This window comes from Clostridium novyi NT (genome assembly GCF_000014125.1).
Taxonomy (GTDB): domain Bacteria; phylum Bacillota; class Clostridia; order Clostridiales; family Clostridiaceae; genus Clostridium_H; species Clostridium_H novyi.
In genome coordinates this window covers 922,747-1,153,432 of record NC_008593.1, presented here as the reverse complement: position 1 = coordinate 1,153,432, position 230,686 = coordinate 922,747, and the positions used below count along the sequence as shown (strand labels likewise).

Genomic DNA, 230,686 nt, shown 5'->3' with positions numbered 1-230,686 from the left:
ATTTATCTCTATTTAACTTATCTTTATTTGTATCATCATTTATTGGTTTTGCATATTGAAATTTTAAAATTTCATTATTTTTTGGTATTTTTATATTACTTGACTCTTCATACTTAACATCTATTCCTACTTGATTAATTTGATTAAATTGGTCTAAAACTCCAGGAAACTCAAGTACTTTTTTTAAGTTAACTCTATTTCCTATAGCTTTTATTGTAATTCTTTTAGTAGGAGATATTCTTTCATTGTTTATGGTAATATAATTACTGGCACTACGAATACCTGTTCTTGATGTAATTCTTATGTCATTTACAGATATTGCTTCTGCATCTCCGGCATTTAACTCATTTATAAGTTTAATAATGTCATAATCTTGAACTACTGGCACTTCGTCATTTCCTGAAAAGAACTCTTTTCTTGGTGTAATATATATTATTACTCCTTCACCTTCTACATCTACACTTCCTGTTAAAATTCTAGTATCCTCTAACTTTTTAACTATTTCCTTAGTCATATCATTGTCACTAGATGCAGCATTTTCGTAGCTTTTTATTTGTGTTTGTAATTCATCTATATTGGCCTTTAATTGTTCTTTTTGCTTTTTTAATTGGTCTATCTCAAGTGTTATTTGAGCTACATTTTTCTTATCATCTAATTTTTTATTTTGATTCATAACAGATTTTAATTGATATGTAATCATAAAACTAAGAAGCACAGATACAATTCCAACAGAAATTTGAGATTGAATCTTTTTCATAATATGTCCTCCTAATTCATTATAGAAAATACTGGATCACCATTAAAGCTTATATCTATATATCCCTTTTTACCTATTAAATTATTACTCATTAAAATATTAATAGCCTTATTATATTTTTCTTCTAAATTTTCTTTCATTCCCATTTTTATTAGTATATCTCCATAATATAAGTTTATATTGGTAATATCTGATATATCTACTACAGATGGTTCTGGAATTCCTTCCTTTAATCTATTTATTAAATCTGTAATTTCTCCTATAAGTTTTAACTTTCTTTCATCTTTAGTTTCTATGTGCTCTCCTACTTTATAAGGATTTTTCTCAAAGCCATCTAACTTAATAAGCTTCATTCCATCAATTGTGGCCTTTTCTTCTAATACAATACCTTCTTTGTCTATAATTAAATACTTATCCCCTTGCTTTACATAAAAAACAGCATTTCTTTCTTTTACATAAATTTTTATATGATCAGGTAATTCTCTTTTTACATCAACACTTAATATATATGAATTTGAAAGAATGGATTCTTTTATTTTATTTAAGTTTAAATAAAATATATTTTCTCCTAAATTCAATGTTGAAAGATCTTTTATTTCTTTTGCACTTATGTTTCTATTATTTATAACTTCAATATCCTTTATGGCAAAGTACGGTAATTTTAAACAAAGCGTAGTAATTATAGCCCCTAACAGAACAATAGTTATTACTGATTTTTTTATTCTTTTCCTTTTTCTCCTTCTTAATATTAATTCATTTGGTTCTTTATTTTTCTTTACTCTTAAATTTGTAGCCATATGATAATTCCTCTCAACTTATCTATATTTATATTTATATAATAACACATAACATATTAAGATTAAACTTGTTTAATCTTAATATTCATTAATAAATTTTTATGAATTTTATAAATAAAAAAGCACTGTATAAAATACAATGCTTTAATTACTTTGCCTTGATATATTAAGAAGTACTCCCATAGCTATTAAGTTAAATACAAGAGATGAACCTCCATAACTTATAAAGGGTAAAGGTACACCTGTAACTGGCATTGATCCAGTTACAACAGCAATATTTATAATTGCTTGAATTGCAATTACCCCTGTAATTCCTGTTGCAAGTACAGTTCCAAAGACATCTTTTGCCCTAACTGCTGTTCTTATACCTCTAAACATAAATAATATGAATAAAGCTATAACAACAAGACATCCTATTAATCCTAATTCTTCTCCTATAATGGAAAATATAAAGTCATTATGTGGCTCCGGTATGTAATAACACTTTTGTCTTGAACGACCAAGCCCCATTCCCATAACTCCACCTGATCCTAATGCTAAAAGAGACTGTATAAGCTGATATCCATCACCTCTTGGATCTGCCCATGGATTTAGGAAGCTTACAAGTCTTCTAAGTCTATATGACTCAAATACCGTAAATATACTTCCTGCAACACCAATTAAACCAAATACAAAAGCTATATGTTTTCCCCTACATCCAGAAGCAAATAAAATAATAAGTGTAACAATCATTATAACGGATGCTATACTAAGATTTTTTTCAAGCAATACCATACCTGCAAAAAAACCTGATACTATTAAATATGGAAAAACCCCATATTTAAAAGTTTTCATTTTTTCTCCCTTTTGTTCTATACTATTTGCCATATAAAGAACAACAACATATTTAGCTATTTCTGATGGCTGAATAGAGGCTCCTCCTGGAAGGTAAATCCATCTTCTAGCACCATGATTACCTGGGAATGCAAAAACAGCACATAGCAAAATTATAGTTACAATAATAAGTGGCTTTATATTCTTTCTTAATTTATGATAATCTGTTTTTTCAGCTACCACCATACAAATCAATCCAATAAAAGCCCACAATCCTTGTTTCTTTAAAAAATACATACTATCATAATTATAGTTTTTATTATGTAGGGAAGCATAAGAACTAGCACTATAAACCATAATTACCCCAATAGATACAAGTAACATTATTGTAATAAACAATATAAAATCAACTTTACCCAGTTTCTTTTTTGGGTTCTCCATAATAGTTCCTCCTGTTTAAATTACTTATAGGGAAAAACCATTCATCTTAATTAATGACAAGAAACCTATTAAACAAAGTATCACTGTAATTATTGAAAAAATAGATACTATTTTAGTTTCATGCCATCCACTTAATTCAAAGTGATGATGTATTGGACTCATTTTAAATATTCTCTTACCTCTTAATTTAAAAGATCCAACTTGAAGTATTACAGATAGTGCTTCTGCAAGATAAATTCCTCCAACAATTATAACTATTAAAGGTAATTTAAGCATCATTGCAACAGCTCCAACAACACCACCTAAAGCTAATGAACCAGTATCTCCCATGAAAACTTGTGCTGGATACGCATTGTACTTTAAAAATCCTAAAAGCGCACCTGCCACAATTGAACAAAATACTGCTAAATTATAATTTCCTGTAGCATAACTCACTACTGCAAAGAAAGTCATAACAAGTAAAGTTATACTTGTTGCAAGACCATCTAATCCATCAGTTAAATTTACAGCATTTGTTGTAGCTGCAAAATAGAAAATTATAAATGGTATATAAAACATTCCAAGATTCCATGTTTTATGAACAAATGGTACTATTATTTCACTTCCTATTCTAGGATTATTATAAGCATAAAAACCTATTATAGAAGATACAATTAATAATAATATCATCTTTTGGTAAGCCTTTAAACCCTCATTTTCTTTATGTATTATTTTAAGTGAATCATCTATTAATCCTATAATACCAAATGCTACAAAAGCAAATATAGCAAGTTTAGTTTCAAAACTTGGATGTCTTGAAACCACAAATACTGTGATTACACTTGAAATAATAAATATTACTCCTCCCATAGTAGGAGTTCCAGATTTTTTCTTATGGCTTTCAGGTCCCTCACTTCTTATATTTTGACCAAATTTAAATTTGTGTAATAATGGTATTAGTATTGGTCCTTGAATTAAAGATACAACAAATGCTACTAATACTGAATAAATCATTAAACTCATATTGATGTCTCCTTTAAATATTTTTATCTTTAAGCTTGTTTACTATATACTCAAATTTCATACTTCTTGAAGCTTTTACAAGTATTATATCTTCTTTATTTAAATTATTTGTTATAAAGTCTGATGCATCTTCTATCGTGTCAAATGCCATAAAGTTAATATCATTATTATATCCTTCTTTATAAGCTTCATTAAATTCCCCAACTGTTATAAGAAAATCTATATTATTTTCCTTTGCATACTCTGCAACTTCTTTATGGAATTTGTATGAATCTTTCCCTAACTCCTTCATAGTTCCAAGTATAGCTATTTTTCTATTTCCTTTTATTGTATTTATAACATCAATAGCTGCTCTCATGGAATCAGGACTAGCATTATATGAGTCATCAACTATAGTAAATCCATCTTTTTTTACTATATCAAGTCTCATAGATGTAACACTTAAATTCTTTATACCTTGTTTTAATTTATCGTATTCTATGCCTAAAGTTCTTCCTGCTACTATTGCAAGCATAGAATTTAAAATATTATGTTTTCCTGGAACTGGTATATTGAATCTTTCTTTTTCATCTTTATGACATACAGTAAATTCAATATGGTTTTCATCAGTAAATATATCTTCTGCTGTATAGTCCACATCTTTTTCAAATCCAATACTCATTAGTTTATAATCATTTGATTTAACAGTTTTTAATAAATCATTTTCTTTATTTACTATTAAAACACTATCTTCATTAAAGAAATCTGTTATTTCCATTTTAGCCTTTAAAATGTTTTCTCTAGTTTTTAAGTTTTCTATATGCGATATTCCTATATTAGTTATTAATGCAATATCTGGCTTTGCAACTTTTGCAAGTCTGTGGATTTCATCAAAGTTGCTCATACCCATTTCTAATACTGCAACATCATAACTATTATCAAGACTAAATATCATAAGTGGCAATCCTACTTCATTATTAAAATTACCTTGTGTTTTAAATACCTTATATTTAGAACTTAATGCTGCTGCTGTTAAATCTTTTGTAGATGTTTTTCCAGTGGAACCTGTTATGCCTATTACTTTTATGTCTAATTTACTTCTATATAATTCTGCTAAATCAAGTAGTGCTTTTCTAGTATTTTCTACTAATATAATAGATGTATTTTCATTTAAATCACTATCTTTAAATTTTATTTCATCTACTATACATAAATTAGAACCTTTTACGCTTGCATCTACTATATAATCATTAGCATTAAAATTATCTCCCTTTAGTGCTACAAATATACTGTCTTTGGTAATTTTTCTTGTATCTGTACTAATATTATTATATTTATGGTTACCTGAATTTATGTGTACTTTACCCCTAACCGCTTTAACTATTTCTTCAAATTTTAGTAATTCCAATTAAAACAACTCCTTTATTATGTCAGCTATTAATTCTCTTTCATCAAAATGTATTGTCTTATCTTTTAATATTTGATAATCTTCATGACCTTTTCCTGCAACTACTATTACATCACCTTGTTTTGCAATTTCAATAGCTTTTTTTATAGCTTCTTTTCTATTTTCAACCACAATATAGTTGTCTTTTTTAATTCCTTCTACAACATCTTTTATGATTTGACTTGGCTCTTCTGTTCTTGGATTATCTGAAGTTATTATTGCAATGTCTGACATATCAGATCCTATTTTACCCATAATAGGTCTTTTAGTTTTATCTCTATCTCCACCACATCCAAATACACTTATAAGTCTTCCTTTTGTAAAGTCTCTTGCAGTTTCAAGTATATTTTCTAATCCATCTGGAGTGTGCGCATAATCAATTATAACATCAAAACCTAAATCATAATCTTTAGTAGCATTTTCACATCTTCCTGGTACTACTACACTTTCAAGTCCTTTTTTTACATCCTCCATAGATATTCCTTCCGAAAGACAAGCTCCTGCACTGCATAATGCATTATAAACATTGTATATACCAGGTATGCTTAGATTAATATGAGTTTCTTTATCTTTATAGCATAAAACAAATTCCGCACCTCTTGCATGATTAACTATATCCTTTGCAAATAGATCTGCTTTTTTTTCAGTGGAGTAAGTTATTTTATTACTACTATCTGGAACATCATTTAGTATTCTTTCTCCATAAGTATCATCTATATTTATTATTGAATTTTTAGCATTATCAAACATGGATAATTTTGCTCTGTAGTAATTTTCAAAAGTTTTATGAAAATCAAGATGATCTTGAGTTAGATTAGTAAAAATTCCTTGCGAAAATTCAAGTCCATAAACTCTATCTAGACTTAAAGAATGAGATGAAACTTCCATGACACAATATTCTATATTTTTATCCTTCATTTTTTTAAACATTTCATGAAGTTCAAGTGACTCTGGTGTTGTTCTTTCTGCTTTTATTTTTTCATTTCCAATAAAGTTTGATATAGTTCCTATAAGTCCCGTACTGTGTCCTGCTGATTCTAAAATTGATTTTATCATATATGTAGATGTGGTTTTACCATTTGTTCCTGTAATTCCTATTAACTTTATATCCTTTGATGGATTATTGTATAAATTAGATGCCATTATAGCCAATGCTTTTCTTGTGTTTTCAACCTTTATATATGTTATCCCTTTTTTTATTTCTATTTCCTTACTACATACTATAACCTTTGCACCTTCATTTATAGCTTTTTCTATAAATTTGTGTCCATCAACGTTAAATCCTTCAATAGCAACAAAAACATCATTTTCTGATATCTTTCTTGAATCATACTCAATGCTACTTACTTCTAGTTCTAAGTCTCCATTTAAAATTTCATATTCTAACCCTTTTAATAATTCATTAACTTTCACACAAATCACCTCTTATTAAACAAATTAATGCAACGCACTAATTTAGTGCGTTGCTAATTACATTCTAATCTCCAACTTCTTTTAATGTAAGAACCACAGTAGCCTTACCCCTATCTACTGCTTTTCCTGGGGCAATACTTTGGTCTAATACAACTCCATCCCCTATAAACTTAACCTGAATTCCTAAATTTTTAAGAAGTCCTGCTGCTTTTTCCTTACTATATCCTTTAAGATTAGGAACAACCACTTCTTTATTATAATTTTTTGCACTACCTGTGTAAAGTACAACTTTTCCACCTTCATTTATAGCATATCCAGGTTTAGGTGTCATATCTACTATATAATCACCTTTATCATCTATATCATAGTTTAATTTAACATCTTTTAAAGCTTTAATTGCAGCATCCTTTTTAAGTCCTCTAACTTCAGGAACTATTGCATTTTTAACAAGTAACTTTTCTCCATTTCCAACTTGAAGAGAAAGATAATTAAATATATCAGTATATAGTTGTTTTGCAACTGGTGCTGCTATCTGTCCACCATAATAGTTAGATGAATCTGGCTCATCAATAGATACAAGTATTGTAACTTTAGGATCGTTTGAAGGTGCCATAGATGCAAATGATCCTATATATTTTCCTGCACCATATCTACCATTTACAACTTTTTGAGCTGTACCAGTTTTTCCTGCAATTTTGTATCCATCTATAAATGCTTTTCTTCCTCCACCTTCTGATACAACACGTTCCATGTATCCTCTTAATCTTTCCATAACATCTGCATCTTCTATTCTTTTTTTCTCTTTTACTAAATAATCAAAACTTTTATCAATTACTTTGTTATTATTGTCATCATAATGCACTATTTCTTTGGCAATATGAGGTTTTATTAAGTAACCTCCATTTGCAATTGCATTTAATGCTGTCATATATTGAATACAAGTTACAGTATTAGCTTGACCAAAAGATATTGATGCAAGGTCACCTTCACCAATGTCTTCAGTTTTCTTTACTATACCACTTGCCTCACCTGGAAGGTCAATTCCTGTTTTCTTACCAAATCCAAATTTATAAATATGCTTATTTAATTTCTCTGCTCCAAGCTTTCTTCCAACATCTATAAATCCTACGTTACATGAATTTTTAATTATATCTGGAAAAGTCTCAACTCCATGTCCAGACTTTTTAGCACAGTGTCTTATACGATCGGCAACTTTAATAGCTCCTGTACATGTAACTCTATAATTTTCTTCATCAATAACCTTTTCTTCCATAGCTGCACTGGCAGTTATTACTTTAAAAATAGATCCTGGCTCAAATGTATCACTTACAGCTCTATTTCTCCATCCCTTTTGTAATTCTTGAAAGCTCTTTCCCTCTTCCCATGGTGAATTAGGATTATAATCAGGTTTATTTGCCATACCAAGAATTTCTCCTGTTTTAGGATCCATTACCATTATGGTAACCGCCTTAGCTTTGTTATCTTTAATTGCTTGATCTGCTGACTTTTCACAAAAATGTTGTATCATCTCATCTATTGTAAGAACTACATCTTTTCCAGGCACAGGTTTTGTATATTCTGATATTGTATACGGAAGATCCTGACTTTTTATATCCGTTTCAGCAATTTTAACTCCAGGAACTCCTGCTAATTCTTTATTATATTGAAGTTCTACTCCTGTTAACCCTTCACCATCCGCTCTAGTATGTCCTAATACTTGTGCCAAAAAATTATCATTAGGATAATATCTCTTTGTATCTGGAGATACTATTATGCCTCTTAATTTTTTCCCTCTTATTTTAACATCTCTAGCTCTATCTGCTTCTTCCTTTTCTATTCTTCTTTTTAAAGTTGCAGATCCCATAGGAAGACCACCTGGGAGTCTTTTTTGGAGAATTTTAAGCACTTCATTTTTGTCCATATTAAGTGCTTTAGCAATTGCAGTTGCTACCTCATCATCACTTATCTTATCACTACTATTTTTCTTTTGAACTTCTCTTATTGCATTCATGTCCAAATCTACTCTATATACATTGGCACTTACTGCAAGTTCATGTCCATTTCTATCAACAATTTTACCTCTTCTTGCCTCTATCTTTACTTCACTTGTCCATTGATCCGTAGCAATATTTTTGTAATCATGAGATTTTGCTAGCATTATATATCCAAGTCTACACATTAAAGAAAAAAACAAAAGCAAAAGTATGCTTAAAATTATAAGCATCCTCCGCTTTATTATACTCTTGTCCCTATATTTCTTTTCAGCCACACCATATTACCTCCGTTAAAACAAAATCTCCTTTATTTTTTTTAATATATTGTTCTTCGTTTTTTCTTCAGATACTGAAATATCCTTAAAATTATTTTTATATAAGTCTATGTACTGTACATTAGTTGAACTCTTAGGCACCATGTTAAGTTCTTTTTCAGATTTTTCTTCGATAAGCTTTATATTATCATACTTTAGTAAACCAATTTTTAAGTTTTCATTTTCTGCATTAACATTGGATATTTGTTTTTTTACCTCTATAATATCTTTTTCCATATTGTATATTAGGGAATACCTATAGATCAAAAAAAATGCTGCTGCAAATCCTATGGCAATTAGTTTTAAAGCACTTACTTTTTGTTTTATGGCTCTTTGTTTGCTTTTTCTAATATACTGTTTTTTAGATCTTTGTAATTCTTCGTATGTTTTTTCTTCTGTGACTATTTGGGGCACTTTTTCAGGTGCTAAAGCATTATTACCACTTACTCCCATATTATTTTTGTTTGTTACTATCACTGTATTCCCTCCACTTCATATTTAGAACTAAATTTTTTGTGCCACTCTCAATTTTGAGCTTCTACTTCTTGAATTATTTTCTCTTTCAAATTCATTTGGTTCTATTGGCTTTCTTGTTACAACCTTTACAACCGGTTTTTTACCACAAACACATATTGGAAATTCTTTAGGACAAGTACATGGATTTTCTAATTCCTTGAATTTAGTTTTTATGATTCTATCTTCTAAAGAATGGAAAGTAATAACTGAAATCCTTCCATTTGGATTTAAGTAGTTAACCCCGTCTTCTACAGTTTTATTTAATATTTCAAGTTCGTGATTAACTTCTATTCTTATAGCTTGAAAAGTCTTTTTAGCTGGATGCCCTCCTTGCTGAAATTTCATTGGAATAACATCTTTTATAATTTTCACTAATTCTAATGTGGTTTCAACAGGTTTTTCATTTCTCTCTTTAACTATAGCTTTAGCTATTTTTCTTGAAAATCTTTCTTCTCCATAGTCTTTTATTATTCTAAATAAATCATCTTCTGAATATCCATTTACTACATCATAAGCTGATATACCATTTTCTGTATTCATTCTCATATCTAACATAGCATCCTTCATGTAGCTAAATCCTCTCTCAGGTGTATCTAATTGATAGGATGATACTCCAAGATCCATTAGGATTCCATCTACTTTATCTACATTTAGTTCATCTAAAATACTTGCTAAATTATAAAAATTGTTATGTACATAAGTAACATTTTCATAATCTTTCAATCTTTCTTTAGCTGCCTTTATAGCATTTATATCTTGATCTATGCCTATTAGTCTTCCTTTTTTCGATAATTTTTTTAATATTTCGCTAGAGTGACCTGCCCCTCCAAGTGTACAGTCAACATAGATTCCATCTTCCTTTATGTTCAATGAATCTATAGTTTCCTCTAGTAATACAGGTACATGATTAAAATTCATATTTTTCTCCTTTTCTCAACAATTATTTCATTATTTGGTATTGTCTTAGTTTTTCTAAGCTATTCTAAATATTATTTCAAATTGCTATATAATTTAAACCACTATCTTTTATATTCTATAGCTAATATGAAATTCCTTCAATAATATAATTTATTTTTTAATTAATTTTTAATATTTTATTATGTTATTACTACTATTATAAGTATAGCTTCCTTGAAATACACATTAATCTAGAGTATAATTTATTAGGAAATTATACAAAATGAAAGAAAGGAATGTACATAGATGAAATTAGGAATTGTAGGTTTACCAAATGTTGGTAAAAGCACCCTATTTAATGCCATAACAAAAGCAGGAGCTGAATCAGCTAACTACCCATTTTGTACTATAGAACCAAATGTAGGAGTTGTAGCTGTCCCAGATAAAAGACTAGACGTGCTTGAAAAAATGTATGACACAAAGAAGAAAGTATATGCAACAGTAGAATTTTATGATATTGCCGGACTTGTTAAAGGTGCTAGTAAAGGTGAAGGACTTGGAAATAAGTTCTTATCTCATATAAGAGAAGTTGAAGCCATAGTACACGTTGTAAGATGCTTTAACGATGATAACATAGTACACGTTGAAGGTTCAATCGATCCTATTCGTGACATTGAAACAATTAATCTTGAACTTATACTTGCAGACCTTGAAGTTATTGAAAGAAGATATGAAAAAACAGCTAGATCAGCTCGTAGTGGAGTTAAGGAAGCTAAAGCAGAACTTCCAGTTCTTGAAAAAGTTAAAGAGCATCTTGAAGCTAATAAACCTGTTAGAAGTCTTGAACTTACTAAAGAAGAACAAGAAATCGTTAAAGGATTCTTCTTAATCACTTCAAAACCTATATTATATGTATCAAATATATGTGAAGATGATCTTGTATCTGGAAACACTGAAAATGAATTTGTTAAAAAGGTTAAAGAATACGCTAAAGAAGAAGACTCTGAAGTTATAACTGTATGTGCTAAAATCGAAGAAGAACTATCTACTTTAGAAGATGAAGAAAGAGATGAATTATTATCTGAATATGGTCTTACAGAACCAGGACTTAATAGACTAATTCGTTCTAGTTACTCTCTTTTAGGACTTATGAGTTTCTTAACAGCTGGTAAAATAGAAGTAAGAGCTTGGACTATAGTTAAGGGAACAAAAGCTCCAAAAGCTGCTGGTAAGATTCACACTGATATTGAAAGAGGATTTATAAGAGCAGAAATTGTATCTTATGATGATCTTGTAGAATGTGGTTCCGAAGCTGCTGCTAAGGAAAAAGGATTATATAGACTTGAAGGTAAAGACTATGTAATGCAAGATGGAGATATTGTTAACTTTAGATTTAACGTTTAAAAAAAATCTATCTCAAAATTTTTGAGATAGATTTTTTATTTAATTTAAAATACTACATTCTCTTGTTGTATTTTTTTAATTCTTTTTTTATACTTTCCATAACTTTATCATAATCACCTATTAATATTTCTATAGCTTCTTTTATGTTTTTCATGGTATATATATGAAATTTTTTCATTCTAATAGCTTCTTCTACTTCAGAATTTAAAACTAAATTATTTTTATTAGAAACTGGTATTAAAACTCCTTTATTATTTACATTATCAATACACTTGCAAACTTTAAAAAAGCCTTCTATTTTTTCATTTACTCCACCAATAGGCTGTACTTCTCCAAATTGATTTAAAGAACCTGTAACTGCAATGTTTTGTCTTATAGGCATATTGCTTAAAGCTGAAATCATACTTATAAATTCTGCAACAGATGCACTATCACCATCAATTTTACTATAAGTTTGTTCAAAGCTTAAATGAAAATTAACTGGTATTACATTATACTTTCCTAAAATATGACTTATACATCCTTTTAAAATGTTTACAGATTTATTGTGTATATTTCCACTTAGTTCACTTTGTTTTTCAACATCTATTATTTCTCCCTCTCCTTTATAACAAGAACAGGTTATTCTTATAGGCTTTCCAAAAGTAATATATCCTAAATCTATTATTGAAAGTCCATTTATTTGTCCAATCGATCTTCCATTTACATTTATTAATATCATATTTTCTTTGTAATATTCCATAACTTCTTCTTTAATAATATCATCATCATTATAGGCTTTAATAATATCTTCTCTTGAAATTTTATTCTTTTCTTCTAATTTTACATTATTATTTGCAATAACTAATACTTTGCTTAAATCTTCATTATTAATAAGTAACTTATTTCTATCTTCTGCTTTCCTTGCAGAAATCTTCGCTAATTCTTTTATAGCATTTTTATCTAGTGGTTTTAAGTTATTAACTTCGCATATTTTTTTTATACTTGAAATAAAAGACTCAATATGATTTTTAGTTGTATTTAATATAGGATTGTACTGTGCTTTTATTTTAAACATCTTTTTAAAATCTTTATCATAGTTGTATAAAATATCATAAGTCTCATAATCACCAATTAAAATTATTTTTTCTTTTACTTTTATTGGCCTTGGATCAAGTCCACTTATAGATATAAGTTCTACATATCCTTTATTATAGTTAAAATCTATCTCTCCACTTGAAATTACCTTTTTTAAATTATAATAAGCCGTAGGACTTGAAAGCAAATCACTTGCTTTCATTATTAAACATCCCTCATTTGCTTTTAAAATAGATCCTGCCTTTATAAAAGATACATCCGTTATATAAGTACCATTCTGATTTTTGTAATCTATGCTTCCCATTAATCTTATTACATTTGGATCCTCTTCATATATAACATTTGGTATGTCATTGATTGTATTATCTACAAGTACATTAACATCATATCTCATTATAATTTCTGCTATTGCCTCTTCATCATTTTCATATATCATAGAATAAGTATCGCATACATCTTTTTCCACTTCATCACAAAGTTCATTTAGAAAATTTATTACCTCCATGTCTTCTGAAAACTCTTCTTTATATTTAAACTTAATATCCTGAAGCTCACTTTTAAAGTAATCCTTCATTATATATTTTATTTTTTCTATTCCTCTTATTTCAATTTCTTTAAGATCATCTAGTATTTTGCTTGACTGTATTTTTAATTTTGAAACTTTACTAAGTATATCCTTCTTTTTATTCTCTTCAAGCTCGTCATATTCCAATTCCGTCATAATATTATTTGATTTTATAGGTACAAATGTAAATCCACCTTCAGTAGATTTTATTTTAAAACCTTTTTCTTTAGCACTTTCCATAAGTTCAGATACAAGTTTATGTCTCTCTACTTGTATACTATCTATTATTTCATCTTTCTCTTCTATACACGCACCATTATAAAAATTATATATTGAATTTAAATATTTCTTTTGAAGATCCTCTACTGTTTTTTTCAAAATATATCCCTTTCCCCCTGAGAGGAATATAGGATAAGGCTTTTCTGGATCTTCTTTTATTACATAGCATATATCTTGAGGTTTATTACTCTTTCCTATATAAAATTCCTCTATATATTTCTTTATATTTTTTAATTTCATTTTTGAAAAATCATCTACTAAATAAACGTTATATCCTTCCTTATCTATTTCAAGAGCTGTCTTTATCTTTTTATATACTTCCCTTTTATATTCTGGTACATTAAATTTGTCTTCTTTAATTTCTAAATCGTCTATTTTAAACTCGTATATGACATCATGGGATGAAAGCTCCATTTTGATATCCCTCCCTTTTTCTTGCACTTATTATATTAGTATTCTATACCCACTCATTTAGCCACAAGTTTTAAAAAAATAATAATTTTTCAAACTTATGTAAATAATAATTAATAGTTTTAAAAAAAACCATACTATGATATAATTAATTTTAGTTATAATGTCATTTTATTATTTTTTATATAAATTATATGTAAAGGAGTTATTCATAATGGGTTTTAAAGAAAAGTTAAGTCAGCATTACACAAATTCCTATCTAGCTAAGTATGGCGATAGACTTAGTCAAGCACAAGGAAAAGTAATTTCAATAAAAACAGAAAAAAAATCTTTTTTATTTTTCCATAAATTAATTGTTACTATATTAATAAAACCAGATAGAAGCAAAAACATAACTAAATGTGTTTACAAGAAAAATAGATGGTTTAAAAAGCCTACATTTATGCCAATATCTCAAGGTCATTCTTTGTTAATACAAGGACTAAAAGGTAAAAAAGGAAAAACTGATCGTGAAGTTCTTCAAGTATTGAACATCCTTAATATGACAAACAAGGCTCAACTTGTACCAGTTGAAGGGGATGCTGTTAAAAAACTTCATCAAGCACAAAAGGTTAAATACAGATAACAAAAAACGTTGACAAAATGTCAACGTTCAGGCTGTTGATAAACATAATTTGTCAACAGCCTTTTTACATTTATTACAAAAAGGATTTTTAGTGTTTATGTAGAATATATATTTTAGAACAATAAATCTTTTAGCCCGTTAGGGCTCCTACGGAGGAAAAATGCTTACTAATAATGAAAGAAAACAAAATCAATTAGAACTAGTTTATATAGAAAATTTAGTACCTGAAAATCACATACTTAGAAAGATAGATAAATACATAGACTTTTCATTTATAAGAGATTTAACTAAGGATTTATATTGTGCTGATAATGGCAGACCTTCAGTAGACCCAGTTGTATTATTTAAAATGCTTTTTATAGGATACCTATTCGGTATACGTTCAGAGCGTCAGCTTGTAAAAGAAATCCAGGTAAATGTAGCTTACAGATGGTTTTTAGGATATGGACTTACTGATAAAATACCAAGTCATTCCACTATAAGCCAGAATAGAACAAAAAGATTTAGTAATACAAATATACATCAAGAAATATTTGATAATATTGTATTTCAAGCTATTAATAGAAACTTGGTTGATGGCAAAATTCTATATACTGATTCTACTCACTTAAAAGCTAACGCTAATAAACATAAATTTATTAAAAAAGAAATAACTAAATCCACAAAGGAATACTTTGATGAATTAGAGAATGACATTAATAAAGATAGAATTAATCATAATAAAAAGCCTCTAAAAAAAAAGACTAAAATAGCTGAAACTAAGGAAATAAAAGTAAGTACAACTGATCCAGACAGTGGATATATGGTTAGAGATGGAAAACCTAAAGGCTTTTTTTATTTAGATCATAGAACTGTTGACGGAAAGTATAATATTATAACAGACGTTCATGTTACTCCCGGGAATATAAACGATGTAGATCCTTATGTTAAAAGAATAGAAACTCAAATAGAAAAGTTTAATTTTAATACAAAATATTTAGTAGCAGATGCCGGATATTCTACGAATCCTATTTGTAAACAAATTTCAGACAAAAATTATCAAGGTGTTTTTGGGTTCCGTTTAGGACCCCATGTTAAAGGAAAATATACAAAATATAGATTTCAGTATGTTAAAGAATTAGATGGATATGTATGTATTAATAATTGCTTTTTAAAATATAGAACTACTACAAGGGAAGGTTATAAAGAATACGTAAGTAATGCGGAGCATTGTGCTTCTTGCAAATATAAAAATAATTGCTTAACATCTGATAAATCCATTAATAGAACTATACGTCGTCATGTTTGGGAAGACTATAAAGATCAAATTTTTAGATTTACTAAAACAGAAAAAGGTAAAAATATTTACAAACGACGTAAAGAAAAGATTGAGCGTAGCTTTGCTGATTCAAAAGAATTACATGGGCTACGTTATTGTCGCATGCGAGGAATTAAAAATGTTTCTGAGCAGTGCCTACTTACAGCGGCAGTTCAGAATATGAAAAAGATAGCCATGGTGCTATCGCACTATTTTTTTGTGTACGTTAATTCAAATTTATTCCAAATCAACATACATAATAAATATTTTTCGAATGCTATCGCATAAAAGAATTTTGGCGTAAACAAAAGCCCCCAATTGTTGGGGGCTTTTTGAACAATCTGAACGTTGACAAAATGTCAACGTTTTTTTATTATCTTCTTCTAAAATATAAGTATAAACTATTTATAAATGATATAAAGCCTGAGAAAAATACTATTATAGCCCATTGTCCTAAATGTAGTGGAACTGTATGAAATATTCCCTGTAAGAAAGGAACATAAATTATACATAAAAGCATGCAAATAGAAACTAATACGGCTCCAACTAAATACATATTAGTGAATAGCTTAATCTCAAATATAGAGTGATTTTCTGATCTACATTCAAATACGTGAATTAATTGAGACATTATAAGAGTACATAAAGCAAGTGTTCTTGAAGTTTTTAAATCCATACCATAATACTTTCCTGATAAAAAGGCAAAAATAGTACAAATTCCAATTAAACTTCCTCTTAAAAGTATTTTTTCTTTAAGTCCTCTTGCAAATACACTCTCATCTTTCCTTCTAGGTTTTCTAAGCATTATATCTTTATCTGCTGGATCAACTCCTAGCGCTATAGCAGGAAGTCCATCTGTGACTAAATTCACAAATAGTATTTGTATAGGTAATAGTGGTGTTTCTAAATAAAACAATGAAGATAGAAACATTGTAAGTACTTCTCCTAAATTACAAGACAATAAATATCTAATAAACTTTCTTATGTTATCATAGATAGTTCTTCCTTCTTCAACAGCGGATACTATAGTTGTAAAATTATCATCTAAAAGTATCATAGAAGATGCCTCTTTTGTAACATCTGTTCCGGATATACCCATAGATACACCTATGTCAGATTCTTTAACTGCTGGAGCATCATTTACTCCATCTCCAGTCATAGCAACTATATTGCCCTTCTTTTTAAAGGCTTTAACTATACTTAATTTATGTTTAGGACTTACCCTTGCAAATACTGAAACTTTATCTATTTTCTTTATAAGCTCTTTTTCTGATAATTTATCTAACTCTTCTCCTGTTAAAACTTCATCTTCTTTTTTACATATTTTAAGTTCTTTTGCTATGGCATATGCTGTATTTTTATGGTCTCCTGTTATCATAACAGGTTTAATTCCTGCCATTTTACATTCTAATACTGCATCTTTAGCCTCTGGTCTTGGAGGGTCTTTCATTCCCGCTATACCAACAAATATTAAATTATCTTCTAATGAATTTTTAGAAACATTAGTATCTTTATAAGCTCCGGCAATACACCTTAAAGCCTTATAAGACATTTCTTCTACTCTTTTATTAACTCTACTTTTATATTCATCATTAAACTCTAAAATTTCATTATTAATAAGTATATATTTACACTTTTCTATTACTCTCTCTGGAGCTCCTTTAATGTAGGCTTTTTTCTTTCCTCTTTCCTCCATTATAACTGACATCATTTTTCTAGTAGAATCAAATGGAATGTCAAATAACCTTTGTCCTTTTTTTAGAAAATCTTTTAATGCATTTGCATTTTTGAACATAGCTTTTATAAGAGCAGTTTCAGTGGGATCTCCTAAAAGAACTTTTTCATATTCCTTTTGGTTAAAATCATATCCACAATCATTACAATACACAAATGTCTTTTTTAAGATATCAAAATTAACATCATCATTTTCATTTAAATTATATATTTTGTCATTAAAATATATTTGTTCTACAGTCATATTGTTTTGAGTAAGTGTCCCTGTTTTATCACTACATATTATAGATGTGCAACCTAGAGTCTCAACTGCTGGAAGCTTTCTTATAAGAGCATTTCTCTTTAACATTCTAGATACACCAAGTGCTAAAGCAACTGTTACAATAGCAGGCATTCCCTCTGGAATTGCAGCAACAGCTAAACTTACCCCAAGTAAAAACATCTGATACTTATCTTGTCCCCTTATGATACCCATAATAGTTACCATTATGCATATTACAATACAAACCGCTACCATTACTTTTCCAAGGGAAGCTAGTTTCTTCTTTAATGGAGATTTTTCGCTTTCTATGTTATCTAACATATCTGCAATTTTTCCCATTTCAGTTTTCATACCTGTTTTCTCAATTAATGCTCTTCCTTTTCCCTTTAAAACTACTGTACCCATATATATATTGCTATTTTTACCACCAATATTTTTTTCTACTCCAATTGATTCACCAGTTAAAAGTGATTCATCTACAACTAAACTATTACCTTCTATAAAAATAGCATCTGCTGGAATTCTATCTCCACTTTCTAAAATAATAACATCTCCAGGTACTAACTGTTCTGCACTTATAACTTTTACCTCTCCATCTCTTAACACTTTAGATGTGGGCGCTGCTAAGTTTTGAAGTGCCTCTAAGGATTTTTCTGTTTTATATTCTTGAACAAATCCTAAAATAGCATTCATAACGACTATAATAATTATAGTTATAGCATCTGCCTTTTGTCCCATGGCAGCAGATAAAGCTGTAGCTACAAGTAAAACCCAAATAATAAAATCATTGAATTGTTCTAAGAATATTTTTATTGGAGATACTTTTTTCTTTTTCTCTAGTACATTTAATCCATATTGTTTTATCCCTTTTTCTGCTTCACTACTTGTAAGCCCTTTTCTCAAAAATTTTTCATTATTCATGTTCCTCCTCCTATCATTTTAAGCAACCATTTTAATTATCTAAGTTTTTTATTTCCTTAAACTAATATATGATTTATATGTACCATGATATGAGAAAAATATATTTTTTTTAAAAAATAATAAAATTATATGATTTTATGGTAAAATAGTAAAAGACAATTTTTTTAGGAGGTAGCATAAGATGAAAGATATGATCTACATTACGGGACATAGAAATCCAGATACGGATTCAATATGTTCAGCACTTGCTTATGCAGAATTCAAAAATAAATCTGCTAATGTAAAAGCAAAACCTATACGACTTGGGGAAGTTAGTCGTGAAACTCAATTTGCTCTTGACTACTTTAAAGTACAAAAGCCTGAACTTGTAAAAACTTTAAGACCACTTGTAAAAGATCTTGAAATGGATAAAGTACCACCTTTAACACCAGAAACATCTTTAAAAACTGCATGGTTTGACATGAAAAAATATAAAGTAAAAACTATCCCTGTAGTTGATAATGATAATAAATTTTTAGGAATCGTTAGTTTATCAAACTTAACTTCCGCTTATATGGATATATGGGATAATTATATTTTAACTAAAAGTAAAACACCATTAAAAAATGTAATAGATGCATTATCTGCTAGAACTCTTTACGAAAATAAAGATTTAGAATTTTGTGGTGGAAAAATAATAGTTGCTGCCATGAATCCAGAAAGCATGAAAAAGATAATGGAAACTGGAGATGTTGTAATTTTTGGAGATAGAGAAGATACACAAATGTCAATTATCGAAAACAAAGCATCTTTAATGATAGTAGCTGGAAATCATGAAGTTTCTAAAAAAGTTTTAGATTTTGCTGAAGCTAACAAATGTACAGTTATAAGCACTCCATTTGACTCATTTACAGCTTCAAGAATGATAGTTCAAAGTATCCCTATAAGATACGTTATGAGCAAAGAAGAACTTATTTGCTTTAGAGATACAGATCACGTTGAAGATGTTAGAGAAGCTATGGCAAAAACTAGATTTAGAAGCTATCCAATACTAGATAGCAACAATAAAGTATTAGGTATGATTTCTAGATTCCACTTAATATCAAGAGTTAATAAAAAAGTTATACTAGTTGACCATAACGAATCTGCTCAATCTGTAGACGGTCTTGAAACAGCTGAAGTTACAGAAATCATAGATCACCACAGAATTGCAGATATACAAACTAGCAATCCAATATACTTTAGAAATCAACCAGTTGGATGTACTGGTACAATTATAGGTTCTATATTCTTTGAAAATGGCCTTACTCCATCTAAAGAAACAGCAGGACTTCTTTGCAGTGCTATAATATCTGATACATTATTATTTAAATCACCAACATCTACTCCTGTTGACAAAGCAATGGTAGAAAAGCTAGCTAAAATAGCTGAAATAGATGTTGAAGAATACGCTAAAGAAATGTTTAAAGCTGGAACATCACTTGTTGGTCGTACAGTTGAAGAAATATTTAACACAGACTTTAAAACTTTCTCATTATTAAACCATAAAGTTGGTGTAGCTCAAGTTAGCACTATGGATATAGAAGGTTTTAAACCAATGAAAGAAGAAATGCTTAATTACATGGAAAAAAATTGTGAAGAAAATAACTACGACTTACTTGTATTATTATTAACAGATATAATACAAGATGGTTCTGAAGTAATGGCTGTTGGAAATAGAGCTGATTACATAGAAAGAGCGTTCAATGTTACTCTAAAAGATAACTCAGCATATGTTCCTGGATTACTTTCAAGAAAGAAACAAGTAATTCCACCTATTACAAAAGCAATCGAGCTAAGTCAAGAATAAAACATCGATTCCAACCTAAAACAAGGAATTAGGACATATTAAAAAGACAGTAAATAAGATATTTACTGTCTTTTTCCTACTCCCTTTCTTGAAGAATCCCAGATTATCTTCCTCTAAGATTATTTGCCATTCCCCACATTTCATCTGCAGTTTTAAGTGCTGATGAGTTTAATTGGAATGCTCTTTGAGTTATTATAAGATCCGCCATTTCTTTTCCTAAATCTACATTAGATTGTTCTGTATATCCTTGAAGCAAAGAAAAATCTTTAGTGTCCTTTTCTACAATTAAATTTGGCTCATTACATACGTATAGGTTGTCTCCTATACTTTTCATGCAATCATTACCCTTTGGTTCAAAAATAGGTATTCTTAAATTTTCATTTCCTTTACCTACTACATATCCTTCTTCATTAATAATAAAAGAACTATTTTTAAAACCAATTCCTGGTTTATTTACATTAACTCCTGCTTCATTTAATATAATAAGTCTATTACCGCTTTTATCTACAACAGTTCCTAGGTTATCTATATTAAATGAACCACCTCTTGTATAAAAGGTTCTTCCTTCTCCATCCTGAACTTTAAAAAATCCCTCACCATCTATTGCTATATCTGTATTATTACCAGTTTGAAGTAAATTGCCTTGTGAATTGTCTCTTTCAATTTCTGTAGCTCTAACTCCTGTTCCTGTAAATTGAGGTTTTCCCTTAGTTACTGGATATCCTAGTCTATCTAAATTTTCTTGCATTAAATCATTAAATTTTACATCTACTCTTTTATATCCTACAGTAGTTGAGTTTGCCATATTATTAGAAATAGTATTAAGTTTTTCCATTTCTGCTGCCATACCACTTCTTGAATTCCATATACTTCTAAGCATCTTTTATTCCCCCTAAATCCTTAAAGGTTTATACTCTTCCAACTTCATTAACTGTTTTACCTAAAGTTTCATCTAAAGATTGTACTAATTTTTGATTACTTTCAAAATTTCTCATAGTCATCATCATATCTGATACTTCTTCCATTACATTAACATTTGACTTTTCAAGATAATTTTGCTTTACAATTGCTCCATTATAAGCTCTTGGATTTCCACCAGAATAAAGATTATCTCCTTGTTTTCTTAGTGTTTCGTAGTTATCAAAATCAACTACATTAATTTTATATTTTAAACTTCCATCTAAAAATAACTCTCCTCTATCATTACAAGATATTTTTGAAGGACCAGTTCTTTCATTTCCTAAATATATTGGTTCCATAGCTCCAGTTCTCATGTTTTGCCCCATTACTCTGTCTCCACTACTATTTACAAGATATCCCGTTCTCTCAACATGAAAATGTCCATCTCTAGTATAAAAATTTTGTCCACCGCCAGCTACTCTACTATTACGTGATACTACAAAAAATCCTCTTCCTTGTAGGGCAAAATCTGTAGACTTATCTGTAGATTCTAGTACTCCTTGAGTAAAGTTTGTATAACTTTGGTCAAGTTTACTTCCCATAGAAAGCATTCCAATATCATTTTTAACGTGTTTGCCTCCTACAACTTTATCATAATTATGCATCATAACATCTTTAAAACTTTTTCCTACTAAATTATCTTTTTTATATCCTACAGTAGTTGCATTTGCTAAATTGTTACTTATAACATCTTGTTGAGCTTCTTGATTTATTAAACCTGATACAGCCGTATATATACTTCTAATCATTTTTTCACATCCTTATTATTTGAATTATTAGAAGGTGTCTTTTCTATAACCTTATGTTCATCTTTATACTCCATTCCATATTCCCTTGCCTTCATTTCTATTTTGTATCTAGACAAATTATATTGAATTTTAGTATTTATCATAAGTAAAGTTGAAATAACAATTCCTATTCCTATTCCCGCAAGCACCCTTCTATCACTCAAGAAATCAACTATTTTTTTTATTTTAGATATAATTCCTTTATTAATAATATTTCCCCCTTGCCTACTTTAAGAACATCAGCTATTTCCTCAATACTTAATCCTTTATTTATAAGGTCTCTAACTTCTTTAATTCTTAATTTATTTTCTTTTTTATCTTCAACAACTTCTTTATTAAAATCAATATCAACAATGTCTTTTATGTTCTCTATTTTATCGTCATAAATGGTTTTTTCTTTATAACTTTCATCATCATTTGTATGTAAATTTTCTTCCATATCCAATTTTTCCTTTATAGCCACTATTTCCCTTTGAACTTCAAGAAGAGTTTCTGCAAATTCTTTTCTAAGACTTCCAATCTCTAATTTTACATCATCCATATTTACTTTTTCTTTATTTAGCACATTTTCAAAAGAATTCTTTTCTTTATTTAATCCTCTAATATTTAAAAATATTAAACATATGCCAATAATTAAAAGTACAAACGCTGTTCCCATAAACTATACCTCTCTAAATCTCGTATTTAAGCTTAGCCAATTCTTTTCTAAGATGTACTATAGCTCTACTATGTAATTGACATACTCTAGACTCTGAAACACCAAGAATTTTACCAATTTCCTTTAATGTCATCTCTTCATAATAATATAGGGATAATACAGTTCTGTCCTTTTCATTTAACATGTCTAGCCCTTTTGATAAATACTCCAATTTTTCATCATTTTCATATTCTTCCTCTGGATTTGGGCTATTTATATCTTCTATAGTTCCCATTAAAGAAATATCATCATCCTCTGAAAATATTAAGTCTTCTAAGGATACAATGGAAATATAATTTATAAAATTCTCTATTTCCCCAACTTGTTTTACTGTCATATCAAGTTCTTTTGCTATGTCCTTTATATTAGGCTCAGCTAAATTTCTTTTTTGAAGAGATTCTATAGCAGAATTATACTTGTTTAACTTGTCCATTGCTCCTTTTGATATAGGACTATTTTTTCTAATTTCATCAATCATAGACCCTCTTATTCTAATGGATGCATAAGTTGAAAATTTCATTCCTTTTGACTTATCAAATTTGTTAAAAGCATCCATTAAGCCAAGCATACCATAACCTAGCAAATCTTCAAACTCAATATATTTAGTTTTACCAATTATAACCCTTGAGGCTATGTATTTTACAAGTGGTATATATTTTTTTACTATTTCTTCCTTATTATGATCATTGCTAGCTATGGACATTTTCATTCCTCCTTTAGTCCTTTTCTCATCTGTTGTCTCATTATGGTGAATACATATTTTACTATTTCATCTTGCATATTTACAGAAATATCTATAAAACTAAGTCCATATTCGTTATACTCCGCACTCTTTTGACCACATCTTTTTATTTGGGTTTTAAGTATCATATTATTTTTATCAATTGGGATAATTAATGCTAATATATCTTCTTTTTCTAATTCTTCACGAGTTCTAATTCTTACTCCACCACCACTTAAATCCACTATATTACACTTTGAAAATTTAAGATTTTTTATTGTTTCTTTAGTTAATTTTAATGTTCTGTCTATTTTTGCAAATATTCCTTTGCTCAATGTAGAAACCCTAACAAATTTTCTTCTTTGAATTTTTTTATAATTTTTAGGTTTATAAATCCATATAAGTGGTATATTAGAACTAGTTCTAGTCTTTACAGAAGAAGTAAAGCTATATATACTATTTCCATCGTAATATAAAACATCAACTATATTGTTTTTTCTTAACGGTAAATATGCCGAATCTTTTATTGGTATACTAATAGCTACAGAGTCTTCATTGGTATCTTGTATATCTGAGCTATATACTTCTCCTTCTTCATCAATTATCTCAACTTTATTATTTATCTTAAATTTTAAATCGGTCATTTGTATTCCCCCTTATGAAAAGATGTTAAATATTCTTTTAAATAATCCTTGCATTCCATATGAACTATTTTTCTTGCCATATCCACATAATTTTAATGCTACTTCTTCTATATCAAGTGAAGCCCTGCAATTAGGAAAATTAATAACAAATGGTTTTTGACTTCTTACAGATTGTATAACTTTTAAATCTTCTGATACATTTCCTAAATGTTGAAGCTCTATATTCAAAAACCTTTTTGCAGCATTATTAAATTTATCAAATGTTCTTTTTCCTTCATCATAATTTAACACTTTATTTATAACAATTTTTGCTTTATCCTTTATTTTAAAATGAACAATGGCTTTCATAAGACTATAGGCATCAGTTAAAGATGTAGGCTCTGGAGTTGTGACAATAACAAGTTCTTCACAGCATTCCACAAAAGCAAGTACATTTCTATTTATGCCAGCTCCTGTATCCATTAATATAAAGTCTAAATCATTTAACTTGTCCAATTTATTTAGAAATATACTTCTCTTTTCATTATCCATTTCATCTACTTTATTTAATCCTGTACCTGCTGGAAGTAGCTTTATTCCATATGGTCCTTGTATTAGTACTTCTTCTAACTCTTTATGCTGAAGTATTACATCATATATATTGTACTTAGGTAAAAAACCCATTAATATATCGTCATTTCCCATGCCAACATCTGCATCTAATATAAGCACCCTTTTCCCCATTTTTTGTAATACTATTCCTAAATTAACAACAAAATTACTCTTACCAACTCCACCTTTTCCTGATGTAATTGTAATTATTTTTGTACCAGTATTTTCATTTTCCTTACACTCTTCAGAGGACTTTAAATTACTTTTAGCTAAAGCCCTTAATCTCTCAGCTTGATCTAACATATAGTTTCTTCTCCTAGTACAAGCTTTGCAACTTCCTCTTTTGTTATACTTTTAAAATCATCTGGTACATTTTGTCCTGTTGTCACAAAACTAAGTGGTTTATTTGCACTATTTAAAATATTTAAAATAGAACCATAAGTTGTAGTTTCATCTAATTTAGTAATTATTACATTTGTATAATTTAGTGTTTTATATCCTTCTATAATAGATTCTATATCTCTATTTTTTGTTGTTGCACTTATAACTAAAAACACATTTTTACTATTTGCCTTTTGAACAAAAGCATTAAGTTCTGCAATTTGCATAATATTTTTACTACTACGTCCTGTTGTATCTAACAATATAATTTCACAATCTTTCATAGATTCTAGTGCAGCTTCCATTTCTTTTATAGAAAAAACTGATTTAAAGGGAATAGACATTATACTTGCATATGTACTTAATTGCTCTATTGCACCAATTCTATAGGTATCAACTGTTATAAGACCAACTTTTTTCTTCTCTATAAGGGCAAGTCTTCCAGCAAGCTTTGCTATAGTTGTAGTTTTTCCAACTCCTGTTGGTCCAACTAAAGCTACCACTCCTTTTATATCATCATGACTTACAGGTACAATGTCACAAATTGCCTCTTTAACTTTTTCTTTATCCTCTATATCCTTTGTATTTTCATCAACTATCTTTTCTATTTTTCTTATGATACTTTTATTTAAATCGCTATTTTCTAATAATTTTTCTGTAAAACTTTTTTTACTTTCAGAAGATGCTACCGCAACTTCTGAAAGATTACTTATCATTTTTTTCATATCTTGCATTTCTTTAATTAAATAATTGTTTTCTTTAACTGTATTATCTAATTGTGCAAAAATATCTTTTCCATATAATACTCTTTTTTCTTCTTTAACTTCTCTTTCTACTGTATTTTCTTTTATAATATTGCTCTCTATTTTAGGCTGTACCTTAGCTTGTCTTTGGACTTCTTCTTTTTTATCCACGTCCTTATTTTTCAAAACATTTTTTATGGCATTTATACTTTCCTCTACCGGTTTATTTATTTTCTCTTTATTATCTATTGCTGCTGTAACCTCTAATACTTTAGGAGAAAAAAATCCTCTTAGTCCTTTTCTTCTAATTTTTCTTTGGTTTATTATTACGGCATCACGCCCAAGCTCATATCTTATCCTATTCATAGCTTCATTCATATTACTAACCAAATACTTCTTTACTATCATTGATAAGTTACAACTCCTTCAGTTCTAATTTCCACATTATTAGGTACTTCATTTAAAGATAATATCGTTAAATTTGGAAACACCATTTCTGTAAGTTTTCTAAATGCAGGTCGTATCTTAGGTGAAACCAATAATACAGGCTGATTATCAAAAAATTGAACATTATCTAGAACTTCTTTAATAGATTCAAATATACTTGTTGTAATTTCTGGATCTACCGCTGGGAAAGATCCTTGCATTGATTTTTGAATGTTATTTGCTATTAAATCTTCAAGTTCTGGTGATAATACTGCAACAGTAAGTATATTATTTTCATCAACCAGTGGATTACATATATTTCTTGCAAGTGCAAATCTAACATACTCAGTTAAAACTTCTATATCTTTTGTATTTCTAGAGTTGTCTGCAAGAGATTCTAATATAGTTACCATATCTTTTATTGAAACTTTTTCTTTTAATAAACTTTGAAGCACTTTTTGCACTTCTCCAATAGTCATTAAATCTGGTATAAGCTCATCTACTACTGTCTCGTACTTTTCTCTTACAGTATCTATTATCATCTTTGTCTCTTGTCTTCCAAGTAATTCGTAACAATGAGCCTTTATTGTTTCTGTTAAATGAGTAACCATAACAGTAGTTGGATCTACAACTGTAAGTCCCTTAATTTCTGCTTCTTCCCTTTGATCATTGTTTATCCATATAGCTGGAAGTCCAAAGGTTGGCTCAACTGTTCTAATACCTTGCATATCCATATCTTCACCTGTTGGATCCATGCATAGAAGCATACTTGGCATAAGTTCTCCTTTTGTAATAATAGTTCCTCTAATTTTTATAACATATTCATTTGTTTGAAGTTGAAGATTATCCCTTATTCTTATAGGTTGTACAATTATACCCATTTCAATGGCACACTGGCGTCTAACAGATGCAATTCTTTGAAGAAGATCTCCTCCAGATGCCTCATCTGCAAGTGGTATAAGTCCATAACCTATTTCTATATCCATAGGCTCTACAGAAATTAAATTTGTAACATTTTCTGGTTCTCGCCTTTCTGTTTCTATAAGCTCTTCTTGTTCTGTTTGTATTTGCATAACAACATTTTCTTTTTCTTCTTTGTACAATATGTATGCACTTACCCCTGTAGCTAAAGCAAATATAAAGAAGGCTAATTTTGGAAGCCCTGGAATGAATCCTAAAAATAAAAGTACTGCTGATGCTACAGCTAAAACTTTAGGAAATCCTGTTAACTGCTTTACAAGTAAATTACCAAAGTTTTCAGTAGATGCTGAACGTGTTACAAGTATACCTGAAGCTGTTGATATTAAAAGAGCAGGTATTTGCGATACAAGTCCATCACCAATAGTAAGTTTTACATAAGCTGTAGCAGCTTCATTAGCTGGCATTCCCTTTTGAACAACTCCAATTATTATTCCAGCAATAACATTTATAAGTGTTATAACTATACCAGCAATGGCATCACCCTTTACAAATTTAGACGCACCATCCATAGCTCCATAAAAACTTGCTTCTTCTTGTATTTTTTCACGTCTTTCCCTTGCATCTGTTTCTGATATAAGTCCTGCATTTAAATCTGCATCAATACTCATTTGTTTTCCTGGCATAGCATCTAAAGTAAATCTTGCTGATACTTCTGATACTCTACCCGCACCATTTGTAATTACTACAAACTGGATTATAATTATAATTAAGAATATAATTACACCAACTACATAGTTATCTCCTGTAACAAAGTTTCCAAAAGTCTCAATTATCTTACCTGCATATCCATCTCTTAAAATAAGTCTTGTTGATGATATATTAAGTCCTAATCTAAACAATGTTGTAATAAGTAACATTGTAGGAAATACAGAGAATTGAAGTACTTCTGTAGTAAACATAGTTAATAAAATAATTACTGTTCCAATAGTGATATTTAATGCTATAAATACATCTAAAATCCACGTTGGCATAGGAATAATTATCATCATAACAATTCCCATAACACCAAATGCAACCATCATATCAAAATAATTTTTAGCATTAAAATTTATCCTTCTATTACTTTCCAAAGCACTCACCCTTTACTTTTTTCTTTTTAGTTTATATACAAGTGCTAAAATTTCAGCTACTGCTTGATACATTTCAGAAGGTATTTCACTTTCAAGTTCTACCTCTTTAAATATAAGTCTAGCTAAAGGCTTGTTTTCTATAATAGGTACTTCATTTTCTTTAGCTATTTCTTTAATCTTTATAGCAATATAATCACTACCTTTGGCTACAAGGGTAGGCGCACTATCTTTGCCATCTTCATATTTCAAAGCTACTGCAATGTGAGTTGGATTAGTTATTACAACAGATGCATCTGGTACACTTTGCATCATTCTTCCCATTGCCATTTCTCTTTGCTTTTGCTTTATTTTACCTTTTATTTGAGGATCTCCTTCCATTTGTTTAAATTCTTCTTTAATTTCTTGCTTAGACATCCTCATATCTTTTTTAAATTGAAATTTTTGATACATAAAATCTATAAGAGCTATTGCAATCATAACTAATGAAACTCTAAAAAATATAGTAGTTGTAAGCTTTAAAAAGGATGTAATTATGACCGGAAATCTAAGACTTGTCATAGATAAAACTTTATTAAAATTACTCTTTAAAAAGCCATATCCTACGTAGCCTATTACAAATATAACTGCAATATCCTTTAAAAGTTCCATAACAGTTCTCATAGAAAAGATTTTTTTAAATCCATTTATAGGATTAATCTTTGATAATTGTGGTTTTAATGTTTCCTTTGAATTTATATATCCTGTTTGAAGTAAATTAGCTCCTACTCCCATTATCATAAGAGGTAACACCACAGGTAAAAATACTACTGCAAATCTCCATGCAATGGTAACTATAATACTTTGAAGACTTCCAGAATTTAAGTTCATATTTAAATAATTCGTAAAAAACTCGATTATATCCTTTTTTAATGAATTTGCAACATACTCCCCTAAAGTTAAAAGAATAATAGTCGATGTTAATAATATAATAGCGGAATTTACTTCCTTACTTTTTGCAACTTGCCCTTTTTTTCGTGCTTCACTTAACTTATGAGGGGTAGCTTCTTCTGTTTTATCATCAGAAGCGAATATAAATATCATAGGAAATACTTTATATAATTCTCTTATACTACTTGGAATATTGTCAAAAGCACTTCCAATAATATTAAATATTACAGGGAGACAAAGAGATAAAACTCCTAGTCCCAAAACAATCTTAACAGGCATTCCAAGTATCATTACATTTAATTGAGGAACAGATTTGGCAACAAGTCCCATTGTCAAATCTGTAAGTATTATTATAAGTACTATTGGTATAGCAATTCTAATTCCAAGTTGAAAATACTTAATAAAAACATTTATAACATGCATAGCACTTTGTTGGTTTAATATAAATTGTCCAATATGCACAACTTTAAAACTTTCTACTAATATCTTTATAAGCATATTAGGTCCATCTACAATTATAAATACTATTAAACTAAACCAATAAAGCATTCTTTCTATTAATGTTGTATTACTATTAGCATTTGGATCAAACATAGACATCATTGCAAATCCTACTTGCAAGTCCATAAAGGCTCCTGCATATCTTATACATGAGAAACATATATTTGTAATAAATCCCAAGATAACACCAGTAGATATTTCAATTATAGCATACATAATAATCATTAAATTACTATTTATATCATTTACATATGAATAATCTATTCCTGTAATTATCATGAATCCCAGGATAACACCAAACATTACTTTCACTACCTTAGGTGTTCCTTTAGGAAACAATATTTGGGCTACTTCTATAAAAGAAAGTATCCTTAATGATACTAAAAAAACTCCAAGAAAATAAGTTACATTAATCAAGACTCATATCACCTAATGACTTATATTTGCAATTATTGCAAATATCCTTTCAGTAAATCCAACTACAGTATGATTTATAAACTTTGCTGTAATAAGTCCAACTATAGCAACTCCTATTAGTTTAGGTACAAATGTAAGTGTCTGCTCTTGTATTTGAGTAGTTGCTTGAAAAATACTTATTAAAAGACCTATTGCTATAGATGCTATAAGTATAGGAGCTGACGCTATTATTCCAGTATACATTGCATCCTTTAATATCCCTATTACCATTTCTTCACTCATTTATATCACCTCACGACGAGTATCCCATTACCAACGATTTAACCAGTAGATACCATCCATCAACCATAACAAATAATAGTAACTTAAATGGAAGAGAAATCATGACTGGTGGTAGCATAAACATTCCCATAGACATAAGCACACTTGCTACAACAATGTCTATAATTAAAAACGGTACAAAAAGTAAAAATCCTATTTTAAAAGCTGTTTTAAGTTCACTAATTATAAATGATGGAATAACTACATACATAGGAACATTTTCTTTTGTTATATTTTTTTTATCTGTTTTTGAAACATCTAAGAATAATTCTAAGTCTTTATCTCTTGTTTGCTTTAACATAAACTCACGCATTGGCTTTGCAGCATTGTTAAGTGCCTCTGTTTGAGTTATTTTATTTTCCAAAAACGGTTTTATAGCTTCTTTGTTTATAGTCTTGTAAGTAGGAGTCATAATAAAAATTGTCAAAAACAAAGCTAGTCCTACTAAGATTTGGTTAGGTGGAGCTTGTTGAGTTCCAAGTGCATTTCTCATAAATCCTAAAACTACTATTATTCTAGTAAAACTTGTCATCATAACTAGAAAAGATGGTAGCAAAGAAATTACAGTCAACATAATAAGTAACTTTATATTGTCTACATAATCCTTAGGACTACTTGCTTGATCCACAGAAACATTTATTTTTGGAATTGGTATTGTATTTGGTGCAGCGTATGCCTTTGTAGCTCCTAATATTGCAAGAGCAAACATAACCAAAATAACTATACTAAATTTCTTTTTTTTCATTTTAAATCTTCCTTTTTAAACTTCAGTTTTTTCATAACATCTTTTATATTTGCATACTCTGGAACTTTTGTAGTCATTTCAACTTTTTTAATTTCCTCTTCATCAAGTTCCAGAAGTATGTCGATTTTACCCTGTGCAGAAGATACTACATACCCCTTTTCTCCTATTTTAACTACTAGAAGACTGTTATCTTTAGTAAGGGGTATTCTGTCTAATATCTTCATGTATCTTCCGTTTTGTATTTCTTGCAATTTAGCTCCACCATATTTAAAAAATGCATATATCATAAATATTATAAACGGAAGAAAAATCATAACTTTAATAAATAATGTTATTGTTTCTTTTAATCCCATATCTTCTTTTCCTATTGAATTATTATTTCTGAAAAATAAACATTATATATTTGTCCATTTTGTAAAAGAGGATTTATCTTATCTTTAATTTCTTTTTTTATTTTTTCAACTTGTTCATTAGTTGCAAAATCTTCTTTTTTCTTACTTCTAAGTACAGAATTAATAGTATCCCTAATAATTGCTTTTTTATCTTTTAGTTCACCTTCTAATTCTTTATTTTCTTTTACATCTGCATATCCTATTGAGATATTTGTTTTTAAATATCTACTTGAATTATCATCTGATTTTAAGTTTAATAAAAATTCATCAAGCCCAAAAGTTTTTAAGTTTAACGTTTCTTGTTGTACAGTGTTTATTACAACTCCTCTAGGATTTGTCTTAGAAGCTACCATGTATCCTGCAAAAACTCCTCCTCCAAGAAGAATTACTGCTAAAAAAACAACTAATATAACTTTAAAAACACTTCCAAATTTGCTTGGTTTTTTTTCTGCTTCAGCCATATTACTTTTTCTCCTTTTCGCCTACGATTAATATATTTACTCTTCTATTTTTAGCTCTATCTACATAATTATCATTTTTAGCTATAGGATGATATTCACCATACCCTGCTGCCTGAAATTTTTCTGGTTTTTCACCTTTGCTCACCACAAAGTATTTCAAAACATTAACAGCCCTTTGAGTAGATAACTCCCAGTTACTATCATACTTGCTGTTATGTATAGGAACATTATCAGTGTGTCCTTCAATAATTATTCCATTAGGAACAGATTCTATAAGTGCTGAAATCTTATCTAATATTTCTTTACTGGATAATTTTAAATCAGCTTGACCACTATCAAATAGTATATTCTCTTTAAGTTCAAGGATAATTCCTCTAGCATCTTTTTTTACTTGTACAGTACTATCTAAATTGTTTTTACTTGTAAAATCCTTTACCTTACTATACATTTCTTCATTGTCATTAGCTACTTTAGAACCCATTTCTTCTGGTGGTCCAACAATAGGTGCTTCTCCACTAGCATTAAAATCTAGTATAGAATTACTATTGTTTCCAGAGAATACATTTTGAAATGATGAAGACATTTGCTTAAATTTAACAACATCTAAATTAGAAGATGCATATAATAGAACGAAGAATGTAAGTAACAGTGTAATTGTATCTGCATAGGTTTGTAACCATTCTTCACCTCCGCCTTCACTTTGTTGTATCTTCTTTCTTCTAGACATTAGTTTCCACCTCACTAGCTGCTTGTGTTTCTTGATAAATCTTCTTATCTACTGGATTTAAATAAGACACAAGTTTTTCTTCAACAATTCTTGGATTAACTCCTGATTGAATAGCTAGTACACCTTCTAACATCATTTCTCTAATAGTACATTCCTTACTACTTTTATACATAAGATTTGCAGCCATAGGATTTAAAATTAAGCTGGCAATTAAAGATCCATAGAATGTAGTTATTAAAGCTTTACTCATTCCAGGTCCTAAGTTTCCTGGATCATCTAGGTTTGCAAGCATTTGTATAAGTCCTATTAATGTACCTAACATACCAAATGCAGGTGCATATCCAGCCCAAGCTTTTAAAACATCAGCACCATCTTTATGCCTTTTTTCCATTTCTCCAATTTCAAGTTCAAGTATCTCTCTTATGGTTTCAGGCTCTATACCATCTACAACCATTTGAAGACCCTTTCTTAGGTAATCATCTTTTACTTTTTCAATATCATCTTCAAGGGATAATAATCCTTCTCTTCTTGCCTTTTTAGATAAATCACCAAATTGTGATACAATATCTAATCCTGACATACTAGTTTCTTTAAAAGATTGTGCTAGTACCTTAAAAACTCTTTTTAGTTCATCTGCTGGATAATTAACTAATAATGCACAAAACGAACCTCCTATGGTTATCGCAACTGATGGCATATCTATGAACATTCCAAATGTTCCACCACCGCCAAGCATACCATATATAATAACTCCAAACCCAGCAAGCATACCTACAAGAGTTAAAATATCTTGTTTTTTCATTGTTAAATGCCTCCTACAAATCTACGGTAAAAATTTTTCTCTTGAACTCTATTATTTTATCTATTACGTCTTTAGTAGTTTCAAGCACAATATACTTTTTTCCGTTACTAAGTGTTATTAAAGTTTCTGGAACTTCTTCTATTTTTTCTATATTATCTTCATTTAAATATAGTTCTTTACTATTTAATCCCTTTAGTTTTATCATTGCAACACTCCTTATTTTTATTTTAAAAACAAGTAAATAGGAAAACCCTGGGAGTAGGAAAAACAGGAAAATAAGCTCTATTTTTTTCTTGTTTTGTTTCCTATCTCTCCCCTTGTTTTGTATATTCCCTTGTTTTAGGTATTCCTTTGTTTTTTAATTATTATCTCTTAAGGTTTATAATATCTTGAAGAATTTCATCTCCAGTTGATATCATTTTTCCACTAGCTTGGAAAGCTCTTGTTGTTACTATCATATCTGTGAATTGTTCTGCAAGGTCAACATTTGACATTTCAAGCATACCTTGTAGCATTTCACCATATCCATCTCCATTATCAAGATTCTTTGGAGTTCCAAGTCCACTTCTAACTGTTGGAACACCTGAGTTGGCTGTATTAGAATAAAGGTTCTTACCTTCTTTTTTAAGTCCTTCTTGGTTTTTAAATGATGCTGTAGCTATTTGACCAAGTGCTGTAACAGTACCATCATCAAGCACCCCTTTAACTAGTCCATCTTTTTCTATTGCAAAACTTCTAAGTTTTTTGTCACACTCAGGTTGTAGAGTGAATGACCATTTGTATTTTGCTTTTTTATCATCTGTATCAATATTTGTAGTATTAGGATCAGGGTCAGTAATAGTAATTTTACTTCCATTTAATAATTCTTTAATATCCTTTTTTTCTGATGCACTCAGAAGAGCAGCATCTACACCATCTATTGCAGCATCATCTATCTCAGATGCATTTGCTTCTAAAAAGGTTTTTTTTCCATTTAAAAATATTATCCACCCTTTATCTTTTCCTGCTTTGTCCTTTGTATCATATTTTATTTCCACTTTTACGTTTTCTTTACCTTTAAAAGTGTCATCTAAACTTATTTCAGGGAAACCTTGTATTCCATTTGTTGCATCCCCATCATTATCAAATAATATCTTATCTCCATTTGTAATTATCATATTTTGTTTGTCTTTTGTAGTGGCTTTCATATGAACACTATCAGGAATTCTTAAAGGCACTAATGTATTTGAAGCTTTTAATCCAAATTCTCCATCTGCATTTACAAAATTCACTGCACCATTTGCATTGTAATCTATACTAACATCACCTGTAGCATTACCTGTACTATCTTTTTCATTTATTGCATATCCCATAACTCTGTATCCATCAGAAGTTAAAAGATTTCCTTGATGGTCTAATGTAAATGATCCATCTCTTGTATAGTTTACTTGGAAAGCTCCACCACTCATTGTATGTTCACTTTCACTTACTGCAATTCCGCCAGCATTGCTTTCTGGAAGTGCACCTTTTGCTACTATGAAGTATCCTGTTCCGTCCATTGCAACGTCTAGGTTTCTGCTTGTTGGTTGCATCATACCTTGGCTCATTACAGTGTCTATACCTGCAACTTGAACCCCAAGTCCTACTTGCTTACCATTAACACCACCTTGGTTTCTTCCAGGGCCAACTGCTTCTCCCATGTTTTGACTTAACATATCTTTAAATCTAACCCTTGAACTTTTGAATCCTGTTGTACTAACGTTTGCTATATTATTACCTGTAACATCAAGTTTTGTTTGATTTACTTTCATTCCACTTATTCCAGCGTACATTGATCTTAACATTATTCATAACCTCCATTTTTTACTTGGTTCCATCATTCCCCAAGTTTTTGGCTTCCTTTCGGTCCAGCCTATAATAAAACAACACTATCTATGTTTGTAAAAACATTACCTTTTGAAGATTCTTTTTCTACTGCAGTTATTATGGTTCTATTTTTTATACTTGCAATTAGTGCCATGTTTTTATAAAGTATTACTGAATCTTTAGATCCTTTTTCTTCTGCTATATCTATTCCTTTATTTATGTTTTCAATATCTTTTTTCGATAGCATTATATTTCTTTCATTCAGTCTTTTTGCAGCATGATTAGATATTTTAAAATCTATTTCTGTATTAGACTTTTTTTGTATCTCACTTTTTAGTAATTCTCCAAAAGAATCACCTTGACTCTTTTTTGTCTTTTGATTGCTTGTAATTGCCTCTGGAAAATTTCCAATCGGATATAAATTTCCATTTATAATTCTATATCCCACTTTTATCACACCTAAAAATTATTTTCTTATTTTCATAACCTCTGAATACAAGAATTCTTTTTCTTCACCCTCACCATCTAATTTAACTTTTACTTTTATTCCTTCTTTGCTTCTAAATGTTTCAAGGACTGTACCCATTATTTTTTCTTTTTTATCATCTTTTTCTGGTGATGTTTTAGGTTCAATTTCCACCTTTTTACCTATTAAAGATGAAGCACCCATGAAACTTAAATTATCATTTAAATAATTCATGTGATCTATTAGATATGAAATCATATGATCCTTTTCATCTGGAACACTTAAGACATCTGAAACATCTTTAAAGTTGAATTCTTTATCTTCTCTACCAATTAATTCATTTCCCTTATACTTAGCTACATTAACACTTAATATAATGTCATCCCCATCTTTTCTTACATTTGTTACAGTTCCACCATATTGTCTACCGTAATCATCATAAGAACTTAAAGCTACTGTTTTTCCAACCATATTTCCTGCTGAATTAAAACTCATAGTTGAATTTAAATTAGCCATTTGTTCAAGACTTGAAAATTGAGCTAATTGAGAAATGTATTGTGTTGAATCTTTTGCATTCATAGGATCTTGATTGGTAAGTTCGGCAGTTAAGATTTTTAGGAAAGCATTCTTATCCATTTCTTGTCCCTTTTTTACTATCTTTGTCCCTCTTTTTGTAGCACCACTAAAATGCTCTACTTTTTCTACTTTTCCATCTAAGTTATTTTTAGAATCCTTATTTTTATCTTTATTTATACTTTGGAAAGTTCTATTACCATTTAATTGACTTCCATAGCTTTTTAAAACTGTATCTCCTATATCAGGCATTCTCTCTCCCCCTAAACAAAAGCATTTACATTACTATCTTCTAGATGATTTTGTATTTCATCATTAGAATTTAAAGATTCTTCTACTTTTAAAACTCCACTATTCTTTCCTCTACTATTGCCATTTGCATTATTTCTTTGTTCTCTACTGTTTTCTCTGCTAAAGAATGTAGTATCTCCATTGTATATATCAATAGTAAAGTTTTGAATTTTTATATCTCCATTACCTAAACTATTATTTAAATCCTGAAGTTTTGAGTTTAAAAGATTATAAGCTTCTTTATTGTTAGCAGTAATATTTGCTTTCATAAGTCCATTTTCTACAGTAAGTCTTATTAACACCTCACCTAGTTCCTGTGGTTTTACTTTAACTGTCATTTCTCTTACATTGTTTTGTTCCATGTATTTTACTGACTTAATAAAATCATTTACTAAATTATTTTTGTTTATATTAATAGGTGCCTCTACTTCTACGCTATCAGTTGAGATTTCACTGTTAATTTTATTAAAATCATTCATGAAATTTGTTACTTTATCTAGTTTTGATTCTAATTTACTTTTATTATTTGAAGTTAAACCTTTTAGGAATTCTTCTTCTTTATTTTCATATGCAACATTAGAATCGCTATTGAAGTTTTCCATTTGACTTAGTGTTTTTAGAGAATCATTACTTCTAAAACTCTCCATAATATTAAGCTCATTGTTTTTATCCATACTAGATTCATTTAACTTATCTTTTATAAGACTTAGTATATTCTCTTTTATAAAGCTGTCTTGTTTTACTTCCTTTGACGCTTCCATAAAAGTAGATTTTAAATCATTTATAGCTTCTTTTATATTTAAGTTATTAATGTCTTCATCATTTATAGATTTCATTTTACTTAAAAGTTCCTGTAATTTGCTATTTTCATTATTAAAACCCTTACCTTCCTCCAATAATACATTAATAATATCAGCAACTGATTTTTGTAAATTGTTAGATGATTTTAAGGTTTCAATATCGCATATATTATTATTAATAGCATCTTGTGAGATAGAATCATTTAATTCTTCCATTGATTTATCATCTCCTAGATGTTGTAATAATGATATTAAAATTAAATCTAGTACGTCTTTTTTACTTTTTACTTCTTTAGATGAATTATTTTTTACATCTTCAATTTCTTCATCTTTAAAAACTTCATCATTTTTTACACTGCTTTTTTCAGTAGCTTTGTTTAATATTTTTTTAAAATTATTATTACTATTAACTTTATCTGTTATTTCAATATTGTTTTTTTCATTTCCTAAAGTTTCTTTGGGTGTACTATTAATTTTTGTATTAGGCACTTTTAAATTTACTGCCATATTCACTAAATCGTTCATCTTTTTCCTCCTTTCTTTGTTTAAGCTTTACAATTTCTTATATAAGCATAAAGAGCAAATTCATCATTGGCCTTTTGTTCTATTAAATTTTGCTCTTTTATATAAGCATCTTGTTGTTTGTCTCTTAAAACTTCTACTGTTTTTCTTTCCATTTGTCTTTTCTTTAATTCTTGTCTTTTATCTTCTAGAATTTCATTTTTTTTAATAAGTTCAACACTTGTCTCATTTATATTAAACTGAAGTACATTGCAATATTTTTGTCTTATTTTCCTATCAATAGAACTGCAATTAAAATCTATTTTTGAATATTTATTGTAATTTTCTTTAAGATTATTTAGCTTATTTTCTATTAATTGTTTTGCACTTTGTGCCTCTTTAAAAGCTATTTTGCTTTGTTCTTCTAAATTACATCTAATATCTAAAAGTGATTGAAGTCTAAATTTAAATCCTTGCATAATCATACTCCTTGATAAATTTAATTATTAAACATATTTACAAGTCTTGTAACACTTTCTTGAAATTCGCTATGTTCTTTAATTCCCTGTCTTAAATAATCATTTAATTCATCATTATATTGTATTGCCATATCAACTTTAGGATTACTTCCTCTAACATATGCTCCTATATTTATAAGGTCTTCAGAATTCTTATATGTTGCAAGTAAGTCTCTTGCAAGTGATGCAGCTTTTTTATGTTCATCTGTTGCAATTTCGCTCATAAGTCTGCTTACACTATTTAAAATATCTATTGCTGGATAATGATTTTTACCAGCTAGTGCTCTTGATAATACAATGTGACCATCAAGGATACCACGAACAGCATCTGCAATTGGTTCATTAAAGTCATCACCATCAACTAATACTGTATAAAAAGCTGTAATCGAACCCTTATCTGACATTCCTGATCTTTCCATAAGTCTTGGAAGCATTGCAAACACTGAAGGAGTGTATCCTTTTGTTGCTGGCGGTTCTCCTATTGCTAGTCCAACTTCTCTTTGAGCCATGGCAAATCTTGTTACAGAGTCCATCATAAGAATTACTTTTTTTCCTTTATCCCTAAAATATTCTGCTATAGCTGTGGCTGTAAAAGCTCCTTTTAATCTTACAAGTGCAGGTTGATCTGATGTTGCACAAACTATAACTGATTTTTTAAGGCCTTCCTCACCTAAATCTTTTTCAATAAAATCTAGAACTTCACGTCCTCTTTCACCAATTAGTGCAATTACATTTATATCTGCTTTAGCTTCTCTTGCTATCATTCCAAGTGTTGTACTCTTTCCAACTCCACTACCTGCAAAAATACCTATTCTTTGTCCTTCTCCACAAGTTAAAAATCCATCAACTGCTCTAACTCCAGTTGCAATTTCATCTTTTATTCTTCTTCTTTTTAATGGATCTGGTGGTGCAGTATCTAGTGGATAGTCTACTCCTATTGGAAGTTCTTCCTCAGATTTTAGTGGTTTTCCAAGTCCATTTAATACCTTTCCTAAAAGATCATCTGAACATTTAACACTTAGATATTTTTTAGAGGGAACAACCTTGCATCCAGGACCTATACCAATAAGTTCTCCAAGAGGCATTAATATTACATTATCCTCTTTAAAACCAACTACTTCACACATTATAGGTTCGTTTTCCTTATTGTATATAGTGCAAACTTCTCCAACGAAAGCCTTTATACCTTCAACTTCTATAGTAAGACCTATAACTTGCTTTACTAATCCTTCTGTATACTTAAAGTCACACTTGGCTATCTTATTTTTTATATTCTCAAAATTTATCTCTATCCCCACTATGTGACCTCCCTTATAAATCTGTAACTTTCATTAGCTTTCTTCAGACTGAATTACTTCCTCAATTTTATCTAACGCGCTCATAACATCTACAACAATTTTCCCATTTTCTTTTTCAATTATTGCTTGTCCATCTTCTAAATTATCATCTTCTATTACAAATATTTTTCCATTAAAAACTGTCTTGGCTTTCCATAATTTTAGTTTTTCTTCTATATCATCCTTATAGATACTTTTAGTTTTTATGATTATATTTTTTGAATCATTAGCATTTTCAAGTGCATCCACTATCATATCTGTTATTGAATCACTATTTTCTATTTCTTTTAAAAGTACCTTTTTTGTAATATACACTATTAAGTCTTTTATATTTTCTTGTTTTTCTTTTAAATAATTAGTATATTCGTCTTTAGCATTTAAAAGCATCTTCTCTGCATTTTCATTTAATAAATCTATTTCTGCATTTGCTTTAGTTTTAATATCTTCATAGTATTTATCAGCAGCTAATTTTCCTTCAGAATACCCATCAGAATATCCATCTTCTTTTCCTAAGTTAAACCCTTTTGTATATGCATCTTCTTCTATAGATTTAGCTTTACTGTATGAACTTGATATAATTTCTTCACTTTCACGCCTTGCTTTTTCAAGCATAGTTCTAGCTAAGACTTCATAACTTTCTATGAAGTCTTTAGCATTTTTTTCTCCTAGCTCTTTTTTCTTTTCACTATCTTCTTTTTGCTTATGTTTGGGAACGGTATATTCTGTATTTATTTCTTTACAACCATTTGAAACTACACTAATATTTTTTATAACATTAAACAATGATGGCATCTTCTCCACCTCTTGAAATTATTATTTCTCCAGCATCTTCAAGTCTTCTTATTATGCTAACAATTTGTTGCTGTGATTTTTCAACATCCATAAGTCTTACAGGTCCTAAGAATTCTATATCTTCTTTTAATGAAGCTGCAGCTCTCTTAGATTGGTTTCTAAATATACAATTTGCAACTTCTTCTGAGCAACCCTTCAGTGCAAGTGCAAGATCCTTTGTTTCTACTTCTCTTAACACCCTTTGTATTGAAACGTCGTCCATTGTAATAATATCCTCGAATACAAACATAGATTGTTTGATTTTTTCTGCAAGTTCTGGATCTTGTCTTTCAAGTCCTTCTGTAATATTCTTTTCAGTTGTTCTGTCAACTTGATTTAATATGTCGACAATAGTTTCAACTCCACCTATAGTTGTCATATCTGTTCTTACTACTGATGATAGCTTGCCATTTAATACCTTTTCTATTTCTTTTATAACCATAGGAGAGGTATTGTCCATAGACGCTACTCTGTATGCAACTTCCCACTGTATATCCTCTGGAAGTTCCCCAATTATTTGTGCTGACTTCTCTGCTTGAAGATAACAAAGTATAAGAGCTATAGTTTGTGGATGCTCATTTGCTATTACATTTAGAAGTTGATGTGCATCTGCTTTTCTGGCAATGGCAAATGGTCTATATTGTTGTGTTGCCTCGGTAACTTTTTCTAATATTTCCTTTGCTCTTTGATTTCCCAGAGCCTTTCCAAGAAGGGCTCTTGCATATTCAAATCCACCTTCGATTATATAGTCTTTTGCTTTATTCATTTCTATGAATTCATTTAGAATATCACTTCTTTGTTCTTGTTTTACTGAACTTATATTTGCAATTTCATAAGTTATTTTTTGTATATCTGACTCAGGTAATTTTTTTATTATACCTGAAGCTGCATCTGGACCTAAAGTTATAAACAGAATGGCAGCCTTTTGAACTCCAGTTAATTTATCTTCTTTTGCCATTCTTATCACCTCTCATCTTCTGCCATCCAAGCTTTAATAATTTCTGCAACTTGATCTGGTTTTTCAGTTGCATATTTCTTTATTTCTTTTTCAATATGGGTACTTTCATTTTCTTCGTCAAAATTAATTGGTTTTAAAGGTTCCTTAGGCTCAACCTCATCATCAATTAACATATCTATACCTTCTATTTGTTCCTCTGCCTCTTCTTTCTTGTTCTTTCTCTTTCTTATAAGTGCTATAATTCCACCTATTAATAATAAGGCAATAACTGCTCCACCTATACATTTATAAATAAATGTTCTTTGTTTTGCTTTTTGTTCTTCTGCTTGTTTTTTAGCTTCTTCTTCAGCTTTAGCATCATTTATTTCATTAAACTTTAATCCTTCTACAGTTATAATGTCTCCTCTGTTTTCATCGTAAGATATAGCACCTGCAACTAAACTATTTATTTTATCCTTATCAACAGGATTTAAATTTTCATCGTTTATTGTAACTGATGCAGATATTTTCTTTACTTTTCCTGGAGCTCCTACTGTTTTTTGTTCTATTTTTCCTACTTCATAATTTCTAGTAGTTTTTTCATGTGTTGATGAACTATTTCCATCTTGATTATTATATGTATTTGACATATTATTGTCCACAGGCCCAGCACTTACCTTGCCGTCTTTAGATTTCTCTGTGTCTTTTTCAATTTCTTCACTTCTAACTACATTATTAGGATCCCATACAGTAGATGTTTTTTCAGATGCATCAAAATCCAAATCAACATTTACAGCTGCTTTAACCCCTTCACCATATTTAGGTGTTAATATGTTCATTATTTTCTTTACATATTCTTTCTCTAAGTTCTTTTTATATTTATTTTGCTTATCTGTAACTGAAGTTAAATCTTTTCCATCTTCTTCACTAAATAAATCATCAGTTAAATCCTTAGTTTTTCCATTAAGAACTCCTATAATTTTTACATTCTCTTTTTTTAGGTTTTTAACACTTCCTGTTACTAAGGATACTATTGCTTTTATCTGTTCTTTTGATATACTTTTTCCTTCGTTAAATTCTATTCTTACAGAAGCCTGGGCATTTTCTGCTTGTTTGAAAAAATTACCTTCTTGTGGCATTACAAGTAAAACTTTTGCATCTTTAACCTCTGGAAGAGATTTTATGTTTTTTGCAAGTTCCCCTTCTAAAGCTATTTTATAATTTAATTCTCTTTCCTTATCTGTCATACCAAAGCTATCTGCATTTTCTAGTATTTCATATCCCTTACTTCCACTTGTAAGCTGTGGTGCAAGTTCTAGTCTAAGTTCTGATACCTTCTCTTCTGGAACTTTTATAGAACTATTTTCAACTTTATATTCTACTTTCTTTTCATTTAACTTAGTCATAACTGTTTGTGCATCATTGGGATCCATATCTTTATATAGCACAGCATATTTTGTAGTATTTAAAAAAACTATCAGATATATAAGTCCTGAAATTATACCTACTCCAAGTATACTAAATGCTATCTTTTTGCCTTTACTTAATTCCTTAAATTTATCTATAAGGTTTTTAAATTTTTCTTTAATTTTGTCCATTACTAGCACTCCTAACTATACCTGCATTCTGTTTATCTCTTGGTAGGCCTCTAATAATTTATTTCTTACTTGTACAGCAAGTTGCATGGAAAGTTTTGCTTCTTCATTTTTTATCATAACATCATGCACTTCTACATCTTCACCTTTTATAAAATCATTGGTAACCTGTTCAGACTCTAATTGTTTTTCATTTACCTTATCTAATTGACTTTTTAAAACATCTTGAAATTCTGAGCTTTTATTAACGCTACTTGTAGCTTTTTCTTTATTTAAAGAATCAATCTTAGAATATATGCCACTACTTGGTATAAACTCATTTATCTTCATATTATTTCTCCTATCTCTTATATCTCTTTTTTTATTTTATATAATTACCTCATGTATTATTTTTATCTTCCTATTTCTAATGCTTTCATAAACATATTTTTAGATGAATTTATTGCTGTTACATTGGCTTCATATGCACGAGTTGCTGCAATCATATCTGCCATCTCATTTAAAATATTTACATTTGGCATAAGTACATATCCATTTTCATCGGCATCTGGGTGATTTGGATTGTATACTCTTCGAAGTGGAGATTTATCTTCAACTATACCTACAGCTTTAACTCCATTTAGTCTACTTTCGTATCCTTTACCACTTTTATTTAATTCTTTCTTTAAGTTCTCTTTAAATACTGCTATTTTCCTTATATAAGGTTGTCTTTGTCCATCTTTTCCTCTAGTAGTTTTAAAGTTTGTTATATTTGAAGATATTGTATCCATTCTCAATCTTTCAGCTGCAAGTCCACTTGCACTTATCCTCATTGAACTAAAAGCATTCATTTTTATCTTCCTCCATTTATAATATATCTTTTAGTAGCTAACGCGGAATTTAAAGTAGTTATAAGAGCATTATATTCTAATGTATTAGCTGCTAAATTTGTCATTTCATTATCTATATCTACATTATTCCCGTCCATTTTCATACTATCTGATTCGTCTTTTTTTACACTTATTTCTCCAAATTTTTTATTGATATCAATGTGTTTTTCATTTGTGGTTTTAAGCTCTAAATTATCTTTACTTTTCTTTAATGTATCTTCAAATGTTACATAACTTCTTTTATATCCCTTAGTATTAATGTTAGAAATATTATTATTTATAACATTTTTTCGTTTTGATGTAGCGTTTAAAGCTTGTTTAATTAAATTATAACTTTGTGTGTTTTTGGATATATGTCCTATTTTCATTAGTGTCTTCCCCCTATTCTGGTATAATTACAAAATTAACCTATATAATGTATTTAATAATTAGACTAATTTATGTTACAATATATGAATATTATTCCACTATAAATATTAAATAGTATTTATCATAATTTTAATATATTTTAGAATTTTTATCCCAATACACTTATTTTTTCTAATTATATTATATTATATTTTTTACAAATTTTAAACCTTTTTAACTAATTTTTTAATAGAAAATTAAATTTTAATTAAAACCATTCTTGTTTTTAATTCATATTGCTACAAATAAAACAGTCGACATAATATTATGCCGACTGTTTTCCTATTTAATTCCTTCTAATACCCTTAAAGCATCCTGTGGAAATTTATTGGACTGAACAAGCATAGCTTGACCTGCTTCTATTAAAATATTATCTCTTGCTAAATTCATCATAGATTCTGCTATATCAGTATCTCTTATCTTACTTTCAGTTCCAACTATAGTGTCATGTATTTCATGAATCTCATTATATGTTCCTTCAAATCTATTACACAAAGCACCATATTTACCTCTAATATCTGAAATTTTATCTACTGCACTATCGGTAATTTCTAAAAACTTACCTATAGTATTACTATTTAAATCTTCATTTTTCAAAGAATCTAAATTCAATTCATTACTATCCAAATGATATACAGGTATATCTATAACCTCACCAACGTTAGCACCAATAGCCATTTTCTCATGAGTTTTATTCTTTTCTTTAGAATTCAAAATGCTTTTCCCATTAAAATCCGAATGCTTTAAAGTATCATCAATACCATCAATCATTTGATTTATTTCACCTTTAAGTGCCTGTCTATCATTTTCATTAGTAGCACCTCCTGCTTGAATGGAAAGTTCTCTTATTCTAATAAGCATTGATTGAACTCCTTCTAATGCTCCATCTGCCGATTGAAGCATACTCATTCCATCTTGAGCATTTCTTTGAGCTATTTGAAGTCCCCTTATTTGAACTCTCATCTTTTCACTTAAAGCAAGTCCATTGGGATCTTCTTTAGCTGAATTTATCTTAAAGCCAGATGAAATTCTATTCATATACATGCTTTGACTACTCCAAACCTTTTCTTGTTCACGACATATAGTAAGGGATGCCATATTATGATTTAATCTCATATAATCACTTCCTTTCCTTTTAAAATCATATTACCCTAAAAGTTTCATAGTATTATTTGTATCTTGATTCGCATGACAAACCATTGCATTTGTATATTTAACTAAAACATCACTTTTAAATAAGTTCATAGCTGCATTTGCCATGTCAACATCCTCTATTCTCGATAATGATGCTGTTGTGCTACTATTAGTATTTTTTGTATCATTTAAAGCTGATTCCAGTCTACTCATAGCAGTTCCAACATCCACTCTTTCAGATATGCACTTTGCAATGGCATTATCAATTGATTTTATAGCATTTGATGATGCCTCTTTTGTAAGAACATTATCGCTTTCTATTCCTAAACTATTCAAAGATATCTCATTCAGATTTATTTCTTCATATATAAAAGGTTCATATTTTATCTGTATCGAAAGCTTTTTATCTTTATCAAATAACTTAATTTTATTAAACTCAGCACTTTCAGATACATATTTTATATTTTCTTTTATTTGATTAAATTCCTTTTGGGCTTTTTCTCTATCTTCATCTGTACGAGTATCTGTAGCATTTTCTATAGCCATCTCTCTCATTCTCTGTAAGTCCTTTTGTATCCCTTCCATATGACCATCTACACATTGAAGAAGTGATAATCCTTCTTGGGTATTTCTCTCCCCTTGTGAAAGTCCTCTAACCTGTGCTTTAAAACTTTCACATATAGTAAGACCTGCAGCATCATCAGCCGCCTTATTTATTCTCTTTCCAGATGAAGCTGTTGCATTACACTTTTCTGATTTTTTTATGTTACTATTTAATTTACTAAATGTTCCCAAAACCAAAGCATTATTAATTAGCATATTTTCACCTCCTGATTTATAAGTGTGTACTAATACTTTCCAGTAACTATTATCGTAACTTTTACATAGAGGTTTACATTTTTATTAATTGATATTTGTTTTTTTATTTTAAAATTAAGTATTATAACACAATAGTTTAATTTAACTATATTTAATAGTGAATTCCAGTAGCAAGTAACTACTGGAATTCACTATTTATCATAAAAATTGATCCTATAAATATAATTATACTACCCAATATAAAATTAAACTTTATATTTTGACTAAATATAACCACCTGAAAAATAACTACCCACAAAACATATGTAACATTTAGTGTAGTAGCCTTTGACGGCCCTATTAAATCTATAGACTTATACCATAATAAATACGATAACAAACTTATACAAGACGTAAGTAGTATTAAAGGATATATATTCATCACCACTTTAATAACATTAATATCTCTAGAACATATAAATACCATTATAAATACATGTACTATTACAGCTACAAGTTCACGTATAGCTAGTGCTTCCATAGAACTTAACTCTAACACTTTGGACACTTGAAAAGAATACAATATGCTCTCCAATGCCCAACACAAAATCGTAATAATAACCAATAATATACCAATCCCTGTTATAAAATTGAAATTACATTGTGTTTTACTATATCCAACTATAAAAACTCCTATAAAACTAAAAATAATTCCTAATTTACTTTTAAAACTAAGTTTTTCTTTAATAATTATAGAAGATAATATTGCAGTAACTATTGGATATATTGCAGATATATTAGCCGCCCCTTCAGGAGATATAAACCTTATGCTTACTATATAAAGAGTCATGCCAATTGGTCCACCCAAAATCGATCCTAAAATTAAAATTTTAACCTTTCCATCTAAAATATACTTTAATATATGGTTAAATTTTTTTTTGCGTATCATATCTATATTTAATAATATACATGAAAATAAATCTTTTAAAAATGCTATTATAAATGGCAATCCAACTAATTCTTTAAAATTAAATAAGCTTCCACAATTTATGAGAACAATACCAACTATTATCGTATCTATAGCCCAAGTTATTCCTGACATACTCCCTAAAATAAAACCTGATATATTTTTTTTATTCTTCATTTATCCATCACTCTAAATTATTATATATTCTTTGATGTGATCAAAAATAACATCTAAATATTTTTTAACTTTTTCTTCATATATATTTGTTTCATCCTCACAAGTACGCTTATTTATCAATTTTACTGTGTATCCATCTATTCTAAACCTTCCATCCTTGTGACAAGATTCTTTAGTTTCAAAAAAGAATTTGTGCTCTACATCATTTATTGTAGCTCTATATGGACTTTCTGGAAATATACTCTCAGAATATGTGTATTCACGTTCTTTTTTTCCATCAAAATACTTAGGAACATTTCCATCTTTTAAATCTACATTTTTTATTTCAGCAGCCTTTAATATTATAGGAAATAAATCCACCCCTTGAATCATTTCATTACAAATTCCTTTTGGAATGTTTTTCCCTCTAAACATCATTACAACTTTAGTTCGACCTTCATCCAAGAACTTATCTTTAATAAAATATCCTTGCCCATGATCTGCAACCAAACTTATAATATATTCCTCTTCTTTATAGGTATCTTTTATATAATTAAATAGTACTCCTAAATATCTATCTATTCTTTTTAATTGAGTGCCATACTTAAATACTTTTTTTTCATCATAAGTTTTTCTAACGCTAGTTTCATTACTTTTATCAAAAACTCTAGTTTCTATAGGATTATTGACTTGAACGCTAATTCTATTTTCGAATTCATCCGCTACGTCGTGTAAATCTGGTAAACATATCCAAACAAAATTATTTTTTTCTTTAAACGCCTCTAAATGTTCAATGGTTTCATTTATAACTTCATCTGTATGCATTCCCCTAATACATGGTTGATATATATATCTATCAATTCCTTTTATGTACCCATTTGAAGGAGTACTTCTCCAATCACCATCTATTTTGGCTGTAAAATACCCATCTTTCTGAATTACTTCACTATATAATTCTTTATTGTATAATGAAAATGTACTGTAATCTGGATGATACATTTTATGATTAGAAGTATACATACCTGTAAAGAAACTAGGCAAACTAACATAAGTCCATTCTCCACTAACATATGCATTTTCACATATAGTTCCTTCCTTAAAAAATTTATATGCATTAGGCATAACACTTTGCAAACCTTCTTCTTCTATAAATTTTTGAGAAAGTCCATCCACAAAAATATTCAATAATAATTTAGGCTTTTTATTATTAACCTTAATTTCTATAGGTTTTCCTAATATAAATTTTTCTTCATTACAATATATTGATATAGATTCATTTTTATTAAATGCATAATAGTAATATCTATTAGGAAGCATATCATTTAAAATAAACTCTTTATTATTAACTTTCACTTTTACTTTTACGTTTTTTTTGTTAATCATAATTGGTATAATTGTCTTTGTCTCAGTATTTAAACTAAACTCTGAATACATATTACCTTCAAACAACTCTAACTTATACATATCACTAATCTTAGGGTCATATTCCGATAAAATACCATCTCTTTCTGCGAAATAAAAATCATATATTCCTGTATAATATCTTTTATTGTTAATAATTAAAGGTTCTTCTGTATAGTTAGAATCGCCTAAAGACATTGGAAATTGTTTCTGATAACTTCCAAAAATCTTAAATTGTTGATTTTTTATTTGTTCTAATGACACACTTGATATTTTATTTTCTTTAATCATAAACTGGATTTCTCTCATTATTAGCTCTATCTTGGAATCATCAACATACATAGCCCTTATATAATGCATAGAAGCTTTTTCATATTCTCCCATATACATATAAACAATACCCAAATTATAGTTAACATCAAAATTAAATTCAAACTTACTATACAATTTTAAAAGTTTTTCTTCAGCATATTGTAAGCTACCTTTATAAAAATCTATGATAGCAGACATATTCTCTACTTCTAAATCAAAATCAACCAAATTTTTATAATCATATATTAATTGGTTTGCAACGTCTAATTTTTGTTCCTCAATTGCTACTTTTATTTTTTGCTTAAATTCTCGTAATTTGTTTATATCTTTCATACTATTTTCTCCTTATAACTTTAAACTTTTTAATCCTGTTTCAACTCTTTTATATCTCATTTCAAAATATTCCTTTAAATCTTCTCCTTGAATCATTTTAATCTTTGTCCAAATACTCCATAATAAATCTTGCATAACCTTATATAAATTAATCCTAAATATTGTATTATCGCTAACAACTTGATTACAAAAATATAGATTTAAAAACTGTTTTTCTTCTTTCTCTGAGAATCCACATTCTAAGATATGAGCAGCTAAATCCCACATATAATCATTCATTCCACTATATTCCCAATCAATTAAATTAAGTTTCCCATTATTCAACACAAAATTTTCAGGTACTGTGTCATTATGGCAGGGAACTAATTTAATATCTAATGTTTCCAAGATACTTTTATATTTAAAAATATCTTTTTTTAATTTCATATATCCTTCAAACATTTGTCCATTTTCCTCCACGAGTATATCTTCATACTTTTGTATCATATCAAATGGATTAAATATATTATTAAATTCAATATTTGAACTATGCAATTTTTTCAATAATTGTATTACTTTTTTCATATTCTCAAACTTTTTAGCACTTTCAGGAGTAAGCATTTCTCCTTTCCCCAAAAAATTACTTATTTTAATTCCACTCAAATCATCTATAAATAAAAAACTTTCATCTACATTAGATTTATACGCTAAATAGGAATTGATCTTTTCATCTACTCTATTTATCATTTTTTTTGTATTATTCTGAGGTATTCTTATAACTAAACTTTTATTATCAAAATCTACTTTGTAATTAGTGTTAGTCATTCCTCCGATTTTTGTAACTCTATTAATTTCACCATATTGATTTTTTAAAAAATATGCTATGAGTTGATTATCATACAAAAATTTCTTAGTTTCTAACATAATCCTCACCATTCTTTTCTATATAATATATTTATTTATCGAATCTTGTATAAATTTCTTTAAATAATAAAACTAGCCCTAACTTCAAGCTAAGACTAGTTTTTCAACTGCATTTAAATCTTCAATACTATCTATTTCAAAGCAATCATATTTGTTGATTTTGTGTAAATATACTTCTACCTTATTTAAATTATCTTTCACAATATTATCCCAATATAGATTTGTCCACATATTTGTCTTTAATGTTTCTTTTAATATATCAGTTATTACCCTTCCATCTTCACTAGACCAATATGATATACCTGACAACATCACTTTATGCTCATTAATAGCACTTTCTACATTTATATTCTCTATTTTATTACTTTTTTCATATATAACCCATTCGTCTTGAAAATTATTTTTTTCAATTCCAAAATAAGTTGACCTATTTAAATTAGGATTTATAAAATTATTATTTATATATACATCTCCATCTAAAACATAAGTATCATTTAAATATTCTTTAACTAAATACATAGTATATATATTATTAAACTTATCATAATTCTCATTATAAACTAATTTTATATTAATATAATCATATTTTTCTAGTATATAATCAAATTTTTCAGCTAAATAACCTGTAACTATAATAATTTCTTTTATTCCCTTTTCTATCAAACATTCTATTTGCCTTTCTATTATAGGCTTTCCATTTACTTTTATAAGTGGTTTAGGTGTAAATTCAGTTAATGGTCTAAGCCTAGTTCCTTTTCCTGCCGCTAAAATAATTGCTCTCAAATCACTTCCCCCTATTTACTATAGCAAATTACTAGACTTTATCCATTCTTCAGTTTCTTCTATACCTTCTTCTAAAGTATATTCTGGTTTCCACCCCATTAATTTTTCCGCTTTACTATAATCACATAGCAATTTCATTATTTCACTTTGAGGATGAATATGCTTTACATGATTAATTTTAACTCTACCCTTTGAAATTATATCTGCAAGTTCATTTATAGTTACATCTCTTCCTGTACCTGCATTTACAACTTCACCATCTACATTAGAGTTGAATCCTGCCATTGTAACAAATCTTGCACAATCTTTCACATATAAAAGGTCTCTTGTTTGATTTCCTGTTCCATATATATTAAAATCATTATTGTTCAAAGCATTCTTTATAAATATAGCTACAACTCCACCTTCTCCACCAGTTTTTTGGAAAGGTCCATATGTATTAAAAGGTCTTATAACTACAGTAGGTAATTTATATGCATTATAATATGATAAAACCATATTTTCTGCTGCTATTTTAGCTCCACCATAAGGAGATACTGGTTTTACTGGATGAAATTCATCTATTCCTTTTCCTTTAGCTTTATCATATACCATACATGTACTCATAAAAACAACTTTACACGGGTGTGTTTTTTCTTTTTCATCAATAACCCAAGAATCACTATCCATTTTTGCATTTTTACCGAACATTTGTATTTTTGCTTTTTCAAGTATGTGAAATGTTCCCACTGTATCATTGTAAAAAGTAGTAGTTGGATCATCTATAGAATCTTGTACATTTATAGAAGCTCCCAAATGATATATAATATCAAATTGTTGTTTTTCAAATATTTCATCTAGTAATTTTGTATCTTTAATATCACCTTGTATAAATTTAAAATTATTATTTTCATTAAATTCTTCTATATTTTCAAGTCTACCATTAGACAAATTATCTAATGCTAAAACATTATGCTGTTCTTTTAACAATGCTTTTACAACCCATCTTCCAATAAATCCTGCGCCACCTGTTACTAATATGTTCATATATGTATCCTCCTAAATAGCTTTTGTTTAATTATTTTACTAATTTCCAATCCATTGGTGTTCCTTTTTTTATATTACATGTAGCTTTTTTCCCTAATATATATTTTATATACTTCGTTTCAAGACCAAATCCAGGTCTTATGCTTTTTACATTTTCTTCAGTAAATTCTTCTCCTTCTTTAATATCTCTAACAATAAATAGGCTCCTAGAATGCTCTCTTGATTTTTTTTGTTTTTCCGTTAAATCATATGTAATAGTTCCAAGAGCTTTTTCCAAATCCCTTATAGCATCCACCATAGCTTTAAATTCTTCTGGTTCCATAGAAAACTTACCATCTGCTCCACCATCTGATCGTCTCAACGTTAGATGTTTTTCAACTATTTTAGCTCCTAATGCCACTCCCCCAAGTGCAACAGTATGTCCCATTGTATGATCTGAAAGTCCTGACACTACATTAAAAGTTTCTCTAATATTAGGAATAGTATTAAGGTTTATATCCTCAAGTGGTGAAGGATACGCCGAAGTACACTTAAGTAATGCGATATTTTCATTGCCCATTCGTCTACATGCATCTAATGCATCTTGAATATCACCCATTCTTGCTATACCAGTTGACATTATTATAGGCTTTCCTTTTGATGCTATATATTCTATAAATGGTATATCATTAATTTCAAAAGATGCTATTTTATATGCTGGTACATCTATTTCTTCTAAAAAATCTACCGATGTGTAATCAAATGGTGAAGAAAAAAATACAAGTCCTAATTCTTCTGCAATCTTCTTAAGTTTTGGTTGCCATTCCCAAGGTGTATATGCTGTTTGATACAACTTATATAGAGTTGTCCCATCCCAAATTGTGTCTTGCTTTATTTGAAAATATTCATTATCACAATTTAATGTTATGGTGTCAGGTGTATATGTTTGAAGTTTTATAGCATCTGCTCCTGCCCACTTCGCTTTTTTTATAATTTCCACTGCTCTTTCATAATCTTGCATATGATTTGCAGACATTTCTGCGATTATAAATGTTCTTTCATTTTGTCCAATTTTTATATTATTTATATTAAATGATTTGTTCATTACTCTTATATCTCCTATTTTTTTATCCCATTAATTATCGTGCATTTCTATTTGATTCTTTACTCTAAAAACTCCTTTGCCATCAATTAGATTTTTCTGAACTTTGCTCATCCTTGCCCTTGCGTTATAATTTAAATTTAAAATATCTTCTTTCAAATCTGAAATGTTACTCAATTTTATAGCACCAATTTTATTCATATACCTACCTAATTTTATTTGATTATCTACAATAACAAATCCTATTGTAGGTATTCCTAAAAAACAAAGTTCATATATTGTAGAACCACAGGTTGAAATAGCAATATCACATTTTTCCATAATTTTACTCATATTAGGATTTTCATTTAAAATAACATTTGAACTTTCGTACTTTTTCAATCTATTTTTAAATTTAAATGCACTTCCTACAACTATTTGCAATTTAAATTGTAAATTTGTTAATTGATTTATTATATCTTCTGTTATATTAAAATCATCACTTCCACCTACAGTTATAAGCACATTTTGTATCCTTTCTTTTATTTGTATACTTTTATTATTTCTAAATTCTTCTCTAAGCATAGTATATTTACTACCTAATAATAATTGTGTATTTTTTAAACAATTATACTTAAGTTCATGTGCATGTATATTTTGATTTATAATATAATCTACTGGATAATAATTCAAATCTGCATTATCATCAAAATATATAACTTTAAATTTAGATTTAAGATCTAATAAGTAATCAGATTTTATATTATATTTATCTACAACTATAAAATCTGATTTTATGTTCTTTATTTTTTCTATCTCATTTAACTCACCTATTTTTATAACATCTATATTCTCACTTTTTATTTTTTCAATTCCTTTTATATATTTAGGAGAATCTAAACATATATATTTAACTTCATGATTTTTACTCAATTCTTTTGCTAAAACCAATGTTCTCATTATATGTCCAAGTCCAATTTTCTCTCCACCATCTACTCTAAATAAAATTTTCATATTACATCACCATTATTTTTTAAACTTAAAAAGTATATTAGTATTTTTGTTAAATACAATAACTTCATACCTTCTATATATTAATACCATAATATTTTACTAAAAAAAGATTAGCTTATGCTAACCTTCTTTAAATTTATTTTTAATAAACTTACAATATACATTTTTATCTTCATATTCTTCTTTTAAATAATTCAATTTTGTAAATATTTTGTTAGATGATTTATTATCTTTTTTTACATAAGCAACAATCTTATTAATTGTTTTTAAACAACTAATATTCTCTTCAACTAATTGAATTATCTTTTTTCCAAATCCTTTTCCTCTAAACTGTTTACAAATACTATAACTAATTACACCAATATTTTTATCTATGTTAATTCTCGCTTGTCCAATAGACTTATTATCCACTTCCATAATAAAAAACAAAACATCTCTTTCTTGTAACATCTTAAAAAACCAATCCACATGTTCTTCATAACTTATATACTCAGGATTAAATGAATTTTTTCTTACATCTACATCATTTGCCCATCGAAACAAAAGCTCACAATCTTTTTCAGTTACTTTTCTTAATTGAATCATATAATCACCATTTTCACTAACATTTTATATGTGTTTTTGCATTATATCCTTATTTATATCATATAAATCTTTATACGTTTCATATAATTTTAAAATGTCTTCCATATAAAAGTTATTTCCAAATTTATAATACAAATGCTCATATATTTTATTTATCAATTGAAAATCTTCTTCTGTATCCAAAGTCCATCTTAAATCAGAATAATCTTTTTTATTAATATATTGACCTATTTTAAACTCATTAGGATTGCTCCAAATATATGGAGTTACATGTTCTCTATCTCTATTAGTTTTAGATTCTAAAAAAGCTCTTTTTAATACCTCAAAGGAAAAAACTTCTACATCTAATCCTCTTGGATATGTTCTCTTAATAGTATTACTTACATAATCATAGCATTTAATATTATTTAAATAATAATTTAATATATTTCCACTTACCTCACTGTCAATCAATGGACAATCACTAGTAACCCTCATAACTATATCCGCTTTTGTCATTTTTGCTGCATAATAATATCTAGAAAGCACATCTTCTTCTGATCCTCTAAAATACATTACCGACAGCTTCAATGCTTCATTTACTATTAAATCATCCTCACTTTTATCTGTAGTAGCAATAACTATTTCATCTATATTTTTAATTCTTCTTATTCTATCAATATCATGCTGTAAAACTGTTTTCCCGCATATTTTTTTTAATACTTTACCTGGTAATCTTGTAGAACCAGTTCTAGCTTGAATTATACATACTACTTTAAGTTTACCTTTTAACTTATTCAAAGTCTTCACCTACAGTAAATTTAGGAATCCATTTGGATGTACTAGGATCTTTTGAAAATATATCCTTATTTACATATTTATCTACAACATTCCAAAATTCTTCTTCTGATATATCTATATATTCACAAAACTCTTTAATATACCTACTACTACATTTTCCATCATACTTATTCACTAACCACTTAGCTTCCTCTCTTGTAAGTCTACCTTCCCTTATATCATAACAAGCCTCATCAGTAGCAAATCCAAATCCAAACTTATAATATTTTATCATTTGATTCACTATTTGCATATCACTATCTAACGCAGTGTATCTTCTATACCTACCTATATCCTCAAGTTTTTCTCTACTTCTACCCCATAAACCTCTTGCAATAGAAAAATCTGCATTATATACTTGAGACCATTCTCTTACATAATATTGTAAGTATATAGCTTCTATATCTTTTTCAATTAACACTTTTTTATCCGGAAAATTATACATAAATAATTTATCTAAACTTATAGAATCACTTTCCCAATCTGTAGCCTTGCATCCATTAACGGTGTTTCCATTATTTACATTCAAAGCATTTCCATCATTTCCCAACCCATTAACCAATCCTAGAGTTAAAGCAGCGTTTTCTCCTTGTATTATAAGTGGAATATTAAATTTTTCTGCTATAATATAAGCTGATGACCATAATGAATATTCTGTTGGCTTAATCGGGTTGCCATATTCATAAAATGATTTTTTTACAAGTTGTTTAGTTATCTGAGGATTGGGCCTCATTTGTATACAGTCAAATCCTAGTGAAATTAAATTTTCCATATTATGTCGTCCAACCTCTGTTATATTATCAGGCTGACAATTTACCAGTAATACATTTAATCCAAGCTTTTCTTTTGCATATATTGCTTGAAATGTACTATCCTTTCCACCACTAACTCCTATAACACAATCATATGTATTTAATTTTTTAGCTTTTCTTTTAGCTCTTTCTACTATTTCCTTTAACTCTAGTTGTCTAGATTTCCAATCTATACTTCTTTTTCTTTCTTCATATAAGCATGCATAACATACACCATTTTCATCAAACTTTATATCTGGTCTAGTATCTGGTTGTAAACATCTCTTACAATATTTCATTTATATCACCTTTACTTTTATCATATTATTTTTTTATATCAAATTATCGTTTTCAATTATTTTTTTAATATCCTCTTTAGAAATACACTCCATACCGTTAGAAGAATAATTTTGTATATCACATTTACGGAATTTATTATAACACTGATTATACTCTTTTAAATATAAGTTAGGCAATACACAATACATATCTCCTAAATCATAAGCACTTTTAGATTCTTCCTTAGTCATAAGTTCTTCATAAAATCTTTCTCCAGCTCTAACACCTATAACTTCAACTTGAATTTTTTCTTTTTCTACCTGATATTTTTTGCAAGTTTGTTCTATAACAACCTCTGCTAAATCTTTAAGTTTAACAACTGGCATCTTAAGTACAAATACTTCTCCACCTTTTGATATTTCACAGGACTTAATCATAAGTTTAACCGCCTGAGATAAACTCATCATGAATCTACTCATCTCGGGATCTGTAATAGTAATATTTTTATTTTCTAATATTTGATTTTTAAACAATGGAATAACAGATCCACGCGATCCCATTACATTTCCAAACCTAACTGCTATAAACTTAGTTTGAATTTTACCTTTACTAAAATTAGCAGCTTGCACTAACTTTTCAGCTAACATCTTTGTAGCACCATATGTATTTGTAGGACTTATTGCTTTATCCGATGATGTAAATAGTACACATTTTACATTATTCTTCATTGCTGATTTTATTACATTATGCATACCATCTACATTAGTTTTTATAGCCTCATCAGGATTATATTCACAAGAAGGAACATGTTTCATAGCTGCTAAATTAAATACTATATCTATATCATCCATAGCTCTATCTAATCTTTCAAAATCTCTTACATCACCAATTAAAAATCTAAACTTATTTTCTTTATTATTCTCTTGTATTAGATTTGAATGCTCCATTATAAACTGCTTATATTCGTCTCTACTAAATATCCTTATAACCTTAGGTTCGTGACGCACAAGTTCTCTTATTAATCCGTGACCAATAGTTCCCGTACCTCCAATTATAAGTATATTCTTATCCTTAAAAAAACTCATATGTACCCCTCTTTTTTAATTTTCTAATATATTTCTTATGTTTTCATGTATATTTTCTATTATAGGCAATATTTCATATTCAAATAAATCTCCAACTAATATATAATCTTCACTCTCTATAGCTTCTACTATCTCTTCTAATTTTTCATCAATTTGTGATATATCTATATTTTCTTTTTGTATATCTTTAGTTAAGTTAACTACATCTATAATCCAGTTAATACCCTCAGCTACAAGAGGAATAAGTGAACACCCTTTTTTTTCATCTTCTTGCTGAAAAGCTTCTACTACTTGATGTATTCCTTCTTCTAAATTATTTAAATACTCATTTGCTGTAATTATTACTTCCATTTTTTCATTACTCATTTGCATTTCCTCCGAACTTTTTTCATATATACTTCATATATATATATATATATATTCGATATATATATATATATCTTTAAATAATATAATATGTAAATAAAATTAAACTATTGAATTTTAAAATTCAATAGTTTAATTTATCATTTATATATTGTTCAAACTCCATATGATTAGCACCCCTAATAAATGCCCCCTTACTACAATTTATAAATTGAACATCAGGATTAGTTTCTATAAGCTTTTCTATCTGTTCTTTAAAATAAATATATCCCGATGTAGTATTAAGCTTAGAACCATCTATTCCTGTAACAAATTTATTATTTTTATTTATTATAGGATTATCTTTAAGCCCATATATATCTTCATATGTATTTGTATGTGATTTTCCATCCAAATACGCTAAGTCTTGTCCAAGCATAACTATTTCTTTAGCTCCACAATGTATAGCTATACTCATTGCAGCTACAGCAACTGTTTTTCCCGTTTCAATAAAAATCTCATCTTCATCTTCACTGTTGAAAAACATATATTTAGGCCCCCTATAATTTTTAACAGCCCACCTTGATGCTGTAGATAGAAAACAAAGAGGTATTTGTAAATTCTCAAATCCTTTAAGCTGATTTGCGACTCCTATTTTCCCATCTATTATAACAATAACATCCGGACATATATTATTGTTCATTAATGCATTAAGGGCAGTACCTACAGTTACAATAACAAAACTATCTCTACTTGATTTTAAAAATTTAAGTTCATAATCTAAAGATGGTCCTGCAGCTGTAATAACAAATTTTTTATTTTTATTTTTACTTTTAAACTTATTTAACAAATCAATTATATTGCTATAATCCACTTTTAAATTTTCATTATAGTTTTGTATTAGTTGTTCTTTTAATTCATTTGTACTTTCATAAGCTATAACATAATTGTTAATTACATTATATAATTTATAATTTATATCTTTTATAGTATGTAAAGAAGGTTTGTGCACTATAAATTCTTCACATGTATCCAAGTAATTTTTAAACAGATTATAGAATTCACCATTATATTTTATAATTTTTATATTTTTATTTTTAAACAAGTGAGGTTTAATCTTTTTACAAACTTCTATAATTTCATCATTAGCTTCAAAAATATATATTTTAGCAGTATCATTAATTTTAATTATAGTTTCAATATGATATCCTAATCCCAATCCATACACTACTATATTCTTTTTACTTTGTATATACTTATATCGTGCTATAAATCTTTCACTTTCTTTTACGGGATTAAACTTACTATGAATGTACTTATTATTATATTTAATTGTATATAAATTATCTCTTATGCATTCAAGCTTTATCATATTCATCTCTCCATATTGTTAATTTGTTCCAATGCGCATTCAAGTTTTTTCATAGCATACTCTGAAACTGCCAATACACTCTTGTACAAAAATTCATTTTTTTCGATTATATCTTTATATTCACTAAGTTTTTTACCTGTTAAAATTGTATACACTACTGGATAAATTAATGAACTTAAAACTTCTAAATCTTTATAACTCTTTTTTATATCCTCATCAATTTCATCCATTTTATTTAGATAATAATTATTTTTTACTTTACCATATACTCTTAACTCACTTTTAATTAGTTCTATATATTTTAAAGCTTCCTTGGACTTTGCAATTATATTTTTATTAGACTTAATAATATTCTTTAAACTAACAACAGTATTATCTATCATATGATTTACATCAACACTATGATTATTTTCTTTAATATAGTTACCTTTATCTTTTAAACTATACTTACTTATCACTTCTTTTAATGACATATTAATAGTCCCTTTTATTAAAGCGCCTCCTTCAGTAGCATTAATAAAAGTTACATCACTATTATTTTTTATTATATTTTCTAAGCCACGCTTAAAATTAAATAGTTCTTCATTAGTATCTAGTAGCTCCCCATTAACCCCTTCAACTTTTAGTGCTTTTCCTCCTACAAGTCCAAGCGTAATCTCCTTCTCTTTATCAAACTTAGTTAATGCAATATCACCATAACGCTTTTCTTTTAAATATGCTAAATCCTGACCTATAAATACAATAGGATTACACCCTAATAATACAGCCGTTCCTGTTAGCGTATGGGCAACTGATCCTCCTAAATTCATATCTGAAATATTCATTTGAAATATTTCTCTTATAAAATTACTTTGAGTAAAAATATACTTATTACCTATATAATCTTTTGTAACCTTTTCATTTGTTCCTTCATAGAATAGCAAAGTGCTTTCTTCACTATGTATATATTCCTTAACTAATTCATATGCAATTTCCCCTGGATCTACAATTCCGAGCAAATCAGGACTAACATCTATATCCTTTAGCGGCTTAAGTGTTCTACCTCCCGATAGTACGAGCATTTTATCATTAATATTTTTTAATTCATGTATATTTTTCTCTAATGATGGTCCTGCTGAGACTATAACAGCAGGTATATCTTTATATTTTCCTTTTAAAATGTCAATAGGACTAGAAGTTAAAATCTCAGGTAAATTTCCCATCAAAGTATCAAACCATCTTCTTGCAAAAACAATACTAGTATTTCTATAAAGCACTGTATCCGATAAGAAGTTTTTCACATCATTATTGAATTCTGTAAATCTGTCCATATATACTTTTTCATAATTACACAAAAATCCATATTTTATTTTAGTAATATCAAATACCGATATACTTTTTTTCAACTCTTCTAGTGCACTAGAATTATAATATTTTAGTTCTATATTATTAGAACTATTGAAAAACTCAAACTCGCTTATATTTTCCTGTACATACTTTATTAAATTATAATTAGGTTCAAATATTAGTATTTTATTATTTTTAAACTTTTGGGATAACTCAAATATACATTCTCCTGATCCAAATCCAAATATTAAGAATATACTTTTATCATCACATTCTTTAAATTGATTTATAAAATCAATTATTTTATTCTTCATATTATATTTACTTCCCATATATATACTTTTATCATTTTTATAAATCTTTAAAATATTATAATTATCTTTACTTTTTTCAATATCAAATTTATAATTATACACCCTTAAATCACCTATTACGTATATTATTTTTATAACCAAAAAACTCTACTGTAATATATAATCACAGTAGAGTGAACCTAAAGATTAATTTTTGTTAAATCAAAAACAAAATTATCTTAATAATTGAAGTACACCTTGTGGTTGTTGATTAGCTTGAGCAAGCATAGCTTGAGCTGCTTGTTGAAGTATGTTTTTCTTAGAGAATTCCATCATTTCTTTTGCCATATCAACGTCTCTTACTCTTGATTCTGCTGCTTGTAAGTTTTCTGCTGCATTGTTATCAGAGTTTATTGTATGTTCTAATCTATTTTGGATAGATCCTAGTGTAGCTCTTTCTCCTGATACTGTATTTATAGCATCATTTATTTTTGTTATAGCTTCTTGTGACTTAGCACCTGATGATAAACTAACATCATTTACTTTTAATGCACTTGCACTCATTTCTGAAATATCTACAGCAATTGTTTGTCCTTGATTAGCTCCTACTTGGAAAGTTACTCCTTTTGCTGATCCATTTAATAATTTCTTTGTATTGAATTCTGTATCTGTACTGATTCTAGTTAATTCTGATTGTAATTGAGTAACTTCTTTTTGAACATTAATTCTATCTGCAGTTGTGTTTGTGTCATTAGATGTTTGAACTGCTAGTTCTCTCATTCTTTGAAGGATTGCATGAGTTTCATTTAAAGCTCCTTCAGCTGTTTGGATTAATGATATACCATCTTGTGCATTTCTTGATGCTTGGTTTAATCCTCTGATTTGTCCTCTCATTTTTTCTGAGATTGCTAGTCCTGCTGCATCATCTCCAGCTCTGTTTATTCTTAATCCTGAAGATAATTTTTCCATTGCTTTTCCAGCACCAGTAATGTTTTGGCCCATCATTCTGTGAGCATTCATTGCATTTAAATTGTGATTAATAATCATTATAAAATTCCTCCTTGAATTTTTAAGTATATTTTTTAAGGCTTCCTTGCCTTACCTTTTATATTATCGTTAAAACTTTTATATGCTTTATACTCTTTTTATTTTTTTATATAAAAACTTTTTAATACTTTATATTGTATTCAAATAAAAATTTCGGTATACATATAACAAAAACTCCACTACTTAAGAGTAATGGAGTTCATACATTCTAATATATTTATTATCTTAATAATTGAAGCACACCTTGTGGTTGTTGATTAGCTTGAGCAAGCATAGCTTGAGCTGCTTGTTGAAGTATGTTTTTCTTAGAGAATTCCATCATTTCTTTTGCCATATCAACGTCTCTTACTCTTGATTCTGCTGCTTGTAAGTTTTCTGCTGCATTGTTATCAGAGTTTATTGTATGTTCTAATCTATTTTGGATAGCTCCTAGTGTAGCTCTTTCTCCTGATACTGTATTTATAGCATCATTTATTTTTGTTATAGCTGCTTGAGAAGCAGCACCAGTACCTAAGCTAACTTCTTTTAAGCCTAAGTCTTCTGTTCCCATACTTGCAATATTTAGCGTAATTATTTGTTTTTCATTAGCGCCTACTTGGAAAGTTACTCCTTTTGCTGATCCATTTAATAACTTTTTAGTATTGAATTCTGTATCTGTTGAAATTCTTGTGATTTCTTCTTTTAATTGAGCTATTTCTTTTTGTACATTTGTTCTATCTGCAGTTGTGTTTGTATCATTAGATGTTTGAACTGCTAATTCTCTCATTCTTTGAAGGATTGCATGAGTTTCATTTAAAGCTCCTTCAGCTGTTTGGATTAATGATATACCATCTTGTGCATTTCTTGATGCTTGGTTTAATCCTCTGATTTGTCCTCTCATTTTTTCTGAGATTGCTAGTCCTGCTGCATCATCTCCAGCTCTGTTTATTCTTAATCCTGAAGATAATTTTTCCATTGCTTTTCCAGCACCAGTAATGTTTTGGCCCATCATTCTGTGAGCATTCATTGCATTTAAATTGTGATTAATAATCATTATAAAATTCCTCCTTGAATTTTTAAGTATATTTTTTAAGGCTTCCTTGCCTTACCTTTTATATTATCGTTAAAACTTTTATATGCTTTATACTCTTTTTATTTTTAGATCATATAAATTTTTCTAAAGCTATATTACTTCTAAGGTTTGAGTAACTTCTATTGGCATTTTTATTTTTATTTATTTTATTTATTTGAGATTTATAATACTCTTTTTTTGAATTTGAGATTTTTTTTATTTCTTCTTCTAAAGTTTTTAAGTTTAGTTCTTCTGATATTTCATTAAACTCTTTTGAAACATACTTAATAGAATTTATATTTTTTATAATTTCATCCTTTTTTAATAAAATTTCATCTAACTCATCTATTCTTTCTTCATTTAATGCATTGATTATATTAACATTGACCTTGTGATACTCCTTTAAAGCATTATATAATTCTTTGTTCATTTACTATCTTCCACCCATCTGAGCTTGAAACCAACTAGATTGAGAATTCATCTTGTTCATAGCAACTTCAAGCTTTGAGAACATTTTGTAGTATTGTTCTTGTTTTGTAAACATAATTCTTTCAAGTTGCTTTATTTGTTTTTCTTGTTCTATAATTTTTTTACTCAAATCATTATTTAAAAGCCATCTAGAATCCTTATATCCTGCTTTTTTTACTAGTATGCCATCTTTTCCACCATGACCACCTGCATATTTATCAACTATCTCTGTAAGTCTATTTAGTATACCATTGGATTCTTTACTATTTCCTGATTTGGTGAATAATTCATACACCTTATCACTTTTTTCTTCTAATGCTTTAGTTAATTTACTTTCATCTATTACTAGCTTTCCTCTTTTACTTGTTTCTTTCGAAGTAGTTATTCCTATTTCACTTAAACTTATTCCGAATGTTTTATGATCAGATTTGGAAAAATCTTTACTATATTCTCCATAAAATGCTTGTCTCATTTTTGATAGCATTTGTTGAATATCAGAATCATTTTTTATAATACCTTGCTTTGCTTTCTTTTCCCATTCTTTTATTTCTTCAGGTTTCATTTCTTTCTTTTGTTCTTCAGTTAAAGGCTTATAACTATATATTTTCTTCTCATCTACTTTGGTATTTAATTTTTCTATTAATTTATTATATTTTTCTACAAACTTTTTTATCTTATCTACACTTGATGACACATCTTTTTTTACATTAATAGATATAGACCCAATATCATCTTTAGTATTTATTACACTGTTTGTTGTTACTCCAGATATGTCATATTGCATATTATCAATTATAAATTTGTTTTTAGATGTATACTTGCTATCTACTTTAGTATATTCACTTTGTCCTGGTTCTTTTATATATACTTCTGCTTCATTCCCATCTATTTCATTATAATCAGAATTGTATTTTCCTTTTAATACATTTGATATATCCCTCATGGTATCATCATTAGCAATTTTTTTACCTGTTTCTTTGGATATTACACTTATTTTACCTGTAAGTTCACTAAAACTGACATTTACTTTATTTAATAAATCCGGATTAGTTTTTTCTATTTCTTCTTTAACCTTAGCTAAATCATCTTTACTTCCTTTAAATTCAATAGTAGCAGCTCTAGCTATATCTTTAACCTTAATTTGATATCTTCCTGCTTTCGCTCCTGGTAAGGACTTCACTTCTACAATACTTTCGTTATCACTTTTAGCATTAGTTGAAGCATACGCTTCACTTTTTAAAAGGTTTGTTTCTTTAGGAGAACTTATAAGTAAGAAATCATCTCTTAGCTCTCTAGTATCTTTTATTATTTCCATATACTCCTCTTGTTTCCATTGGCTATACTGCTTGTTTCCATTGGCTCTATCTATTCTTTGTTGTTCTCTCATTAACATCTTCTTTACCATTGTATCAGTATCCATACCTGTAGCAAGTCCAGTTATTCTATTAAAATTCCCAACTCCACTTATATCTGACATATATTTTCCTCCCTTAGTTTAATTTCTTTTATAAATAAAGTACTAGTTTTCTAGTACTTTATTTTCCTTTAATATATTCTATCTTTGTCCTCTTGATAGTTTTTCAGCTTGATACCATGTATCTCTAATATCCTCTATTAAAGGCACCACTTCATTCATAATTTCTACATCTTTTTTCATATTAGCATCTGCAAGTCTTTTTGTTATAAATTCATATATTCCCATAAGCTGTTTTGCCCATTCAGCTCCACTACTTAAATCTAAAGATGCCATAAGTTCATAAAATATGTCTTGAGTTCTTGTAAGACTTTCATGAGCCTTTTGAATTTTTTTATCTATTATAGCCTGTCTACCCATCTTGGCAAACTTTACTGCACCATCTAGTAGCATAAGTAATAATTGTTCTTTAGAAGCATAATTAACACTATTATTTTTATAAGCTTTATATGCATTATTTGCGTACATCTTTTTTCCTCCCATGAATGCTTTAAACTTTAATTTCTATAGCTTCTCATCTAAAAATCTTCCTTGAGATAAATTTCCAGATTCTTTCTCTCTAAAGGCATTAACCTTTATATTTTTAACCTTTACAGCATCAACTATAATCTTTTTTTTCTTTTGTTTTGCTAATTCTTTTTTTAATTTTTCACTATATTCTTTTTTATTTCTTTCTTTTTTATCCTTATCAACTTTGTATGTTTCTTTGTTGCCATGAACCCTTCCTTCTTTTGTAGCGTCATTTACTAATTGTTGAAGTTCATAATCAACTTTATTTAATCTATATTCCATAAAAGACACCTACCTTTAAAGTAAAGTTATACTTTTTTATCCACTATAACTCCTGCAAGTCTACATATCTCAGCTACCATATCTAGTATTTTTTTAGGCGGTATTTCTTTTATAACTTTTTTAGTCTGATTATCTATTATTTTAACTACAAATTGACTTTTAAAAACCTCATGTCTTTCATACTCTAGATGTGTATTTTCACCTTGAAGAAATTTATTAAGTTTAGAAATCGCATTTTGCACATCTTTCTCTTTAATATAATCATGTGATAATTTATCTATATCTTCATTGTTTAAAACAGATAAATTATCATATTGTATATATTCACTATAAGAAACACTTGATGCATTAGACATTGTATCAGAGCTTATATGTCTTGTTTGACTAACTACACCAATTTCCATTTAAGCATTCCCCCTTAAACCTCAGTAATAAATTATACTTCTTTGTTTATTACTTTTTATTCAATTTTTTCAACAAAGACATATCTACTTTTATTGCTTTCTTATTTTCTTCTTCTATTTCTTTGTATAATTCTTTTCTTAAAATAGTAACTTCTCTTGGAGCCTGTATAGATATCTTTACAGAACCATTATCTATATCAACTATATTTATTTCTATGTTATCTCCTATTAAAATAGATTCACCCTTTTTTCTTTTTACAACTAGCATTAAATGCCCTCCTTAAATAACGGATGTTTAATTTGATATTTTCCATTATTTAATATTATTTGTTCCCCTAATTTTGTTTTTATATTTATTACTATAGGAGCACATAAATTTACTGTTATATTTTCTAATTTAGAATGTAATGTAACAGTATTTAATACTAGTACATCTTTTTCATTTTCTATATTTAATCTTTCAATAACACTATCATCAAGATTAATTTCATAATCTTTTATAATACTAAATGGTGATGTCACTATAAATCCAATTTCATTATTTTCTATTGAATGAAGTACACTAAAGACCTCATTATCTTCTATAGGAAAATTAATGAATCTTTTAAGTTCATTAAATCCTGGAATCCCCTTTTTAAACTCAATTACATCTTCTTCTTTATATTCAATGATTCCATGACATTTAGTCTCTAGCTTCATTTTTATCTCACCTTTCTTTAGATTCACAATTAAATATTGTCAATTATCCACTATAAAATTTTAACTATTATAAATTAACGTAAATAATCCATAAGACTAGGTTGTATTATCTTCGCACTTGTTTGAAGTGAAGCCATATAAACAGTAAGCATTGTTGCATAATCTGTCATATTTTCTGTATAGTTAACATCTTCATGTTTCGATAATATTTTAGTCATATTAAATGTAGCATCTTTATTTCTATCATTTGCCCCTTCTATTCTATTTTGCTTGGCACCAATCTCAGCACGAATTTTTAGAACATTACTTATGGCATCTGTTATATTTGTAAGATCTTGTCCTATTAATTTATTTATTTCTTCTGGCTTTTCAGAATCCAAATGTGATGTTATTTTGCTTAGTATATCTCTCAAATCTTTAGGAGCTCCCGCTTCATTTTTAAATTCTAACACATCAGTAGCTGTAACATTATAATCCATAGTAACACCTTGAGATACCTCTATCTTTAATTTAGATGCTATTTGGGTATATTCATCTTGATCCTTAGTTTTGTCTAGTTTCCCACCTTCTTTTTTATTATATATAAGGATAGTGTTACCATTAGCTTTATCAACTTCCATAGGCTTTGTAGTACTTCTAGAACCTCCAAATATATAGTTACCTCCAAAGTTTGTATTTAATATTTGAGACATTTCGCCTATCTTTTCATTTATCTCATCTTTTATTGCTCTTCTTTCAGATTTTGTATAACCACCATTTCCTGATGATATTAAAAGTTCCCTAACCCTTTGAAGAACGTTTCCCGCTTGTCCTAGTGCTGTATCTGTAGTATCAAGCCAGTTAGATACATCCGTTATATTTTTACTATATTGTTTATTTGTATTAATATCTGTATGTAATTGCATAGAACGTGCAACAGCAAAGGGATCGTCAGATGGTTTTCTGAACTTTTTACCTGATGTATTTTGTTGCTGAATTTTATTTATATTTTCTAAGTTTGTTTTCATATCTGCTAAAAAGTTATTTGAAAGCATTTTATTTGTAACACGCATTATTAAAATCCTCCACTCTATTTAAAATCATTATCTCTTAAGTCCATTTATAACAACATCTAAAAGTTGATCTGTTGTTGCAATAATTTTTGCATTTGCCTGATAAGCATGTTGGTATTGAACTATATTTGCCATTTCTTCATTTAATGATACTCCAGATATGGATTCTCTTCTTTGGCTAAATTCTTTTAGAAGTGCTCCTTGATTTTTTACTATTCTTTGAGCTTCTTGTTCTTGCACTCCAAGTTTATCAACAGTATCTTTAAAATAGCTATCTATCTTCATACCATTAATATCTCCTGTTATTGTATCAAGTCCAAGTGTTATATCTTTATTTAATTTTTTATTAGCTCCATTCTGTTCTATAAATTCTTCTCTTGTCGTTCTTTTAGTTATGTTTTGTATTTTTAATAACTTATCACGTAATTGTGCTATTGCAAGCGCTCTTGCTCCATCTTGCTCTCCATCCTTAGTATTTTTAGCCGCTAAAGCAAACTTATCATCATTAATTCTTGTTTTTATTTGCATAACATCATCCATAATCTGTCTGTTTACCGATATATTGGCTGATGTTATTTCAGTTTCAGAATCTAAAACTTCCTTTAGTGCGTTTATTTTAGATGATCCTGTTATATCATTTACTCCATCATATAAGACTTTTTTACCATCTATTATTTTATAGTTTTTATCAGCTTTCTCTCCATTAACAAAGAAAGGCATATAGTCTGCATTTTCAACATCAACACCATTATTTGTTGGAGTTCCTACAGTTCCTATTGAACTTTTTCCACTATGAAGTGTATTAACAGAAAAAGCAATACCCTTAGCAAGCTTATTCATTTGTTCTATATAATCATCTACATCCTGCTGAACAGTCATGAATCCTTTAAGTTCTCCTCTATATTCATCACCCTTTAAATCAAATAAAGCTAAATCTTCAAAGTTAACAGGATTTTTTCCTATTACTCCACCATTCTTATCTACAGCAAGACCATTTTTACTATCATCATTTTTGTTACTAGTTGACCAAATTATCCTTGATTGATCTAATCTTCTTATTTTTTCTTCTATTTCTTCTCTAGCCTCATGTATATCTTTTTTATTACTAGTTATATTCAAATTAAATGTAGCAGGTCTATCTTTGTCTCCATTTTTCAGATAAGTTATTTTACAAGTTGTTTCATACTTACCCGGAGCTCCTGTTACATCTATTTTCGTAGTATTTTTCTCCATTTTTTTCTCTATACTCTTTACATAAGAAAATCTCATAACCTCATCGTTAGGATTTTTTCTAACTAGAAGCGGATTTGCAACTTCACTGTTACCATCTACTGTTTTTGTATATTTAGGTTTTAAATTTATTGAACCAAACTTGTCTTGTTCTACTACTACATTGAACTTTTCACTTAATTCATCTAAAAGAAGATCTCTCTTATCCATTAAATCATTTGGCTCCATACCTGAAACTTTTACAGCCATTATTTGTTGATTTAATTTATCAACTCTATCTAATGCATTATTTATATCAAATGTTGCTTGTTTTATAGATTCTTGGGCATTTTCTTTTACCTTTACTAATTGACTATGTGTATGATTTAATTCACTTGCAAGTGCTGATGCTTGATTTACAAGCACTGTACGTGAATTTGATCCTTCTGGATGTTTTGCAACCTCTTGCCATGCATCAAAAAACTTTCCTATTAAGTTTGATACTCCTGTATCTGAAGGTTCGTTAAATATTCCTTCTATTTCACTTAGGTATTTATCTCTTGCTTCATATTGTCCAAGTGTACTTGTTTCTCTTCTAACTTGATAATCCATAAAGGTATCTCTAACCCTTTGAATTTTTGATATTTCAACTCCTGTACCTATTTGTCCAGGACCTACTTGATTATCCATAGATGGCATACCAAATGGCCTTGTAGTTTCCATTAAAGCCCTTTGTCTTGTATATCCTTTAGTATTGCTGTTAGCTATATTATGTGATGTTACATCTAAAGCACCTTGTTGTGCATATAGTCCTCTTTTTCCTACATTAAGTGTTGAAAATAATCCTGACATTTTATCACTCCTTATTGTTCACTATCTTCTCATTTTCCCGTACCCATTGTATGTTTTTGCCTGTCTATCTGGATTTAAAAATGCAAGTATCCTATTATTTAAACTAATTCCTTGTTTTATCAATAAATCATTGGTATCTTTTTGCAACCTTATTTCCTCTAGTTTGTTACGAACTTTTCTAAAAACTTCTATAAGTTTTGGATTGTCTAACTCATATATGAGCTTTCCTAATGTTTTATCTTCTAATAATCCATTTGTGAACTGTCTTCTTTTTAATTCTAAATCAGCTACTTCTTGATTACTCTTTTGTATATCTTCTACAACAGCTTCCATTCCAAACACATCATCTTTTATTATATATTCATGCTGTTTTTCTAATATTAGTAGCAATTTATTTAAAGCTATTCTTTGATCATTCATAACTTCTAGAAGACCTTTTATAAATTCCACCTTATTCATGAAATATATCTTCCCTCATTTCTTATATACTGTTTTTCTACTAGAATTAATTTAAATATAAATTTTTAATATCTAGATAACATTTTTTTAGCTATAAGCTTTGAATCAACTTTGTACGTTCCCTTTGCTATTTGACTCTTTATTTCTTCTATTCTTTCAGGTGTTACTGATGATACTTCTCCATTTTCAACGGAACATAGTTCTTTTCCCAGTTTTGATATTTCCAAAGTATCCTTTTTACATACCTTTTTATTTTCATTAACTTTACTTTTATTTGTTTCATATATATTAACTACTTTATTCACAGATATTCCTGTAATCTTCATGTTTACACTCCTCATATCCATTGTTTTATCTTATAATATTATCGACTATACAAATTTAAAGTTTACACTACTTAAGCAAAAACATCTACTTGAAATAGGGATTTTTCAATGTTTAATGTGAATTTTATTGTGATTAAAAAAAGCATATAATGTTTAATTAAAATTTGTAAATTAAACATTATATGCTTTAATTTTTATAACTTAAATATTTATCCTCTTAAAGATTTAACTCTTTCTTCTCCACTTACTATACTAACAATTCTTACACCAAAGTTTTCATCTACAACGACTACTTCACCATAAGCTATTTTCTTTCCATTTACATATATTTCAACTGGCTCTTCTGCAAGTTTATCTAATTCTATTAATGATCCTGTACCAAGATCTAATACTTCTTTTATTGACTTTTTAGTTTTTCCAAGTACAACTGAAATTTCAAGTGGTACATCTAAAATCAAATCAATATTTTGAGGTACTCCACTGATAGGATTTTGATCAAGTGGAGCAAAATTTGCTCTTTGTACACTTACTTGTGATTGAGGCACAGAATTTTGTGGCTGAGTGTATGTTTCAGCTGGCTTCGGATCTATTTGTTGTGGAGCCTTATTTAAATCTGATTTAATATTTACAGGTCTTTCTTCTACTTTAGGATTTAATTGCATATCTTCTTCCTCTTCTCCCATCATTATAGAAACTATCTTTTTAGCTGTTTTAATCGGAAGTATTTGCATTATATTGCTATCCACTAAATCTCCAATAGTTAACTTAAACGATACTTCAATTATATCTTCTTCTTCTGATATACTTTCACTTAATGGCAAAGCTGCATCCTTCCATATCTTTGAAATAGGAGGAGATATATTAACTTCTCTTCCAAACATTGTGGCCATTGAAGTTGCAGCTGAACCTATCATTTGATTCATAGCTTCTGATACAGCACTTTCTTCAATTTCTGTAAGTTCAGATTTTTCTTCTATTTTTCCATCGCCACCCATCATAAGATTGGCAATTACAGCGGCATCTGGTATCTTCATTACAAGTAAGTTACCACCTATTATACCGCTTGTATATTTTACTTCTAATGCTATATTAGGTACTTCAAAAGTATCTCTTAATTCTTTTAATGTTGTTACTCTAACTTGTGGCGTTGTTATATTAACCGCACTAGCAATTATAGTTGATAGTGCAGTTGAAGCAGAGCCCATTGATATATTCCCTATCTCTCCAAGTAAATCTCTTTCTGTATCTGTAATTGGACTTTCTTTTTTTTCATCCACTTTAGTTTCATCAGATACATTAGATACATTTTCTTGTGATTGCTCTTGAGTTTCGTCTTTTCCGCCACCATTTAACAGTGAATCTATTTCATCTTGTGAAAGGAATCCGTTATCACTATTCATAGTTTTCCACATCCTTATCGATAATATCTAGTATTTGAACGCCTCTATTTTTACCTATAGTTCCTGGTCTTCCTAATAAATAAGGTTCATTTCCAACCACTACTTTTACAGGACTTGAAGTTAAACTATCTAAGGTTATTACATCTCCAACAGAAAGTGTTAAGAATTGTCCAATTGTTAAATTTGTACTTCCAAGTACAACCGTCATAGGTAATTCTACAACATTCATTCTTTTTCTTAATTTTTCTTTAGACCCTTCTAGTGTTTCTGTATTGTTTTCTCTAAACCAATATTGAACTACAAGTTTATCGAGAACCTTTTCTATACTAAGGTAAGGAATACATATATTTATAAATGTATTGTTTCCTCCCATTTCAACAGAAAATGTAATAAGCGCTACTGGTTCATTAGGTGCCAAAGTTTGATTTAGTGCAGGATTTGTTTCAAGTCCCTCTATTTCTGGCTCAACCTCCATTACATCTTCCCAAGCAAGTTTAAGATTAGCTATTAACCCTTTATTTATCTGTTTTATTATATTTTTATCTATATCAGTAAATTCTCTTGTCTTATATTTACCAGTTCCAGAACCACCAAGTAATACATCTATAATTTGATATGCAAATTGTGGATTAGTTTCAAATAATATAGATCCACTTAGAGGTGGCATTTTAAATATGGTTAATATAGTCGGATTAGGTACTGAATGAATAAATTCTTCATAGGTTATTTGCTGAACTGTTTCTATATTAATTTTAACATTGGTTCTAACTTGTGCTGTTAGATAATTAGAAATTGTTCTGGCAAAATTATCGTGAATAAGTTCTAATGTTCTTATATGGTCCTTTGAAAATTTCTGAGGACTTCTAAAGTCATACGCTTTTACTTTTTGCTTTTCTTCCTCTTTTTCTAATTCATCAGGATTTAGCTCACCAGAATCTAAAGCAGATAAAAGGGCATCTATTTCACTTTGTGTTAGAACGTCTGCCATATTCGTCCCTCATTTCTATACTAATTTACAAATAATTTATCTATATCTATTAAAGTTACTACCCTAGTTTTAAAATTAATTATTCCTTTTATATAACCTTTGTTAGAATCATCAACTTTTTCTAGTATTTCTTCTTCTATTTCTAATACTTCATCAACTTCATCTACAGTTATTCCTATTTGCTCATCTTCCATCTTTAGGATAATTATATTACCATGTTCATCTTCACCTTTTGATATATTAAGTAACAAATTTATATCTAAGAGGGATATTACATTCCCTCTTAGATTTATTAATCCTTTTATATGACTGGGTGCATTAGGAACTCTTGTTATTTCCATCATATCATTTATGCCCTGAACTTTTGCAGTTTCTACTGCAAACTGTTCATCTCCAAGCTTAAATATGACAACTTGCATCTTTATTCCCCCCATTAGCCTTTTTTAATACTAAACCTACGTTAACCTATAACTTTTTTAACAGCTTCAAGTACTCTATCTGCTTGGAATGGTTTTACTATAAAATCTTTTGCTCCTGATTTTATTGCATCCATTACCATTGTTTGTTGTCCCATAGCACTACACATAATTATTTTTGCAGCAGGATCAAAGTCTCTTATTGCTTTAACAGCTTCTATACCATCCATATCCGGCATTGTTATATCCATTGTAACTACATCTGGTTTTTCTGATTTATAAAGTTCCACAGCTTTTAATCCATTACTTGCTTCCCCTACAACCTCATAACCATTTTTTTCTAATATATCCTTTATCATCATTCTCATAAAAGCAGCATCATCAACAATTAATACTTTAGACATTGTATATAACCTCCATTACTTTACTCCTAATGTATTTAATATTTTTTCCAATGAACCTGGCATTGGGATGTAATAAAAATGTCCATTGGTGTCTTCTTGTTCATCTTGTAAAAATTTAGTTTCTAAATCAAGTACTTGTTCATCAAATTGTCCTGATTCTATAAAAGTTGTGGATAAAATAGCTCCTAGCATATCATTACATACTGCAGGTACCGAAGGAGTTATTACTAAATTCGTAAACTTCGCTATAGCATTCATGTAAGATGAAGCTATTATATTTCCTATTTCACAAAGAACAGATTGTCCCATTTCTGTTAACTGTGATGAAGTTTCTCCTGTAAGCGACTTTATTATTTTAAACGCTGTAGCATTGTCTATAATAAAAAGTATATTACCTGGAGTGTCTCCAAGTACTCTAACAATAATACCTATAACAACCTTTTCAATTCCAGTTGATGAAAACACTTCATCAAAAGGTAATATGTTAACTGAAGGTACCGTCATATCAACTTTTCTTCCTAAAAGTTGAGATAAAGCAGTAGCCGCATTTCCAGCTCCAATATTCCCCACTTCTTTTAATGCATCTAATTGCATAGGTGTCATATCAAGATAACTCACAAAACCGCCTCCTTATATTAAAGCAGCAACATCAAGTATTAAAGTTACAAGTCCATCACCATAAATAGTTGCACCTATATATTCTTTAAGCCCCTTTAATGTTTTTCCTAAAGGTTTTATTACTGTTTCTTGTTGACCTAATAGCCCATCTACTAAAAGTCCTACTGTTTTTCCTCCAACTTTTACAATTACAATATACTGTTTTGATAACTCTGGTTTTTCCAGTCCTAATTTCTCAGAAACTCTCACAAGTGGAATTACATTATCATTATATACTATTACTTCCTTATTGTCAGTTTTCATTACATTATTTTCTTTAAAATCTATAACTCTATCTATATAACCTAAAGATATTGCCATAGTTTCTGATCCAATTTTAACCAGTAGTGCTTGGATTATTTGAAGTGTCAAAGGCAATGTAATAGTAAATGTAGAACCTTTTCCTTCTTCAGACATAACATCAACAGTTCCACCAAGAGAACTTATCTTTGTTTTGACAACGTCCATTCCAACGCCTCTGCCTGATACATCTGTGACTACTTCATTTGTACTAAAGCCTTGAGCAAAAATAAGATTCTTAATATCATCTTCACTCATACCCTCAGTATTTATTCCAATTTTGTTTGCTTTAGCACGAACTTTTTCAACGTCTATTCCGCCACCATCATCTTGAACTTTTATTATAGCTTTTGTTCCTTCTTGATATGCTATAAGTTTTATAGTTCCAGTTGTATTTTTTCCAGCAGCACTTCTTTCTTCTCTACTTTCTATACCATGATCTGCTGCATTTCTTATTAAATGAATTAGAGGTTCTCCTATTTCATCTATAACTGTTCTATCAAGTTCAGTATCTTGTCCCTTTATTATAAAATCTATATCTTTATCAAGTTCAACTGATAAATCTCTTACCATTCTTGGGAATCTATTAAATACTGTTTCAAGTGGTAACATTCTGATCTTCATAACAAGATCTTGAAGATCAGACGTTGTTCTTGCAACTTGTTCTAATGTTTCATTTAATTCTGCTGATCTATAGTTAGAACTTATTTGTTCTAATCTAGTTCTATGAATAACAAGCTCTGATACCATATTCATAAACTTATCTAATCTTTCTAAATCAACTCTTACAGATTGATGTACTTTTCTACGCTTTTTAGGTTCGGCACTTTTAGCTTGTTGTTTTTTACCTTCTGGCTTTTTAACTTCTTGTTTTTTTACTGTTTCTTCAAACTCTTCTTCTTTTTCCTTAGGCTTCACCTCGTCTTTAATATCATTTTGTGCTTCTTTTTCTTGTGTATTTACACTTACATTATCGACTATAACCTCATCAACTTCAGATATATCAATTAAAATTTCGTAAATTTCTTCTTTATTTTTAGTGGTTAAATATACCATCTCTATTTCAAAATCAAAATTTTCATTTTCAAGGTCATCTGCTGATGGCATACATTTTATTATTTCTCCACATTCTTCAAGGCTTTTGAATATTAAAAATGCTCTTGCTGATTTTAAAAGTGTATTTTCATTTAATATAACTTTAATATAAAAAGCATTAAATCCTTTATCTACAGCTTGCTTTATTACATTTAAATCATATTCATTTATTTGTTTTTTAAATTCACTTTCTTCTTGTTTATTATCTGTATCAACTGATTCTTCTACTATGCTTTTATTTTCTTCACTTTTTTCATCACTATTTCCTTCAGCAATAGCTTCTAATTTTTCAATTATGTGATCTACTTCTATTACTTCATCAACACCTTCTGAAATGTTATTAACCATTTGTTCTAAGGTATCAAGACATTTAAATAATACTGTTACAACTTCTTGAGTTACTTTTAAATTTCCTTCCCTAAACTGAGATAATACATCTTCCATTTTGTGAGTAAGTTCTGCCATTTCGTTAAATCCCATAGTCGCTGCCATACCTTTTATTGTATGAGCCACTCTAAAAATTTCATTTAACTTGTCTATATTGTTTGGATCTTGCTCTAGTTCTAATAATGATTCATTTAAAGTTTGAAGATTGTCAATAGATTCTTCAAGAAACATTGACAAATATTGTGATGTATCCATTTTTCACCCTCCCTATAGTTTCTTATATATGAATGTAGAAGCTTTTTCGAAACCATAATCTCTATAATTATATATACTTTCCGTGGCACCTACAAATAACAATCCTCCTTTTTTCAAAGAGTCACTAAACTTTTTATAAATAGCATCTTTTACATCTTGATTAAAATAGATTACTACATTTCTGCATACTATTAAATCAAAATTTCTTTCATAACTATCCAGTATTAAGTCATGTTTTTTAAAGGTAACCATTTTTTTTATTTTAGGACTTATTATGTATTTATCCTCTTCTTCTTTGAAATATTTTCTTATATATTCACTTCTTACATTTTTTATTTCACCTTTAGTGTATTCTCCTCTTTTAGCTCTCTCTAGGATATTATTATCTATATCGGTAGCTAAAATTTTATGATTTCCTTTTGAAATTAAATTGTCTAATATTATTGCTATAGAATATGGTTCTGCTCCTATAGAACATGCGGCACTCCATATTTTTAAATTTCTTTCATTCTTTATTAAATCATTTTCTATTTTGCTTTTTAAATCATTAAATATATCTGGATTTCTAAAAAATTCAGTTACATTTATAGTTATGAAATCTAAAAATTTTTGTCTTTGTTCTCCGTCTTTCTTTAAAAGTTCTACATAATCATCTACGGTTTTAACCCCAACTCTTGACATTAAGCTTAATATTCTTCTGTGGAGTTGATTAGATTTATATGCTGAAAGATCTATTTTAAATTCTTTAAATGCCCATTTTTCAAAATCTTTTAAATCCATTTTTACCTCCCACTGCCTATAGTATTTTTAGCTATAGCCTCTGAAATTTCATAAATGGGAAGTACATAATCAACCTTTCCAGTTTCAAAGGCAGCTTTAGGCATACCATATATAGTGCAAGTATCTTTATCTTCTGAAATTGTCATTCCTCCAAGGTCTTTTATAACTTTTGTTCCTTCTGCACCATCTCTTCCCATACCAGTTAAAACTACACTTAAAACATGAGAACCATATACTTTAGCCGCAGATATAAATAGCTTGTCAACAGCAGGTCTAACTCCCCATATTGGTGGCTCCTCAGATAAGTGTATCTTTTTGTCCTTTGTTATTTCCATATGAGATCCACCCTTTGCAACATACACTACATCTTTCTTAATAATGTCACCTTCTGATGCTTCAATAACTTTTATTTTGCTGTTAGCATCAAGCCTATCTGCAAAGGCTTTTGTAAAACCTACTGGCATATGTTGTACTACAAATATTGGAACACCTAATTTTTCAGGAAGCTCTGTTATAACTTTGTATAATGCTTTGGGTCCTCCTGTAGATGCCCCTATAACAACTGCTTCTATATTTGACGTTCCTACTTTGCTTGGCATCCTTCTTATTTTAGTTTTTGATAAAGCACTTTTGTCTATATTTCTTTTAATTTTAAAATTGTTTTTGCTTTTAGAAACCCTAATTTTACTTACCAATTCATCACCAACCTTTTCAATATCCAGTGATATAGCTCCAGAAGGCTTTGCTATAAAATCAAAGGCTCCATTATGGAGACATTCCATTGTAAGTTTAGTTCCTTCTTTTGAAACACTACTTAACATGATTGTTGGTATTTTATATTTTTTAATCTTCATTTCATGCAATGTTTCCATTCCATTCATTTTTGGCATTTCGATATCTAAAGTTATTACATCTGGCTTTTCAGTTTCAAGCTTTTTTATTAGGTCTTCCCCATTTCTGGCTGTACATATAACTTCCATATCTGGTTGCATGTTTATCATGTCTGATATAATTTTTCTCATAAGTGCTGAATCATCCACAACTATTACTTTTATTTTTTCCAAAACACTTCACTCCATTTATATTGCTCTTATTCCCATTCCCACTGTTCTTATTTCCACCATTCCATCTTCTGTACTAAATATCATAGTTCTTCCTTTGTTTCCACCAGTATCTTCACTGATAATTGGTATTCCATATTCTCCTAAAACTTTTTTCACTGACTTACTATTTCTATTTCCTATATCCATTATCATACTCTTATCTGAAAAGTTAAACATAGAAGCTCCCCCTGCAATTTTTGCTTTTAGATGTCTTTTAACAGCTCCTTGTTTCTCCATTTTTTCTAGAAGCATTGGTATTGCAAGATCTGCAAATTTCATAGGATTACTTACATTTGAAAACTGAGTGCTATCTGGAAGCATTATATGTGCAAGTCCACCTATTTTTTTAATAGAATCATATAAGGCTATTCCAATACAAGAACCAAGCCCTACTGTTATAAGTTTTTTGGGAGGTAATGCAACATTTAAGTCTGCGATACCTATCCTTATTTCATCTTTATTCATTATATCCCCCTAATTAAGAATGGCCTCTCTTTCTTCATCGGTCAATATTTTACCAAGGTTCAAAAAAATTATTATTTTGTTTTCTAATTTTATTAACCCTTCTATATATCTTTTAGATACTTCTGATATGATTTCTGGAGGCTGTTCTATATCTTTAAGATATATATTTCTTACCTCTGATACAACATCTACAATAACTCCAATTTTATTTTGCACCTCTTTTATAACTACTATTTTTGCATTTTTTTTATTATCACTTTCCTGTATATTAAATTTTTTAGCTATACTCATTACAGGTAATATATTACCTTCATGATTTATTACTCCTTCAATAAATTCTGGAGAATCCGGAAGATTCGTCGGAACCTCGTATCCTAAAATTCTTTCTACTTCTTTAATATCTGTTGCATAATATTGATTATTTATTTTGAAAATTAATACTTTTATTTCCTTATTCTCCATTAGTATTTCCTCCTATAACACAAATTTATCTACAATTATTTCACCATCGTCTCCCAAGTAAGCATGAATTTCTTTGCTTGGAATTTCTAGTATATATTCCTTTTCTCCTACTACAAATCTTGTATTTTGATAAGCAATATCAACCCATATATGTCCTTTAGGTCCTACTATAAGCTTAGTGGATACTCCTCCTTCACTACCTACTTCTTTGCACTTTATTTCTTTTTCAGCTTTTATTGTTCCGCCTCTGGCAATACTTCCACTTGCTATAAATTCTACATTTCCATGAGAGATTATTTCAGATACATACTCTCCCTTTCCAGTAATAACTATATTACCCGAACATTTCAAAATAGAATCTTGACAATAACTAACACTCATAGTTACAGGCATAGTTAAACTATTTTTTATATCATCTACAACTTTATTTATTCTTATTGTAAACAATTGTAATTCTTTAACATTTTTAATGCTAAAAGGACCTATACCTATTAATTTTTTATTTATAAAATTACTTAGCAATTTTTCTTCATTACTATCGGTTTCAATTAATGTTTTTGAAAACTCTACGCATAATTCATCTATATATTTAAATTTATTTTCCAGTAGCACTTTTAATATTTCTCCATCTCTAACCTTCTTTCCTAGTAGGTTAAACTTTTTAATATGCTCTACTGTACCTATCAATTCATTAATTCCAGAATTTAATTTTTCTAAAATATTAAGCTTATTTAATTTAAAAATATTATTTCCACCTGCATAAAGTTCTGAATTTATTACATTACCTAAGATATCCATATCTTGTTTAGAATAAATTTTTGCATGTTCTATATTTCTATTTACTGTAAGATTTTGACCACAATTAACTTTCATTCCTTCTTTTACATTTCCATAAATTAAAACATCTCCAACAAAATCTACATTTCCTGTTGTTATATCAACATCTTTTTCTATGTGATGTACTTTATTTACACAAATAACTCCACCCTTTAAGGAAGGTTTTCCTTCTATGGTTGAAACCACTGTATTTTCATCTTTAAACTTACATCCTTGTCCTATCTTTAACTTTACCTTTTTCCCTGGAACATGTTTTTTAACTATTCCTCTTATATCTATGCCATCCTTACCTTCTATTCCCTTTTCTATTGTTGCCAAAACTTCTCCAACCTTGACTTCTTTAACTATTCCTATACTTTTGTAATCTACATTACCATTTTTATCCTGTCTGAATTTTTTAGCACTATTAGTTTCAAAATTTATATTAACTTTATCATCTATACCATTTATAGGTTTTATACCTTTAGCTACTAATAATTCTTCTGTATCCTTTAATTGTGTTAACTCATATAATCTTTCTTTTATTATTCCAGCTTTAATTCCTTTTGAAAGTAATATTTCTTTAATTTCATCAATAGTATAGGGCTTTGGATACTTTTGTTCTTTTATTATAGGAGTTATTTGTAATTTATGCTTTTCTTCAGTATCATTTAACTCATATATATTCTCAGGCATATATTTAACAGTTACATATGCTTCCATTACACTATTAGATGTTTCTATATTTAACACTCTTTGCGCAGTATTCTCTTCAAATAATACATCTATTACATTGTCTTCATAAACTTCTTTTTTATTTATAACTGCTACTCCATCTACAAGTACAGTTACATTATTATTAGGAAGTATAACAGCTGCCTTCCCTTTTTTTCTAGGATTCTTAACTACTATCTTTCCTTTTTTAATCATAACTGTACCATCTATATTTTCACTATTTTCTTCTTTATTTTCTATTTTAATATATTTTTCATTATTTTTTTTATTGTTTTTTAATGATTTTACAGAAATAGTAACTTTTTTTATAAAAATACCTTGTCTTTCTTCAAGTATTTCATAATCTATTTCTTGTTTTTCTAAATTTAATTTTTGTGATGCCAATTGTAAACACTCTTCTAAAGTTCTAGCTGTAAATATATTTTGCATCAAACAACAACTCCCTAAATTTATTATTCTAAGAAAAGTATACCATATATTTATTAACTGTTTTACATATTTTATCGTATTTTTATGTATATTCTTTATAAATAAATAAAAAGTCACCTTCAATATTATAATTAAACATAAAAAAGAAGTGGTTATAATTTCCACTTCTTTTTTGCTAATATATAAATTTATTATTACTACTAATTTGTTTTTATTGTTACTACCTTTTCTCCTTTTTCTTTCTCACCATAGGAAATATCTAGACTCTCTACAAAGTCCATATTTGTTATAACAACAGGAGTTATTGATGATTTGGCTTTTGATTCTATTATTTCTTTATCAAACTCAACTAATAAATCTCCTTGTTTTACTTTGTCTCCTTGAGATACATGAGCTGTAAATCCTTCTCCATTTAAGTTTACTGTATCTATTCCAATATGAACTAGCATCTCAAGTCCATTGTCACCTTTTATAGCAACAGCGTGTTTTGTTGGGAACAATACTGCAATTTCTCCATCTATAGGAGACACCACTTCATTACCTAATGGATTTATAGCAAACCCATCTCCTAATGCCTTACTTGAAAACACTTCATCTGGTACTTTAGTTATATCTATTATTTCTCCTTTTAATGGATTTAAAATCTCTAAAGTTTGTTTTGATAAAGCTTTAGAATCTTCTTTAGTATCTTCTACTATTTCTTCTTTTTCCTCTTCTAAATCATCTACTATTACAGTATCTTCTCCTCTTTCTATTATAGCTTTCATAGAGTCTTTTATTTTTTCTGCTTCTGTTCCAAATATAGCTTGAACGTTATTTCCTGCTTCTAACACTCCAGCAGCACCTAATGCCTTTAAGGCTCCTTTATCTACTCTAGAAGGATCTTTTAATGTTAATCTAAGTCTTGTTATACAGGCATCTAGAACTTCAATATTATCTTTTCCTCCTATAGCATTTAATACTCTTTTTGCTTTTTCTGAACCTTTAACTTCTTTTAATTTTGGATCAAAATATTCACTTTCATCTTCTCTGCCTGGTGTTTTAATGTTGAAAGTTTTAATTGCAAAATAAAATACAACAAAATATAATGCAAAAAATACTATTCCAACTAGCCATATAAGCCATGGTCTACCTGCAAACTTAAATCCTAATAAATAATCAATAAAGGATGCAGAAAAAGTATACCCTAGTCTTATTTTTAATAAACTAGTTATTATTCCTGAGCAAAATGCTGCTATTACGTGGAAAGCAAACAATATTGGAGCAACAAATATAAATGTAAATTCGATTGGCTCTGTAATTCCTGTTAGAAATGCTACAAAAGCTGCTGATACCATTATTCCAGAAACTTTTTTTCTATTTTCCTTTTTAGCTGCAGCTATTATAGCAATTGCAGCTCCTGGAAGTCCAAACATGACTACAGGATATTCTGATGCCATGAAAAATCCTGCTGTTGGATCTCCATGAAAATATCTAGCTGTATCACCAAAATATTTAATACCCTTTACAGTATACTCACCAAATTGATATAAAAATGGTGGATAATACATATGATGAAGTCCAAGTGGTATTAAAAGTCTTTTTCCTGCCGCATAAAATGCAGGACCAAATATTGATGTACTAGCCCACTTTGCAAATATATTTATTACATTTTGTATAGGTTGCCAAATAGTTGCACCTATTACCGCAAATATTAATGATGCAAATGAGGTTATAATAGGTACAAATCTTTTTCCTCCAAAGAAACCTAAAACCTGAGGAAGTTTTATATCATGATATTTATTATATAAAATAGCTGCTATAAGCCCTATTATTATTCCTCCAAATACACCCATATTTATTGGTACACCAAATCTTTTACCCATTTCTAATAAAACTGCTTGTAATATAAGCTGACCAATAACTGCTGCTAGAGATGCAACTGCTTCTCCACCTGAAAATCCTATTGCAACTCCAACTGCAAATATAAGTGGTAAATTTGTGAAAATAGCATCACCTGCAGTAGCTAAGTTTTTAAATATAACTCCATATCTTCCAAGAAGATCATCTTGACCAATTCTTAGGAGAATTCCTGCTGCTGGTAGTACTGATACTGGTAACATCAAGGATTTACCTATTTTTTGAAGAGTGGCAAATACCTTACCTTTTCCTTTGTTATTACTACTCATTCTCTTCCTCCTTTCTTTGCTTAATATTTTCATTAAGCAATCCTCGATGTTAGTTTTCCCAATAAATAAAAATAAAAACATGAGATTTACTCATGTTTTTATTACCCATTACTTTTTATATAATTGTTTATAATATTGTCATATTCATGTCTTATATTTTGAATAATTTCATTTTTAGCATCAAACTTGCTTTCATTTACCATGGATATAGGAAGAACTTTTGGTGATGTACTAGATATAAATAATCCATCTACATCATCTATATTTTTATAGTTAATTCTTTTTTCTATAACTTGGTATCCAAGATTAATACAAGCTTTTATTATATATTTTCGCGTAATTCCTGGAAGAACTTCAATTATAGGAGAAGTTATTACTTTTCCATCTTTTATCATGAATATATTAGATCTACTTCCTTCTGTTATATATCCATCTTTATTTACTAATATTACTTCATAAACACCTGTTTCTTGGATGATTTTGTTGGTTTCATCTCTTAGGTTTTGATTTACGATTTTTATATTAGGATTTTCTCTTTCTGCACAATAAAATGAAGTTTTAACCCCGTTTTCATACATATCTTCTGTTGGATATATTGACTCTATAAAATAACATACAAAGGTTTTTATTCCTTTATTATAGTTAAATATAATTTTTACATTAGCATTTTTATTATTATTTATCTCACAAAGCTTTTGTATATTATTTTTTATTTCATCTTTTTCCATCCAAACCCCAAGTTCTGTCATTTTAGAAGAATTATAAAGTCTTAATAGATGATCTTCTAAAAATATAGGTACACCATCTATAATTCTCATAACTTCATATAATGATTTACCTTCTCTTAAATATTTATCATTAAACTCTTCTATATCTTTTATAGTGTTATTAACTATAAACTTTTCACCATAACATTCTTTCATTACCCTATCACCTTACTTCCATTCTAATCTTTTAATATTATTATAACTCTTTTTAGAGTTAATAAGATAAGGATTTCCTACTAATTTAAATAAAGGAAGGTCTGCAAGTGAGTCAGAAAACATATAGGAATTTTTAAAGTCAACTTCTATATTTTCCTCTTTTAAGACTTCTTTAAGTCGTCTTACCTTCTCTTCTCCCTTATTATTTGATCCTTCAATAGCACTTTTATATATCCCATTTTCCACTTTTAATTTTGTACCTATTATCTTGTCTACTTCTTTTATATTATAAAGTTCTTCTAAATATACTTCTGGTGATGCAGATATTAAATATATTTTATATCCTTGCTTTTTTAACTTTTTTATAGTATCTATAGCATCTTTATATAAAATTTTACTTAATCTTTCTTCATAAAATTCCTTAACTAAATTCTTCATATCAGCTTCATTTATTCCATCTAAAAATTTAATAAAAGTTTCTTTTGATTTTTCTGCATCATAAATTCCTATTCCATAAAAAATACCCGCCATTATGTTTCTTGGAATATATTTTATTAATCCTATATTCCTTTTTAACATAAATAGATAAAGTTGTATTAATGTTTCCTTTTTTGTAAGGGTAAAATCTACATCAAATATTCCTAATTTCTCCACTGTACCACTCCTAGTTAATGCGGATTTTATCAAGAAAAAAGCCGATGCAAATGCAACGACTTTTCAGTATTATTCTTCGTTTTCTAGTAAAGTTTCATAGTAAGCTGTAACTTCATTAAATTCATTATCATCTGGTACAACTAATTGTCCTTCTTCACCTTCACCTATAACTTTAAAAAGATAAACTGAATTATCCTCTGGGTTTTGTACAAGAGCATATTCATTTTCTTTATATTCAAAGCCATCTATTACTTCGCATGGAACTGTGTTACCATTTTCATCTTCTAATTCTACAATAAGGCTTTCGTGTTCATGACATCCGCATCCACAAGCTTCATGTTCATGATCATGTCCACCGCATCCGCAGTCTCCGTGATTATGATCGTGATCATGTCCACCACAAGCACAATCGTGTAATTTTTCTTTATCCATATTGTACCTCCTATGTTTTTCATTTTATGTTTATAGCAATATGTTTATTGTAACCTTAATTAAGAAATATTAAAAGTGTTTTTTTGAATTTTATATAAATAAATTAATTTATGTAAAGTTTATAAATAAAAAGGACATTTCTAAAACTAGAAATGTCCTTTAATATATTTATAACAGATTATTTATCTTCAGCTAATCTCTTATAAGTTTCAAGTCTTTCCATAGCATCTTTTTCAGTTTGAGCATATAACTCATCAGCTTGTTCTGGACGAGCTTTCTTTAATGATGCATATCTAACTTCGCCTAATAAGAAGTCTTTAAAGTTACCCTTAGGTTCTTTAGAATCTAATATGAATGGGTTCTTTCCTTCTTCTTTTAATTGTGGGTTATATCTGTATAATCCCCAATATCCACAATCAACAGCTTTTTTCTCTTCTAATTGAGAGCAAGCCATTCCAACTTTTAATCCGTGGTTGATACATGGAGCATAAGCGATTATTAATGATGGACCTGGATAAGCTTCTGCTTCTTTAATTGCTTTTATAGTTTGGTTCTTGTCAGATCCCATAGCTATTTGAGCAACGTAAACATATCCATAAGTCATAGCCATTAAGCCAAGATCTTTCTTCTTAGTTCTCTTACCTGCTGCTGCGAATTTAGCAACCGCACCTGTACGAGTTGATTTAGAAGATTGTCCACCTGTATTTGAGTAAACTTCTGTATCAAATACGAAGATGTTTATGTCTTCTCCTGATGCTAGAGCGTGGTCAACTCCACCGTATCCGATATCGTATGCCCAACCGTCTCCACCAAAGATCCATTGAGATCTCTTGATTAAGAAGTCTTTGTTTTCTAATATTTCAGCTACTTTTGCATTTGATTTTTCTGCTTCTAATAATGGTAATAATTTAGCTGCTGCTTTCTTAGATCCTTCAGCATCTTCTTTATTATCTACCCATTCTTGTAATGCAGATTTTAATTCAGCACTTACTTCTTCCATAGCTTCTTTAGCTACGTTTTCCATGTTTGTTCTTATAGTAGATACACCTAAAGCCATTCCAAGACCATATTCAGCGTTATCTTCGAATAAAGAGTTAGCCCAAGCAGGTCCTTTTCCTTCGTGGTTTTTAGTGTATGGAGTTGCAGGAGCTGATCCTCCCCAAATTGATGTACATCCTGTAGCGTTAGCTATCATCATTCTGTCACCAAATAATTGAGTTATAAGTTTAGCGTATGCAGCTTCTCCACATCCACCACAAGCACCGTGGAATTCAAGAAGTGGTTTTTCAAATTGGCTACCTTTAACTGTGTATTTATCCATTGGATTTTCTTTAACAGATAAAGTTTGAGCGTAGTCATAGTTAGCTTGTTCTGCTTCTTGAGTTGCAGCTGGTTTCATAACTAAAGCTTTAGTTGGAGCTGGACAAACTTCAGCACAGTTTCCGCAACCAGTACAGTCAAGAACACTAACGTTCATTGCATAGTATAATTTTTCACCTTTGATTCCTTTAGCTTCTACAGCTTTGAATCCTTCTGGTTTATTGTTGTATTCTTCCTCAGTTAATAATGTTGGTCTGATTACAGCGTGAGGACAAACATATGAACATTGGTTACATTGGATACAATTTTCCATGCTCCATTCAGGTACGCTAATTGCGATTCCTCTCTTTTCATATGCAGCAGTTCCGTTAGGGAATGTACCATCTTCCATGCCTTCGAAAGCACTTACTGGAAGTTCATCACCTTTTTGTCTGTTCATTGGTTCAAGAATTTTTGAAATGAACTCAGGAACGTCTTTTTCTTCAACTTTCTTATCTTCTGCAGTTTTCCAAGATTCAGGAACTTCTACTTTAACGATAGCGCCTACACCTTGATCTATTGCAGCGTGGTTCATGTTAACAACTTTTTCACCTTTTTTACCGTAAGAAGTTACAACTGCGTCTTTTAAGTATTTAACAGCGTCTTCTATAGGAATGATGTTAGCTAGTTTGAAGAATGCAGCTTGCATGATCATGTTGATTCTTCCGCCTAGTCCGATTTCTTGAGCTATTTTAACAGCATCAATTGTGTAGAAGTTGATATTGTGGTTAGCAATATATCTCTTCATATGAGCTGGTAAGTGTTCTTCAACTTCTTCTTGGTTCCAGATACAGTTAAGTAAGAAGTTTCCGTTATCTCTTAATCCTTCTAATACATCATATTTGTTAACATATGATTGGTTATGACATGCAACAAAGTGTGGAGTTTGGATTAAGTAAGGTGATTTAATTGGTGATTTACCAAATCTTAAGTGAGAAATTGTTATACCACCAGATTTTTTAGAGTCATATGCAAAATATCCTTGAGCATACATGTCTGTATGGTCTCCGATGATTTTGATAGCGCTCTTGTTAGCACCAACAGTACCGTCTGATCCAAGTCCCCAGAATTTACATGCAGTAGTTCCTTCAGCAACTACGTCTATTCCTTCAACTGTTTCAAGTGATGTATGAGTAACGTCATCATTAATTCCTAATGTGAAGTTATTTTTTGGCTCATCTTGTTTTAGGTTTTCAAATACAGCAGCCATTTGTCCTGGAGTTGTATCTTTTGAACCTAATCCATATCTACCACCAACGATTACTGGTTTGTTTTCTACATCATAGAATGCAGATTTAACATCTAAGTATAATGGTTCACCAAGTGCACCTGGTTCTTTTGTTCTATCTAAAACAGCTATTTTCTTAACTGTCTTTGGTACTGCATTTATTAAATGTTCTTTAGAGAATGGTCTGTATAAGTGAACTTTTACTAAACCTACTTTTTCTCCTCTAGCACTTAAGTAATCTACAACTTCTTCTATAGTTTCACAACCTGAACCCATAGCAACGATTACTCTATCAGCATCTTCAGCACCATAGTAGTTGAATAGCTTGTAATCTCTTCCTGTTATTTTGTTGATTTCTCCCATGTATTCTTCTACGATACCAGGGATTGCATTGTAGTATTTGTTAGAAGCTTCTCTAGCTTGGAAGAATATATCAGGGTTTTGAGCTGTTCCTCTAGTTACAGGATGTTCTGGGCTTAAAGCATTGTTTCTGAATGCTTTAAGAGCATCTTGATCTATTAATCCTCTTAAATCTTCATAGTCTAATAATTCAACTTTTTGAATTTCGTGAGAAGTTCTGAATCCATCAAAGAAATGTACGAATGGTACTCTTCCTTTTAATGCTGCAAGGTGAGCTACAGCTGCTAAATCCATAGATTCTTGTACACTATTTGAAGCAAGTAATGCGAATCCAGTTTGTCTTGCAGCCATTACATCTTGGTGATCACCAAAGATTGATAATGCATGTGATGCTAAAGCTCTAGCACTTACATGGAATACTGATGGTAATAATTCACCAGCAATTTTGTACATGTTAGGAATCATTAATAGTAATCCTTGAGATGCAGTGTAAGTAGTAGTTAATGCTCCACTTTGAAGTGAACCATGAACTGCTGCTGATGCACCAGCTTCAGATTGTAATTCCATAACTTTTACAGTTTGACCAAATAAGTTTTTCTTTCCTTGTGCGCTCCATTCATCAACGCTTTCAGCCATTGGAGATGAAGGTGTGATTGGATATATTGCTGTAACATCAGTAAAGGCATATGATGTATATGCAGCAGCAGTATTACCATCCATTGTTTTCATTTTTGCCATTGGTATACCCTCTTTCTATATAATTTTACCTTACTATGTAGTATTTTTATATAGTAGGTTATTTTATTAACAATATATTTAATTTATAAAAATATATACTTATATATGCTTAAATATATATTAATAAGCTTTTTTAGAATCTTTTTTAATATATTTTAACATATAATTTATCATAGGTTGTACACTTTTTCAAATTTGTGTTATCCTTTTTCAAAAATATTATATCATATATTAAGATTCTTTATCACTATCATGAGTATTTTAACACAATAATAATTATTATGTAAAATAGGACACAGGTTAATATCTTTGAAAATTATAAATAAACCTAGATTTATTTATAATTTTCATTAATTTTATAAGTATTTTCCACTTAGTTCTGTATCTCTTAAACAATTATATTTAATTTTAATAAATAATTCAACTTTTATTTATCAAAATTTTAACAATCTTTTATTTTTAATGTACTTTTTCATTAATATATCATTTATTGTCTTTAACTCTATTATAATTATTTATATAGTATATGTCTACTACATATTTCTTTTACTTTATTTTTTGCTTCTGATAAATCAGAATCTCTATTTTCAATAACATAATTTATTAAGTATGCTATCTCTTTCATTTCTTCTTCTTTAAAACCTCTTGTTGTTACTGCTGGAGTGCCTATTCTAATTCCACTAGTTACAAAAGGACTTTTAGTTTCAAATGGTATAGTGTTTTTGTTAACTGTAATTCCTATACTATCTAGTAACTTTTCTGCATCTTTACCAGTTATATCTTTATTAGTTAAATCAATTAAAAGTAAGTGATTATCAGTTCCCCCTGATACTAATTTAAAATCATATTTCTTTAATTCTTCTTCTAATACTTTTGCATTTTTAACAACTTGCTCAATATAATTTTTATAATCATCTTTTAATGCTTCTCCAAAACATACAGCTTTTGCAGCTATTACGTGCATTAATGGACCACCTTGAATTCCTGGAAATATAGCCTTATCTACTTGTTTTGCATATTTTTCCTTGCAAAGTATAGCTCCTCCTCTAGGTCCTCTTAATGTTTTATGTGTAGTTGTTGTTACAAAATCAGCATATGGTACTGGTGATGGATGGTATCCTGCAGCTATAAGTCCTGCAATATGTGCCATATCTACCATAAAGTATGCCCCAACTTCATCACATATTTGTTTTAATCTTTTAAAATCTATTACTCTTGAATATGCACTAGCACCTGCAACTATCATCTTAGGTTTATGTTGTAGGGCAAGAGATCTTACTTCATCATAATTAATTAATTCAGTTTCTTTATTTACTCCATAAGCTACAAAGTTAAATAATCTTCCTGAAAAATTAACAGGACTTCCATGAGTTAAATGTCCTCCATGGCTTAAGTTCATTCCCATTATTGTGTCTCCTGGCTCTAAAACTGAAAGATAAACTGCCATATTTGCTTGAGAACCTGAGTGTGGTTGAACGTTTGCATGTTCACAGCCGAAAATCTTTTTTAATCTTTCTATTGCTAAGCTCTCTATTTTATCAACTTCTTCACATCCACCATAATATCTCTTACTTGGATATCCTTCAGCATATTTGTTTGTAAGCTGAGAGCCCATAGCCTCCATTACTGATTTACTAGCAAAGTTTTCTGATGCTATAAGTTCTATAGTATTATTTTGACGGTTATTTTCTAATTGTATTATGTTAAAAATTTCTTTATCTGTTAATGCCAAATTATCGAAATTCATTTTATCTACCTCCAGACCTTTATTGAATTAAATTATAATGTTTTAGTGTAAAATTTTCAACCTATTTCACTATGATAAATTAATAGTAAAAATTTAAGTTATTATTCCAAAATTATGATATAATTATTCTATATTTTTTGTTTTTAGGAAGGATTGTTTTTTATGGATACTAGCAATAAAATACTATATTTAGCTGCAGAAGCAGGAAGAATAATTCTTCAAAACGGTGGTGAAACATCTAGAGTAGAGGAAACCATGACCAAAATATGTTATGGTCTTAAAGTAAAAAATGCAGATAGCTTTGTTACACCTACAGGAATAATGTTATCTATAACAGATGAAAATAATAAAACTATTTCATTAATTCGAAAAATTAATTACAGAAGCATTAATCTTGAAAAAGTTGATAAAATAAATGCTCTATCAAGAGAAATTGTGAGTACTTGCCCTTCTCTTAATTATGTTGAAGAAAGACTAAAAGAAATTGATAATTCTCCTGAATACAATAAAAAATTATTGATTTTAGCTAGTTCTTTTAGTGCAGGTTTTTTTACTCTTTTATTCGGAGGAAATATTAGAGACTTTTTTGTATCTCTATTTATTGGTGTAATAATTAAAGTTATATGCATAATACTGAATAGTATAAAAATAAATGAATTTTTTATCAATTGTCTTGGAGGGGCTATAGCTTCTTTAATTGCAATTATAAGTATACACTTAGGAATTGGAGTAAATGAAGATAAAATTATTATAGGTTCAATAATGCTCCTTGTACCTGGACTTATTATAACAAATGCTATACGTGACACTTTAGCAGGGGATTTAGTTTCTGGAATTTCTAGAGCAATTGAAGCATTTTTTATAGCTGTAGCCATTGCAACCGGCTCTGGTATTGTCATGAAATTGTGGTTTTATTTTGGAGGTATGTGATATGATTTTAAATTCTATTTATTCTCTCTTTTGCAGTTTAGGATTTGGTATTCTTTTTAATATTCACGGTAAAAGACTATTCTATGCAGCTCTTGGCGGTGGAATTGGTTGGTATTTTTATTTGTTACCTCAAAAGTATACTCATTCTATAGCATTTTCACTATTTATAGCCTCATTAGTTATTAGCATATATTCGGAAATAGTTGCAAGAATTTTTAAAGCTCCAGTGACCGTATTTTTAGTAGTAGCATTACTTCCGTTAGTTCCTGGTGCAGGAATGTATTATACTATGTATCAATCAATTATAGGTAACGCAACTAAATCTTTATCTTTAGGAATTGAAACTATATTTAGTGCTGGAGCTATTGCATTAGCTACTATGCTTGTATCTTCTGTTACTAAAGTTATTTTAGTAATAAAAAAGAATATTACTTCATGAATATACTTAATGTTTTTACAAGTTCATCTAACTCTAATTCATTAACCTTACTATTCTCACTATTTGCAAAACATTTTTTAGTATATTCTTGAATTATAATAGCTCCAACTTTATTTAAAGCAGCTCTTACTGCAGCAACTTGCACTAGAATATCTTTACAACAATTTTCACTTTCTATCATATTTTCAATTCCTTTTACTTGTCCTTGAATTTTTCTAAGTCTTATTTGTATGTCTCTTTTTTTATCTTTGTTGTTTCCCATTTTCTAAAATCTCTCCTACTCAAATATGTATATTTTTTTAAAAATAAAAAAGCTCCCACCATACCGTATTTAAGTAATAGTTGAACCTGTTTTATAACAGGTGGGAGTCTCCTTTGTGCTTCTTGTCTTTTAATTAATATTAAAATATCATTTCACACAAAGAGTAGCACTCCCTTTTTTAAAAGTGTTGGGTCAATATATACTTAAATTACTAATATGGTCGGAACTTATCCTTACTAATATTATACTACAATTATATCATATTATTAAAGTTTTTCTTAAAAACTTAATAAAAATTATTTTTGTTTTTGTACACCGATTCCTAATTCGCCTAATTGCTTTTCATCTACTACATTAGGTGCTTCAGTTAATGGACAGTATGCATTTTGGTTCTTAGGGAATGCAATAACATCCTTTATGTTTTCAGTTCCAGCAAGGAACATTATCATTCTATCAAATCCATATGCAAGTCCGCCGTGTGGTGGAGGTCCAAATTTAAATGCTTCTAATAAGAATCCAAATCTTTCCCATGCACTTTCTGATGTAAATCCTAAAACATTGAACATTTTTTCTTGAAGTTTAGTATCATGTATTCTTATACTTCCTCCACCTAGTTCTTCACCATTTAAAACTATGTCATATGCTTTAGCTCTAACTCTTCCTGGATCTGATTCTAAATACTCTATATCTTCATCCATTGGCATTGTAAATGGATGGTGTTCTGCTTGATATCTATCTTCTTCTTCATTGTAAGATAAAAGTGGGAATTCTGTAACCCAAGCAAATCTAAATTCTTTATTGTCTTTTAATATTTCTAGACGTTTTGCCATTTCAAGTCTTAATGCTCCAAGAGACTGTAATACAACAGAATCTTTATCAGCAACTATTAAAATTAAATCTCCAACTTTTGCATCTAAGCTTTCTATTACTTTATTTATGCCTTCTTCTCCTAAGAATTTAGCTATTGGTGATTTTATTTCATCTTCTTTATAAGCAATCCATGCAAGACCTTTTGCTTTATAAGTCTTTACAAATTCTCCTAATTTATCAATTTGCTTTCTTCCCATTGTTGCACAATTAGGAGCTTTTATAGCTCTTACACTACCACCATTTTCTATAGCATCTTTAAATACTTTAAAGTCTACATCTTTAACGGCATCAGTTATATCATTTATTTCCATACCAAATCTTAAATCTGGTTTATCACTACCGTATTTATCCATAGCTTCTTTGTAAGTTATTCTCTGAATTGGTAACTGAACATCTACATTTGCTACTTCTTTAAATACTTTTTGTATTAACTTTTCATTTAAAGCAATTACATCTTCCATGTCTACAAAAGATAATTCCATATCTACTTGAGTAAATTCTGGTTGTCTGTTAGCTCTTAAATCTTCATCTCTAAAGCATTTTGTTATTTGGAAGTACTTATCGTATCCAGATACCATTAATAATTGCTTAAATAATTGTGGTGATTGTGGAAGCGCATAAAACATTCCTGGATAGTTTCTACTTGGTACTAAGTAGTCACGAGCTCCTTCTGGTGTACTCTTTGTAAGCATTGGAGTTTCCATTTCAAGGAATCCATTTTCATCTAAGAAATCTCTTATAACCTTTGCAGTTTTGTGTCTAACCTTGAATATCTTTTGCATATCAGGTCTTCTAAGGTCTAAGTATCTATACTTTAATCTTACAGCCTCATCAGTATCAAGATCTTCTTTTATGTAAATTGGTGGTGTTTCTGATTCAGATAATATTTTTATATTTTGCCCTTTTAACTCTACCATACCTGTTGGCATTGCTTCATTAGGAGATTCTCTTCTTACAAGTTCTCCTTCAACAGCTATACAGTATTCAGGTTTTACTAAATCAGCTTTTTCAAATGCTTCTTTGTTTATTTCTTCACCAAATACTACTTGAAGTATTCCTTCTCTATCTCTAAGGTCTACGAAAACTAGTCCTCCAAGATTTCTTTTTCTTTGAACCCATCCCATGACAACATGTTTTTGTCCTATATGAGATTCTCTAAGTTCTCCACACATTACAGTTCTCTTAAGTCCATTTAAGGATTCTGCCATGTTTTATTCCTCCCTTTTTACTTTAAAATCATTGATGCTATTTCATCTAAATTATTTAGTGAAACTTCAAATTGCTGTCCATCTTCCATTCTTTTAAGGTTTGCTTTTTTCTCTTCTATTTCTGTATCTCCTATGATCATACTGTATGATGCATCTATTTTGTTTGCATATTTCATTTGAGCTTTAACAGACTTATTCATATGATCACATTCTGCTTTTAATCCTTTTGTTCTTAAAGCATTTACTAATTTAAAAGCTTCAATCTTACCATTGTCACCCATAGAACCTATGAATATATCCATTTCCTTTGGCTTTGGAATTTCTATATTGTTTTCCATAAGAGTTAGTATAAGTCTTTCAATACCCATACCAAAACCAACAGCTGGTGTAGGTTTTCCTCCTATTTGTTCTATAAGTCCATTATATCTTCCACCACCACAAACAGTTATATCATTATTTATTATTTCAAATACTGTTTTAGTGTAGTAATCAAGTCCTCTAACTATATATGGATTAACTTTGTATTTAATATTAAGACTATCAAGATATGTCTTTAAATTTTCAAAGTGATTACTGCAATCATCACATACATAGTCTAATATTACAGGTGCATCTTTTCCTATTTCTTTGCACTTTTTATTTTTACAATCTAAAAGTCTCATAGGATTTCTTTCAAATCTAGTTTTACAAGTATCACATAACTCATCATATGATTCTCTAAAGTATTCTCTTAATGCATCGTTATACTTCTTTCTACATTCTGGACATCCTATGTTATTTATGTTTAATTCTAAATTATCTATTCTAAATTCCTTAAAGGCTCTCATTGCAAGACCTATAAGTTCAGCATCAACTGAAGCTTCTGTTGAACCAAATACTTCAACTCCAAATTGGTGATGTTCACGAAGTCTTCCCTTTTGAACATTTTCGTATCTGAAAACTGGAGTAAAATAAAACATTTTTATAGGAAGTGCTTCATTAAATAATCCATTTTCTATAAATGCTCTAGCCGCTGGTGCTGTTCCTTCTGGTTTTAATGTAATACTTCTATCACCTTTATCTTTAAAAGTGTACATTTCCTTCTGTACTACATCAGTTGTTTCTCCAACTCCTCTTTCAAATAATTCTGTATGTTCAAATGCAGGAGTTCTTATTTCTTTTAATGCATACTCTGCAGCTAATTTTTTTAATTTATCTTCAATGTAGTGCCATTTATATGAATCCATAGGTAATAAATCTTTAGTACCTTTTGGTGCTTGGATTGCCATAGCTTCACGCTCCTTATATCGTATTAAGTAATTCCATTTTACCTTGCATTTTTTCATCAAATCTTAATAGGTACTCTTTAACATCTTTAAGATTTCCAAAACGCTCTATTTTATTATTATCTAAGTAAACAACCTTTGTTACAGCATCTGCTCCAAGTGCTATTATTGTTTGCTTATCTTCTATCATTTCTATATTATAAAGTCCTTCTTTTCCTGCAGTGCAGTAACCTACGTTCTCCATATGTCCTACCATGTTCTTTTGTCTATACATGTAATATGGCTTCATATTAAGTTCTTCTGCAAGTTTAGAAGTTCTTTCATACATTTCATTTAAGCTATTTTGCTCTAAAATTCTAACCTTATCTATGTATATTTCTTCGTATAGTTTAGAACCTCTTTTAATTGACATACCATGAACAGTTAAACTATCTGGTTTAAGCTTTAAAATTTCTGTGCATGTATTCTCTATATGATTTAATGTTTCATTTGGAAGTCCTACTATTATGTCCATATTTATATTGTCAAATCCTATTTTTCTAGCCATATTGAACTTCTCTATAATATCTTCTACTGTATGATGTCTTCCTATAAGTTTTAGAGTATCTTCATTCATAGTTTGCGGATTTATACTTATTCTAGAAACATTGTACTTTTTCATAGTTTTAAGCTTACCTTCTGTTATGCTGTCAGGTCTTCCACATTCCACATTAAATTCTTTAACCTTTCTACCACTTATAAAACTTTCATGTACTTTTTTTATTAAGTTCTCAAACTGATTCTCATTTATAGATGTAGGAGTTCCTCCACCAAAGTATACACACTCTATATTAAGTCCTTTTTTATCTATAAATTCTTTTATTATGTCTATTTCTTCATTTAATTTTTCTAAATATGGTTCTACCATCTTAGAAGTGTTTCTTCCAGCTATAGGATTTGATGCAAATGAGCAATAAAGACAAGTTGTTGGACAAAACGGCATACCTATATATATGCTTATATTTTTAGGGTCTTTATTAACTCTAGCTCTCTCTGCTTTAGCTATATTTATACAAAGTTTAGCTTTATCTAACCTTGCAAAGTATTCTTCTTGAAGAGTTTTTATTATTTCTTCTTCAGAAAGTCCCTCGTCCATCATATCTAGAACAATCTTTGTAGGTCTAATTCCTATTAAAATACCCCAAGGTAATTCTTTTGATGTTTTTGACTCTAGATATTTAAACATACTTTTTCTAAACTCATGTTTAAATGTCATTGAACTTTCTAAATTAAATATCTTTTCTTCTCCCTCTGAATTTGCTATAGAAAGTTGTTTTTCTGATACATTTAATATATAATCACAATTTTCCTTGGACTCAAATTCAAACTCCATCTGAGTAAAGCTATAAAATAGTTCAAAGATATGATAAACATCATATCTATACTTTTCATCGTTTATATATATTTTCACTACTATACACCCCTATTCTTAAAGGAAGGGATTGTATTGTTTTTCAAACTTTATATTACTTTCACCTTCATGCCCTGGAAGCACAACTGTGTCATCATCAAGAACTATAAGTTTTTCTTTTATGCTTCTTATTAGTGCACTGTGATCTCCCCCTGGGAAGTCTGTTCTTCCTACAGAACCACGGAATAATGTATCACCAGTAAACACTACATCTTTAACTACAAAACTCATTCCTCCTGGTGTATGGCCAGGTGTTTCTAAACATTTAATTTCTAAATTTCCAAGTTTTAAAACATCCCCGTCTTTAATAGTTTTGTCTTCTTCTGTTTCATTCCATATAGGACCAAATACTTGAGAATGTTTTCTCATTAATTCTAGATCATTTTCATTTATATATACAGGAACATTGTATCTATCTTTTAATTCCTGAACTCCTCCAGTGTGATCCATATGTCCATGAGTTAATAATATAAATTTTACATCTATGTTAAGTGCATCTATATTTCTTATTAACATATCTGCATCTCCACCTGGATCTATTATACATCCTTCATTACCATCTATTAATATATAACAGTTAGCTCCATACATTCCTGCAGGAATTCTTTTTATTTTCATAATACTATCTCCCTTACATTAATAATTTAGAATTCTTTTTTACTATCTATCATTAGTGTAACAGGACCATCATTTTTTATGCTTACAAGCATATCTGCTCCAAATTCACCAGTCTGTACATTGTTAATTTCTTCTTTACACATGTCAATAAAATCTAAATAAAGCTTTTTTGCATCTTCTCCACCTAGAGCCTCAATAAAGCTAGGTCTATTTCCTTTTCTGCAATCTCCGTATAAAGTAAATTGAGAAATAATCAAAAGCTCTCCATCTACATCCTTTAAAGACTTATTTAGTTTTCCATTTTCATCTTCAAAAACTCGTAAATTAACAACTTTCTTTTTTAAATACTTAACATCTTCTATTGTATCATCTTTAGATATTCCAACAAGCACAGTAAAACCTTTTTTTATTTCACCTATTGTCTTTCCATCTACAGATACACTAGATTCCTTAACTCTTTGTACAATAGCTCTCATAATAATACACCTTTTTTTAAAATTTTCTTATACCTAAAAATGAAGTATATAGAACTAACTCTTAGTTCTATATACTGCAATTACCCCTTGTAACTTTCTTATTTTTCTCATAACTTCTTTTAATTTATTAACATCTGATATTCTAAATTTAATAGTTATTATAACCATATCAGCCTTTGTAGGTTGAGCATTTATAGCATATAAATCTATCTTTGTTTGAATAATTGCTTCCATAAGCTCAGCAAGTAGTCCTGTTCTGTCCTCTGACTTAACTTCTATTTCAGTAATATATTCACTTTTTCTTGTATTTTCATCTTCCCAAGCAACATCTACAATTCTATTTCCGTCATTTACTATTAAAGATTTTACATTTTTGCAGTCTTGTCTATGGACAGATACTCCTCTACCCTTAGTTATATATCCTATTATAGGATCTCCTGGAACGGGATTGCAACATTTTGAAAATCTAATCATTACATTATCAATTCCCTTTACTTTAATTCCTGGAGAACTTTTTTTCTTTTTCTTAACTGTTGTATTCTTTAATTGCTCTTTAATATCCTCTATAGTCTCGTTCTCTTTATGTTCTTCTCTTTCTTGACTCTTTATGTGGCCTATTAATTTATTAACTATAGCCGCTGCCGTAATTCCACCTATGCTAACAGCTACGTATAAATCATCTAAATTATGAAAATTGTATTTTTTGAAAATAGACTCAAGGTTATTTCCTTTAGCTATTTTTCCAAAATTAATCCCTTGTCGTTTTGCTTCCTTCTCAACAAGTTCTTTTCCTTTTTCAATGTTATCATGTCTTTTTTCTTTTTTAAACCATGACTTTATTTTAGATTTAGCTTGATTACTCTTTGTTAGATTAAGCCAGCTTATACTAGGTCCCTTTGGAGTTGGAGATGTTAAAACTTCAACTATTTCTCCTGTTTTTAAATGATAGTCAAGAGGAACTATTCTACCATTTACTTTTCCTCCTATACATCTATGACCTATATCCGTATGGATTCTATAAGCAAAATCTATAGGTGTAGAATCAGAAGGAAGGTTTATAACATCGCCTTTTGGTGTAAATACAAAAACTTCATCTGAAAACATATCTATTTTGAAGTCTTCCATAAATTCTTCTGGATTTGAAGTTTCTCTTTGCCACTCTAATACTTCTCTAAGCCAAGCAAGTTTAGCTTCAAAGTCACTATCTGAATTTTTTCCACCTTCTTTATACTTCCAATGAGCTGCAATACCATATTCAGAGGTATAATGCATCTCATATGTTCTTATTTGTATTTCAAAAGGCTTTCCTTGAGGTCCTATAACTGTAGAGTGAAGTGACTGATACATATTAGGCTTTGGCATAGCTATGTAATCTTTAAATCTTCCTGGAATAGGTTTATACATAGTATGAACCATACCTAAAACTGCATAACAATCCTTAACATCTTCAACTAAAATTCTAACAGCTGTTAAGTCAAATATTTGATCTATAGTTTTATTTTTTACAACCATTTTTCTGTATATACTATAGAAATGTTTAGGTCTTCCTTCTATTTCAGATTTAATACCAGCCTCATCTAATTTTTCTTTTAATTCATGTATTATTCTTTCTATGTACTCTTCTCTTTCTTTTCTCTTTTCAGCCACTTTTCTAACTAAATCATAATATTCGTTAGGATTTAAATATCTTAAAGCTAAATCTTCAAGTTCCCACTTAACTTTAGATATACCTAGTCTATGAGCAAGCGGTGCATAAATATCTAAAGTTTCTTTAGCTTTTTCTTTTTGTTTTTCTACCGTCATGTATTTAAGAGTTCTCATATTATGAAGTCTATCTGCAAGTTTTATTAAGATAACTCTTATATCTTTAGTCATAGCAAGAAGCATTTTTCTCACATTTTCAGATTGCTGCTCTTCCTTGGTCTTAAATTTTATTTTTCCAAGTTTAGTTACACCCTCAACTAAATTTGCAACTTCACGATTAAACTCTTTCTCTACATCTTCATATGTATAATCTGTGTCCTCAATTACATCATGAAGTAAACTTGCAGCAATGGTATTTTCATCAAGTCCCATTTCAGCTAAAATGCAAGCAACTTCTACAGGGTGAATAATATAAGGTTCCCCTGAAATTCTCTTTTGTGCCTTATGGGCATCTTTAGCATAATTGTAAGCTTTAATGATTATATCTTTATTTACATTATTACAATTTTCATCTATTTTTTGTAATAAATCTTCAAGCATATAAATTCTCTCCTAAAATCAAAAGCTGGTTTATATAACCAGCTAACATTTTTTATAAACATTATATAATATGGTGTAGAAATTTGCAATAAAAACCTTATTATATATCATATTGAACTAATGACATTATATCATAGTTTCCTATTTTTTCTCTTCCCTTTAAATCTGTAAGTTCAATTAAGAAATCAACACTTACAACTTCTCCACCTAATTTTTCAATCATTTCAATTACAGAATTCATAGTTCCACCAGTTGCAAGTAAATCATCAACTATAGCAACCTTTTGACCTTTTTTTATTGCATCCTTATGAATTTGTAGTACATCACTACCATATTCTAAATCATATTCAGAACTAATTGTTTCACATGGAAGCTTTCCCTTTTTTCTTACAGGAACAAATGCTGCACCTAATGCATACGCTACTGGTGTTCCAAATAAAAATCCTCTAGCTTCAGGTCCTACTACTACATCTACATTTTTATCTTTTAAATGTTCAACTATAGCATCTACTGTGTATTTAAGTGCTTCTTTGTCGTTTAATACTGTAGTTATATCCTTAAAACTTATTCCTTCCTTTGGAAATCCTTCAATAACTCTAATTTTTTCTTTTAAATTCACTTGTATTCCCCCTATGCATTATGAATATCTATGTACATATTACTTAATCATTACTTTTTTTAACTCAAATTCATTCTTTTTATTTATATACTTTGCTATCCTTCTTGCTCTTTCACTATCGGCAGTAGTAAAAAGTTCTACCACTATTCTTGCATCATCCATTCTGCCAACTGCATTTACTTTAGGCATCACCATTTTGCACATTTTTTTCAAAGTCAAGAAATCTATATACTCTATATTATTTATTTCAGTTAAAGCCTTTATCCCATGATTGTTGCTATCTGTTATATAACTCATTCCTTTTTTTAACATATCTAAATTTTCCCCTACTAGAGGAACATCACTAGATGCTATGCCTAGCGCCACTAAATCCAAATACTTTTCTATGCACTTAACATGATAATGTTCAGCTATAGACTCTGCTAATTTATAAGCAATTCCAACGGCATTGAAATTTTTAAAAGAGTATTTAGATAAACCATCATTAGGATCTACAACTATAGTATTTGGTATATTTCCTTTAGGCCTATGATAGTCTGTAATTATTATGTCTATTCCAAGGCTTCTACATAGTTCTACTTCTTCTATAGAATTAATTCCACACCCTACTGTTATAATCAAACTTGCTCCTAATAATTTTATATGATTTTCTATAATATCACAATTAAATGTATCTCCTTTTTGTAGGGTATCAGGTATATAATATTCTACATCCGCATTTAGATACTTAAGTATTAATATAAGTAATGAAACGCTTGTTATTCCGTCCAAATCATAAGAACCACAAATAACTATTTTTTCTCTCTTATTTACAGCTCTACTAATTCGCTTTGAAGCTTCATTTACTTTTATTAAAGGAAATGAATTATTTATATTTATTAAGTTTAAAAAATTTTTACAAGAATAGTCGTTTTTCATATTACAATCCCCCAAAATTTATAGGAAGCAAATAATATTATAATTTAAATTCTTAATTATTACAAATATTTTTTTCTTAATAATACAATATGTCATTAATTGTAGTGTTATTTTGTAATAATATATAAAAAAAGCTAACTCCAACTGGAATTAGCTTTTTCTTTATATTATATTTTTTATTCTTTAATATTATTCTTCTTTTTTATTTCCAAATTTTCTTAATAAAACCCAAATTGGACTTGCTATAAATATTGAAGAATATGCTCCACTTACTATTCCTATTATTAATGGGAATGTAAAGTCTCTAACAGAAGGTACAAATATATAAACTGAAACTATTGTAAATAATGTTGTAAGAACTGTATTTATAGATCTTGACATAGTTTGAGTAATACTAACATTTACAATTTCAATTATATTTCTTCCTCTTAATTTTCTTCTGTTTTCTCTTATTCTATCAAAAATAACTATAGTATCATTGATAGAATATCCTACTATGGTCAGCATACCTGCTATAAATGGAGTATTTATTGGTATTTGAGTAAATGCATATACTCCTAAAGTTATTAATATGTCGTGAAGCAATGCTAGTATTGCTGCTATACCAAATTTAATTTCAAATCTAAATCCTATATATATAAGCATTGCAATTGTTGCAATTACTAATGCTCCAGCTGCTTTCTTCTTAAGTTCATTACCTACTGAAGGTCCAACATTGTTTTGAGATACTAATGCAGTATCTTTTAATTTATACTTAGTTTTTAACTCTCCAAACATTTTGTTTATAGAGTTGCTTTCTAAGTTATTGCTTTTTATTTCTAGTTGAGTTTCATTAGCTATGTAACTTGACGCTGCTGGATCGTATTTTTTAATTATCTTATCTGCTTCTTCTTTAGTCTTTTGATTAAAGTTTTTTCCCATTTCTATAGTAACTACAGTACCACCTTTAAAGTCGATACCATAATTTAATCCCTTTACTCCTAAACAAACCATACCAAGTATTATTACTGTTAAGGATATAGCAAACCATATTTTAGTTTTCTCTATAATTTTAAGCATTTACCTTACCCCCTTTTAACGCCAAAATGGGAAGCTTTGCTTAATAATCCCATATTCATACCTAATTTTATTAACATTCTTGTTACTGTAAGAGCGGTAAATATACTTAATACTATACCTATCATAAGAGTAAGGGCAAATCCTTTAACAGCACCTGATCCTAAATAATAAAGTACAACACCTGCTATTATTGTTGTTATATTAGAATCTAAAATAGATGATAGTGCTCTATTAAATCCAGCATCTACTGCTACTTTCAAACTTTTTCCAAGCTTTAATTCTTCTTTTATTCTTTCAAATATAAGAACATTGGCATCTACTGCCATACCAACAGTAAGCAAGAATCCTGCGATTCCTGATAAAGTTAATGTAGCTTTAACCGCAACAAATGTTCCAAGTACAATTAATACATAGAATATTAAAGCGATATCTGCCATAAGTCCTGGTCCCCTGTAGTATAAAAGCATAAATATTAATACTAATCCTATACCAATGGCTCCTGCTTTTATGCTTAAAGGTAATGCATTTGCACCTAAAGTTGCACCTACAGTTTTAAATTCAACTGCTTCTAGGCTTACAGGAAGAGCTCCTGATTTTATTACACTTGCTTGATGCTTTGCTTCTTCTAAAGAAGAACTTCCAGTAATTGTAGCTTTTCCACCAGTAATTACTGATTGAACATTAGGACTAGTTAGAACTTCTCCATCCATGTAAATTGTTATTCTTTTTCCTAAGAATTTTTGAGTTGCTTCTGCAAACTTTTTAGCCCCGTCAGCTTTAAGTTCTAGTCCTATTGTAGGTTTTTGCATATCATCATAATATGCTGTTGCGTCTTTAACATCTGCTCCTGTTAAAATAACCTTACCATCTGGACCTTTAAATTCAAGTTTACCAGTTTTACCTATGCTTTCTAGCACCTTTTTAGAATCAAATTCTCCTGGAATTTCAATTCTAATTCTGTTTTTTCCTTCCCTTTGAACGGAAGTTTCCTTAACCCCTTCAGGGTTAACTCTCATAGAAAGTAATTCTATGGTTCTTTCTATAGTTTCATTACTAACATCTTTACCTTTGACTTCTTCTAATACAGATATACCCCCTTGAAGGTCAAGTCCTTTATTTATAGACTCACTAAAGGGTTTTACTCTGTAGCCACAAATATTTTTTATTCCAAAAAAACCGCCATATGCTAATATACCTATGGCAACTACCACCGCAACAAAAAGTGCTATGCTTTTGTTTTTTTGGGATTTAGCGTTTCTTCCGTTTCTCATGTTTATCCCCCTTTGAAAGCATCTTTTTCACGCATAATACATTATTATATTACTTTTAGATGCTATAGTCAATAACAGGCATTTTTTGAACTATTTATCCATTTTAGTTGCTTTTAGGGCAATAGCACATTCTATCCTTTTTTTCTGCATCTTACATCCAATTTCATATGGTTTATGTATATCTCCATTGAAATTGTAATTATTTGCTTGACATCCACCACTGCAATAGAATTTAGCCCAGCAATCTCTACATTGTGGTTTATTGTAAATATGAGCTTCTTTAAATTGTTTTGCAATGTCAAAGTTTAATTTTTCATCTTCATCATAGATTGTTCCTATTTTGAAGTCTTCATTTCCAACAAACTGATGACATGGATATATTTCTCCATCTGGAGTTACAGCTATATATTCGTGACCTGCTCCACATCCAGATATTCTCTTATATACACATGGTCCTCCTTGAAGATCTATGTTAAAGTGATAGAATTTAAACTCTCTATTTTCTTCATATCTTTTAAGCATATCTTTATATAGTAAATCATAGTTTTCAAATATTGTAGGTAAATCTTCTTCTCTTAGAGAAAGTTCATGTTCATCTGGAAGTACAACTGGTTCAACTGATACTTCTTCAAAACCTAAATCTGCTAAGTGTTTTACGTCATAATAAAAATCAGTATTATCTCTTGTAAATGTTCCTCTTACATAATACTGTTTAGATTTATCTCTTTTATCTACCATTTCTTTTATCTTTGGAAGTATAGCATCATATGTTCCGCTTCCATTTACTCTGATTCTAGTATTGTCATTAACTTCTTTTCTTCCATCTATGCTCAATACTATATTTCCCATTTCTTTATCCATATATTCCATTATTTCATCATTTAATAGAAGAGCATTAGTTGTCATTGTAAATCTTATAACTTTATTATGAATTTTTTCTTGTTCTCTAGCATATGCTATTATTTCTTTTATTTCTTTTATAGCAATTAAAGGTTCTCCACCAAATAAGTCAACTTCTATATTTTTTCTTGGACCACTGTGAGCTATTACAAAGTCTATGGCTTTTTTTCCAACTTCAGGTGACATAACTTTTCTTGCACCATGATACTTTCCTTCATCAGCAAAGCAATATTTACATCTTAAATTACAATCATGTGTTACATTAAGACATAGTGCCTTTATAAAGTCCTTAGACTTCATACTATTTCTTGCGATTTCTTCATAAGTATCTTCTGAATATAAGTATCCTTCTTTTTTAAGTTCTACTATTTCAGAATAAACCTCTTTTATTTCTTCTTCTGAATATTTATTTTTAAATTCCTTTATAAGTTCTTCTTGTGATTTTAAAGCTTCATCATCTAGTAAATCATAAACTAGCTCGTCCACTATATGTACAGCACCTGTATTTACATCTAAAACGAAATATTGTCCATCTTGAATAAATTTATGAATTAAAGCCAATTTTTTTTCCTCCTTATATAAACGTAAAGCAGTAACCTTAGTTACTGCTTAGTTAATGCTAGTTTTTATTAGTTTTCACAAGCTAAATTAGCAACTGTGCAAGATGTTTTACATGCTGATTGACATGAGTTAGCACATTCTTTACATCCTGGTCTATTTAAACTTTCTTTTATGTTTTTTTTGTTTACTGTCTTTATATGTTTCATAGCACTTCCTCCATTCCCATTATAAAATTATCCTGTAAGATTATATCATAGTTTACTTATTAAATAAAGCCAATTTATATATTTACTCCAAGCATTCCTGATAAAGTTCCTACAAAAATAGCAAGAAACATTCTTAATATTGTAAGACTTGATATTGCAAATCCTCTACCATTTATAGCTGATACTAAAAATACTATAAGTATATAAAATATAGAAACTAAAAGTCCAGTTATCCATCCTTTTTTCTTTATTTTCTTTACAGCATATAAAGTACCATACATAACACTAAAAGCTGTTACAACTACAAAAAATACAGAATCTACTTTAGGATTAAACTTAGTAAAATATGTTACTATAGAGTAAACTATTAGCATTGTCAGTGTTAAAAAGAAACTTCTTAAAACTCCTTGTCCAATGTAAACCGCATTACCCCTGCTTTCCAATTAAAACACCTCCCATTTAACTAATATTTATGTTTTTAGGAGGTATTTTATTACTTATATTATTTCTTCCTTTTTCTCTAAAACCATTCCTACGCCATTTCTAGTTAACTTTAATTTAACCTTATCTGGACCTGTTGAAATTATAAAGAAATCTTCATGAATTCTTTCAATCTTCCCTACAATTCCACCTCTAGTTATAATCTCATCATTTACTTTTAGATTATCTAACATTGATTTGTACTTTGTTTTTCTCTTCTTTTCTGGAATTAAAATAACTGCATAAAGTATAACTATCATAAATATAAACGGTATTATAGTACCAAGACCCTTTGGCATACTTACACCTCCTTAACTTATATAATTCACTCTTATATTGTGAGAAAAAGTCCTAAGCTCTTCCTCCCCATTCTTCTAATTTTTGTTCTTTAAAGTCGTTAAAATATCCACCATCTATTGCATCTCTTATATCTTCCATAAGTTTATTATAGAAATATAAATTATGTAATACACAAAGACGCATAGCAAGCATTTCTTTAGCTTTAAATAAATGTCTTATATAAGCCCTTGAATAATGTCTGCATGCTGGACAATCACAACCCTCATCAATTGGTTTTGTGTCTAATTCAAATTTAGCATTTAATAAATTTATTTTACCATATTTAGTAAACACATGACCATGTCTTCCGTTTCTAGCTGGAAGTACACAATCAAAGAAATCTACTCCCCTTGAAACTGCCTCTAATATATTACTTGGAATACCAACTCCCATTAAATATCTTGGTTTATCTTGTGGAAGGTATGGCTCTACAGATTCTATAACTCTATACATTTCTTCGTGAGTTTCTCCAACTGCAAGACCACCAATTGCATATCCATCTAAATCTAGTTTCGCAATTTCTTTTGCATGAGCTATTCTTATATCATCATAAACTCCACCTTGATTTATTCCAAATAACATTTGTTTTTTATTTATTGTATCATCTAATGAATTTAATCTATCCATTTCTTTTTTACATCTTTCAAGCCATCTTGTAGTTCTTGCTACCGACTTTTCTACATATTCTCTTGGTGCTGGATTTTCAACACATTCATCAAATGCCATAGCAATAGTTGAAGCTAAATTGCTTTGAATTTGCATACTTTCTTCTGGTCCCATAAATATTTTTCTACCATCTATATGAGATCTGAAATATACTCCTTCTTCTTTAATTTTTCTCATCTTTGCCAGTGAGAACACTTGGAATCCACCTGAGTCTGTAAGTATTGGTCTATCCCAATTCATAAATTTATGAAGTCCACCTAATTGTTTTATAACTTTATCACCTGGTCTTAAATGAAGATGATATGTGTTAGATAGCTCTACTTGACATCTTATATCCTTTAAATCCATAGTAGATACTGCTCCCTTAATTGCAGCAAGTGTACCTACATTCATAAATACTGGAGTTTGGATTACTCCATGAGGTGTTATAAATTCCCCTCTTCTAGCATTTCCGTCCTTTTTATGTACTTTGAACACTTTGTTTTCTCCTTCCAATTAATATATATATTAGTGTTGAGATGTTTTATTTTAAAAACATAGCGTCTCCAAAACTAAAGAATCTATATTTGTTTTTTACGGCTTCTTTGTATGCATTCATTATATTCTCTCTACTTGAAAATGCACTTACTAGCATAAGAAGTGTTGATTGTGGTAGATGAAAATTAGTAATTAATCTGTCAACTACTTTAAACTTATATCCAGGATACATGAAAATATCAGTCCATCCTGAAGTTTCTCTAACTTTTCCATCTTCATCTCCTATAGTTTCAAGGGTTCTACATGATGTAGTACCAACAGCAATTATCTTTCCACCATTTTCTTTTGTATTATTTATAATGTCTGCTGTTTCCTTTGACATTGTATAATACTCAGAATGCATATGATGTTCTTCGATATTTTCTACTTTAACAGGTCTAAAAGTACCAAGTCCTACATGTAATGTTACAAAGGCAATTTTTATTCCCTTTTCTTTTATTTCTTTTAAAAGTTCTTCTGTAAAATGAAGTCCAGCAGTTGGAGCTGCAGCAGAACCTTTTTCTTTTGAATATACTGTTTGATATCTTTCTTTGTCTTCTAATCTTTCTGTTATATATGGAGGAAGTGGCATTTGTCCAAGTTTATCTAAAACTTCTTCAAATATTCCTTCATATTCAAATTCAATTATTCTACTTCCGTCTTCACCCATAGATTTTACTTCTGCTTTTAACTCTCCAGAACCGAATACAAATCTAGCACCTATTTTAGCTTTTTTACCTGGCTTAACTAAAGTCTCCCAAGTATCTCCTTCAATTCTTCTTAAAAGCAAAAATTCTATCTTACCGCCAGTATTTTCTTTTTCACCTATAAGTCTTGCTGGAAGAACTCTTGTATTGTTTAGTACTAAACAATCACCTTCATTTAAATATCCTAGTATATCTCTAAAAATTTTGTGTTCAATCTGTCCACTTTTTCTATCTACCACCATTAATCTAGATTCATCTCTTTTTTCCATAGGATGTTGCGCAATTAACTCCTGTGGTAAATAAAAATCAAAGTCTTTTACTTTCACAATTGTCACTCCTCTTACGTTAACTTAGTTTGCTCTTTAAACTCTCTTTTTAGATGCCTATATGCTTTTTCCGTAGCTTTTCTTCCTCTTGGCATTCTAACTATAAATCCTTTTTGAAGAAGATATGGTTCGTATACATCTTGTATAGTATCTAATTCTTCTCCTATAAAATAAGCTAATGTTTCAAGTCCTACTGGTCCGCCTTTAAAATTATCTATTATAGCCTCTAAAATCTTATTATCTATTTTATCAAATCCCTCCCCATCTATTTCTAAAAGACTTAGAGCATTTTTTGCAATGTTAATATCAATAACACCGTCACCTTTAACATCACAATAATCTCTTACTCTTTTTAAAAGTCTATTGGCTATTCTAGGTGTTCCTCTTGACCTTCTTGCAATTTCAAAAGCTGCCTCTTCAGTGGTTACTACTCCCAAAATTTTTGAAGATCTCAAAATTATCTCTTTTAATTCATCCTCATTATAAAATTCCATGGCACTTAAAACGCCAAATCTATCTCTTAGAGGAGAAGTTAAAAGCCCCACCCTTGTTGTAGCACCAATTAAAGTGAATTTAGGCAAATCAAGTCTTATTGATTTTGCTGCAGCACCTTTTCCTATTACAATGTCAAGAACGTTATCCTCCATAGCTGGATACATTATTTCCTCAACAGTTCTATTAAGTCTATGTATTTCATCTATAAAAAGCACATCGTAATCATTTAATGATGTAAGTATAGCCGCCATATCACCTGGTCTTTCAATAGCTGGTCCTGAAGTAACTTTTAAAGTTCCTCCCATTTCCCTTGCTATTATGTTTGCTAAAGTTGTCTTTCCAAGTCCAGGAGGTCCATATAAAAGCACATGGTCTAGTGCTTCATTTCTCATCTTTGCAGCTTTCGTAAAAATGCTTAGTTTTTCTTTAACTTTATCCTGTCCTATGTATTCGCTAAGTTTTTCTGGTCTTAATGAATGTTCCACATCAAAGTCTTCATTCTTATAAGAAGCAGATACCATCCTATCCTCCACACTTATTCCCCCTAGCTCATAAGATATCTTAAACTATCTTTTATTATTTGTTCAATGGTATTATTAATATCAATATTTTTAAGGGCCTTTTCAGCTTCTTTTTGTGTAAATCCTAATGCCACTAAAGCCTCTATTGCCTCATCATATTTTCTTCCTGTATCCATTGATAGTTTGCTTATATTTTCTCCATCCTCTATATCTTCTGCATAGATTTTTTCGATTTTATCTTTAAGCTCTAAAGTTATTCTTTGAGCAATTTTTTTCCCTATTCCAGGAGCCCTTGTAAGCATTTTATAGTCTTCTGTCATAATAGCTACTTTAAGGCTTGACACATTACTAATTGAAAGTAATGATAAAGCAGCCTTAGCTCCAACTCCACTTATAGTTAATAATAAGTTAAACATAGCTCTTTCATCTTCTCTTAAAAATCCATAAAGGCCTATGAAATCTTCTCTCACTATTTGTTCTATATAAATCTTCACTTTTTCGTTTATATTTGGCATACCCGCCATAGTATTTCCAGAGGTATATATTTTATATCCTATGTTATTACTCTCTACTATTATATAATCTTTATTTAAACCCATATAAGTCCCTTTTATATATTCAAACAAAATACTACCCCCTAAAATTTGCGTATAAACACCATATAAATACAATATATAATACTTTAACATTTTACCTTTAAATTATCAAGAATTCTAGTCTCAAAGAACAAAATAAAATATGAAATCCTTATTCAGGCATTTCATATTTTATATCAAAATTCATTATACTATAGTTTAGTTGTTCAATATTATCAAACTGCATACAATTATCACCTTTTACTATTTTAGATATGTCCTGTTCTTTCAACATATTTATATTAGCTCCAGTACCTTCTTTATCTATAATATCTCCTTTATCATCAAATACACTTCCATTAGAATTAGTTTTTCCTATTACTATTTCATTATTTTGAGATAAAATAACATACTTGTCTGGTTTGTATTTTGTAGAAGTTCTTACTAATTCTATTCTATTACCATCAATATTTCTTAGTTTATATCCTAATTTATTGTATTTATTTTTTATTTCATCTACTGTTTTCCCTTGAACACATTCATCCTTTGCACTTCTACTTCTTTCAATCATTATTTTATTATTTTTATTTACATATACTTCGAATAATATCTCCCAATTATCCTTAACTACTTTTTTTAGATTTTCTTCATTTCCCTTATTACTCTGTGAAACATTTGCAACTATTTTTCTACCTTTATTATTGTATAGTGCATTTTTTCCTATATAATATCCTAATACTAGGGTAACACCTATTAAAACACTACTTATAGTTATAAAAATTTTTTTATTGGTCATTTATATCACCTTCCTTATTAGGACATTCTTGACAAATACAAAAAGTTTATTCACATTTATCTCATAAATATTAAAGAAAAATCAGACCACATTTAAAATGCAGTCTGATTTAAAACTAAAACTATTTAATTAAATTTGGTATTACATATTCTTCAACAAATTTATCTAAATCAACTTTTTCTCTAACTTTATCCATTGCAATTCCAACGACTTCTCCAACATAATTCACTAGTAATTCCTGTTTCATATCAACTTTAAATTTATCTTGTTTTTCTTTATCAACTCCAACATAACTGTTTTTTATTCCCAAAACAAGACCAGGTACTATTATGTCTTCAACTATTCTCTCTTCCTTAACCTTTTGTTTTGCACGAAGAATCATATTATTACTAGCAACTGTAATGTTTTCTCCAAATTTATCTATTCTTTTCTTTAATTCCCTATTTCTTTCTTCTCTTTTCTTTTTAGACTTTTTTTCATCCTTACATATAATATTCTTTTTATTATTCTTACAACAATTTAAATAAAGAATATAATTATATTTTATAGCATGCTTTATTTCATCAGTTATTATTTCAAATACCATATCTCTATAAATTGTATATGGAAGATCCGCCATTATCTTTCTGTATTTTTCTACAGCACTTAATTCTCCAAATAAAGCCTTTTCTACTCCAGCTATATAGGATTTAGGCTCAACGAACTTTTCTTCCTTTTCTATTACAACATCTTTTCCTGTAATATCTTTATAAATATTTCTAAACATTTTATTATGCTTTCGTTCATCATCTCTTATGGTAATAATTATATCTTTTTGTTTGTCCGTAGGAGCTAAACTAATTAAGTAATCGTAAAACATTTCGTCTTCTTTTTCCCCAGATACAGAACTTTTTATAAGAGAAAGTGCTTCTTTTAACTTCTCTTGATTATTATTATATGGATCCATATAATTTCTTATATATGCCATTAAATTTTTCCCTCCTAAAATTTAATATACATAATATACTATGAATTCCAATTAAAACTTGTACCATGTTCAAAATTTCCTTTAATCAATTGATGTATCCTCTACATCTTCTTTTGGTAAATGTAAATCATATATATCAAATATAGTTTTTGTAGAAATTATGGCACTTATTAAACCTATAATGCTTCCTAAAAGTTTATTATAATTAAGTTCCTTTGGAATAGGATTTTTACTAAAATAATTCTGTATAAATTCAAATACAGTTGAGACTGTAAGCAAAACGCCTCCTGTGAAGCTTATTACAACTGACATTAATTTTATTTGCTCATTTTTTGTAAATGTAGAAATTCCTTGACCAAGTAAAAATATTTGTGATCCTAGCTCATCTAGCCTTAAAGCTTTTTTTAATAACTCTTTAGATAAATTTGAATAATTATTTTTAGATGACATTATATATCACCCTTTTCTATTTACTATATACTATTTCCTTTTATCGCTTATGTTTCATGTATTTTAAATTAATTTTCTATGTATAATCTATTGTAAAAGTAATTGTTTTGTATTATTATAAATGTAAATGCATAAATATAAAATATTTTTACAAGTTGATTTGTTATGTTTTCAACTTTTTCATTTCAAGGAGGATTTTATGTCTGAGTTTACTAAAGATAAACCAAAAAATAATAATTTATTAAGGTCTTATATAAAATTTTTAATACCATCTATAATAGGTGTTTTATTATTTATGACACCTATAAAAATAAATGGAGATATGACAATACCAGTTGCGTACTTTTCAAAATTAGTACAGGAACTGCTTAAAAATTATTTACCATTAATAAATACAGTGATTATTACAGTATCACTAATCTTAACTTTGGTTACGAAATTATTTAAACCTAAATTTATAATAAAAAATGAATATTTAAATAAACTTTTCAATATAAGTACTATTTGGTTTTTAATTAGATTATTTGGAGCTATATTTGTAATTTGTACTTATTTTAAACTTGGAAGTTCTATAATTTATTCTGATGACACTGGCGGACTTTTATTAAATAGTTTACTTTCTGTATTATTTGCAGTATTCTTATTTGCCGGATTATTTTTACCACTAATACTGGACTTTGGACTACTTGAATTTTTTGGTACGCTACTAACTAAAATAATGAGACCACTATTTAACTTACCTGGACGTTCATCAGTTGATTGTATAGCATCATGGCTTGGAGATGGAACTATAGGTGTACTTCTTACCAGCAAACAATATGAAGATGGATTTTACACTGCAAGAGAAGCTTCTATAATAGGTACATCTTTTTCTGCTGTATCTATAACTTTTTCACTAGTTGTTTTATCTCAAGTTGGTCTTCAAAATATGTTTTTACCTTTTTATTTAACAGTAACTTTTGCAGGTATTGTAGCTGCCTTACTTACTCCTAGAATACCTCCACTTTCAAGAAAACCAGATACTTATTTTAATAATAAAAAATCTGCTACAAGCGAAATTATACCAAGTGGGTATTCTTCTTTTACATGGGGACTTAAACAAGCTACAGAAAAAGCTGATAAAAATAACGATGTAAAAAAATTCTTTGGTGATGGATTTAAAAATGTATTTGATATGTGGCTTGGTGTTACTCCTGTTGTTATGGCACTTGGAACTTTAGCACTAGTAATCGCTACATATACTAATATATTTCAATGGCTTGGAACTCCATTTATACCATTTTTAAAACTTCTTCATATTCCCGAAGCAAAAGCAGCTTCTTCTACACTAGTTGTAGGATTTGCAGATATGTTCTTACCATCAGTTATAGCTGCAGGAGCTGTAAAAAGCGAACTTACTCGCTTTATAATCGCAGCAGTATCAGTAACTCAACTTATATATATGTCTGAAGTTGGAGGACTTTTAATAGGATCAAAAATACCTGTTAACTTTAAAGAATTGTTTATAATATTCTTAGAGAGAACTATAATAACTCTTCCTATTATCACAATAATAGCTCATATAATTTTTTAATAAATAAAATAAACTAGAAACATTTTGTTTCTAGTTTATTTTATTTTTAACATAATTTAATTTAATAATTTAAATTTAAAATACCATACTAGTAATATAACCTTACTTTAGGAGATGTTTATATGTACTTAATTGGTATTATTTTATTAATTATATTATTAATAATTATGTTATTAGTATCACTAATTCCCATTAAAATATACTTAAATGCGAATTCTACAGATTTTCCAAATTTTAATATAATTTTTTCTTGGTTTTATCCTTTTTTTGAAGGGAGAATTTATATTAATGAAAACTCTATTGTAACTTTAGATATATACCTTTTTAAAAAACTTTTTAAAAGTAAGCCTTTAACTATAAAAAAACACTCCAATGGAAATTTATATGATTCCATAAAAAACTTTAAATTAAAAAGTATAGACTTTGAAACTCACTATGGATTTTCAGATCCTTCAATAACAGGATTTATTTGTGGAATTATAAATATACTTCCTATTAATGCTTTAAAAAATAATATTTTAAATTATCCTGATTTTACTACAGATACAACTTATTTTAATACTACAGGAGTTATTGAAATAAATATGTTTTTTTTATTGGTTCAACTGATGAAATCTAAATTTCATACTTCTTCAAAAAATGTTTCCTATGCTAATAAATAATAAATTATGAGTTTATTATTTTATTTAATATATTCTTAAATTAATATATCAAGGAGGATTTTATATGCATTTAAATAATAATTTTTCAGATAATATGAACACTGTATTTAGCAAGGTTGAAGATTATGTTAAAACCGAAAGCATGATGGGAGCTCCAATAACAGTACAAGATAAGACTCTAGTTCCTATAGTCTCTGTATCTTTAGGATATGGAAGTGGTAACAATTCTCCTAAAGATAAAGCAGCATCTTCAAATAGTTGTCCTGCTGAAGGTGTAGGACTAGGAGCTAAAATTGCTACTGATGCTGTTGTTGTTATAGAAAAAGACTGCGTATCTATGCTACCTGTAGCTCAAAAAAGTAACATGAATGTTAAAGATATGATGGATAAAATTCCGAATGTTTTAACTAGCATAAAAGGTGTTGTAGGTTCTCAAAATCAAGCTCAAAATGCTCAACCTCAAGCTGCAAGTGCACAACAAAACACATCTACACAAGCAAATAAATAATAAAAAAATAAAAAGGCTTGAATCATATTCAGCCTTTTTATTTTTTATTTAAATAGCCTCTTTTTCTAAAGTTCCATCAGTAAATTGGCTATTATAAAGTTCTTTATAAAATCCATTTTGGTTCATAAGCTCACTATGATTTCCTTGTTCTATAACAGTTCCATTGTTCATTACTAAAATTAAATCTGCATTTTTTATAGTTGATAATCTATGAGCAATTACAAAGCTAGTTCTACCATTCATTAAATTGTCCATGGCTTTTTGTATATACGCTTCAGTTCTAGTATCAACACTACTTGTAGCCTCATCTAATATTAATATAGATGGATTTACAAGAATTGCTCTTGCAATAGTTATTAATTGTTTTTGTCCTTGTGATATGTTAGAAGCCTCTTCATCTAAAACAGTATCATATCCATGTTCAAGAGTTCTTATAAAATGATCCGCATGAGCTGCTTTAGCTGCATTTATAATATCCTCTTCTGTTGCGTTTTCAACTCCATAGGCAATATTTTCTCTTATAGTTCCATTAAATAACCATGTATCTTGAAGAACCATTCCAAAGATACTTCTAAGGTTTTCCCTTTTTAAATTTCTAATATCTTCTCCATCTATAGTTATTGTTCCACTATTAATTTCATAAAATCTCATAAGAAGATTTATCAAAGTAGTCTTTCCTGCACCTGTAGGACCAACTATTGCAATGGTTTCTCCCTTTTTAACATCAACATTCATATTTTTAATAAGAGATACTTCCTCTTTATATGAAAAATCAACATTTTGAAAGCTTACATATCCCTTAGGATTATCTATTGTTTTTGCGTTTTCATTATCTTTTATTTCCTCAACTTCATCTAACAATTCAAAAACACGCTCTGCTGAAGCTATAGTTGATTGAAGTATATTTACTATATTTGCAGTTTGATTTATTGGTTGTGTGAATTGTTTTGAATATTGTATAAAGGCTTGAATATCTCCTATATTTATTCTTCCCTTAGTTACAAATATTCCTCCAACTACACAAATAGCTACATATCCTATATTACTTACAAAACTCATAATTGGCATTATAATGCCTGATATAAATTGAGCTTTCCAACCAGCATCATAAAGTTTCTTATTTATTTTATCAAATTCTTCTATTGACTTTTCCTCACGGGAAAATACTTTTATTACTTTATGTCCTGTATACATTTCTTCAACATGTCCATTTAGTTCTCCTAAATACTTTTGCTGATTTTTAAAGAACTTCTGAGAACGACTTATAATAGGTTTTGTAGCTAAAATAGATACTGGAATTATTAAAAATGTTATAAGTGTCATAATAGGGCTTATAGTAAGCATCATTACAACTATACCAACTATTGTAACTACTGATGTAATAAGCTGAGTTATACTTTGTTGAAGAGTTGTACTTATATTATCAATATCATTGGTAATTCTACTTAAAATTTCTCCGTTTGTATGGCTATCATAAAACTTTATAGGTAATAAGGCCAACTTTTCATCAGCATCACTACGCATTTTTCTAACTGTACTTTGGGCAACTCCAGCCATTATATATTGTTGTATATAAGAAAATATTGAACTTATTACATACAATCCTATTAAAATAATTATAAATTTTAATATATAATCAAAATCTATAGCTGCACCAGGTAATCTCTTAAATTTAAGTATTAATCCTTCAAATATTTTATTAGTTATTTTTCCTATTATTTTGGGACTCAAAATAGTAAACACTGTACTTAATATTGCCATTAAAAATATAATACTTATTCTAAACTTATAAGGATTTAAGTACCTCATAACTCTTTTTAATGTCTTTTTGAAATTTTTAGGTTTTTCTCCTATAAATCCTGCTCCCATAGGGGATCTTCCACCATGTCTCATTCCTTGTTTACTCATGCTATCTCCTCCCCTGAAAATTGTGATAATACAATTTCTTTATAAACGGATGAGGTTTCTAATAAATCTTTATGAGTTCCTATTCCCTTAATTTCTCCCTCATCTAAAACTATAATTCTATCTGCATTCATAATAGTGCTAACTCTTTGAGCAACAATTATAACAATAGAATCCCTAGTTTCACCCTTTAAAGAATTACGAAGTTTTGCATCAGTTTTAAAATCTAAGGCTGAAAAACTATCATCAAAAATATATACATCTGGCTTTCTAACTAATGCACGAGCAATAGAAATACGCTGTTTTTGCCCTCCTGATACATTAGTACCACCTTGTGATATTATTGAATTGTATCCATCTTTCATATTTGAAATAAACTCTGATGCTTCTGCTATTTTACATGCATGTTTAACTTCTTCAAAAGAGGCATCCTCTTTTCCGTATCTTATATTGTCCATTATAGTTCCAGTAAATAAAACTGACTTTTGGGGAACAAATCCAATTTTATTTCTTAAAACCTTATTGTCTATATCATTAACATTTACACCGTTTAGTAATATTTCTCCACTTGTAACTTCATGAAATTTTAAAATAAGTTCCATTAAAGTTGATTTACCAGAACCTGTACTTCCTATAATAGCAGTTACTTCTCCTTTATTTGCTTTAAAAGAAATATCCTTAAGTATAGATTCTTCTGATCCCTTATAGCTAAAATAAACATTTTTAAACTCAATACACTCTGCATTAGAAATCTTTTCACAAGATACATTGTAAGTAGATTTTTCTGTATCCATTTCTAACACTTCATTTATTCTTGTGGCAGATGCTGATGCACGTGGCAACATAACAAACATCATAGATACCATTATTAATGAAAACATTATTTGCATTACATACTGAATAAATGCCATAAGATCTCCTACTTGCATTTCTCCAGTATCTATTCTTTTAGCTCCAAACCATAAAATAGCTATTGTTGTAAGATTAAAAATTAGCATAATAACTGGCATAAGCCCTGCCATTATTTTGTTAACCCTTATAGCTGTATTTGTAAGATCAAAATTTGCTTCATTAAATTTTTTCTTTTCTGTATTCATTTTATTAAAAGCACGTATTACTCTAACACCACTAAGTTTTTCTCTTAAAACTAAATTTAGCTTATCTACTTTTAGCTGCATTACTTTAAATAATGGTATAGCTTTTCTAGTTATTAAAAAAATACAAATAGCTAAAATAGGGGTAACTGCAAGTAATATTGATGTCAACTTTAAATCCTTTGACATTGCCATTATAATACCCCCTACGAGCATAAGTGGAGCTGACACCATCATACGAAATATTATAATAAGAACTTGTTGTATTTGATTTATATCATTAGTAGTTCTTGTTATTAATGATGATGTACCTATTTTATTAAATTCATCTAAGGAAAAACCCTCTACCTTTGTAAAAACCTTATATCTAAGATCAGATCCAAAGCTTGTTGCAACTTTAGAGGAAATAAAACTCGCTCCTATAGTACATAACATTCCTCCAGCTGCCACTAAAAGCATGTACATACCTACTTTTAATATATAATCTGTATCTCCTTTAACTACTCCCTTGTCTACAATATGCGACATAAGATTAGGTAAATATAAATCACTCATAGATTGACAAAATACTAACAAAAATATAAAAATAATTAACTTTTTATATTTTTTTAAAAGCTTAAGTAACTTTATCATTTGTTTTCATCTCCTTTTATTTTAAGAACTTTGTTCATAATAGTATAAAAAAATATCTATTTTTATGTATTAAGTATTTTAAATACTACCACTTACAATTTTCTTGGTCAATAATTAAAAATTTTTTTTCATAAATTATTAATATCTTTAATTTTATAAATTTAAAAAATAAAAAAATAACCTTATTAAAAGGTCATTTTAAATTTAATTAATAATAAATCCATAAAAAATTGTTGCTATAAAATTCATTCCGAGTCCAATGAATATTTCATACGGAATTAATTTTGCTCTTTGTTTAATGTTTAATGATACGCTTTCTGCACTAATATGAAATAAATTACCATGTGGCAAATCATCTATTACTGATACTCCTGTATGCACCATTTCTGCTGCTGCCACTTTGCTTACACCCATATTTAATATAGATGTATTGAATACTGAACTAGTCACAACTGATCCTCCTGTTATAGATGCAGTTGCTCCTCCCATAAGTATACCAGAAATAGATGCTAGTAATACCCCAGAAATCCCCAAATGATTAATTATATGAATTACATCTTCACTTAAAGCTGACTTTGAAATTATACCAGCAATACTTCCTGTACCTAATAATAATATTGCTGCACTTTGCATTTTCATAAGTCCACTTGCCATATACTTTTTTAAATTCTTAAATTCGCCCATAGCAATAACCGCTACAACTCCACCGAATGGTAAGATTATCATAGGATCTAAATTTAATTTAAGTAAAGAATTCAATATTAATATAGCTACTACAAATACAGGACCCACCATAGCGTTTTTAAAACTAGGTAAACTTTTATCTTCTTTTATTACACATTCACCTAAGATTCTATCTCCCTTGTGAGCCATTTTTTTAGCTATTATGTATGTAATTACTACTCCAAATATTGCTGGTACAATTCCAGCTAGCATAGACATTGACAAGTCAATTTTAAATCCATCACATATAGCTATTGCATTTGGGTTCGGTGACATTATATTACCTGACTTTCCCCCTCCAAGCATTGCTATAAGTATAGATCCTTTAGATAAGTTTGCTTTTTTTGCTATTATTAATGCAATAGGTGCTACAGTAATTATAGTAACTGGTATTATTACTCCAACAGCACAAATAATACAAGATGAAAGAATAATGGCCATAAGTGCTTTATCTTCTCCTAATGTTTGTGTTATTGTCTCTGCAATTTTATCTGCTGCTCCAGTTTCTATTAATACTCCTGCAAACACACCTACAGTTAATACCCTTAAAACTGCTGGTACAATACTTTGAGCCCCAGAAACTAAAATACTAACAGTTTCAGTAATTGTAGCTCCACCTACAATTCCACCTATTAAAGCGCCACTTATCATAGCATAAACAGGATTAACTTTTTTAAATATTAAACATATTGCAATACATAGCCCTATTAGTGCTCCTAATGTACTAATCTCTACCATACAAAATCCCTTCTATGTTTAAATTTATTGGGTTTTAAACTCACTTAAAAAGTTTATCATATTTTTCGACATTTTCATAGATTATTATTATACTTTTTCCATTTGTTATATATCTGACAAAGTTATCATTATATTTTTTATATTTTTTTAAATGTATTATATTCTTTATTTAAATTTAAAATAAAAAAGAGCTGATTAATCAGCTCTTTTGCTTTGAATACGTTTTCCTTTAATTCCATTTAAATTTTTCTAACAATATCTTTTCTAATACTTCCTTTAAAGAAACCTTTTCATTTTCTTCTTTAGGGTTTAAAACTGGTACAAACATATTTAATTTAATTTCATCATATGAAATGCATTCTTCTTTTCCATTTATTCTTACTCTCCAATACATTTTTCCTAAGTGTTCTTCTTCTATAACTATAGCAGCTACTCCTATTTCATTTCTTAACTCTTCAATCATATTATTTAATGTAGTTGATATCCTATGTTTTTTAGAATTATATTCTTCAACCCTATTCTTTATTACCATTTTCCAATCCATATATAGCCCCTCCCATATTCAGATTTTTAATTGTAACATTTATTTATGAATAGTATTTACTTACTATATTCAACATAGATGTATAAATTCCTTTAAATTTTCATAATTTTCTCACAATTATTTTTTAATAATACCTTTATTATAATTTATATTAATTGGAAGGGTAAATTATCCTCTTTTATAATATATAGATTTAATTTATTTTATTATTTTTCTTGCTTAATATCCACTTACTAAAAAAGGTTGTTTCAATCACTTTTTAGTATATATGGTAAATTTTTAACCACCATAAGCCCTATATTCTTATTCTCATATCTAAAACCATAATAAAGTCTATTATCATAATCCTCATAAAAGTAGTTAGATACATGAACTTAAAGCAGTATCTCCATCAAATATATTATTACTTGTAAACACCTCTATGACCTTCTTATAGCTGCTAAAGCTAACTTCTCCATATCTACAATCCAATAATATCTGCACCCCTTCTTTTGATTTCCTTATTCTAAGTCCTTTAGTCTGTCTCTACTTGTCCTCTGTCTCCTTTGATATTATACCTTTTACAATCTCTTCTCCTGCTAGTATCTGTCCTGTAGAATTACAAATATATTCTTCTGTTCTTAACATAGTACCTCCTGTATTTATCTTATTGATAGCTATAATAGACTATCAGTAAGTAATAATGAATAATACTTGTTAAGTGACAATAAAACAAGCCACCAAAAAAGGTGGCTACAACCCTAGTCAAATTCGACTAGTCTCTACCGTTGTGACTAGACAACAAACATACTATATAGTATTAACACATTTCAACTTTTGATACATTTATTAATAATTTTAAACAAAAGGAGGTGTAAACACCTCCCTTCAACAAAACCTAACCTAATCTAAGATTAGTCTCTACCGCTGTGACTAGACAGCAAACATATAATTTTATTATATTATACAGTATTAAATTAACACTACATTTATACCAAATTCAGTAAACTTCTTTTTAAAACTTAATCTTACCTAAATTTATTTATATGATTTTTACTGTTATTTCTGTACCTTTATGATAACACATATCACAAAAGCAGACAAGCATTTTTTTGCTCTTTCTTGAAATTACTGTATCTTAAAAATCAAAAGCGTACAACACTCTCTTTTTTAATAACTGCATGTCCATTTTATCTATATTCCCCAAATGTTCTTTTATTCTAACTTTATCAACGGCCCTAATATCCTCACACTTTACGCAAGAATCGTCTTTTAAAAAACTGTACTTAGATTTTCTTAATATCATGTGATTTTTATACATGGGAACTATCTTTCCTGCACTATCTTTTTTACTCTTTAACTTAGTCGAAAGCGGAATTATCACAACAGTATCCCCATTGTTTAATTCATTTCTTGTAATAACTAAACATGGTCTTTTCTTGTTTTTTTCTCCCCCTAAATTTCCCATTCCAAGTTCTATATTAAAAACTCCCCCTCTCTTAATCACTGGATTAATGTGTTTTTTCTTATTCTCTGCTTTTAATTCTATAAGTTCAATCTTTCTAGCTAACCAGTAACCAGCATCTCTTATATTTTCGTTCTTATCCCACTTCAGCATATTAACCTCCTGTTAATTTAAATTTCAAATACAATTGTACTACTAGATAAGAATATTTTCTATTCATCGTATATGCTAGCAATAAAATAAGCTCTGAGCAAATAATTTACCTACCTATGTCAGCTACAAAAATATAACTGCAAAGGGTATTGATTGCCACTCATCTTGCATTATATAAACATCTTACAAGAAATATAACAAAGATATTTTTCTCATGCTCCATATAACAGTTGATTTTATGCATCGAATCAACTCACCTACGTATATTTTTTAAATATCTAACAAAAAAATACCTCCCTAACTACTGTATAGCTAGCATTAACTAACATATATCGTAATCAAAGAGGTGTTATATTTACCTTAATCCTTGTATATATCTCTTAAATTTTAAATAGCTTAATTAATATGTATATCTTACTCCAGCCATTTTTATACTAATTTAACAACTGATAATATACTTATTAACCTCTTTCAAATCATTGATATTACTGTATTGTAACAGCCTTATCCTTCAAATTCTTCTGGATATTCAGCATTGTGATAAACGTCTTGAACGTCATCATCTTCTTCAAGCATATCTAAAAGCTTTTGAGTTTTTGGAGCTGTTTCCATATCTACAGCTGCCATAACGTCTGGTATCATTGTAACGTCTGCTTCTAAGAAAGTATATCCATTCTTTTCAAGTTCTTCACGTACTGCTGAAAAATCTTCTGGATCAGTTGTAATTTCAAAAACTTCTTCTTCAGCACTAAAATCTTCTGCTCCAGCTTCTAATGCTTGCATCATTAATTCATCTTCATCAATTTCATCTGTTTTTTCGATTACTAATTGACCTTTTCTTTGGAACATGTATGATACGCAACCATTTGCTCCTAAATTTCCGCCGTATTTATCAAATTTATGTCTTACACTAGCTGCACTTCTGTTTCTATTGTCAGTAAGGCATTTTACCATTACTGCAACTCCGCCTGGTGCATATCCTTCGTAAACTATTTCTTCGTAAGTTATTCCTTCAAGCTCACCTGCACCCTTTTTAATTGCTCTATCAATAGTATCGTTAGGCATGTTTGCAGCCTTTGCTTTAGCAATAACATCTCTTAATTTTGCGTTTGTATCTGGATTAGAACCACCATCTCTTGCTGCTAATATAAGTTCTCTTCCTATTTTAGTGAAAATTCTTCCCTTTGCAGCATCATTTTTTCCTTTTTTAGCTTGTATATTATGCCACTTTGAATGTCCTGACATAAAAATTCCTCCTAACTCTAGTTATATAAAATATATTTTATATACATTTATAAACATTAATCCCACAATCGCATAATATTATATCATATATGCCATTTTTATTTCAAATTTTATTGATATTGTTCGTCATCATCCTTATATAATCTGTTTTCCATTTTAAAATAATAATGCTCTTTTCCTTCTATAAATTCAGCTTTTCCCGAAGTCGCTTCCGTAATTTTATTTTTTATATTCTCGCAATTAGAACTTTCGGTTAGTATGAGAATACTTACTTTATCTGTGTATTCTGTGTCTTCCATATGCCATAGATTTTGTCCACATACATACTGAACTTTTCCAAGAAGATCATAATCTATGTTTATTTTTAGAGGTAATCCCTTTACTTTTTCTACTATGCCAGCTTTTTCAACTGCCATTGCTGCGGCTTTAGAATAAGCTCTAACAAGTCCTCCAGTTCCAAGAAGTATTCCTCCAAAGTATCTTGTAACTACTATAGCTACATCTGTTACTCCATTCTTTTTCATAACATCAAGAACGGGTACTCCAGCAGTTCCTTGAGGTTCTCCATCATCAGTGTATCTTTGAATACCCATATTTTCTCCTATTATGTAGGCATAAACATTATGTCTTGCATCTTTAAATTCTTCTTTAATTTTATCAACAAAAGCTCTAGCATCTTCTTCTGTATGAACTCTTTTAGCATGTCCTATAAAAATAGATTTTCTCTCTTCAAATTCTTCTCTAGATTCATCTTTTATAGTAAAGTAACTCATATATTTAAAGTCTCTCCCTCCTGTAGATCATTAACTACCCTATCTCCACTTTCTATAGTTTCTATATAGCTCAAAGCAGCTTTTTTTAAATATTCTTTAGATGTAGTATCCTTTATATTTAATATTTTTTCTTTAGCTTTTATACTATTTATTTTTTGTAAAGCCTTTATAGCATACATAACAACTTGTGCATTTTCATCTTCTAATGCTCTTATTAGTGCAATTTCACATTTTGGATTTTGAAGTTTTCCCATAGCTGATACAGCCATTCTTCTTACATTTACAAATTTATGTACAGAAGCTTTCATAAGTATATCAAGTCCGTTTATGTCTCCAATTTCCCCAAGTATCCAAATTGCTGATTCTTTATCTTTAGAATACATATCTTTATAATTTCTTCTTATAAATTCTATAAGTTTTGCCTTATTATCATTGTTTAAAGATTTTAATACTTCTATTTTATCACCTTTACCAGCCTTTGATATTGTTTTAAAAAATTCCTTTGAATTTTTGCTTTTTGCTAAAAATCTATATTTTATCTTACCCTCAATTACGTGATTTTGAACTGTAGTCCTATCTAAATTTCTAATTTTGCATATAGCATCTATACTTTTACCCTCAACAAATAAAAAGTAGGTTATATCCTCATCATTATATTTATCTATTTGTTTCCAATCAAGTTCTACAAGTCCCTTTCTCATAATTTAATCTCACCCTTTTGTGATAACACCTTATTTATTATATCTATACCTTTTTCGATTTCATCAATATCTGTTGATGAAAACCCTAGTCTAAAATATTTCTCTCCACTATGAATATTATTATAAAAAATTTCTCCAGGAGTTATTATAACTTTGTTATATTTACATTTATTAAAAAGCTCCACTGCATTTATAGGAATGTCTTCGTTTATTTTCAAATAAAAATTAAGACCTCCTCCTGGACTTTTAAATGTAACTTTGTCTTTTAATTTATCTTCTATACATTTTTTCATATAATAATATCTTTGTTTATAGGAATTATTTAAAAACTCCATATGAGTTTTCCAATACCCATCTTTAATATAGAGATCAAGTGCCCTTTGCATTAAACTTGATGTTGTTATGTCCGTATTAACTTTACAACTTTGAACTCTATCACTAAAAATTTTAGGGGAAATTAAATACCCCATTCTAATACCAGGTAAAAATATTTTAGAAAAACTTTTTATATATATAACCCTATCATATATATCTAAGCTTTTAAAACTATTATACTTTATATTATCATCATATATTAATTCAGATAAATAGTCATCTTCTATAATATAAAAATCATATTCTTCTGCTAAATTTAAAATTTCCATTTTGTCTTCTTTAGAATATGTATTTCCTGTAGGATTTTGAAAATAACTCATAAGGTAAAAACACTTTATTTTATTTTTTTTAAGTATTTTTTTTAAGGCATGAATATCTATGCCGTCTTCTTTTATGTCTACTTCAAATATATTTGCTCTCCTACTTTTAAAAACATTTAAAGCCCCACTATAAGTAGGTTTTTCAACTAAAATATTATCATTAATATTGATTATTGCCTTTGAAGCTATATCTATACCTTGCTGAGCACCTGATACAATAAGTATGTTGTCACTACTTATTTTGTTTTTCCAAAATCTTTCCCTTATACTATTTCTAAGCCCATTGTAACCTAATATATCTTGGTATGTAAAAACTTCTGAGCCATACCTATCTAAAACTTCATTTAAAACCTTTTTAAATGTTTTTACAGGGAAAAATTCTGCACAGGTTGTTTCTCCAGTGAAATCTATATACTTTTTTAAAGAACCACTATTGATTTTTCTATAAATATTTGAGTATTCTCTTAAAATTTCTATATTTTCTTCTCTTCCCTTTGCAAAAGTTCCACTTCCAATTTTTTGCACAGCAAATCCTTCTATTTCTAATCTTTTATATGCATTAACTATAGTTATATTGTTTACTTCTAAGTATTTTGCTAAAGTTCTAATTGCAGGAAGTTTTTCTCCATCTGCTATACGTTTATTTAAAATTAGTCTTTTTAAATGATTTACTATTTGTATATATTTTGGGCTATCTTTTTTAAATTTTATATGGTATTTATCCATAGTATTTTCCCCTTTATTAAAAAATTTGGCATACACCAGTTATGTATGCCAAGTAATTATTAAATAAAATATACATTTTCTTTTATTAGAACATTATTATTTTCGTCTTTGTACTCTCTACTTTTCTTTTTCACTATTCCATTTTTGAAAAGTTTGTTTAATATTTTTTCAAAACGAATATTAAGATTTTTAAACAATTCATCAGTTAATATATCCTGTGAACTTAATAAACAATCCTTTTCTTTCATAAATTCTAATAGTAAAGCACTATATTTTCTTATGTTGTTATTTATATTATTATCGAGAAACTTTAGCACTTTCTCAATTATGGAGTACATATTTTTTTGACCACAGAAAAACAACTTGTCAGCAAGTTCTCTTAACTCATCATTTAAATTTGTAGCCATAGTCATTACATCCTTGCTTATCATATATCCTGAATAATTAATATAAAGCTTTGAAAAATCTTCTAGTGCTTTTATGGCTGAACTATATGCCATATAAGTTCCATTGTTAACTAGATACTTTTTACTTACCTCTATACTTTTTAATAAATCGCTTAAATAAACCATATTCCATTTTGCTCTATCAATGTCAGGATAGTATCTTCCCATATCATATTTTGCTGTAACTTCATCATCTTTTGAAAAAACTAATCTAGAGGATAAAAATAATCTGTGTATAAAGCCCCCTGCCATTTCTTCTTGATATAGCGTTAGAAACTTTTCCTTACTAATTAATTTTATATGTACTGGTATATTGTTTTCTTCTGTATAAATTTTGCCCCTATTTTCTATTTTATCTTTGCATATAACAAATAAATCTATATTTGATCCTTCCCAAAGATCACCTGTAAGCATACTTCCAAATACCATGGCTGCAAGAATTGAATCATTTTTTTTAAGATCATTAACTAACTTTGAAAATGCCTTTTGATAACTTTCTATATTGTTCAGCATTAAATCCCCCCTAATTTATACTGATATTTATTTTTATTATTAAAATATTTATAATTTACTACAGAATTGTTTTGCATCATATAATATTTTTTCTTCGTCTATATTTGTGAATTCACCTTTTTCCATAACTATATTTCCATCTATAATTACATACTCAACTTCATTTCCAGTTGCTGAGAATACTATATTTGAATATATATCATGGCAAGGTATCATAGTAGGTTTATTCATATTTAACATTATAATATCTGCAATGTTACCCTTCTTTATAGCTCCTAAATTATCTATTCCAAGTGCCTTGGCCCCATTAACTGTAGCCATTTCTATTAGTGTTTTTGCACTTAGTCTTGTAGTATCTTTATAAAAAAGATTTTGAAGTAATGCTCCTGTCTCCATTTCTTGAAACATGTTAAGATTATTGTTACTACATGTTCCATCTGTACCTATACAAACATTTATTTTTTTATCCAGCATATCTATAATTCTTGGAACTCCACTTGCAAGTTTCATATTACTTTGAGGATTATATACTGGACTTACATCTCTTTCTTTTATAATTTGTATATCTTCATCAGTTAAATGTACACAATGAGCCGCCATAACTTTATTTTCAAAAATTCCTGTATCAATCATGTACTCTGTAGGTGTCATATTATATTTTTCTTTTATTATATTCACTTCATCTAAGGTTTCTGATAGATGTATATGGATATTTTCTTTATACTCTTTTGCAAATCTTCCAGTTTCTACTAAAGCTTCACGAGATAATGTATAAGGTGAGTGAGGCGCTATCATTGTTCTTATGAGTCCATTTTTATATTGTTTATCTACTAATTCTTTAAGATCAATAGCTTCCTTTAATTGTTCTCTCCACTCTTCTCCAAGAACCGATGTTCCAAGTACACATCTAATATTAAATTCATTAATATTATTTAACATTTTATCAAACTTAAAGTACATATCATTACATGTAGTTGTTCCAGTTCTTAACATTTCTATATAGGCAAGTTTATTCCCTATTTCTCTATGTTCATCTGTAAATTTTCTTTCCATTGGCCATACTTTTTCATTTAACCATCTCATAAGAGGAAGTCCTTCACCATAACCTCTCAAAAGAGTCATAGCTGCATGTGTATGACCATTAATAAATCCTGGCATAGCACAGTAGCCTTTCCCATCTATTACTTTTAAATTATTAACCTCTCCATTAAAATTTCCTTCTGATACTTCTTTAATTTTATTATCGTTTATTAGAATATATCCATTCTTTATAAATTCTTTATTAGAATCCATAGTAACAATAGATACATTTTTTATTAGTATTTGTTTCATAAAATACCTCCTTTCCATTTAAAAGTTTATTTTGTACTACTTATATTACATATTTTTCGCATTTATTATATATTTTATCATCTACCATAGCAATAATTCTTGTACCGTTATCTTTGTATTCTTCCTCTAGAACTTTTCCATTTCTATGAAGCATTGCAACAGAGGCACTATCACTATATGGTATTAAAAATTCTACCTTTTTTAGAGGGTTTGGAAGAGCCGTGCATATATCATTTAAAAGTGTGTCTAAATTTAAATTATCCTTTGCTGATATTTCAAGTACTTTTAAATTATTAAACTTTTCTTTTAGCCCTTCTAATTGTTCCTTGTCTGCTTTATCTATTTTATTAAGAAGTAGTATCATAGGTTTATTAATAGATTCTAGTTCTTCTAAAACAAAGTTTACAGCTTCTATTTGTTTATAGGCATCCTTTGAAGATGAATCTACAACATGTAATAGTAAATCTGAATTTACAACTTCTTCTAAAGTTGATTTAAATGCTTCTACTAAATCATGAGGTAGCTTTCTTATAAAACCAACGGTATCTGTAAGTGTTACTAATCTATTATCAGGTAATACCAATGCTCTTGTTGTAACATCTAAAGTAGCAAATAGCATATCTGCTTCAAATACAGTTTCCTTGTCTACTACATCTTTTGGTGATGCTATTTCACATAATTTATTTCTTAAAGTAGATTTTCCAGCATTAGTATATCCAACCAATGATATTTTAGGCACATTATCTTTACTTCTTTTTTCTCTTTGCACCTGTCTATTTTTCTTTATCTTAGCAAGTTCCTTGTTAAGATCGTATATTCTCTCTCTTATATGTCTTTTATCTATTTCAAGTTTTTTCTCACCAGGACCTCTAGTTCCAATTCCAGCACCTGTTCTAGATAATACAGCACCCATTCCTATTAATCTTGGAAGTCTATACTTTAATTGAGCAAGTTCAACTTGAATTTTAGCTTCTTTACTTTTAGCTCTTCTTGCAAATATCTCAAGAATTAAAGTTGTTCTATCTATTACTTTAGTTCCTGTTGCACTTTCTAAATTTCTAATTTGAGATGCTGATAGTTCATCATCAAAAATTATTAAATTTGCATTAGAAGCCTGCCTTACCATTGAAAGTTCTTCAACCTTACCTTCTCCAATAAAATATGCAGTATCTATTTTTACTCTTCTTTGCATTACTCTATCTACTGTAACTACATTACAAGCTTTAGCAAGTTCACAAAGTTCATCTAAGCTTTCTTCATTTTCTATACCAACTAAAACCGCTCTTTCCCCTTTGTCTTCCTCAACTTCATTAGATGATAGATTTATTTCTATATTTTTAACTACATTTAATATGTTTATATTAAGTGCTTTATCAAGTGGAAGATTTGGTGCAACTTCTGCAATTAATGTATTATTATCTATACCACAAAATCCTACAGTTACATCCTTGCACTTTCCATCTTCAACTGCTACTGCTACCATACAATCTAGCTTTAGTGCTATAAGAGCAGATACATCTAATGATGAAAGTCTTGAATTACCATTAGGATGTGTATGTATTATTCTAACCCCTGATAATTTTTTAGATTTTATATCTATAATGGGCATTTCAACAGTGCTACTATCACCAACAGCTACACTTAAAATGTTTCCCTTTCTATCAATTGCTACACTTATTTCTTTGTTTATGTCTCCTGTTATCTCACTTATAATTTGTATAATTTGTTCATTTGCAATACTTTGCCTATCTACCTTAAAATCGTATATACTTTCTAGTTTTTTTAAAATCGTCTTTCGTATACCCTCTAAATTTCCAACTATCATTTTATTTCCTCTCTTTAATATATAGTAATTTATATTTATTTTACTCAGTTTAACTATATTTTATAATATAACATATATTATTTCCATCTATAATTTTCATATAATTTTATACTATGAAAATATTATTGTAAATAGTAGTATATATTCTAAATATCTTTTTAAAACCTCCTAATAATATAGAAAGATTCTTTTTTATTGCAAATATAACCATTTTTATCCCACTTATCATATATTTTATAAGATTTTATAGGTTATATTAAATACAAATATCAAAAAGCCTTGAAAAATAGAAAAAATATTGTTAATATGTATAATATATTTTTTAATATAATTAACACTTTAAATATCTAATATGGGGGATTAAAATGGAAAATAAAAAGAGAAATATTCTAATATCAGAAAAACAAATTCGTGAGAGAATCGAAGAACTTGGAAAAGAAATTTCATCCCATTATGAAGGTAAAAAACTTTACGTGTTATCATTACTTAGAGGTAGCTTTATATATACAGCGGACTTAGTTAGACATCTAACTGTTCCAACTAAAATTGGTTTTATGACAACATCAAGCTATGGTCATAATGAAACTTCTTCCGGTAATGTAAAAATAGTTCATGATATACCAGATGATATTAAAGGATTTGATGTACTAGTAGTAGATGATATAGTTGATACTGGAATCACTATGAAGTTTGTAGTAGATCATGCTAAATCTTTAGGCGCAAATAGCGTTAAAAGTTGCGTACTTTTAGATAAACCAGAAAGAAGAAAAGCGGATATTGAACCAGATTTTTGTTGTTTTGAAATTCCTGATGTATTTGTGGTAGGTTACGGTCTTAACTATGGTGATTACTATAGAAACATACCTTACGTATTTAACTGGGAAGAAAACTAGTCTTTCAAAACAAGAATTACTATGCGAAAGCATAGTAATTTTTCTTTTATTAGGGTTTGTATGTTTATATAGCATTTACTAAACATAGAATATATTAATTGTTTCTATTTCATGCTATAAATAAAAAAATAGTGTATAATTTTATTGTATACTATTTTTAATCATTATTTCATTAGTATATTAAGGAGGAATATTTATATGACTGAAAACAGAGATAATAAAACTTCTCAGTCTGAAAAAACAACTCAAAAAAAGAAGAAAAAAAAGTTTAAAGCTTTTAAAATCATATTAATAACTTTTATCACCTTAATTGTAATATCTTTAGTAACAGCTATTGGTATTACATTAGCTATTATAAAAACATCACCTGATATAAATATTAACGAAATTATAGCAGCCAGTGATGCATCTAAAATCTATGATGATAAAGGGGAACTTGTAGATAGCATAATTACATCTAAGAAAAAAATTCTTGTAAAATATGATGAAGTCCCTGAAAATCTTATAAATGCTTTTGTAAGTATAGAAGATGAAAGATTTTTTAAACATAGTGGTATTGATGTTAAAAGAATAGCAGGTGCTTTTCTAATTGATATGAAAAATATTGTTAGTGGTAAACCAGCGCTTCAAGGTGCCTCAACAATAACACAACAATTAATAAAAAACACTGTTTTTGAAACTCACGGAAATTCTCTTAATGACAAATTAAGAAGAAAAGTTCAAGAGTGGTACTTAGCTCCTAAGCTAGAAAAAGAAGTTGGTAAAAAATCTATTATGGAAGCCTATTTAAATACTATTTATTTAGGTGGTAGGGCAATTGGTGTTGGTGCTGCTGCTGATCAATATTTTAATGTTTCAATAGACAAACTTGATCTTGTTCAATGTGCCTTTATTGCAGGACTTCCTCAAAGTCCTTCAGTATACTATCCATATTCTCGTACATCTAAAAAAGATCCTTCTAAGTATATAAACAGAACTAAAACTGTTTTAGCTAAAATGAAGGAAAATGGATATATATCTCAAAATGAATATATATCTGCATTAGCTGAACTTGACACAAGTAAAAGCACTGTGACAAATGATGAATCTATTCAAACTTTAGGACAATATACTATTCATAAACCAACTAATATTGATGAAAAATATAACTTTGAATGGTTCACAAGACCTGCCATTGAAAGAGTAAAGAAAGATCTTAAAGATATTTATAATTATTCTGATGATGAAATTGAAAAACTACTTGTAAATGGTAATCTTAAAATATACACTACCATGAACAAAGACCTTCAAGTTTCAACACAAGAAATTATTGATAATGATGAAAAATTAAATAGTCTTTCTAGTAGCAAAAATAATTTAGTAGAACCACAAGCTTCAGCAGTTCTTACAGATTATCATACTGGAGAAGTTAAAGTAATTATAGGTGGTCGTGGAACTCAACCTGCTCTTGCCTACAATAGAGCAACAAATGCAAAGGTAGCTGCAGGTTCTAGTATTAAACCTCTAACTGTTTACTCTGCTGCAATTGATTCAAAACTTGCAACAGCAGCTACAGTGCTTGAAGATTCCCCATTACCTGAAGCTATGTCTAAAAAATATTCTGCACCAGGTACTAATTGGCAACCTAAAAATGCTAATGGAGTTTACTCAGGATATTTAGGATTAAGAGATGCTCTTAAAAATTCTGTTAACGTGTATGCAGTAAAACTAGAAGATAAAATAGGTTTAAACACTGGTGTTAAATACGGTGAAAAATTTGGATTAACTTTTGATAATGTTGACAAAAATAGTATGGCTGCAATAGCACTTGGTGAATTAAATAGAGGTACAAATACATTTACTATGGCAAATGCCTATGGAGTCTTCGGAAATAATGGTATGTACTCAAATCCTAGACTTTACACTAAAGTATTAGATAGAAACGGAAATGTACTACTTGAAACTAAAACTCAAGCTACACAAGTAATTTCTCCTGAAGCAGCATACATTATGTACGATTTATTAAAAGGACCAGTAAAAGAAGGTACAGCTACCCGTATACAACATACTTATCATAGTGATATACCTATAGCAGGTAAAACTGGTTCATCAACTAAATTTAAGAATCTTTGGTTCTGTGGTTTAACTCCTTATTATTCAGGAGCTGTATGGATAGAAAACAAATATGGTCAAAGTATTTACAGTAGTGATGCCGCTGCATTATTCGGTAAAATAATGAATAGAGCTGTTGAAAATTTACCTGAGAAAGAAATCGAAATGCCTGAGGGAATTATTAAAGCAGAAGTAGATAGAGTATCTGGACTGCTTCCTACTGATCTTTCCTACAAAGATCCTCGTGGAAGTCAAGTATATACTGAATTATTTATAAAAGGCACAGTTCCTACTGAACAAGATAACATTCATGTATCTACAAAAGTAAATAAATATAACGGGCGTGTTTCAGGTTCTTATACACCATCATTTTTAACAGAATCTAAAGTGTTCATAAAAAGACAATCTGATTCTGAAGTACCTTTAGATGATGACATGTATGTACTACCAGATAAAGATAAAAAATCCTCTAATAAATCAAAGCACAATCACAATAATGATGCAAAGCATGATAATACTAATAACAGCGAAGATGCTACTAATGAAGCGAGTACAGAACCTTCACCTAATACTGATACTGTACCTGAAGATTCAACTAATAATTTAGACCCTACAAAAAACACTGAAAAGAAACCTAGCGATAAAAAAAATAAAAAACACGTTATAAAACCTATAATAAGACCAAAAAAACATTTTTAAATAAAAAAGAGGATGACACAAATCATCCTCTTTTTTATTTTTATAATTACATCTTTTTATCAATAAAAAGTTTATTATAACCCTACTTATAAGGTCACCCAAACTATTTTGTCTTTGAATTAAATAAGATTGCCATTATATAACCAAATATTATGGCAGCACCTATTCCACCAGCACCACCCTTTACTCCTCCAGTAAATATTCCCAAAAACCCTGCCTTATCTACTTCTTTAATTACAGACTTTGCAAGATTATAGCCAAATCCAGGTAGTGGAATAGTAGCTCCTGCTTTTCCGTATTTAACTAGAGGTTCATATATACCTAATGCTCCAAGTATTACTCCTGCTGTTACAAATGCCACTAATATTCTTCCAGGTGTCAGTTTTGTTTTATCCATAAGAATTTGTGCAATTACACATATAATTCCTCCTACTACAAAAGCCATAACATAATCCTTCATATTACATTCCTCCAAATTCTATTGATACTGCATGAGCAATTCCAGGTATACTTTCTCCTTGAAGGGATGTTGTAGAACTCATAAGTGCGCCTGTTGATACTAATAAAACTTTTTTATATTTACCTTTTAATATATTTTTATATATATATCCGCAACTAACCACTGCTGAACATCCACAGCCACTTCCTCCACAGTTTACCTTTTGCCTTTCTTTATCAAATATTTCATCACCACAATCTATATAGTTAGCTGATATGTTATACCCGTACTCCTTTAATAGCTCTTCGGTTATCTTTTTTCCTAAATTTCCAAGATCTCCACTTGCAATTAAATCATAATCTTCTGGACTTCTTCCAGTATCCTCAAAATGCTGTTTTATGGTATCTACTGCAGCCGGTGCCATAGCTGATCCCATATCACTAGTATCTGTTTGACCATAATCTTTTATTTTGCCAACAGTAAAATAAGATGCATAAGGGAATTTTCCTTCTCTTATTCCATCCCTTGCAATTAACATAGCTCCTGATCCAGTTACTGTCCATTGAGCTGTAGGAGTTCTTTGGCTTCCCATTTCTAGTGGAAATCTAAATTGTCTTTCAGCAGAAGAAAAGTGTGATGATGTTGCAGCTACTGCATAATCTGCATATTCAGCATTTACAAGCATAGATGCAACGCCTAAAGATTCTGACATAGTTGAACATGCTCCGTATAAACCTAAAAAAGGTATATCAACGTCTCTGGCTGCAAAGTTTGATGCTGCTGTTTGATTTAATAAATCTCCTGCAACTAAGTAATGTATATCTTTTTCCTCTAAATTAGACTTTTTAAGTGTTTCCTGCACGGCTCTATACATAATACTACTTTCAGCTTTTTCAAAACTATCCTTTCCATTTAAGTCATCACTTAATATTATGTCAAAGTAATCTTTTAGTGGACCTTCTCCTTCTTTAGGTCCAACTACGCTAGTTGTAGCAATTATTCTAGGCTTATTTTCTAATTTTATTGTTTGTTTTCCAATCCTTTTAGTCATTTTGTTTTACACCTGCCCTAATTCAGTTATTTCTTATAAATTTATTAAATAATGTATAAGTCCAACTATTATTGATGAACCAATTCCATAAACTAAAACAGGTCCTGCGATAATAAACATCTTAGATCCAACTCCAAATACAAAACCTTCTTTTTTAAATTCCATAGCTGGAGATACAATTGAATTTGCAAAACCTGTAATTGGAACTACTGAACCTGCTCCTGCAAAATCTCCAATTTTATCATAAATTCCAATACCAGTTAAAAGAGCTCCTATAAAAATCATAGTTATAGCAACATATGCTCCTGTATCCTCTACTGAAAATCCTAGACTTAAATAAAAATTCATAAAAAATTGTCCTATATCACAAATAATTCCTCCAACAAAAAAAGCTCTAATACAATCTTTAATAATATTAGACTTAGGAGATTCTTGTTCTGTTAACTCTTTAAATTTTTGTTTTAATTCCTCTTCTTTGATTTTCATTTCCATACCCTCTTTATTTATTTTTGTATAATTCCTTTAAAGTTATTTTTAGCAATATTTTATTTTTTAAACACAAAAATTTATATATAAAAAAAGGATACAAAGATATGTATCCTTTTTTACTATCCACTTAATTTTTCTTTCATTGTTTTTAATACTTTCTTTTCTATTCTAGATACTTGTACCTGACTTATTCCAAGCATTTTTGCTACCTTAACTTGTGTTATATCTTTAAAATATCTAAGTATTATAATTTGCCTTGATCTTTGGTCTAACTTGCTTAATGCTTCTTTTAAAGCTATTTTATCTAATTCATCTATTTCGCTCTCATCTTTTAAAACTACTTTATCAATTAAATATATAGGTGATCCATCATCTTGATGAATTGTATCATATAAATACTTAGGTTCATTAATGGCTTCTGTTGCAAATATAATTTGTTCTTTATCTATTCCTGAAAACTTTGAAAGCTCTTCTACAGTAGGTTCTCTATTCAATTTTTTTGTTAATTTTTCTTTATCAAAATGAAGCTTTCTTGCAGTATATTTTACACTTCTACTAACCTTTATAAGTCCATCGTCTCTTATAAACCTTCTTATTTCACCCATAATCATAGGCACTGCATAAGTAGAAAACTGTACATTATAGCTAGAATCAAAATTGTTTATTGCCTTTATAAGCCCCATAGAACCTATTTGAAATATATCTTCGTATTCATATCCTCTGTTTAAAAACTTTTTACTTATAGCCGTAACTAGTGGTAAATTTTTCTCAACAAGTTCATCTAATGCTTTTTTATCTCCAAGTTTAGCCTTCTTTATTAATTCTAAATTTATTTCATAATTATTAGAATTTCCTTTAGCATTACTTTCACTCATAGTATACACAAACCAAATTCAAGGTTTTTCCTCCTTTCTTATAATTTATTCTATAGATTTAAGTTTCTTTTTCATAATAATTCTAGTACCATTTTTTTCTGTAGATTCAACTCTTAATTCATCCATAAATGTTTCCATAACCGTAAATCCCATTCCTGAACGCTCAAGATCAGGTCTTGAAGTATAAAGCGGTGTCATAGCTTGTTTAACATCTTCTATGCCTATACCATCATCTTCAACTATTATAGTTATATCTTTTTCAAATATTTCGCACTGTATTTTAACGATTCCATCTTCCCTGTCGCCATATCCATGTATTATAGAATTAGTTACAGCTTCTGATACAGCTGTTTTTACATCAGTGATCTCTTCCATAGTAGGATCTAATTGAGATATAAAAGCTGCAACTGCTACTCTTGCAAAACTTTCATTTTGTGATTTACTTAAAAATTCCATTTTCATCTTATTACCACTCATTACATTTACCTCCACTATATATTCTCCATTGCATCCTGCAAACTATCGTATAAAGGAATTATCTTAAACATTCCTGATAATTCAAAAACCCTTTTTACAGCACCTTTAGCACCTATCATATTTATTTTTCCTTTTTTCAACAAAAGCTTTTTATATCTACCTATAACAACTCCAATTCCTGAACTATCCATAAAGTTTACATTTGTAAAATCCATTATAACTTTGTAAAATCTAGTTCTATCTATTCTATCATCAATCCTGCTTCTAACTTCTTCTGCAGTATGATGATCTAATTCACCTTCCATATGTACTATCAATATATCTTCTCTTTCCTCAAACACTAGATTCATTTTTTACCTCCTATAGTAATAAATATAGTATATCTATTTAACTAATTCTATAAAGGCAGGTAATTTCCTTCTTTTGGAAAAATAATTCGTTTCAAATAAAAAAGCATCTAGTAATCTATACTAAATACCTTTTATATGATTCTGTTCAATTATATTTATTTCTTCATCTGTAAATCCGAAAATATTATTTATATCTTCTTCTGTTAACTCATCTTTTTCACTCATAGTTGGAATGCATAATTTCATAATGTTATTTGGGTAATACTCATACAAGTCATGTCCTAACTTCTTTGCAAAGCTTTGAAAATAAAATTCATAGGCTTTACTATTTAATAAAGAAGTTAAATATTTATATGTAAAAGGTACTCCATCTTTTAATATTAGTGAATATACATCTGCACTAAAATAACATCCTTTTGTGTCTATGCTAAACTTATTTTCTTTTGCTTTATATGGAAATACTATTTTCTTTTTTTCAAAAATTTCTTTTTTCCTTCCCCATTGAAGCTCATACCAATTTCTAACGCCTCTTTTACATTCTCTTCTATTTAAAAGCTTATCTTTATGTAATTTAATGTGATTTATTATGTTTGGATACTTTTCTACATCTTCAATTAAATCAGAATATATAAGATATGTATCCTTCATTTCTATATTGTTTTCACTTATATAACTGCTTTTAATCCAAGGTTTTATAATATTCTTTTCTAGATTTTCTTTGTTTATGGTTTCACTATCCACAACAAATGCTTTATCACACCCTGTTATTATCCCTTGATAACTATCACATATATTGTATAAATGAGTAAAACTTCTTTTTTCTATTTTAGATATTATATCTCTTTCTTTCTTATCTCTTAATATCCATCCCTTATTGTTTAAAGAGTTTTTGTTTATATAAAAGCACTTATAACTATTTCCCTCTTTTAAAAATAAAGATTTGTAAAAATTTTTCCCTTGACTTTTAGAAATTTCATTTGGCTTTATTACTTTTATCTCTTCTTTTGCATCTTGTTTATTTATTAAAAATATTATAACGGGATCTACCCCTGCATTTTTAAAAGGCCTTATTCCATAAAAATCCACTATAGTATAAAGACTACATACATCTTTTAACACCTTTCTAAGTTCTTCTCCACTTGGTGATTCCATAAAATATCTGGAAGTTATAAAGGATAACTTGCCTTCTTTTATAAGATTATTTATAGCTTGTTGAAAAAAACAATAAGAAATATCTCCTTTATCTTTATAAACTTCTTTAAAAGATGACTTTAATTTTTTACTGTATTCCTTATCAACACATTTATGTCCTACATAAGGAGGATTTCCTAAAATGATATCAAATTTACAATCACATTTATTTAATAAGAAATCCATACATCTTAAATTTTCGTCACAAAAATACCCACTTATTTGGAACAAATCTATAGCTAGTATTTTAAGAGCTACTTCATCTATATCAAATCCAAAAAGGTTATTTTTTATTATATGTTTAGGTATATCTTCTTCATTTAAATTTATATTGTTAACTTCATTTATGGATTTTAAATTTTCTATATATATTTCTTTTAATTTTTCATAACAAACTATAAGAATATCTCCACAACCACAAGATGGATCTAGTATTTTTATATAGGGATTTTTTACTACATCTTCCTTAGATAAAACATTTTCTAGCATATATGCTGATATTTCCTTTGGGGTATATACAACGCCCTTTTCCTTTTTCTTATCTTTTTCCTTTAGACTTATGTATATCTCTGAAAATTTTTCTTTACCTAAATTTAAGGTTTTTTTATAGTTTTCTATGGCCATTGTTTTAAAAATTCTATCTATAGGTGCATTGATTATATTGTATAATTCATTGACTTTATTTAAAAAAAGCTCATACATTTCCATCTCTCCAACTACTTTATCTTTGATTCAACTATTTCCATTATCTCTATTTTATAATTCAATGCGCTTTCAAGGATTTTATTACATTCATTTACTATATCTTCTTTCTTAAATTTATCTTCAATTCCACTTAAATTTATCTTAACATTTAATATAGAACTTTCAATTGCACTGTAAAGAAGTATTGAGGCAACCCCTGCATCAGATATTAAATTAGGATTACCATACTTTACAGTTGTAAATATATTTTCATAATAGCATAATGCTTCTCTAGCTAAGTTTAATGGTGTATTAAGTGCTATTTCATATCCATTATCTATCTCTTTTTTTCTAATTTCTTTTTCTTCTTCTGTATCTTTTGGTAGTTTAAATGCATCCATTAGAGTTAAAAATGATTTTTCATCTTCATCCATAAATGCTAAAAATTTTTCATTAAATTCTAATGTATCCTTTAGTGTATCATCAATTTCTTTTTTTAACTTATTACTATATCCTTCATATCTTTTTTTACCTACTGTTAAATTTAACATCATTGCTGTAAGCGAACTGCTTAAAGCTGATACAAGAGCTGCTGCGCTTCCTCCACCTGGTGTTGGCTCTTTTGAGGATAGTTTATTTATATATTCTTCTAGTATTAATTTTTTTTGCATTTTTTAACCCCCTCTTATTCAAACAATATTATTATTCTAAGTTATATTGATACAATATGTCAATAATAAACCACCCTAATATACATAATACCTTTAATTAATTTAAAATAAATAAAAATGGTATAAAACTTTTTTAGTTTTATACCATTTTTATTATATCTAAATTAATATAATTTAATTTTTTTCTAAAATTTTAACGTTAGACTCCATAAATGATGTTCCCCATTTATCTATATATAAATATTCATCCATATCTTTTTTAGGATGATGAGGTTCATCTTCTGCAGAATCTTTAGGTACTCCAAGTGGAGTTAATGCAACTACTCTTAAGTTGTCTGGTATTTTTAATGCTTCTTTTATTTTGTTTTCATTGAAGGCTGCAATCCAACAAGTTCCATATCCTTCATCTGTAGCACCTAAAACTATGTGTTCCATTGCTATTGCAGTATCTATTAAATATATTTCTTTTCCTGATACATCACCTGACTCCTCTGGATTTGCAACAGCTACTATAGTCATTGGAGAATTTAAAACTGCCTCTGATGCTGCACTAGTTTTATTTTCTATAGCATTTGCTATATCTAACTTTAATTTATCACTTTCTACAACTATAAATTTGTATGGGGTCTTATTCTTCCATGATGGGGCTCTCATAGCCATATCTATTATTTTAAGTAATTTATCCCTGTCGATTGCAGTTTGTTCAAATTTTTTTATACTTTTTCTTTTCTTTATAACTTCATAAAATTCCATTAAACCACACTCCTTTTACTTTATTATTTGTATAAGGATTGTTTGTTATGCACTTTTATAGCTACTTGAAAAACTTACTTATGCTATCATTTAGCTCATTTATTATGTTATCCCAATTAAAATTCTCTCTCACTATTTCATAAGTAATTTCTGAATCATTTTTTAAGTTATCTTTTATCATATATTTTTTTAATTCTCTCTTTAATGCCTCTACATCTTCAGTGTCTACTACTGCTCCATTGCCTTTAGATATAAGTTCTTTTGCAATTCCTACATCTGTTGATATAATAACATCTCCAAGAGATGCAGCTTCTATAAATGCTATTCCAAAACTTTCAAAATTAGATGTTAATGAGAATATTTTAGCCTTTTTATATTCATTAAAAAGCTCTTCTCTATTTTGAATTGCTCCAGTAAAGCTAACTATATCTTTCATTTTAGGATTATTTTTAAAATAGTTATTTATATAATCATTAAATTCTTCTTCAATAGGTCCAACTATTTTTAACTTCCATCCTAATGCTTCTATATTTTCAATACTTGTAAATGCTTCTATTAACATTTGTGTATTTTTTTCTTCTGCTCCAACTCTTGTTACACTTAAAATAGTATTTTCTTTTTCATTAAAATTGTATTTTATCTGCTTTTCTTCTAAGTACTTATAATCTACTCCATTTGGAATGTTTATCATTTTATTAGCTTGAGTAGGTAAAATACTCTTTAATTTTTCAAAAAGCACCTTTTGTTCTACACTTATTAAGTCTACTTTATCTAAATATTTATTTAATAATGCATACTTTACTTTGTTTAAAGATAAAATCCTATCTACAAGTTTATGACTACAGTCTAATTTAAGATATATTTTTCCCTTTTTATTTAGTCTTTTATATCTAAAAGCGTATAAAAGAGAGTATAAAGTAACATGAAATATTTGAAGAACATCTATTTCTTTAGCATGTTTTTTTAAATATTTAAGTCCATCTAAACTATAGTTATTATATTTTTCTTCTATAAAGTCTATTTTTAATCCTTTTACTTCTTCATTTAAATATGTATACTCATCTAAATTATAACAAGCTATTTTAGCATCATATCCAAACTTTTTATGAAGCTTGTATGGAATCATGCCCATTTCCTTAACTAAATTTACATTTTTAGTGTTGGGGTATAATACACAATATCTCATAGAATATCACCTACTTAATCTTAACTATTTTTTTATTAATCCTCTTAACTCACTTATTTCAATGTACTTAGTCCATATTACTAAAGCAAAGTATACTATAATTGCAAAAATAATATTAACTATAACATTAATGTTAAAGTGTTTTAAAACTAAAATACCAAAACTCATAAATACTATTGGAATTATAATTTTTATAATATTTTTTAAGTAATCTGTAGAAACAACCTCTAATGCATATTTTCTCATAATAAAGAAGTTCAATAATTCTGATACTAATGTTGTAATAGATGCAGCTATTATTCCGTACTTTGGAATAAATATTAAATTTAAAATTAAATTTGCAATTGAAGATATAATAACACTTTTTAAATATTTCCCTTCTCTATTCCATGCATTTAATCCATATCCATAAGTTTCTCTCATAAACAAAACAAGTATATAAAGAAGCAATATTATAAATGGTATACGTGCCTTTATAAACTGCTCTCCGAATACTAAAAGTATTATTTCTTTTGATAAAAGTATTCCACCTACTACTATTGGTACTCCTATTAAAACTACTATCTTGCAAACATTATTAACCACCTTTTTTAAGTTCTTTATATCCTTATCGTGATAATAACTTATAAGTAGTGGGAAAAATGGAGTAAAAATAACTGCTATTAAATTTATTAAAAAGAATATTATCTTATATGCAGAAGAATAAATTCCAAGGTCATAATCTCCTTTTATAAACCCTATTAAAATAGAATCTATATTACAATTTATCATAGATAACAATCCTGATAATAAAAAAGGAATACTAGAAATAACATATTTTATTACTTTCTTTTTATTAAAGTTTAAAGATACTTTAAAATTAAATTTCTTATTAAATATAATTACATGGTAAAAGCTTGCACATAAAAGTCCTAAAAATGTGAAAAACGGAATTAATAGAATATCATTTTGACTTTTAAATAAAATTACTATCAATAAAAAAGGTATACCAGTCTTTAAAACATTATATATAGCATTATGGTGCATTTGTTGTATACCTGAATAAAACCAATCCAGATTAAATGCTAATGGAAATAATGTTAATCCATAAACTATAAGTATATTTCTAAAAACTACACCTTTATTAACTCCAAAAGAAATACCTATTATAACAATAAAACATATTGTTGCTACTAAAATTCTTGTTACAACTATATAAGAGGTTAATTCCTCTGTATTATTTTCATTTTTTGAAACTTCCCTTGTACCTGATGTTTGAAATCCAAACAAGGTTATCATAGTAAAATAGGTCATCATAGTTTGAGCCAAACTAATTCTTCCGAATAGTTCAGCTCCTAAAATTCTAGCATAATAAGCAATCATTATAAATGCAAGAAATTGAGATATAAAACTAGATGAGGCTATAGATAGTAAATTTTTAGCTATCTTGTTCATTTTTACACCGCCTTATTCTAATTTAATTAGAATATTTTTTATTACCACTAAAAATTACATGAATTAAAAATTTAGGTATGACAGCTAGTCTCTTAATTCTAAATGGCTCTTTTATAACTCTATAAAGCCATTCAAGTCCTATCTTTATCATCCACTTTGGCGCTCTGTTTACCTTTCCTGCAAACACATCAAAGCTTCCTCCAACTCCCATAAACACAGTACATGGCAAGTTTTCAAAATTATTATGTATAAATTTTTCTTGCCTTGGACATCCCATAGCAACAAATAATGCATATGGTTTTTTTTCTTTTATATCATCAGTTATGTGAGTACAATCATCTAAGTCAAAATATCCGTTATGACTTCCTTCTATTTTTAGCTTTGGATACTTAATTAATAAATTCTTCACGCAATTTTCTAATACTTCTTGCTTTGCTCCAACTAAATAAATTCCCTTATTTTCTTTTTCACATTTCTTTATTATTTCTTCCATAATTTCTATTCCTGCTAATTTTTCAGACACAGGATCATGTACTATTTTAGAAGCTATTACAGTTCCAACTCCATCAGGAATTATAACTGATTCTTTAGCCATATAAATATCATTTAAAAACTTATCTTTAATTCCCATATATAATATTTCTGGATTTCCAGATATTATATTTACCTTTTCAAAGTTTTGTATATAGTCAATTAATTGTTTTTTACTTTGTTTAAATACCTTATAATTTAAAATACTCGTAAATAGCTCCATATTCAATTAAAAAGCTCCTTCTCTTTTGAATACACTTAAAACTGTTTTTATTAAGATTTCTATGTCATAACCAACAGAAAATTTCTTTATATATGTTAAATCAAAATAAACAGTTTTTCCAAGTTCTATTTCTCCTCTTCCACTAATTTGTGCAAGTCCAGTAATTCCAGGAAGTACTAATAATCTTTGAGCATACTCTGGTGGATAAAACTTAACAACATCAGGTATTTCTGGTCTCGGTCCTACAAGGCTCATATCTCCCATAAGAACATTAAATAGTTGAGGTAGTTCATCAAGACTTGTCTTTCTTAAAAAAGCACCTACTTTTGTTATTCTGTTATCACTTTTACTTTGGAATACGAAATTTTCTATATCCACATTTTCAATATTAAGTTCTCTCTTTTTCTCTGCATTTACAACCATTGTTCTAAACTTAAATATTTTAAAGTTTTTATTGTCTTTTCCAACTCTAACTTGCTTAAATATAGCAGGACCCTTTGAGTCTACTTTAATTGCTATAAATACTATTAAATAAATAGGTATAAGTATTATTATTCCTATAAGAGATAAAATAATATCCATTAATCTCTTTACACCAAACTGAAACTTCTTTCTTTTAATATCATTTTCTACATCAATTTTTATAGATTTAGCATCCATACATTTTCCTCCATTAAAATTAATTTCTCAATTTTTTATTTACTTTTCTGTATCCAGTCTATTATGAATAATTGATTGGGCTATTGCAACTAATATCCAAAAATAAGAACATACCTTTGGTACAAATAAAAAGTTGTCTGATACATTCATTATTAAAAATACTATAACTGATACAAAAAATCCAGTATAAAAATATTTATAAAATTTATCTGTAACTCTAGTTGCAAATTGTTTCATCTTTATTACAATTGATAAAAGAAGCAATACAAATGAAACTATACCAACTATACCAAGTTCACTTTGCACTTTTAAATATGAATTATGAGATGGAAAATTTACATGGTTATTATACCATAGTTCTGGATATTTTTTACCATACTCTCCAAATAGTGTATAGTAATTTCCATTTCCAACTCCGCGTATAGGATGATCTTTTATCATCTTCCCTGCAATTTTCCAAAGACTTACTCTTCCATCACTACCTATAGTTTTAAAATCAAACAATCTTCTTCTTACAGAAGGTACTAGTAATGCACCGCCTCCTGTTGCTATTAATAAGATGATTAATTTATAATTATACATAATAACTAAAAGAATTAATCCTAAAATAAGTCCTATCCAAGCATTTCTTGAAAAAGACAATACTATAGTTGTTATTGATGTCAATGTAGTTATTATATAAAATATCTTTTTAAACTTAGATTTTTCATAAATAGAAATCATTATAAGTGGAAATACTGCTATTATTAAAAATGCCCCTAAACTATTTGAATTTCCAATAGTAGAAGTTATTCTAAGACTAACTGAATAATTTCCCTTATATATAAATTTTTCATCTAATCCTATCTTAGTAAAATACTGAACTATTCCAAATACACTTACTAAAAGACAGGAAAATATGTAGCTATTTATAACTTTAGTTAATGCTTTTTTACTTTTCATTTCATATTTTATAATGAAATAAATAGCAATATATGTTGCAAATCTAAAGCTTTCAGCAAGTGCTATGTGAGAATCTGTTGCATACTTTACCGAAAATATCATTGCTAAAAATAATATTCCCATGAATACAAGTATAGAATCCTTATAAAAGTGTTTTATACCTTTTACACAGGTCATTAATGTTTCCTTATATCTTAGTATTCTAATTGCATAAACCATAAAAAATATAACTAAGATTTGATCTCCTTTTACCATTGTTCCTCTTATCATAAGTTCATTTGGAATTAATGGCATAAATATTACATAAACACATAAAACAAAGGTTAAAAAATTAAAATTACGTGCAAAATTATTTAACTTTTTAATCATTTAAGTCACCTCTTTCAGTATACAATTACAAAATTAGCACGCATATTGCGTGCTAATAAATTACGACATTTATATTATATATATTTATCTTCATTCTATCTAGACATTTTAGTATTTTTATTTATTAATTTATCTGATTTAAATACATAAAATCCGAAAAGTCCATTTATAAATCCAAGTCCATAACTAATATGTAGTATAGGGAATATAAGTAATATATATTTTATAAGTCCAAATTTTTTATCTGAAACTTTAAATGCACTTATTAAATCACATAGTAGATACATTATTATTTCTGCAAACCACAACCATCTTATAGGTTTAAAAAATAATCCTAGAATAATACCAAATATATTACTAAGTACAAATGCCATAGGCACTAAGTGACGTATAGAAGCAGTTTTGCCATGCTTTTGCATTACTCTTACTTTCCAAAATCCATATTGATAATATTGTTTCCATAGTTTACTTAGAGAACCCCTACTATAGTATACAGATTTTATTTTAGGAGATAAAAGTATTTTATGTCCTGCTTTTACAACTCTATAATTTAATTCGTCATCTTGATTTCTTACAAGTTCTTCATCAAAGTATCCTATAGAATCTAATACTTCTCTTCTATATGCTCCAAAAGCTACTGTGTCTACAAACATTTCCTTTTGAGCAAATCTAAATAATGCATTTCCAACTCCAAAGGGTGAGCTCATTGCAAGGGCAATAGCTTTTCCTACTTTATTTTCACTTATAGTTTTAATTGGGCCACCTGAACAACCAACTTCTTTGTTTTTTAAAGCTTCTACATTATTTTTTATGAAATCTTTGTCAGCATATGCATGAGCTCCAAAAATAATAATAATATCTTTCTCGCTGTATTTTATACCTACATTCATTCCTTTAGGAGCAGAACGTCCTTTATTATCAAGAAGTTTTATATTACTATGTTTCTCACTATATTCTTTTACAATTGCTCTTGTATTATCATCAGAAAAACCATCACAAACAAGGACTTCATATAGTTCTTCTGGATAACTTTGATTTATAAAAGAATCTAGACATTCTCCAATATAATTTTCTTCATTTCTGCAAGGAATTACGATAGAAACTGTATTTAATTTTTCCATTTTTAATACCTACCTTTTTAAATATCCTCTACATGCTTTTAGTAAATAAATTATTAAATCCTACTATTTTTTCTTCTAATTTTTTTATATTTATTTTATTTGAATCTATGTCAAAGAAGTCTTTTTTAAACTTATCAAATAATATGTTTTCTTTTTCTTCTTTAATATAGGATATAAATTCATCCGCTGTATTAAAAAATCCTACATTATAATTTTTTAGTGTATTTACATGTTCCCACCCTGGAAATTTCACTACATATGTAGGAACATTATAAACTAATGCTTCATAATGGCATGTAGAAAAGCACGATAAATGCTTTTTACTCATTTTTAAACAATCATATATGTTATAATTTTCAGCAAAAGTAACTCTTGGATTGCTGAGTATTTGTCCATAAAGTTGTTTATATATCATTATTTCATTTGGATGAACTTTTAATAAAATACTACTACTTTTATCCACTTCTAATAGCCGTAATAAGAATTCATTCCAATACTTTGCAAACTCTTCTCCTTGAGTTGTAATCAAATAGTCATATGTATCCTTGTTTTTATTATTATAATCATTAGTGTTATTATTAAATTCCTTTGAAACTTCTTCATATAAAAGTAAATTTCCATATTCTATTATGTTTAACTTTAAATCTGGATTCATATTTTGTATCATTTGTCCAAAATACGATCCGTAAACACATATGTAGTCTGGCACTGGATCCTTTTTATAAGTCTCTTTATTGTATTTGTACCCTACATGTTTATCACTAATTAATCCATGTTGAAACTCAACTACAGGTATATTTAAACTTTTAGCTGCATATACAAATAAGAGATGAGTAGGACTATATGCACATTCTACATATAAAACTTTAGGGTTTACTCTTTTTATTACATTTAATGCAACTTTATAATTTTCTAATAAAATCGCTGTTTGTCCACACACTATTTTACATAAATCCAAGTCTATATTATATTCTTGTTTTAAATAATTTTCAACTTCTTTAAATTTATCTTCAATATATTTTATTTCTTCATGATTTAGAATAAATTTATATATTTTTTTTACAAAGTGATTGGATAATGTTAAATTAGACATATTGTAGCATTTAGGAGTATAGTAATTGCTAATAAATCCATTTCCACTTAAAGTATTTAAAATAGCATAAGAATTGTCTTTGTCATATTTTCCAATGAAATCAAAAATAACATCAAAATATTTTTTCTCTACAATTTGTCTTCTCAAAGTAGTCCCCGAAACACATAAAATATCTGAATGATAATATTTATTTTTTACTAATTTAAAACTTTTTAAATATTTAAAATTTGAAAAAGACTTTTTTAAATTAAGTGTATTTTTATCTTCCATGCTGACTTTATTTTTACTAGTCATACTACTTCTAATCAATTCATATATTTTATATCTGCTCATGTACCAAAATCTAAATTCTCTCAATTCCAAATCAAATAATTTAAACTTTCTTTCTATATCTAATAATATATCTGAAGCACCAATCATATTGATTTCTCCTTTTAAACTTAAAGGTCCTATTTGATGTATAAACTTTATTTTAAATTAAATTCATCTATAATTTTATCATATATTGTACTTACATAATTAAAATTATCTATGACATCAAAATTTTCCGCAACAAATTTTACACCATTTTTACCCATTTGTTTTCTTAAATCTTCATCATCTATTAACTTCTTTAAAGCTTCATAGATTTCTTCTGGGTTTTCTTTTTCTACAACAATGCTACTATATCCATGGCTTGTAGCTTCAGGAAGTCCACCTACATTACTAACAATAACAGGAACTCCACATGCTTGTGCTTCTACAGCTGCAACTCCAAAACTTTCATTAATAGATGGGAATACTGCTATATCAAATCTATTAAAAGCTTCAACAACTTCACTAGTGTTTATTCTTCCCAGGAATTTAACATCTTCTTTTATATTTAATTCACAGCATAGATTTTCTAAGTATTCTCTTTGATTTCCATCTCCTGCAATTTCAAGCTTAGCATTGTTATACTCTTTTTTTATCATAGCAAAAGCTCTAATTAAATACTCAATTCCATACTTTGGATCTAAAGTTTTTACAATTCCTATTAAAATATTTTCTTTATCTTCTTTTTTGTTATCTATTGGCTTAAAGATATTTCTATCAACCCCAAAAGGAGTTATATATATTTTTTTATCAATATATTTTTTTGTCTCATCAGCCATAGCTTTACTTGTAGATAAAATTTTATCTGCCCTTGATAAGTTGAACTTAATTATTTTCTCAAACAACTTGCCTTTTAGTGGAAATTCATAAATGTCGCTTCCCCAAACAGATATTACATAAGGATGATAATTAAGTAAAGCACCAATAAGTCCATAGCTTGAAGCATAATGTGCGTGTACCATATCAGGTTTAATTTTTTTTAATATACTTCTTATTTGAAATATTTTAAATACATATCTTACTTTATAAAAACTGCTACCATTTTTAACTCTTTCAGTTTCTATATCTAAAGAATGTACTGTAACCCCATCTATTTTCCCAGGGTTTAATGATATTACATGAATATCGTGACCTTTTTTCTTAAAAAAATCACACCATTTTTTAGTATGAACACTACCTGCATCAGCTAAGTAACATATTTTCATATTATTTTCCTCCTTGCTCCATAGCTAACAAATCTTTAACAACCTTTTTAGCTCTTGAATTCCAAGTATTTTCTTCTAAAACTTTTTCCATGTTACTAGTCTTTTCTACGATTTCTTTCCTATTGTTTTTTAATTCTGTTAACATCTTTATTAATTCTTCTTTACTGTAATCTATGGACCATCCTATATTATTTTTCTCAACAAAATTTCCTGTAACAGTATTTTTTGCAGAGATTATAGGCTTTTTATATGATATATAAGTAAATAGTTTTACAGGTACTGCAAATTCCCAGTATTCTGTTGGTCTTATAAATAAGTTTAATATGTCTGCTTTTTTTACATAAGCATATAATTCTTCTCCAGATTTGTGTATGATACTTATTCTTTCATTTAAATAATTCAAATAAGCATCAGCTACATTATTCCAGTCACTTTCTCTACAACACACAGTTAGCTTTATCCATGGCAGTTCATTTGCCACTTTAAATAACTCTCTAATATCATAAAGTTCTGTACTGATTCCTCCAACATAGAATATATTTAAATAATCATCACTTTTATATTTAACTAAATCTACTCTATCATTCTTTTCACTACCTGGGGGAAGTTCTTCTATTTTACCCTTAAAATCTATTTCTAAATACTTGAACATTTCTTTAGATGGCAGATATAAAACATCTACTAGTTCTTTGTATTTTTTAAGATCATAATTGTAAAACATAGTAGAAATAATTCTTTTAGCTGTTCCCACATTATTTTTATATTGTTCAAATTTCCAGTGTATATCCCTATAAAATAATCCTATTTTTATATTATGACTTTTACAATACTTAAAAAAACTAAAATCTAAAAACGGGTATTTAGGAATATGGTTTTTTTCAGTTAATAAAGTTGGCATTGTAGAACTTTCAGCATATAAAAAATCATATTTTACTCCATTTTCAATATTCTTTTTTATATTCTTAATGGACTGTTCTCTTTCTGCACCATACCCCATTATAACGTCTACATCATAACCTATATTCTTAAAAGCATTTAACATTTTTAAAGGTCTTATATGAGACCCTGACACAATGTCAGGGCTCACTTTATATGGTATGTGAAATATACATCTTTTTCTATCCATCACTTAACCTCTCTTGTTTTATGAAATAATTTATATATCACTTATCTTATTATTATAATTTTTAAGTTCTATAAATATTATAGTAATTAAAGTTATCATCCAAAATTCTTTGTAATATATATATCCGTATCTTCCAGACATCATCATATTACTAACAATAGTCCCCCAAGGTAATAGGACAATCATTAGCTTGTCTATATCTTCTTTTAATAATACTATTAATTGGATTAATATTGCTAACCAAACAGCTATGCTAACTACTAATTTCATTATACCACCATTTAACATATCTGATAGGAAAGCATTGTGTGGATGCATGTCTCCAAGTACCCCTACTTTTCCACTATATAAACTATTCATTTCTTTTTTATAAACAAATGTGTACATGTAACAATCATAAGAAGAACCTTTTCCTACGAATTTTTGTTTAGCATTAGATGATTTTATATCTTTAAAAGCTAGTCCCCAAATATATTCTCTTTTAACTAATGCTCTACCATTACGAAGAGATTCATATTTAGTTGTTAATCCATTTTCATTAACTGCATCAACTACTTTAACTTCTTTTATATCTTCAGATTGTGTTTTAAGTAATGATTGTACACCTATAACACTAGCTCCTGTAAATGCCACCATAGCAATTACTATACAGAATGTACTTAAAACTTTTTTTCTATTTTTTAAAGAAGCAAATATATAATATAAAACAATAACTGCACCTTCTGCAAATATTAATATTAAACTTCTTCTTGAACCACTTAAATAAATTACTGGTGAACATATCATACTTACAAGTGCAAATAGTATAAATTTAACTTTCCCTTGAAATTTACTTTGAATTATAAGTGTAAGTATAATTGTAACACCCATGAGTATTAAAGTTGATGAAATATTATAATCCTTTATTAAAGATAATTGAGTATAATAAGAAACTTTTATACTAGTACATACAAAATATGCTAGTAATGTATATGTCGCAATGGTTACTGATCCTAATCCCATAGCTAATAATATATTTTTAATATCTTGTTTGCTTTCTATAGTAAAATAAAACATTAGAATTAAAACAGCCATAGGTATTACTACTGCATATTTAGTAGCTGCAAAAACTTTTGCTGGAGAATATAATATTCCTACTAAATCTATAACTATGTATAAAGTTAAAATCAAAAGAAAAATTGTATTTACTTTACTAAATTTTAGTTTTCCTCTTATCATATTTTTTCCATCAAGTATTAACTTAATTAAGAATAATCCCATAGAAATAAGCAAAAATACTTTAAAAACTGAAATTTTAAATGGTATGGCAATTTCAAGCCACAAAAAATACAAGGTCAATAACAAAAATGTTTTTAACCCTAAAGATATCTTATCTGTTTGTCTCATTTTAATGCTCCTTTATAATATTTATTTAGTTTTAATTTTTGATAATAAATACTTTTTGATGTCATGATACTCTTCAACTTTTAATATATTTATTGCTATAGCATATACTATAGATCCTACAACGGCACATATCATTAAAGATAACATGTTTCCTTTGTTACCTGATACATATTTTAATATGTTTGTATTTATGATATAAACTACAAGTCCCATCATTACAGAAGAAACTAAAATTTTAAAACCTGACTTTAATACTGAAACTGCATCTATATTTCCTATCTTTTTTCTTAAATCTAAGGCTAATAATACTGTACTTACAAATATAGATATAGTTGTAGCAAGTGTAAGTCCACCTACTCCCATGAATTTAACTAATGTTATATCTAAAACTACATTTGTTAAAACTCCAATGGCACTATTTTTCATAGGTGTTTTAGTATCTTGTATAGCATAAAATGCTCTATTATAAATATCTCTTATTCCTAATACCCCTGTTCCAATTGCTAAAAATAATAATGCAATCGCTGTAGCTTCAACGGATTTTTCATCGAAAACTCCTCTTTTAAAGGCTACACTTATTATATTAGTTCTTAGAACAATAATTCCAACTGTTGCTGGAAACATTATAAGATTTATATTGTTTATAGCTTTGCTTAAATATTTCTTAAAGTCTTCTTTAATTTCACCAGCATTTATGTATTTTGCTAAAGTAGGATATATTACTGTAATTATAGATGTAGCAAAAATTCCATATACTAAAGAATTTAATCTATTAGCATATTGTATTACTGAAACTGCTGCTTCATTTAAATTTGAAGCTACATTGTTATCTACAAGGGTATTGATTTGATTTATACCAATACCAATTAATACAGGCAAAATTAAAGTCATCATTTCTTTAAGTCTTGGATCTTTAAAATTAATTTTACATGAATATTTGTATTTGTTTTTAATAAGCCACGGTATTTGAACTAATATTTGACTTCCGTTTCCAATTATTGTAGCAATAGTAAGTCCTTCTATAGTAGTATTTTTTGTAAATAATAAATATATTATAATACAAATGTTCATAGCAACTCCAACTAATGAAGGTGCTGCAAAATTATCCATTGTTTGAAGTATTGCTGTATATCCACTTGTAAGTCCTATAAATACTACATTTATTACACTTAATCTAGTTAATTGAACTGTCAAATCATATATTTCCCCAGTATAACCACAGGCTACTATTTTAACTATTTGAGGAGCAAATTTCCATCCCAAAACTCCTATTATTGTTGTAAGTATGATTATGATATTAATAACAGTATTTCCGAACTCATACATGTCATCCTTACCTTTTTCTCTTAGACTTCTAGTTAGCATTGGTATAAAAGTTGTTGTAATAGCTAAACCCATTAGTCCAAAAAGTATACTTGAAACATTTAATGACATCATATAAGCACTAGTTTCGTATGTAGTACCAAATTCCTTTGCTATTAATGCATCTCTCCAGAAACCCATTAACTTACTTAAAATTGTAATTATCATAACCTGACTTGCAAATCTAGCCACTTTAACTTTGCTCATATCTTCCTCCTATATTCTGTATAAGGCACTCATAATTGTTAATAATCTTTATATAGTATAATAACTAAAGTTATTATACTATATAATCAATTATAGTGACATAGAATATTATGTTAATACCTATCTATATATTTTTAATAACAGAACATATAAATTCTATATTTTCTTCAGTAAGTGATACTGAGCTTGGAAGATTTATTCCTTTAGCTGAAATATCATCTGTAATGCTCATATCACCATGTTCACAGTCTATATAAGGTGGCATATTATGAACAGGCATAAAAAATGGTCTTGATTCTATTCCTTCTTCTTGTAATTTTTTAATCAGTTCGTCTCTAGTTAATGGAAAATCATCTTCAACTAAAATAGAATATAACCAGTAACAATTTTCTGCCCAATCTTTTTGTATTGGAAGAGTTATACCCTTAACATTCTTTAATAACTCATTGTAGTAACTAGCATTTTTCTTTTTTATTTTTAAATACTCATCAGCGTTTTCTAATTGTGCAACTCCAAATGCAGCAAGTAAATTTGGCATTCTAAAATTATATCCTACTTCTGGATGATAAAATGCCTTATTTTCTAAAACCACTTTAGTTTGAGTTGATAAAAATTTAGCTCTCTTACCATACTCTTCGCTATTTGTTACAAGCATTCCTCCTGCTCCAGTTGTAATAAGTTTATTTCCATTAAAACTAAATGCACCCATATGTCCTATGGTTCCTAATTTTTTTCCTTTATATTTAGAACCCAATGCTTCAGTTGCATCTTCTATTACATATAAATTATATTTTTTTGCAATTTCCATAACCTTGTCCATATCTACAGGATGTCCATATATATGTACCGGTAATATAGCTTTTGTTTTAGGTGTTATAAGTTCTTCTATTTTTTCTGCATCCATAACAAAAGTATCTCTGCAAACATCGCAAAATACAGGAGTTGCCCCTACATATTTTACTGTATTTACTGGTGATATAAATGTCATTGATGGTACTATAACTTCATCTTCAATTCCAACTCCAGCTGTCAAAAGTGCAAGTTCTATTGCTGCTGTTCCATTTACTGTTACAACTGCACTGTTTGCATCTACATATTCTGCAAACTTTTCCTCAAAACGATTTACATAACTACCAACTGATGAAACCCAGTTAGTATCAATACATTCTTTAACATATTTCCACTCGTTTCCTCTAATTTCAGGTATACATAAAGGTATCATTTTAATCCCCCTCTTTATACATTATAAATGTCAGTTTTAAAGTATTGCATGTTATTTTTTATCCACTCTATTGTTTCTTTAAGTCCTTCATCAATACTATATTTTGGTGTCCAATCAGTAAGATTTTTTATTTTAGTGTTATCTGCCCAAAGTCTATTTACTTCACTTTTTTCTGGTCTTATTCTTTCTTCATCACAAAGAATTTTAACATCATGTCCTATTAAATCTATTATCTTTTTAGCTGTATCTCCTATGCTAATTTCATAGTTAGAACCAGCATTTATTACTTCACCTATTGTCTTTTCACTTTCTGCTATTTTAACAAATGCTTCTGCTGTATCTTTTACATAGTTAAAATCTCTTGTAGGAGTTAAACTTCCAAGTTTTATTTCTCTTTTTCCTGCAAGTATTTGTGATATTATTGTTGGTATTACAGCTCTTGCAGATTGTCTTGGACCATATGTATTGAAAGGTCTTATTGTTGCAATTGGAAGATTAAATGATCTATAAAAACTTTCAGCCATTTTATCTGCACCTATTTTTGATGCTGAATAAGGAGATTGTCCTTGCATTGGATGTTTTTCATCTATTGGAACATAAAGTGCTGTTCCATAAGTTTCACTTGTTGACGTATGAACTATTTTTTCAATATTTTTTTCGTCTCTACAAGCTTCTAATATATTTGTAGTTCCTTCTACATTGGTTCTTACATAAGCCATTGGAGATAAATATGAATATGGTATTGCAATTAGCGCTGCAAGATGCATTATAACTTCTTGTCCACTTACCATTCTCTTTACACTGTCATATTCTCTTACATCTCCAGTTATTACTTTTATATTATCCTTTACATTTTTATCAAATGTATCAATCCAACCCCAATTATTAAAAGAATTATATTGTACAAGTGCTGTAACCTCAGCTCCAAGTTCTACTAATCTTTCTGTTAGATGACTTCCTATAAATCCTTCTGCACCTGTAACTAAAACTTTTTTCCCATTCCAGTTCATATTACACACCCTCTATAAATTATTTTAAAAAAATTTATTTACATCTTCATTTGCCTTTTTGTAATCTTCTATGTGACCTATATCAGACCAATATTCAGTTATATTGTAAGCTCCACATCTCCCATTGTCATTTATAATATCTTCTATTAAATCAGTCATATTGTATTCTTTATTGTCTGGTATGTATTTTACTACATCTTTACTTAAAACATAAATTCCACTATTGATATAAAAATTATATGTAGGTTTTTCTTCTAATGATTTTATAAGCTTGTCCTTCATCACCATAACGCCATACGGAACTCTCATTTCGTAATTTCTAGCTCCAGCTGTAATATCATATTTGTTTTCCTTATGATAATTTAGCAACTCTTCAAAATCTATTCCTGTTAATATATCTCCATTAATAACTATAAAATCATCTTTAAGTTTATCTTTAGCTAAACTTATTGAACCTGCTGTTCCAAGCTTCTTTTCTTCTCTTACATATTCTATATTAACATCAAAATCACTACCATCTTTAAAGTAATTTTCAATAATTTCTCCTTTATAATTTATAGAAATTATAAAATTACGGAATCCATAAGCTTTAAATTGCTTTATAATTCTTTCAAGCATTGGCTTATCGCCTATTTTAAGCATTGGTTTTGGTACTTTTTCTGTAAGAGGTCTTAATCTAGTTCCAAGTCCTCCAGCTAATATAAAAACACAATTTTCCTTTTGTTCATAAGATATGATGTTATCTAAGAAATATATATCCATAAGTTTTCCTTCTTCATCTAATAAAGGAAGTTGTCTTATTTTATATTTTAACATTTCTTCTTTAACCTTTTGTTTGCTTGTAAGTTTATTTACATATTTAAAATTAGTGTTACAAATATCCTTTGCACTTTCTTCTATTTTGTATCCTTTTAGTATTGCCCTTCTTATATTACCATCTGTCACAACACCTATAACTTTTTTATCATCATCTACAATAAAAACCGCTCCAATTAAATTTTTATCTATGGCTTCCATTGCATCTTTTATTGTAGCTTTTGATGATACACAATAAATATCCATTGAAATCATCCCTAAATCACCTACGCTTTATTATTTTTGAGGGAATTCCTACTGCAGTAACATTATCCTCTATATTATCTAAAACAACAGCCCCTGCTCCTACCACTACATTATTACCAATTTTAATTCCTTGAATTATAGTGCTACCAGTTCCAATATGACAATCGTGTCCTATTTTACTTCCTCCAGCTACTGATGCTTTAGGAGATACATGAGTATTTTTTCCTATTAAACAATCATGTTCTATAATACTTCCGGTGTTTATTATGCAATTTTCTTCAATTGTGGCTCCTGGATTTACAATAGAACCTGCCATAATACAAGTTCCCTCACCTATTTTTGCATAAGGTGATACTATAGCATTTTTATGTATTAGTTTAGGTATATTAAACCCTATAGATTTTAATTTATTAAATATTTTGTTTCTTATTTGTATACTACCTAAAGCCCCTACACAAACAAATGCATTTTCTACACCTTGATTATATAAATCCTCAAGAGCATCATCATTCCCTATAATAGGCACTCCTATTATTTGCTCATCCTTTGTGTTTGCATCTGTAATACCAACTATTTTATATTTTCTTATACTTTTTATTATGTCAATAATTACTTTGCAATGTCCTCCTCCACCTACTAATACAATCTTCTCCATATAACCCCTCTTAACTTTTTATTAATTTTTTAAATTAATATGTTATTCTTTTTTGTATTAAATCAGAGTTTATTTGTATTTTACTTAAAATATCTGCTATTCTTTCTCCAGCTTTTCCATCTCCATATGGATTTTCACAGTTTTCTAGATTTTTTCTAAATTCTTCGTCATATAAAACCTTGTCTATGGCATCTAATATTTCTTTTTTGCTATATGATATATCAACTATGTTACATGCTCTAAGTCTTCCTTGTTGTCTAGTTCCTATGTTTACTACTGGAAGTTTGAAACTTGGTGCTTCTATTATTCCCGATGAAGAATTTCCAATCATAACATCAGCAGTATTTAAAAGACTTAAATATTCAACTTGACTTAAATTTTTAAATACTTTTAGGAAATCATATTTTTCTCTATATTTTTCTATAACTTTTATTATTTCTCTACCACCATTATCACTATTAGGATATGAGATAATAGTTTGAACTCCAAGTTTTGCAATGGCACTAAGAGTTTCTTCTATTTGATTAGAAACCATATGCTTTTCTGTAGTAACTGGATGTTGTGTCATTATAAATATTTTATCATCTTTTAAATTAAATCTTTTTAGTACCTCTTCACGAGAAAGGTATTTTGTATTTTTAATATAGTCAATTCCTGGTGCACCAACTACGTATACGTTTTTTTCTTCTTCGCCCATTTTTATTATTCTTCTTTTACTATCCTCATTAGCTGGAAAATGTATATGTGAAAGTTTAGTTATGGAGTGTCTTATAGATTCATCAACTGTACCTGTAACTTCTCCTCCATGTATATGAGCTACTGGAATATTCATATGAACTGCTGCAAGTGCTCCTGCTATCATCTCTCCCCTATCTCCCAGTATTAATAAAATATCTGGATTTATTCTCTCTAGGCTTTGAGTTAATCCCATAAGTGTTATACCTATTGATTTTGCCATAGCAGAACCACTATCAGACGATAGTATAGTGTCTATCTTGTCATCTATTTTAAATCCGTCCTTTTGTATTTCTTCTATTGTCATTCCAAATTCAGGCGAAAGATGCATTCCGCATACAATTAGACTTAATTCTAAATCCTTATGATTTTCTATAGCCTTTAGTACTGAATAGTATATTCCATAATCAGCCCTTGTTCCCGTTATAACTGCAATTTTTCTTTTCACAACTAATTCACCTTTCCTCTATCTTTCTACTAAATCAAAAGTTATTTGCATATCAGCTTCTATATCCTTTGAGGCTTTTTTTCCAATAATATCTTTATAATATTTAGGCTTAAGTCCTGTTCCAGGTCTTTTATAATCTAGATGTTCTTCTGTTATAATTTCACCTTTTCTTATATATTTACTTGCTACTATGCTTTTTCTTGCAACCTTCATTGTGTCTATTTCACTATTTGTAAATGTTTTTATTCCACTGCCTAATGCCACATTTACTTTTCTTATTTCATCTATCATAAATTTTAATTCTTCTGGATTTAAAGACGCTTTATGGTCAGGTCCTTCCATATTTTTATCTAATGTAAAATGTTTTTCTATTATGTCTGCTCCAAGTGCAGCAGCTGCTATAGGTATAGTAATGCCTTCCGTATGATCAGAATAACCTCCTATAACATTAAATGAATTTTTTATAGTATTCATAGCTTTTAAGTTTACAGAATTTATTGCTGCTGGATAATTAGATGTACAATGAAGCACCGCTATATCTAAAATTTCCTTGTGTTTAAGTGCCATTACAGCGTCTTCAATCTCTCCTAGTGTTGCCATGCCAGAAGATAATATAATAGGCTTTTTAAATTCAGCTATATATTGAAGTAATGGTATGTTTGTTAAATCTCCTGAACTTATTTTAAAAATTTCAACATCCATAGAATTTAAAAATTTAGCGCTTTCAAAGTCAAAAGGAGTAGACATAAATAAAATCCCCTTTTCATCACAATAATTTTTAAGTTCTACAAATTCATCATAACTTAGCTCTAGTTTTTTTAACATATTAAACTGAGTATCTTGTATTCCTATATTGTCCTTCTGATATTTTGCCATAGATGCATATCCTGTAACTAATTTTTCACTTTTAAAGGTTTGAAATTTAACTGCATCAGCTCCAGCATACACTGCTTTGTCAACTAACTTTTTTGCAAGAATAATACTTCCATTATGATTAACTCCAGCTTCAGCTATTATAAAACATTTGTGGTCACCATTTTCATTTCCACCAATTATTTTATCCCTTATTTTAATCATTTTTATTCTCCTTTAAAATCATTTCTGCAATTTTAGCATCTATCATATTATCTATATCAATAGACTTTTTAATGTCCATAATAAATGGCATTGTGTTTTCATCTACAAATTCTTTTTTATTTTGTAGCATGTCCACTTTATTTATATATATAGCTCCATTAAAAACATAAAATGTAGGTAATTCCTGTCTTCTTAGATTATCTCCATTAAATTCTAATACAGGTTTTAATTTTTCCTTTTCAATGGTTCTCATAAGTATAGGATTTTCACTACACTCGCATACACTTATAAGAGAATCTTTATTGGCTTCTATAACACTTTCTATTGCAGTATCTATATCATCACTTGTTCTAAGAGGTGATGTTGGTTGAAGCAATATTACATAATGAAAATTCTCATTATGCTCTTTTAAATAATCTATTCCGTGTAATACTACATCTATGGATTTTGCTCTATCTGTAGATATTTCATCAGGTCTTAAAAAAGGTACCTTTGCTCCATACCTTAAAGAAACTTCTTTTATGCAAGTATCATCTGTAGAAACTAATATGTAATCTATATATTTAGATTCTTTAGCAGCCTCAATTGAATAAGCTATTAATGGCTTCTCACCGATCTTCATTATGTTTTTATGTGGTATTCCCTTTGAACCACCTCTAGCTGGGATTATCGCTAGTATTTTTTTATTCTTATACAATTTCAATCATCACCATTTCTTTATAAACTAATTGTTCATAAAATAAAAAAACCTTAGAAGCTTTAGGTACAAGCAAGAAAAACTTTTTAAGCCTTTCTAAAGCTTCTACTGTTAAGTTTTTCTAAGGTTTCTAACTTTTAAATTAAAAGTTATATTATCTGAAGATATAATCTTTTTAATTTATTGGTTTTTAAGAAGTTGATCTTCTGGAACTTCTTTAAATTTCTTAGCAGGGCTTCCAGCTACTATAGTGCTTTTTTCTACATCTTTAGTAACAACACTTCCTGCTGCTGCAAATCCATCTTCATTTATTACCTTTCCAGGTAATACTACAGCTCCAGCTCCAATTCTTCCACCTTTTTTAATAGTAACTCCTTTAAAATGGTTAAATCTTTCTTTTGAACGTGCTGCATAGTTATCGTTTGATGTGACAACACATGGAGCCATAAATACATAATCTTCAACTTCTGAATATGCTGTTAAGTACACATTAGTTTGTATTTTACAATTAGAACCAACCTTGCAGAAGTTTTCGATAGTAGCTCCTTTTCCTATAATTGTTTTATTTCCTACCTTTACATCTTCTCTTATTACAGCTAAATCTGCTACAAGTGTTTTTTCACCGATTTCACATCCACAGTAAATTATAACTCCTGCTCCAATTAAGCATTCATCAGCAATTTTACATGGTTCATACTTTTTATCGTCTTTAAATATACTGTTAACAGATCTCATAGGTGTTTTTCCAATTACAGTATTGTCATCAATTCTAACATTGTTTCCTATTAAAGATCCCTCGTGAATTACTACATTGTTTCCTATAATGCAATTATCTCCAATAACAACATTATCCTCTACAACTGTAAAATGACCTAGTTTTACATTATTGCCTAATTTAGCACTTTCAGAAATATAGTTCATTTTTATATCCTCGCTTTTATTATCTATTTTTCTTTGGAAAAGCTTTTTCCATATCTAAAGTTGAGAAGTTTTCAAATGGGAATTTTACAGGCATTCCAGTAAGTCTTGACTTATATGCTGCAAGAATTATTGCCATAGCTCTCTTTCCTTGTTCTCCATTTATTAAAGGTTCAACATCATTATTTATTGCATCTATAACATTTTTAAATAATGGAGTATGACCTTTTCCGTATACTGAATCTGGATCGCCTTCTTGAGCTTTTAAAATTTCTTCTTCTTCATTTTCTTCTCCATCTTCAAATCTCCAAGTTTCTATTTTATTAACAGCAAGACCGCCTATTGCTACTGTTCCCTTTTCACCAAATACACTTAAAGTTTCTTCTAAGTTTTTAGGGAATACACAAGCAGTTCCTTCTATTATTCCAATTGCTCCGTTTTTGAAACGAACTAATATTGCACCAAAATCTTCTGCTTCAATATCACGTAAGAAATTATCACATTGTGCATATACTGTGTCAATTTCTCCACCCATCATCCATTGAAGTAAGTCTATATTGTGAATACATTGATTCATTAATGTACCACCATCAAGTCTCCAAGTTCCTCTCCAAGGTGCTTGTTTGTAATATCCTTCATTTCTGTTCCATAGGATTCTTGCAGTACCATTTACAAGTCTACCAAATCTTCCTTCATCCATTGCTTTTCTTAATTGTTGTATTGGTTTATTAAATCTATTTTGATGACAAATTGCAAGTTTAACGTTGTTTTCTTTTGCAACTTTTATCATTTCATTTGCATCGTCTATTGATAGAGCCATTGGTTTTTCAACTACAGTATGTTTTCCTTTTTTCATAGCATAAATTGCAATTTCAGGATGGTATCCACTTTCTGTAGCTATTGTAACTACATCTACATCTTCTTTTTCAAGCATTTCTTTATAATCTGTATATGTATTAACTGTTACGTTTTCTTCCATTTTTTCTATGTATTCATCACGCTTTGCATTAGCTTTTTCTATATCAATATCACAAGTAGCTACAAGCACAGCTTCTTCTTTATTGTTTACTAATCCTTCTACATGTTTGTATGAAATTCTTCCACAACCAATAATAGCAAATTTTAATTTTGACATTAATATCACTCCTTAATCTTAATAAAGGATAAACTCAAAAGAGTCTATCCTAAAATCTTTCTTATAGTTTGTGTATCTTTTCTCTGTTGTTCTTAACAGCACTTGAAGCATTTCTTGTGTCATAGAATATTTTAGCTCTCTTAACTATTTCTTCATAGTCATAATCACTATGATCTGTTGTTATTATAACAATATCAGCTTCATCAATAGCTTTTTCCCAATCTACTGATGCATATTCTTTTCCACAGTGCTTAAAGTTTGGAACATATGGATCGTTATACATTACATTTGCTCCATTCTTTTCAAGGTGTTCTATTACTTTTAATGCTGGTGATTCTCTCATATCATCGATATCTTTTTTATATGCAACACCCATTAAAAGAACTTTTGAACCATTTAATGATTTTTTATCTCCATTTAAAAGTTTCATTGCATTATCTACTACGAATTCTGGCATGAAATCATTTATTTCTCCAGCTGTTTCTATAAGTCTTGTATGATAATCAAATTCTCTTGCTTTATATGTTAAGTAGAATGGATCTAGTGGTATGCAGTGTCCACCAAGACCTGGACCTGGGTAGAATGCCATAAATCCATAAGGTTTTGTTTTTGCAGCTTCTATTACTTCCCATATATCTATGTTCATTTTTTTACATAAAATAGCCATTTCATTTACAAGACCTATGTTTATGTGTCTAAATGTATTTTCAAGGATTTTTTCCATTTCAGCAACTGCTGGTGAAGAAACTTTATGTATATCTCCTTCAAGAACATTGCTATATAATGCAGCAGCAACTTCTGTACAGTCTGGAGTTATACCTCCTACAACCTTTGGAGTGTTTTTAGTTTTAAATTGCTTGTTACCTGGGTCAACTCTTTCTGGTGAAAATGCTAGGAAGAAATCTTCTCCACATTTTAATCCTGATTCTTCTAATATAGGTTTTACTATTTCTTCTGTTGTTCCAGGATAAGTTGTACTTTCAAGAACTACAAGCATTCCTTTATGTAAAAATTTAGCTATACTCTTTGTAGAGTTTTCAACATATGATACATCTGGTTGTTTAAACTTATCAAGTGGTGTTGGAACAGCAATTGCAACTGCATCTACATCTGATACAAATGAAAAATCTGTAGTTGCTTTTAATTTACCATCTGCAACTAATTCTTTTAAGTCTTCGTCTACTATATCTCCTATATAATTATGTCCTTCATTAACTAATTTTACTTTTGCATCTTGTACATCAAAACCTATTACTTCATATCCTGCTTTAGCTTTTTCTACTGCTAGTGGTAATCCTACGTATCCAAGTCCCACTACACCTAATTTTGCAGTTTTATTCTCTAGTTTTAATAAAAGTTCTTCCTTTAATGTTGCCATAGTACTTCCTCCTAAACATTATTTAAGGTTTATTTTCTTAATTTAGTTTCATTAAATAATCTAAATTTTAATCATTAATATTAACATATATTACGCATTTGTGATTTATTTCACTATCTAATTTTATCATATTGTTTACATAAATGCAGTAATTAATCTTATATTTGTAATTGTATAATTATTCTTTAGGTTTATATGTTGGGACTTTTTCTTGAAGAACATCAATTATTTCCTCTCTTTTCCCTTCTACAACACCTTTAAAATCTTCTATAGATTTTTCTATATATTCTCTGTTGAATTCCTTAGGCTTTTCAATAAATATTTTTTCATGACCTGTAGATGTTAATGCTACTTCATCCATTAGTAATTCTTCATATAGTTTTTCACCAGGTCTTAATCCTGTATACTCAATTTTTATATCTTCATCTGGTTTTAATCCAGATAGAGTAATTAAGTCCTTAGCTAAATCTACTATTTTAACAGGTTCACCCATATCAAGTACAAATATTTCCCCACCCTTTGCCATAGCTCCTGCTTGAATTACAAGTTGAGCTGCTTCTGGTATTGTCATAAAGAATCTATTTATTTCAGGATGGGTAACTGTTACAGGACCACCTTCTTTTATTTGTTTCTTAAATAGTGGTATTACTGAACCATTACTTCCAAGAACATTTCCAAATCTTACAGCTACATATTCTGTTTTACTTTCATTATCGAAAGCTTGAATTATTTTTTCACAGAATCTTTTAGTTGCACCCATAACATTAGTAGGATTAACAGCTTTATCCGTACTTATTTGAACAAATCTTTTTACATTATACATGTCACTACATTTTGCTAAGTTGTAAGTTCCAAATATATTGTTTTTAATAGCTTCCCTTGGATTTGCCTCCATAAGTGGAACATGTTTATGTGCTGCAGCATGAAATACTACATATGGTCTGTATGTTTCAAATACTTCCTTTAATCTTGTCATATCTCTAATAGATGCAATTACAACTTCCATATCTAAGTTCGGATACTTATATTTTAATTCCATTTGAAGATCATATGCATTATTTTCGTATATATCTAATATTATTAACTTTTTAGGGTTAAATTTTACTATTTGTCTACAAAGTTCAGATCCTATGGAGCCTCCCCCACCTGTAACTAAAACAACTTTATCATTTATATACTCATTTATATTTTCATTATTTAATTTGACTGGATCTCTACCTAACAAATCATTAATGTCTACATCTCTAAGTTGACTTATATTTACATTTCCATTTATTATTTCATATATACCTGGAAGTGTTTTTAATTTACACCCAGTTTCTTTGCAAGAATTGTAAATTTCCTTTCTTTCTTTTAAAGGTGCAGATGGAAGAGCAATAAATATTTCTTCTACCCCATAATTATTACATATCTTTATTATTTCATCTCTAGTGCCTAGTATCTTTATCCCATTGATTACTTGACCAATTTTTGATAAATCATCATCTATAAGTCCTACTATATTATAATTTAAAGAATGATGCTTTTTAATCTCTTTTATCAACATTGCTCCAGCATCTCCAGCTCCAACTATTAATATATTTGAAGACTTATTATCAAAAGTTTCAGCGTTGTCATTTCCACCAACTACTCTATATATAAATCTAGTTCCTCCTAGAGCTAATACAGATAGTACCCAAAATATTATGTGTACTGTGGCAGGAAATCTATAGTGTACAAAACTTAATAATTTATAACTTATAAAATAACTATAAAAAATAAATATTATGTTTGAAAGCGATACTGAATATACTATTGATATTAACTCATCAATAGACGCATATTTCCATATGCGATCATATAAATGAAATATCGCATTACAAATTACACTAATAACAATAACCGGAACTATTGATAATTTAAAAAATACTATGTATTCTTGAGGTATATGAAAATCAAATCTTAGTAGCAGTGCAAAATATAAGAAAAATGTTACAAGAACGATATCATATACTAAGAATTTCTTATTACTTTTCAAGTCATCACATCCTTAACGATTGTTATTTTATCTACCTTAAATCATTTTACATCATTTTTGAAATTATTCAATGTTTTTTATTAATAATTTAACATACAAATATAAAAAAGACATGTTTTGTAAGTCCTTTACAATTCATGTCTATTATTATATCATAAACTAAGCTTTAATATATTTTATTTTTGGTTCATTTCTTTATATAATTGTGCAAATTTTGAATTATACTTAATACTAGTTAAATATTTCATAAATTCATTTTTTAACCCTTCTCTTTTTAGTGCAAATTCTACTGTTGCCTCTAAAAATCCTAATTTATCGCCTACATCATATCTTCTACCTTCAAATTTGTAGGCATACATTGCTTCTTTTTTTATTAAGGTTCTAAGAGCATCTGTTAATTGTATTTCACCTGACTTACCAGGCTTTGTATGACTTAATATATCAAAAATAGGAGGAGTTATTATGTATCTTCCTAAAATCGCTACATTAGAAGGTGCTTCATTCACACTAGGTTTTTCTACTAAATCTTTTACCTTATAAACCCTGTCTTCTATGTGTAGTCCTTCTACTATTCCATACTTATCTACACTGTTTTTATTTACTTCTTGCACTCCAAGTATTGTGGTTTTATATTCATTAAAGCAATCAATTAGTTGTTTTAAACAAGGTACTTTGCTATCTACAACATCATCTCCTAGCATAACAGCAAAAGGTTCATTGCCAACAAAAGTTTTAGCACAATTTATTGCATGCCCAAGTCCCTTTGGCTCTTTTTGACGTATATAGTATATATCTACCATATTAGATATATCTTTAACCATACTTAAAAGATCATTTTTACCTTTTTCTTCCAATATGTTTTCCAGTTCCACCGACTTATCAAAATGATCTTCAATTGCTCTTTTGTTTCTACCTGTTATTATTAATATTTCTTCAATACCTGACTGTACCGCTTCTTCAATAATATACTGTATAGTTGGCTTATCTACAATGGGAAGCATCTCCTTAGGTTGCGCTTTAGTAGCCGGAAGAAATCTAGTTCCAAGTCCAGCTGCAGGTATTATGGCTTTTTTTACCCTCATACCACACACTCTCCCTTCAACAAATAAAATATAAACTTCTTTATATTTTATGCATCTTTCAATATATTATTTAATTCTTTAACAATTTCATCTTCACTATCTATTTTATTTGCAATTTCAAGGTGTATTTTTGCTTGTTTATAATCTCCTATATTCATATAACACATTATTAAGTTTGTGCATACTTCAATAGATCTTGTAGCTTCAAAAACTTTTCTTAAATACACTATAGCACTTTCAAAATCCTCTACACATGCATAATTGATTCCAAGTTCATTAAATACTTCTGGATATGAACTATCTATTTCTATAGACTTTTCTAAGTAATATATAGCCTTATGATTATTTTCAAGTAATCTATATGCAACAGCTATGTAATAATAAACTTCCGGATTATCAGAAAGTTCATCTAATAATGGTAATAGCATCTCTAGTGCCTTTTTAGGTTCATCATATACTAATTTTTTTCCTTCATCATAACCATTTACTACCTTTAGTGAACTTTTAAATTCTGAAATCTCAGAGGTTTCCTCTCCCCCATTTGCTATATAATTATTTATTGAAAATAAAGCCCCGTAAAAATCCTCTTTATCTCTTTTTATTTCAGCTTCATATAGATATGGTATAGCATATCCTTCTATTTCTTTAGCTTTTTCTATAACTTCTAATTCTTCTTCTGTATAATCCTTGTTTAAACTTCTTAATTTTTCTGCAAGCATTATAAGTTTAGAATATATTTCTTCAGTAGGTTCTAATTTAACAAGTCCCTTTAGCATAATGTAAGCATCTTCATATTTTTTTTCTTTTACATATGATGCTATTCTTCCCTTTATAAATTCCATACCCTTTGGAGCATTTAATACTAATTCTTCATAAATATCATTATATTTAAAATCATCATCAGCTCCTAAAACATATATCATTCCTTCAACAAAAAATGCTACTGGTATAGTGTCTACATTTTCATTGTTTTTAACTTTTTTTACGATGTCTTCAGTTGCAACTGGCATATATATTGCCTCATTAACATACAACCTTGTATTAAAAATATTCTCTACTCTCTCTTTATTCATTTGTAAAAATAATAAATTTGAAAGTTTATCCTTAAAATGAGTTTTTACGTCCATACTCTTCCTCCAACCTTAATATTATATTTAATTATAACATCTATGATTATATATTATAATAGATTATATATTTTTTCAAAAATATACACTAAAAAGCCATTGATACTATGCTAAATTATTCATATAAAAATCATTTTAAAACCCAAATTATACAAAATCTTATTAATAAAAAAATCTCCATTAAATTAAATGGAGATTTGAAATTTATATATTTATTTTAAGTTTTGTCTCATATTTTCTACTAGTTTTAATATTTTTTCTTTAAAATTAAGCATATTTTCCTTTGAATTTTCTAAATTCTCCCCCTTAACTCCCATATATATTTTCATCTTAGGTTCTGTTCCAGATGGTCTTATTACAAAATAATCCCCATTTTCTAGTACAAATTTAAGTACATTGGATGTAGGTAGATTTATCTTCTTTTCTATTCCATTTATAATATCCTTTTCTACCCCCATCTTATAATCATATTTTTTAGATATATTAAGTCCTTCTATTTTTAAATCATTAACATGCCTTAACTTATCTATAGTCATTCCTATTTGTTTTTGTCCTTCTTTACCCATTAAATTTATGGAAACTAATTCTTCTTTGTAAAAACCATATTTTTCATAAAGCTTCATAAGAGCATCATAAAGACTTAATCCTTTTTTCTTATAGTACAATGTCATTTCACAAATTAACATAGAAGCAATTACAGCATCCTTATCTCTTACAAATGTGCCTCTTAAATATCCATAGCTTTCTTCAAATCCAAACACATAATCCTTATTTTTATTTTTTTCAAATTCTCCTATTTTCTCTCCTATATATTTAAAACCCGTTAACACATCCATAATTTCAACATTAAAATCTTTTGCTATAGCCCTTATCATTTCTGTAGTAACTATTGTCTTAATTACAACAGGGTTTTCAGGCATTGTATTCTTCTCTTTTAATGAAGATAAAATATATTCTGTTAATAAAACCCCCATCATATTTCCTGTTAAAACTTTATATTCTTTTTTATTATTTTTTACAATAGCTCCTATTCTATCACAATCAGGATCTGTACCAAATATTATATCTGGTTTTATATCTTTTGCCATTTCTAATGCTATATCAAAAACCTGTGGCATTTCTGGATTTGGATATTCTGCTGTTGGAAATGTTCCATCAGGTAACTCTTGTTCCTTTACAACAAATAAATTTTCATATCCAAGTTCCCCTAAAACTCTTCTTACTGGTATATTTCCACTTCCATGAATTGGAGTATAAATAATCTTTAAATCTTTTGCATTATTTTTTACCAGTTCATTTCTTATGGTTAATTTTTTTACGTCATTTATATAATCTCTATCTACTTCTTCTCCTATTATATTAAGTAATTTTCTCTCTTTAGCTTCTTCTAATGTAAAAGATTTAACCTGTTTTAAATCTTTTATATTGTTTACACAAGTTATAATGTCCTTGGCCTTTTTATCAGTAACTTGTCCACCATCTTCTCCATACACTTTATAACCATTATATTCTTTAGGATTATGAGATGCAGTTATAACAATACCTGCATTAGATTTTAAGTATCTTACAGTATAAGAAAGCATAGGAGTAGGTCTTAAAGATTCAAATAAATTAACCCTTATTCCATTAGCACACAATGTGAGTGAGGCTTCTTTTGCAAATTCTTTAGACATTATTCTAGAATCATATGCAATGCTCACAGATATATCTCTATTTTTATATGCCTCTAAGAGATATTCTGAAAGTCCCTGTGTAACCTTTTTTACAGTATATATGTTCATTCTATTACTTCCAGCTCCTATAACGCCTCTAAGTCCACCAGTTCCAAACTCTAAATCTTTATAAAATCTATCTTCTATATCCTTCTCATCTTTAATACTTCTTAATTCTTCTTTAGTTTTATCATCAATCAAAGGTGAATCTAACCACATATTATATTTTTCTAAATAATCCATTATATTACCTCCTAATATTAACCAGTAATATAATAATTATACAATATACTGTTAAATTATAACAATTTATTCCTACGAAATTATAAAAATAAAGATACTATTAAAATTAATAATAGTATCTTTATTTAAAAAATTATTCTGCAATTACCTCATTATCTTCTTCATCTTCTTGAGATCCTTTATTTTTAGTACCCATAACAACAGCTAATATAGTATCCATATCATCTAAACATATTATTTCACTAGCCATTTCAACATCATTAACTCTAAATACATCTCCTGAGTACATTTTTGAAACATCTACATTTATTGATTTAGGTATATCATCATATTTTCCTTGAACCTTTATGTTTGATTTTTCCTTTTGAACTATTTCTCCTCTTTTAGCTATAAACTCTTCTCCTACAAAATTTATTGGTATTTCAGTTTGAATAACTTCATTTTTATCTATTTCTTGTAAATCTATATGTAGTATTTTCTTTGTTACAGGATCTTTTTGTATTTCTTTTACTATAGCTTTATGATGGTTATTATTGATTTGTAAATCAATCCCTCCATATTCACCATTTTTTAATACTTCTCTATTTAGTTCAATCTCTCCTATTTCAAATAATGTGTTTTGAACTCCTGCACCATATAGTACTCCAGGTACCATTCCTTTTTTTCTTTCACGTCTCGCAGAATGGTTAGAATCTTTGATTCTTTCATTAGCTTTTAACACGTCCATTGATATCCCTCCTATGCTTTCTAGTATTAGCATAAAAAAGAATAATATACATATAAAAGCTGTTCTTCAGTAATAATCTCTATACCATTTTTTAGAAAAAGCGCTGATGTAACACCATTCCCATCTATTTTATTTCCACTAAAGCTTCCATCATATATTTTTCCACATCCACAAGAAGGACTTTTAGCTTTAAAAATTGCTTTTGTAGCATTTACATCTTTTGCTACCTTTAAAGCCTCATATGCACCTTTCAAAAACTCCTTTGTACAATCTACCCCATCTTTACTTATAACTTTAGCTTTTCCATTTAATACATCTTCTCCATGTCCACCTACTATCTCACAGGGTGTTCTTGGAGTTGTAAGTCCGCCCATTTGTTCTGGACAGACTAAAATTCCCTTGCCTTCTTTTAAAAGTTTTAAAACTTTTTCATTAAAGTTGTTTCCACCACTATATTTACAATTAACCCCACAAAGACACGCACTTATAACTATCATATTGATCCCTCTTTATATATTCTTTATTTAAGTTCTACTACAGTAACTCCATTTCCGCCTTCTCCATAGTTACCAAGTCTATAAGATTTTACATGAGGATGTCTTTTTAACATATCATTTATGGCAGTTCTAAGTACCCCTGTACCTTTACCATGTATTATAGTAACTTCAGAAAGTCCACTCATACACGCATCATCTAGATATTTATCAGCAGTATAAGTTGCTTCTTCTGAATCCATTCCTCTTAAATCAACAGATGTTGCTACTGATTTTAAGTTTAAACTCATTTGTTTTTTCTTTCTTTGTCTTTTTTCTATCTTAGTTTCTTTAGTTTTTCTTAGATCTTTAATATTTACTTTTATTTTCATAATTCCAGCCTGTACTTGAACATCTCCCTTATTATCAGGATTTGTAAGTACCATAACTTTTGTCTCAAATTTAGGAAGATATAATTCATCTCCTTCTGATACATTAGTTACAGCTTCACCAACTTCTTTTGGCTGATTTAATTTTGATTCTGTCTTTTCTAATTTGTCTTTTAATTTCTTTCTATTCTCTTCTAAAAGTTTACGAACATCTGAAGAATATCCCATTCTCTCAAGTTCTCTTATGTCTTTTAGTATTTTATCTGCTTCCTCTTTAGCTTCTTTTATGATTTCTTTAGCTTCCTTTTGGGCATTTAAAATTGCTTTTTCTCTTATATCTTGGAATTTATCTAATTTGCTTTCATATTTTTCTTTAAGTTTTACAGCTTCTTCTTTTGCACTTTCTGCTTTTCTTGCATGTTCCTGTGCTTTAATGTTTTTATGTTGAAGAGATTGTATTAAATCTTCAAATTTAAGAGTTTCCTCTGAAATTCCTTCTCTTGCATCTTCTATAATATAATCTGGAAGTCCGAGTCTTTTAGATATTTCAAAGGCATTTGATTTTCCTGGTACTCCTATTAGTAGTCTATATGTAGGTCTTAATGTTTCAACATCAAATTCTACAGATGCATTTTCTACATTATCAACCTTTAATGCATAGGCTTTAAGTTCACTATAGTGAGTTGTAGCTATTACCTTTGTTTTTCTTTTTCTCAAATTTTCAAGAATTGAAACTGCAAGTGCAGCTCCTTCTGTAGGATCTGTTCCAGCACCAAGTTCATCAAACAATACTAATGAATTTTCATCTGCACTATCTATTATGTTTACTATATTTGTCATGTGAGATGAGAATGTTGATAAACTTTGCTCTATACTTTGTTCATCTCCAATATCTGCAAAAACTTCTTTAAAGAAACTTATAGTTGATCCTTGAGATGCTGTTATCATAAGCCCACTCATTGCCATTATGTGAAGTAATCCTACAGTCTTTAGTGTAACTGTTTTACCACCTGTATTAGGCCCTGTAATTACAACAGATGTTATTCCATCTCTAAGATAGATATTGTTTTCCACTACTTTTTTAGGATCTATAAGTGGATGTTTTGCATTTATTATATTAAAATGACCGTCTTCACTTATTATAGGCATTATTGCTCCTAACTTTTGAGCATACTTAGCCTTTGCAAATATAAAATCAAGTTCCCAAAGAATATCCGCATCTACCTTAATAACATCTACATTTTCATATACTTTTCCTGAAAGAAAAGCAAGTATTCTATCTATTTCAGCTTTTTCTTTAAGTCTTAATTCCTTTATTTCATTATTTAAATCAACTAAGCTCATAGGTTCTATAAAAAGTGTTGCTCCTGATGCACTTTGGTCATGTACAAGTCCTGGTACTGCTCCTTTATGTTCTACTTTTACTGGAAGTACATATCTCTCTCCTCTTACTGTATATATATTTTCTTGAAGATGAGAAGAATATGTTCTAATAAGAGAATTAACTCTAGCTTTTATTGAACTTGTTTTATCCTTTAGGGATCTTCTTATATTAAAAAGAGTAGTACTTGCTCTATCTGAGATTTCTTCTTCTCCAATTATACATTTAGAAATCTCTTCTTCTAGTCCATTTAAAGGTACAAGCCCCTCTGTAATACTTTCAAGCACTTCATACTTTTCACTTAAATCATCACTTTTCACATAGCCCTTAAATCTTCTTGAGGCTCTAAGTAAATTAGCAACCCTAAGAAGCTCTGATGGAAAAAGTGTAAATCTTCTTTGAGCTTTTGATATTGCTTCCCTTATATCATATAGTCCACTAAAAGGTGCATCCCCTTTTTTTATGGATATTTTAAAAGCTTCTTCTGTTTCCATTAAGTGTTCCCTAACCTCATATGCACTTTCATAAGGGTGAAGCCTTTCAATTAAATCCTTAGCCGCTGAAGTTTGGGTATACTTTTTTAATTCATCTTTTATTTTATTAAATTCTAAAACCCTTAAAGATTTTTCGTTCATGTTATTCTACACCTCTTTTAAAATGTCCTCTAGTATAATTTTTGAAATCTCCGCGGAATTTTTCATTTTTAAAACTTTCAAGTATATTTAGTGTTTCATCATAACTTTCGCTTAAAAACTCTAATCTAAAAATGTCTATATCAATTGCCTTTATTTCATCTAAATTAGGTATTAAATTAACAGGAGAAGCATTATAAATGTGACTTCTGCAATATTTATCTGTCCTTACTTCCATTTCTACATTCATTCTATCTTTTAATACATATTCCCCTTTTAAACATTCTAAATCACATGTTTTGCTCTTATCTTTTCCTCCAAAAACACATCCTATTGGACAATATTCACTAACCATTAATTCTGGTTTACCATATACAATACATGCACATTTAAAACCACTCTTTTTAGTTATATTTTTTATTTCTTTCTTGTTTAACTCTACACTAATAGTGGCTGCATCTAAAATATCTTTATAAAACTCTAAACTATAGCTATTAAATATATTTAATTTATAGTCTCCAATAATTTCTGTTTTACCTTTAAATCTATTAATTATTCCTGAATTTGAAGTTATTATTCCTTTAATTCTGTTAATATTTTTCTCAATTATTGTGCACACACTTTCAAACTCTTCTTTTATTATTGTTGATGTTTTTATATATATGTTTTCACATTCTACATTTTTTAAATCTATATCACAATTTCTTAAAGATACTTCCACTGCAATATTTTTAACTCCACATTCTACCGCTGCTTTTAGTTGTTCCTCTTTAGTAACAGTAACTATAGTACTATCTAGTATGTTAGTTGATTTTTCTTTATTAGATTTATTAATATTTAAATTTAAGTCTAGATTATCAGAATAGCTTCTTTTATTACCTAATTTTATATCTTCATTAATATTATCTATAAGTTGTCTTCTAACTGCATTTATTGAAGAAACCGGCATAAATCCTTCTTCAAAATCACTAAAGTTAATATTTTTAAATTCAAATGGAGTATCCCCTGTTTTGTTTAAATTTTTAACTAACTTTTCTTTGTCCATTGGTTTATTTTTAGCAACTTGAACTTCTTCTCCTAAAGTTTCATATGTTTTTCCATTATAATTAGTCGATATTTTAATTGGCTCTCCAACCTTAAATACTACATCCAAATTAAGTTGATTTTTTCTTCCATATACATTTTCATATGACTTGCTAAGATTATTTAAAAGCTCATTATCTGAGGTCTTAAATAACATATCTCCTGCTTTATACTTAGTAGGCTTTAATTTTACTCTATCACCTATTAAGGCTTCCTCTACATTGGTTGATCCTTTTACTATTTTAAAAATTGTAAATCCATCTCCACCAAATCTTATTCCATCTTGAAGTTTTACATTTTCTTTTAGCTCTATAGTTAAATCTCTATTTACCTTTCCTATAAACACTCCTGTATTTTTAGGGAATCTATAAGACATCATATCTTTTCCTACATTTCCATATAAATAAGCCTTTGAAAATCCTTCTCTATTAAATAGTTGAAGTAATTTTTTTCTTTCTCTTTCAATATCACAATTTGCATCATCTATAGCTTTTCTATATGCTGAAACTACTCCCGCCACATATTCTGGTCTTTTCATTCTGCCTTCAATCTTAAGTGAACTAGTTCCGCTATTTATAATATCTTTTATATTTTCTATAGTACATACATCTTTAGGACTTAGTATATAACCCTTTGCCTTTTTCTTTCTCTTTTTATCTATTATTTCATAAGGAAGTCTACAAGGTTGTGCACAACGTCCACGGTTTCCACTTCTTCCTCCTATTAAACTGCTCATAAGACATTGTCCAGAATAAGAAACACAAAGTGCTCCATGTACAAAAATCTCTGTTTCTATGTTTAAGCACTTTGATATATGAGTAATTTCATCTAATGATAGCTCTCTTGAAAGAACTATTCTTGAAAAACCTAAATTTTTAAGAAATAAGGCTCCTTCTGCATTATGTATACTCATTTGAGTTGATGCATGAAGTTCAAACTTTGGAAAATTTCTTTTTATAAGCTCAGCAAGTCCTGCATCTTGAATTATTAACGCATCAACCCCTATTTTATATAAAAACTCAACATATTCTAATGCCTCTTTAATTTCCTCTTCTTTCATTGCCGTATTTACTGTTACATAAATCTTTACATTGTATAAATGACAATACTCTACAGCCTTAATCATATTTTCTTCATCAAAATTAGAAGCATATGCTCTTGCTGAGAACTTAGCTCCTCCTAAATATACCGCATCTGCTCCATTTTGCACCGCTGCATAAAGACTTTCCATACTACCTGCTGGTGCTAGTAACTCAATTTTATTCATAAGTTTATCTCTCCTCGATCTATTGTTACACCTAATAATACATTATATCAAAAGAAACCTAACTTAAACAACCTAACCATATTATTAACACATGAAAATTTATTAACATATCATATTATATACTATTAATTATTTTATGGAGGTACTTATATGTATTTTAACTTTGAATATCCTTACTTTGATACGTGTTACCCTTATCCACGTACTCCTTATACTAATTTTTATAGAAATTCATCCTTAGACACTAATGTAAAAAGACCTAATATAAATATTGCTGTGTCTTATATAAAAGGTGGTCCAAGTTATCCTAATATAAAAGGAATAGTTTCTTTTGTGTCTGTACCAGGAGGTACTGAAGTTTCTGTATACGTTGAAGGTCTTCCAAACTATAAACCAGCAACCAAAACAACTCAGCCTATAGGTCCTTTCGGCTTTCACATTCATTCTGTAGGTTGTTGTGATATTGGTAATCCTAATGATCCTTTTACCTGCGCAAGTGGCCATTGGAATCCAGATAATCAACCCCATGGCAATCACGCTGGAGATTTTCCGGTTTTATTTTCTAATCATGGAATGTGTAAAATGAGCTTTTTTACAGATAGGTTTAAACCTAAAGACATAATTGGCTTATCAGTAATTATACACGAAAGTCCTGATGACTATAGAAGCCAACCTTCTGGCAATTCAGGAAAAAGAATTGCTTGTGGAATTATAAAAACCATTTAGGATAATAAATCATAGTTAATATTCCTAATCAAAAATATAGAGATTTTCTGTAGAACAGAAAATCTCTATATTTATACTATTTATAGACTCTTATCTTTTACATGAAAGTTTTAACGTACCACTAATAGTAACATTTTGACAATTACAATTTGAATCACATTCGTTTACTGATACCTTAACCTTATCATCTTTTAATTCAATCTTTACATCCTTTTCAGGTGAACATGGTGGTTTAGGTCCCCACTGAGGGTCACCACAAGATGATATAGGCCAACATTTTACGCATTCATCTACATTTAAACAACAGCAACAAGATGCGTAAGCGAATGTTCCAGTATCACCTTTAACTTTAGCACTTGCAATTAGTGGTATACATCCAACTATCTTTAATACACAGGCATCTACTTGTCCGCATGTATTATTTCCGCAAGCAACATTTACTTTTTGAAAGACTTTTACACATTTCAAGCGGTTTTTCCATACAACAAATCCTTTATTGTTACCTTCCTCAACCTCGAAGCCTTCTGGAATTGTAGTTGTACAACAGAAATTTACATATACTGATCTTGGACCTACACATTTTCCTTCATTCTCTGCTTCTTGTGATTGTATCTCTAATTCTTCTTTTCCTTTTTCACTTAACTCTTCTAGTTCATCAAACATATCATCTATAGCTATTTCTTTCCAATTATTCATTAATAAATCCCTCTCTATCTTATTGTAAATTTCAGGTTTTAATCACCTTTAACACCATTATATGAACTTAACACTAAAATGTGTTTCTATTTATACTTGTTATATTCTTATCCATAAATTCATATCTATATAATAATATCTTTTATAGGGGGGATTTTTATATCTTTGAATAATATTAATGACAATAACTCAAAACATAATGAATTTTTAATAAGTGAACTAAAATATATAATCGATGAAAAAAATACTACATGTGCATACTATGAAAATCAATTCAAGATTATAAGTAACAATTATAAAAAATTTCAAGCTTCAAAGGAAAAATTGTATGATGCAATAAAAATTCTAAAAAAAAATTTAATGTATTATGAAAAAAAAGTAACTACTCTCAAAAACATGAATTTTAATAAAAGACGAAAAATAACTCTTCTAAAAGAAAACATTAAATCTCAAGATAAAAGAATTTTATCTCTCATAGAAGATATAAAATTTCTTCAAAATGAAGTTAATTCTTTAAATACTAAATTAAATGAAACGAAGGAAAAATAAAAGATGTAGGCTGAATTTGTTTTTACACAAATCAGCTTACATCTTTTAAATAAAATTTCGTTTTTACATAAAAAATTATTTTACATTTAGTAATGGATTCTCTTTTTTCTTTATTTTAACAAGATCTATTTGATTTTCAATAAGTCTGTTTTGTAAATCCATTATCTTATACTTCGAAGACTGATTTTGGAATTTAAGTTCCTTGTTCTCCGATTTTAAAGAATTATTGTCTTTTAAATGTTTTTTTGCTGTTTCTTTTAAAATTTCTATTTCGTCTTTTAACGCCTTGTTTTCATTTTCTATCTCTGTTATGTATTCCCCACTCTTTGTTCCTTCTAATTTATTTTGAAGTTCATTATTGTATTCCTCTAAATTTTTTATATGTTTTTTTAGATCTTCAATTTGAGTTTGGAATGCTTTTTCTGATTTTTTCACTTCTTCAACTTGCTTCATTAATTCAGCACAGTACTCATCTACTTTAAATTTTTCATCAACTATATTTATAGCTGCTAAAACAGAGGCATCTGATATACTAAGTCTTTTATTTTTAGACAATACTTCAATTATCTTTTTATCTACATGACTTGCAACTTTGTGTAGATATTCTTCTCTTTCTTCACCTTTTAGATTGTATTCGGAACCATTTATTTTAACAGTTACTATATTCATTTGAACACCCTCTTAGATAAATTGAAAAACTATTTATTTACATTTTAACACATTTTTTAAATATATGAAATATGAATTTATCTAAGCTCTGCTCCTAGCTTGTTTTCTAAAGCTTTTACTATCTTATCATGAACTTTATTTACATCTTTGTCTGTTAGAGTTCTATCTCCTCTATAAACTAATGAATACGCAATGCTCTTCTTATTATCTGGTATTTGTTTTCCTTCATATACATCAAATAATTTAGCACTTTCTAAAAGTTTGCCACCTTGATTTTGAATTACATCTTGTATTTCTTGTACAAGTATGTCTCTATCAACTAAAACAGCTAAATCTCTTGTAACAGCTGGGAATTTTGGTAATGGAGTATATTTCTTTTGTACCTTAGCATGTTTTAATAATACATCCATATTAAGTTCTGCAACGTAACATCTTTCATCTACTTCATAGTTTTCTGCAACATCTGGATGAATTTCTCCAACTACACCAACAAATTCTTTCTTAATGTAAAGTGCTGCTGTTTTTCCTGGATGGAAGCTTGGATTTTCGCTTTCTCTTTGGAATTTTACTTTTTCTACTCCAAGTGCATCTATTATGTTTTCAACTACACCTTTTATATCTAAGTAATCTACATTTCCGTACATTCCTAATGAGATTATATTTCTTTCTTCTGGAAGTTCAGTTTCATCTTCATTTGGTATATAAACTTTTCCAATTTCAAATAATCTCACTTCATCATTGTTTCTTGAATAGTTTCTGCTTAGTGATTCCATCATAGAAGGAATTGATGTTGTTCTCATTATGCTATAATCTTCTCCAAGAGGATTTCTTATAGTAACAACTTTTCTAAGTTCACTATCTTCAGGAACTAAAATTTTGTCAAATACTTTAGGACTTACAAATGAATAAGCTATAGATTGGTTAAGACCACTTGCTATTAATGTGTCTACAATTTTATCTTGTAGTAATTGTTTTGTGCTCTTTCCGCCTCTTAATGTTTCTACACTTGGAATTGTAGTTTCTACATTATTGTATCCATATATTCTTGCTATTTCTTCTGCTACATCTTCTCTTATGTTTATATCACATCTAAATGTAGGAACAGTTATAACAAGTTCATCTCCACTTATTTCAGTTGAAAGTTCTAATCTATCTAGGTACTCTTTCATTTGTTCTTTTGAAATATCAGTACCTAAAAATCTATTTATCCAGTTTGAATCAACAGTTACAGTGTGAGTTTCTTTTTTTTCATTGTAAACATCTATGGTACCTTCCATAATTTCTCCAGCACCTAGTTCTTCTATTAAATGACAAGCTCTATTCATAGCTTCTTCTACTGCATTTGGATCTAAATCTTTTTCAAATTTTCCTGAAGCTTCAGTTCTTAAATTTAATTTTTTAGAAGAAACTCTTATGTTAGTTCCATCAAAGTTTGCACATTCAAAAACTACTTCAGTTGTATCTTCTTTAACTTCTGAGTTTAATCCGCCCATTATACCAGCAAGTGCTATTGTTCTATCTCCATCTTTGATGTTTAATATTTCTTCATTTAATTCTCTTTCTTCTTCATCTAAAGTTATGAATTTTTCTCCATTTTTAGCTCTTTCAACAACTATAGTATTAGAAGTTATTTCTCTTCTATCAAATGCGTGCATTGGTTGACCAAGCTCTATCATAACAAAGTTTGTTATATCAACTATATTGTTTATTGGTCTTACACCAGCTTCTAATAATCTTTCTTGCATCCAAGAAGGTGATGGAGCTATTTTTACGTTTTTAATTCCTCTTGCCATATATCTTCTGCAAAGATTATCTTTAACTTCTACTTTTAAAGTATTGTTTATGTTTTCGCTATTTTGTACTTTGTATTCTGTGATAGGTTTTCTATAAGAAGTTCCAAGTGTTGCAGCAACTTCTCTTGCAATACCAATTATGCTTAAACAATCTGGTCTATTAGATGTTATTTCAAAGTCTATAGATGCTTTTTCAAGATCTATAACTTCTTTCATTTCTTTTCCTAGTGGAGTGTTTTCTGGTAGAATCATAAGTCCTACAACAGGTTCATCTCCTGCTATTCCAAGTTCTTCTTCTGAACAGAACATTCCATTAGAAGGTACCCCTCTTAGTTTACCTTTCTTTATTTTAGTTCCATCAGCTAAAGTTGAACCATGTAATGCTACTGGTACTACATCTTGTTCTTTCATATTTGTAGCTGCTGTTACTATTTGAATAGGTTCTTCTGCATTAACATCTACTTGACATATAGATAGCTTTTCTGCATCTGGGTGTTTTTCTATTTTTATTATTTTTCCTGTTACTACTTTGTTTATTACATCACCTGTTACTATAACTTCTTCAACTTTTGATCCTGAAAGAGTTAGGGCATCTCCTAATTCTTGAGGTGATATATTTATGTCAACATAATCTTTTAACCAATTTACTGGTACTAACATTTAAATTTCCTCCTTATGTATTATTTCTTCTAGAATTGATTTAAAAATCTCATATCACTTTCGTATAATAATCTTATATCATCTAATTCGTATTTTTGCATTACCATTCTGTCAAGTCCAAATCCAAAGGCAAACCCACTATATACTTCTGGATCGATTCCACAATTTCTTAAAACGTCAGGGTGAACCATTCCACATCCTAAAAGTTCAATCCATCCACTGTTTTTACATACATTACATCCTTTTCCTCCGCAGACGAAACATGTTGCATCCATTTCAGCAGATGGTTCTGTGAATGGGAAGTGGTGAGGTCTAAATTTAGTTTGCATTTTTTCACCAAACATTTTCTTTGTAAATAATTCTAGTGTTCCTTTAAGGTCTGCAAAAGTTATTCCTTTATCAATTACAAGTCCTTCTATTTGATAGAATATTGGTGAGTGAGTAGCATCTACAGAATCTGAACGATAAACTTTTCCTGGTGCTATCATCTTTATAGGTGGTTTTTGATTTTCCATTGTTCTTACTTGTATTGGAGAAGTTTGTGTTCTTAATACTACATCATCATTTATGTAAAAAGTATCTTGTTCTCCTCTAGCTGGATGGTTCTTAGGTATATTAAGTGCTTCAAAGTTGTAGTAATCTTTTTCTACTTCTGGTCCTTCTTCTATAGAGAATCCCATTGATATAAATATATCCATTATGCTATCTAAAGTAAGTTGAAGTGGATTTTTTCTTCCTACAGTTTGTTTTCTTCCTGGCATTGAAATATCTATTACTTCATTTTTTAATTTAGCTTCTTTTTCTTTAAGCTTTATTTCAGTTACAGCTTTTTCTATAAGTTCTTCTATGCTTCCTCTAACCTCATTTGCAAGTTTTCCTATAACTGGTCTTTCTTGTGATGATAATTTACCCATTCCTCTTAATATTTGAGTAAGTTCACCTTTTTTACCTAAATATTTAACTCTAATGTTTTCAAGTTCTGCTTTGTTTGAGATTTTGTTTAATTCTTCTAAAGCAGTATTTTTGATCTGTTGTAATTTTTCTTTCATTTTAATACTCCTTTCCATTTATTTGAACACATAAAAAAACTCCCTCCCCAAAACTAGGGACGAAGTTATTCCGCGTTACCACCCTTATTAATTGAAAATATCAATTTTCAATTCTCTTGAGATTTTATCGACATATGCCGCTAAATGCTACTTTAATTTCACACTTAGAACTCCAGAGTGAACTTCAATATATTCCTTTTGAAAAAGCTCTCAGTCTATGACTTTTTCTCCCTTTAAAAATTTCTATATCTACTCTCTCTATCATAGTTTAAAATATAGTGTTTTATATAACAAAACTTAAATATTATTATAACCATAATAATCTAAAATATCAAATAATTTTTTTATTTATTGATTATTATGATTTTGTCTAACTACCTCATACATCATTATACTAGCTGCAACTCCAACATTTAATGATTCCGCATCACCAGGCATAGGTATTTTAACCCTCTCATCGCCTAAATTATATACTTCATCACTTACTCCATTTCCTTCATTACCTACACATATTATAACTTTTTTAGTTAAATCGATATCAAAAAAATTATTTTCTGTATCAAGGGAGCTTACTATAAGTTTAAATCCCTTTAATTTAAGATCATTTATAACTTCAAAATCATTATCTTCTATAATAGGAATTTTGAAAATAGAACCCATGGTAGATCTTAGAGTTTTATCATTATATATATCCACAGTACCCTTAGTCACTATAACCCCCAGTGCCCCACTTGCATTTGCACTTCTAATTATAGTACCCATGTTACCTGGATCTTGCACTTTATCAATTAAAATATAAAACCCATTTTTATCTTCTATGCTAATTTTTTTATTATCAACTACAGCTATAATTCCTTGAGGATTGTTAGTTTCACATAATTCTTTTAATATTTCATCTTTTACTAAAGAAACTTTAGTATTTTCATCTACCGAATTAAGTATATTAAATGAATTGCATTTTTCAATAGCACTCTCTGCTATTAACATATGCGAAACTTGAAAAGTAGATTTTAATGCTTCTTCTACAAATCTAAAACCTTCTACAAGAAATTTTTCTTCTTGTACTCTATACTTTTTTTTGCGTAATTTTCTCACATATTTAATTAATGTATTGTCCTTACTTTCAATTAAATTCATAAGAGTACTCCTACTTTTTTATTTTATTCTCAAGTCTATTAAGTTCCTCTATTCCTCCTATGGCAACAATAATATCTCCAGTTCTTATTATGTCATCTGCTGAAGGTGAAATATTGACTTCATTATTTCTCTTTAATGCCATAACGTTTATACCGTATTGTGATCTCATATCTAATTCCTTAAGAGTTTTTCCATGCCACTCTTTAGGACTAGATATTTCAGCTATACTATAATCTTGAGATAATTCTATATAATCTAATATATTTGAAGAAACTAAGTTGTGAGCAACCCTAACTCCCATATCTCTTTCTGGGAAAATAACTCTATCAACACCTATTTTCTTTAAAACTTTTGCATGTAATTCATTATGAGCTTTAGCAATTATACACTTTACGCCAAGTTCTTTTGTTAAAAGTGCTGTCATTATGCTACCTTGAACATTTGATCCAATTGTAACAACTCCCACATCAAAATTACTTATTCCAAGTGTTCTAAGACTATTTTCATCTGTGGAATCAGCTTGAACAGCGTGAGTTACACTATCTGCTATGTTTTGCACTGTTTCCTCATTTAAATCAATTGCTAAAACATCATTTCCTAATGAATATAATGTTTTTGCAATAGAACTTCCAAATCTTCCTAAACCAATTACAACAAACTGTCTCTTTTTCAATATATTCACCCTCTATCCAACTAATATTTTACCATCTGGATATTTTATTAAATTTTTATCCTTTTTACTAGATAACGCCATAATCAAAGTAAGAGGTCCTATTCTTCCTATATACATAGTTGCACATATAATAAATTTCCCAATAACACTAAGTTGTGGTGTAAGTCCTAAAGTCAATCCTACGGTTCCGAATGCAGAAGTTATTTCATATAAAATATATTCTAAAGATGCTCCTGTTTCCGTAAAAGATAATATAACAGTATCTATAATTACAACTCCCATAGCTAGTGTAGCAATTACAAAACTTTTATATACTAGGTTCTTTCCTATAGTTCTCTCAAATATTTCAGTATCTTCTCTATTTTTAATTACACATACAATTGTCATCATTAAAATACCAATAGTTGTTGTTTTTACTCCTCCAGCTGTTCCTCCAGGGCAACCTCCTATAAACATAAGTATTATAGTAAGCACCTTTCCAGCTAGCGTCATATTAGGTAAATTCACCGAATAAAACCCAGCGGTTCTAGGAGATACAGATGCAAAAAATGAAGACAATATCTTTCCTTTAAAAGACATGTACTGAATTGTTTCGGGATTTCTCATTTCAAATAAGTACATTAATGCCCAACCAGATATAACTAAAAATAAAGTCATAGCAATTGCTACTTTAGAATGAGTAGAAAAGTTTCCTACACCCTTATAATTATATATTTCAGCCCAAACTGAAAAACCAAGTCCACTTATAATTATTAAAAATGATATAGTAAGTATTACTACTGTATTGTTATAATAAGGTACTAAACTATCTCCTGTAAGGTCAAATCCAGCATTACAAAAGGCAGAAATAGAGTGGAATAAACTAAAATAAATACCCTTTAATAAACCGTATTTTGGAATAAATTTAGTAGACAAAAATAGTGCACCTATACCCTCAACAGAAAAAGTAAAAATAAGTATGTATTTAGCTAATTTTACGAGCCCTTGAAGAGAAAAAGAGTTCATTGCCTCTTGCATTATCAGTCTCTCTTTTAATGTAATCCTTTTTCCAAGTATTAATGCAAATAAAGTCGCAAAGGACATAAATCCAAGTCCACCTATTTGAATAAGAGCTATTATAACAGTGGTACCGAAATAATTCCAATGTGCAGCAGTATTAACCGTTGTAAGTCCTGTTATACAAACTGCGGAAGTTGAGGTAAAGAATGCATCAATAAAAGGAGTACTACTCCCATTTTTAGATGCGATAGGTAACATCAATAACATAGATCCAATCATAATAAGTATAAAAAATCCCAGTGCTAATGTTTGAACAGGAGTAAACCTTCTTTTATATCCTTTTTTCAACTTTGTCACCCCTAAATATACATTTATTAAGAATTATATCATTTAAAGTATTTTTGTCAAAATAAAAATAAAATGCAGCTCAAAGGCCGCATTTTAATACTAAGCGTTTAATTGCTTTTTAGCTACTTCTACTAAATCAGCAAATGCTTTTTCATCATTTATAGCGATTTCTGAAAGCATTTTTCTGTTCATGTTAATTCCAGCTAGTTTGATTCCATTCATGAATTTTGAATAAGATAAACCATTCATTCTTGCTGCTGCGTTTATTCTAGCAATCCAAAGTCTTCTGAAATCTCTCTTCTTTAATTTTCTACCTACATAAGCAAAATTCATTGCTCTTAATACTGTTTCATTAGCATTCTTGAAAGTTCTACTTCTTCTTCCATAGTAACCTTTTGCAAGTTTTAATATCTTTTTATGTTTTTTACGAGCGTGCATAGCTCTTTTTACTCTTGCCATTAAACAAACCTCCTTCTGTACGAACTATCTTATAGATATGGTAATAATTTCTTCATTACTTTTTCTTGAGCTTCTGATACAAGACCGCTCTTTCTAAGATTTCTCTTAGTTTTTGATGATTTCTTTGTTAATATGTGGCTCTTAAAAGCTTTAGCTCTCTTAAGTTTTCCACTTCCAGTTTTCTTAAATCTTTTTGCTGCACCTCTATGAGTTTTCATTTTAGGCATATTAGTTCCTCCTTTCAATTAAGCTCTTTTTGGAGCTAATATCAAAATCATATTTCTACCTTCTAGTTTAGCTGGTTTTTCAATAACACAGACATCTTCTATCTCAGATACAAATTGATCTAATATTTTTTTTCCTTTATAGGAATAATCAGCTTCTCTTCCTCTAAATCTTACAGTGACTTTAACTTTATTTTCTGCTTGTAAGAATTTTCTTGTTCTATTAGCCTTGATTTCTATATCATGCTTTTCAATAGTTGGACTTAATCTGATTTCTTTTATATTTATAACTTTTTGTTTCTTTTTGGCTTCCTTAACTTTTTTTGTTTGTTCGTATAAGTACTTGCCATAATCCATTATCTTACAAACTGGTGGAGTACTGTTTGATGCTATCATAACTAAATCAAGCTCTTTTTCTTCTGCCATCTTTAAAGCTTCTCTAGTATTTAAAACACCAAGTTGTTCTCCAGTCTCACTTATAAGTCTTACTTCTTTTTCTCTTATTTGTTCATTTATAAGGCTTTCTTTCTTAATACTCTTTCACCTCCGAAAAAAACTCAAAACTTCTATAATTACTTTTATATTTAACTATTAATTATAGACTCTATTTATATTACAAAATAAAAAGGACGGCTTCTAAGCCGTCCTATACAATTCACATAAAATAAAATAACTTGAAATGAATGTATAACCTTACTAGCTGTGCTGTAAGGTGAGAAACAGCTTAGTTTCTTCTTAACGAATAGTATTGTACTATATATAATTTATAAAGTCAACTGTTTTTTATAAACAATTTGTTTTTTCTTCTATTTCTTTTTTTACCATAGCAACAAAGTCAGTTAAATTCATTGCTCCAAGATCTCCTTGTTTTCTTGCTCTTACTGCTATAGTCTTTTCGTTCATTTCTTTATCTCCAAGAACTAGCATGTAAGGTATCTTTTGAAGCTGAGCTTCTCTGATTTTGTATCCTATTTTTTCATTTCTTAAATCAAGTTCTACTCTTATTCCATTTTCATTTAATACTTTTTGAATTTCTTTGCAGTATTCAACTTGATTATCTGTTATATTCATTATTTTAACTTGTACTGGTGCAAGCCATGTTGGGAATGCTCCTGCATAGTGTTCTGTTAAAATTCCTATAAATCTTTCTATACTTCCGAATATAACTCTGTGAGCCATTACTGGTCTGTGTTTTTCTCCATCTGCTCCTACATAGCTTAAATCAAATCTTTCTGGCATTTGGAAATCTAATTGAATTGTTCCACATTGCCAAGTTCTTCCTAAACAATCTCTTAAATGGAAGTCGATCTTTGGACCATAGAATGCTCCGTCTCCTTCGTTAATCTTGTATTCAAGACCTGCTTCATTTAATGCTTTTATAAGACCATTTGTTGCTGCTTCCCAATCTTCATCGCTTCCCATAGAATCTTCTGGTCTAGTTGAAAGTTCTACGAAATATTCAAATCCAAATAGGCTGTAGAAATTGTCTATCATCTTAATTACTCCTAATATTTCTGAAGTAATTTGTTCTTTTGTCATAAATATATGAGCATCATCTTGAGTAAAGTTTCTAACTCTCATAAGTCCGTGTAATGCACCTGAATATTCATGTCTGTGAACAAGACCAAGTTCTCCAAGTCTTATAGGTAATTCTCTATATGAGTGAAGATCGCTCTTATAAACCAATATAGATCCTGGACAGTTCATTGGTTTTATTGCATAGTCTTCTCCATCTATTTTAGTGAAGTACATATTTTCTTTGTAGTGATCCCAGTGGCCTGATTGATGCCATAATTTTTCATTTAATATAATAGGTGTTCTTATTTCACCGTATCCTGCTTTTTCGTGCATTTCTCTCCAGTAGTTTTCAAGAGTATTTCTTAAAATCATTCCCTTTGGATAGAAGAATGGGAATCCTGGACCTTCTTCTTTAAGATCAAATAATCCTAATTCTTTTCCAAGTTTTCTGTGGTCTCTCTTTTTAGCTTCTTCAAGCATGTGAAGATATTCTTCAAGTTCCGCTTTTTTAGTAAATGCTGTTCCATAGATTCTTTGTAACATTTTATTGTTTTCATTTCCTCTCCAATAAGCACCTGCTACAGAAAGTAATTTTATAGCTTTAACTTCTTTAGTTGATGGTACGTGAGGTCCTGCACAAAGGTCTACAAAATCTCCTTGTTCATAGAATGAAATTATTGACTCTTCTGGTAGATCTTCTATAAGTTCTACTTTGTAATCTTCATTTCTTTCTTTCATAAAGTTAATTGCATCTTCTCTTGACTTAGTGAATTTTTTAAGTTGTAGATTTTCTTTAACTATTTTGTTCATTTCTTTTTCTATTTTTTCAAGAATTTCTGGAGTGAAAGAAAACTCTGCATCAAAGTCATAATAGAATCCATTTTCTATTGAAGGTCCTATTGCAAGTTTAACTTCTGGGTATAATCTTTTTACTGCTTGAGCAAGTATATGTGATGCTGTATGTCTTAAAGTATCTTTTCCTTCTTGATCTTCAAAAGTTAATATTTCTAAAGTGCTGTCCTCATTTATAACATCCATAAGTTCAGCTTTTTCTCCATTTATTTTAGCTCCTAAAGCTTTTTTTCTTAATGAAGTGCTTATTCTAGCAGCTATTTCTGAAACTGTTAAGCCTTTTTCAACTTCTAATACTTTTCCATCTTTTAAAGTTATTTTTATCATATTTCTTCCTCCCTACTAAATTTATGTATAAAATTTTTAATCAAAAAACAAAAAGCTCGCCCCCAAAAATGGGGCGAGTTTTATCGCGATTCCACCCAAATTAACAATAAAGTATAATATATTTGTATACATTATTATTGTTATCTCATAGCTTTTAACGCTTGCGGCGGAAAATATCTACTAATATTTCAATACTCAACTTAAAGGTGGTTTTCAATAACACTTGAACAAAAAATCTTACAGCCAATGGATTTTTCTCTCTTAGAACAGTATTTTATTTACTCTTCCTTATCATTGTCTTTAAATTATCTTTTTTATAAATTATAGTATTAATATTTTAAACTGTCAATAATTTTATTTTTTATATTTTTATTGCAATATATTTTTTCAATTTTCACAAAATTTAACTCTGTTTTCAAAAACTTTTTCAATAGTATTTATCATTTCTTTATTTTTGGAATTTTTCCTTCGGTGTATTATTATATTTTTAGGACAATAAGTTATAAGTCCACTTATAATAAGATCATCCACTTGAACATCTTCAATACTATTGATGCCTGCGAGTTCTCCTATTATATCATTCATAAGGTCTTTTCCCTTATCATCTTCTATTATATAACTTCCATCTTCTTTTATAGTTATATTCACTTCTTTTATTTTATTTTCTTGTACATCAACAAAATACTTTAGAAGTTTTATAAACTCATCATATTCCCTTTGAGATACATATTTTTCTACAACTTTGTTTACTATACTTTCAAAGTCTCCTCTTAATTCCTTCATTCTAAAGGTAAGAAATCCATTTATATTAATTGTTGAATTTTCATCTACACATTCTTTTATTTTATTTATTATATTATTCTTTTTATTCATGCAATATATAGCATCTTCATCAGTAATTTTCTCTGTATTATTTAAAATCTCTATAGTTCTATCCATAACTTCTTGCATTTCATCATATTTTAAGAAAAAGTATGAGTCTGTTAAATAAGAATACAATTCTTCTCTATAAAACTTTTTAACAACAATATTATATATAATATTTGATATATATAAACCAAATTTATTTTTTTGTTTTGTATCTAATTCATTTTCTTTACAAAATATTTTTATAAAGTGTAAATCAGCACTTATATTTTCATAAATCCCAAGTATTATGCCTTTTTCTTCGAAATATATCTTCATCTTGTTTAAATCATATATTATATCTTCTTTATTGTCACATATAATTGTCAGTAATAACACACAATACACTCCTTCCTGGAATTAGTATGTGTTTAAATTCAAAGGCTATTCAATACAAATAAAATTTTCTATTTTATAGACATAATTATTTTTAAAATGTTATATTTATTAGGGTGATATATATGAAAACATTAATTGTAGATTACAGAATATCAGAAGAAGAAAAAAGCTTTTTAATAAATTTAGGCTATAAAATAATAACTTGTCCTTCCTCTAATAAACTATATTATGCTATATGTGGGCATCCTGATATACTAATGCACATAATTAATAAAAAAAATATTATAGTTCACAAAGATACACCTAATAACTTTATAGAATCACTTAAAACCTTAGGTATGAACGTAATTTTATCTAAAAATTCATTAGACTCAAAATATCCAAAAGACATAATTCTAAACGCTGTTAATCTTTCAGATTATTTTGTTCATTATTTAAAGAATACAGACAAAGTTTTATTAAATGAAATAAAAAAAGAAAAGAAAAAATTAATTAATACAAAACAAGGGTATACTAAATGCTCTACTGCAATAGTAAATGATAATGCCATAATGACAAGTGATACCACTATAGCTAAAGCTCTTAAAGATGAAAATATTGATGTGTTACTTTTACCCCCTGGTGACATTGAACTTCCAGGACTTGATTATGGTTTCATTGGAGGCACTTGCGGGTTAATTGAGAATAACACTTTAGCCTTCTATGGAGATCTTAAAAATTATATTTACGGAAAAGAAGTTTTGAATTTCTTAAAAAAGCATAAAGTAGAACCGGTATTTTTAAGAAAAGGGAAATTAATAGATAGAGGAAGTATTTTTAGGGTTTAGAATACTTAAATTACTCAATACTTCAAAAAAGTTAAAGTCCTTAAAATCAAGGACTTTAACTTTTTTATATAAAATTTATATTTTTTCAAAAGTATAATTGTAATATAATTAATTTAATTTTGCACCCTTTTTACGATTACATTTCCAACAAAGAGTTTGTAAATTTTTTTCTGTAGACATACCACCCTTTGAAATAGGTATTATGTGATCAATTTCTAATAATAGATTCTTTTCATCTCTTGTAGATAATCCACACTTTTGACAAGTATAATTATCTCTCTTTTTTATCTTTTCTCTTAATTTTGAAGTCATTAATGCCCTTTGTCCTGCTGCACTTTTTTTAAATTTAACAACTTGTGAAAGATATTCTACAAAATAATTTAAATTATCTAAATCTAATTCAATATCACAACTAATAGATTTATTTCCACCAGGACTTACATATCTAAATGTATATACAGGGAAGTATAATGTACTAAAATCAATTTCCTTAAATCCTAATTTCCGCATAAACTTTTTCCCATTAAATGTTCTAATAAGAAATGGTACATCATGCTTGATAGATTTTTTAATCTTTTCAAGTTCATTACTAAGTAATTTCTTTCCTTCTTCAGCAGCCGAAAAATTATTTAAAATATTTTCAAAACTTTGTAGCGATTCTTCATTTGCTTTAATATTAAAGTACTTGCATAAATATTTAAAAGGTTGCATTTCTGCATTCTTACATACAGTTGCAGAGCATTCATAAATATATTCTGATTTTCTTGCTTTTAATTGTTCTTTTCTTTTAAAATTATATCTACTTGAATCATTTAATTGCGCAATTCCATAATTATTTTTTTTAACGTCTAAATACGTATTTTTTAATTCTTCAATATGCTGGTTTAATTCATTACAATTTATAATGTAATTATTTAAATCTTGTTTTAATTTATTAAAATTTTTACCTTTATAATACGCATATTTATATATTTGCCAAACTATAAACAACATAATTATAACGGACATGCTTTCTCCCTCTTTTCCCATTTGTTTATATTACTATTATATCATATTTTTGTAAAATAAGCTCACATATTGAACTTGACTATAAATTATGCATATTTTGACCCTTTATGAATTTCATAAGTTACCTTGTAATATCCTTATTTTATCTTTTCAAAAAACAACAAAACTCCTTGAAATCAAGGAGTTTTCATTATATCAATATTAAATTGATGTTTTGGAGGCGCCACCCAGATTTGAACTGGGGAATCAGAGTTTTGCAGACTCGTGCCTTACCACTTGGCTATAGCGCCGCATTATTTTGTTGCATACTACATATTATTCATTTTTAATAAATTTGTTACTTTATTATTTCAAAAACATCATTTTAAAAAGATGTTTGGAGGCGCCACCCAGATTTGAACTGGGGAATCAGAGTTTTGCAGACTCGTGCCTTACCACTTGGCTATAGCGCCTTATTATATTTTGGAGCGGAAGACGAGATTCGAACTCGCGACGTTCACCTTGGCAAGGTGACGCTCTACCACTGAGCCACTCCCGCATTTATTTGGTGGCTGGACCAGGAATCGAACCAGGGACACGAGGATTTTCAGTCCTCTGCTCTACCGACTGAGCTATCCAGCCTAAAATTATGGCGACCTAGAAGGGACTCGAACCCTCGACCTCCGGCGTGACAGGCCGGCACTCTAACCAACTGAGCCACTAGGCCACATTACTGATGAAATGGTGGGCACAACAGGGCTCGAACCTGTGACCCCCTGCTTGTAAGGCAGATGCTCTCCCAGCTGAGCTATGCGCCCATGTCATCAGCGACAATATTTATTATATCTTAGAGTTTTTTTCTTGTCAAGAACTTTTTTAAGTTCTTTTTTCTTTAAAAACTCTTTGGCTTTGGATTTCCTTTTCTTCATTTCGTGAAGGCCGGTAACCCTTAGCGCATAACTATAATATAAAATATCAGGTTGGTTGTCAACGCCATAAAGGGTTATTCTTAGAAATTAAATATATTTTTCTCCTTTTTTTTATCTTTTTCTCACTTTTTCTCATATTTTTAACCTTTAAAATGCTTTTATAATAAAAAGACCCTACAATACCATTAAAATGCTTTAAAATACTATGTTTTCAGCTATTAACAATATATAGAGTCTCATATCTGATACTTTATTATATAACTAATTTTATAATTACTTTCTTACGTTTTTTAGTAATTCTCCTATTTCTTCATTTGTAAATTTATAATGTTCACCACAGAATTGACATACTATTTCTTCTGTTTTTCCATCATTATATATTTCTTTTAAATCTTTTTCTCCAATACTAATTAGAGCTCTTTCTATTTTTTCTCTTGAACAATCACATGAATATTCTGGTGTCATTTCTTCAAGTATTTTAAGATCCATATCATCAAATAAGAAATTAAGCATATCATCTATAGTTTTTCCACTATCAAGGAAACTAGTTATAGAACCTAAATCTTGTAATCTATAAGTAATTAAATCTGCTAACATCTCATCTGCACCTGGCATCATCTGAATTATTACGCCACCAGCTTTTCTTATACTTAAATCTTTATCTACTAATACTCCAAGACCAACAGCTGTAGGTGTTTGCTCTGAAACTGTGAAATAGTATGCAATGTCATCTCCTACTTCTCCTGTATATATTGGCACGTTTCCTACATAAGGTTCTTTAAGACCAAAGTCTCTTATTACAAGTAAGCTACCATTTTTACCTATAGCCCCACCTACATCTAATTTTCCTAATGCATTAGCCTCTAAATCTACTGATGGATTTCCTATATATCCTTTAACGTTAGCATTTGCATAACTTGTAACTGTAACTCCTTTAGCTTCACCGCCACCATCAATTTTTAAAGTAATAACATCTTTATCTGATTTTAACATAGAACCCATTATAACTCCTGCTGTTAACATTCTTCCTAGTGCTGCAGCTGCTGTAGGAGCACAATTATGAATTTTAATTCCTTTGTTTACAAGCTCTCTAGTATCAGCTACTATTATTCTAACCTGTCCATCTTTTGCTACTGCTTTTATAAGTCTATCACTCATACTTTTCCCTCCTATTTCTTTTTAAGAACATATACTATTCTTTCTGTATCATCACTTAAAATATCACTTTCATAGTTGTCTAGCTTCTTCTCTACTCTAAAACCTATTTCATCTAAAATGCTATCAATAAATTCTGTTTTATATGCTCTTTCTCTATGTTCTTCATCAAATCTTCTATATACATCTCCTGATTTTATAAAAAAGGTTATGTACATATCTACAATATCATCTTCTAATAAATTTTCCCATACATAAACCACATCATCATCATCGTAGTTATATATGTTGTTTCCCAAAATATTTGTAAGTTTATAATATGAATTTATGTCAAAGATAAATAATCCATCATCTTTTAGATGTTCTTTTACCGAAGAAAAATAATTTTTCAAATCCTCTACATCTAATATGTAATTAGTAGAATCTAAAGCGCAAGTTATAAGATCAAACTTCTTATTTAACTTTAGTTTACTTATGTCTTGGCAAACTAATTTAGCTTTAATTTTCTCTTTTCTCATTTTTTCTTCAGCTTCTGTAAGCATTTCTTGTGACATATCAACTGCCCATATATGTTTAAAATACTTAGCAAGTTCCTGAGTCATATTTCCTGTTCCACAAGCTAAATCTAAATAATCTTCATTAGATATATTGTATTCTTTGCATATATCTACTATAATTTTTGCCCAATTACAGTAATTTATATCACCATTAATTAATTTGTCATATATATGAGCAAATTCCTTATAACAACTCATATTATTTTCTCCCCCCTTTGTGATATTTTTTACTTTTATAATGTAAATATTTATCTATAAATACTTGATTAATATAATATATAATAACATTAAAAATCAAATAATTTTATAAATATATTATTTTTTCTCATCTATATTTTGTATTTCTTCATTTTTAGGTACTTTTAATGTTCTTTTTCTCTTTGTCATGATTCCACCTATTCTACCTGTCTCTTCAGCTGTAAGACCTCCCCAGCCTTCAGCGTCAACTTTTTCCTTTAGTCCAAGTTCTTCTGCTATTTCATATTTCATTTTTTCTCTTAACTTTTCTAATTCAGTTAATTCTGTATTAGATTTTAATTTTGCTTTTATTACTTTTTTTAATGGTGTTTTACCCATTTAAAATTCCTCCCATCTAGTAAACTAGTATTAGTATTTCCATTTACTAGATTTTATACCCCCTAAAATTTAATTTATTTTAAATAACCTTTATCATTTTTTAATTAAAAAACATAGTATGAATTATCCTATGATTTAAACATTAACTGCCATAATCTCAAATTTTTATTTAATCTATTGATAAATTCAAAACATAATACTTAACATTTAATATAAATTCGCAAAAATAATTGTTTTTTTAAATTTACATTGTATAATTATATTAATGTATATTAAAATAATATAATTTTAAATTTGAATAGAATAATTAATACATTAACATAGGGGGATTTATTATGAATTACAATGTTGCCGTAGTAGGGGCTACCGGTATGGTAGGAAACAAGTTTATCGAAGTTTTAGCTGAAAGAAATTTTCCAATTGACAATCTTTATTTTTTTGCTTCTAAAAAATCTGCAGGAAAAGTTATTAAATTCAAAGATCGTGAAATAACAGTAGAAGAACTTAAAGAAGATAATATAAAGAACAAAAAAATAGATTTTGCTCTATTTTCAGCTGGTGGAAGCGTAAGTCTTGAATACGCTCCAATATTCGCAAAATATAACGCTATAGTTATTGACAATAGTAGTGCTTGGAGAATGAATCCAGAAGTACCTTTAGTTGTACCTGAAGTTAATCCGGAAGATATAAAATTAAATAAAGGTATTATAGCAAATCCTAACTGCTCTACAATACAAGCTGTAGTAGCTTTAAAACCTTTATATGATAAATACGGAATAAAAAGAATTGTATACTCAACTTATCAAGCAGTATCAGGTGCTGGTGTTGGCGGATTTAATGATTTGAAAAACGGTTATAACGGAGAAGCTCCAACAAAATTTCCACATCCTATAGCTGGAAATATCTTACCTCATATAGATGACTTCTTAGATAACGGATATACAAAAGAAGAAATGAAAATGATAAATGAAACTCAAAAGATTTTCCACGATAACAATATCAAAATCACAGCTACAACTGCTAGAGTTCCTGTATTTTATGGACATAGCGAAAGTATAAATGTTGAACTTGAAAACCCTTTTGAAATAGAAGATATTTTTAGTTTATATAAAAATACTGAGGGCATATCACTAAAAGACGATGTTAAAAATTTAGTATACCCTCTTCCATTAGATGCTGAAGGACATGATGAAGTATACGTTGGAAGAATTCGTCGTGATTTTAGTTTAGATAACGGATTAAACCTTTGGGTTGTTGCTGACAATATAAGAAAAGGTGCTGCATCTAATGCTATTCAAATAGCAGAAAAAATAATTTCAATGAAATAATCACTTCAAGGAGGATAAAATATGACTTTATTTAAAGGTTCTGGAGTTGCCCTAGTCACTCCTTTTAAAGATGGTAAAGTAAACTTTAAAAAATTAGAAGAAATCTTAAACTGGCATGTTGAATGTGGTACAGATGCTATTATAGTTTGTGGTACTACTGGCGAAGCATCAACAATGACTGAAGAAGAAAGAAAAGAAACTATAAAATTTACTGTAGATACTATAAATAAAAGAATTCCTGTAATAGCTGGAACTGGTAGCAATAATACTGAAGCAGCTATCAAAATGAGTAAATGGGCTGAGAGTATTGGAGTTGATGGCGTGCTTGTAATTACTCCTTACTATAATAAAACAACTCAAAAAGGAATATTTGAACACTTTAAAGCAATAAATGACTCTATCAACATTCCAATAGTTTTATACAATGTTCCTTCAAGAACAGGGCTTAATATAACTCCTAAAACTCTTTTGAAGTTATGTGATTTAAATAATGTTGTAGCTATAAAAGAAGCTAGCGGTAATTTTTCACAACTAGTTGAAATGAAAGCTTTATGTAGAGATAAAATAGATTTATATTCAGGAAATGATGATCAAGTTGTACCTTTATTATCTCTTGGTGGAATTGGTGTAATTTCAGTTGCTGCAAATATATATCCAAAAGAAATGCACGATATATGTGATCTATATATGAATGGTAAAACTCACGAAGCTCTAAAAATTCAACTAGATATGCTAGATGTAATAAACTCTTTATTTATAGAAACTAATCCTATTCCTATTAAAACTGCAATGAACTTAAAAGGAATGGATGTTGGTGCTTTAAGACTTCCTTTATGTGATATGGAAGAAAACAATTTAGAAGTTTTAAAAAATGCTTTAGAAAACTACAATAAGACTTCAAGGGAGGCATAATTCCATGACTAAAGTAATTTTAAGTGGTTGTTCTGGTAAAATGGGAAAAATGATTTCTCAAAGCGTAAACAATTTTGAAGGATTATCTATAGTAGCTGGTATTGATAAATTTAAAGACGAAAGCTTAAAATATCCTATATTTGAAAATATAACTGAATGTGATGTTAATGCTGATGTAGTATTAGATTTTTCAAGACCTGATGCATTAGATTCCCTATTATCTTACTCTAAAGATAATAACCTTCCTGTTGTATTATGCACTACAGGTTATAGCAAAGAACAACTAGATAAAATAGATGAATATAGCAAGATAGTACCTGTATTTCACTCAGCTAATATGTCAATTGGTATAAACTTAATTAACAATATACTAAAAGACATAAGTGCCATGCTTTACGAAAATTATGATATAGAAATAATCGAAAAACATCATAATCAAAAAGTAGATGCACCAAGTGGAACTGCCCTTCTTTTAGGAAACACAATAAAAGATTCTATAAAAGAAGATACAGTATTCAACAAAGGTAGAAATGGCATTAAGAAAAGAGAAAAAAATGAAATAGGAATCCACGCTATTCGTGGTGGTTCTATTGTTGGAGAACATGAAGTTATTTTTGCCGGTGCTGGAGAAATAATAGAATTAAAACATACAGCATTGTCTAGAGAAGTATTTGCAATGGGTGCTTTAAAAGCTTGTGAATACATGGCCGGAAAAAACAACGGATTATATACAATGGACGATGTCATAAAATCTAAAAACTAATACAAAAGAGAGTATAATTAACCCTTATACTCTCTTTCTTTTTCTATTGTTAATTTACTATAAGTAATAAAAACAATATATTAGCTTTATAATCTATAAAGAAAACTCCTTATTTTTAATAAATAAGGAGTTTTTATTTAAAACATTAATATTCTATTTAAATATTAGTCTTCTTTTGAAGGCTTAACTAAGTGACATGCAACATAATGTCCATCTTCAACTTCTATAAGTTCAGGTCTTTCCTTAGAACATTTTTCTGTAGCATATCTACATCTTGCTACAAATCTACATCCTGGCTTAGGATTTATAGGACTCGGAACTTCACCCTCTAACATTATTCTATTTCTTGATTTTTCAGCTTCTGGATCTGGAAGTGGTATTGCTGAAAGTAATGCTTGAGTATATGGATGAAGTGGTTTTGCATACAGCTTACCACTATCAGCAAGTTCTACCATGTTTCCAAGATACATAACCCCTACTCTATCTGAAATATGTTTAACCATAGATAAATCATGAGCTATAAAAAGATAAGTTAAATCAAACTTTCTTTGAAGATCAATAAGTAAGTTAACTACTTGTGCTTGTATAGACACATCAAGTGCTGATATAGGTTCATCACACACTATAAATTTAGGTTCAACAGCAAGTGCTCTTGCAATACCTATTCTTTGTCTTTGTCCCCCTGAAAATTCATGAGGAAATCTTGAAGCATGTTCTTTATTAAGTCCTACAAGTTCAAGTAATTTATAGATTTTATCAGTTCTTTCTTGTCCTGTATATAATCCATGAATATCTATTCCTTCTGCTATTATATCTCCTACTGTCATTCTAGGATCTAATGAAGCATATGGATCTTGGAATATTATTTGTGCGTGTTTTGTAAATTCTCTTTTTTCTTTGCCTTTAAGACTATGAATATCCACACCTTCAAATAACACTTTTCCACCTGTAGCACCATAAAGTCCAAGAACTGTTCTACCACAAGTTGTCTTACCACATCCTGATTCTCCAACAAGACCTAGAGTTTCACCTTTTCTTATATTAAAAGTTACATCATCTACTGCCTTTAATGTAGCATTTTTTCCTACTTTAAAATATTTTTTTAGATTCTTTACTTCAACTAAATTTTCATTATTATTCATTAGTTCCACCTCCTAAATTAATTGGAGGCTCAACATCTGGTGCCATTGGATGTTGTAACCAACATGAAACTTCTTGTGTTTCACTAATTTTAGTAACCTCTGGCATAGCCTCTTTACAAATTTTCATACAGTATTCACATCTAGATGCAAAAGGACATCCTTTTGGTGGCTGTACTAAATCTGGAGGTGTTCCATTTAATGAATATAGTTTGTCTTTGTTTTTAGTATCAAGTCTTGGCACTGATTGAAGTAATGCCCATGTATATGGATGCTTTGGATTATAGAAAATTTCATCTGTTGTTCCTCTTTCTATAATTTGACCTGCATACATTACTTGAATTTTATGTGCAACACTTGCAACAACTCCAAGGTCATGAGTTATAAGTATAACTGCTGTTCCAAGTTTTTCTTGAAGTTCTGCAATAAGTTCCATTATTTGAGATTGTATAGTTACGTCTAATGCTGTTGTAGGTTCATCCGCAATTAATATTTTAGGATCGCAGGCAAGAGCTATAGCAATCATAACTCTTTGTCTCATTCCACCTGAAAATTCATGAGGATATTGATTAATTCTTTTTTCAGCATTAGGTATATTTACAACCTTTAGCATTCTTAATGCTTCTTTCATTGCATCTTGCTTATTCATTCCTTTATGAATAATTAAGCTTTCTGCTATTTGCTTTCCTACTTTCATAGTTGGGTTAAGAGATGTCATTGGATCTTGGAATATCATACTTATCTTTCCGCCTCTTATATCTCTTAATTCCTTTTCTGACATTTTTACAATATCTTTACCTTCAAAAAGTATTTCTGAACCTTCCTTGATTTCTCCAGGTGGTATTGGTATTAATCTCATTATACTTTTTGATGTTATTGTCTTTCCACATCCTGATTCACCAACAATTGCTAAAGTTTCACCTTTATTTAAGTTAAAGTTTACTCCCCTAACAGATTGAACTTCACCAGCATAAGTATGGAAAGAAACTCTTAAATTTTTTACTTCTAATAAATTATCCATATTTTATCCTCCCTACTGACGAAGTTTTGGATCTAGAGCATCTCTTAGTCCATCACCTAATAAATTAAATGCAAGCATTGTTAAACATATAGCTGCTGCTGGGAATATTAATTGATATGGATAGAAATCCATTACTGATTGACCAGCGGCACACATTGCACCCCAACTTGTAGCAGGAGGTTTTATTCCAAGACCTATAAAGCTTAAGAAAGCTTCTGAGAATATAAATCCTGGTATATCGAAAGTCATGTATATTATGATTATTCCTATAGTGTTAGGAATTAAATGTCTTAATATTATTCTTGTAGATGAACCACCTAGAGCTTGAGCTGCTAGTACATATTCTGACTGTTTAAGTTGAAGAACCTGACCTCTAACCATACGAGCCATACCAGTCCATCCAGTTATACATAGTGCAATTAAAAGTGATGACATACCTGGTCCTAGGTAAATTGAAAGTATAATAACTACTATCATATATGGAATACTGTTTAGTATTTCAACAATTCTCATCATTATATCGTCAACTCTACCACCAAAGTATCCACTAATTCCACCGTAAATACATCCTATAACAACTTCTATTAAAGTTCCTATGACACCAATTGCAATAGAAACTCTTCCACCTATCCATAATCTTGAGAATAAATCTCTTCCTAAGTTATCTGTTCCAAACCAATATTCACCATTAGGTTCTAAATTGATATTTTCCATAATTTGTTCACTGTAACCATGCTTAGTTATATACGGTCCAATAATACACATTGTAATTATAACTATAAGTAGCCCCATAGAAAACATGGCTACTTTGTTTTGTTTCAATCTTCTCCATGCATCTTGCCAATATGTCATGTTAGGTCGTAAAATAGCTTCAGAGTTTTCATTCTCACAACCTATCATTTCAAATTGTTCTTTTTTCAATTCAGCCATTTAAATATCCCCCTACCTTTTTTCTCCTGTTAGTCTTATTCTTGGATCTACTACTGAGTACATAATATCGACAATTAGTAAAGATACAATATACAAAGCAGAATAAAAGATAGTTAATCCCATTATGATATTATAATCATTTGTAAGTATAGCATCTATCATAGAATTTCCTATACCTGGTATCGCAAAGATTCTTTCTATTACTATAGAACCTGTTATTATAGCCGCAAGTTGTGGCCCTAATATTGTTATAATAGGCAAAATCGCATTTCTTATTATATGTTTCCATGCAATTGCTCCTTGTGAAAGTCCTTTAGCTCTAGCTGTAATTATATAATCTTTACCTATTACATCAAGAACTGAGGTTCTCATGTATCTTGCATAAGTTGCTAAACTACCAAAACATAGTGCTATTGTTGGAAGCACAGTGAATTTAAATCCATCAATTCCATCCCCTGGATTGTACCAACCTGCTATAGGAAGGGAACCTGTACCACCTAATCCCTTTTGGAGTAATGCTGCCAAAACGAAACTTGGTATTGATACACCCATAATTGCAAGGAATATTACAAAGAAGTCTACATTACTGTTTCTTCTAAATGCCGCTATTATACCTAATATAACACCTATAACTAATCCTATAAATACTGCTTGAACCCCTAATCTTGCAGAATTAGGAAACTTTTCGCTGATGATTTGTTGTACATTATAACCTGGTGTTATAAAAGAATCACCTAATTGTCCTTTAGTTAAGTTTTTCAAATAAATAACGTATCTAGTTGTTAATGGCTTATCAAGGCCATACTGTTGTCTCATAAGTTGTTGCATTTCCGGAGGTAGTTTTTGAGCTTTCACCATAACTGGATCTCCGGGTATACTATTCATTAAGAAAAAAGTAGCTGTTATTATAACCCATAAAGTTATTAACATATACCCTATTCTCTTTAGTATATATTTAGCCATTGTTTTCCCCCTCTTTAAAATTAATAAGTATATATTAAAAACATAATCTTTTTAAATACTTTGCTAATAATATATGTATAATAAATAATACATAAATACTACAACGAAAACTATTCGTTGTAGTATTTAAAATATATTTGTAAACAGTTAATTATTTTTCAATACTAGCCCATTTAAGTTCCATGCTTGCTCCAAATGCTGGATTTTGAATTCCTTTTACATAATTTTGTTCAGCTGAACTTAAGTCTTTGTAGAATACTGGAGCTATACCTGCATCCTCAACTACTAATAATTGTTCTGCTTGTTTAAATAAATCAAGTCTCTTAGCTGGATCTAATTCAGCATTTGCTTTAGCTATAATTTCTTCATATTTTGCATTGTAGTATTTACTATGGTTATTTCCATTAGATTTAGAGAATACATCTGTCATACTAGATGGATCGTTGTAGTCTGCACCCCATCCTGACATTGCTATTTCAAATTCTCCTGATTGACATTTTGTTAGGTAATCAGAGAAACTAGCAGGTTGTGTTATGTTTACATTAACACCAATCTTTGTTTTCCATTGATTTTGGAAATATTCACCTGATTGTTTGTCAAATGCAGCTGCACCTTGTGACATATAATTTAAAGTATATTTAGATGGATCTGGATCCATTTTTAATTCTTTTAATCCTTCAACGAATAATGCTTTTGGATCTTTCTTTTCAGCTATTACAGCTTTTAATGGTTCTGGAACTTCTGCTCTAAAATCTTTATCTATACATTTTATAGTTTCAGGAATTAATCCATATGCTACAAATCCTCTTTTATAAATCTTGTTTACATATGTTTCTCTATCCATTGCTAAAGATAAAGCAAGTCTTATTTTTGGATTAGTAAGTAATTTATTTTTTCCATTCATATTATATATCATGTAGAATGCAGAAGGAGTTTTTGCTGTTTTAAATACGCATTTTCCTTTTTCTCCATCCATCTTTAATTTTTCTCTATATTCTCCAGTAGCTCCAATTGAATCTAATTGTTTAGCTGAGAACATTTGATATTTTGTTGGTAATTCTTTTATATCTTGGAATACAACGCCGTCAAGTTTTACATCTTTAGCATCATAATATTTATCATTTTTCTTTAATACAGTTTTACCACCTTTTTGCCAACTTTCTACTACGAATGGTCCGTTGAATACCATTTTAGTTGGATCTGAACCGTATTTTTCTCCTTGAGCTTCAACTATATCACGTCTTACTGGAAATAATGCTGTGAATGCTGTTAACTCTTCGAAGAATGGTACTGGTTTTTCAAGTGTTACAACTAAAGTTTTATCATCTTTAGCTTTAACTCCTAATTCTTCTGGATTTCCTTTTCCTTCTGAAATTTTAGATGCATTTTTAACTATTCCATTTATAAATGTTGAATATGGAGCCTTTGTTTTTGGATCAACAAGTCTCTTCCATGCATATTCAAAGTCTTTTGCTGTTACTGGCTTTCCGTCAGTCCAATTTAAATCTCTTAATGTAAATGTGTAAGTTTTTTTGTCATCTGAGACTTTACACTCTTTTGCTGCAGCAAGCTCCATTTTTCCATTATTAGCTCTTGTTAGTCCTTCAAATGCTGCCCCAATTGGAGTTGCTGATATATTATCTTGTGATTGAGCTGAGTCTAAAGTTTTTATTTCTGGTAAATCAACATTTAAAGTACCTCCACTTTGAGCTGTTGTCTTTCCAGCTTCCTTAGCCCCTTTGCTCGCACTTCCACATCCTGTAAACAACATTGTTGTCGCTAAGGCTGCAGTTGGCAATACTGCTAGTACTTTTTTCTTCACCTTATATTCCCCCTTAGTTTGTATATATAATTTATGCATAAATATAAATGCATCTTAGGTTTGAAATGCAAATTTATATTTTTTGTCCTTCATAAACAATATTTTCCACAAATTCTAAAATCAATAAATATATATTCTTAAATTGTTAATTTTATTATTTATTTTAAAAAATCATATCATATTTTAAAGAATTGGTCAATATTTTTAATATTTTTTTGGATTTTTATTACCATTTTTATCATTATTCCCAGTTAGTATCTTATAGTAATGGAATATTTTTTTTCACTATGAAACATTTCCATTGAATCTTTCTCAAATTATAATTTTCTAACAATTTAATTTATAATTAATTATATTTATAAATGTATAAAATAAATATAATTAATCGTCACTATTTACACTTTACACTATAAAATTATTTTAAATTTTTAATCCAATTTTCTAATCTACTCATGGCTTCTTTTAGTTGTTCTAAGGAATAACAATAAGAAATTCTAATAAATCCCTCTCCGCCTTTTCCAAAAGCAGAGCCTGGTACTATTGCGAGTTTAGCTTCATTTAATAATCTCTCACAGAATTCCTCACTGCTCATATTAAATTTCTTTATACTTGGAAATATATAAAAAGCCCCTCTTGGATATTCCACTTCTAATCCCATAGCCACTAATCTATTATATAAATAATCTTTTCTTTCATTAAACTTCTCCTTCATGTACTCAACATCACTTATACAATTTCTAATTCCCTCTAAAGCTCCCCATTGAACAATAGATGGAGCACAAGACACATTATATTGATGCACCTTTACTATACTATCTATATACTTTTTATCAGCACATACAAATCCAAGTCTAAGCCCTGTCATAGAAAACATTTTAGAAAATCCATTAACAAGTACAAACTTTTCTTTTAAATCCTCATATTGTCCTAATGAATGATATTCTTCTTCAAAAGAAATAGCACTATATATTTCATCACTAATAACTAGAATTTTTCTATCCTTAATTAAATTATATAGTTTCTCTTTATCCTCTTTAAGTAAAGTAGCTCCTGTAGGATTACAAGGATATGATAAAATCATAATTTTAGGTTGTTCCATGTCTATAATATTTTTTAATGATTCATGATCAATAGAAAAGTCTTCTTTTAAAGGATAGTTTATAACTTCTCCCCCTAAAAGTTTTATACAACTTTCATAAGCAGGATAAGCTGGAGTTGGAACTAAAACTTTATCTCCTTTATTTATAAACGCCATAAAAGTAGATAAAATTGCTTCACTTCCTCCTATAGTTAAACATATTTCTTCCTTATTATATTTAATATGAAACTTTTCCATTAAATAATTACCTATCTCTTTTCTTAATTCCTCTATACCCGCATTTGAAGTGTACGCTGTTTTATTATCATTTATAGCCTTTATCATAGCTTCTTTTATCTTTTGTGGTACATTAAAATCTGGTTGTCCTAAAGTAAGAGAAATGGCATCTTCAATTTTTACTACTTTGTTATAGAACTTTCTTATTCCCGATATTTCAATATTTTGCACATTAGTTGAAATTATATTTTTCACGTCAGCATACCTCATTTCAAGATTTAATGTAAAATTTATCTTTTATTATAAATTTTACTCTATTGCAACACATATGTCCATAATAAAATACATATTAATTTTATTGTATACATTAGTTTATTCCTATTAATTATTTTTATTTAATCTAATATATATTTTACTTTAAATTGCAGACAATATTGATTATAATATAGATTATATTTTTAATATAATAAGGAGGCTACATAATGAATTACGATTTAACAAATCCATACGAAATTGCAAGATACATAAAAGAATCAAAGAAATCCACTCCACTTAAAGTATATGTAGATGGAAACCTTACTAATTGTAATGTAAATAATATAGAATGTTATGGTGAAAATAATTTTTATGTACTATTTGGTGAAAGTCAAGAAATCTTAAACTTTTTAGATGAAAATAAAGATTCAATAAACAAATATAGAATAGAACAAGATAGAAGAAATTCTGCTATACCTATGTTAGATACTAAAAATATAGATGCTAGAATAGAACCAGGTGCAATTATAAGAGATATGGTTTCTATAGGTAAGAATGCTGTTATTATGATGGGTGCTGTTATTAATATAGGCTGCGAAATCGGAGAAGGCACTATGGTAGACATGAACGCTGTACTTGGAGCTCGTGCAAAGCTTGGTAAAAACGTTCATTTGGGTGCTGGTGCTGTTGTTGCAGGTGTATTAGAACCACCTAGCAAATCACCTTGTGTAATTGAAGACAATGTATTAATAGGTGCAAATGCCGTTATATTAGAAGGAGTACGTGTTGGAAAGAATTCTGTTGTTGCAGCAGGTTCTGTTGTTGTTGAAGACATTCCTGAAAATGTAGTTGTAGCTGGAAGTCCTGCTAAAATAATTAAAACTGTTGATGATAAAACTAAAGACAAAACTAAGTTAATGGACGATTTAAGAAAATAAAAAAACACTTGGCGAAAGCCAAGTATTTTTTTTATTCTGCTAAGTTTTCTACTGATTTATCAATTTCTTCATCAATCTCATCAGCATATTCAAGTTTTGATATAGAAACTTCATAAGCTGTCTTAGTTACAACTTCGTCTTCTCCAACTTTCTTTTGATACTTTCTACTTTGTAATCTTCCCCAAACTCTTATATTATCTCCAACATTCAATGTCTTACAAAATCTAGAATTTCTTCCCCAAGAAATTGTAGGTATATAATCAGACTTATTATATGGTCTATTAACCGCTAATAATATATCTGCAATTTCCCTTCCAAAAGGAGTTGTTCTATAAATAGGCTCTTTGCATATATAGCCATCTAAGAAAATTTGATTTGGATTTTTGCTCTTTTCAATGCATGGTTGTACATCCCTTGCAAATACTGTAAGTATAAGTCTATTAGATCCTTCAATAAACTTATTATAAGATCTAAGTTGACCTTCTATTATTAACTCTGCTCCTTCTTTTATGTCTATTTCAGTTAATAATCTTTCCGAAATAGTAACTGGTAAGATATCCTTTACATCGCTGAGTCTATTTACAGAAATTTTAAATGTGTAAAATCCCTCTCCATACATTTCATGACTGAATTCAAGATTTGATACACAAGTCCCCTCTAAATAAATTTTGTTGTTTAACATTAAATTGTCCATCTTAACCCCTCTCTCCCTTAGTTTTCTTTTTTATTTATCTTACTGAAATATAAATATTCAAATAAACTTAAAAATATAACAAAAATAATAAACTTATTTGAAATTGTTTTGTTAATTATCTGACAATTGACTATGTTTCCATTATAATACAATTGTTAATTGATTTTCAATATATATTTAATTTAATTTTTGACAACCAGTATTATCAATATGATAATTTTCTTTATATATAAGATCCGATATAGTTACAAACTTGTATCCTTCCTTTTGTAATTCCCCAATTATTCTAACTAAATTATCTGGTGTATACTTTGCATTATCGTGAAATAATATAATAGATCCCGGATTAACATTTTTCATTACTCTATTATACTCTATGTCTGCCCCTCTTTCCTTCCAATCTATACTGTCAACATCCCATTGTATACAAAAATGATTAGTATTTTCAGCTACCTTAACTGCTTTTTCATTATAAGAACCTGAAGGAAATCTAAAAACCTTACTATCCTTTCCTAGAAGTTTTATTAATTTTGCATCAGTAGCAGCTATTTCCTCAATCATTCTACTTTCAGATATTAAAGTAAAATCCGCATGACTATTAGAGTGATTTCCTATTTCATGACCTCTTTTAAAAATTTCTTTGGTTTCTTCTGGATGTTTATCTATCCATGTTCCCATTAAAAAAAATGTAGCTTTTGCATTATACTTATCTAAAATATCCAAAACTTTTTTAGTGTTATTAGTTCCCCAATTGGTGTCAAAAGTAATAGCCACCTTTTTTTCTTTAGTATCCACACGATATATAGGAAATTTTTGAACTTTAGAACTTGCCATTTCAACATGATTTAATCTAAACGCTAAAAAATAAGCTGAAAAAAACACAAAAATTCCTGCAATAAAAAACAACCTATATTTTTTGAAAAACTTTAAAACATTTTGTACACTCATATATCCTCCTAGTTTATATAATTACTTTATTGAATTTATATATATAAACCAGATTAAATATTCCTTTTTGCAATTTTAAAGCATAAACTTTTCCATTTTATAGCATAAAATACAAAATAAAAAAATTTAATTTTAATGAATTATTTATTTTATAACTTTTTATGTTATAATAATTTATAAAATATAACAAAAAGGAGTGAGAAGTAAGTGTTTAGTAACACATCAGATTTAGCTGAAGATAAACTTCTTTTGCTTTATTTACTAGAAAATATAAAACTTCCTATTTCCAATAATCAAATTACTCAAATAATTTTAGAAAACAATTTTATTAATTATTTCACACTTCAACAATATTTAAGTGAACTTGAAAGTGCTCTTTTTATAAATGTGATAGAACAAGAAGGTAAGCATAGAATCGTAATATCAAGTAAAGGTTTAAAGGTGCTTTCCTTATTTAGAAATAGAATATCTGAAGATAAAACGAAAGCAATAGATGCCTACCTTAATAAACATTTAGATAGTATAAAAAAGGAAATAACCATTTCCTCTGAATATACGATTGAAGGAAATAATTATATTGTAAATTTGAAGGCTATTGAAAATAATTCTATTTTAATTGACCTAAAGTTAAACGTGGCTTCAAATGAACAAGCTAAAGCTTTGTGTGCAAAGTGGAAGGAAAATTCTTCTGAAATATACTATAAACTTATAGAGGTTCTCATAAACGATTAATTAACCAATCATATATACGTCATACCAGTAGGTTCTCCTCCTATGGATATGACTTTTTTATTTTCTTTAATTAAATCTGCTTTTATCAATAAATTGTTATAATTATCCCCCACATATATACTTTCTCCTAGTTTTATAATGCCCTTTGGCATACCCCCAACATTTATCTTTTTTATCTCTTTATAATTGTTAATATCCACTATACTTATAGTTCCATCCCCAAAATTAGATACAAAACTGCAACTAGAATTTATATACATATCAACAGGATATTTTCCTACTAAAATTTTATTAAATAACCTAAGTCCCTTTAAAGAAATAATACTTAAACTTCCTTTCATATCACCTCCCATGTTACTTTCGCATACTATAATATGTTCGCCATCCACTGTAAACGATGCTTTTGTTGGATATGACCCTACCCTTATATTCTTTATATTTTTTGTGTCCTCTAAATCAATTAAAGTAATACTGTCATCTTGAAAATTAGATATAAGTATAATTTTCTTATGTTTATTAATTTCTATGCTCTTTGGAAAATCTCCGCAAGGAATTTTTTCCTCTATTAAATTAGTTTTCAAATTAAAAACCACAACATCATTTGAATCTGCGCATATTATATAAGCCTTATCTTTGTACTCTACTACATCATTGCAATTCATACCTATAAAATAATTGTCTATTTCTTCTCCATTTACTTTATCAAATATAGACAAAGTATTATTGTACCTATTAGCCACAAGTAGCTTGTCTTTATAGTTACATATACTGTGGGGCCCTATTTTATCTAAGCTAGGAGTTTTAGAATATATTTTTCCCTCCTCTTTAAATACTCCTATATCTACAACAGATATATTATCTGAATGTGTATTACACACATATAGTTTTCCCATATTCTCACCCCCTCACAGTATAATATGTAAAATATTACAAATATGGTATTGTACTTCTTAATTTTTATGAAAGTTTACTTGTGGTTAATAAATTAATATTTTATAATATAACTTATTAGTTATATTAGGAGATGATATTTTGTATACGTACATACCAAAGGGAGTCTGTTCAAGACAAATAGATTTTGAGATTGAAGACAATAAATTAAAAAATGCCTCTTTTGTAGGTGGATGTAATGGAAACTTAAAAGGTATTTGTAGTCTTGTTGAAGGAATGGACATAGACTCTATAATAGAAAAACTTAGAGGAATAGATTGCAGAGGAAAAGGAACTTCATGTCCTGATCAATTAGCTAAAGCCCTTGAAGAAATAAAAAATAAACAATCAGATAAATAAAATTTTAAAATAATAAAAAAGGATAGATATAACTAAATTTATTATTATATCTATCCTTTTATTTTTTTATAAATATTTATCGCCTTACAATTTTAGTAAATTTTTAAATTATAGTATACTATTAGTAGTTTAAACTATTTCTTTGAAACATATTTACTATCCTTAATATAAAATCTCCATAAATAATCCTTAGCTTCCTCGGCATAATCAATTCCAATCCTTTTAGAAGCTACAATTTCAAATTCCTCTTTATTGTCAACTATGTATATGTTATCTTTGCACAAATCCAAACCATTAAATTTTTTTGTAATATTCATTGCCATACATAACTTTCCTGGTCCATTAGTTATATTTTTTTGTTGATACTTAGTTAACTCGTTGAAATCTTTTCCATATCTATTTTTACTAAAGTCATCTATATTTTCAATTGGTTCAACTGCTCTTATAAGAACTGCTTCTGGAACATCCTTTTTTGAAGAAACTATATTTAAACAATTGTACATACCATAAATCTGAAATACATAAACATAGCCCCCTTCCTCATACATGATTTTAGTTCTTTCAGTTTTTCTGTTTCCATATGAATGAGCTGCTTTATCACTAATACCACCATAAGCTTCTACTTCAACTATTTTTCCAAGTAATTTTGTTTCATTTTCCACAACAATAATTTTTCCTAATAAATCCTTTGCAACCTCTATTGTATCTCTTGTATAAAATTCTCTATTTAATCTTTTCATATGATATTCCTCCATTTCAAATATAAATTTTATATTTTTTACAAAAAATAGAAACACTTTTTACTTATACATCATAGTATATAGTGTTAGGACAAGCCGAGAGGTTCTAACATCCATAAAATCTCCTAAAGAAAGGAGGGTTATTTATGGCAGATTGTCGCCCATATTATGATGATGGTCTTTGGATAATACTTCTACTTGTATTATTATTCTGTTGCGGTGGTTGGGGAGTAGGTGCTGCATCATGTTGTTGTGCCCCAATGCTTAGCTGCTGCTGCTGCTGTTGTTAACAATAAGTTCCTAAGCGGTATATTTTTATAATATACCGCTTTATTATTGTATAAATTGATGATATAATCAATTGTAAGTTTAAGTAAAGGAGGCACTAAATTATTGTGGAAAAATAAAATACCCTATATAAATGTTATACCAGTTTTTATAATTTTGGCTTTAATCTTTAAAGCAATTAACAATATAGAAGTCTTTGCTTCTGGGTTATCAGTTGTTCTTTCTATATTAACCCCATTTTTCTGGGCATTTGGTATTGCTTATATTTTAAATCCTTTAATGATATACTTTGAAAAAAAGTTTAATCTTAAAAGATGTTTTAGCATACTAATAGTATTTTTATTACTTATAGGATTTATAACACTTACAGTTACCATTATATCTCCAGCTATTATAAGTAATGTTGGAAAATTACTTAATGATATGCCTATATATGTTATAAAAACTCAAGCATGGTTTTATGCAACTATAAATAAATTTAATTTGTCAAATAACACTACGCTTATACAGTTTGCAAATAAAGGTTTAACTAATATAACGACTACGTTAACAGATTCTTTAAAATCATTCCTTAACGTAGCATTATCAAATGCAATAGATTTTACCTCTTCATTCTTAAAAATGATATTTGGATTTATAATATCTGTTTACATATTAAAAGATAAAGAATCATTTCAAAGAAATGCTAAAAACTTTTTATATTGTATATTTAAAAAAGAATCAATAGATTCTTTCCTTACTTTCGGTAATGAAGTAAATGTTATATTTTCTCAATACATTATCGGTAAATCAATAGACTCTTTAATAATTGGTATCTTGTGTGCTATTGGTCTTGCAATACTACAAGCACCTTATGTATTATTAATTAGTTTACTTGTTGGAATAACTAATATGATACCATACTTTGGACCATTCATTGGTATGATACCAGCTGTTTTAATTACAGTATTCTATAGTCCTATTAAAGCTGTGTGGGTACTTATATTTATAGTTATACTTCAACAATTCGATGGATGGGTTTTAGGTCCAAAAATACTTGGAGATAAAGTAGGCGTTAGTCCATTCTGGATCATACTTGCTATTTTAGTTGGTGGTGGAACTTTTGGTGTACTTGGAATGTTCCTTGGAGTACCTATAATAGCTGTAATAAAAACTTTACTTCAAAGATTTGTAACAAGACGATTAAAAGCTAAAAACATTAAGAAAGCATAAAAGTGTCCGACCTTTAATTAAGGGTCAGACACTTTATTTTTTAATTTTATTTTCTAGTTATTATTTTTCTCATATCTCCTATCATATAAAGAGAACCTGATATTAAAAGTAAATCATCACAATCACAATATTTAAGTGCAGTTTCATATGCTATTTTATAATCTTCAATGGCTATACAATTAGGATTATATTGTTTAACACTTTTCATAAGTTCACCAGCAATTTCAGCTCTTTCACTATGTGGTGTAACACATATAACCATCTTTGCATTAGGAGTTATAACTTTAATCATATCTTCAACTTGCTTATCATTTAAAATTCCTAAAATAAGAACCATATCCTTATAATCAGCGTAAGTATCTACACTTTCTTTAAGACTTTTTATTCCATCAATATTATGTGCTCCATCTAATATTACTAGTGGATTTCTATTTAAAATTTCAAATCTTCCTATCCACTTAACTTTTAAAAGTCCATTAATAATAGATGTATCTTTTATTGATACCCCCATCTTTTTAAGCTCATTAATCGCATATAAAACAGTGGCACAATTTAATATTTGATGTTTTCCAAGAAGAGAAAGATTTATGTCATAAGTTTTATCATCAACATTTACTATTATATTTTGAGTTCTTATATTCTCTCCATTTAATTTTATATCATTGCAATTTATATATTTTGCACATTCTATGTCTAACATTTTAAGTGGAGATTTTCTCTCCTGGCACACAGTTTTTATTACATCTTCCGCTTCTTTTAATTGAGGATATAAAACTACAGGAACTGTATTTTTTATTATACCTGCTTTTTCTATAGCAATTTTTTCTATAGTATCACCTAATATTTTTATGTGGTCATAGCTAATTGAAGAAATTACACTTAATATTGGAGTTATTACATTTGTAGAATCAAATCTTCCTCCAAGTCCAACTTCAATAACTGCATAATCTACATTTTTGTTATAAAAATATAAAAATGCAGCACATGTTATTATTTCAAATTGAGTTGGGTGACTGTATCCTTCTTCTTGTATCTTATTAGCTGCATTATAAACTTCAGTTACACATATACTTAAATCTTCTTTTGAAATATTAGTATTACTTATTTGTATTCGTTCTTCAAACTCTTCAATATATGGTGAGGTATACATACCTACTTTATACCCTTCTTCAATTAAAATAGAGCTAATCATTGATGTTGTAGAACCTTTTCCATTGGTACCTGCTATATGTATACATTTGATTTTATCATGTGGATTTCCCAGAAGTTCTAATATTCTTTTGGTTCTATCCAGTCCAAGATTTATACTAAACCTTGCAGCATCATCTATATAATTCATACATTCTTTATAATTCAAGATATTCTCCCCATTCTACCTTTAAATTTTAATTTAATTACTTATCAAATACTCCACCTTGTTTATAACTATTAATGCCTTTTCTACTTCCTCCGATGCGCTTAGCCGGTCTTCCCTTTGACATTTGTTGTGAGCTTTTTTTCTTTTTTTCCTCTATTATTTTTTTCATTAGTTCTAAATTTTTTGACATTGTTTATCTCCTTTATTCTATAATTAACTTTAAAATACATGGACAAATAGCCCATGTATTTTAAATATTTTGTGTTTATTTTAAGTTTTCTATTCTTTGAATTACAGCTTCGTACATTTCTTTATATTTCTTTCCTTTTTCTCTTTCTTCATTAACAACTGCTTCTGGAGCTTTGCTTACGAATTTTTCATTGGAAAGTTTCTTTTCTACTCTTTCTATTTCTTTTTGTAGCTTTTCTTTTTCTTTATTTAATCTTTCTAATTCTTTTTCAATATCTACAAGATCTAGAAGAGGCATAAACATTTCAGCACCCTTAGTTACAGCTGATACTGTATTTTCTGGTATGCTATCTTTAGAATCTACGAAATCAACTTCTGATGCTGATGCTAATCTTTCAAAGTAAATTGTACCTTGTTTAAATGCATCTTTTCCTTCTGTTGCAAATATAGTAACTTTAGCTTTTCTTGAAGGAGGAACATTCATTTCTGATCTTACATTTCTTAAAGATTTTATAGCTTCTATAATGTAATTCATTTGTTCTTCTGTTTTTGCATCACTTAATTCTTCTTCAAATACAGGCCAAGCTGATGTTACTATAGTTTCTTCTGTATTTGGAAGGTTAGTGTAGATTTCTTCTGTTATAAATGGCATTACTGGGTGTAATAATTTTAGTCCTTTCTTTAGAACTTCATTTAATACATTTAATACTACACCTTTAGCTTTTTCATCATCACCATATAATGCTGGTTTTACAAGTTCTATATACCAGTCACAGAATTCGTTCCACATAAAGTCGTATATCTTTTGAGCTGCTATACCAAGTTCAAACTTATCTATGTTTTCAGTAGCTTCTTTAACTACAGTGTTTATTCTTGATAATATCCACTTATCTGCAAGTGTGTACTCTTTGCAATCTTTATATTTTTCCATTAAATCTTTGTCAAGGTTCATCATAACAAATCTTGATGCATTCCAGATCTTATTTGCAAAGTTTCTAGCTGCTTCTACTTTTTCTTCGTAGTATCTAATATCGTTTCCTGGAGCATTACCTGTGATTAACATAAATCTTAGAGCATCTGCACCGTATTTTTCGATAACTTCAAGAGGATCAACACCATTTCCTAAAGACTTAGACATCTTTCTTCCTTCACTATCTCTTACGATACCGTGAATTAATACAGTATTAAATGGTATCTTCTTCATGCTGTGAAGTCCTGAGAATATCATTCTAGCTACCCAGAAGAATATTATATCGTATCCTGTAACTAATGTGTTTGTTGGATAGAAGTATTCAAGGTCTTCAGTTTTTTCTGGATATCCAAGTGTTGAGAATGGCCATAGTGCTGAACTGAACCAAGTATCAAGTACATCTTTGTCTTGTTCTAAATGTTCACTTCCGCATTTTGGACACTTAGTTGGATCTTCTGTAGATACTATTACTTCTCCACAATCTTTACAGTACCAAACTGGGATTCTGTGTCCCCACCATAATTGTCTTGAAATACACCAATCTTGAATGTTTTCCATCCAGTTATAGTATGTCTTTGAAAATCTTTCAGGTACAAATTTAATTTCACCTTCACGTACAACCTTTATAGCAGGTTCTGCAAGTGGCTTCATTTTAACATACCATTGTTCTGATGTCATAGGTTCAAGTGTGCTACCACATCTATCGTGAGTTCCTACATTATGAGCATGTTCTTTTATTTTTACTAAGAAACCAGCTTCATCTAAATCTTTAACTAATTCTTTTCTTGCTTCATATCTATCAAGTCCTGAATATTTTCCGTATCCTTCAGCTATACTACCATCTTTATTTAATATAACTACTTGTGGAAGGTTGTGTCTCTTTCCAACTTCATAGTCGTTAGGATCATGGGCTGGAGTTATTTTAACTGCTCCTGTTCCAAATTCTACATCAACATATTCATCTGCAACTATAGGTATTTCTCTATTTACTAATGGAAGCATTAACTTTTTACCTATTAAGTGTGTGTATCTTTCATCATTTGGATTAACTGCAACTGCTGTGTCTCCAAGCATAGTTTCTGGTCTTGTTGTAGCTATTTCTAAGAATTCATCGCTACCTACTACTGGATATTTAATGTGCCAGAAGTGACCGTTTTGTTCTTCATATTCAATTTCTGCATCTGATATTGCAGTTTGACATTTAGGACACCAGTTAACTATTCTGTTTCCTTTGTATATTAATCCTTCGTTGTATAATTCAACGAAAACTTTTCTTACAGCTTTATTTAAGCCTTCATCCATTGTAAATCTTTCTCTTGTATAGTCAGCAGAAATTCCTAGCTTTTGATATTGAGTTTTTATTCTGTCTCTGTACTTGTAAGCCCAATCCCATACTTTTTCAAGGAATGCTTCTCTTCCCATTTCTTTTTTATGTAGACCTTGTTCTAAAAGAGATTTTTCAACCTTAACCTCTGTTGCTATACTTGCGTGGTCTTCTCCTGGTAACCATAGTGTACTATATCCTTGCATTCTCTTTGTTCTAATTAAAAAGTCTTGAAGTGTTCCATCTAAAGCGTGACCTAAGTGAAGTTGTCCTGTTATATTTGGTGGCGGCATCATTATAGTATAAGGTTTTTTAGTCTTATCTATTTCTGGTGTAAAATATCCTTTTTGTTCCCATTTTTCATATAACTTATCTTCGAATTCTTTTGGATCATAAGTTTTTGCAATATTAACTTCTTGCATTATTTCTCCTCCTTAAATTTATATTTTATATTAAATAATTTTCAAAATAAAAAAAGCACTGTCAATCCACCAAAGGACGACAATGCGCGTTACCACCTTAATTCTCGAAATCAATCAAGCACTCATTAAAATTAACGATGTGACCACCGTCTTTATCTACTATTATTTCAATAAAGAAACTCCAAAGCTACCTTCAAGATAATTTATATAGAAAGTCTCTCAGCTAATAAACTTTCCTCTCTTAATACTCCTTATCCCTACTCCTCTTTTTCTCTGTTTTTATATTATATAATTATTTCTTATTATACCGTTATTTTTTTAAGTGTCAAGTTTTTTGTTTTCATAATATTGTAATAATAAGAGTTTTTATTTTATAAATATATATTAACTTATGTTTTTTAAGTTGATAAATGAGGTAGTAATATGAAAAGTTTAATAATTGCTGGAGTGAATATATACAAATGTAAAATTCTCCATAGAAGTAAAACTGAATTACTATATTTAACACCTAATAATAGAGTATTAAAAGTATGTAAAAATGTTGATAATTGCAGACGTGAATATTTAATATTAAGATATGCTAGTGGTAATAAATACTTTCCAAAAGTTTTTGAATATAGAACCGGATATATTCTAAGAGAATATGTAAATGGTATATGTATTATAGATTATATAAAAAAAAATAGCCTAGATGAAAACCTTGCACTGTCTTTAGTAGATATAATAGAAAACTTTGAAAAACTAGAATTTACACGGCTTGATACTGGTTTATCTCACATATTTATAACCAAAAGTGGAGAATTAAAAGTAATAGGATTAAAAAATAATTGCTCACGAAAAGAAAAATATCCAAAACACATGATTAATGGACTTAGAAAACTTAAAGTTTCTAAAAAATTTTTTAAAACTTTAAAACACAAACGGCCAGATTTGTATTCAAAATGGAAAAAATGATTATGATATTAGAAATAAATATAAGCTAATAGCTAAAAGAACTAGTATTACTCTATTCTTTTAGCTATTATTTTTTGTTTTAATAATGTTTCCACCTGACTTTTGGTAGCTAAGCCCTTAGAAAATGCAGTAGCACTTCCAGTTGCAACTCCAAATTTAAAAGCCTCCATTAAATCTTTATTTTTTAAATATCCAAAAATAAATCCTGCAACCATTGAATCTCCTGCCCCTACAGAATTTTTAAGCACTCCCTTTGGAGCTTTACTTTTTATAACTTCTCCACTTGATGAAATAAATATAGCACCCTTTTCGGCCATTGAAATAACTACATTTTCTGCTCCCATACTTTGTAATTTCTTTCCAAAATAAATTATATCTTCATCAGTTTTTATTGTTGTATTAAACAATTCTCCAAGTTCATGATGATTAGGTTTTATTAAAAAAGGTTTATACTTTAAAACATTTAGTAAAAGATTTGACGTTGCATCTACTACAACTTTTATATGTTTATCCTTTAGCTTTTTCATTATATCTTCATAAATATTTTCTGGCACTGTGTTTGGTATACTACCTGAAAGAACTAAAAAGTCATCTTCCTGTACTCCTTGTAGTTTATAAAAAAATTCATTTAAATCTTCCTTTTCTATCTTTGCACCCTGTGCATTTATCTCCGACTCAACTGAAGATTTTAGTTTAACATTTATTCTAGAGTTTCCATTTTTAAGTTTAATAAAATTGCTTTTTACTCCATATTCCTTAACTCTTTTTTCTATTTCTTTTCCTGTAAATCCTGAAACAAAGCCTAATGCTACACTTTTAACACCTAAATTATTTAAAACTATAGAAACATTAATCCCCTTACCACCAGGATATATTTCCTCACCAATTGTTCTATTTACTTCACCTATTTTAAATTCATCTACTCTTACAATATAATCCAAAGAGGGATTAAATGTAACTGTGTAAATCATATTTATCATCCTTTTATATAATTCTATTTTTTATTATTTTAATATTCCTCATAGCATATATTATATGCTACATATTTTAGTTTATAAATATAATTTTAACTTTCATAGAAATTTTTATATAAATATTTACTTTTTTAAAATGATATTTTATCATTAAATTAAGTATATGAAATTTAATACAGAAGGAGACTATTATTGGTTATTATAATCTTATAAAAATAGATATTATAAAAGTTGAAGATAATAAAATAGTTACCGTTAATTGTTAAAAAAGGCTGCCTTACTAAGAAATCTACATTATAGTATTTATTCTTAATAAGGCAGCTTTTATTTACTAAGATAAAGTTTTAAATTTATATCCTTTACTTTTAAAGTATTTGATTACTTTAGGAAGAGCTTTAGCTGTTTCTTCTTTTCCTCTTGCATCATGCATTAATAAAATAACTACATCTTTTCCTTTACTACTTTCTATTGCTAAATCAGCTAACTCTTCTGCTTTTTTAGGTTTTCCTTCCGCATCTTTGCTTAAAGCATTCCAATCTACAGATACCTTATTAGTTTTATTAAGATAATCATTTAATGGATTCATACCCTTCCAAGTCCTATATCCACCTGGACATCTTAAAACTCTTGTTGAAAAATTTTCTCCTAAAATACTCTTTAATATACAATCATTCTTTTCAAAATCTTTTTTAAAAGCTTCTATATCTAGTTTACTATTAGGATATAAAATATTATAATCGTGACTATATGAATGATTTGCTATAGCATGTCCACTATTAAATATCTCTTTAACTAATTTTTTAGACGCATCTCCACCCTGTTCTATAACTTGTCCTATAAGAAAAAATGTAGCTTTAACATCTTCTTCTTTTAATACTTTTAAAACCTGTGGAGTTACTGATGGAGAACTTCCGTCATCAAAGGTTAAAAACACTATTTTTTCTCCATTATTAAAATAATGTCGCTTAGTAATTCTTTCTGAGATCTTTTTAGCATCATAAGTGTATTTTTTACCTTCATCATTTGTGCCTACAAACTTCTTTTGTGGTTTATTGTTATGTACTGATACTACCTTTTGTTGCACTTTAACATTTTTATTAGGTTTATTAGTTTTTGATATATACTGTTTTCCTTTATAAAAACTGATTAACCCTACACCCAAAATAAATACAGATAAAATTCCAATCCACTTCCTTGAATCTTTACCCTTTCTTCTCCTTTTATTTTGTCTGATTCTTTTGTTTCCCATGTTTTATATCTCCTTTTGTTATTACACTGTATTTGAAATAGTTAGACTTATTTATAACTTCAAAACATCACCTTTAATATAAATCACCATTAAACATAACGTCTCTTATTAACCAGTTAGATTTTTTATCTTTTCTAACTAATATTACTATACCTTGTAAAATTTTTTGGTTTTTATCTTCTTTATTGTCATTTGAATTTGTATAAAATTGTATAGTAAAACACCTAACATTTTCTTTATCAAATTTATTAATTTGATTCTTATCATAAATTGCTTTTTTTATTTGTTCTTTAACATCCCATTCTTTACAAGAAATAATTCCAACGGATTTTAAGTTATTAAAGCTTAAATTTTTCTTTTTATTTTTATATTCTTCAGTTTCTAATAATTCCATTTTACCTAAATCTTTATCATTCCAACACTTAAAATATTCATTAATAACTTGAACTTCATTAAGATTATTTTGATTAGTTGATACTTTTGACACATTAACTTCATGTATATCTTTTTTGCTACTACATCCCATAAAACACCCACATCCAACCAGACAGATAATTATTACAGATAATATCTTTTTCACACTAATTCCCCCCTTACTTTTTAACATTCTGTTAAGTTATATAGTTATATTTACCATATTTATTATACCTTAAATTTACTTTATATGCATATAAATGTATTTGGGGGCTTTTACTAATTTTATAATTACTTAAATTTGCTAACACTTTATATTTATCACTTTTTAAATACTTATTCTTTACAAAAATATTACGTTCTTTTACATTGTGTAAACTTTTTTTACAATAATAAAATAGCTAGACCTAATTGGATCTAGCTATTTTTCTTATACTTATTTAATTTTTATTTTAATACTTCTCTTATTAATTCAATTTCTTCAATATCTAAATCGGTTAATTCTTTTATAGTTTGATTATCTAATCCTTTTTTTATTGCTTTTTTAACGATTTCCAAAGTCTTTTCTTTCTTGCCTTCATCTTTACCCTTTTCTATTCCCTCTTGTATTAAGCTTTTGCCAAGTTCAGTCATTCTTAATTCCTCCTTTACCTTTTCTAAATCTTTTCCACTTAAAAATTTATTTGCAAAGGCATATAATATTGATTCTATATCATTTTTATAATCTTTTTTTATATCCTTTACTATATTTATAGCATTAAGTATTTTATCTACTGTACTTATGCTTCCACCCATTATAGGAGTAAATGTTAAAGATATTATATCCTGTTTTGTAACTTCAAGTCCATTTTTTATCTTAGTTTCTAATACTTCAAACTCTTTCTCACCCATAAAAACTTACCAGCATATAATACAGTGACATAAAGAATAATTAGGAGGAATTTCTAGTCTATGAAAAAGAAAATTTTAAGTACATGCTTAGCTGTTATGTTTATTTTCACATCAGTTATATTTACAGGGTGCGGAAAGAAAAATGAATCCGAACTTCAAGAGGTTAAGTTAAATGAAGTTGTTCGTTCTGTTTTTTACGCTCCTATGTATGTAGCTATTAATGAAGGTTTCTTTAAAGAACAAGGATTAGATATTGAACTTTCCACTGGTCAAGGTGCTGAAGCTCCTATGTTCAAAACACAAGTTTAAATTTTAAGAGTTTGGAGGTGGAAATCCCTAGGAAAACTAAAGAAAAGCCTGACTAGAGAGAAAGTCAAGGCTGTTTTATTGTTTCATGTTATATAGTTAAATATTTAATAGTTAATATAATTTTTCTACACCGAATACCCGTCCATATATTTCAATTTTAATATTTTGTGTGCTAAAATTCATAAGTTTCTATGCTACCAGTTTTCATAATTTCACCATCTTACACTCTACTCTTATAACATCAATTTAGTCTTTCCTTTGCTCATTAAGTCTTCATGATTATTACCTAGTATAATTTCTCTTTTTTAATAAGTTTTATATCTCCATTATAGTCCAATCCATTTTTTATTTAACCATTGAACTTAACTTGCTATAACATAATAAATATTTCATTAGTCTAAATTAATTTCTAAAAGTTTTATCAATTTATCTAGAAGATTTTGTTTTTCACTAATTTTTGTGATACCTTTATCTATTATATTATCAAAGTATTCTTGAATACCATCAATATAATATTCAATATAACCTTCTTGTGCATCTCCTATTCCACCATCATCATTAAGTTCAGCTCCACCATATGATATATCAATTATTCCTCTTTTAACTAAAATTCCATTTTTTAATATTTTTAATTCTATATAATCTTGTCCAAAATTACTGGGTGATAGATATCCTTCTGCATTCAATAAAATTCTATTATTTTCATAGTCATATATATCAACTATTGTTTCCAACTGAAATTCTTCTTTAATTTCATATTTGCTTTGATTAATTAAATTTACTAAATTAATATCAACAATATAATTATCAATAAATTCTACCATATTATCAATTATTTCTTCTCCATCCATATCTATAGTAATAAATGCTGATTTTTTATTAAATCTTTTTACACATTCTTTTAAATCTACTTTTTTCAAATTCTGTAGATAATCTATCAATTCATCATATTTAATTATATAATTTTCGACTTTGTCTCTAAACTCATTATATTTATTTAGTATGCCTTTTAATTCTTCAAATTTAGTATCTTCATTTATATATTCCATTACATTATAATCGGAATATAATTCTGATAATCCGCACTCTTCTCTATCAAGATCAATAATATACTCTAAATGTCTTTTCCTTTCTTCCTCTTCTTCCTTAACTTGTTCTTCAATTACAGTTTCTAACTCTTCTGCTACTTCTAACTCTTCTTTAAAATGTTCCTTTAATGTTTTATAATAAAATATGCTATATATGAATTTGTCATATAACATATTTTCTTTTAGACTATCGCATATATCAGGATGGATAATTTCCCTTTCCTCTTTACTTTTAGATTTTGAGAAATCGATAAAATTTTTAGTAATAAAAATCACTTTATCATCTTCAATAAAATTTATAAATTTGTTTAAATTAACTAATATTTCTACAATTAGAGCATCTGCACTTGATTCTTTATTTTTTATATGAAATGGACATCTTTTATAAATTTTTCTCTTCTCTACACCTAAAATTAAATCTTGTGTTTCTTCGATTAATATACTATTATCATTGCCAAAAATAGTTGCTATTTTTTCTTTAAATTCTTGAATATACGATTCCTTATTTTTATCAAAGTAAATTTTAACTTCACTTATATTATTAGATAAATTATTTATTTTATCCTTAAATTTACTAACTTCGTCACCTCTACTCACCCAATATATATTATTTATTTTGTTCTTCAAATTTTTTAAATTATCTCCCACTTTGTTTATCTCATCTTCTATATGTCTATACACTTCATCTTTTACAATTTTAGGAACTACCAACTTGATTTGATTAAACTCAAGTAAATTTCTTAAACACTCATATGATTTTGGTGGATTCTCTTTATTTCTATAAACGACCATATCAATATATATATTAGTATCTAACAATAAGTATTTCATTTTCTCCTCCTAAATGATTTCTAGTACTCTGTCCTAGATGCCATAGCCATAAACTATATATAAGTTTAAAAAACATTTGCAACATCTTCTAAGTCAAAAAAGCATACTCTTAAAAACCATGTTCCATCCATATTTTATCATATTATATATGTATTTTACATTAATATTAAAATTTATTTTAACATTCTAATATCTCATCTCTATGTTTAAACTCCCTATCCATTGTCCATAATCAAAAATATGGAGGTGTTTTCATGCAGCAGCAACTAGGTAAAACTATACGGGCCTATAGAAATAAAAAAGGATATACCATAACTGAATTGGCTAATAAACTTAATGTTTCAGTTGGATTAATTAGTAATATTGAAACTGGGAAAACAGATTCCTTTCAACTTATTTTGCTAAATAACATTATTAAAGAATTAGATATTCCCTTATCTGAGGTAAGATTATTTTCTACTCCATACACTATTGATAATTTAAATACTGAATGTAAAAACATTAATAAAATCCAACCACAGATTAATTCATTAATTAATTCTTTTATTGAAACATCTTCTGTACTAGATTTTGATAAGGATAAAATAAATTTAATAACTAATATGATAATTCATGAACTTAAAACAATAATTAAAATAAAAATGGCTGAATCTAAATAATTATAGATTTAGCCATTTTCATTTATATGAAATTTCATTTTGATGTATATTTTTATCTCTCAGTACACATCCTATTACTGCAAAGGTGGTGTACTTATTAATGGAGATTAATAAATACCTTTCTCTTGATATATCACTTCATAAAACCTTATATGATATAAATAAAAACTATTCTAAATCCATCTTATCTTATGATGCACTCCTAGATATCCTTAATATAAATTGGTTGTCTACAGGTTACCAATCTAAACACGAGGAATCTTTATTTAAATCTTATGCCACTAATGCCATAAAACTTTATTTCTTAAATCCTCTTGATAAAGGTTGTGATATTTTACTTCTAGACAAATTCATAACCTTTAAAGAGGATTCTAATCTTATATGTTGTAAAGTAGATAAACTCCACTTCTTATCAAATGACAAGCTAGAATTAATTGACTATAAAACAGGTAAATATATACCCTCTATAGATAAATATTTCAACTCATATAAAACTTTTCTCACTGTCTATTCTATAAAAAAGAAACTTGGAGTTTATCCAGATATATTTAGTCTTTACTATCTTCAGCATGGTCTAAAATTCTCAACTTTTATTAACATTGATGTAATGTATAGTATTAATCACAAAAGATATGGGAGGTTTTAAGATTGGACAAAGAAAACATCAAAGTCACCATTACTTATAACAATGAAGAATATTATAAGAATATACTTATGGACTATATAATACAATTTATATTAAAAAATGATGAAAGGAGCAATAAAGAAAAGACCAATGGAGAAAAACTCTGAACTATACAAATATAATCCTACTCACTACTGTGCCATATATGCTAGAAGATCAATCTTAAATAATAAAGATAATATAGAAAATCAACTTCAATCTTGTAGAAATAAAGCAAAGGAACTTAACTTAATAATTAGTGGAGAATACTTTGATCACGAATCAGCAACTAGATTTGAGCCACTTCATAGACCTGGTTTTAAAAAACTTGTATATGATTTAAAAAATAATAAGTTTAAACATCTAATAGTCTTTAAAAGAGATCGTCTAGCTAGAAAGACTATTCATTTTAAAGAAATAAAATACTTATGTAAGCAAAATAACGTTAAATTAATTTATGCTGCTAGTAATGAAACCTTTTTAGATGATGGAAGTGACCTTGCATCACTTATGGAAAATATACTAGTTTCCTTTTCAGAACTTGAACCAGAAAATATAAAGCTCCGAACCAAAGATGGTATAGATAGAAAACGTGCTAGTGGAACTTACTCAATGTCAGCTAAATATCCAAAAGGATACCTAAAGTTAGGTAAAGGTAAACATGCTAAATTAATTCCTAAAGATGAATCTGCACCAATAATTCTATATATATTTGAGTCTTTATCAAAATCCAATCTTACTAAAGCAGATTTTAAAAATATTACTAAAAATATTAACACTAAATATAATTTAAAATTTACTCCTTCAACTCTTAAATATATATTGAAAACTCCTATTTACACAGGATACTATACTAAAATAGCTAAAACTCCTATAGAAAACTTGCTTATTTATGATAATGAAAATAATTTACGCATAGACAAATCTAAACTCCTTAAAGCCAATAACGTTACCCCTATAATAAAAGATTTTAAATACTGGGAAAATATCGTGACTAAATACTTTTATGTAAATGGTTTTTCAAATATTAATCCATTAAATTCTTCTTCATGCTTATTTTCAAACTTACTTTACTGTAAGAAATGCTCATGTAAAGTATATTTGATAAACAATAACTTTCAATGTGTAAATCATTGTTTTTCAATAAAAAAAGAAACTGTTTTAAATATACTATTGTCATCTGTTATATCTGATTTATTAAGTCATAAAGAAATTTTAAAGTATTACAATAACAAGATGGCTGTAACAAATGCTCAAATAACCTCAATAGAAAAGCAACTCTCCATAATTGAATCTAAAAAAGATAAGCTTTTACTGAAAATGATACAATCTAAAAATGTAAATAACCCCTATTTTGATAACTTAGATAAACAAGAAAAAGAACTTCAGACAAAATATAATAAATTAAAAGAAAAAACCATTGAATATATGTATTACAAAGAAAACTTTGAAGAAAAAATAACTCCTCATAATAGAAATTTACTGGTTGAAAATTTTATATTAAATGAGAATATGTCAAATGATTTCTTTAAAAATATTATAAAGAAGGTGCAAATAGATGTATCCAAATCCAAATTCTCATCAGACATTCAATATAGAAAACATAGCAGTAGCATACCTTAGAGTATCTGATACACGTCAAAATCTTCAAACTCAAAAAATTAAAGCTATTAAATATGCAAATAAAAACAATTTAATTTTAACTAATGATATGATTTTTCAAGAAAAGAAACCAGCTTCAACTACAGTTTCAACTCCTGTAGTTAGTGATTTATCCGTAGTTTTTAAACATAGACCAGAACTTCTAAAAATATTAATTATGGCTTCTAAAAAACAATTCTCCCACCTTATAGTCTACAGTAGTGATAGACTAGCTAGAGATGTATTTCAAAATGCTTTAATAAAACAACATCTAGAAAAAAATAATGTAAAAATTCACTTTACTAAAGAAGGTGAAAACTTTAAAAGTGATCTCCTCAGTCAAAAACTTCAAAATATATTAGCTTGTTATGCAGAATTTGAAGCTGCAACCATTAGTTCTAGAGTTTTTGATTCCTTAACTCAAGTTTTTAAAAGAGGTGATTGGACTGGTGGAAAGGCACCTATAGGATATAAAATTATAGATAGTCCTACTGGTAGAGCCTTAGATATAGATAACTCTAAAATAGATATAATTAAAACAACCTTTGAGCTTTATTCTAAAGGATATGGATATAGAAGTATTGCACAAGAACTTTCTAAAAAATATTTTCCATACAACTTTAAGAAAAGTACAGTTGAATACATGCTACAAAATGAGGTTTATTTCGGAACATTAACTTGGGGTAAAAAAGGTGGAAGAAGAAAAAATCATCTAAAAAAAGAAACTTATTTATCCTCAGCCTATAAAGAAAATCTTGATGTAATTGAAACAAATACTAAACGTATATTTAATTTATTAAGAAGTGTTAAACCCACTATAAAAGATCCTCAGTATTTTTCTTCTCCTTTTATTTTAAAAGACCTTTTGATATGTTCTAAGTGTGGAATGAAACTAATTCCTAAAAACTACGGTAAAAACAAACCTTCAGTATATAGATGTCCTACAAAAGAAAATTTAAAATCCCATAACATTGTAAAATCTAAAATAATAGAAGATTTAGTTTTAGAAAAACTACTTAATCCAACTTACTCTGAAAATGATATTACTAAAGGATATAACCACTATCTTAAAAAATTTTATAAAAAAAATGAAACAAATAATGATATAATCACTGAAACTACTAATAAAATTTTAAAACTTAAAGAAAACATTAAAAACATAGATGATATGCTTAAACAAAATCCCCAAGAACATATAGAAAAAGGACTCTTAAAATATAAACATCACTTTGAAGACTATATAACTTTATTTTCTAAGCAACTCAATAACCATAAAAATAAACTTAATATAGTTCCTATTTCATTCAATGAGTTTTGTAATGAAATAAAAAATATAAAATTTTCAATAACTGATAAAAGAATTTTATGTTTTATTTTAATAAATAAAATTATAGTTTCTAATGAAAATAATCAACTAAAATTAGATATAATTATTTCTCCCAAGACCTTATAAAACTAAGGTTTTAAAATTTTTATTCTAGTAGGCATATAGTCTTTCTCGGTATACCGTAAAAGACTATATGCCTACTAGACTTAGTAAGAAAATAGTATTCTTTTTAGGCATTTAATTCTCCTCAGTTTAGTAACACTTTTTGCTTAAAATAATATTATATATTGAATACAAATTTATGCAGGAGTGTTTTATGAAAAAAGATAAGCTTTTAAACATATTTAATGAATTTGATTTTAAAATGTTTATAAAAAATAATATGACTTCTTATAAAATAAGAAAAGCAATTTGTGAAAAAGTAACTGAAAGCGAATGTCCTAGCACAACAGCTATAACAAACTATATAAAAAAAGAATTTAACCTACAATGGGATACCAAAACACATTCTTGGAATACTTATA

The 230,686-nt window shown here is 28.6% G+C and carries 221 protein-coding genes, 6 tRNA genes, 1 other RNA gene, 1 pseudogene and 4 other annotated features (2 of these 233 running past the window's edge); of the genes and pseudogenes, 30 read left to right on the top strand and 199 right to left on the bottom strand.

Annotated features, from left to right (window positions below; all coding sequences use genetic code 11):
• The 9 genes from NT01CX_RS05295 to rsmH form a co-directional block, all read right to left on the bottom strand.
• Nucleotides 1-757, bottom strand: the 5' portion of a protein-coding gene (locus NT01CX_RS05295; RefSeq protein ID WP_011722019.1) for a DUF881 domain-containing protein. It extends 2 nt beyond the left edge of the window; 757 of the gene's 759 nt are visible here — the first part of the coding sequence; the start codon lies at nt 755-757; only part of the stop codon is in view: it crosses the left edge, with 1 base visible at nt 1.
• Nucleotides 758-768: 11 nt separating this feature from the next.
• The gene (locus NT01CX_RS05290; protein ID WP_011722018.1) at nt 769-1,554 is read right to left on the bottom strand and encodes a cell division protein FtsQ/DivIB; all 786 of its coding nucleotides are present in this window, start codon (nt 1,552-1,554) and stop codon (nt 769-771) included.
• Between the two features lie 144 nt (nt 1,555-1,698).
• Entirely contained in the window at nt 1,699-2,808 is a 1,110-nt protein-coding gene (gene spoVE / locus NT01CX_RS05285) for a stage V sporulation protein E (protein WP_011722017.1), read from the bottom strand.
• Nucleotides 2,809-2,832: 24 nt separating this feature from the next.
• On the bottom strand, nt 2,833-3,810 hold the full coding sequence (mraY, locus tag NT01CX_RS05280) for a phospho-N-acetylmuramoyl-pentapeptide-transferase (RefSeq protein WP_011722016.1): 978 nt from the start codon (nt 3,808-3,810) through the stop codon (nt 2,833-2,835).
• A 13-nt stretch (nt 3,811-3,823) separates the two neighbouring features.
• The gene (locus NT01CX_RS05275) at nt 3,824-5,197 is read right to left on the bottom strand and encodes a UDP-N-acetylmuramoyl-tripeptide--D-alanyl-D-alanine ligase (RefSeq protein WP_011722015.1); all 1,374 of its coding nucleotides are present in this window, start codon (nt 5,195-5,197) and stop codon (nt 3,824-3,826) included.
• Entirely contained in the window at nt 5,198-6,649 is a 1,452-nt protein-coding gene (locus NT01CX_RS05270; protein WP_011722014.1) for a UDP-N-acetylmuramoyl-L-alanyl-D-glutamate--2,6-diaminopimelate ligase, read from the bottom strand. It abuts the gene before it with no gap.
• Between the two features lie 64 nt (nt 6,650-6,713).
• Nucleotides 6,714-8,918 carry a stage V sporulation protein D gene (locus tag NT01CX_RS05265; RefSeq protein ID WP_011722013.1) on the bottom strand — a complete coding sequence of 735 codons (2,205 nt, stop codon included), beginning with the start codon at nt 8,916-8,918 and terminating at the stop codon, nt 6,714-6,716.
• Between the two features lie 15 nt (nt 8,919-8,933).
• The gene (locus tag NT01CX_RS05260) at nt 8,934-9,434 is read right to left on the bottom strand and encodes a hypothetical protein (RefSeq protein WP_011722012.1); all 501 of its coding nucleotides are present in this window, start codon (nt 9,432-9,434) and stop codon (nt 8,934-8,936) included.
• Between the two features lie 27 nt (nt 9,435-9,461).
• A complete protein-coding gene (rsmH, locus tag NT01CX_RS05255; RefSeq protein ID WP_011722011.1) occupies nt 9,462-10,391 on the bottom strand; it encodes a 16S rRNA (cytosine(1402)-N(4))-methyltransferase RsmH in 930 nt (309 codons plus the stop codon).
• A gap of 285 nt (nt 10,392-10,676) precedes the next feature.
• On the opposite strand from rsmH, the gene ychF reads away from it, so the two are divergent.
• Entirely contained in the window at nt 10,677-11,774 is a 1,098-nt protein-coding gene (gene ychF, locus NT01CX_RS05250; RefSeq protein WP_011722010.1) for a redox-regulated ATPase YchF, read from the top strand.
• 52 nt (nt 11,775-11,826) lie between these two features.
• On the opposite strand, the gene NT01CX_RS05245 is transcribed toward ychF, so the two are convergent.
• Complete coding sequence (locus NT01CX_RS05245; protein WP_011722009.1) at nt 11,827-14,109, bottom strand: AAA family ATPase; 2,283 nt, start codon at nt 14,107-14,109, stop codon at nt 11,827-11,829.
• Between the two features lie 211 nt (nt 14,110-14,320).
• On the opposite strand from NT01CX_RS05245, the gene NT01CX_RS05240 reads away from it, so the two are divergent.
• Together NT01CX_RS05240 and NT01CX_RS05235 are read left to right on the top strand one after the other, a co-directional pair.
• Entirely contained in the window at nt 14,321-14,731 is a 411-nt protein-coding gene (locus NT01CX_RS05240; RefSeq protein ID WP_011722008.1) for a hypothetical protein, read from the top strand.
• Between the two features lie 160 nt (nt 14,732-14,891).
• Nucleotides 14,892-16,332 (top strand): IS1182-like element ISCno1 family transposase gene (locus NT01CX_RS05235; RefSeq protein ID WP_242648479.1). Its coding sequence is split into 2 segments (ribosomal slippage): nt 14,892-16,241 and nt 16,243-16,332, totalling 1,440 coding nucleotides; the frame shifts between segments, so codons are not numbered across the junction.
• 69 nt (nt 16,333-16,401) lie between these two features.
• Here the strand turns inward: NT01CX_RS05235 and NT01CX_RS05230 are convergent.
• Nucleotides 16,402-18,945, bottom strand: coding sequence for a calcium-translocating P-type ATPase, PMCA-type (locus NT01CX_RS05230; protein WP_011722006.1), 2,544 nt, complete (start codon nt 18,943-18,945; stop codon nt 16,402-16,404).
• A gap of 181 nt (nt 18,946-19,126) precedes the next feature.
• Between NT01CX_RS05230 and NT01CX_RS05225 the strand changes: the two genes are divergently transcribed.
• On the top strand, nt 19,127-20,773 hold the full coding sequence (locus tag NT01CX_RS05225) for a putative manganese-dependent inorganic diphosphatase (RefSeq protein ID WP_011722005.1): 1,647 nt from the start codon (nt 19,127-19,129) through the stop codon (nt 20,771-20,773).
• A 103-nt stretch (nt 20,774-20,876) separates the two neighbouring features.
• Here the strand turns inward: NT01CX_RS05225 and NT01CX_RS05220 are convergent, their stop codons facing one another.
• The 75 genes from NT01CX_RS05220 to glyA form a co-directional block, all read right to left on the bottom strand.
• On the bottom strand, nt 20,877-21,653 hold the full coding sequence (locus NT01CX_RS05220; RefSeq protein WP_011722004.1) for a flagellar basal-body rod protein FlgG: 777 nt from the start codon (nt 21,651-21,653) through the stop codon (nt 20,877-20,879).
• Nucleotides 21,654-21,681: 28 nt separating this feature from the next.
• Nucleotides 21,682-22,482 carry a flagellar basal-body rod protein FlgG gene (locus NT01CX_RS05215; protein WP_011722003.1) on the bottom strand — a complete coding sequence of 267 codons (801 nt, stop codon included), beginning with the start codon at nt 22,480-22,482 and terminating at the stop codon, nt 21,682-21,684.
• Entirely contained in the window at nt 22,479-22,685 is a 207-nt protein-coding gene (locus NT01CX_RS05210) for a hypothetical protein (protein ID WP_011722002.1), read from the bottom strand. The genes NT01CX_RS05215 and NT01CX_RS05210 overlap by 4 nt, the downstream gene beginning before the upstream one ends.
• Nucleotides 22,686-22,702: 17 nt before the next feature.
• Nucleotides 22,703-23,179, bottom strand: coding sequence for a hypothetical protein (locus tag NT01CX_RS05205; protein WP_011722001.1), 477 nt, complete (start codon nt 23,177-23,179; stop codon nt 22,703-22,705).
• 13 nt (nt 23,180-23,192) lie between these two features.
• Nucleotides 23,193-23,921 (bottom strand): FliA/WhiG family RNA polymerase sigma factor, encoded by a 729-nt coding sequence (locus NT01CX_RS05200; RefSeq protein WP_011722000.1) that lies wholly within the window; start codon nt 23,919-23,921, stop codon nt 23,193-23,195.
• Between the two features lie 2 nt (nt 23,922-23,923).
• Nucleotides 23,924-24,583: a flagellar brake protein gene (locus tag NT01CX_RS05195; protein ID WP_011721999.1), complete on the bottom strand. Its 660-nt coding sequence runs from the start codon at nt 24,581-24,583 to the stop codon at nt 23,924-23,926.
• A gap of 12 nt (nt 24,584-24,595) precedes the next feature.
• On the bottom strand, nt 24,596-25,477 hold the full coding sequence (locus NT01CX_RS05190) for a MinD/ParA family protein (RefSeq protein ID WP_011721998.1): 882 nt from the start codon (nt 25,475-25,477) through the stop codon (nt 24,596-24,598).
• Nucleotides 25,471-26,706, bottom strand: coding sequence for a flagellar biosynthesis protein FlhF (gene flhF, locus NT01CX_RS05185; RefSeq protein ID WP_011721997.1), 1,236 nt, complete (start codon nt 26,704-26,706; stop codon nt 25,471-25,473). Before flhF ends, NT01CX_RS05190 begins: the two co-directional genes overlap by 7 nt.
• Nucleotides 26,703-28,727 (bottom strand): flagellar biosynthesis protein FlhA, encoded by a 2,025-nt coding sequence (flhA, locus tag NT01CX_RS05180; RefSeq protein ID WP_043878489.1) that lies wholly within the window; start codon nt 28,725-28,727, stop codon nt 26,703-26,705. Before flhA ends, flhF begins: the two co-directional genes overlap by 4 nt.
• A 60-nt stretch (nt 28,728-28,787) precedes the next feature.
• Nucleotides 28,788-30,620, bottom strand: a complete 1,833-nt coding sequence (locus tag NT01CX_RS05175; RefSeq protein ID WP_011721995.1) for a fused FliR family export protein/FlhB family type III secretion system protein — start codon at nt 30,618-30,620, stop codon at nt 28,788-28,790.
• Between the two features lie 12 nt (nt 30,621-30,632).
• Complete coding sequence (locus NT01CX_RS05170; RefSeq protein ID WP_011721994.1) at nt 30,633-30,902, bottom strand: flagellar biosynthetic protein FliQ; 270 nt, start codon at nt 30,900-30,902, stop codon at nt 30,633-30,635.
• Nucleotides 30,903-30,912: 10 nt separating this feature from the next.
• The gene (fliP, locus tag NT01CX_RS05165; RefSeq protein ID WP_011721993.1) at nt 30,913-31,686 is read right to left on the bottom strand and encodes a flagellar type III secretion system pore protein FliP; all 774 of its coding nucleotides are present in this window, start codon (nt 31,684-31,686) and stop codon (nt 30,913-30,915) included.
• Nucleotides 31,683-32,039, bottom strand: coding sequence for a flagellar biosynthetic protein FliO (locus NT01CX_RS05160; protein WP_011721992.1), 357 nt, complete (start codon nt 32,037-32,039; stop codon nt 31,683-31,685). Before NT01CX_RS05160 ends, fliP begins: the two co-directional genes overlap by 4 nt.
• Nucleotides 32,040-32,050: 11 nt before the next feature.
• Nucleotides 32,051-32,539: a flagellar basal body-associated FliL family protein gene (locus NT01CX_RS05155; protein WP_011721991.1), complete on the bottom strand. Its 489-nt coding sequence runs from the start codon at nt 32,537-32,539 to the stop codon at nt 32,051-32,053.
• Nucleotide 32,540: 1 nt separating this feature from the next.
• Complete coding sequence (locus NT01CX_RS05150; protein ID WP_011721990.1) at nt 32,541-33,266, bottom strand: flagellar motor protein MotB; 726 nt, start codon at nt 33,264-33,266, stop codon at nt 32,541-32,543.
• A complete protein-coding gene (locus NT01CX_RS05145) occupies nt 33,259-34,068 on the bottom strand; it encodes a motility protein A (RefSeq protein ID WP_011721989.1) in 810 nt (269 codons plus the stop codon). The genes NT01CX_RS05150 and NT01CX_RS05145 overlap by 8 nt, the downstream gene beginning before the upstream one ends.
• A 13-nt stretch (nt 34,069-34,081) precedes the next feature.
• Nucleotides 34,082-34,273 carry a flagellar FlbD family protein gene (locus NT01CX_RS05140; protein ID WP_011721988.1) on the bottom strand — a complete coding sequence of 64 codons (192 nt, stop codon included), beginning with the start codon at nt 34,271-34,273 and terminating at the stop codon, nt 34,082-34,084.
• A 160-nt stretch (nt 34,274-34,433) separates the two neighbouring features.
• On the bottom strand, nt 34,434-35,891 hold the full coding sequence (locus NT01CX_RS05135) for a flagellar hook protein FlgE (protein WP_011721987.1): 1,458 nt from the start codon (nt 35,889-35,891) through the stop codon (nt 34,434-34,436).
• 68 nt (nt 35,892-35,959) lie between these two features.
• Nucleotides 35,960-36,361 (bottom strand): TIGR02530 family flagellar biosynthesis protein, encoded by a 402-nt coding sequence (locus NT01CX_RS05130; RefSeq protein ID WP_011721986.1) that lies wholly within the window; start codon nt 36,359-36,361, stop codon nt 35,960-35,962.
• Between the two features lie 18 nt (nt 36,362-36,379).
• Entirely contained in the window at nt 36,380-37,204 is an 825-nt protein-coding gene (locus NT01CX_RS05125) for a flagellar hook assembly protein FlgD (protein WP_011721985.1), read from the bottom strand.
• Nucleotides 37,205-37,215: 11 nt separating this feature from the next.
• Nucleotides 37,216-38,568 carry a flagellar hook-length control protein FliK gene (locus NT01CX_RS05120; RefSeq protein WP_011721984.1) on the bottom strand — a complete coding sequence of 451 codons (1,353 nt, stop codon included), beginning with the start codon at nt 38,566-38,568 and terminating at the stop codon, nt 37,216-37,218.
• Between the two features lie 20 nt (nt 38,569-38,588).
• A complete protein-coding gene (gene fliJ / locus NT01CX_RS05115; protein ID WP_011721983.1) occupies nt 38,589-39,023 on the bottom strand; it encodes a flagellar export protein FliJ in 435 nt (144 codons plus the stop codon).
• A 20-nt stretch (nt 39,024-39,043) separates the two neighbouring features.
• Nucleotides 39,044-40,360 (bottom strand): flagellar protein export ATPase FliI, encoded by a 1,317-nt coding sequence (gene fliI / locus NT01CX_RS05110; protein WP_011721982.1) that lies wholly within the window; start codon nt 40,358-40,360, stop codon nt 39,044-39,046.
• Between the two features lie 33 nt (nt 40,361-40,393).
• On the bottom strand, nt 40,394-41,191 hold the full coding sequence (locus NT01CX_RS05105; RefSeq protein WP_011721981.1) for a fliH protein: 798 nt from the start codon (nt 41,189-41,191) through the stop codon (nt 40,394-40,396).
• Nucleotides 41,175-42,188 carry a flagellar motor switch protein FliG gene (gene fliG, locus NT01CX_RS05100; RefSeq protein WP_011721980.1) on the bottom strand — a complete coding sequence of 338 codons (1,014 nt, stop codon included), beginning with the start codon at nt 42,186-42,188 and terminating at the stop codon, nt 41,175-41,177. The genes NT01CX_RS05105 and fliG overlap by 17 nt, the downstream gene beginning before the upstream one ends.
• A 5-nt stretch (nt 42,189-42,193) precedes the next feature.
• Nucleotides 42,194-43,765 carry a flagellar basal-body MS-ring/collar protein FliF gene (gene fliF / locus NT01CX_RS05095; protein ID WP_011721979.1) on the bottom strand — a complete coding sequence of 524 codons (1,572 nt, stop codon included), beginning with the start codon at nt 43,763-43,765 and terminating at the stop codon, nt 42,194-42,196.
• A 15-nt stretch (nt 43,766-43,780) separates the two neighbouring features.
• Nucleotides 43,781-44,092 carry a flagellar hook-basal body complex protein FliE gene (fliE, locus tag NT01CX_RS05090; protein ID WP_011721978.1) on the bottom strand — a complete coding sequence of 104 codons (312 nt, stop codon included), beginning with the start codon at nt 44,090-44,092 and terminating at the stop codon, nt 43,781-43,783.
• A gap of 62 nt (nt 44,093-44,154) precedes the next feature.
• Nucleotides 44,155-44,592: a flagellar basal body rod protein FlgC gene (flgC, locus tag NT01CX_RS05085; protein ID WP_011721977.1), complete on the bottom strand. Its 438-nt coding sequence runs from the start codon at nt 44,590-44,592 to the stop codon at nt 44,155-44,157.
• 2 nt (nt 44,593-44,594) lie between these two features.
• Complete coding sequence (flgB, locus tag NT01CX_RS05080) at nt 44,595-44,999, bottom strand: flagellar basal body rod protein FlgB (RefSeq protein ID WP_011721976.1); 405 nt, start codon at nt 44,997-44,999, stop codon at nt 44,595-44,597.
• A gap of 322 nt (nt 45,000-45,321) precedes the next feature.
• Nucleotides 45,322-46,155, bottom strand: a complete 834-nt coding sequence (locus NT01CX_RS05075; RefSeq protein WP_011721975.1) for a flagellin — start codon at nt 46,153-46,155, stop codon at nt 45,322-45,324.
• 30 nt (nt 46,156-46,185) lie between these two features.
• The gene (locus NT01CX_RS05070; RefSeq protein WP_011721974.1) at nt 46,186-46,992 is read right to left on the bottom strand and encodes a flagellin; all 807 of its coding nucleotides are present in this window, start codon (nt 46,990-46,992) and stop codon (nt 46,186-46,188) included.
• 178 nt (nt 46,993-47,170) lie between these two features.
• Nucleotides 47,171-48,115, bottom strand: a complete 945-nt coding sequence (locus NT01CX_RS05065) for a DMT family transporter (protein ID WP_011721973.1) — start codon at nt 48,113-48,115, stop codon at nt 47,171-47,173.
• Nucleotides 48,116-48,127: 12 nt separating this feature from the next.
• Nucleotides 48,128-50,140, bottom strand: coding sequence for a sulfatase-like hydrolase/transferase (locus NT01CX_RS05060; protein ID WP_011721972.1), 2,013 nt, complete (start codon nt 50,138-50,140; stop codon nt 48,128-48,130).
• A gap of 12 nt (nt 50,141-50,152) precedes the next feature.
• Complete coding sequence (locus NT01CX_RS05055) at nt 50,153-51,043, bottom strand: choline kinase family protein (protein ID WP_011721971.1); 891 nt, start codon at nt 51,041-51,043, stop codon at nt 50,153-50,155.
• A gap of 84 nt (nt 51,044-51,127) precedes the next feature.
• Nucleotides 51,128-51,826: a sugar phosphate nucleotidyltransferase gene (locus NT01CX_RS05050; RefSeq protein ID WP_011721970.1), complete on the bottom strand. Its 699-nt coding sequence runs from the start codon at nt 51,824-51,826 to the stop codon at nt 51,128-51,130.
• An 18-nt stretch (nt 51,827-51,844) separates the two neighbouring features.
• Nucleotides 51,845-52,852, bottom strand: a complete 1,008-nt coding sequence (locus NT01CX_RS05045; protein ID WP_011721969.1) for an SDR family NAD(P)-dependent oxidoreductase — start codon at nt 52,850-52,852, stop codon at nt 51,845-51,847.
• 31 nt (nt 52,853-52,883) lie between these two features.
• On the bottom strand, nt 52,884-53,936 hold the full coding sequence (pseI, locus tag NT01CX_RS05040) for a pseudaminic acid synthase (protein WP_011721968.1): 1,053 nt from the start codon (nt 53,934-53,936) through the stop codon (nt 52,884-52,886).
• A 30-nt stretch (nt 53,937-53,966) separates the two neighbouring features.
• On the bottom strand, nt 53,967-54,926 hold the full coding sequence (pseG, locus tag NT01CX_RS05035; protein ID WP_011721967.1) for a UDP-2,4-diacetamido-2,4,6-trideoxy-beta-L-altropyranose hydrolase: 960 nt from the start codon (nt 54,924-54,926) through the stop codon (nt 53,967-53,969).
• A gap of 120 nt (nt 54,927-55,046) precedes the next feature.
• On the bottom strand, nt 55,047-55,511 hold the full coding sequence (locus tag NT01CX_RS05030) for a GNAT family N-acetyltransferase (RefSeq protein ID WP_011721966.1): 465 nt from the start codon (nt 55,509-55,511) through the stop codon (nt 55,047-55,049).
• A 24-nt stretch (nt 55,512-55,535) separates the two neighbouring features.
• On the bottom strand, nt 55,536-56,300 hold the full coding sequence (locus NT01CX_RS05025) for a cytidylyltransferase domain-containing protein (RefSeq protein ID WP_011721965.1): 765 nt from the start codon (nt 56,298-56,300) through the stop codon (nt 55,536-55,538).
• Nucleotides 56,284-57,420: an N-acetyl sugar amidotransferase gene (locus NT01CX_RS05020; RefSeq protein WP_011721964.1), complete on the bottom strand. Its 1,137-nt coding sequence runs from the start codon at nt 57,418-57,420 to the stop codon at nt 56,284-56,286. The genes NT01CX_RS05025 and NT01CX_RS05020 overlap by 17 nt, the downstream gene beginning before the upstream one ends.
• Before the next feature lie 33 nt (nt 57,421-57,453).
• Nucleotides 57,454-58,485: an SDR family NAD(P)-dependent oxidoreductase gene (locus NT01CX_RS05015; protein ID WP_011721963.1), complete on the bottom strand. Its 1,032-nt coding sequence runs from the start codon at nt 58,483-58,485 to the stop codon at nt 57,454-57,456.
• A 15-nt stretch (nt 58,486-58,500) separates the two neighbouring features.
• A complete protein-coding gene (locus NT01CX_RS05010) occupies nt 58,501-58,851 on the bottom strand; it encodes a hypothetical protein (RefSeq protein ID WP_011721962.1) in 351 nt (116 codons plus the stop codon).
• Nucleotides 58,852-58,975: 124 nt separating this feature from the next.
• On the bottom strand, nt 58,976-60,202 hold the full coding sequence (locus NT01CX_RS05005; RefSeq protein WP_011721961.1) for a motility associated factor glycosyltransferase family protein: 1,227 nt from the start codon (nt 60,200-60,202) through the stop codon (nt 58,976-58,978).
• Nucleotides 60,203-60,204: 2 nt separating this feature from the next.
• On the bottom strand, nt 60,205-61,944 hold the full coding sequence (locus NT01CX_RS05000) for a motility associated factor glycosyltransferase family protein (protein WP_011721960.1): 1,740 nt from the start codon (nt 61,942-61,944) through the stop codon (nt 60,205-60,207).
• Nucleotides 61,945-62,055: 111 nt separating this feature from the next.
• Complete coding sequence (locus NT01CX_RS04995; protein ID WP_011721959.1) at nt 62,056-62,868, bottom strand: flagellin; 813 nt, start codon at nt 62,866-62,868, stop codon at nt 62,056-62,058.
• A gap of 220 nt (nt 62,869-63,088) precedes the next feature.
• The gene (locus tag NT01CX_RS04990; RefSeq protein ID WP_011721958.1) at nt 63,089-63,901 is read right to left on the bottom strand and encodes a flagellin; all 813 of its coding nucleotides are present in this window, start codon (nt 63,899-63,901) and stop codon (nt 63,089-63,091) included.
• Between the two features lie 109 nt (nt 63,902-64,010).
• The gene (locus tag NT01CX_RS04985) at nt 64,011-64,349 is read right to left on the bottom strand and encodes a hypothetical protein (protein WP_011721957.1); all 339 of its coding nucleotides are present in this window, start codon (nt 64,347-64,349) and stop codon (nt 64,011-64,013) included.
• A gap of 3 nt (nt 64,350-64,352) precedes the next feature.
• Nucleotides 64,353-65,864 (bottom strand): flagellar filament capping protein FliD, encoded by a 1,512-nt coding sequence (fliD, locus tag NT01CX_RS04980; RefSeq protein WP_011721956.1) that lies wholly within the window; start codon nt 65,862-65,864, stop codon nt 64,353-64,355.
• A 78-nt stretch (nt 65,865-65,942) separates the two neighbouring features.
• On the bottom strand, nt 65,943-66,329 hold the full coding sequence (gene fliS / locus NT01CX_RS04975) for a flagellar export chaperone FliS (protein WP_011721955.1): 387 nt from the start codon (nt 66,327-66,329) through the stop codon (nt 65,943-65,945).
• Between the two features lie 36 nt (nt 66,330-66,365).
• Entirely contained in the window at nt 66,366-66,653 is a 288-nt protein-coding gene (locus tag NT01CX_RS04970; RefSeq protein WP_011721954.1) for a hypothetical protein, read from the bottom strand.
• A gap of 26 nt (nt 66,654-66,679) precedes the next feature.
• Nucleotides 66,680-67,057, bottom strand: coding sequence for a flagellar protein FlaG (locus tag NT01CX_RS04965; RefSeq protein WP_011721953.1), 378 nt, complete (start codon nt 67,055-67,057; stop codon nt 66,680-66,682).
• A 49-nt stretch (nt 67,058-67,106) separates the two neighbouring features.
• Entirely contained in the window at nt 67,107-67,325 is a 219-nt protein-coding gene (gene csrA / locus NT01CX_RS04960) for a carbon storage regulator CsrA (RefSeq protein ID WP_011721952.1), read from the bottom strand.
• Nucleotides 67,325-67,756: a flagellar assembly protein FliW gene (gene fliW / locus NT01CX_RS04955; protein ID WP_011721951.1), complete on the bottom strand. Its 432-nt coding sequence runs from the start codon at nt 67,754-67,756 to the stop codon at nt 67,325-67,327. Before fliW ends, csrA begins: the two co-directional genes overlap by 1 nt.
• Nucleotides 67,757-67,830: 74 nt before the next feature.
• Nucleotides 67,831-68,808, bottom strand: a complete 978-nt coding sequence (gene flgL / locus NT01CX_RS04950; protein WP_011721950.1) for a flagellar hook-associated protein FlgL — start codon at nt 68,806-68,808, stop codon at nt 67,831-67,833.
• Nucleotides 68,809-68,838: 30 nt separating this feature from the next.
• Entirely contained in the window at nt 68,839-70,869 is a 2,031-nt protein-coding gene (flgK, locus tag NT01CX_RS04945; protein WP_011721949.1) for a flagellar hook-associated protein FlgK, read from the bottom strand.
• A 21-nt stretch (nt 70,870-70,890) separates the two neighbouring features.
• Entirely contained in the window at nt 70,891-71,328 is a 438-nt protein-coding gene (locus NT01CX_RS04940; RefSeq protein ID WP_039224139.1) for a flagellar protein FlgN, read from the bottom strand.
• 65 nt (nt 71,329-71,393) lie between these two features.
• Nucleotides 71,394-71,654, bottom strand: coding sequence for a flagellar biosynthesis anti-sigma factor FlgM (gene flgM / locus NT01CX_RS04935; RefSeq protein ID WP_011721947.1), 261 nt, complete (start codon nt 71,652-71,654; stop codon nt 71,394-71,396).
• A gap of 209 nt (nt 71,655-71,863) precedes the next feature.
• Nucleotides 71,864-73,054, bottom strand: a complete 1,191-nt coding sequence (fliY, locus tag NT01CX_RS04930) for a flagellar motor switch phosphatase FliY (RefSeq protein WP_011721946.1) — start codon at nt 73,052-73,054, stop codon at nt 71,864-71,866.
• Entirely contained in the window at nt 73,047-74,042 is a 996-nt protein-coding gene (gene fliM, locus NT01CX_RS04925; protein WP_011721945.1) for a flagellar motor switch protein FliM, read from the bottom strand. Before fliM ends, fliY begins: the two co-directional genes overlap by 8 nt.
• A gap of 20 nt (nt 74,043-74,062) precedes the next feature.
• A complete protein-coding gene (locus NT01CX_RS04920; RefSeq protein WP_011721944.1) occupies nt 74,063-74,461 on the bottom strand; it encodes a chemotaxis protein CheW in 399 nt (132 codons plus the stop codon).
• Between the two features lie 41 nt (nt 74,462-74,502).
• Nucleotides 74,503-74,862 carry a response regulator gene (locus tag NT01CX_RS04915; protein ID WP_011721943.1) on the bottom strand — a complete coding sequence of 120 codons (360 nt, stop codon included), beginning with the start codon at nt 74,860-74,862 and terminating at the stop codon, nt 74,503-74,505.
• A 15-nt stretch (nt 74,863-74,877) separates the two neighbouring features.
• The gene (locus NT01CX_RS04910; RefSeq protein WP_011721942.1) at nt 74,878-75,480 is read right to left on the bottom strand and encodes a chemotaxis protein CheC; all 603 of its coding nucleotides are present in this window, start codon (nt 75,478-75,480) and stop codon (nt 74,878-74,880) included.
• 12 nt (nt 75,481-75,492) lie between these two features.
• A complete protein-coding gene (locus tag NT01CX_RS04905; protein ID WP_011721941.1) occupies nt 75,493-77,556 on the bottom strand; it encodes a chemotaxis protein CheA in 2,064 nt (687 codons plus the stop codon).
• Nucleotides 77,557-77,568: 12 nt separating this feature from the next.
• Nucleotides 77,569-78,336 (bottom strand): CheR family methyltransferase, encoded by a 768-nt coding sequence (locus NT01CX_RS04900; RefSeq protein WP_011721940.1) that lies wholly within the window; start codon nt 78,334-78,336, stop codon nt 77,569-77,571.
• A 2-nt stretch (nt 78,337-78,338) separates the two neighbouring features.
• Nucleotides 78,339-79,400, bottom strand: a complete 1,062-nt coding sequence (locus NT01CX_RS04895) for a protein-glutamate methylesterase/protein-glutamine glutaminase (RefSeq protein WP_011721939.1) — start codon at nt 79,398-79,400, stop codon at nt 78,339-78,341.
• A gap of 15 nt (nt 79,401-79,415) precedes the next feature.
• Nucleotides 79,416-79,904, bottom strand: coding sequence for a chemoreceptor glutamine deamidase CheD (locus NT01CX_RS04890; RefSeq protein WP_011721938.1), 489 nt, complete (start codon nt 79,902-79,904; stop codon nt 79,416-79,418).
• Between the two features lie 9 nt (nt 79,905-79,913).
• The gene (locus tag NT01CX_RS04885) at nt 79,914-80,366 is read right to left on the bottom strand and encodes a chemotaxis protein CheW (protein ID WP_011721937.1); all 453 of its coding nucleotides are present in this window, start codon (nt 80,364-80,366) and stop codon (nt 79,914-79,916) included.
• Between the two features lie 12 nt (nt 80,367-80,378).
• Nucleotides 80,379-82,346: a flagellar assembly protein A gene (locus tag NT01CX_RS04880; protein WP_011721936.1), complete on the bottom strand. Its 1,968-nt coding sequence runs from the start codon at nt 82,344-82,346 to the stop codon at nt 80,379-80,381.
• Nucleotides 82,347-82,546: 200 nt separating this feature from the next.
• A complete protein-coding gene (locus tag NT01CX_RS04875; RefSeq protein ID WP_011721935.1) occupies nt 82,547-84,514 on the bottom strand; it encodes a glucose PTS transporter subunit IIA in 1,968 nt (655 codons plus the stop codon).
• A gap of 101 nt (nt 84,515-84,615) precedes the next feature.
• On the bottom strand, nt 84,616-85,437 hold the full coding sequence (locus NT01CX_RS04870) for an aminotransferase class IV (protein WP_011721934.1): 822 nt from the start codon (nt 85,435-85,437) through the stop codon (nt 84,616-84,618).
• 12 nt (nt 85,438-85,449) lie between these two features.
• Nucleotides 85,450-86,091 (bottom strand): HAD-IB family hydrolase, encoded by a 642-nt coding sequence (locus tag NT01CX_RS04865; RefSeq protein WP_011721933.1) that lies wholly within the window; start codon nt 86,089-86,091, stop codon nt 85,450-85,452.
• A 69-nt stretch (nt 86,092-86,160) separates the two neighbouring features.
• Nucleotides 86,161-86,523, bottom strand: a complete 363-nt coding sequence (locus tag NT01CX_RS04860; RefSeq protein ID WP_011721932.1) for a DUF1292 domain-containing protein — start codon at nt 86,521-86,523, stop codon at nt 86,161-86,163.
• Between the two features lie 178 nt (nt 86,524-86,701).
• A complete protein-coding gene (nifJ, locus tag NT01CX_RS04855) occupies nt 86,702-90,208 on the bottom strand; it encodes a pyruvate:ferredoxin (flavodoxin) oxidoreductase (protein WP_011721931.1) in 3,507 nt (1,168 codons plus the stop codon).
• 511 nt (nt 90,209-90,719) lie between these two features.
• Nucleotides 90,720-91,955: a serine hydroxymethyltransferase gene (gene glyA / locus NT01CX_RS04850; protein ID WP_011721930.1), complete on the bottom strand. Its 1,236-nt coding sequence runs from the start codon at nt 91,953-91,955 to the stop codon at nt 90,720-90,722.
• Between the two features lie 162 nt (nt 91,956-92,117).
• Between glyA and NT01CX_RS04845 the strand changes: the two genes are divergently transcribed.
• Both NT01CX_RS04845 and NT01CX_RS04840 read left to right on the top strand, forming a co-directional pair.
• Nucleotides 92,118-92,885: a threonine/serine exporter family protein gene (locus NT01CX_RS04845; protein WP_039242957.1), complete on the top strand. Its 768-nt coding sequence runs from the start codon at nt 92,118-92,120 to the stop codon at nt 92,883-92,885.
• Between the two features lies 1 nt (nt 92,886).
• Nucleotides 92,887-93,324 (top strand): threonine/serine exporter family protein, encoded by a 438-nt coding sequence (locus NT01CX_RS04840; protein ID WP_011721928.1) that lies wholly within the window; start codon nt 92,887-92,889, stop codon nt 93,322-93,324.
• On the opposite strand, the gene NT01CX_RS04835 is transcribed toward NT01CX_RS04840, so the two are convergent.
• From NT01CX_RS04835 to NT01CX_RS04730, 23 genes are all read right to left on the bottom strand, one after another.
• Nucleotides 93,314-93,586 (bottom strand): metal-sensitive transcriptional regulator, encoded by a 273-nt coding sequence (locus NT01CX_RS04835; RefSeq protein WP_011721927.1) that lies wholly within the window; start codon nt 93,584-93,586, stop codon nt 93,314-93,316. The genes NT01CX_RS04840 and NT01CX_RS04835 overlap by 11 nt on opposite strands.
• A gap of 48 nt (nt 93,587-93,634) precedes the next feature.
• Nucleotides 93,635-93,815, bottom strand: a non-coding RNA gene (gene ssrS / locus NT01CX_RS12045) — 6S RNA.
• Nucleotides 93,816-93,882: 67 nt separating this feature from the next.
• Nucleotides 93,883-95,664, bottom strand: coding sequence for an aspartate--tRNA ligase (gene aspS / locus NT01CX_RS04830; RefSeq protein ID WP_011721926.1), 1,782 nt, complete (start codon nt 95,662-95,664; stop codon nt 93,883-93,885).
• A gap of 17 nt (nt 95,665-95,681) precedes the next feature.
• Nucleotides 95,682-96,932, bottom strand: a complete 1,251-nt coding sequence (gene hisS, locus NT01CX_RS04825; protein WP_011721925.1) for a histidine--tRNA ligase — start codon at nt 96,930-96,932, stop codon at nt 95,682-95,684.
• Nucleotides 96,933-96,945: 13 nt separating this feature from the next.
• Nucleotides 96,946-98,385 (bottom strand): coproporphyrinogen III oxidase, encoded by a 1,440-nt coding sequence (locus tag NT01CX_RS04820; protein ID WP_039242959.1) that lies wholly within the window; start codon nt 98,383-98,385, stop codon nt 96,946-96,948.
• A 12-nt stretch (nt 98,386-98,397) separates the two neighbouring features.
• On the bottom strand, nt 98,398-98,997 hold the full coding sequence (locus NT01CX_RS04815; protein ID WP_011721923.1) for an MBL fold metallo-hydrolase: 600 nt from the start codon (nt 98,995-98,997) through the stop codon (nt 98,398-98,400).
• A 26-nt stretch (nt 98,998-99,023) separates the two neighbouring features.
• The gene (gene dtd, locus NT01CX_RS04810; protein ID WP_011721922.1) at nt 99,024-99,473 is read right to left on the bottom strand and encodes a D-aminoacyl-tRNA deacylase; all 450 of its coding nucleotides are present in this window, start codon (nt 99,471-99,473) and stop codon (nt 99,024-99,026) included.
• 54 nt (nt 99,474-99,527) lie between these two features.
• Nucleotides 99,528-101,717, bottom strand: a complete 2,190-nt coding sequence (locus NT01CX_RS04805; RefSeq protein WP_011721921.1) for a RelA/SpoT family protein — start codon at nt 101,715-101,717, stop codon at nt 99,528-99,530.
• Between the two features lie 100 nt (nt 101,718-101,817).
• On the bottom strand, nt 101,818-102,336 hold the full coding sequence (locus NT01CX_RS04800; protein ID WP_011721920.1) for an adenine phosphoribosyltransferase: 519 nt from the start codon (nt 102,334-102,336) through the stop codon (nt 101,818-101,820).
• 39 nt (nt 102,337-102,375) lie between these two features.
• Nucleotides 102,376-103,254 (bottom strand): DHH family phosphoesterase, encoded by an 879-nt coding sequence (locus tag NT01CX_RS04795; protein WP_011721919.1) that lies wholly within the window; start codon nt 103,252-103,254, stop codon nt 102,376-102,378.
• 189 nt (nt 103,255-103,443) lie between these two features.
• Nucleotides 103,444-104,313: a protein translocase subunit SecF gene (gene secF / locus NT01CX_RS04790; protein ID WP_011721918.1), complete on the bottom strand. Its 870-nt coding sequence runs from the start codon at nt 104,311-104,313 to the stop codon at nt 103,444-103,446.
• 5 nt (nt 104,314-104,318) lie between these two features.
• A complete protein-coding gene (gene secD, locus NT01CX_RS04785; protein ID WP_011721917.1) occupies nt 104,319-105,584 on the bottom strand; it encodes a protein translocase subunit SecD in 1,266 nt (421 codons plus the stop codon).
• 90 nt (nt 105,585-105,674) lie between these two features.
• Complete coding sequence (gene scfB / locus NT01CX_RS04780) at nt 105,675-107,045, bottom strand: thioether cross-link-forming SCIFF peptide maturase (RefSeq protein ID WP_039224172.1); 1,371 nt, start codon at nt 107,043-107,045, stop codon at nt 105,675-105,677.
• Nucleotides 107,046-107,113: 68 nt separating this feature from the next.
• The gene (gene scfA / locus NT01CX_RS04775) at nt 107,114-107,251 is read right to left on the bottom strand and encodes a six-cysteine ranthipeptide SCIFF (RefSeq protein WP_003368166.1); all 138 of its coding nucleotides are present in this window, start codon (nt 107,249-107,251) and stop codon (nt 107,114-107,116) included.
• A 74-nt stretch (nt 107,252-107,325) separates the two neighbouring features.
• Nucleotides 107,326-107,694 carry a TIGR04086 family membrane protein gene (locus NT01CX_RS04770; RefSeq protein ID WP_011721915.1) on the bottom strand — a complete coding sequence of 123 codons (369 nt, stop codon included), beginning with the start codon at nt 107,692-107,694 and terminating at the stop codon, nt 107,326-107,328.
• A gap of 54 nt (nt 107,695-107,748) precedes the next feature.
• Nucleotides 107,749-108,030: a preprotein translocase subunit YajC gene (gene yajC / locus NT01CX_RS04765; RefSeq protein ID WP_011721914.1), complete on the bottom strand. Its 282-nt coding sequence runs from the start codon at nt 108,028-108,030 to the stop codon at nt 107,749-107,751.
• A gap of 52 nt (nt 108,031-108,082) precedes the next feature.
• Nucleotides 108,083-109,213, bottom strand: coding sequence for a tRNA guanosine(34) transglycosylase Tgt (gene tgt, locus NT01CX_RS04760; protein WP_039242961.1), 1,131 nt, complete (start codon nt 109,211-109,213; stop codon nt 108,083-108,085).
• A gap of 46 nt (nt 109,214-109,259) precedes the next feature.
• Nucleotides 109,260-110,285 carry a tRNA preQ1(34) S-adenosylmethionine ribosyltransferase-isomerase QueA gene (gene queA, locus NT01CX_RS04755; protein ID WP_039242963.1) on the bottom strand — a complete coding sequence of 342 codons (1,026 nt, stop codon included), beginning with the start codon at nt 110,283-110,285 and terminating at the stop codon, nt 109,260-109,262.
• A gap of 14 nt (nt 110,286-110,299) precedes the next feature.
• Nucleotides 110,300-111,313, bottom strand: a complete 1,014-nt coding sequence (gene ruvB / locus NT01CX_RS04750) for a Holliday junction branch migration DNA helicase RuvB (RefSeq protein ID WP_011721911.1) — start codon at nt 111,311-111,313, stop codon at nt 110,300-110,302.
• 11 nt (nt 111,314-111,324) lie between these two features.
• Nucleotides 111,325-111,927: a Holliday junction branch migration protein RuvA gene (gene ruvA, locus NT01CX_RS04745; RefSeq protein WP_039242971.1), complete on the bottom strand. Its 603-nt coding sequence runs from the start codon at nt 111,925-111,927 to the stop codon at nt 111,325-111,327.
• Between the two features lie 121 nt (nt 111,928-112,048).
• Nucleotides 112,049-112,672 carry a hypothetical protein gene (locus tag NT01CX_RS04740; RefSeq protein WP_011721909.1) on the bottom strand — a complete coding sequence of 208 codons (624 nt, stop codon included), beginning with the start codon at nt 112,670-112,672 and terminating at the stop codon, nt 112,049-112,051.
• 121 nt (nt 112,673-112,793) lie between these two features.
• Nucleotides 112,794-113,639, bottom strand: a complete 846-nt coding sequence (locus NT01CX_RS04735; protein ID WP_011721908.1) for a ferritin-like domain-containing protein — start codon at nt 113,637-113,639, stop codon at nt 112,794-112,796.
• 81 nt (nt 113,640-113,720) lie between these two features.
• Entirely contained in the window at nt 113,721-114,089 is a 369-nt protein-coding gene (locus NT01CX_RS04730) for a hypothetical protein (protein WP_011721907.1), read from the bottom strand.
• A 199-nt stretch (nt 114,090-114,288) separates the two neighbouring features.
• Here NT01CX_RS04730 and NT01CX_RS04725 point away from each other — a divergent pair, with 199 nt between their 5' ends.
• The 3 genes from NT01CX_RS04725 to NT01CX_RS04715 all read left to right on the top strand — a co-directional run bounded on the left by NT01CX_RS04725 (nt 114,289) and on the right by NT01CX_RS04715 (nt 116,832).
• Nucleotides 114,289-115,662 carry a YjiH family protein gene (locus tag NT01CX_RS04725; RefSeq protein WP_011721906.1) on the top strand — a complete coding sequence of 458 codons (1,374 nt, stop codon included), beginning with the start codon at nt 114,289-114,291 and terminating at the stop codon, nt 115,660-115,662.
• A 122-nt stretch (nt 115,663-115,784) separates the two neighbouring features.
• Nucleotides 115,785-116,324 carry a hypothetical protein gene (locus tag NT01CX_RS04720; RefSeq protein WP_011721905.1) on the top strand — a complete coding sequence of 180 codons (540 nt, stop codon included), beginning with the start codon at nt 115,785-115,787 and terminating at the stop codon, nt 116,322-116,324.
• Nucleotides 116,325-116,388: 64 nt separating this feature from the next.
• The gene (locus NT01CX_RS04715) at nt 116,389-116,832 is read left to right on the top strand and encodes a GerW family sporulation protein (protein WP_011721904.1); all 444 of its coding nucleotides are present in this window, start codon (nt 116,389-116,391) and stop codon (nt 116,830-116,832) included.
• A gap of 48 nt (nt 116,833-116,880) precedes the next feature.
• On the opposite strand, the gene NT01CX_RS04710 is transcribed toward NT01CX_RS04715, so the two are convergent.
• The 12 genes from NT01CX_RS04710 to hflX all read right to left on the bottom strand — a co-directional run bounded on the left by NT01CX_RS04710 (nt 116,881) and on the right by hflX (nt 132,322).
• Nucleotides 116,881-118,740, bottom strand: coding sequence for an ABC transporter ATP-binding protein (locus NT01CX_RS04710; RefSeq protein WP_011721903.1), 1,860 nt, complete (start codon nt 118,738-118,740; stop codon nt 116,881-116,883).
• A complete protein-coding gene (locus tag NT01CX_RS04705; protein WP_011721902.1) occupies nt 118,737-120,464 on the bottom strand; it encodes an ABC transporter ATP-binding protein in 1,728 nt (575 codons plus the stop codon). Before NT01CX_RS04705 ends, NT01CX_RS04710 begins: the two co-directional genes overlap by 4 nt.
• Nucleotides 120,465-120,668: 204 nt before the next feature.
• Nucleotides 120,669-121,925, bottom strand: coding sequence for a GntP family permease (locus NT01CX_RS04700; protein WP_011721901.1), 1,257 nt, complete (start codon nt 121,923-121,925; stop codon nt 120,669-120,671).
• Between the two features lie 229 nt (nt 121,926-122,154).
• Nucleotides 122,155-122,469: a hypothetical protein gene (locus tag NT01CX_RS04695; protein ID WP_011721900.1), complete on the bottom strand. Its 315-nt coding sequence runs from the start codon at nt 122,467-122,469 to the stop codon at nt 122,155-122,157.
• Nucleotides 122,470-123,586: 1,117 nt separating this feature from the next.
• Nucleotides 123,587-124,066 carry a type II toxin-antitoxin system PemK/MazF family toxin gene (locus NT01CX_RS04690; protein WP_011721898.1) on the bottom strand — a complete coding sequence of 160 codons (480 nt, stop codon included), beginning with the start codon at nt 124,064-124,066 and terminating at the stop codon, nt 123,587-123,589.
• 504 nt (nt 124,067-124,570) lie between these two features.
• Nucleotides 124,571-125,311 carry a YebC/PmpR family DNA-binding transcriptional regulator gene (locus NT01CX_RS04685; protein WP_011721897.1) on the bottom strand — a complete coding sequence of 247 codons (741 nt, stop codon included), beginning with the start codon at nt 125,309-125,311 and terminating at the stop codon, nt 124,571-124,573.
• Between the two features lie 110 nt (nt 125,312-125,421).
• Complete coding sequence (locus tag NT01CX_RS04680) at nt 125,422-126,084, bottom strand: YigZ family protein (protein ID WP_011721896.1); 663 nt, start codon at nt 126,082-126,084, stop codon at nt 125,422-125,424.
• A complete protein-coding gene (locus NT01CX_RS04675; RefSeq protein ID WP_011721895.1) occupies nt 126,081-126,785 on the bottom strand; it encodes a HEAT repeat domain-containing protein in 705 nt (234 codons plus the stop codon). Before NT01CX_RS04675 ends, NT01CX_RS04680 begins: the two co-directional genes overlap by 4 nt.
• Nucleotides 126,782-128,206 carry a PLP-dependent aminotransferase family protein gene (locus tag NT01CX_RS04670; RefSeq protein ID WP_011721894.1) on the bottom strand — a complete coding sequence of 475 codons (1,425 nt, stop codon included), beginning with the start codon at nt 128,204-128,206 and terminating at the stop codon, nt 126,782-126,784. The genes NT01CX_RS04675 and NT01CX_RS04670 overlap by 4 nt, the downstream gene beginning before the upstream one ends.
• A 59-nt stretch (nt 128,207-128,265) precedes the next feature.
• Nucleotides 128,266-129,165 carry a nucleotidyltransferase domain-containing protein gene (locus NT01CX_RS04665; protein WP_011721893.1) on the bottom strand — a complete coding sequence of 300 codons (900 nt, stop codon included), beginning with the start codon at nt 129,163-129,165 and terminating at the stop codon, nt 128,266-128,268.
• A 48-nt stretch (nt 129,166-129,213) separates the two neighbouring features.
• Entirely contained in the window at nt 129,214-130,497 is a 1,284-nt protein-coding gene (locus NT01CX_RS04660; RefSeq protein WP_011721892.1) for an amidohydrolase, read from the bottom strand.
• 40 nt (nt 130,498-130,537) lie between these two features.
• Nucleotides 130,538-132,322, bottom strand: coding sequence for a GTPase HflX (hflX, locus tag NT01CX_RS04655; RefSeq protein ID WP_011721891.1), 1,785 nt, complete (start codon nt 132,320-132,322; stop codon nt 130,538-130,540).
• A gap of 365 nt (nt 132,323-132,687) precedes the next feature.
• Between hflX and hpt the strand changes: the two genes are divergently transcribed.
• Complete coding sequence (gene hpt / locus NT01CX_RS04650; protein ID WP_011721889.1) at nt 132,688-133,215, top strand: hypoxanthine phosphoribosyltransferase; 528 nt, start codon at nt 132,688-132,690, stop codon at nt 133,213-133,215.
• A gap of 198 nt (nt 133,216-133,413) precedes the next feature.
• Complete coding sequence (locus NT01CX_RS04645; protein ID WP_011721888.1) at nt 133,414-136,005, top strand: transglycosylase domain-containing protein; 2,592 nt, start codon at nt 133,414-133,416, stop codon at nt 136,003-136,005.
• A gap of 103 nt (nt 136,006-136,108) precedes the next feature.
• Here NT01CX_RS04645 and spoVAE read toward each other — a convergent pair whose 3' ends face one another.
• The 38 genes from spoVAE to NT01CX_RS04455 form a co-directional block, all read right to left on the bottom strand.
• Nucleotides 136,109-136,465: a stage V sporulation protein AE gene (gene spoVAE, locus NT01CX_RS04640; RefSeq protein ID WP_011721887.1), complete on the bottom strand. Its 357-nt coding sequence runs from the start codon at nt 136,463-136,465 to the stop codon at nt 136,109-136,111.
• Nucleotide 136,466: 1 nt separating this feature from the next.
• On the bottom strand, nt 136,467-137,495 hold the full coding sequence (gene spoVAD, locus NT01CX_RS04635; protein ID WP_011721886.1) for a stage V sporulation protein AD: 1,029 nt from the start codon (nt 137,493-137,495) through the stop codon (nt 136,467-136,469).
• A 33-nt stretch (nt 137,496-137,528) separates the two neighbouring features.
• The gene (gene spoVAC, locus NT01CX_RS04630; RefSeq protein ID WP_011721885.1) at nt 137,529-137,981 is read right to left on the bottom strand and encodes a stage V sporulation protein AC; all 453 of its coding nucleotides are present in this window, start codon (nt 137,979-137,981) and stop codon (nt 137,529-137,531) included.
• Between the two features lie 122 nt (nt 137,982-138,103).
• Complete coding sequence (gene sigF, locus NT01CX_RS04625) at nt 138,104-138,859, bottom strand: RNA polymerase sporulation sigma factor SigF (RefSeq protein ID WP_011721884.1); 756 nt, start codon at nt 138,857-138,859, stop codon at nt 138,104-138,106.
• A 45-nt stretch (nt 138,860-138,904) separates the two neighbouring features.
• A complete protein-coding gene (spoIIAB, locus tag NT01CX_RS04620) occupies nt 138,905-139,336 on the bottom strand; it encodes an anti-sigma F factor (RefSeq protein WP_011721883.1) in 432 nt (143 codons plus the stop codon).
• Nucleotides 139,337-139,350: 14 nt separating this feature from the next.
• The gene (spoIIAA, locus tag NT01CX_RS04615) at nt 139,351-139,686 is read right to left on the bottom strand and encodes an anti-sigma F factor antagonist (RefSeq protein ID WP_011721882.1); all 336 of its coding nucleotides are present in this window, start codon (nt 139,684-139,686) and stop codon (nt 139,351-139,353) included.
• 120 nt (nt 139,687-139,806) lie between these two features.
• Entirely contained in the window at nt 139,807-141,579 is a 1,773-nt protein-coding gene (locus NT01CX_RS04610; RefSeq protein WP_011721881.1) for an Eco57I restriction-modification methylase domain-containing protein, read from the bottom strand.
• 14 nt (nt 141,580-141,593) lie between these two features.
• A complete protein-coding gene (locus NT01CX_RS04605; RefSeq protein WP_011721880.1) occupies nt 141,594-142,232 on the bottom strand; it encodes a cyclodeaminase/cyclohydrolase family protein in 639 nt (212 codons plus the stop codon).
• A gap of 174 nt (nt 142,233-142,406) precedes the next feature.
• Nucleotides 142,407-142,985, bottom strand: coding sequence for a nitroreductase family protein (locus tag NT01CX_RS04600; RefSeq protein WP_011721879.1), 579 nt, complete (start codon nt 142,983-142,985; stop codon nt 142,407-142,409).
• Between the two features lie 61 nt (nt 142,986-143,046).
• The gene (locus NT01CX_RS04595) at nt 143,047-144,171 is read right to left on the bottom strand and encodes a glycosyltransferase family 4 protein (protein WP_011721878.1); all 1,125 of its coding nucleotides are present in this window, start codon (nt 144,169-144,171) and stop codon (nt 143,047-143,049) included.
• 24 nt (nt 144,172-144,195) lie between these two features.
• Nucleotides 144,196-145,605, bottom strand: coding sequence for a flippase (locus tag NT01CX_RS04590; RefSeq protein ID WP_011721877.1), 1,410 nt, complete (start codon nt 145,603-145,605; stop codon nt 144,196-144,198).
• 22 nt (nt 145,606-145,627) lie between these two features.
• Nucleotides 145,628-146,359: a WecB/TagA/CpsF family glycosyltransferase gene (locus NT01CX_RS04585; RefSeq protein WP_011721876.1), complete on the bottom strand. Its 732-nt coding sequence runs from the start codon at nt 146,357-146,359 to the stop codon at nt 145,628-145,630.
• A gap of 6 nt (nt 146,360-146,365) precedes the next feature.
• On the bottom strand, nt 146,366-147,019 hold the full coding sequence (locus NT01CX_RS04580; protein WP_011721875.1) for a sugar transferase: 654 nt from the start codon (nt 147,017-147,019) through the stop codon (nt 146,366-146,368).
• 39 nt (nt 147,020-147,058) lie between these two features.
• The gene (locus NT01CX_RS04575) at nt 147,059-148,330 is read right to left on the bottom strand and encodes an O-antigen ligase family protein (RefSeq protein ID WP_011721874.1); all 1,272 of its coding nucleotides are present in this window, start codon (nt 148,328-148,330) and stop codon (nt 147,059-147,061) included.
• 95 nt (nt 148,331-148,425) lie between these two features.
• A complete protein-coding gene (locus NT01CX_RS04570) occupies nt 148,426-149,451 on the bottom strand; it encodes a glycosyltransferase family 2 protein (RefSeq protein WP_011721873.1) in 1,026 nt (341 codons plus the stop codon).
• Between the two features lie 28 nt (nt 149,452-149,479).
• Entirely contained in the window at nt 149,480-150,964 is a 1,485-nt protein-coding gene (locus tag NT01CX_RS04565) for a hypothetical protein (protein ID WP_011721872.1), read from the bottom strand.
• 47 nt (nt 150,965-151,011) lie between these two features.
• Nucleotides 151,012-152,103 carry a glycosyltransferase gene (locus NT01CX_RS04560; RefSeq protein ID WP_011721871.1) on the bottom strand — a complete coding sequence of 364 codons (1,092 nt, stop codon included), beginning with the start codon at nt 152,101-152,103 and terminating at the stop codon, nt 151,012-151,014.
• A 1-nt stretch (nt 152,104) separates the two neighbouring features.
• Nucleotides 152,105-153,229 carry a glycosyl transferase gene (locus tag NT01CX_RS04555; RefSeq protein ID WP_011721870.1) on the bottom strand — a complete coding sequence of 375 codons (1,125 nt, stop codon included), beginning with the start codon at nt 153,227-153,229 and terminating at the stop codon, nt 152,105-152,107.
• A 30-nt stretch (nt 153,230-153,259) separates the two neighbouring features.
• Nucleotides 153,260-154,615, bottom strand: coding sequence for an O-antigen ligase family protein (locus NT01CX_RS04550; protein ID WP_011721869.1), 1,356 nt, complete (start codon nt 154,613-154,615; stop codon nt 153,260-153,262).
• A 21-nt stretch (nt 154,616-154,636) separates the two neighbouring features.
• Nucleotides 154,637-156,184, bottom strand: coding sequence for a murein biosynthesis integral membrane protein MurJ (murJ, locus tag NT01CX_RS04545; RefSeq protein ID WP_011721868.1), 1,548 nt, complete (start codon nt 156,182-156,184; stop codon nt 154,637-154,639).
• Nucleotides 156,185-156,308: 124 nt separating this feature from the next.
• Nucleotides 156,309-157,406, bottom strand: coding sequence for a LegC family aminotransferase (locus tag NT01CX_RS04540; protein WP_011721867.1), 1,098 nt, complete (start codon nt 157,404-157,406; stop codon nt 156,309-156,311).
• A gap of 14 nt (nt 157,407-157,420) precedes the next feature.
• The gene (locus NT01CX_RS04535; RefSeq protein WP_011721866.1) at nt 157,421-158,416 is read right to left on the bottom strand and encodes an NAD-dependent 4,6-dehydratase LegB; all 996 of its coding nucleotides are present in this window, start codon (nt 158,414-158,416) and stop codon (nt 157,421-157,423) included.
• A gap of 24 nt (nt 158,417-158,440) precedes the next feature.
• Nucleotides 158,441-159,478 carry a nucleotidyltransferase family protein gene (locus tag NT01CX_RS04530; RefSeq protein WP_242846043.1) on the bottom strand — a complete coding sequence of 346 codons (1,038 nt, stop codon included), beginning with the start codon at nt 159,476-159,478 and terminating at the stop codon, nt 158,441-158,443.
• Nucleotides 159,479-159,494: 16 nt separating this feature from the next.
• On the bottom strand, nt 159,495-160,133 hold the full coding sequence (locus NT01CX_RS04525) for an acetyltransferase (RefSeq protein ID WP_011721864.1): 639 nt from the start codon (nt 160,131-160,133) through the stop codon (nt 159,495-159,497).
• 34 nt (nt 160,134-160,167) lie between these two features.
• Nucleotides 160,168-161,316 (bottom strand): UDP-N-acetylglucosamine 2-epimerase, encoded by a 1,149-nt coding sequence (gene neuC / locus NT01CX_RS04520; RefSeq protein ID WP_011721863.1) that lies wholly within the window; start codon nt 161,314-161,316, stop codon nt 160,168-160,170.
• An 18-nt stretch (nt 161,317-161,334) separates the two neighbouring features.
• Nucleotides 161,335-162,393, bottom strand: a complete 1,059-nt coding sequence (neuB, locus tag NT01CX_RS04515; RefSeq protein WP_011721862.1) for an N-acetylneuraminate synthase — start codon at nt 162,391-162,393, stop codon at nt 161,335-161,337.
• Nucleotides 162,386-163,090: a cytidylyltransferase domain-containing protein gene (locus tag NT01CX_RS04510; protein WP_039226639.1), complete on the bottom strand. Its 705-nt coding sequence runs from the start codon at nt 163,088-163,090 to the stop codon at nt 162,386-162,388. Before NT01CX_RS04510 ends, neuB begins: the two co-directional genes overlap by 8 nt.
• 180 nt (nt 163,091-163,270) lie before the next feature.
• A complete protein-coding gene (locus tag NT01CX_RS04505) occupies nt 163,271-164,011 on the bottom strand; it encodes an N-acetyltransferase (protein WP_011721860.1) in 741 nt (246 codons plus the stop codon).
• 19 nt (nt 164,012-164,030) lie between these two features.
• A complete protein-coding gene (locus NT01CX_RS04500; protein ID WP_011721859.1) occupies nt 164,031-165,143 on the bottom strand; it encodes a Gfo/Idh/MocA family protein in 1,113 nt (370 codons plus the stop codon).
• 61 nt (nt 165,144-165,204) lie between these two features.
• Complete coding sequence (locus tag NT01CX_RS04495) at nt 165,205-166,521, bottom strand: nucleotide sugar dehydrogenase (RefSeq protein WP_011721858.1); 1,317 nt, start codon at nt 166,519-166,521, stop codon at nt 165,205-165,207.
• A 178-nt stretch (nt 166,522-166,699) separates the two neighbouring features.
• On the bottom strand, nt 166,700-168,538 hold the full coding sequence (locus NT01CX_RS04490) for a polysaccharide biosynthesis protein (protein WP_011721857.1): 1,839 nt from the start codon (nt 168,536-168,538) through the stop codon (nt 166,700-166,702).
• Nucleotides 168,539-168,714: 176 nt separating this feature from the next.
• A complete protein-coding gene (galU, locus tag NT01CX_RS04485) occupies nt 168,715-169,620 on the bottom strand; it encodes a UTP--glucose-1-phosphate uridylyltransferase GalU (RefSeq protein WP_039242979.1) in 906 nt (301 codons plus the stop codon).
• Nucleotides 169,621-169,667: 47 nt separating this feature from the next.
• On the bottom strand, nt 169,668-170,747 hold the full coding sequence (locus tag NT01CX_RS04480; protein WP_011721855.1) for a tetratricopeptide repeat protein: 1,080 nt from the start codon (nt 170,745-170,747) through the stop codon (nt 169,668-169,670).
• A gap of 212 nt (nt 170,748-170,959) precedes the next feature.
• Nucleotides 170,960-172,702 (bottom strand): phospho-sugar mutase, encoded by a 1,743-nt coding sequence (locus NT01CX_RS04475; RefSeq protein WP_011721854.1) that lies wholly within the window; start codon nt 172,700-172,702, stop codon nt 170,960-170,962.
• Nucleotides 172,703-172,835: 133 nt separating this feature from the next.
• Entirely contained in the window at nt 172,836-173,429 is a 594-nt protein-coding gene (locus NT01CX_RS04470; protein ID WP_011721853.1) for a 50S ribosomal protein L25, read from the bottom strand.
• A gap of 26 nt (nt 173,430-173,455) precedes the next feature.
• The gene (locus NT01CX_RS04465; RefSeq protein WP_011721852.1) at nt 173,456-173,926 is read right to left on the bottom strand and encodes a DUF523 domain-containing protein; all 471 of its coding nucleotides are present in this window, start codon (nt 173,924-173,926) and stop codon (nt 173,456-173,458) included.
• A gap of 23 nt (nt 173,927-173,949) precedes the next feature.
• Nucleotides 173,950-176,307, bottom strand: coding sequence for an endonuclease MutS2 (locus NT01CX_RS04460; protein WP_011721851.1), 2,358 nt, complete (start codon nt 176,305-176,307; stop codon nt 173,950-173,952).
• Between the two features lies 1 nt (nt 176,308).
• Nucleotides 176,309-178,654 (bottom strand): U32 family peptidase, encoded by a 2,346-nt coding sequence (locus NT01CX_RS04455; protein WP_011721850.1) that lies wholly within the window; start codon nt 178,652-178,654, stop codon nt 176,309-176,311.
• Between the two features lie 150 nt (nt 178,655-178,804).
• Between NT01CX_RS04455 and NT01CX_RS04450 the strand changes: the two genes are divergently transcribed.
• Complete coding sequence (locus NT01CX_RS04450; RefSeq protein WP_011721849.1) at nt 178,805-179,380, top strand: superoxide dismutase family protein; 576 nt, start codon at nt 178,805-178,807, stop codon at nt 179,378-179,380.
• A gap of 90 nt (nt 179,381-179,470) precedes the next feature.
• On the opposite strand, the gene NT01CX_RS04445 is transcribed toward NT01CX_RS04450, so the two are convergent.
• On the bottom strand, nt 179,471-180,076 hold the full coding sequence (locus NT01CX_RS04445; RefSeq protein ID WP_011721848.1) for a hypothetical protein: 606 nt from the start codon (nt 180,074-180,076) through the stop codon (nt 179,471-179,473).
• Nucleotides 180,077-180,241: 165 nt separating this feature from the next.
• Between NT01CX_RS04445 and NT01CX_RS04440 the strand changes: the two genes are divergently transcribed.
• Nucleotides 180,242-180,625: a hypothetical protein gene (locus NT01CX_RS04440; protein ID WP_039242982.1), complete on the top strand. Its 384-nt coding sequence runs from the start codon at nt 180,242-180,244 to the stop codon at nt 180,623-180,625.
• Nucleotides 180,626-180,700: 75 nt separating this feature from the next.
• Here the strand turns inward: NT01CX_RS04440 and zapA are convergent, their stop codons facing one another.
• The 11 genes from zapA to ytxC all read right to left on the bottom strand — a co-directional run bounded on the left by zapA (nt 180,701) and on the right by ytxC (nt 192,578).
• Entirely contained in the window at nt 180,701-181,294 is a 594-nt protein-coding gene (gene zapA / locus NT01CX_RS04435; protein WP_011721847.1) for a cell division protein ZapA, read from the bottom strand.
• A gap of 77 nt (nt 181,295-181,371) precedes the next feature.
• The gene (gene pheT / locus NT01CX_RS04430) at nt 181,372-183,747 is read right to left on the bottom strand and encodes a phenylalanine--tRNA ligase subunit beta (RefSeq protein ID WP_011721846.1); all 2,376 of its coding nucleotides are present in this window, start codon (nt 183,745-183,747) and stop codon (nt 181,372-181,374) included.
• A 29-nt stretch (nt 183,748-183,776) separates the two neighbouring features.
• Nucleotides 183,777-184,796, bottom strand: coding sequence for a phenylalanine--tRNA ligase subunit alpha (pheS, locus tag NT01CX_RS04425; protein ID WP_011721845.1), 1,020 nt, complete (start codon nt 184,794-184,796; stop codon nt 183,777-183,779).
• A gap of 52 nt (nt 184,797-184,848) precedes the next feature.
• Nucleotides 184,849-185,070: a binding site (T-box leader), on the bottom strand.
• A gap of 74 nt (nt 185,071-185,144) precedes the next feature.
• Entirely contained in the window at nt 185,145-185,933 is a 789-nt protein-coding gene (locus tag NT01CX_RS04420) for a TrmH family RNA methyltransferase (RefSeq protein ID WP_011721844.1), read from the bottom strand.
• Between the two features lie 10 nt (nt 185,934-185,943).
• The gene (locus NT01CX_RS04415) at nt 185,944-186,606 is read right to left on the bottom strand and encodes a potassium channel family protein (protein WP_039226788.1); all 663 of its coding nucleotides are present in this window, start codon (nt 186,604-186,606) and stop codon (nt 185,944-185,946) included.
• A 12-nt stretch (nt 186,607-186,618) separates the two neighbouring features.
• Nucleotides 186,619-187,962 (bottom strand): TrkH family potassium uptake protein, encoded by a 1,344-nt coding sequence (locus NT01CX_RS04410; protein WP_039238272.1) that lies wholly within the window; start codon nt 187,960-187,962, stop codon nt 186,619-186,621.
• A gap of 90 nt (nt 187,963-188,052) precedes the next feature.
• Complete coding sequence (rplT, locus tag NT01CX_RS04405; protein ID WP_011721841.1) at nt 188,053-188,412, bottom strand: 50S ribosomal protein L20; 360 nt, start codon at nt 188,410-188,412, stop codon at nt 188,053-188,055.
• 29 nt (nt 188,413-188,441) lie between these two features.
• Nucleotides 188,442-188,639 carry a 50S ribosomal protein L35 gene (gene rpmI, locus NT01CX_RS04400; RefSeq protein ID WP_011721840.1) on the bottom strand — a complete coding sequence of 66 codons (198 nt, stop codon included), beginning with the start codon at nt 188,637-188,639 and terminating at the stop codon, nt 188,442-188,444.
• A gap of 18 nt (nt 188,640-188,657) precedes the next feature.
• Complete coding sequence (infC, locus tag NT01CX_RS04395) at nt 188,658-189,152, bottom strand: translation initiation factor IF-3 (protein WP_039226791.1); 495 nt, start codon at nt 189,150-189,152, stop codon at nt 188,658-188,660.
• Between the two features lie 99 nt (nt 189,153-189,251).
• Nucleotides 189,252-189,379: a sequence feature (ribosomal protein L20 leader region), on the bottom strand.
• 40 nt (nt 189,380-189,419) lie between these two features.
• Nucleotides 189,420-191,333 carry a threonine--tRNA ligase gene (thrS, locus tag NT01CX_RS04390; RefSeq protein WP_011721838.1) on the bottom strand — a complete coding sequence of 638 codons (1,914 nt, stop codon included), beginning with the start codon at nt 191,331-191,333 and terminating at the stop codon, nt 189,420-189,422.
• 66 nt (nt 191,334-191,399) lie between these two features.
• Nucleotides 191,400-191,637: a binding site (T-box leader), on the bottom strand.
• A gap of 83 nt (nt 191,638-191,720) precedes the next feature.
• A complete protein-coding gene (ytxC, locus tag NT01CX_RS04385; protein ID WP_011721837.1) occupies nt 191,721-192,578 on the bottom strand; it encodes a putative sporulation protein YtxC in 858 nt (285 codons plus the stop codon).
• Nucleotides 192,579-192,700: 122 nt separating this feature from the next.
• Here ytxC and NT01CX_RS04380 point away from each other — a divergent pair, with 122 nt between their 5' ends.
• A complete protein-coding gene (locus NT01CX_RS04380) occupies nt 192,701-193,405 on the top strand; it encodes a DUF6873 family GME fold protein (RefSeq protein ID WP_011721836.1) in 705 nt (234 codons plus the stop codon).
• 108 nt (nt 193,406-193,513) lie between these two features.
• Here the strand turns inward: NT01CX_RS04380 and NT01CX_RS11945 are convergent, their stop codons facing one another.
• The 10 genes from NT01CX_RS11945 to NT01CX_RS04330 form a co-directional block, all read right to left on the bottom strand.
• On the bottom strand, nt 193,514-194,413 hold the full coding sequence (locus NT01CX_RS11945; RefSeq protein ID WP_011721835.1) for an HNH endonuclease: 900 nt from the start codon (nt 194,411-194,413) through the stop codon (nt 193,514-193,516).
• A gap of 215 nt (nt 194,414-194,628) precedes the next feature.
• Nucleotides 194,629-194,703 (bottom strand) — tRNA-Cys (locus NT01CX_RS04370).
• Between the two features lie 87 nt (nt 194,704-194,790).
• Nucleotides 194,791-194,865, bottom strand: a tRNA-Cys gene (locus NT01CX_RS04365).
• 11 nt (nt 194,866-194,876) lie between these two features.
• Nucleotides 194,877-194,951, bottom strand: a tRNA-Gly gene (locus tag NT01CX_RS04360).
• A 7-nt stretch (nt 194,952-194,958) separates the two neighbouring features.
• Nucleotides 194,959-195,034, bottom strand: a tRNA-Phe gene (locus tag NT01CX_RS04355).
• An 8-nt stretch (nt 195,035-195,042) separates the two neighbouring features.
• Nucleotides 195,043-195,119 (bottom strand) — tRNA-Asp (locus tag NT01CX_RS04350).
• 15 nt (nt 195,120-195,134) lie between these two features.
• Nucleotides 195,135-195,210, bottom strand: a tRNA-Val gene (locus NT01CX_RS04345).
• 384 nt (nt 195,211-195,594) lie between these two features.
• The gene (hslO, locus tag NT01CX_RS04340) at nt 195,595-196,479 is read right to left on the bottom strand and encodes an Hsp33 family molecular chaperone HslO (protein ID WP_011721834.1); all 885 of its coding nucleotides are present in this window, start codon (nt 196,477-196,479) and stop codon (nt 195,595-195,597) included.
• Between the two features lie 11 nt (nt 196,480-196,490).
• Nucleotides 196,491-197,231 (bottom strand): class I SAM-dependent DNA methyltransferase, encoded by a 741-nt coding sequence (locus NT01CX_RS04335; protein ID WP_011721833.1) that lies wholly within the window; start codon nt 197,229-197,231, stop codon nt 196,491-196,493.
• Nucleotides 197,232-197,348: 117 nt separating this feature from the next.
• On the bottom strand, nt 197,349-197,609 hold the full coding sequence (locus NT01CX_RS04330) for a small, acid-soluble spore protein, alpha/beta type (protein ID WP_011721832.1): 261 nt from the start codon (nt 197,607-197,609) through the stop codon (nt 197,349-197,351).
• A 335-nt stretch (nt 197,610-197,944) separates the two neighbouring features.
• Here NT01CX_RS04330 and NT01CX_RS04325 point away from each other — a divergent pair, with 335 nt between their 5' ends.
• From NT01CX_RS04325 to dapB, 3 genes are read left to right on the top strand one after another with little or no spacing between them, the layout of a single operon-like run.
• Complete coding sequence (locus NT01CX_RS04325) at nt 197,945-198,937, top strand: aspartate-semialdehyde dehydrogenase (protein WP_011721831.1); 993 nt, start codon at nt 197,945-197,947, stop codon at nt 198,935-198,937.
• Nucleotides 198,938-198,958: 21 nt separating this feature from the next.
• Nucleotides 198,959-199,849, top strand: a complete 891-nt coding sequence (gene dapA, locus NT01CX_RS04320) for a 4-hydroxy-tetrahydrodipicolinate synthase (protein ID WP_011721830.1) — start codon at nt 198,959-198,961, stop codon at nt 199,847-199,849.
• A gap of 4 nt (nt 199,850-199,853) precedes the next feature.
• Nucleotides 199,854-200,612, top strand: a complete 759-nt coding sequence (gene dapB / locus NT01CX_RS04315) for a 4-hydroxy-tetrahydrodipicolinate reductase (RefSeq protein ID WP_011721829.1) — start codon at nt 199,854-199,856, stop codon at nt 200,610-200,612.
• 164 nt (nt 200,613-200,776) lie between these two features.
• Here the strand turns inward: dapB and NT01CX_RS04310 are convergent, their stop codons facing one another.
• The 6 genes from NT01CX_RS04310 to NT01CX_RS04285 form a co-directional block, all read right to left on the bottom strand.
• Nucleotides 200,777-201,754 carry an ABC transporter ATP-binding protein gene (locus NT01CX_RS04310; protein WP_011721828.1) on the bottom strand — a complete coding sequence of 326 codons (978 nt, stop codon included), beginning with the start codon at nt 201,752-201,754 and terminating at the stop codon, nt 200,777-200,779.
• The gene (locus tag NT01CX_RS04305; RefSeq protein WP_011721827.1) at nt 201,747-202,772 is read right to left on the bottom strand and encodes an ABC transporter ATP-binding protein; all 1,026 of its coding nucleotides are present in this window, start codon (nt 202,770-202,772) and stop codon (nt 201,747-201,749) included. The genes NT01CX_RS04310 and NT01CX_RS04305 overlap by 8 nt, the downstream gene beginning before the upstream one ends.
• A gap of 12 nt (nt 202,773-202,784) precedes the next feature.
• The gene (locus NT01CX_RS04300) at nt 202,785-203,702 is read right to left on the bottom strand and encodes an ABC transporter permease (RefSeq protein ID WP_011721826.1); all 918 of its coding nucleotides are present in this window, start codon (nt 203,700-203,702) and stop codon (nt 202,785-202,787) included.
• A gap of 12 nt (nt 203,703-203,714) precedes the next feature.
• Nucleotides 203,715-204,665 (bottom strand): ABC transporter permease, encoded by a 951-nt coding sequence (locus NT01CX_RS04295; protein ID WP_011721825.1) that lies wholly within the window; start codon nt 204,663-204,665, stop codon nt 203,715-203,717.
• A gap of 151 nt (nt 204,666-204,816) precedes the next feature.
• On the bottom strand, nt 204,817-206,487 hold the full coding sequence (locus NT01CX_RS04290; protein WP_039243277.1) for a peptide ABC transporter substrate-binding protein: 1,671 nt from the start codon (nt 206,485-206,487) through the stop codon (nt 204,817-204,819).
• A 415-nt stretch (nt 206,488-206,902) separates the two neighbouring features.
• Complete coding sequence (locus tag NT01CX_RS04285) at nt 206,903-208,072, bottom strand: pyridoxal phosphate-dependent aminotransferase (RefSeq protein ID WP_420834410.1); 1,170 nt, start codon at nt 208,070-208,072, stop codon at nt 206,903-206,905.
• Nucleotides 208,073-208,284: 212 nt separating this feature from the next.
• Here NT01CX_RS04285 and dapD point away from each other — a divergent pair, with 212 nt between their 5' ends.
• The gene (gene dapD / locus NT01CX_RS04280) at nt 208,285-208,995 is read left to right on the top strand and encodes a 2,3,4,5-tetrahydropyridine-2,6-dicarboxylate N-acetyltransferase (RefSeq protein ID WP_011721822.1); all 711 of its coding nucleotides are present in this window, start codon (nt 208,285-208,287) and stop codon (nt 208,993-208,995) included.
• A gap of 31 nt (nt 208,996-209,026) precedes the next feature.
• Here dapD and NT01CX_RS04275 read toward each other — a convergent pair whose 3' ends face one another.
• Nucleotides 209,027-209,689 carry a single-stranded DNA-binding protein gene (locus tag NT01CX_RS04275; RefSeq protein WP_011721821.1) on the bottom strand — a complete coding sequence of 221 codons (663 nt, stop codon included), beginning with the start codon at nt 209,687-209,689 and terminating at the stop codon, nt 209,027-209,029.
• A gap of 177 nt (nt 209,690-209,866) precedes the next feature.
• Nucleotides 209,867-210,637 carry a polysaccharide deacetylase family sporulation protein PdaB gene (gene pdaB / locus NT01CX_RS04270; RefSeq protein ID WP_011721820.1) on the bottom strand — a complete coding sequence of 257 codons (771 nt, stop codon included), beginning with the start codon at nt 210,635-210,637 and terminating at the stop codon, nt 209,867-209,869.
• Nucleotides 210,638-210,844: 207 nt separating this feature from the next.
• Here pdaB and NT01CX_RS04265 point away from each other — a divergent pair, with 207 nt between their 5' ends.
• Nucleotides 210,845-211,369, top strand: a complete 525-nt coding sequence (locus NT01CX_RS04265) for a DUF4364 family protein (protein ID WP_011721819.1) — start codon at nt 210,845-210,847, stop codon at nt 211,367-211,369.
• 8 nt (nt 211,370-211,377) lie between these two features.
• Here the strand turns inward: NT01CX_RS04265 and NT01CX_RS04260 are convergent, their stop codons facing one another.
• The gene (locus tag NT01CX_RS04260) at nt 211,378-212,262 is read right to left on the bottom strand and encodes a YncE family protein (protein WP_011721818.1); all 885 of its coding nucleotides are present in this window, start codon (nt 212,260-212,262) and stop codon (nt 211,378-211,380) included.
• A 139-nt stretch (nt 212,263-212,401) separates the two neighbouring features.
• On the opposite strand from NT01CX_RS04260, the gene NT01CX_RS04255 reads away from it, so the two are divergent.
• A complete protein-coding gene (locus NT01CX_RS04255; protein WP_011721817.1) occupies nt 212,402-212,659 on the top strand; it encodes a TIGR03905 family TSCPD domain-containing protein in 258 nt (85 codons plus the stop codon).
• Nucleotides 212,660-212,793: 134 nt separating this feature from the next.
• On the opposite strand, the gene NT01CX_RS04250 is transcribed toward NT01CX_RS04255, so the two are convergent.
• Nucleotides 212,794-213,399: a DNA-3-methyladenine glycosylase gene (locus NT01CX_RS04250; protein ID WP_011721816.1), complete on the bottom strand. Its 606-nt coding sequence runs from the start codon at nt 213,397-213,399 to the stop codon at nt 212,794-212,796.
• A gap of 146 nt (nt 213,400-213,545) precedes the next feature.
• Here NT01CX_RS04250 and NT01CX_RS12235 point away from each other — a divergent pair, with 146 nt between their 5' ends.
• Both NT01CX_RS12235 and NT01CX_RS04245 read left to right on the top strand, forming a co-directional pair.
• Nucleotides 213,546-213,689 (top strand): hypothetical protein, encoded by a 144-nt coding sequence (locus NT01CX_RS12235; RefSeq protein WP_187146700.1) that lies wholly within the window; start codon nt 213,546-213,548, stop codon nt 213,687-213,689.
• Between the two features lie 103 nt (nt 213,690-213,792).
• Nucleotides 213,793-214,899: an AI-2E family transporter gene (locus NT01CX_RS04245; protein ID WP_011721814.1), complete on the top strand. Its 1,107-nt coding sequence runs from the start codon at nt 213,793-213,795 to the stop codon at nt 214,897-214,899.
• A gap of 46 nt (nt 214,900-214,945) precedes the next feature.
• Here NT01CX_RS04245 and NT01CX_RS04240 read toward each other — a convergent pair whose 3' ends face one another.
• The 3 genes from NT01CX_RS04240 to NT01CX_RS04235 form a co-directional block, all read right to left on the bottom strand.
• Entirely contained in the window at nt 214,946-216,256 is a 1,311-nt protein-coding gene (locus NT01CX_RS04240) for a bifunctional folylpolyglutamate synthase/dihydrofolate synthase (protein WP_011721813.1), read from the bottom strand.
• 37 nt (nt 216,257-216,293) lie between these two features.
• A complete protein-coding gene (locus tag NT01CX_RS12230; protein WP_011721812.1) occupies nt 216,294-216,446 on the bottom strand; it encodes a hypothetical protein in 153 nt (50 codons plus the stop codon).
• Between the two features lie 75 nt (nt 216,447-216,521).
• Nucleotides 216,522-219,161 carry a valine--tRNA ligase gene (locus NT01CX_RS04235; protein ID WP_011721811.1) on the bottom strand — a complete coding sequence of 880 codons (2,640 nt, stop codon included), beginning with the start codon at nt 219,159-219,161 and terminating at the stop codon, nt 216,522-216,524.
• Between the two features lie 69 nt (nt 219,162-219,230).
• Nucleotides 219,231-219,444, bottom strand: a binding site (T-box leader).
• Nucleotides 219,445-219,584: 140 nt separating this feature from the next.
• Between NT01CX_RS04235 and NT01CX_RS04230 the strand changes: the two genes are divergently transcribed.
• Nucleotides 219,585-220,115, top strand: coding sequence for a hypothetical protein (locus NT01CX_RS04230; protein ID WP_011721810.1), 531 nt, complete (start codon nt 219,585-219,587; stop codon nt 220,113-220,115).
• 47 nt (nt 220,116-220,162) lie between these two features.
• Here NT01CX_RS04230 and pfkB read toward each other — a convergent pair whose 3' ends face one another.
• The 4 genes and pseudogenes from pfkB to NT01CX_RS04210 all read right to left on the bottom strand — a co-directional run.
• A complete protein-coding gene (gene pfkB / locus NT01CX_RS04225) occupies nt 220,163-221,086 on the bottom strand; it encodes a 1-phosphofructokinase (protein ID WP_011721809.1) in 924 nt (307 codons plus the stop codon).
• Nucleotides 221,087-221,420: 334 nt separating this feature from the next.
• Complete coding sequence (locus tag NT01CX_RS04220; protein ID WP_011721808.1) at nt 221,421-222,338, bottom strand: polysaccharide deacetylase family protein; 918 nt, start codon at nt 222,336-222,338, stop codon at nt 221,421-221,423.
• Nucleotides 222,339-222,411: 73 nt separating this feature from the next.
• Nucleotides 222,412-222,918: a DUF4829 domain-containing protein gene (locus tag NT01CX_RS04215; protein WP_039238982.1), complete on the bottom strand. Its 507-nt coding sequence runs from the start codon at nt 222,916-222,918 to the stop codon at nt 222,412-222,414.
• 281 nt (nt 222,919-223,199) lie between these two features.
• Nucleotides 223,200-223,613, bottom strand: a pseudogene (locus NT01CX_RS04210) (hypothetical protein); the annotation flags it as partial.
• A gap of 90 nt (nt 223,614-223,703) precedes the next feature.
• Between NT01CX_RS04210 and NT01CX_RS04205 the strand changes: the two are divergent.
• Entirely contained in the window at nt 223,704-223,952 is a 249-nt protein-coding gene (locus tag NT01CX_RS04205) for an ABC transporter substrate-binding protein (protein ID WP_011721805.1), read from the top strand.
• Between the two features lie 392 nt (nt 223,953-224,344).
• On the opposite strand, the gene NT01CX_RS04200 is transcribed toward NT01CX_RS04205, so the two are convergent.
• On the bottom strand, nt 224,345-225,871 hold the full coding sequence (locus tag NT01CX_RS04200) for a PIN domain-containing protein (RefSeq protein WP_011721804.1): 1,527 nt from the start codon (nt 225,869-225,871) through the stop codon (nt 224,345-224,347).
• 254 nt (nt 225,872-226,125) lie between these two features.
• On the opposite strand from NT01CX_RS04200, the gene NT01CX_RS04195 reads away from it, so the two are divergent.
• The 6 genes from NT01CX_RS04195 to NT01CX_RS04175 form a co-directional block, all read left to right on the top strand.
• Nucleotides 226,126-226,530: a helix-turn-helix domain-containing protein gene (locus tag NT01CX_RS04195; protein WP_003376027.1), complete on the top strand. Its 405-nt coding sequence runs from the start codon at nt 226,126-226,128 to the stop codon at nt 226,528-226,530.
• Nucleotides 226,531-226,630: 100 nt separating this feature from the next.
• Nucleotides 226,631-227,176 (top strand): hypothetical protein, encoded by a 546-nt coding sequence (locus NT01CX_RS04190; RefSeq protein ID WP_011721803.1) that lies wholly within the window; start codon nt 226,631-226,633, stop codon nt 227,174-227,176.
• 2 nt (nt 227,177-227,178) lie between these two features.
• A complete protein-coding gene (locus tag NT01CX_RS12225; protein ID WP_003376350.1) occupies nt 227,179-227,322 on the top strand; it encodes a hypothetical protein in 144 nt (47 codons plus the stop codon).
• Nucleotides 227,306-228,817: a recombinase family protein gene (locus NT01CX_RS04185; RefSeq protein ID WP_011721802.1), complete on the top strand. Its 1,512-nt coding sequence runs from the start codon at nt 227,306-227,308 to the stop codon at nt 228,815-228,817. The genes NT01CX_RS12225 and NT01CX_RS04185 overlap by 17 nt, the downstream gene beginning before the upstream one ends.
• Complete coding sequence (locus NT01CX_RS04180) at nt 228,753-230,288, top strand: recombinase family protein (protein WP_011721801.1); 1,536 nt, start codon at nt 228,753-228,755, stop codon at nt 230,286-230,288. Before NT01CX_RS04185 ends, NT01CX_RS04180 begins: the two co-directional genes overlap by 65 nt.
• A gap of 190 nt (nt 230,289-230,478) precedes the next feature.
• Nucleotides 230,479-230,686 carry the 5' end (the start) of a hypothetical protein gene (locus NT01CX_RS04175; protein WP_011721800.1) on the top strand. Its footprint extends 458 nt past the window's final position, so only the first 208 of its 666 coding nucleotides appear in the window; its start codon is at nt 230,479-230,481; its stop codon lies beyond the right edge, outside the window.

What these genes read in the sequence shown, in the direction of transcription:
- pheS (WP_011721845.1), bottom strand. Translation starts at nt 184,796, where the DNA reads ATGAAAGAAAAATTACAACAGATCAAAAATACTGCTTTAGAAGAATTA.
- NT01CX_RS04915 (WP_011721943.1), bottom strand. Translation starts at nt 74,862, where the DNA reads ATGTCTAAAGTATTAATTGTTGATGATGCTGCTTTTATGAGAATGATG.
- thrS (WP_011721838.1), bottom strand. Translation starts at nt 191,333, where the DNA reads ATGATAAAAATAACTTTAAAAGATGGAAAAGTATTAGAAGTTGAAAAA.
- NT01CX_RS05225 (WP_011722005.1), top strand. Translation starts at nt 19,127, where the DNA reads ATGAAAGATATGATCTACATTACGGGACATAGAAATCCAGATACGGAT.
- NT01CX_RS04190 (WP_011721803.1), top strand. Translation starts at nt 226,631, where the DNA reads ATGGAGATTAATAAATACCTTTCTCTTGATATATCACTTCATAAAACC.
- NT01CX_RS04505 (WP_011721860.1), bottom strand. Translation starts at nt 164,011, where the DNA reads ATGAACTATATTTCTGAAAGTGCTAAATTAGGCAATAATGTAAAACTA.
- NT01CX_RS04990 (WP_011721958.1), bottom strand. Translation starts at nt 63,901, where the DNA reads ATGATTATTAATCACAATTTAAATGCAATGAATGCTCACAGAATGATG.
- NT01CX_RS04840 (WP_011721928.1), top strand. Translation starts at nt 92,887, where the DNA reads ATGATTTTAAATTCTATTTATTCTCTCTTTTGCAGTTTAGGATTTGGT.
- NT01CX_RS04220 (WP_011721808.1), bottom strand. Translation starts at nt 222,338, where the DNA reads ATGGGAAACAAAAGAATCAGACAAAATAAAAGGAGAAGAAAGGGTAAA.
- NT01CX_RS04610 (WP_011721881.1), bottom strand. Translation starts at nt 141,579, where the DNA reads ATGTATGAGCTTTTTTTAAATAAAGTCAATGAATTATACAATATAATC.
- NT01CX_RS04555 (WP_011721870.1), bottom strand. Translation starts at nt 153,229, where the DNA reads ATGGATAGAAAAAGATGTATATTTCACATACCATATAAAGTGAGCCCT.
- fliW (WP_011721951.1), bottom strand. Translation starts at nt 67,756, where the DNA reads ATGAAGCTAGAGACTAAATGTCATGGAATCATTGAATATAAAGAAGAA.
- NT01CX_RS04310 (WP_011721828.1), bottom strand. Translation starts at nt 201,754, where the DNA reads ATGAATAATAATGAAAATTTAGTTGAAGTAAAGAATCTAAAAAAATAT.
- hpt (WP_011721889.1), top strand. Translation starts at nt 132,688, where the DNA reads ATGGAAAATAAAAAGAGAAATATTCTAATATCAGAAAAACAAATTCGT.
- NT01CX_RS04305 (WP_011721827.1), bottom strand. Translation starts at nt 202,772, where the DNA reads ATGGATAATTTATTAGAAGTAAAAAATTTAAGAGTTTCTTTCCATACT.
- NT01CX_RS05070 (WP_011721974.1), bottom strand. Translation starts at nt 46,992, where the DNA reads ATGCTAATTAATAATGCTTTGGTTTTGGGAACATTTAGTAAATTAAAT.
- NT01CX_RS05135 (WP_011721987.1), bottom strand. Translation starts at nt 35,891, where the DNA reads ATGTTAAGATCAATGTACGCTGGAATAAGTGGAATGAAAGTAAATCAA.
- murJ (WP_011721868.1), bottom strand. Translation starts at nt 156,184, where the DNA reads ATGAGCAAAGTTAAAGTGGCTAGATTTGCAAGTCAGGTTATGATAATT.
- dapB (WP_011721829.1), top strand. Translation starts at nt 199,854, where the DNA reads ATGACTAAAGTAATTTTAAGTGGTTGTTCTGGTAAAATGGGAAAAATG.
- galU (WP_039242979.1), bottom strand. Translation starts at nt 169,620, where the DNA reads ATGAGGGTAAAAAAAGCCATAATACCTGCAGCTGGACTTGGAACTAGA.
- NT01CX_RS04550 (WP_011721869.1), bottom strand. Translation starts at nt 154,615, where the DNA reads ATGAGACAAACAGATAAGATATCTTTAGGGTTAAAAACATTTTTGTTA.
- NT01CX_RS04540 (WP_011721867.1), bottom strand. Translation starts at nt 157,406, where the DNA reads ATGATACCTTTATGTATACCTGAAATTAGAGGAAACGAGTGGAAATAT.
- NT01CX_RS04260 (WP_011721818.1), bottom strand. Translation starts at nt 212,262, where the DNA reads ATGGGAAAACTATATGTGTGTAATACACATTCAGATAATATATCTGTT.
- NT01CX_RS05120 (WP_011721984.1), bottom strand. Translation starts at nt 38,568, where the DNA reads ATGAACGATTTAGTGAATATGGCAGTAAATTTAAAAGTGCCTAATACA.
- NT01CX_RS04465 (WP_011721852.1), bottom strand. Translation starts at nt 173,926, where the DNA reads ATGATAGTTATAAGTGCGTGTCTTTGTGGGGTTAATTGTAAATATAGT.
- NT01CX_RS04285 (WP_420834410.1), bottom strand. Translation starts at nt 208,072, where the DNA reads ATGAGGTATGCTGACGTGAAAAATATAATTTCAACTAATGTGCAAAAT.
- NT01CX_RS04815 (WP_011721923.1), bottom strand. Translation starts at nt 98,997, where the DNA reads ATGAAAATAAAAAGAATTCCTGCAGGAATGTATGGAGCTAACTGTTAT.
- NT01CX_RS04740 (WP_011721909.1), bottom strand. Translation starts at nt 112,672, where the DNA reads ATGACCAATAAAAAAATTTTTATAACTATAAGTAGTGTTTTAATAGGT.
- NT01CX_RS04920 (WP_011721944.1), bottom strand. Translation starts at nt 74,461, where the DNA reads ATGCAAGTTGTCATATTTAAGCTTGGAGATGAACAGTTTGCAGTAGAA.
- yajC (WP_011721914.1), bottom strand. Translation starts at nt 108,030, where the DNA reads ATGCCAAAGGGTCTTGGTACTATAATACCGTTTATATTTATGATAGTT.
- NT01CX_RS04480 (WP_011721855.1), bottom strand. Translation starts at nt 170,747, where the DNA reads ATGGACGTAAAAACTCATTTTAAGGATAAACTTTCAAATTTATTATTT.
- hslO (WP_011721834.1), bottom strand. Translation starts at nt 196,479, where the DNA reads ATGAGTGATAGACTTATAAAAGCAGTAGCAAAAGATGGACAGGTTAGA.
- NT01CX_RS04870 (WP_011721934.1), bottom strand. Translation starts at nt 85,437, where the DNA reads ATGAAAGAATGTTATGGTGAAAAGTTTATAGTTAATAACACTATAAAA.
- secF (WP_011721918.1), bottom strand. Translation starts at nt 104,313, where the DNA reads ATGCTTAAAATTATAGAGAAAACTAAAATATGGTTTGCTATATCCTTA.
- pheT (WP_011721846.1), bottom strand. Translation starts at nt 183,747, where the DNA reads ATGTTAGTACCAGTAAATTGGTTAAAAGATTATGTTGACATAAATATA.
- NT01CX_RS04835 (WP_011721927.1), bottom strand. Translation starts at nt 93,586, where the DNA reads ATGGGAAACAACAAAGATAAAAAAAGAGACATACAAATAAGACTTAGA.
- NT01CX_RS04535 (WP_011721866.1), bottom strand. Translation starts at nt 158,416, where the DNA reads ATGAACTGGAATGGGAAAAAAGTTTTAGTTACAGGTGCAGAAGGATTT.
- fliS (WP_011721955.1), bottom strand. Translation starts at nt 66,329, where the DNA reads ATGTACGCAAATAATGCATATAAAGCTTATAAAAATAATAGTGTTAAT.
- NT01CX_RS05215 (WP_011722003.1), bottom strand. Translation starts at nt 22,482, where the DNA reads ATGATTAGAAGTATATATACGGCTGTATCAGGTTTAATAAATCAAGAA.
- NT01CX_RS04845 (WP_039242957.1), top strand. Translation starts at nt 92,118, where the DNA reads ATGGATACTAGCAATAAAATACTATATTTAGCTGCAGAAGCAGGAAGA.
- NT01CX_RS04200 (WP_011721804.1), bottom strand. Translation starts at nt 225,871, where the DNA reads ATGAAATACTTATTGTTAGATACTAATATATATATTGATATGGTCGTT.
- NT01CX_RS04335 (WP_011721833.1), bottom strand. Translation starts at nt 197,231, where the DNA reads ATGAGTTGTTATAAGGAATTTGCTCATATATATGACAAATTAATTAAT.
- NT01CX_RS04445 (WP_011721848.1), bottom strand. Translation starts at nt 180,076, where the DNA reads ATGAATAATTGGAAAGAAATAGCTATAGATGATATGTTTGATGAACTA.
- spoIIAA (WP_011721882.1), bottom strand. Translation starts at nt 139,686, where the DNA reads ATGAATCTAGTGTTTGAGGAAAGAGAAGATATATTGATAGTACATATG.
- NT01CX_RS05200 (WP_011722000.1), bottom strand. Translation starts at nt 23,921, where the DNA reads ATGTCCATAGCTAGCAATGATCATAATAAGGAAGAAATAGTAAAAAAA.
- NT01CX_RS04725 (WP_011721906.1), top strand. Translation starts at nt 114,289, where the DNA reads ATGTCTGAGTTTACTAAAGATAAACCAAAAAATAATAATTTATTAAGG.
- NT01CX_RS04325 (WP_011721831.1), top strand. Translation starts at nt 197,945, where the DNA reads ATGAATTACAATGTTGCCGTAGTAGGGGCTACCGGTATGGTAGGAAAC.
- pseI (WP_011721968.1), bottom strand. Translation starts at nt 53,936, where the DNA reads ATGAACAAATCATTTAATATAAATAATATAAAAATTGGACAAAATGAA.
- NT01CX_RS04530 (WP_242846043.1), bottom strand. Translation starts at nt 159,478, where the DNA reads ATGGATATTTATTGTGTATCATCAAAAGCTACAATAAAAGATGCAATG.
- NT01CX_RS04600 (WP_011721879.1), bottom strand. Translation starts at nt 142,985, where the DNA reads ATGGAATTTTATGAAGTTATAAAGAAAAGAAAAAGTATAAAAAAATTT.
- NT01CX_RS04295 (WP_011721825.1), bottom strand. Translation starts at nt 204,665, where the DNA reads ATGGCTAAATATATACTAAAGAGAATAGGGTATATGTTAATAACTTTA.
- NT01CX_RS05010 (WP_011721962.1), bottom strand. Translation starts at nt 58,851, where the DNA reads ATGAGTAATGAAAAAATGGAAGTAATAATTACAGCAAATGAGTATTTA.
- fliM (WP_011721945.1), bottom strand. Translation starts at nt 74,042, where the DNA reads ATGGCAGACGTTCTAACACAAAGTGAAATAGATGCCCTTTTATCTGCT.
- NT01CX_RS05105 (WP_011721981.1), bottom strand. Translation starts at nt 41,191, where the DNA reads ATGCCATCATTGTTTAATGTTATAAAAAATATTAGTGTAGTTTCAAAT.
- nifJ (WP_011721931.1), bottom strand. Translation starts at nt 90,208, where the DNA reads ATGGCAAAAATGAAAACAATGGATGGTAATACTGCTGCTGCATATACA.
- NT01CX_RS05245 (WP_011722009.1), bottom strand. Translation starts at nt 14,109, where the DNA reads ATGGAGCTTTCATCCCATGATGTCATATACGAGTTTAAAATAGACGAT.
- NT01CX_RS05190 (WP_011721998.1), bottom strand. Translation starts at nt 25,477, where the DNA reads ATGTTAGATCAAGCTGAGAGATTAAGGGCTTTAGCTAAAAGTAATTTA.
- mraY (WP_011722016.1), bottom strand. Translation starts at nt 3,810, where the DNA reads ATGAGTTTAATGATTTATTCAGTATTAGTAGCATTTGTTGTATCTTTA.
- ychF (WP_011722010.1), top strand. Translation starts at nt 10,677, where the DNA reads ATGAAATTAGGAATTGTAGGTTTACCAAATGTTGGTAAAAGCACCCTA.
- NT01CX_RS04575 (WP_011721874.1), bottom strand. Translation starts at nt 148,330, where the DNA reads ATGATTAAAAAGTTAAATAATTTTGCACGTAATTTTAATTTTTTAACC.
- NT01CX_RS05205 (WP_011722001.1), bottom strand. Translation starts at nt 23,179, where the DNA reads ATGGGAACAGCGTTTGTACTTTTAATTATTGGCATATGTTTAATATTT.
- dapD (WP_011721822.1), top strand. Translation starts at nt 208,285, where the DNA reads ATGAATTACGATTTAACAAATCCATACGAAATTGCAAGATACATAAAA.
- aspS (WP_011721926.1), bottom strand. Translation starts at nt 95,664, where the DNA reads ATGGCAGAATCCTTAAATGGACTTAAGAGAACTGTAATGTGTGGAGAA.
- NT01CX_RS04420 (WP_011721844.1), bottom strand. Translation starts at nt 185,933, where the DNA reads ATGAATTTAATTGAAAGTAAGGACAATACATTAATTAAATATGTGAGA.
- pseG (WP_011721967.1), bottom strand. Translation starts at nt 54,926, where the DNA reads ATGAAAATTTTATTTAGAGTAGATGGTGGAGAGAAAATTGGACTTGGA.
- NT01CX_RS04970 (WP_011721954.1), bottom strand. Translation starts at nt 66,653, where the DNA reads ATGGAATATAGATTAAATAAAGTTGATTATGAACTTCAACAATTAGTA.
- spoIIAB (WP_011721883.1), bottom strand. Translation starts at nt 139,336, where the DNA reads ATGAGTGGTAATAAGATGAAAATGGAATTTTTAAGTAAATCACAAAAT.
- NT01CX_RS04475 (WP_011721854.1), bottom strand. Translation starts at nt 172,702, where the DNA reads ATGGATTATTTAGAAAAATATAATATGTGGTTAGATTCACCTTTGATT.
- pdaB (WP_011721820.1), bottom strand. Translation starts at nt 210,637, where the DNA reads ATGAGTGTACAAAATGTTTTAAAGTTTTTCAAAAAATATAGGTTGTTT.
- flgB (WP_011721976.1), bottom strand. Translation starts at nt 44,999, where the DNA reads ATGAAAATAGGACATATATCCAAAAACACACAAAGTTATAATTTAATT.
- NT01CX_RS05060 (WP_011721972.1), bottom strand. Translation starts at nt 50,140, where the DNA reads ATGAAAGATATAAACAAATTACGAGAATTTAAGCAAAAAATAAAAGTA.
- NT01CX_RS05155 (WP_011721991.1), bottom strand. Translation starts at nt 32,539, where the DNA reads ATGGCTGAAGCAGAAAAAAAACCAAGCAAATTTGGAAGTGTTTTTAAA.
- hisS (WP_011721925.1), bottom strand. Translation starts at nt 96,932, where the DNA reads ATGGCAATCCAAGCACCAAAAGGTACTAAAGATTTATTACCTATGGAT.
- NT01CX_RS04890 (WP_011721938.1), bottom strand. Translation starts at nt 79,904, where the DNA reads ATGAATAAAGATGAAATAAGGATAGGTATCGCAGACTTAAATGTTGCA.
- NT01CX_RS05055 (WP_011721971.1), bottom strand. Translation starts at nt 51,043, where the DNA reads ATGTTAGAAACTAAGAAATTTTTGTATGATAATCAACTCATAGCATAT.
- NT01CX_RS04570 (WP_011721873.1), bottom strand. Translation starts at nt 149,451, where the DNA reads ATGGAAAAATTAAATACAGTTTCTATCGTAATTCCTTGCAGAAATGAA.
- zapA (WP_011721847.1), bottom strand. Translation starts at nt 181,294, where the DNA reads ATGAATATAGTAACTGTTAAAATAAATGGTTCCGAATACAATCTAAAA.
- NT01CX_RS04880 (WP_011721936.1), bottom strand. Translation starts at nt 82,346, where the DNA reads ATGCAAAATATATTTACAGCTAGAACTTTAGAAGAGTGTTTACAATTG.
- fliY (WP_011721946.1), bottom strand. Translation starts at nt 73,054, where the DNA reads ATGAATAGTGATAACGGATTCCTTTCACAAGATGAAATAGATTCACTG.
- NT01CX_RS04595 (WP_011721878.1), bottom strand. Translation starts at nt 144,171, where the DNA reads ATGAGATATTGTGTATTATACCCCAACACTAAAAATGTAAATTTAGTT.
- flgM (WP_011721947.1), bottom strand. Translation starts at nt 71,654, where the DNA reads ATGAAGATTACAGGAATATCTGTGAATAAAGTAGTTAATATATATGAA.
- csrA (WP_011721952.1), bottom strand. Translation starts at nt 67,325, where the DNA reads ATGCTAGTTGTAAAAAGAAAAAAGGGTGAATCTATTTTAATAGGAGAT.
- spoVAE (WP_011721887.1), bottom strand. Translation starts at nt 136,465, where the DNA reads ATGAAGGATTATGTTATGGCTTTTGTAGTAGGAGGAATTATATGTGTA.
- flhA (WP_043878489.1), bottom strand. Translation starts at nt 28,727, where the DNA reads ATGATGGTTGCATTTGGTGTTATGGGAATTGTTATGATGATAATTATT.
- NT01CX_RS05140 (WP_011721988.1), bottom strand. Translation starts at nt 34,273, where the DNA reads ATGATAAAACTAAAGGGATTAAATAGTAAAGAACTATATTTAAATGAA.
- NT01CX_RS05240 (WP_011722008.1), top strand. Translation starts at nt 14,321, where the DNA reads ATGGGTTTTAAAGAAAAGTTAAGTCAGCATTACACAAATTCCTATCTA.
- NT01CX_RS04720 (WP_011721905.1), top strand. Translation starts at nt 115,785, where the DNA reads ATGTACTTAATTGGTATTATTTTATTAATTATATTATTAATAATTATG.
- NT01CX_RS04605 (WP_011721880.1), bottom strand. Translation starts at nt 142,232, where the DNA reads ATGCAAAAAAAATTAATACTAGAAGAATATATAAATAAACTATCCTCA.
- NT01CX_RS04180 (WP_011721801.1), top strand. Translation starts at nt 228,753, where the DNA reads ATGTATCCAAATCCAAATTCTCATCAGACATTCAATATAGAAAACATA.
- NT01CX_RS04195 (WP_003376027.1), top strand. Translation starts at nt 226,126, where the DNA reads ATGCAGCAGCAACTAGGTAAAACTATACGGGCCTATAGAAATAAAAAA.
- NT01CX_RS04670 (WP_011721894.1), bottom strand. Translation starts at nt 128,206, where the DNA reads ATGGATAAATACCATATAAAATTTAAAAAAGATAGCCCAAAATATATA.
- NT01CX_RS04700 (WP_011721901.1), bottom strand. Translation starts at nt 121,925, where the DNA reads ATGGTAGAGATTAGTACATTAGGAGCACTAATAGGGCTATGTATTGCA.
- NT01CX_RS05065 (WP_011721973.1), bottom strand. Translation starts at nt 48,115, where the DNA reads ATGAAGAATAAAAAAAATATATCAGGTTTTATTTTAGGGAGTATGTCA.
- NT01CX_RS05020 (WP_011721964.1), bottom strand. Translation starts at nt 57,420, where the DNA reads ATGAAATATTGTAAGAGATGTTTACAACCAGATACTAGACCAGATATA.
- NT01CX_RS04585 (WP_011721876.1), bottom strand. Translation starts at nt 146,359, where the DNA reads ATGGAGCTATTTACGAGTATTTTAAATTATAAGGTATTTAAACAAAGT.
- NT01CX_RS05160 (WP_011721992.1), bottom strand. Translation starts at nt 32,039, where the DNA reads ATGGGATTAAAAGAAACAATAACATTATTTATTAAAGTTATGATTTTT.
- pfkB (WP_011721809.1), bottom strand. Translation starts at nt 221,086, where the DNA reads ATGATTTACACAGTTACATTTAATCCCTCTTTGGATTATATTGTAAGA.
- NT01CX_RS04275 (WP_011721821.1), bottom strand. Translation starts at nt 209,689, where the DNA reads ATGGACAATTTAATGTTAAACAACAAAATTTATTTAGAGGGGACTTGT.
- fliF (WP_011721979.1), bottom strand. Translation starts at nt 43,765, where the DNA reads ATGGACAAAATTAAAGAAAAATTTAAAAACCTTATAGATAAATTTAAG.
- NT01CX_RS04735 (WP_011721908.1), bottom strand. Translation starts at nt 113,639, where the DNA reads ATGGCATATATAAGAAATTATATGGATCCATATAATAATAATCAAGAG.
- NT01CX_RS04450 (WP_011721849.1), top strand. Translation starts at nt 178,805, where the DNA reads ATGTATTTTAACTTTGAATATCCTTACTTTGATACGTGTTACCCTTAT.
- NT01CX_RS04860 (WP_011721932.1), bottom strand. Translation starts at nt 86,523, where the DNA reads ATGGATAAAGAAAAATTACACGATTGTGCTTGTGGTGGACATGATCAC.
- NT01CX_RS04795 (WP_011721919.1), bottom strand. Translation starts at nt 103,254, where the DNA reads ATGAAAAACGACTATTCTTGTAAAAATTTTTTAAACTTAATAAATATA.
- NT01CX_RS04645 (WP_011721888.1), top strand. Translation starts at nt 133,414, where the DNA reads ATGACTGAAAACAGAGATAATAAAACTTCTCAGTCTGAAAAAACAACT.
- NT01CX_RS04500 (WP_011721859.1), bottom strand. Translation starts at nt 165,143, where the DNA reads ATGTCAAAATTAAAATTTGCTATTATTGGTTGTGGAAGAATTTCATAC.
- NT01CX_RS04590 (WP_011721877.1), bottom strand. Translation starts at nt 145,605, where the DNA reads ATGAACAAGATAGCTAAAAATTTACTATCTATAGCCTCATCTAGTTTT.
- secD (WP_011721917.1), bottom strand. Translation starts at nt 105,584, where the DNA reads ATGAGAAACGGAAGAAACGCTAAATCCCAAAAAAACAAAAGCATAGCA.
- fliJ (WP_011721983.1), bottom strand. Translation starts at nt 39,023, where the DNA reads ATGCAAGGATTTAAATTTAGACTTCAATCACTTTTAGATATTAGATGT.
- NT01CX_RS05145 (WP_011721989.1), bottom strand. Translation starts at nt 34,068, where the DNA reads ATGAAAAAACAAGATATTTTAACTCTTGTAGGTATGCTTGCTGGGTTT.
- NT01CX_RS04665 (WP_011721893.1), bottom strand. Translation starts at nt 129,165, where the DNA reads ATGCTGAACAATATAGAAAGTTATCAAAAGGCATTTTCAAAGTTAGTT.
- NT01CX_RS04985 (WP_011721957.1), bottom strand. Translation starts at nt 64,349, where the DNA reads ATGAACAAAGAATTATATAATGCTTTAAAGGAGTATCACAAGGTCAAT.
- fliG (WP_011721980.1), bottom strand. Translation starts at nt 42,188, where the DNA reads ATGGCAAAAGAAGATAAATTAACTGGAGTTCAAAAGGCTGCCATTCTG.
- rplT (WP_011721841.1), bottom strand. Translation starts at nt 188,412, where the DNA reads ATGGCAAGAGTAAAAAGAGCTATGCACGCTCGTAAAAAACATAAAAAG.
- NT01CX_RS05150 (WP_011721990.1), bottom strand. Translation starts at nt 33,266, where the DNA reads ATGTCTAGAAGAAAGAAGATACAACAAAGTGAAGGCGGAGGTGAAGAA.
- NT01CX_RS04805 (WP_011721921.1), bottom strand. Translation starts at nt 101,717, where the DNA reads ATGCTTGAAGATTTATTACAAAAAATAGATGAAAATTGTAATAATGTA.
- NT01CX_RS04900 (WP_011721940.1), bottom strand. Translation starts at nt 78,336, where the DNA reads ATGGATTTAAAAGATTTTGAAAAATGGGCATTTAAAGAATTTAAAATA.
- dtd (WP_011721922.1), bottom strand. Translation starts at nt 99,473, where the DNA reads ATGAGAGCTATTGTACAAAGAGTTAAGGAATCTAGTGTATCTGTAGAT.
- NT01CX_RS04185 (WP_011721802.1), top strand. Translation starts at nt 227,306, where the DNA reads ATGGAGAAAAACTCTGAACTATACAAATATAATCCTACTCACTACTGT.
- NT01CX_RS05075 (WP_011721975.1), bottom strand. Translation starts at nt 46,155, where the DNA reads ATGAGATTAAATCATAATATGGCATCCCTTACTATATGTCGTGAACAA.
- spoVAD (WP_011721886.1), bottom strand. Translation starts at nt 137,495, where the DNA reads ATGACTAAAAGGATTGGAAAACAAACAATAAAATTAGAAAATAAGCCT.
- spoVAC (WP_011721885.1), bottom strand. Translation starts at nt 137,981, where the DNA reads ATGAAAATCAAAGAAGAGGAATTAAAACAAAAATTTAAAGAGTTAACA.
- NT01CX_RS04940 (WP_039224139.1), bottom strand. Translation starts at nt 71,328, where the DNA reads ATGAATAAGGTGGAATTTATAAAAGGTCTTCTAGAAGTTATGAATGAT.
- NT01CX_RS05005 (WP_011721961.1), bottom strand. Translation starts at nt 60,202, where the DNA reads ATGATAAAGCTTGAATGCATAAGAGATAATTTATATACAATTAAATAT.
- NT01CX_RS04660 (WP_011721892.1), bottom strand. Translation starts at nt 130,497, where the DNA reads ATGAAACAAATACTAATAAAAAATGTATCTATTGTTACTATGGATTCT.
- NT01CX_RS04885 (WP_011721937.1), bottom strand. Translation starts at nt 80,366, where the DNA reads ATGGAGAATAAGGAAATAAAAGTATTAATTTTCAAAATAAATAATCAA.
- NT01CX_RS04695 (WP_011721900.1), bottom strand. Translation starts at nt 122,469, where the DNA reads ATGGATTGGAAAATGGTAATAAAGAATAGGGTTGAAGAATATAATTCT.
- NT01CX_RS04965 (WP_011721953.1), bottom strand. Translation starts at nt 67,057, where the DNA reads ATGGAAATTGGTGTAGTTAGTCAAACAAGACATATAAGCTCTGATACA.
- sigF (WP_011721884.1), bottom strand. Translation starts at nt 138,859, where the DNA reads ATGAGTGAAAGTAATGCTAAAGGAAATTCTAATAATTATGAAATAAAT.
- NT01CX_RS12235 (WP_187146700.1), top strand. Translation starts at nt 213,546, where the DNA reads ATGGCAGATTGTCGCCCATATTATGATGATGGTCTTTGGATAATACTT.
- rpmI (WP_011721840.1), bottom strand. Translation starts at nt 188,639, where the DNA reads ATGCCTAAAATGAAAACTCATAGAGGTGCAGCAAAAAGATTTAAGAAA.
- neuB (WP_011721862.1), bottom strand. Translation starts at nt 162,393, where the DNA reads ATGATTAAAATAAGGGATAAAATAATTGGTGGAAATGAAAATGGTGAC.
- NT01CX_RS05015 (WP_011721963.1), bottom strand. Translation starts at nt 58,485, where the DNA reads ATGAGTTTTTTTAAGGATAAGAATATACTTATAATTGGAGGTACGGGA.
- NT01CX_RS04565 (WP_011721872.1), bottom strand. Translation starts at nt 150,964, where the DNA reads ATGATTGGTGCTTCAGATATATTATTAGATATAGAAAGAAAGTTTAAA.
- NT01CX_RS04455 (WP_011721850.1), bottom strand. Translation starts at nt 178,654, where the DNA reads ATGAATAAAATTGAGTTACTAGCACCAGCAGGTAGTATGGAAAGTCTT.
- NT01CX_RS05045 (WP_011721969.1), bottom strand. Translation starts at nt 52,852, where the DNA reads ATGAACATATTAGTAACAGGTGGCGCAGGATTTATTGGAAGATGGGTT.
- NT01CX_RS04685 (WP_011721897.1), bottom strand. Translation starts at nt 125,311, where the DNA reads ATGTCAGGACATTCAAAGTGGCATAATATACAAGCTAAAAAAGGAAAA.
- NT01CX_RS04235 (WP_011721811.1), bottom strand. Translation starts at nt 219,161, where the DNA reads ATGCAAGAAGTTAATATTGCAAAAACTTATGATCCAAAAGAATTCGAA.
- NT01CX_RS04995 (WP_011721959.1), bottom strand. Translation starts at nt 62,868, where the DNA reads ATGATTATTAATCACAATTTAAATGCAATGAATGCTCACAGAATGATG.
- rsmH (WP_011722011.1), bottom strand. Translation starts at nt 10,391, where the DNA reads ATGAATTTTAATCATGTACCTGTATTACTAGAGGAAACTATAGATTCA.
- dapA (WP_011721830.1), top strand. Translation starts at nt 198,959, where the DNA reads ATGACTTTATTTAAAGGTTCTGGAGTTGCCCTAGTCACTCCTTTTAAA.
- NT01CX_RS04690 (WP_011721898.1), bottom strand. Translation starts at nt 124,066, where the DNA reads ATGCTGAAGTGGGATAAGAACGAAAATATAAGAGATGCTGGTTACTGG.
- fliP (WP_011721993.1), bottom strand. Translation starts at nt 31,686, where the DNA reads ATGAAAAAAAAGAAATTTAGTATAGTTATTTTGGTTATGTTTGCTCTT.
- NT01CX_RS04205 (WP_011721805.1), top strand. Translation starts at nt 223,704, where the DNA reads ATGAAAAAGAAAATTTTAAGTACATGCTTAGCTGTTATGTTTATTTTC.
- NT01CX_RS05125 (WP_011721985.1), bottom strand. Translation starts at nt 37,204, where the DNA reads ATGCCTGATATAGGAGATACAGTTTTAAAAAGCTATGGAAGTCAATTA.
- NT01CX_RS12230 (WP_011721812.1), bottom strand. Translation starts at nt 216,446, where the DNA reads ATGTCAAAAAATTTAGAACTAATGAAAAAAATAATAGAGGAAAAAAAG.
- flgC (WP_011721977.1), bottom strand. Translation starts at nt 44,592, where the DNA reads ATGAATGCTTTTAGTTCAATGAGGATAAGTGCAAGTGGACTTGCAGCT.
- flhF (WP_011721997.1), bottom strand. Translation starts at nt 26,706, where the DNA reads ATGATAGTAAAGAAGTATTTGGTTAGTAATATGAATGAAGCTATGAAT.
- NT01CX_RS05290 (WP_011722018.1), bottom strand. Translation starts at nt 1,554, where the DNA reads ATGGCTACAAATTTAAGAGTAAAGAAAAATAAAGAACCAAATGAATTA.
- NT01CX_RS04875 (WP_011721935.1), bottom strand. Translation starts at nt 84,514, where the DNA reads ATGAGTAGTAATAACAAAGGAAAAGGTAAGGTATTTGCCACTCTTCAA.
- flgK (WP_011721949.1), bottom strand. Translation starts at nt 70,869, where the DNA reads ATGTCAGGATTATTTTCAACACTTAATGTAGGAAAAAGAGGACTATAT.
- NT01CX_RS05170 (WP_011721994.1), bottom strand. Translation starts at nt 30,902, where the DNA reads ATGAGTGAAGAAATGGTAATAGGGATATTAAAGGATGCAATGTATACT.
- NT01CX_RS04905 (WP_011721941.1), bottom strand. Translation starts at nt 77,556, where the DNA reads ATGGATACATCACAATATTTGTCAATGTTTCTTGAAGAATCTATTGAC.
- NT01CX_RS04460 (WP_011721851.1), bottom strand. Translation starts at nt 176,307, where the DNA reads ATGAACGAAAAATCTTTAAGGGTTTTAGAATTTAATAAAATAAAAGAT.
- NT01CX_RS04495 (WP_011721858.1), bottom strand. Translation starts at nt 166,521, where the DNA reads ATGGCAACATTAAAGGAAGAACTTTTATTAAAACTAGAGAATAAAACT.
- scfA (WP_003368166.1), bottom strand. Translation starts at nt 107,251, where the DNA reads ATGAAACATATAAAGACAGTAAACAAAAAAAACATAAAAGAAAGTTTA.
- NT01CX_RS04715 (WP_011721904.1), top strand. Translation starts at nt 116,389, where the DNA reads ATGCATTTAAATAATAATTTTTCAGATAATATGAACACTGTATTTAGC.
- fliD (WP_011721956.1), bottom strand. Translation starts at nt 65,864, where the DNA reads ATGTCAGATATAAGTGGAGTTGGGAATTTTAATAGAATAACTGGACTT.
- spoVE (WP_011722017.1), bottom strand. Translation starts at nt 2,808, where the DNA reads ATGGAGAACCCAAAAAAGAAACTGGGTAAAGTTGATTTTATATTGTTT.
- NT01CX_RS05030 (WP_011721966.1), bottom strand. Translation starts at nt 55,511, where the DNA reads ATGATTCAATTAAGAAAAGTAACTGAAAAAGATTGTGAGCTTTTGTTT.
- fliE (WP_011721978.1), bottom strand. Translation starts at nt 44,092, where the DNA reads ATGAAGATAAATGAGTTTATACCAAGTAGTGGCATATATTCTAAGATT.
- glyA (WP_011721930.1), bottom strand. Translation starts at nt 91,955, where the DNA reads ATGAATTTCGATAATTTGGCATTAACAGATAAAGAAATTTTTAACATA.
- NT01CX_RS04470 (WP_011721853.1), bottom strand. Translation starts at nt 173,429, where the DNA reads ATGGACGTGTTAAAAGCTAATGAAAGAATCAAAGATTCTAACCATTCT.
- NT01CX_RS04380 (WP_011721836.1), top strand. Translation starts at nt 192,701, where the DNA reads ATGAAAACATTAATTGTAGATTACAGAATATCAGAAGAAGAAAAAAGC.
- NT01CX_RS05195 (WP_011721999.1), bottom strand. Translation starts at nt 24,583, where the DNA reads ATGACCGATTTAAAATTTAAGATAAATAATAAAGTTGAGATAATTGAT.
- NT01CX_RS04730 (WP_011721907.1), bottom strand. Translation starts at nt 114,089, where the DNA reads ATGTCATCTAAAAATAATTATTCAAATTTATCTAAAGAGTTATTAAAA.
- hflX (WP_011721891.1), bottom strand. Translation starts at nt 132,322, where the DNA reads ATGATAGTTGGAAATTTAGAGGGTATACGAAAGACGATTTTAAAAAAA.
- NT01CX_RS05230 (WP_011722006.1), bottom strand. Translation starts at nt 18,945, where the DNA reads ATGAATAATGAAAAATTTTTGAGAAAAGGGCTTACAAGTAGTGAAGCA.
- flgL (WP_011721950.1), bottom strand. Translation starts at nt 68,808, where the DNA reads ATGCGTGTTACAAATAAAATGCTTTCAAATAACTTTTTAGCAGATATG.
- NT01CX_RS05220 (WP_011722004.1), bottom strand. Translation starts at nt 21,653, where the DNA reads ATGCTTAGAAGTATATGGAATTCAAGAAGTGGTATGGCAGCAGAAATG.
- NT01CX_RS04580 (WP_011721875.1), bottom strand. Translation starts at nt 147,019, where the DNA reads ATGGATGCTAAATCTATAAAAATTGATGTAGAAAATGATATTAAAAGA.
- NT01CX_RS04675 (WP_011721895.1), bottom strand. Translation starts at nt 126,785, where the DNA reads ATGAGAAAGGGACTTGTAGAACTTGATTGGAAACAAATAGATAAATAT.
- NT01CX_RS04705 (WP_011721902.1), bottom strand. Translation starts at nt 120,464, where the DNA reads ATGATAAAGTTACTTAAGCTTTTAAAAAAATATAAAAAGTTAATTATT.
- NT01CX_RS04710 (WP_011721903.1), bottom strand. Translation starts at nt 118,740, where the DNA reads ATGAGTAAACAAGGAATGAGACATGGTGGAAGATCCCCTATGGGAGCA.
- NT01CX_RS11945 (WP_011721835.1), bottom strand. Translation starts at nt 194,413, where the DNA reads ATGTCCGTTATAATTATGTTGTTTATAGTTTGGCAAATATATAAATAT.
- NT01CX_RS04250 (WP_011721816.1), bottom strand. Translation starts at nt 213,399, where the DNA reads ATGAAAAGATTAAATAGAGAATTTTATACAAGAGATACAATAGAGGTT.
- NT01CX_RS04560 (WP_011721871.1), bottom strand. Translation starts at nt 152,103, where the DNA reads ATGAAAATATGTTACTTAGCTGATGCAGGTAGTGTTCATACTAAAAAA.
- NT01CX_RS04330 (WP_011721832.1), bottom strand. Translation starts at nt 197,609, where the DNA reads ATGGGTAAAACACCATTAAAAAAAGTAATAAAAGCAAAATTAAAATCT.
- NT01CX_RS04300 (WP_011721826.1), bottom strand. Translation starts at nt 203,702, where the DNA reads ATGGCTGAATTGAAAAAAGAACAATTTGAAATGATAGGTTGTGAGAAT.
- NT01CX_RS04230 (WP_011721810.1), top strand. Translation starts at nt 219,585, where the DNA reads ATGAAAAGTTTAATAATTGCTGGAGTGAATATATACAAATGTAAAATT.
- NT01CX_RS04525 (WP_011721864.1), bottom strand. Translation starts at nt 160,133, where the DNA reads ATGGAGAAGATTGTATTAGTAGGTGGAGGAGGACATTGCAAAGTAATT.
- NT01CX_RS04680 (WP_011721896.1), bottom strand. Translation starts at nt 126,084, where the DNA reads ATGAGTTACTTTACTATAAAAGATGAATCTAGAGAAGAATTTGAAGAG.